This is a genomic window from Rhodococcus wratislaviensis, assembly GCF_041228765.1.
GTDB lineage: Bacteria > Actinomycetota > Actinomycetes > Mycobacteriales > Mycobacteriaceae > Rhodococcus_F > Rhodococcus_F wratislaviensis.
The window spans coordinates 7,823,476-8,053,422 of sequence record NZ_CP150488.1 but is presented as its reverse complement, the minus strand read 5'-3'; the positions used below and the strand labels follow the sequence as shown (position 1 = coordinate 8,053,422).

The following is a 229,947-nucleotide window of genomic DNA, read 5'->3' as shown; positions in this document are numbered from 1 at the left end:
CACTCGACGTCGTGCACACGCCGGGGCATACTAAGGGGCACATGGTCTTTCACGATGAACAGCAGGGGCTGCTCTTCAGTGGCGACCACGTCCTGCCCACGATCACACCGTCGATCGGCTTCGAACTCGGTGAGTGGGATCTGCCGTTGGGGCGCTACCTCGAGTCGCTGACCCGACTGCTCGAACGCCCCGACTCGCAACTGCTGCCGGCGCACGGAGATCCGACACCGAGCGTGCACCTGCGCGTCGAAGAACTTCTCGCGCATCATGACCGGCGTTTCGCGGCCATGCGCGACGCGCTGGTCTCGCTCGGGCCGGCGACCGCGACTGCCGTCGCAGACGCGGTCACGTGGACCCGTCGCGAAAGGCCGTTCTCCACGCTCGACCCGTTCAATCAAATGATCGCCATCTGTGAGACCCTCGCGCACCTCGACACTTTGGTCGATCGCGGTCGGCTCGCAGTCCGAAGACGAGACGACCGCGACGTCTTCTCCGTGGTCTGAGTGCGGAAGGATTCCTGTGCAGAGTCATGAGCTGAAACTGGCGCGCCACCCCCAGGGGAAGGTCCGGCCATCGGACTTCCACCTCGACGTGGTGACGGTTCCCGAAGAACTGGAGCCCGGTGAGATTTTCGTTCGCAACTCGTGGTTGTCGATCGACCCGTCCGTCAGGATACGTCTCGGCCCTTCCGGCCCGGCAGGCTACCTGCCGCCGTTCGGCATCGGGGAGACGCTGACCGGATTGGCTGTCGGCGAGGTACTCGAGTCCCGCGACCCCGGCTTCGAGCCGGGCGATACGGTTCTGCACATCAAGGGTTTCCGTGAGTTCGCGGTGGTCCGGCAGGGCAGCGAAACCTTGGCCGGGGCCGGCGGCGTGACTCGCCTCGACACGAGCGTGCACCCGCCGCAATCCTATCTCGGAGCGCTGGGCAGCTCCGGGCTCACGGCGTACGTGGGATTGCAGTGCATCGGTGGACTCACGAGTGGAGACGTCGTGTGGATCTCGTCGGCCGCGGGTGCGGTCGGCAGTCTCGCCGCCCAGATTGCGAAGCTCAGAGGTCACCACGTGGTCGGCAGCACCGGTTCCGGCGAGAAGGTCAGGTTCCTCCTGGACGAACTGAAACTCGACGGCGCATTCGACTACCACAGCCCGGACCTGGCCGAAACCCTCGCAAGCGCGGCACCGAACGGCATCGATCTGTATTTCGACAACGTGGGTGGAACGCATCTCGAGGCCGCCCTGTATCACCTCCGACCAGGCGGTCGGGTGGCCATGGCGGGCGCTGTCGCCTCCTATGACGCGGACACGGCGGCGGCAAGTCCGAGCAATCTTTTTCAGATCGTGGCAAAGAACCTCACGGTGCGGGGTTTCCGAGCTGGTGCTTACGACCATCTGCTCGGCGACATGCGGGCCGAGGTCGGGAGCTACCTCCGCGACGGTCGTCTCGTTGTCGAGGAGACCGTGTTCGACGGCCTCGAGTCGGCGCCGGACGCCATCGTCGCGATGCTGCACGGCCGCACCGTGGGAAAGACGCTGTGCCGCCTACGCTGACGCTCCAGCCGCTACACAGAAGAACATGGCCTCCGCATCACGCGGAGGCCATGTTCTTCTGTCTCGCTCAGGCCGCCGTCCACCCACCGTCGGCGTAGATCTCCGACCCGGTGACGAAGGTGGAGTCGTCGCCGGCCAGGAAGGCGACTACGGCCGCGATCTCCTCACCCCGCCCGAGACGGCCCATCGGGGTGCCGGCCAGCATTTCGCGGTGACGCTCGCTGCCCTCCCAGCGCTCGAGCAGCGGGGGCGTACCGATGAATCCCGGGTGCAGCGAGTTGACGCGCACTCCCGCTTTCGCCCAGTGCAGGGCGGCGTTCTTCGTCATCGTCCGGACTGCGCCTTTGGCGGCTGCATAGGCAACGCTGTTGCCCAGACCGCCCACGGTGCCCAGTATCGAGCACATGTTCACGATCGAACCGCCGCCGCTCCGCTCGATGAGCGGGCCGGCATGTTTCATACCCAGCCATGTGCCGGTCTGGCCGACGCCGATCACCCGATCCCAATGGGATCGGGTTTCCTCGTCGACCGTTGCGACGCTGCCGATGGCGGCGTTGTTGACCAGGGCGTGCAGCGCGCCGAACGTGCTCTCGGTTGCTGCCACGACGTCTTCCCACTGTTCCTCGGAGGAGACATCGAGGGCGAGCGCCGCGTGTCGCTCGGGCTGGGTGAGAGTATCGAGCAATTCCTGGCAGGCCGATTTCTCGAGATCGGTCAGGACGACGTGAGCACCCTCGTCGGCGAGCCTTCGCACGATCTCGGCGCCGATACCACCGGTCGCACCCGTCAGCAGGACGACCTTGTCTCGAAGTCGGTCAGGGCCGACAGTCATCTGGACTCCTTGTCACTCGTTCGGATCGGGCGGGGCAGATCGACATCAGAGATTGCTCAATACGTTTCGGCCGCCGACGAGCATCGCGATCACGACACCGATGCTGGTCACGGCGGTCATGAGAAGGGCCATCGCGGCCACCAGGGGGTAGGAGCCGTTCTCCCACAGGTCGAACAGCAGCGTACCCATCACCTGTGTCGTGGCGGCACGGACGAGCAGTGAGGCGGCGAACTCGTGGGTCAGCAGGATGAACATCAACGCGACGGAACTGAGCACGGTGGGCCTCATCAGCGGCAGAATCACCCGGATGTTGGTGACGAACGGGCTCGCACCGCTCGTTGCCGACGCCTCGGCATAGGTCTCTCCGAGTGACAGCATCGCCGTCATTTGCATTCGGGTCGAGAAGGGCACCATCAGCACGATGTAGACGAGGATGATGACCGCTTTGGTCCCGTAGAGAATCAGCGGAGGCTGGGTGTACGTGAGCAGGAACCCGACGCCGAAGATCACCGCTGGAATGCCCAGGGGGAGAGCAGTGATGACGTCACCGATGGTTGCCAGCACCCTGTGTTTGCGACCTCGCACGAGCAGCGTGGCGGTGAGGTAACCGATCGGCACGCAGATGGCGACCGCCACCACGGAGGTGAGGAGACTCGTGTACACCGAGTCGACGATGCTCGCCGTCCGGAAAAGCGCCCGGAAGTTGTCCAGTGTGAAGAGATTCCAGGACAGTGTCTCCGACCAATAGGGAGACACGGCCACGATGGCGAGTCCGATCAGCGGAACGACGAGTGCGAGCATCGCGTATCCCGAGATGCACACGGCGGCCCACGCCGAACGACCGGTATTCGGTGCGAACGCTTTTCCCCCGTGAGTGACGAAGCGTGACTGATTACCGAGAAGCATCTTCTGCGCCAGCACGACCACGACGCCGAAGATGACGAGCGGCGAGCCCGCCGCGGCTGCAGCGGCGAAGTCCGCCGGCGACTCGGACACCCGCCGATACATTTCGGTGGTGAGGACTTTCACGCCGGTGTTCTGTCCGAGCAGGAGCGGTCCGGTGAATTGGCCCAGACCGAGAAGCAGTGCAATGCCACCGCCGTACACCAGGGAGGGGCGAAGCAGCGGGAGCACTACACGAAAGAACACCCCGAGCGTCGACGAACCGCTGATCTGTGCTGCCTCGAGGTGCTCGGAACTGATGTTCTGCATTCCCGCGCTGACGAAGAGGTAGACGAAGGACGTGAGTCCGAAACCCGTGAGAATGATGATCCACGGTGTGCTGTAGACGTCGATCGGTCCGGAGTCCACGTGGTTCCACCAGGGAAGCTTGCGCAGGAGCGCGTTCAGATACCCGGGTCCGGGGGAGAGGAGAAATGCCCACCCGACCACATTGGCCACCGCCGGCATCACGATGGGCAGGATGGGGACGATCCTGAGAAAGCTCAGCCGGCGTGGCAGCCTGGTCGCCGCGAACGCAAGAATCGTTCCCAGGACCATGGCGATGGCGAGTGACGAGACAGCGAGCGCGATGGTCGTCCGGATGGTTTGGCCGATGTCGTACCGGCCGTACTGGGCTTGATATCCGCGACCGCCGTCCTCGAACGCCAGCGACTGCAATCGGAAGAGCGGTAGCACGACGAGATACGCCAGAACCGCCAGCAGCGCGCCGTACCCGAGCCGGGTACGCCACACCGTAGTGACGACGAACGGACGTGCGCCGCGGCTCACCGCAACCGTAGCCATCACGCCTCCGATCGGGCGGCCTGGGCGAGCACGGGAACCTGGAGATCCACGTGGCCGTCCGGATGCGGAAACACTCGCAGCTTGGTGGGCGAGAAGCTCACCACCAGAGGAGATCCGATGGCGGCACCACGCAACCAGCGTCCGTGCAGTTCCGCATCTGCGCGGACGAACAACTGCTCACCTCCGGCATCGACCGTCACGTCGAAATAGCGGCCTCCGTACTCCGAGGTGACGAGATCGCCGACGAAGCCGACGTCACCCGCACGGACCTCGTCGAGTGAATGATGAAGTGCGAGGTCGTCGGGCCGGAGCCTTCCCAGAGCCGTATCGCCGCTGATGTAGTCGCCCTGGACTCCGGCCGCGTCGAGATCGACGGGAGCCCCCGCTCGCGTGGTCCACCCCTCGTGCCGGCGGACGAGTTCGAGCCGGTTCGCCATCCCGATGAACGCCGCGACATAGTCGGAGGAAGGGGTCTCGTAGACCCGCTCCGGGGTGTCGTACTGTTCGATCTTGCCCGCCTTCATGATGGCGAGTCGGTCACCGAGCGCAAACGCCTCGGCCTGATCGTGGGTGACGAATACGGCAGTGAAACCCAGTCGTTGGTGTAGTTGATGAATCTGAGACCGCACCTGATCACGCAGCCGCGCATCGAGATTGCTCAGCGGTTCGTCGAACAGCACCAGGTCGGGTTGGGCGACCAGGCCGCGGGCCACGGCTACTCGCTGTTGCTGTCCACCGCTGAGCTGGGACGGATACCGGTCGAGCAGGGCGCCGCAATCAACCATGCCTGCCGCGGTCTCGACCTGTCCGGCGGCGATGGCGCTCTTCATCCCCCGAACCTTCAAGGGGTACCGGATGTTTTCTCGCACCGTCATGTTGGGCCACAACGCGTAGGACTGGAAGACCATGCCGATGTTGCGCTTGTACGCCGGAACGTTGATACGGCTCGACGCATCGAACACAGTGTGGTCCTTGAACGTGATCGACCCGCCTTCGGGTGTCTCGAGACCGGCGATGCATCGTAACGTGGTCGTTTTCCCGCAACCGCTGGGGCCGAGCAGGACGAGAAATTCACCGTCCTGAATGTCGAGGTCGAGTTGATCGACGATGGTGTTGGACCCGAAGGTCTTGGTCAGGTTGGAAACCCGGAATTGCGATGTCACCTTGGCACCTGCTTGGTTGCGAGTGGGTTGTCGAGGATTGGCTGTGGGCGCTTCGGAGTCCTGGCGCCCGCGGAGGTTCCGCCGTCGATCATGAGATCGGAGCCGGTGATGTAGCTGCTGTCCTCGCACGCGAGAAACAGGATGGCCTTCGCGACCTCGAGCGGTAGACCCCGGCGTTGCAGCGGAATGCTTTTCACATACGCGTCCATGTCGTCGTCGGCGAAGTCGGCACCGGCGGTGATTGCCGTCTCGATGCTGCCCGGGCAGACCGCGTTGACCCGGATATTCGATTCCGCGAACTCCAACGCCGCAACGCGTGTCAAGGCACGAACACCGAACTTCGACGCGCCGTACGCTCCGAGCTCGGCAGTCGCGAGGACGCCACGCAGCGAAGACAAGTTGACGACGGACCCGCCGGTGGTCATCGCGGCGCCTGCGGCTTGCAGACCGAGGAAGGTGCCCACGAGGTTGAGGTCGATCATGCGTCGTAGATCTGCGAGCGACGTCTGCATGATGGACGCTTTGGATGCGGCGCCCGCGGAGTTGACGAGAACACGCATCGAATGCCCGCGATCCGCCATGTCGGTGGTGACGCGCGTCCACTGGGATTCGTCGGTGACGTCGAGGTGCCGGTAGTGCGCTCTCGCACCGATTTTCGCCGCGACACTTTCGCCCAGCTCGTCGTCGACGTCGCCGAGGTAGACCGTGGCCCCGTGGGCGTGGAAGAGTTCCGCGGTCGCGGCGCCTATTCCTCGTGCAGCACCGGTGACGAGTGCGCAGGTGTCACGCAGTCGCCCGTCGTTGGTTGTCACTGGATGAACCTCTTTTCCCAGCCGGACTGATATTCGGTGAGTGATTCGGGCGTCAGATCGGACGGGTTGGGCAGCGCGATGTCCTGGGCTCGCGCGACGCTTCCTTCGATGTCGGGAAGGGCGCTCGCGTAGCCGAGTGACAGCGCCTTCTGGCCGGCGGGGGTGGCCATGAAGTTCGCCAGCACCTGTGCCGCATTCGGGTGCGGCGCCGCGGACAGTGCGTGTGTGAACCAGGGGGTCCCCCACGGAGGGGACGGCAATGCCCAGTCCACCGGTGCGCCCGATTCCTTTTCCCGCACCAGGGGTTGCACCACGGGGGTCGCGACGATCTCGCCGGAGGTCAGGGCCTGAGCGACACCCAGTGCGCTCGGGTAGATGCGTGGTTTCAGTTCCGCGAGCTTCTGAAGATAGTCGGCGCCGAAGTTCTTCTCGAAGAATCGGTAGAAGTCGACGTACGAGGCGATACCGGACGGGTTGACGATTCCGATCTTGCCCTTCAACGCCGGGTCGAGGAGGTCTGCCGGCTTCTGCAGCCCTCCCGGAAGTGCCGACGTGTTCCATCCGAGAGAGAACACCGCCGCACTCGTCAGGAAGAATTTGTCGGAAATGATGCTCTTCTGCGGTTCGTACTCCGGCGCATCGAATGCCGGGCCGACGAGATCGGTCGAGTAGGTGCCCGACTCGGCGGCCGTCTCGATCCACGCGGCGTCCGTCAGCATGTGCACGTCAGCGGTACCGCGCTTCGTCTGATTCTCGACCTCGACCTTCGGGTTGATATCGGCGTCGGTTCCCCGGACGTATTCGAGGGAGATCTCGGGATACTCCTGCTCGAAGGCCACTTTGAGAGCGTCGAGATTGGCGGGGTTCTGGCTCGAGTACAGGAGCACACTGCCTTCGCCCTTAGCGGCTGCGACGACGTCGTCCCATGTGCCGGACACGGGTCCACTGGAACCGGAACCGCCGGATCCACAAGCGGCCGAGGCGAAAGCGGCGACCACCGCGACGGCCATCAGCTTTATCGGCATACTTCTCATGGCATGAAAGCCCTTCCGGTATCGGTTCGACGAATGCGAACCCGTGTGTTCGGTGATGGATGGAGGAGTCGAATGAGGCCTACGACGCGACACCGTTGAGCAGCGCGGCAACGCGATCGGGGATCGTGACCATGGCCATGTGACCGGATTCGAGAAAGACGGTGTCGCCGCCGACGAGGGCAGCCGACCTCTCCTGCAGTTCGGGTGGATAGCAGGTGTCCTTGGTCAAACGTACGTATGTACGGGGTATGTCGGCGCGGAGACCGGACAGATCGACGGACTCGGTGAGTAACGCGCCGCAATCGTCGACCAGCTGGTCGATCATCCAGTCGGTCTGCTCCGCGTCCATGTCGTTGCAGAGCATCGCGGCGGCGCCCATCGGATCCTGGCGATACACACCATCTTCTATCGAGGCTTCCACCGCGGCGCGGACGCCCGGGTCGATCTGGTCGATCACTCGCGTCCCGTCGGGCGGGACGACGGCGGAGAGGAAGACGACGTGCCGTAGTCGGTGCGCGAGTGCCTGTATGACCCGAGGGGCCGTCACTCCAGCGAAAGAGTGTGCGACGAGGACGACGTCCTCGAGGTTTGCCGCCTCCACGTCATCGATGACGGCGGCAGCGCAGTCGTCGAGAGTGACGGACCGTGGGTCGATGGAGCGTCGTCGTCCCCGACCTGGGAGATCGACTGCGAGAGTGGCACCTTCGAGCAACGGGAGAAGTGGTCCCCAGCAGGAGGCACCCATTCCTGCGCCGTGGACGAGAACGAACGACATGATGCTCCTCAGCAATTGAACTGATATCAGTTTGAATGTAGGGAAATCGCCGTGTGATGTCAATCACCTGATAACATGAACTGAATCCAGTTCACTTAGGAGGTTGCATGACGACTCCACGTGCGGCGCGGCCGCTCCAGCTAGGCCCGATTCGGCTGGCAAACCGGCTCGTCGGTACGCCGCACGCCTCGGGAGCCGTCGCCGGCGGCATCCCCTCACGCGGCGACGACGACTACTGGCGGCGCTGCGCGGCCGGCGGTGCCTCGATGCTCATCGTCGGCGGCACCGTGGTGTCGCCTGGTTCGACCAATCGCAACGGCAACATCACCGAGGCCTGGCGTCCCGAAGTCCTCGCCGGCCTGGAGGCTCGGGCGCGGGCGATCACCGAGGAAGGAGCCATCGCCGCCTGCCAGCTGGTGCACCTCGGACGCGAAACGCTCGGTGCCGAGATGTGGAGTCATCCCGTCGGGCCGTCCGCTGTCCGCTCGCCCCGCGAACCGACGCGACCGCGCGCCCTCTCCGGCGCCGACGTCGAGGGGATCGTCGACGCATTCCGCATATCCGCTGTCCACGCCTGGTCGGCCGGCTTTCCCGTCGTCGAACTGCACGCGGCCCACGGATACCTACTTGCGCAATTCCTCTCACCGAACACGAACCTCGGCCGAGATGCCGCGACAACGTCTCAGCGGACGCAACTCCTCGACCGCATCGCCCGTGCGGTCCGCGACGCCTGCCCCGGTATCGTCCTCGGAGTCCGCGTCTCCGCTGACGGCAGCGACGAGGCCGGCCTGAGCATGGACGGACTCTGCGACGTACTGCCGTACCTCTCCGATTTCGACTACGTCAACGTCACGGTCGGCGTCCGCAGCACCTACGTCCGGGACATGGCTGTCACCGACCCGCCGCTGCTCGATTCGGTCGGACAGTTGCGCGCCGCCGCAGTGACCCCGCTGCTCGTGTCGCAGTCGTTCCGGACCGGTGCGTCCATCGAAACCGCGCTGCAGTCGGGTGCCGACCTCGTCGGTATGGCACGACCGCTGATCGCCGACCCGGACTTCCCGCGGAAGATACTGACCGGCCGCGAGGCGTCGATCCGCCCGTGCGTGTCCTGCAACGAGGACTGCCGGGCATTCGACCCCGTCCTACTGTGCTCGGTCAATCCCGACCTCGCGCCGCCGGGTCATTCCGCACGTCCCGCCTACCCGCTGACGCTGGGGCCCACGCGCGGGTCGAGAGAGCGGAGACGGATCGCCGTCGTCGGTGCCGGTCCCGCCGGGCTCGAGTGCGCGATGCGGCTCGGACCCGACCACGACGTCACGCTCTTCGAAGGGCGAGAGCGGATCGGAGGCCAGCTGGCGACAGCGGCAGACGCGCCACACCGCAGCGGCTGGCGTCGCCTCCTCGACTACTACTCCGACAACATGCCGAAGGTCGCAATCCATCTTGCGCGCACCGTGAGCGCCGTCGAACTGGAGAACTTCGACGACGTAGTGCTGGCCGTCGGTGCCGTGGAAGAACTGCCCCAGACGTTGGCGGGAACGGCGTCCGTGCTCACCTCTCACGCCCTGCTGGGTGGGGGAGAAGCTCTTCGCGGGGCCGGCCACGTCGTGGTGGTCGACGACGGATTCGGGCTCTGGCCCGCAGCGAGCACCGTCGAAGCGGCGCTTGCCGCGGGTGCCGACCGCGTGACGGTTCTGACGCCCGCCGCGGCCTTCGCCTCGGGTCTTCCGGCGGAGGGCCGGGTGCAGTACCTGCGTCGGCTGTCGGGCAAACCGGTCGACGTGCGCGTGCTGTCGTCTCTCGTCGCGGTCTGCGACGGTTCGGTCGAATTCGAGAACACCCTGTCGGGGCAGAGGACGCGTCTCGACGTCGACCGGGTGGTCGTGGCCGGTGAGCGACGCCCACGCGACTGGTCGCAACTCGCACCGGACAACGCACGCGTGCACGTCATCGGCGACGCGCTCGTGCCGCGCAAGGTCGCACACGCCATCTCCGAAGGCCGTGCCGTCGCCCGTGAGTACTTGTTAACCGCCCGCGGTTAACAAGTACTCACGGGGACGGAAGTGTGGTTGCGCTCACACCCAAGGTCCTTTACGTTACTTGAACTGAAGTCAGCTCAATTTGATATCCGGCCGCCCCTCGGAGGCATCGTGGACCAGTTGTTCATCACTTTGACCACCGGCATCGCCAACGGTGCCGTGTACGGTCTCATCGGACTCGGATTGGTCATCATCTTCCGATCCACCGACGTCATGAATTTCGCAATGGCGTCATTGTCGACCCTCGCCATCTACGTTGCCCTCAGCGCGTACGGGGCCGGCGTGGGCATTGCTGTCGCACTGGTGGTCGCAGTGGCCTTCGGAGCTCTCAGCGGAGTCGTGGTGCGGGAAGCACTGATTCGACCGCTCGGGCAAGGGAAGCTCTTCGCTGCGCTCGTCGTCACAATGGGGCTGTCGATCATTGTCGAGCATCTGATCGGCCACTACTGGGGTGAGCAGCCGCGTCGATTCCCGCAGCTCGTCGACGGCACGATCTCGATCGGCAATTCGAACCTGATGCTGCAGGACATCGCCACGATTCTCCTCGCCGCGGTGGCCGTGTCGGCCATTGCGTATCTGTTCACGCGTACGCCGGTCGGATCCGCGATGCGCGCGGTCGCCGAATCTGCTGAGACCGCAGAGATCTTGGGCATCAACGCGCACAAGGTCGCGCGGATCGCCTGGGCACTCGGCATGGCGCTGGCGGTGCTGGGTGTCTTCTTGTACGCCCCGAAGACCGGGGGTTCGCCGGTGATCCTCGCCCCCGTGTTGTTCCGTGCCTTCGCAGGCATCCTGCTCGGTGGCCTCACAAGCATGTACGGCGCGGTCATCGGTGGGCTCGTCATCGGTGTCCTGGACAACCTCGCCGCAGCGTATATCTCCGCCAGCTTCCGAGACACGTTCGTCTTCTGCGTGGCGGTGCTCGTGCTGCTCATCCGTCCCCAGGGCATCTTCGGCCGCCAAACCTTCGAGAGGGTCTGATTCCATGGTCACAAAAGATGACTCGGCGCAGCGTCCCGGACGCTCTGCCCAGCGCCTGTACGGCGCCGCTCAGTTTCTCGGCGGACCGGCTGCGGCGATCCTGACGATAATGATGCTGTCTGCCGGACTCGTGCCCGGCTACCAGATCTACACGGTCGGACTCGCTGCGGTGTACGGACTGATCGTCTTGTCCATCTCGTTATTGGCCGGGTGGACGGGTATCTGGTCGATCGGGCATCCCGCAATGGTCGCGATCGGCGCGTATGTGACCGCCTACGGCAGCGGTAACGGTTGGGGACTGGCCTTCACGTCCGTTGTCGCCGTGGCTTTGTGCGCAATGCTGGGAGGCTTCCTCGGGTTCGCCGGCTCCCGCTTCTCCGTGCTGTACGTCGCGCTTCTCACGTTGGCGTTCACATTGGTGACTCTCGAAATCATCGGTGCGTGGAAGAGCGTCACCGGCGGCGACCAAGGAGTGCCGGTCGACGCATTCGACACCGCGCTCGGCGAACTCGTTCCGTCATCCGACGCAGTCACCTACCTTTCCGTCGGAGTCCTCGGTCTCGCTGTGGCAGTGTCGGTGTTCCTGCGCCGCACGACCATACGTATGCGCATGGTTGCGGCCAAGACACACCCACTGGCGGGCAGATCGATCGGTATCGCTCCCGAACTGCAGGCGAGCCTCGGTTTCGCGATCAGCGCGGGTGTCGCCGGCTTGTCCGGTGTGCTTCTTGCCTTGCTTTCGGGCTTCATCAGCCCGGAGGGCTTTTCGATGGTCTTCGCGGTCAACCTGATTGCCGCGACCGTTCTCGGCGGGACCGGCAGCGTGATCGGAGCCGTTCTCGGTGGTGCGTTCCTCGCATCCGCACCAACTCTGGCGTCGTCGCTGTCGATCGACCAGCCCTACCTGATCGGGGGTGTCCTGATTCTCACCCTGCTGTTTCTCGCCGATGGAATCGTCCCGACGGCCGGGAGATTGCTGCGCCGATTCGTCCCGCTCACCCGTGCGCTCGGCCGCCCCACGCTGTCCACCTCCCAACCGAGCCTTCTCGACACTGAGGGATCGGTTCCGGACACGCGGGCCGATACCGCCGCGGCGGCCGTGCTGAAAACGGAGGCACTCGGTGTTCGATTCGGTGGCCTTCAGGCCGTGCACAACATCGACCTCCGCGTAGATGCAGGTGAGGTGCTCGCGATCATCGGGCCGAACGGCGCCGGCAAGACCACCTTCGTCAACGCCCTGTGTGGCCTGATCGGTGGCGGTGAACTCGTGGGGACAATGGAACTCGGTGGCCGGCCCCTGCACGGCGTGCGGGCGACGCGTCGACGCTCGCTCGGCCTCGGCCGGACTTTTCAGCATGCTGAGCTTTTCGCTGAACTGACCGTTCTCGAAAATGTCAGTGTCGTCAACCGTTGGGGGCGGCGCGCTGATCGCGACACGGCGTTGCAGGTCCTCGAGAGTGTCGGATTGGCCGACCACGTGCACCGACTCCCCGCAGAACTGCCGTTCGGGCTGCAGAAACGGGTCGATCTGGCCCGTGCGATCGCGGCGCTGGCCGACAACCCACGATTGATCGTGCTCGACGAACCATTCGGTGGCCTCGACGCCGACGAACGTCACACCCTCGCCGACCACATCCGCCGGCTCTCGCATTCCGATACCTCCGTCGTCATCATCGACCACGTCCTCGACGACCTGTTCTCCGTCGCAGATCGGGTGGTGGCGTTCGACTTCGGCGAGCTGATCGCCGATGGAACCCCGGACACGGTCCTGCAGAACCAACTGGTCCGCGACTCGTATCTGGGAAACACCGACACCACACTGATCGCACCCGACATCGATCGCACGGAGGCGCCGTTGATCTCCGTGCGGGGGATCGAGCACCACTACGAGGGTGTGCAGGCATTGTCCGGCATTGATCTCGACGTCCATGCAGGCGGAATCCTCGGCATCGTGGGCGCGAACGGCGCCGGCAAGAGCACGCTGGGGCGGATCCTGCACGGCGATCTGCAGTCGACCGGCGGCACCCGGACAGTCAATGGCACAGACGCACTGCGGCTCAGCCTGGTTCCCGAGGGGCGCGCCTTGTTCCGCACCCTGTCGGTGCGCGAGAACCTCGAGGTCGCGGCGTATGCCGCGGGGATCTCCGGTCGTACGCTGCGTGATCGGCTCGACGAGTTGCGGCAAGGCCTTCCCGAACGGGTCCGCACCCGCATGGACATACCGGCCGGCTCGCTGTCCGGCGGCGAACAACAGCTTGTCGCCATCGCCCGGGCGCTCATGGCCGACCCCGAAGTTCTGATCCTCGACGAACCCGCGCTGGGTCTGTCCCCGGCGATGGTCGACGAAGTGTATTCACAGGTGAACGACATGGCGCGCCGGGGCATTACGACCATCCTGCTGGACCAGTCGCTCGCCCGCGCGCTCGAAGCCTGCAGCGAGGTCATTGTTCTGCGCCAAGGTGAGGCCGTCGCGCGCGGCAACAGCAGTACTCCGGGCTTCAGCCGCATCGCCGAGGCTGCCTACTTCGGTACAGACATCCCTGCAGTTGTCGGCGAGATCGACCGGTGACTGCAGTGCGCTCGATCAGGCTCTGACGAAGGGAATACCGACGAAGATGGACAGAACAGCAGGACACGGCAGATTCGAGGGCGCGGTTGCCCTGGTCACTGGAGGCGGATCAGGAATCGGAGCGGCCGTCGTCGCGCAACTCGTCGGTGAGGGAGCTGCCCGCGTCTACGTGGCCGACATCGTGGTCGAGAATGTGCGCCGACGGTACGGGGACGACTCCACGACGGTCGCACGAGGGGTCGACGTCTCGGACCCGGGGGCCGTCGATGCCGCGATGGCGGAGGTCCTCGACGCCGAGGGGCGGCTCGACGTCGTCGTGCACGCCGCCGGCGTCGACGACGCGGAGTCCAAGAAGATCATCACGGAGGCGACCGCCGCCGGCAGACCGATCGACCTGACGGCGAACCTCACTGATACGCAGTGGCGCCGAGTGATGTCGGTCAATCTGGACGGAACATTCCATGTCGTTCGCGCCGCCGTACGGGCGATGAAACCGAAAGGCGGCTCGATCGTCGTGATCGGCTCGTCCTCAGCGTTCGATACCTTGACGGGATACCCGCACTACGCGGCGTCGAAAGCTGCTGTCCATGCCTTCTGCCAGGCTGTCGCCAAGGAGGTCGTGGCGTTCGGTATCCGACTCAACCTCGTCGCTCCCGGCCCGACGGAGACCGGGATGGCCGCTCGCACACCAGAAGAACTCAAAGTGCAGTGGGTCAACAACACACCGGTGCCGTACGCGACCCCGGACGAGATCGCGGACAATGTGCTGTTTCTCGCTTCGGAGCAGGCCAGAAACGTCGTGGGTGCGGTGCTACTCAGCAACCGTGGACGGTTCACCGTCTGACTGGTCATCCGAGCGGAACAGGAAGACGGTATTCGCCACGAGCGCATCCAGGTCGGACTCGTCGAGCTGGATGCGCTCGACGTGTTACTGCGGTGACACGAAGTCTCCGATGGGAACGAACTTGCCGCCCTCTACCTGGACTCGGACCACGCTGTCGGTACCGAGGTGCTCATCCGCACCGAACGTGAGTGGAGGCATCACGCCGGTGTCGAGGGTGCCGCTCGTGACTATCGCGTCGGTGATTGACTTGGACGTGATCTCGCCGTCGATGCTCGCGAGGACCTGAGCAAACGCTTTCGCCGAGCCATAGGTTGCCAGCGAGTAGAAATCGGGCTTCTCGCCCGGCTTGTACTTCGCAAGCGCTTGTCGGTATTCCTCGACCGCAGGGTTATCGGCGGTGGGCGGCAGCGTCAGTGAGACGGCGCGGAACCCTTCCGCGTTCGTACCTGCGAGGTCGAGCAAGCTGTTACCCACCGTGGGGGAGTAGCCGTAACTGGGAATCTCGACACCCTGCAGAGCCATCTCGTTGAGGTACGCAGCGGCCTCCTGGATCGGCAGGATCGTCAGGACTGCATCGGGTGCAGCCGAACGGATCTGGGACACGAACGGGCTGTAGTCCGTGGTACCGAGCTTGACCTCCACCGTCGAGACCTCCGCGCCGGCCTTCTCGAGTTCGGTCGTGGCGACTGCGCCCACATTGACGAACGCTGCCGGATCGTTGCGGATGATCGTGACCTTCTTGGCACCCTCGTGGAGCGCCCACTGCGCGGCGGCGCGCGCCTGGTTCTCGTAGAGCGTCTGGCTGCCGAACAAAGCGTCCCGCGGCGGGTCGTACCAGGCGGTGGAGCCGCCGTAGGTTCCGAAGATGGGTATGTCGTTCTGTTCGAGCACGAATGGAAACGTCGCCTCCGTGGTTGCCGTGCCGTTTGCGTTGACGATCGCGACAACCCGGTCGCGAGAGACCAACTGTCGAGCCACCTGAATCGTCTGCTGTGGGTCGAAAGCGTTGTCGACTGGGGTCCACTCGACGGGGCGACCGTGGATTCCTCCAGCCTCGTTGAGCTGATCGAAGAACGCGTGGGTGCCGGCTTCCTGGGGCAGACCCCCCGAGGCCTGTGGCCCCGAAAGGGGAAGCCATGCGCCGAGTTTGATCGGCCCGCCCGCATCGCCCCCGCCGGCTTGTGTTCCGCATGCCGTCAATGCCGTGGCGAGGACTACACCGACTGTGAGAAGGGTTTTCCGCACATCCACTCCTTGAATTGAGTTCAGTTCAAAGTATGCTATCGAGGAATTGTTGTGTCGGCAATCACATCGCGGACCGAAATGTGGATTCCTGCCAGTGGTCGATGTCGTCACGGGGCATGGGGGGTAAGGGGGTGGGGTGATTGTTCGTCGCAAGTGCGTCCCCCAATGCTTGAACTGACTTCAGTTGAGGAACTACGGTGTTGGGTGACAATGCAACTGTTCGCACTATGAGGAGCACCAGATGCCAGGAATCGACACCGATCTACTCGTCATCGGCGCCGGCATGGCCGGGTTGACCGCGGCGGCTCGGGCGGTGGCCGGAGGACGGTCGGTCGTCGTCGTCGAGAAGTCTGCAACGATTGGCGGGTCCGCCCAGTTCGCGGGATACGCGTGGACTGCGCCCTCACACGAGGTCATGGAAGAGGTCAACCCGAACGGCGACCCCGCACTACGTCGGGCGCTCGTCGACCGATTTGCGGACGGAATTGCCTGGATCCGCTCACTCGGCATCGAGTGCGCCGATGCGGTGACAGTTCTCCGTTACGGCACGGGTCACCAGTTCGACACCAACGGATACATCGACGAGTGTCGTCGGCGAATTCGCGATCACGGCGGTGAGTTGTACATGAGCGCCGAGACCCTGTCGTTGCTCACACGAGACGGCGGAGTCATAGGTGCCCGTGTGCGCCTGGCGACCGGAGAGGAATGTGAGATACGTTCCCACGCGACGATTCTCGCGACCGGGGGATTTCAGGCGAGTCCCGAACTGTCCGGTGAGCACATCCATCCCGCCGCGACCGAGATGCAACTGCGCTCGAATCCTACGAGTGCGGGTGACGGACTACGTCTGGCCGAGGCCGTCGGGGCTGCCTCCGGCACGGACCGGTCCGGCTTCTACGGGCATCTCATCCCGACGGGCGTGCGTTTCCGCGACACGGCCGACTTCGTCGCGCTGTCGCTCTACTACAGCGAGCACGCGCTGCTGTTCAATCTCGACAACCGTCGTTTCACCGACGAGACCGTCGGTGACCATCTGACCACGATGGATCTGCTGGAGCAGCCCGAGTCGCGTGGATTGCTCGTCGCCGACGCACGGGTGTACCGCGAGTGGATCACCGGCAGCTACGTCGAGGGCGCCGCGGCGCTCGACAAGTTCGACCTCGCGCAGCGCCGGGGTGGGCGGTGCGGAATCGCCGAGAATCTCGACGAGTTCGCCTATCTTCCCGAGGAATGGGGCTACGACGGTGCCGCGATCGCGGATCAGATCCGGGCACTCGACGCGGCAGGTCCGGACAGTCAGCCACCGCGTCGCTACGACTCGCAGGCACTTGATGAGGGGCCCTACTACATCGTCGAGGCATGCCCGGCGCTGACATTCCCCTTCCACGGCATCCGCATCGACGAGCATGGCCGTGTCCTGAATGCGAAGGGCGAAACGATCAGCGGACTGTTCGCGGCCGGGTCGGATACCGGCGGCCTCTACAACCGCGCGTACACCGGAGGTATCGCCCCTGCACTGGTGTTCGGCCTGGCCGCCGCGGATCGAGCGGTGGCCGACCTCACCCCACCTGTGAGTACTTGTTAACCCCCCGCGGTTAACAAGTACTCACAGGGGGTGTTCCCCGACATCCGCTGCGGCGAGGGTGATGACCAGCAACGGCACCACCTTCGCCGCCGCGATGCGGTAGTGGTTCCTCGACTCCTGCTCGACGATGCGTGCGCCGCCGAGGGCGCGCAGGTGGTGGTAGAGCTGACCGGGCGAGGACAGCCCGACCGCGGTCTGCAGTTCGGCCGCGCCGGCAGGACCGCGCAGCAGTGTGCGGACGATCTCGAGTCGGGTCGGATGTCCCAGGGCGGCGAGCACATTCGATACGGCGGTGGGGGACAGGTCGAGGGTGGCGCCGGCGTCGTAGCGGATCGTCCACTGGATCTCGCCGCCCAGGTCGACGGCGCCCTGATACCCGATCTGTCCGAGGCTCTCGCCGACGTCGGCTGTCGGGGATCCGGCGGGCCGGGCCGCTTCGAGGGCGTGGACGCGCGCCTCGAGGTCGGCCAGCCGGGCGTCGTACTCGTCGTTCACACGGCACAACTTAGCTGCGACGCCGCGTCGGGATCGGTCATCGCCTCGAGAAGCAGCTGCTGGTGTGCGAAGTTCCCGCCGATGACGTTCAGGTAGTCCTCGCTCGACAGGTGCGACGTCAGCAGCACCGCGGTGGCGACGGTGCCGTCGGAACGACGGATCGTCATCGCTTCGGTGACGACCCCCGGAAGGTTGCCGCCCTTGAAACCCAGGCCGTCCAGCCCGGGTGGGGCGGGCTGCCATTCGAGGCGTTCCCGCGCGACGTCGGATCCGGGGCCGAAGTCGCCGGTCGCGATCGCGCGGTGCAGCGAGGCCAGGCCCGCGGCCGAACCCGTCACCCCGGATTCCTGCACCCGGGCCGTGACCGCCGGAAAGTCGTCGCCGGGCGCCATCCGCATCACCTGTTCGCGGTAGGCGCCGTCGTGCGCGTAACGCTGGGCGGCGTCCCACCGGGCATCCCGCGACATCGCCGGGTCGAGGAGGGCGATGGTCGAGCCCAGCAGGGTCGGCACCTCCAGGTCGTCCCAGCCGCCCTGCGCGGCGGCGTCGGCGAGGGCGGCGTCGCCGAGCCGGTCGCGCAGATAGTCGGGGACGGCGTTGTCGCTCTCCTGGATCATCGCGGTCACCATCTGCTCGAGCGGGACCGTGGCGTCCGGATCGGTGACGCCGAGTCGCTGCAGGGCCTTCGGGTGGGCGCCGCCGTCGGTGTTCGGGAGATACCACCGTTCCCACTCGGACAGCGGTACCGGTTCGGCCGGGTCGAGTTCACCCGACGCGACGGCCCGCGCGTAGGCGGCCAGGTGCACCACCTTGATCGCGGACGCCAGCGGAACGGTGTCGGCGGCGCGGTGCTCGACCGTTCGGCCGCGACCGTCGTCGACGACGAAGGCGACGTCGTCGGGGTGGGAGCCGACGTATCCGACCCATCCGGAGGCGGTCGTGATGTCGGCGGGCGGCAGGGGTGCGCATACGGCCGGCGGCGCTGCCTGCTCGCTGGAGGAGGCGGCGCCGCCATCGGTGCTGCACGCGCCCAGGCTCACCGCGACCGCGACTGCTGCTGTGATCGTGCCCAGCTTCCTGGTCATCGAGTAGATCCCTCCACCTGTGGAAATTCGATAATTCGGAATTGCGGAATTCTAGAATCACGGTAGCCCGAACCGGCGGGACTGTCGAGACCGCACGCTCCGAACAACCCGTTCGGCGGGGCCCGTAGGCTGACACCCGTGCGCGTACTCGTTATCGGCTCCGGAGCCCGTGAACATGCCCTCCTTCTCGCCCTCGCCCGCGATCCGGGTGTCAGTGCCCTGATGTGCGCGCCCGGCAATGCCGGGATCGGCAAGATCGCCGAGCAGCACCCCGTCGACATCGCGTCCGGGGAGGCGGTGGCCGACCTCGCGAAGAAGCTCGACGCCGACCTCGTCGTGGTAGGCCCCGAGGTCCCGCTGGTGCTGGGTGTCGCGGACGCCGTCCGCGCGGCGGGCATCGCCTGCTTCGGCCCGTCGGCCGACGCCGCGCGCATCGAGGGTTCCAAGGCATTCGCCAAGGACGTCATGGCCAACGCCGGCGTGAAGACCGCGCACAGCGAGATCGTCGATTCGCCCGCCAAGCTGGACGAGGCGCTCGACCGCTTCGGTCCCAACTGGGTGGTCAAGGACGACGGCCTCGCCGCAGGCAAGGGCGTCGTGGTCACCACCGATCGGGACGCCGCCCGCGATCACGCGGCCGAATTGCTCGAGAACGGTCACCCCGTTCTGCTCGAATCCTTCCTCGACGGTCCCGAGGTGTCGTTGTTCTGCGTCGTCGACGGCGAGACCGTCGTGCCGCTGCTGCCTGCCCAGGATCACAAGCGCGTCGGAGACGGCGACACCGGACCCAACACCGGCGGCATGGGCGCCTACACGCCGCTGCCGTGGCTGCCCGAACAGACCGTGACCCAGATCGTCGACGACGTCGTCAAGCCCGTCGCGGCCGAGCTCGTCGCCCGGGGCAGCGCCTTCAGTGGCCTGCTGTATGCCGGTCTGGCGATCGGCAAGGACGGCCCCGCCGTGGTCGAGTTCAACTGCCGCTTCGGCGACCCCGAGACGCAGGCCGTACTCGCGCTGCTGAAGAGCCCGCTCGGCGAACTGCTCAACGCGGCGGCCACCGGAACGCTCGATCAGGTCGCGCCGCTCGAATGGCAGGACGGCTCGGCGGTGACCGTCGTGGTCGCGGCCGAGCACTACCCGGCCACCCCGCGCACCGGTGACGTGATCACGGGCGCCGACGGTGAGGGTGTCCTGCACGCAGGCACCAAGCTCGTCGACGATCAGGTGGTCTCCGCCGGCGGACGCGTGCTCAGCGTGGTCGGAGTCGGAGCGGACCTCGACGAGGCACGCGCCGACGCGTACTCCAAGATCTCCGCGATCAAGCTGCCGGGAAGCCACTTCCGCAAGGACATCGGACTGGCCGCTGTCGAGGGACGCATCGCCATTCCCTGAGGTCGAGGCACTCCGACGACTGACAGGCGTGCACCCCCGGAACATCCGGGGGTGCACGCCTTTTTCGTCACGTCAGCGGGCGGTCCATCCTCCGTCGATCGTGTAGGAGGCGCCGGTGACCATGCCGGCGTCGGCGGACGCGAGCCACGCGACGAGGGACGCCACCTCCGACGGTTCCACCAGTCGCTTGATCGCGCTCTCGGTGAGCATCACCTTCTCGATCACGTCTGCCTCGCTGATGCCGTGCACCTGTGCCTGATCCGCGATCTGCTTCTGCACCAACGGTGTCAGCACGTAACCAGGGTTGACGCAGTTGCTGGTGACGCCGTGCGGGCCGCCCTCGAGCGCCGTCACCTTCGACAGTCCCTCGAGTCCGTGCTTGGCGGTGACGTACGCGGCCTTGTACGCCGAGGCGCGGAGCCCGTGCACGGACGACACGTTGACGATGCGCCCGAATCCCGTGGAATACATGTGCGGCAGGGCGGCACGGATCAGCAGGAAGGGTGCCTCGACCATCAGCGTCTGGATGCGCCGGAAGTCCTCGGGGCGGAATTTTTCGATGGGACTGATGGTTTGGATACCGGCGTTGTTGACCAGGATGTCGGTCTCGAGCCGCAGTTCGGTGAGCGGATCGGTGTCGAGGAGGTCGACGTGCCACGCGGTTCCGTCGATTTCGTCGGCGAGGCTCTTGGCGGCCACGTCGTCGAGATCGGCGACCGTGACGTGGGCTCCGCGTGCGGCCAGCGTCCGGGCGCAGGCTGCGCCGATCCCGCTCGCGCCGCCGGTGACGAGCGCGGTGCGTCCGGTGAGGTTCTGCTCGGTCATGCGGGGACCCCGTCCTTCGCGCCGGCCGCCTTCTCGTCCGCCAGGATCTGGGCGTCCGCGGCGTCGATCGATTCGAGCGAGATGCCCTTGGTCTCCCGGGCGACGATCACGGCGACGACGGTGACGAGGCACGCGATCGCCAGGTAGATCGCAATCGGAACGGACGAGTCGTACTTGCTGAGCAGGCTGGCCGCGATGATCGGCGCCAGCGAACCGGCCACGATCGACGTCACCTGGTAGCCGAGGGAGACACCCGAGTACCGCATGCGCGTCGGGAACATCTCGGCCATGATCGCGGGCTGGCCGGCGTACATGAAGGCGTGAAACACCAGGCCGATGATGATCGCTCCGAGGATGACGGCATTGTGCCCGCTGTTCATCATCGGGAAGGCGAAGAAGCCCCACGTGCCCGCGGTCAGCGCGCCGATCATGTAGACGGGACGCCGGCCGATGGTGTCGGACAGCCGCCCGACGAGCGGGATCACCGCGAAGTGCACGGCATGCGCGATCAGCATCCACCAGAGGATCTGCGCGGTGTCCGTGTGAACGACCACCTTGAGATAGGTGATCGAGAACGTGACCACCAGGTAGTACATGACGTTCTCACCGAAACGCAGGCCCATCGCCGTCAGCACGCCACGCGGGTAGCGCTTGAGCACCTCGAAGACGCTGAACGACGTCTCCTTGATGTGCTCCGCTTCCTTCTGCGCCTGGATGAAGATCGGGGCGTCCGTGACCTTTGTGCGGATGTAGTAACCGACGAGGACGATCACGGCCGACAGCCAGAACGCCACACGCCAGCCCCAGCTGAGGAATGCCGCGTCGGACAGCGTCGTCGTCAGGATCAGCAGGACGACGGTCGCGACGAGGTTGCCCGCAGGCACGCCGGCCTGGGGCCACGACGACCAGAAGCCGCGGGACTTGTTCGGGCTGTGCTCGGCCACCAGCAGCACCGCGCCACCCCACTCGCCGCCGACGGCGAATCCCTGGATGAAGCGGAGGGTGACGAGCAGGGCCGGGGCCCAGTACCCGATCTGGCCGTACGTGGGCAGGCAGCCCATCAGGAACGTGGCCGTGCCGACGAGGAGCAGGCTGAACTGGAGTAGTTGCTTGCGGCCGAACTTGTCGCCGAAGTGACCGAAGACGATGCCACCGAGAGGCCGGGCGACGAAGCCGACGGCGTAGGTGACGAATGCCGCGATGATCGCGTCGAGTTCGTTGCCTCCGGCGGCGAAGAAGACCTTGCTGAACACGAGCGTCGCCGCGGTCCCGTAGAGGAAGAACTCGTACCACTCGACGACGGTGCCGGCCATGGACGCGCCGACCACCTTCTTCAGCCCGGACGGCGGGGCTTCCTTCGCGTGCGCTGTTTCGTCGACGCTCATCTGTCGCTCCTCGTTACACTCCGTACCCCGTTGTGACTGGGGACACAGTTCATTGGTCCTGCCGAGTATTGATGCATATTTGTGCGCACACAATGACGCAACCTGCAGTCGGCATGTGCAAATATGCAGAGATGAGCTCTGGAACAGCCCTGCCCAGCGCCGACGACCTGCTCGTACTGCTGGCAGTCGGGCGAACCGGCCGCTTCAACACCGCCGCCGACGACCTGGGTGTCAACCACACGACCATCTCGCGTCGCATCGCGAGTCTGGAGAAAAGCCTCGGCGGCCGGGTACTCGTGAAGGCCGCGGGCGGGTGGGAACTCACCGACCTCGGGCGGCAGGCGCTGACCGCGGCCGAACGCGTGGAGGCCGCTGTCCACGGGCTCGTCGCCGAACCAGGCCGCGCCGACCACCTGAAAGGCGTGGTCCGGGTATCGGCGACCGACGGGTTCAGCGCCTACATCGCGGCACCCGCCGGCGCACTGATCCGCAGCAGACACCCCGAGGTGTCCGTGGAGATCGTCGCGATCACCCGACGGGCCTCACAACATCGCTCGGGGCTCGACATCGAGATCGTCGTGGGCAAGCCGCAGGTCCACCGGGCGGAGGCGCTGTGGCTGGCCGACTACACCCTCGGCCTGTACGGCGCGAGGTCGTACCTGTCCGAACACGGCACACCGAGACAGGTGGGGGATCTGGCCGATCATTCACTCGTCTACTTCATCGACTCGATGCTGCAGGTCGACGAACTCGATCTCGCGCGCCGCCTCACCGTGTCCATGCGCGAATCGGTGACGTCGACCAACGTGTTCGTCCACGTCGAGGCCACCCGGGCGTCGGCGGGCATCGGACTGCTGCCGTGCTTCATGGCCGACCGCCACGACGACCTCGTGCGGGTGCTGCCCGGGCAGGTCGAGGCCACGCTGGCGTACTGGCTCGTCGCGCGACCCGAGTCGTTGCGCCGACCGGAGGTCGCCGCGGTGGTGGGGGCGATCCGGGAGACGGTGGAGTCGCAGCGGGACGCGTTGGCGGGGCAGTGAGCGCGTCACGCTAGCGTCAAGGGGTGCGTCCCGAATCCCAGCGGTCCAACATCCAGACCTTCCACGTGATGGACGTGTGGAAGGCGGCCACCGAGCGTCAGCGCACACACGGTGACGTGCTGACGCTCGCGGCGGGGCAGCCGTCCACTCCCGCACCGCAGCCGGTGCTTCGCGCCACGCGGGAAGTGCTCGACGGGCACCTGCTCGGCTACACGGAGACGTTCGGGATCCTGCCGCTGCGGGAGGCGATCGCCGGATACCACTCCGCCAAGTCCGGTATCGACGTCGACGCCGAGGACGTCGTCGTGACCACCGGATCCTCGGGCGCGTTCACGCTGCTGTTCCTCGCCGCCTTCGACGTCGGCGACACCGTCGTGGTGGCCCGCCCCGGCTACCCCGCATACCGGAACACGCTCGCCGCGCTCGGCTGCGACGTCATCGAGATCGACTGCGGAGCGGACACCCGGTTCCAGCCGACGGTCGCGATGCTCGACGCCCTGCCCGAGCCGCCGGCCGGACTGATCGTGGCCAGCCCGGCCAACCCCACCGGCACCGTCATCGACCCCGACGAACTGGCCGCCCTCGCCCGCTGGTGCGACGATCACGGGACGCTGCTGATCTCCGACGAGATCTACCACGGCATCGGGTACGGCGAGCAGGCGATGACCAGCTCCTGGGAGACGTCGCGCGAATCCGTCGTCGTCGGATCGGTGTCCAAGTACTTCTCGATGACGGGCTGGCGGCTGGGCTGGATGCTGGTCCCCGAGGGACTGCGCCGCGCGTTGCAGCGCCTGGCCTCGAACATGACCGTGTGCCCGCCTGCCATCTCCCAGTACGCCGCGATCGCCGCGTTCACCGAGGAATCGAGGGCCGAGCTCGACGGCCACGTCCAGCGCTACGCCGTCAACCGGGAGCTGCTGCTCACCGGTCTTCCGGAACTGGGCATCACCGACCTGGCGCCCGCCGACGGCGCGTTCTACGTGTACGCCGACATCGGGCACCTGCTCGGCGGAACCCACGGCGCGACGTCGACGGAATGGTGTTCGCGACTGCTGCAGGACACCGGTCTGGCACTGGCCCCGGGCATCGATTTCGACACAGTCCACGGCGACCGGACGGTCCGGCTGTCGTTCGCCGGATCCACCGCCGAGGTCCGCGAATCGCTGGTGCGCCTGAGTCGCTGGCTGTAGTCGGAGTTTCCCGGCCACGGCTCTTGCGGCGCCGCCGCCGCAGTTGTTCGATGGACTTGGGCGCACTGCGTGTTCGGGCGTGCCAGGCAAGGAGAACGGCGATGCTGTACGTCGCGTTGTTCGCATTCGTGTTGTGGGTCCTGTGCTTCGCCGACGCCATCACCACCGACGACGACCAGTTCCGGAACCTCTCGAAGGAGGGCTGGCTGGTGATCGTGCTGCTGCTTCCGCTCGTCGGTTCGGTGCTGTGGCTCGTCGTCGGGCGGCCGCAGAAGGACCCGGGCGATCGGCTGCCCGCCGACCCGGAGGAAGCCGAGTTCGTGCGGCGATGCCGGGAACGGGCCGAGGAGCAGCGCCGGGAAGGTTTCCACGGGCGCGACCAGGAGTAGAGGGCCTACACTGTGGCTAGGATTACAGTGTTACACACCGGCCCTGAGGCGACGACATGAGCGACATCAGTCATCCACAGCCACCCGTTCCCGGCGGAGTCCGCATCGGGACCGTGGAACGGGAGCAAGCCGCGGCGGCACTCGCCGAACATTTCGCAGCCGGACGGCTCGAGACCGACGAGTTCGACGCGAGGGTGCGCCAGGCGTACCTCGCCAAGACCGCAGCCGACCTCACGCCGCTCTTCGCGGACCTTCCGGACAAGCAGCGCTTCGCACCCGAACCCGATCGCGTACGACGCGATCCGGGACGGGAGGCAGCGGCGTTGCGGACACTGGTGTTCGTGGTGGCCGTGCTCGCCGCGATCCTGTGGGTCGCCCTGGTCCGCGTCCCCCCGCTCGTCTTCCTGCCCATCGTCTGGCTCGTGCTGGCCCGGCGCGGCTTCGGCAGGCGGTCGTGCCGGGCGTGGTGACGCCCTGACTCGGACCGGCGAGAACTGCTGAAAACTACCGCGAGGTCGGTTGTCGCTCCCGTACTCTGACAGGCAGGTCCACGCCGTCGAGCGATCGAGGAGCCACGATGACCACCAGAATTGTGCGATGTGCGAGCCTGATTCCGATTGTCGCGGCCTCCGCGCTGCTGCTGGGCGGATGCGGTTCCGACAGCAGTGACACCTCGTCGACATCTGCCAGCGCCACGGCGTCGGCCACGGCCACGACGGCTGCGCCGACAACGACGGGCACCGCGGCGGCGTCGGCGGTCGGCAAGCAGCAGGCGGAGCAGATCGCTGTGGCGACGGTGCCGGGCGGCACGGTCGTGAACTCCGAGGAACAGCAGCGGGACGGTAAGACGGTGTGGCACGTCCACATCCGCGATGCCAAGGGCTGGGACTACGACGTGAACGTCGACGCGGCGACCGGCGCGGTGGTGCCCGACAGTCAGAACCGGGAGACCACCGCGACACCCGCACCCGCGCCACCCGCCGGCGGAGCGGTGACCCAGGAGCAGGCGGAGCAGATCGCCGTCGCGGCGGTGCCGGGCGGCACGGTCGCGAACGCCGAACAGCAGCAGCGGGACGGTAAGACGGTGTGGCACATCCACATCCGCGATGCCAAGGGCTGGGACTACGACGTGAACGTCGACGCCTCGACCGGAGCCGTCCTGCCCGACAACTGACCGCAGTGGGTAGAACGACCCATGTGACAGCCTCGGGAAGATGGGTACGTTGCCCGATGCCCGGGCGCTGACGGCGCTCTAGCGTCGATTCCATGGTCATGACGTCAGTTCTCGTGTCGCGCAACGGCTTCCAGCGGTGGTCGGCCCATGCGGGCGTGGCGGGTCCGCTGCTGTTCACCGCGGGGTTCGTCGCCCAGGAGACATTCCTCCGGGACGACTACAGCCCGATCGCCGACCCGATCAGCGCTCTCGAGGCGGACCCGACCGGGTGGCTCCAGCAGCTGAACTTCCTGGCTTTCGCCGCGCTACTGCTGATCTTCGCGGCCGGACTGCACCGCGGTATCGCGGCGACGCGATTCGGCTGGGCAGGACCGGCTCTGCTCGGCGCCGCGGCGGTGGGGCTGGTCCTCGCCGCCGTGTTTCCGTTGCGTGAGGATCAGGCCGGGAACGCCTACGACCCCGGCAACCATGTGATCGCGGGTGTCACATTCTTCTCCTGCAGCGCGCTGGCGCTTCTGGTGCTGTCGCGCCGGTTCGCCGCCGATCCGCGGTGGCGCGGCCTGGCGCGGTACGTCGGGGTCGCCGGGGTGGTCGGTCTGGGCTGTTTCGTGATGCTGGGCCGGTTCGCGATGCCGGAGGGTGCCCCACTGCACGACGTCGCCGGGCTTCTCCAGCGATTCACTCTTCTCGCCGTGACGTTCCCCGCGCTGCTGACGATCGCCCTGCGGCTCCGTCGCCTCGCCTGAGGTCAGGGAGTCGTGAACGTCGGCGCCCGTACCTGTTCGAGGCAACTCGTGTTGCCACCCGCAGATCCGCGACGTCGGCGGCGTTCGCGGTGGTGTCGTAGGTCCCGAGGTGGTCGTACCGCGGCCGGCCACGCGGTCGCGGCACGACCGGGTGGCCTGGACGTCGAGCGGTGCGGTTGCCGGATCGAGCGGGCTCAGACCTGTCTGAGCCATCTGGAACTCGTCGATCCCGGGGCACCCGGACCTCCCGTGAGATAGACGAGCGGGTCGGGTCGCGGAGTCGGAGACGTGGCAGCCGGCCGCGTCACGGCGCGGTCCGGATCCGGTGTCGAGGCACCCCGGGATCCGCACGCCGACACCAGGCCGATCGGCGTCATCGCCGCACATCCCAGGGCCGGCATCCGCACCGACACCGGCATGGTTGCGAACGCGACGCGGGTGGACTGAACCGCCCACATACTTCGGGGTCTGTCGTCCAATTTGCCCTGGTTCGGCGCCCGCGGCTGGCAGGATGAATTGGTGTCATCTGCGGCAACTCCGAAGGGCGAACGGCGCCGACAGGCGCTGGTCGAGGCTGCCGCCGATCTCTTGCTCGAGGGTGGATTCGACGCGGTCCGGCACCGCTCGGTGGCTACCCGGGCCGACCTTCCGCTCGCGTCGACCACCTACTACTTCGAGTCGCTGGACGACCTGATCGCGAAGGCCGTCGAACGCAACGGCGACCGCGATCTCGCGGTCATGCGCAGCCGCGTCGACGACGTCACGCACCGGCGCCGCGGCCGGGAATCCACCGTCGACCTCCTCCTCGACCTCCTCGTCGGTCCGGCCCTGATCAGTGAGGACTGCCGCGAGCGGCTCATCTCCCGGTACGAGCGGTTCACGGCCTGCGCGCGTCGCCCCGAACTGCGCGAGGTGCAGTCGCGGTTACGGGGGCAACTCGACGACGTACTCACCGAGGCCCTGCGACGCTCCGACCGCGACGTCCGGCAGGAGCAACTCCGGCGGCTCGTCGCCGTCGTCGACGGAGCCCTCGTGACCGCCCTCGGCGAACACGACCCCGACCTGCGGGCCCTCGCCCGGGCCATGCTGCTCGACGTCGTCGACGTCGTCGCGCCCGCCCTGGACCGGCCGGACCACGTCGAGCTGTAGCACCGCCGTAAACTGAGGACTCGTGAGCCGCATCCCGAACGTCCTTGCCAACCGTTACGCCAGCCCCGAACTCGTCGAGTTGTGGTCGCCCGAGCACAAGATCGTCCTCGAGCGTCAGCTGTGGCTCGCCGTGCTGCGGGCCCAGGCGGAACTCGGGATCGACGTGCCGGCCGAGGCGCTCGCCGACTACGAGCGGGTGCTCGAGCAGGTCGACCTCGACTCCATCGCCGACCGTGAGCGCGTCACGCGCCACGACGTGAAGGCCCGCATCGAGGAGTTCAACGCACTCGCCGGGCACGAGCAGGTTCACAAGGGTCTGACCAGCCGCGACCTCACCGAAAACGTCGAGCAGCTGCAGATCCTGCGGTCGCTCGAACACGTCCACGCACACGGTGTCGCGGTCGCCGCCCGGCTCGCCGAGCGGGCCGCCGAATACGGCAGCCTCGTCATGGCAGGCCGGTCGCACAACGTCGCGGCGCAGGCGACCACGCTGGGTAAGCGGTTCGCGTCCGCCGCCGACGAACTGCTCGTCGCGCTCACCCGGCTGCGCGAGCTGATCGACCGCTACCCGCTGCGCGGCATCAAGGGCCCCATGGGCACCGCGCAGGACATGCTCGACCTCCTCGACGGCGACGCGTCCAAGCTGGAGGCGCTCGAGCAGAAGGTCGCCGAGCACCTCGGTTTCTCCCACGTGTTCACGAGCGTCGGTCAGGTGTACCCGCGGTCGCTGGACCACGACGTGCTGTCCGCGCTGGTGCAGGTGGCGGCCGGGCCGTCGTCGTTCGCCCACACCATCCGCCTGATGGCCGGACACGAACTGGTCACCGAGGGCTTCCAGCCCGGCCAGGTCGGGTCGTCGGCGATGCCGCACAAGATGAACACCCGCTCCTGCGAGCGTGTCAACGGACTGCAGGTGGTGCTGCGCGGGTACGCCTCCATGGCGGCCGAGTTGGCGGGCGCGCAGTGGAACGAGGGCGACGTGTTCTGCTCGGTGGTGCGCCGCGTCGCGCTGCCGGACGCGTTCTTCGCGATCGACGGACTGATCGAGACGTTCCTGACGGTGCTCGCCGAATTCGGCGCCTACCCCGCCGTCATCGAGAAGGAACTCACCCGGTACCTGCCGTTCCTCGCCACGACCAAGGTCCTGATGGCCCTGGTGCGGGCCGGAGTGGGCCGGGAGACGGCGCACGAGGTCATCAAGGAACACGCCGTCGCCGTCGCGCTGGCGATGCGTGAGGAGGGCAGGGAGCCCGACCTCCTCGACCGCCTGGCCGCCGACGACCGACTGCCCCTCGACCGTGCCGCCCTCGACGAGGCCCTCGCCGACAAGAAGGCGTTCATCGGTGCCGCCGAGTCGCAGGTCGCCACGGTCGTGGCGCAGGTGCAGAAGCTCGTCGACGCCAACCCCGAGGCAGCCGCCTACCAGCCGTCCCCGATCCTGTAGGCGCTTCGCGCCCGTGCGTGGTCGACGAGTGCAGGCACTCGTCAACCACGCACAAGCACCGGAGGTGCCTACCCCGTGAACTGCATTTTCTGCGATATCGTGTCGGGCCGATCCGACGCCAGCGTCGTGCACGAGGACGACGACGTGATGGCGTTCATGGACATCCGGCCGTGGACCTCCGGACACCTGCTGGTGGTCCCGAAGCGGCATGCGAGCGGGCTCGCCGACCTCGACCCGGGCGACGGCGCGGCAGTGTTCGCGGTGGGGCAGCGCATCGCGACCGCACTGCGCCACGGGCCGATGCGCGCTCAGGGCGTCAACCTGTTCCTGGCCGACGGGATCGCCGCCGGCCAGGAGGTCTTCCACGTTCACCTGCACGTCGTTCCCCGGACGGCCGGCGACGGGTTCGGGCTGCGCGGTATGCCGAAGTCGCCGAGCCGGGTCGCGCTCGATCAGACGGCGGGCGTCATCCGTTCCTCCCTCACCTGACACGTGAGTGGCAAAGCGTGCGGGAGCACACTTTGCCACTCACGTGGGGAGGGGGCCGTTCTCGTCGAACCGTCGTTCGGTGATGTCGAAGGTGCCGTCCGACCTCACCCGCAGCAGAGTGGACGCCCGCGTCCCGTAGTCGCGGTAGTGAATGAACCGGGACGACAGGGCGCGTTCGAGTTCGGGCTCGATGCCCGTGTCGGGCAGCGAGTCCCACGGTGCAGGATCGCTGTCGGCGAGCACGTCGAAGTACGCCCCCGGATCTGCATCGGGGCCGCCGTCGTCGGCGGCGAGCGCGGCGGCGAACGCCTGCTTGCCGCCGGTCACCTTCGGCCACGGGGTGTCGAGTTCGGCGTTGGACAGGCCGTGGACGCCGGGTTCCACCCGCTGCCGGCGACCGTGGGGCCGGTTGGTGGCCCACCACAGTTCCGCGGGGTCGCCGACGAGCAGGTTGAAACTGCCGTAGTCGGCGCCCGTCGCGGCCACCTGCTCGGCGTAGTCGGCGGGGGACAGACGACCGCGGAGGTAGTCGACGGGCAGGGACCCCCGGGACCGTGCCCCGGTCGAGGGGGCGCCGTTGCGGACGTTGGTGACGGCCGCGAATCGCAGGGAGTCGGCAATTCCCATCCAGGTGCCGCCGGCGAGGAGATCGCGGCCCGCGAGGAACCCGTCGTCCCACCTGCTCAGCGGTTCGGTGGGGCGGGCGTAGAACTCGTCGCGGTTGGCCGCGACGACGAGGGGGAGATCGGGGCGGGTATGCCAGGCGAACAGGACCAGGCACATGCAGATATCTCCTCGTCACCTCGATCATCCGAACTCGGTTTGCACGCCCGAGCGTAGCCGCCCTCGTAATACCTCTGAAACAGAGCTATATTGTTTTCATGGCACAGAACGAGTCGGCTGCCGAACAGCTCTTCGCCGCAATCGGATTGCTGCGCAGGCACACGCGCCGCCGGGTCGGGCGGCCGTGGCCGGAGACGCCGTTGACGGGGTCGCAGGTGGAGTTGGTGCGTCTGCTCCGCCGCAGGCCCGGCACGTCCGTCGCGGCGGCCGCGGCGGCCCTGGGCCTCGCGGCGAACACCGTCTCCACCCTCGTGCGGCAACTCACGGACGCCGGGCTGGTCGAACGAGTGCGGGACGAGTCCGATCGCCGCGTCGCCCGCCTGGCGCTCACCGACGACGCCCGGGCCCAGGTCGAGCGTTGGCGCGACCGCCGCAACATCGAGGTCGCCGCCGCATTCGACGGACTGAGTGCCGAGGACAGGAAGGCCATCGAATCCGCCATACCCGCCATCACCCGCCTCGCCGGAGTACTCCACCCGGACCAGGCCGGGCCGAGCGATCAGGAGGTCGTCAGATGATGTTTCGCAGGGCGCAGACCGCCGCACGGCAGCGACCATCCGGCAGCGCACTGGAACTGTCGCACGTGACCTACTCGTTCGGGGACCACACCGCGGTGAAAGACCTGAGCCTCGTGATCGAGGCGGGGGAGTGCTTCGGCCTACTCGGCCCCAACGGGGCGGGGAAGACCACCACGATCCGGCTGCTCAACACGCTCCTTCCGCTGCAGGGCGGTGACGTGAGCATCTTCGGGTTCGACGTGCGCACCCGGGCCATGGCGGTTCGACGGCTGCTCGGGTATGTGCCGCAACAGTTGTCGATCGAAGGCGCGCTCACCGCCCGGGAGAACGTGTCCTGGTTCGCCCGCCTCTACGACGTGCCCCGGTCCGAACGTCGGAACCGGGTGGACGAGGTGCTGGAGATGGTGGATCTCGCCGACGTCGCCGACCGGGTGGCGTCGAGTTTCTCGGGCGGCATGGTCCGGCGCCTCGAACTCGCGCAGGCGTTGGTCAATCGACCGTCGTTGCTGGTGCTCGACGAACCGACGGTCGGGCTGGATCCGGTCGCGCGGGATTCGGTGTGGACCCGCGTCACCGAGATGCAGAAGCAGTACGGGATGACGGTCCTGCTCACCACCCACTACATGGAAGAGGCCGAGGCGCTGTGTGATCGGGTCGCGTTGATGCACCGCGGCGAACTGCGGGCGGTCGGTTCCCCATCGGGACTCGTCGCCGAACTGGGGCCCGACGCGACGCTCGACGACGTCTTCCGCCACTTCACCGGTGACAGTCTCACCGCCGACGAGAAGGGAGGGCTCCGGGATGTCCGTAGCGCCCGCCGCACTGCCCGCCGTCTGGGCTGAACCGCCGACCCGGGGTGTGCTCCGGTTGCTGTCGCGGATCGTCACGTTCTGTCTGGTGGAGTTGCAGAAGCTCCGCCACGACCGCACCGAGTTGGTGACGCGTGCGATCCAGCCGATTCTGTGGCTGGTCATCTTCGGGGAGACGTTCAGCCGCATCCGCGCGATCCCGACCGGCGACGTCCCCTACCTGGACTACCTGGCGCCGGGCATCATCGCCCAGTCGGCGCTCTTCGTCGCGATCTTCTACGGCATCCAGATCATCTGGGAACGCGACGCCGGGGTCCTGACCAAACTCCTCGTGACTCCCACTCCGCGTGCGGCTCTCGTGACGGGCAAGGCGTTCGCGGCCGGTGTTCGCGCGGTGGCCCAGGCCGTGGTCGTCGTGGTCGTGGCGGCGCTGCTCGGCGTCGGAATGACGTGGAATCCGGTGCGTCTTCTCGGTGTCGTCGTGGTCGTGGTGCTGGGAGCGGCGTTCTTCTCGTGCCTGTCGGTGGCCATCGCCGGGGTGGTGCTCAAACGCGACCGGTTGATGGGGATCGGCCAGGCGATCACGATGCCGCTGTTCTTCGCGTCGAACGCGCTGTACCCGGTGGAACTCATGCCGGGGTGGGTCCAGGCGATCAGCCGCGTCAACCCCCTGAGTTACGAGGTGTCCGCACTCAGGGGGCTGCTGATCGGCCAGCCCACGAACTACTGGCTGGACTTCGGGGTGCTCGTGGCGGCCGCGGTGCTCGGGATCGCCGTCGCGTCCGCGCTGCTGGGGAGGCTGTCCCGATAGCCGGGTCGAGTTACGAAGTCACAAAGGTCTTCTCCAGTGCCCGGCGCAGGTCGGACTTGCTGATCTTGCCGACACCGGTGACCGGGAACTCGTCGACGAACACCACCTTGTCCGGCACCTTGTAGTCGGCGAGTCCGCGGCCGCGGACGAACTTCTTGAGTTCGACGGCCTTCGGCTGCTCACCCTGGACCACGACGAACGCGCAACTCCGCTCGCCGAGATACGGGTCGGGCATCGACACCACCGCGACGTCGGCGACGGCGGGGTGTGCGAGCAGATGGTTCTCGACCTCTTCCGCAGCCACCTTCTCGCCGCCGCGGTTGATCTGATCCTTCGCGCGGCCCTCGACGACGAGGTAGCCGTCGTCCGTGAGCCGGACGATGTCGCCGGTTCGGTAGTAGCCGTCCTCGGTGAATGCCGTCGAATTGTGTTCGGGGGCCCGGTAATACCTGCGGATGGTGTACGGGCCGCGGGTGAGTAGATGACCGGCCGTGCCGTTCGGGACGGGCTCGCCCCGGTCGTCGACGACCCGGACCTCGTCGTCGGGACTGATCGGCCTGCCCTGGGTGGTGACGATCGTGTCTTCCGGGTCGTCGAGCCGGGTGTAGTTGACCAGTCCCTCCGCCATCCCGAAGACCTGCTGCAGCGTGCACCCGAGTTCGGGACGCACCCGCTTCGCGGCCTCGGCGCTGAACTTGGCACCGCCCACCTGCAGCACCTCGAGGCTCGAGAGGTCGCGTTCCGTGCGACCACTGGCGGCCAGCCATGCCAACGCGAGCGGCGGCACCAGCGACGCAATCGTGACGCCCTCCTTCTCGATGAGCGCGAACGCGGTGTCGGGACTCGGATCCGGCGCGAGCACCACGCGACCACCGGCGTGCAGCACGCCGAGGATGCCCGGTGAGCTCATCGGAAAATTGTGCGCCGCAGGCAGAACGACGAGCATGCGGGTGCTCTCGTCGACGCCGCAGATGCGGTCCGATTCGCGCACCGAGTACAGGTAGTCGGTGTGCGTGCGCGGGATCAGCTTCGACACCCCGGTGGTTCCGCCCGAGAGCTGCAGGAACGCCACCGATTCCGGACCCACCGCCGGCCCGTCCGAGATCGGTTCCGCCGCCCGGAGTTCGTCGAGTGACGTGAACTCCTCCGCGTCTCCGGCCACGATGATCCGGGGCGGATTCTCGGCCGAGGACACCACGTCGCGGGCGAGGGTGCGGTAGTCGAATCCGGCGTGCGTATCGGTGACGACGTAGGCCGCGGCGTCGGTGAAGCTGCAGAAGTAGGAGATCTCCTGGGCGCGGTGCGCGGGCAGCGCGAACACCGGCAGTGCGCCGAGCCGGAAGACCGCGAAGATCACCTCGACGTACTCGACGATGTTCGGCAACTGCACCACGACCCGGTCGCCGGGCTGCACCCCCGACGACTGCAGCCCGGCGGCGAGCCGGTCGGCGCGGTCGGACAGTTCCCGGTAGGTGAGGGCGCGGTCGGCCCCGGACGCGTCCGGTCCGGTCACGGCGATCGCGTCCCCGAATTGCTCGGCGCGGGCGCCCAGGAACTGCTGGAACGTCTCGTCCGTCCAGTACCCGGCGTCGCGGTAGCGTGCGGCGAGGGCGGCGGGGTAGCCGGTGGTGGTCTCCAGGGGAGCGCGAACGCTCGTGGTCATCGAAAGTCCTTTCACGGGCATGGCTGTTCGGGTCGTCAGGCTCGGAGGGTAGCGCCGCCGTCGACGTAGAGGGCCTGCATGGTGATGTGACGCGCCCGCTCCGACAGGAGGAACTCGACGGAGTCCGCGATGTCGGCGGCGTCGGCGATGCGGCCCAGCGGGATTCCGACCTTGTACGAGCCCAGGTCGCCGTCGATCGCTCCGCGCGCTCCGGTGTCGTCGGCGGGGTCCGACCACAGCGAACGCTGCATGGCGGTGTCCGTCGAGCCGGGGGCGACGATGTTGGCGCGGATACCGTATTCGGCCAGTTCGAGGCCGAGTACCCGGACGATCATCGAGACGGCGGCCTTGGACGCGCCGTACGCGCCCATGCCGGTGCGGGGGACTCCCGCGGCGTTGGAACCGACCACGACGATGGAACCGGCTGCACGCTCGCGCATTCCGGTGCCGACCGCCCGTAGCACGTTGACGAGCCCGGTGACGTTGACGTCGAACACGCGCTGCCAGCTCTCGGGGTCGGCGTCGAGCACCGAACCGGTCTCGAGCACACCCGCCACGTGCGCGAGTGCGGTGATGGGACCGTGCTCGTCCTCGATCCGTCGGACGGTGTCGGCGACGGCGTCGGTGTCGCGGATGTCGGTGACGGCGGTGCCGAGCGGCGCGGTGCCGAGCAGTGCCGCGGTGGCGGCGAGGCCGTCGGTGTCGCGATCGAGAAGTACCAGGCGGTGACCGGACCGCGACAGCGTGACGGCCGTGGCCCGCCCGATGCCCTGGGCCGCCCCGACGACCAGTGTCGTGCCGCTCATCGGGTGAGTCCCAGCGCGGCGAGGACGGTGCCCAGTTTGGTTGTGGTCTCGGCGAGTTCGTCGTCCGGTTCGGATGCGGCGACGATGCCGCCGCCGGCGTACGCCGTGACGGTGGTGCGGTCGGCGTCGATCTGCGCGCACCGGATGGTGACCATCCATTCGCCGTCACCGTCGGCGTCGGCCCAGCCCACGGCGCCGGCGTAGAAGCCGCGGTCGCCCTCGAGTTCGCCGATCAGCGCACGCGCGGCGTCGGTGGGTGTGCCGCACACGGCCGGGGTCGGGTGCACGGCGACGGCGAGGTCCAGTGCGGTCACCGAGCGGTCCCGCAGCCGTCCCGACACGGGCGTGCCGAGATGCCACAGTTGCGGTGTGCTGGTGAGGGTGGGCCGGTCCGGGATGTCGAGTTCGGTGCAGAACGGCTCGAGGCTCGCGCGCAGTGCCTCGACGACGAGGGCGTGTTCGCGCAGGTTCTTCTCCGACGACGCGAGGTTTTCCGAAGTCAGCCGGTCGATCTCGGGATCGGTGTGCCGGGGAGCGGATCCGGCGAGAGGATGGCAGGTCACGGTGTCGCCGCGGCGGCGGATGAGCACCTCGGGACTCGAGCCGACGAGGTGCCGTCCCGACCAGCCGGTGCCTGCGGCGCTCAGATCGACGCTGAAGCCGTTGCCGTCGAGGTCGTTCGCCACCAGCTGCGCGAGTAGTGCGTGCGGATGCAGCGGTTCGTCGGCGTGCAGGACGACCGATCGGGCGAGCACCACCTTGTGTAGTGCGGCCTCGGGTTCCCGCAGCACGTGAATGGCGGCGGCGACCCGGGAAATGTGCTCGTTCTCCGGGGGAATCGACTCACCGGCGCGCACGTGCGGAAGGGTCTGCAGACGAGGGATCCAGCTTCCCGGGTGATGACGCAGCGTCTGTGGTGCGATCAGCGCGGCGGGATGTGACGGGTCGAAGGCGAGCGCGCCGACCACCGACGTCGCGGTGCCGCTCCGCAGGGCCGCGGCGGCGTCGCGGGCGGAGTCGTAACCGGTGCGGATGCCGTCGGCGATCACGGTGCCGTGCGGGCGGGAGAGAACGAACGGCGCGCCCGGCGGGAGGTCCGCCGAAGTCTCTGCGGACTCGGCAACGGCCGTCGATTCCATGTGTGATCACCTCTCGATTACGGACAACTCGGACACTCGTCACGGTGGGGGCACCGCGACCCAGACCTTATACGGTAAGGCTAACCTTTGGTATTGTTCCCTCTCGCCCGGCGCTCGCTTCGCAGGCCGTGATGTCCATTCGGACAGTTGAATTCGTCACCAAGAAGAGGATGTCAATTCATGTCGACCGCAGCAGTGCCCTTGACACGTGCCCAGTCGGGCGTATGGTTCGCCCAGCAGTTGACCCCGGACAACCCCGTGTTCAACACGGCGGAGTGCATCGAACTGCGGGGATCCGTCGACCTGGCCGCTGCTGCTCGTGCCGTTCGCGGCGCCGCAGACGACGCGGAGGTTCTCACCGCCGGGTTCGGAGTGGAATCCGACGGAACGGTGCTCCAGTATCCGGGAGCCCGCCCGCTCGCCGAGCCCGGGCGCGTCGATCTGAGCCACTCCGAGGATCCGTGGGCCGCCGCGCAGCAGTGGATGGCCGACGACGTCGCCGGAGTCATCGACCCGCTCGCCGACCCGTGTGTGCGTGCCGCCCTGCTCGTTCTCGCCGACGACTGGGTGATCGTCTACCTCTGCGTCCACCACCTGGTGATCGATGCGTACGGTTTCGGCCTCTTCACCCGGCGGATCGCCGAGCGCTACACCGCCGACATTCGCGGTGCCGACATGCCGGCGTCGAAGTTCACCCCGGTCGGGCCGGTCGTGCAGGAGGAACTCGACTACCGCGACACCCCCGAGTTCCTCACCGACCGCGAATTCTGGTCCGGCTACCTGGCCGACGTCGACGAGGCCGTCCTCCTCGGCGGGGAGAGCGCCGACCCGGACGACGTGTCCGGGGGGATCGCCCGCCGGTCCCGCGCGGCGCGATGGACGCTCACCGCCGACCAGCAGCGCGGACTCAGCGCGGTCGGCAAAGCACTGTCGGCCAGCTGGGGTGACGTGGTCACCGCGACCGTCGGCGCGTACCTGCGGGCCGCCACCGGCCGTTCCGACCTCACCATCGGCTTCCCGGTGATGAACCGTCTCGGCAGCGCGTCGATGGGCGTGCCCATGTCCGCGGTGAATGTCGTTCCGCTGCGGTTGCAGCCGACGGCCGCGCACACCCTCGGCGATCTGATCGGGGACGTCCGCTCGGCAGTGGCCGACTGCCGGTCCCACTACCGGTACCGCGGCGAGGACATTCAGCGTGACCTGCGGCTCCCCGCGGGGTCCCGCGGTGTGATCGGGCCGTCGATCAACGTCAAACCGTTCGGAGATCGGCTGCTGTTCGGCGACATTCGCGGTGGGGTGCACTCGGTGGCGCGCGGGCCGCTGCAGGACTTCATGGTGACGGTGCGGCCACTCGATGCCGTCGGCGGTCTCGAGGTCTGGGTCGACGCCGATGCCGACACGTTCACCGAGGCCGACCTCGACACGCACGCCGAACGCCTGCAACGGCTCTTCGCGGCCGTGGCCGACCTCCCGGACGGTGCCGGACCCGCGATCCCGCTGGCCCGCCTCCCGATCCTCTCCGAGGCGGAACTGCAGCGGGTGCTGCACGACTGGAATGCCTCCGACCTACCGGTACCGCCGGGCCTGACGCTCGTCGACCTGTTCCACGCCGTCGTCGACCGTGACCCGGACGCACCCGCCGTCATCGACGCGAGCACCACGCTCACGTACGGCGAACTGGAAGCGCGGGTCGGCCGGCTGGCCCGGCACCTGCTGTCGCACGGGCTGGGCCGGCATCGCCGGGTGGCCGTCGCGCTGCCGCGGTCGGTCGACACGATCGTGGCCCTGTTCGCGGCACTCGAAGCGGGCGCGACGTGCATCCCCCTCGACCCCGACCATCCGGTCGAGCGCCTCGGTCACGTCCTCGGGGAGACGGAGCCGGGGTGCATCCTCACCGGCGGCGACGCCACCGCGCGCATCGCCGAGATCGCCGCGGCGGCAGGGCTGTCCGAGCCGGTGGCGCTGGACGACGCCGCCCTGATCGCCACGCTGACCGCGCTTCCGGGCGACCGGGTGTCCGACGTCGAACGTGGACGCCGGGTGCACGACCTCGACACCGCGTACATCATCCACACGTCCGGTTCGACCGGGCGGCCGAAGGGGGTGGAGGTGCCGCACCGCGGCGCGGTGAACCTGTTCCACAGTCACCGCCACCACGTCTTCTCCCGGGCCTGCGCGGCGGCGGGAAAGAACCGGCTGCGCGTCGGTCACGTGTGGTCGTTCTCGTTCGACGCCTCCTGGGGTCCGCATCTGTGGATGCTGGGCGGGCACTCCCTGCGCATCGTCGACGAAGTGACGCAACGTGATCCGGATCAGCTCGCGGTCCTTGCGCTCGCCGAGGGCTGGGACTTCGTGGAACTGTCACCGTCGCAGCTCGAGCAGGTGATCGACGCAGACCTGTTCCCCGCAGGGACCGTGCCGACCGTGGGATTCGGCGGCGACGCCGTCACCGACCGGCTGTGGGAGCAGCTGCGCACCAGGCACGGCGAGGCGTTCAATTTCTACGGCCCCACCGAGGGCACCGTCGACGTTCTCGTCGCCGCCGTCGCCGACAGCGCGACACCGGTGATCGGGCGGCCTGTCGCCAATCTCCGCGCCTACGTGCTGGACCACAGCCTCGCCCCGGTACCGCCGGGTGTGGACGGCGAACTCTACGTCACCGGACCGGGCGTCGTGCGCGGCTACCTCGGTGCTCCCGGACTCACGGCGGGACGGTTCGTGGCAAATCCGTTCCCGGGCGGGGAGTCCCGCATGTACCGAACCGGCGACGTCGTCCGGTGGGTGCCCGATGCGGAGGGGGACTCCGCGCAGATCGTGTACCGCGGGCGCGGCGACAACCAGGTGAAGATCCGCGGATTCCGGGTGGAACTCGGCGAGGTCGAGTCCGCGCTGACCCGGCTGCCGGGGGTGACGCGCGCTGTCGCGGTGGCCCGCACCGACAGCAGCGGAGTGTCACAACTCGTCGCGTACCTGCTGGTCGACGAGGACTCGGAGGCCGCGGCATTCGACGTCGCGGCGGCGCGGGCGCAGGTCGGCCAGTGGCTGCCCGCCTACATGGTGCCCGCCGCGTTCACCGTCCTCGATGCGCTGCCGCTCACGTCCAACGGCAAACTGGACCGGAAAGCCCTGCCGGACCCCGACTTCGGATCGCTGGTCACGTCCCGGCCGCCGTCCACGGAGCTCGAGGCCGGACTGTGCGACATCGTCGCGGAGGTGCTGGGCATCCCGTCGATCGGCATCGACGACGACTTCTTCCTGCTCGGTGGGCACTCGCTGTCCGCGGCGAAGGTGATCGCGCGGGCCCGGGACCGGCTCGGTGTGGAACTGAGTATCCGCACCGTGTTCGACAACCCGACCGTCGTGGCGATGGCCGCGCAGTGTGCCCGGGGCGTGGACGGCCCGGGTCGCGCCCCGCTGCTGCCCGTGGCACGCACCGAGACGATGCCCCTGTCCTTCGGGCAGCAGCGGCTGTGGTTCCAATTCCTGCTGGAAGGACCCGGTCCCACCTACAACGTCCCGGTGACGATGCGGTTGCACGGCGCCGTCGACGAGACCGACCTGCGCGGTGCACTCGCCGACGTCCTCGCCCGGCACGAGACGCTGCGCACCGTCCTGACGGACATCGACGGAGTGGGCCACCAGCGCGTGCTGGCCGACATCCCCGCGCCGCTGGTCGTGGAGAACGTGACTGCGGCCGAACTCGACGAACGGCTCGTGGCCGCCGCCCGTCACGGCTTCGACCTCGAGACGGAGATCCCGATTCGGCTGCGGCTGTTCCGCGTGTCGGCGGAGGAATCGGTGCTGCTGCTGCTCGTGCACCACATCGCGAGTGACGAACTGTCCACCCCGATCCTGTTGCGCGACCTGGGTGCGGCCTACGAGGCGCGCACCGGACGGCGGACGGCCCGGCCGGAACCGCTGCCGGTCCAGTACGCCGACTTCGCGGTGTGGCAGCGAAACCTGCTCGGCGACCCGTCGGACCCGGACAGTCTGTGCGCCCGGCAGATCGGGTACTGGACCGAGCGGCTGGCGGGTCTGCCCGAGGAGCTGACACTGCCCGTCGACCGTCGCCGCGCCGCGGTCGCGACGTTCGCGGGCGCACACGTGGAGCGCACCCTCGCGCTGGAGACCGTCACCGCGCTGCGAGGCCGTGCCCGTGATGCGGGTGCGACGATGTTCATGCTCGTGCACACCGCCGTCGCGGTGGCGCTGTCGGGCAGCGGTGCGGGCGAGGACATCCCGATCGGGACACCGACCGCAGGCAGGCCGAGCACGGAACTCGACGAACTGGTCGGGTTTTTCGTCAACATGGTGGTGCTGCGCACCGACCTGTCGGGCGACCCGACGCTCGCCGAGTTGCTCGGACGCGTCCGGGCGACGGACCTGGCGGCCTACGCGCATCAGGACGTGTCGTTCGACCGTTTGGTGGAGGCCCTCAACCCGGAGCGCAGCGCCGCCCGGCACCCGCTGTTCCAGGTGCTCGTGCAGCACCAGGCGCCGCCGCCGGTCAGCCTGTTCGAGGAGTTCTCGCCGGAGGTGTCGTTCGTCTCGAACGACACGGCGATGTTCGACCTGACCTTCGACGTGATCGACGAGCCGGACGGATCGATGCGCGTGCGTGTCGATTACGCCCGCGACCTGTTCGACGCCGCCACCGCCGACGCTCTCGCTGCGCGCACCGTCCGCGTGTTCGAGGCGCTCGCCGCGGATCCGGGTGTCCGGGTATCCGCGGTGGAACTGCTGTCCGAGCAGGAGCGGTCGTGGCTTCGCCGGGGGAGCCCGGCCGCGGCAGCGGACATCGAGGACGACGCCGTCACCCTCGACGTGCTGTTCGCCCGCCAGGTGGAACGCACGCCGGACGCTCCCGCCCTCGTCGGCGGGGACCGCGAACTGACGTTTGCGGAGCTGGATGCGCACGCCAACCGGATCGCACGACACCTGGTCGGCCGCGGCGTCGGACCGGAGTCCGTGGTCGCGTTGATGCTTCCCCGCGGGATCCCGGTGATCGTCTCGCTCCTTGCCGTCTGGAAGGCGGGCGGCGCCTATCTGCCACTCGATCCCGACTACCCGGCCGAGCGGCTCGCGTACATGCGAGGCGACGCGAAACCCGCACTCGTGCTCGACCAGTCGACGTTCGATGCGTGGTCGGCGGCGGCCGAGGTAACCGACGCACCGATCGCGCCGCACGAACGCGGTGGTGACACCACGCCGGACAACGCCGCATACCTGATCTACACGTCGGGTTCGACCGGGCAGCCGAAGGGCGTCGTCGTCCCGCACCGCGGTGTCGCGGCGCTGCTCGCCACGCAGCGCGAACGCACCGTCGGGGACGCGTCGGTCGAGCGACTGCGCGTGCTGCTCACCTATTCGCTGGCCTTCGACTCGTCGGTCGATCCGCTGCTGTCGATGCTCGGTGGTCACACTCTCCACCTGTTGGAGTCGGAACTGCTCGCGGACTCGGCGGGCATCGTCGACTACGTTCGGCGTCACCGTATCGACGCGGTGGACTGTGTGCCGCTTCTCATGAGCGAACTCCTCGCGGACGGGCTGATCGACGCGGCCCATCACCGTCCCAGCGTTCTCGCCGTCGGCGGCGAAGCCGTCCCCGCGGATCTGTGGACGGCGCTCGGCGACGCAGCGGCGGACGGGATCCGCTCGCGAAACATGTACGGCCCCACCGAGGCAACGGTCGACGCCGCGGTCGCGGACATCCTGCCGGGCGCCCGGCCGACCATCGGCACACCCGTCGCCGGTGCGCGCGGATATGTCCTGGATCGGCGAATGCGTGCGGTGCCGCCCGGAGTGGCGGGCGAACTGTACGTCGGGGGTCCGGGCGTGACCCGCGGCTATCTCCGGCGTCCCGGGCTGAGCGCGTCGCGCTACGTGGCCGACCCGTACGGTGCGCCGGGTGAACGCCTGTACCGGACGGGCGATCTGGTGCGGTGGTCGGCGGACCGAACCCTCGAGTACGTGGGCCGCGCCGACGACCAGGTGAAGATTCGCGGATTCCGCGTCGAACTCGGTGAGATCGAGCAGGTCCTCGCCCGGTGTGCGGGGGTGGATGCCGCGGTGGTCGTGGCCCGTGAGGACGATCCCGGACGGAAACGCCTCGTGGCGTATGCGGTGGGGACGGGCCTCGACACGGACGCGTTGCGCGCGCACGTCGCGGCCGCGCTGCCCGACTACATGGTGCCCGCCGCGACCGTCCTGCTCGACGCGCTGCCGGTGACCCCGAACGGCAAGGTGGACCGGAAGGCGCTCCCGGCGCCGGACTTCTCGGCGCTCGGCACGTCGCGGGAAGCCGCCACGGATCTCGAGCGCCGGCTGTGCGCGGTCGTCGCGGAGATCCTGCGGCTCGACACGGTCGGCCCCGACGACGACTTCTTCGTGCTCGGCGGCGACAGCATCGTCTCCATCCAGCTGGTGTCGAAGGCACGGGCTGCCGGATTGCGGTTCACCGCGCGGGACGTGTTCGAGCACAAGACCGTCGCCGGCCTCGTGCGGGTGCTGGAGATCGACGCCGGCGAGGTGGACGAGGCCGAGCTGGAAGCGTCTGCGGCGGGACGGATTCCGGCCACCCCGATCGTGCACGACCTGCTCGAGCGGGGCGGACGGTACACCCGGTTCGCGCAGTCCCGGCTGCTGACCGCGCCGGTGGGCCTGACAGCGGAGGCCCTGGAACGCGCGGTGCAGCGCGTGCTCGACGTCCACGACATGTTGCGGGCCCGATTCGACGGCACGGAATTCGACGTGCCCCCGGTCGGTGCCGTCCGGGCAGCCGACGTCGTCTCGCACGTGGACATCGGGGGCCTCGGATCCGCCGAGCGGGAGCGTGTCGTCGCGCATGTCACCGAAAGTGCATACGCTGCTGTCGATCCCGAATCCGGGGCCATGGTGCGCGTGGTGTTCTTCGACGCGGGCAGCGGCGCCGACGGCCGGGTCCTGATGGTGGTGCACCACCTGGTGGTGGACGGGGTGTCGTGGCGCATCCTGGTGCCGGACCTCGCGGCGGCCTGCGCGGGTGAACCGATTGCCCGGGCGGGCACGCCGTTCCGGCTGTGGTCGACAGGGCTCGCCGAGCAGGCCGCGGACCGCGCCGGGGAACTGCCGTTGTGGCAGCGTGCGACCGCCGGCGGCGCCCACCGGGTCCGGCTCGCGTCCGGCCCACTCGATCCGCGGCGCGACACCATCGACGCGACTGATCGGATCCGGGTGGAGGTGCCCTCCTCGGTGACCGAGGCGCTCCTGACGACGGTGCCGGAACGCTTCCACGCGAAGGTCGACGACGTGTTGCTCACGGCGCTCGCGTTGACCGCTGCCCGGCACGGCGGCGGTGCCGTCCCGGTCGATCTCGAGGGCCACGGACGCGAGGAGCAGGCCGTCCCCGGTGCGGATCTCGCCCGCACCGTCGGCTGGTTCACCACCCTGTACCCGGTGCTCCTGGACGCGCAGGGGATCGACCTCGACGATGCGTACGCCGGCGGCGCCGCGGCCGGTGACGCCCTCAAACGGATCAAGGAACAGCTGCGCGAGATACCGGACAGTGGAATCGGATTCGGCATGCTGAAGTATCTGCGCGCCGACGGGCCGGTGGTGGCCGGAGGTTCGGTGGCGCCCGAGATCGGGTTCAACTACCTGGGTCGATTCACGCTCGGTGAGACCGACGGCGGGGACTGGTCGACGGCACCGGAAGGGGCCGCGCTCGGTGGGGCCACCGACGTGGCCATGCCCGTCAGCCATGCCCTGGAGATCGGTGCGCTGACGGAGGAGTCGGAGGAAGGCCCGGTGCTGCGTGCCACCTGGGGGTACAGCCCGTCCGTGCTGTCGGAGGCGGTCGTCACCGAGCTGGCCCACGGCTGGGTCGCGGCGCTGACGGCACTCGCCGGGCACGCAGGTCTGGAGACCGCGGGCGGGTACACGCCGTCGGATCTCACTCTGGGCGAACTGGACCAGTCGGAGATCGACGAATTCGAGCTCGAATTCCAGTGACCAAGAGTTGGTAAATCGTAGGTATTGGCGAGGATGGCTGGTTCGGATAGCCTAACCAACCGAGCCCGGGCAACTGTCCGGCAATTCGAGATGCGGAGTGGGTCATGCAGTTAAAGGAACTGTCGCGGTTGCGCCAGGCGGTGGTTTTCGGTGCGACGGCAATCTTGGCCGTCGGAGTCGTGGGCTGTAGCAGCTCGGACGACAGCGCCGGCAGCGACTCCGGTGCTACGTCCGCGGCAAGCTCGCAGACGCGGACGTTCGAGGCGCAGAACGGCGCAATCGAGATCCCGTCCGAGCCGCAGAGCATCGTCGCCTGCGGGTACGCGGTACTTCCCTTGATCCAGGCGAAGGCGAACCTGTCCGCGGTGTGTGAGTGGACGCGCGAGATCGACAACATGGACGCCGAGACGAAGGCGGCCTACGACGCGTTGCCCAAGGTTGCCCAGGACGCGGACATTTCGACCCTCGACTACGAGGGTGTCTCCGCCGCGGACCCCGATCTGATCATCATGGGCGTCCCCGCCCGTGCACAGTCGATGGTCGACATGGGCAAGCTGCAGTCGCTGGCTCCGGTCGTCTTCCTCGGGCCGAAGGCTCCGGGGGAGTGGCGCACGCTCGGTGAGCAGTTCGCCGACGCCGCCGCAGTCTCCGACAATTACGGCGAGTTCAAGCAGCAGTACGACGACCGGGCCGCGCAGATCGCCGCCAAGTACAAGGATTCGCTGGGCACCCTGACCTTCGGTGGTGTCTGCGACTCGTGTGCCGGCGATCCGGGCGAGTTCTACCGTGAGTTCGCGTCGTCTTTCACCACCAACCTGTTCGACGATCTCGGTTTCCAATTCCCCGGTCAGCCTGCCGATCCGGCGGATGTCCACGGTGAGTTCGTGTCGACCGAGCAGATCGCGGCCAGCCTCGGCAACGTGAACGTCATCGTCTACGGCGTCGGCCCCGATGGCAAGGTCTCGCCCGAGTTGCAGGCCCTGATGGACTCCCCGCTGTGGAAGTCGCTGCCGGCCGTGCAGGCAGGCAACCTCGTGCCGGTCCAGCACGCTCTGGCCGCCACCTACCAGACCGCGCTCCTCGCACTCGATTCCATCGACGAGGGCCTGTCGAAGCTGCCCGCCAACAAGCAGTAACACAGTCGGGTTCGGCCCCCGGGTCCATCGGGCCCGGGGGCCGAACCGTCTCCGATCCTCCCCACCCGTCCGCTCGCGGCGGTCCACCCGAACCGGAAAACTGAGATGACCCGCACTTCTGCGCTCGAAGACATCGTTCCGCTCTCGCCGCTCCAGCAGGGCCTGCTGTTTCTCAGCACGGTCGCCGCACCCGACGACGGGGACGGAATGGGGAGTGCGGAACCCGATGTGTACACCGTGCAATCGGTGATCCGGCTGGACGGACCGGTGGACGACGACCGGATGCGGGTCTCCGCGCAGGCACTCCTCGATCGTCACGCGGTGATGCGCACGTGCTTCCGGCCCCGCAAGGACGGGCGCCACGCGGGGCTCGTGGTCCGGGCGGTGGAGGTGCCATGGCGGACTGTCGACCTCACGGGATACGACTCGGCCGAGCAGGAACGGCGGATCGCCGAGCTGCTGGACGACGACCTGCGCACCTGGTTCGATCTCGCCCAGCCGCCGCTGGTCCGCTGGCTGTTCGTCCGACTCGCCCCCGGCACCGTCCGGCTCGTCTTCACGGCGCACCACATCGTGGTCGACGGCTGGTCCACCCCGATCCTGGTCCGGGAACTGCTCGAGATCTACGCGGCGGGCGGCACCACGAACGGCCTTCCCGCCGTGCGCAAGTACAGCGACTACCTCGCCTGGCTCGGGCGACAGGACCACGACCGCGCCCGGGCACTGTGGCAGGAAACCCTGTCGGGCCTTGTCGAACCGTGCCTGCTGACCCCGCCGGGCTCGACGCGCGTCACCACCGACTCCCGGGCCGTCGAACTCGACGTCCCGGCCGAGCTCGGCGACTCGCTCGCCGAACTCGCCCGCACGAGCGGGGTCACCCTGAACACCGTTCTGCAGACGGGCTGGGCACTGCTGCTGTCCGGGCTGCTCGGCCGCGACGACGTGGTGTTCGGTGCCACCGTCTCCGGACGTCCGCCCGAGTTGGCGGGAGTCGAATCGATGGTGGGGCTGTTCATCAACACCGTGCCCGTGCGGGTGCGCCTCGACGCCGCCGAAACGGTGCGCGACCTGCTGCAACGAGTGCAGCAGGGACAGGCCCGCACCCTCGACCACCAGTACGTCGGACTCTCGGACATCCAGCGCGACACCGGACTCGGTGAGCTGTTCGACACGCTGACCATCTTCGAGAGCTACCCCGTCGACCGCGACGCCCTCGAGCGGGCCCAGCGTGACGGCGGCGTGACCATCGCCGGTGTCGACGGCCACGACGGCACCAACTATCCGCTGGTCCTCACCGCGGGTGTCGCCGAGACGCTGAAACTGATCGTGGACTACCGGCCGATGCTGTTCAGCGACGCCGACGCCGAACGGATCGGCGCACGGCTGCTGCACATTCTGGAGGCCCTCGCCGCCGGTGGCAGTGCACGCGCCGCATCCATCGCGGCGCTGACGATCACCGAGCGTGACCTCGTCCTCGGTGAATGGGCGGTGGCGAAACCCGCTGTCGAATCCGGTTTCCCGACCGTCGCCGACCTGCTGTCCGAGCAGATGTCGCGCACCCCGCACGACACGGCCGTCGTGCACGGCGACACCTCCCTGTCCTTCGCCGATCTGGCGTCGGAATCCGCGCGCCTCGCGCGTCTGCTGATCGCCGCGGGTGTCGGACCCGAGTCGAGAGTGGGCCTGGCGCTGCCGCGGTCCGCCGAGACGGTCGTCGCGATCGCCGCGGCCCTCACCGCCGGCGGCGCGTACGTGCCGCTCGACCCGTCGTACCCGGTGGACCGGCTCGCACACATGGTGTCCGACTCGGCCCCGACCGTCGTGGTGACCACGGAGGCCGTGTCGCAGCGGCTCGCTGCGGTTCTGGACGGCGTTCGCGTCGTGAAACTCGACGCCCCGGAGATCGCCGCGGAACTCGCCGCGCTGCCTGCCGGCCCCGTGACCGACGCCGAACGTCGCACCCGGCTGCACACCGACAACGCGGCCTACGTCATCTACACGTCGGGTTCGACGGGACTACCCAAGGGCGTCACCGTCAGCCATGCGAATCTGCTCGATCTGCACGGCGCGCAGCGTGCGACGACGATGCAGCCGGCCAGCGACCGCACCCCGTCCGACGACCCGTGGCGGGTGCTGCTGACCTACCCGTTCGCGTTCGACTCGTCCGTGGCTGCGCTGACGTGGCTGTTCGAGGGACACGCCCTTCACATCCTCCCGGAGGAGCGGCGATCGGACACCGCGTTCGTCGTCGATTACGTGCGGACGCACCGCATCGACTACGTCGACAGCGTGCCCGTTCTGATGAATCAGCTTCTCGACGAAGGACTCCTCGATCCGTCGGCTGCCCACCGGCCCGCGAAGGTCACGGTCGGCGGCGAGTCGGTCACCCCCGCGCTGTGGGAGAGGCTGGCGGGCACCGGCGGTGTCGAGGCCTACAACTTCTACGGGCCCACCGAATGCACCGTCGACGCGGCGTTCGCCCGGATCTCCGGTGCGACCGTGGCCATCGGCGGCCCGACGCCGGGGACGTCGGCATACGTGCTCGACGGGTGGCTGCGCCCCGTCCCTCCCGGAGTCGCCGGTGAGCTGTACGTGGCGGGGGCCGGCGTGGCCCGCGGGTATCTCGGCAGGCCCGACCTGACGTCGGGACGGTTCGTTCCCGACCCGTTCAGCGCCCCGGGACAGCGCATGTACCGCACGGGCGACGTGGTGCGGTGGACCGGATGCGGGGTGCTCGAGTACGTGGGCCGCGGCGACGATCAGGTGAAGATCCGTGGTTTCCGGGTGGAACTCGGTGAGGTGGAGTCGGCACTCGCGGCCGTCGCCGGGGTGCGGGACGCCGTGGTGGTCGCGCACACCGACGATCGGGAGATGCGCCGCCTCGTCGGCTACGTCACCGTCGACGGGACGCCGTCGCCGTCGGATGTGCGGTCCGCGGCCGGTGAACGGCTCCCGGACTACATGATTCCCGCCGTCGTGATGGTCCTGGATTCGCTTCCCGTGACCGCGAACGGCAAGGTGGACCGGAAGGCTCTGCCGGAGCCGGACTTCGGTGCGCTGGCCGGTTCGGGAGAACCCCGTACCGACACCGAGGCCGCCCTGTGCGCGGTGTTCGCGGAGGTGCTCGGACTCGATCGGGTGGGGGTCGAGGACGACTTCTTCGCTCTCGGTGGCGATTCCATCGTGTCCATCCAACTCGTGTCGCGGGCGCGCCGCGACGACATCCGGGTGACGGCGCGGCAGGTCTTCGAGCTGCGGACGGCCGAGCGGCTCGCCGCGGCGGTGGACACCGAGTCGGGCGCTGAGAACCCGGACACGGTCGAGGTACCCGCCGAGGGCGACGTGCCGGTGACACCGATCGTGTGGGAGGCCCTGCATCAGGGCGGCGATCTGGACCGCTTCGCGCAGGCCCGCATGCTGCTCGCGCCGGTCGGGCTGACCGAGCCCGTCCTGGCCGGTGCCTTGCGGGCGCTTCTCGCGACGCACCCGCTGCTGCGGTCGCGGTTCGCCGTATCGGACGGGAAACCGCGGTGGACGGTACCGGATTCGGTCGATGAGGGGCTGAATCCGGTACGCCGCGTCATGGTGCCGGATGCCGACCCCGATGCGTGGCAGGCGGTGTTCGAGGCCGAGCGGGAGCGGGCCTACGCGGCCCTGGACCCGGCGGCCGGTGTGATGCTGCAGGTGGTGTTCTTCGACTTCGGACCCGGCACGCCGGGCCGGGTCTTCGCCGCCGTCCATCACCTGGTGGTCGACGGGGTGTCGTGGCGGATTCTGGTGCCGGACCTCGCGTCGGCGGTCGAGCAGATCGGGGCGGGCCGTCCGGTGGCGCTCGAACCCGCCGGGACGCCGTTCCGCGGCTGGGCAACGGGACTCGTCGAAGCGGCGGCATCGGACCGGGTGACGGCCGGCTGGCCGGTATGGGAGGCCGCGGTGAACGCCGGCGAACCCGCGCTCGGGCACCGGCCGCTCGACCGCGACCGCGACACCGTCGCGTCCGCCCGGTCGGTCGAGGTGCACGTCCCCGCGGACGTGACCGCGCAGGTGCTCACCACCGTCCCGGCCGCGTTCCGCGCCGGGGTCAACGACGTTCTGCTCACCGCACTGGCCGTGGCGGTGGCGTCCGTGCGCGGAGGAACGCTCGTGCGGGTGGATCTCGAGGGGCACGGCCGCGAGGAACAGGTCGTGCCGGGTGCGGACATCTCCCGCACCGTCGGCTGGTTCACCTCGCTGTACCCGGTGGTGCTCGACCTGCAGTCCCTCGACCTGAGCGACGTGCTCGCGGGCGGGCAGGCCGCGGGACTCGCCCTCCGCCGGGTGAAGGAATCCCTGCGGGCCGTGCCGGACAACGGCATCGGATTCGGGTTGCTGTCCCGGCTCAACGCGGACTACGCCCCCCGGTTCGACGGCTATCGGCCGCCGTCCGTGATGTTCAACTACCTCGGTCGAATGACACTGGGGGAGAACACCGACGGCGCCTGGTCCGGCGCCCCCGAGGCGGATGCGCTCGGCGGCACCGTCGACCCGGGAACCCCCCTCGACCACGTACTCGACGTCAATGCGATCACCGAGGACACCGCGGACGGTCCCGTCCTCAGCTGTGTGTTCACGGCCGCGGACGGGGTGCTGGACGCCGGCGACGCCACCCGCATCGCCGACGTCTGGGTCGACGCGCTCACCGCGCTCGCCCGGCATGCCGGGAACCAGGAAGCGGGCGGGCTGTCCCCGTCCGACCTCACCCACGACACCCTGCCGCTCACCGAACTCGTCGCCCTCGAACACGAGGCGCGGGACACCGCCGGCGCGACACTCGAGGACGTCGTCCCGCTGACCCCGCTGCAGCAGGGCATGTTCTTCCTGTCCGGACTCGACACCACCGGTGTGGACGTCTACACGATGCGCACCGTCCTGGACATCGACGGCGCGCTCGACACCGCGGTGCTACGCCGGTCGGCGGAGGCGCTCGTGGAACGGCACGCCAATCTGCGCACCGGATTCCAGATCAGCGAAGCCGGTGAACCGATCGGTGTCGTCCTGCGCGAGGCGATCCTGCCCTGGCAGGAGACGGACCTGCACCGGCTGCCTGCGGACGACGCCGCCGCCGAGTGGTCCGCCCTGCTCGACGAGGACCGGAACCGGCGTTTCGATCCGGGCACGGCGCCGCTCTTGCGCTTCACGCTCGTCCGGTTGGGGGAGAGCCGGTACCGGCTGGTCTTCACCGCCCACCATCTACTGCTCGACGGGTGGTCGACGCCCCTGCTGATCCAGGAGTTGATCCAGCTCTACGGTGCGGCGGCCGACCCGTCGGTACTGCAGCCGGTCCGCCCCTACTCCGACTACCTGACGTGGCTGAAGGCCCAGGACACCGAGCGCGGCCTCGCGGTGTGGACGGAAGCCCTCGCCGGGGTCGAGGAACCCACACTGCTGGCCGCGGCCGGATCATCCCTCGACCCGCAGATCCCCGGTGAGATCACCGTTTCCGTGCCCGAGGGGCTGTCGGGTGAGCTGCTCGAACTCAGCCGAAGCCTCGGCATCACCGTCAACACCGCGGTGCAGGCTGCGTGGGGTCTGCTGCTCGGTTCGGTGCTGAACCGCCCCGATGTGGTGTTCGGCGCCATCGTCTCGGGTCGGGTGCCGGACGTGCCCGGGATCGAGTCGATGGTCGGGTTGTTCATCAACACGGTGCCGGTGCGAGTCGGCGTCCGCCCGCAGGAGACGGTCGACGAGTTCCTGCGGCGGGTGCAGGGCGAGCAGAACCGCGTGATGGACCACCAGTACGTAGGCCTGTCCGACATCCAGCGCGGTGTCGGCATCGGCGAGATGTTCGACAGTCTCATCGTGTTCGAGAGCTACCCGGTGGACACCGAGGCGCTGGAGGCGGCGCAGCGATCCGGCGGGATCCGGGTGTTCCACTCGGAAGGGCAGGACGCCACCAACTTCCCGCTCGTTCTCGTCGCCGGGCTCGAAGGCGAACTCGATCTGATGCTGGAGTACCAGCCCGCCCTGTTCACGAACGCCGAGGCAACCCGGCTGGGTGAACGGCTGGTCCGCATTCTCCAACAGCTCGTCGCGAACCGGACACTGCCGACAGCGCGCATCGACGTGCTGTCGCAGGACGAGCGCGCGCAGGTGCTCGGCGAGTGGGCGACCACGGAACCCGCTGTCCCGTCCGGTGTCCCGACGGTCGCGGAACTGTTCGCCGCGCAGGTCGACCGCACACCGGACACGACCGCGGTGGTCTGCGGCAACGACACGCTGACGTTCGCGGACCTCGGCACGCGGGCAGCGCGACTCGCACGACTGCTGATCGACGCCGGCGTGGGTCCGGAGTCGAAGGTGGGGCTGGCACTGCCGCGGACGAGCGACATGGTCGTGGCCATCTTCGCCGTCATGTCCGCGGGCGGCGCATACGTGCCGATGGATCCCGCATACCCGGCGGACCGCCTCGCGCACATGGTGTCGGACTCGCAGCCCACCGTGGTCCTGAGCACCGCGGCCGTTTCCGGGGTACTCGGCGCGATCCTGTCGGGCTCCGGGGCGAGCCTGGTGGTGCTCGACGACCCGTCCGTGCAGGGGCGCCTCGCCGTGCTGCCGGGCACTCCTGTCACGGATACCGATCGGCGCGCACCGCTGCGCGGCGCCAACACCGTGTACGTGATCTACACGTCCGGGTCCACCGGTGTGCCGAAGGGCGTGTCGATCACTCATGCCAACCTGCTCAACCTCTTCTACAGCCACCGGCAATCCCTGTACTTGCCGACGGTGGCCGCAACCGGTCGCGACACCATCGGTGTCGGTCACGCGTGGTCGTTCAGCTTCGACGCCTCCTGGCAGCCGACGCTGTGGCTCCTCGACGGTCACACCGTGCACGTGTTCGACGAGGAGACCATGCGTGACCCGGACCTGATGGTCCGCGAGGTGACCGAGCAGCGCCTCGACTTCCTCGAGGTCACACCGTCGTTCCTCGACCGGATGGTGGCCGCCGGACTCTACGAGCACGAACACGTGCCGGCCACCGTCGGATTCGGCGGTGAGGCGGTCAACCCGGCACTCTGGAGGACACTGCGCGATGTCGCGGAAGGCCGGGCGTTCAACCTGTACGGACCCACCGAGTGCACCGTCGACGCGCTGATCGCGAAGGCCGCCGACGCCGAGGAGCCGCTGCTCGGGCGGCCCGTGCACGGTGGCACGGCCTATGTTCTGGACCGCCTGCTGCGACCGGTGCCCGCCGGCGTCGCCGGCGAGCTCTACCTCGCCGGCGACGGTGTGGCCCGCGGCTACCTCGGCAGGCCGGATCTGACGTCGGGCCGGTTCGTGCCCGACCCGTTCGGCGCTACGGGAGAGCGCATGTACCGCACGGGTGACGTGGTGCGCTGGGCGCCGACCGGCTCCGGTCTCGAATACGTCGGGCGCGCAGACGATCAGGTGAAGATCCGCGGGTTCCGCGTCGAACTCGGTGAGGTCGAATCGGCGCTCGCCGCAGTCGAAGGTGTCCGCGACGCCGTCGCGGTCGCGCACACCGATGATCGGGGGGTGCGTCGTCTCGTCGGCTACGTGACCGTCGACGGCGCGCTCGACCCGTCCGTGGTGCGGTCCGTGGTCGCGGAGCGTCTGCCCGACTACATGGTGCCCGCGGCGATCGTGGTGGTCGGGGCGTTCCCCGTCACCGCCAACGGCAAGGTGGACCGGAAGGCGCTGCCGGAAACGGACTTCGGCAGCCTCGTCGGTTCGGGTGAGCCGCGGAACGAGACGGAGGCGACGCTGTGCGCGGTGTTCGCGGACGTGCTCGGGCTCGACCGGGTGGGCGTCGAGGACGATTTCTTTGCTCTCGGTGGTGATTCCATCGTGTCGATCCAGCTGGTGTCCCGGCTGCGGACCGCCGGCCTGCAGGTCAGTGCCCGGCAGGTCTTCGAACTCCGCACGGCCGCGGGACTCGCCGCGCTCGACGGCATCGCGGAGGTGCCGTCAACGACGGTCGGATCCGCGGAGGCGGACGCCGTCGGCGACGTCCCGCTCACCCCGATCGTCTGGGAACCGCTCGAATGGGGTGGCGACATCAGCCGCTTCTCCCAGGCCCGGCTGCTGGTGGCACCGCTCGGCCTGGACGTGCCGGTGCTCGAACAGGCCGTCGAGGGGCTGCTCCGGACGCATCACCTGCTGCGGTCGCGGTTCGTGGTCGCCGACGGCGCACCGGACTGGGTGGTGCCGGAGACGGTCGGTGCGGTCGCACCGCTCGTTCGGCGGGTCGATGCGTCGGCATTGCCCGCGGACGGGTGGCAGGCACTCTTCTCGGCCGAACGCGAGCGGGCCTACGCGGCGCTGGACCCGGCGGCCGGTGTGATGCTGCAGGTGGTGTTCTTCGACTTCGGACCCGGCACGCGAGGACGAGTCTTCGTGGCCGTGCACCACCTGGTGGTCGACGGGGTGTCGTGGCGGATCCTGGTGCCGGATCTCGCTCTGGCCGTCTCGCAGGTCACCGCCGGGGAACAGGTGTCGCTGGACCCGGCCGGAACATCGTTCCGGGCCTGGGCCGCCGGGCTCGCGGAAGCCGCGACCACCGGGAAGATCACCGCGGGGTGGTCGCACTGGCAGAGTGCGGTCGACACGGACGAGCCGCAACTCGGCGTGCGACCGCTCGATCCCGCACTCGACACGGTGTCGTCCACCTGCTCGATCTCCGTGCGCGTGCCGACGGACGTCACCGAACGGGTCCTCGCGGCGGGAGCCGTCAACGACGTCCTGCTGACGGCGCTGGCCCTGGCGGTGGCGTCCGAGCGCGGCGGCGACGTCGTCCGCGTCGACCTGGAGGGGCACGGACGCGAGGAGCAGGTGGTGCCGGGCGCCGACATCTCCCGCACCATCGGCTGGTTCACGTCGATGTTCCCGGTCGCACTCGACCTGGGCGGGATCGACGTCGCCGACGCACTCGCCGGTGGATCCGCGGCCGCCGACGCACTCGACCAGGTCGGCCGGTCGCTGCGGTCGGTGCCGGACAACGGAATCGGCTTCGGTCTGCTCCGACGTCTCAACCCGGAGTTCGCTTCTCGCTTCGACGGATACCGGGCACCGGCGGTCGTCTTCAACTATCTGGGCCGCATGACGCTCGGTGAGTCCGCCGGTTCGGCGTGGTCGGGGGCACCCGAAGGTGTGGCGCTCGGCGGCTCGGTGGACCCCGCCACCCCTCTCGATCACGTGCTGCACGTGGACGCGATCACCGAGGACACCGAGGACGGCCCGGTGCTGGACTGCGAATTCGCGGCAGCGGACGGTGTTCTCACCGCGGAATCCACCCGCGTCCTCGCGGACCGGTGGGTGCAGGCCGTGACCGCGCTGGTCGCGGTCTCGTCGGAAATGAAGTAACCGAAAATCATTCAGGTAGTCGACAAGGGAGATGGCATGACCGACAACAACGGAACGCTCGACCGGGCACAGATCTACGCCGACACGGCGCGCGTCCTGGACGTCGAGTTGGACGAACTGGTGGCCGACGTGAGCCTGGTCGATCAGGGGCTCGACTCGGTGCGGCTGATGGCGCTCGTCGAGGAGTGGCGCAGTGCCGGAGCGGATGTCGACTTCGTGACGCTGGCCAGCACACCGGTGCTCGACAACTGGGTCGACGAGCTCGTGGCGAAGTGACCCGGGGCTCGATCACCGTGCAGCTCCTCGACAAACTGGTCATCGACATCGACCCGCTGCGGACCAGCCGCGAGTTCCGGTACATCTTCGTCGCCCGGGTGGTGTCGATCTTCGGGCTCGGCTTCCTCGTCGTGGCGATCCCCCTGCAGATGTACGACCTCACCCGCTCGACCGCGCACGTCGCGGCCGTCGCAACGGTGCTGGGCCTCACCACGTTCGGCGCCACGTTCGTCGGCGGCGCACTGGCCGATCGGTGTGATCGCCGTCGTGTCATCGCGATCGCCCGCGGCTCGGCCGGCGTGTTCTTCGCCGTCCTGGCCGTCAACGCGTTCCTTCCCGAACCGCAGGTGTGGGTGATCTACCTCTGCGCCGTCGTGGACGGGGCGTGTGGCGGTATTTCGGCGACGGCCCTGATGGCTGTGACCCCCAGCCTCATTCCGCGGGACAAGCTGGCCGCGGCAGGGGCGCTGATGGCCTTGACCGCCGACCTCGGGTCGATGATCGGTCCCGCGCTCGGTGGCGTCGTGATCGCCCTCGGCGGGGTGGGTGCCAACTACACGCTCGCGGCGATCACCACGGCGGTCACGACGTTCTGCATCACCCGGCTGCCCTCGCTCCCACCACCCACCGAGGTGTCCGAGTCGCCGTTGCGTTCGGTGGCAGGGGGATTCCGGTTCGCGATCGGTGACCGGGTGATCGGCGGATTGCTGCTCGCCGGATTCGTGTCCATGCTGCTCGCCGGCTGGGCGGTCCTCATTCCCGAGTACGCCAGTGAGGTGCTCGGAGTCGGCCCCTCGGCCGTGGGTCTGCTGTACGCGGCGCCCGCGGTCGGTGCGGTCGTCGGTTCGCTCACCAGTGGGTGGACCGGGACGGTGCGACGCTCCGGGCTCGTCGTGTTCCTCGCGATGCTGATCTCCGCGGCGGGTCTGGTGGGGGCAGGCGCTGTGGGGTCGGTGATCGTCGCGGTGCTCGGACTCCTCGCGCACGGCTTCGGCGAAGCGGTGGCCGACATCCTCCGCTTCGCGACGGTCCAGAAATACACGCCGGACGACTATCACGGGCGCATCGCCGGGGTGTGGACTGCGCAGGTCACCGCCGGTGCGTCGGTCGGCGCGTTCGTGGCGGGGGTGGTCGCGGCCGTGGTCCCGGTGCACCTGGCGCTGACCGTGTACGGAGCCACCGGGTTGGTGGCGACGGTGCTGCTCTGGGCGATTCTCCCGACCCTGCGCCGGCTGGACGAAAGCCGGACACCGACGCCCGTGGCCTAACATCGCATGCACACGTGGCATGGAGGGCAGGCACTGCAATGACCGAACGCAGGTTCTCGCTCGATCAGCGGATCGTCGCCGCCCTCCAGGTCGACGGGCGGTGTTCCTGGAGCCGCATCGCCCAGGCGCTCGGCGAACCCGAGCGGAACGTGACCCGGCACGGTATCGCGCTCCTCGAGTCCGGCCGGGTGGCCGTCACCGCGGTCGCGAACAGCGGCGGCACCGCGATCGTCCGCCTCCAGTGCTCCCCGGGAACGGTGCGGGTGGCAGCGAGCGCCCTCGCTCAGCGCAGCGACTGCATCTTCGTGTACATCCTCACCGGCACCGCCGACTGTGTGGCCGAAATACATGTGTCCCGGGACCGCCTCCCGAAGCTCGTCATGGACGAACTGCCCGCGACGATGGGCGTCGTCCGAAGCTGGACCGACCCCGTGCTGCGGTACTTCCGCACGGTCCGAGAATGGGAGGCCGGGGTGCTGACCCCCGCCGAGAAGGAGGCGATCGGCGGGGTGGCCCCTCTGGCGAACTTCCTCACGGACCTGGAACGCGGCACCCGGGATCCCGTCGACCGGACGATCATCCGCGAACTGATGCAGAACGGGCGGGTGGGCACCACGGCGCTCGCCCGGACCGCGGGTGTGTCCGAGGCGACGGCGCGGCGACGCGTCCAGTCGCTGCTCACCGAGGGTGCGATCAGTCTCCGGGTGGTGGTGGATCCGGCACTGTTCGGGCTGCGTGCCGAGGCGATGCTGTTCATCAAGACCCAGCGCAACCGGATCGAACCGCTCGTGCGGGGGATGCTCGAGATGCCGTACGTGCGGTACGCCGCCGGCACGGCCGGCGAGTACCAGGTGGTCGCCAACATCGCCGCGCCGGACGAGTCGGTGCTCTACGACTACATCACCACCGCACCGTGGGTGGCGGACGCGCTGGCGCTGGAAACCAACATGGTGGTGCAGGCGGTCAAACGCAGCGGCCGGGCAATGTGACGGATTTCGACATCGGATGGTCCCTCAGGCGCACCTGATTGCGATCTCCGACTGGCTGGTGGCCGATTTCGCCGAACCTCGTCCAGCGGTTGAGTGCTGTGATCCGCACCACGCATGCTTCCTCTACTCCCTGGATGGAAGAAGGAACAGCATGCAACGAGACGCCATTCTCGGGGCGATCGAGGATTCGCCGCAGCGCCGCTGGCTGCTGCTCGTCCCGGTCGCCCCGGTGCTCGCACTCGTCACCGCCGTGTGGCTGCCGTTTGTGAATACGGCCGATCTGTGGCTGGGGATGCCCCGGCTGCTCGTGTGGTGCTCGGCCTGGGTGCTCCTGCTGCTGCCCGCGCTGGCGGCGGTGGAGTTCGGCCTCGTCCGGCCGCACGAGGAGGCGACCCTATGACGAACTCAGCTCTGTGGATCACCCTGGCCGGGATGATCGGATTGGCCGTGATCGCGGTCGGTGGACGCCGGAAACGCGCTCAGAACCTGAGTGAGTGGACGGTCGGCAAGCGAAACTTCGGTGTGGTCACCAGTTTCTTCTTGCAGGCCGGCGAATCGTTCACCACGTTCACGTTCCTCGGGGTCGCCGGTATCGCGTTCACCGCGGGTATCGGTGCCACCTACGCCATCCCGTACATCCCGCTCGGCTACGTGGCCCTGTATTTCATCGGACCGCGGATCTGGAAGCTCAGCAAGGACCGCGGCTACATCACCCAGGCGGACTTCTTCGCGGACCGGTACCGCAGCCCGCTCCTCGGCCGGCTCGTCGCCCTCTGCGGCATCATCTTCCTGCTGCCGTACCTGCAGTTGCAGATCACCGGCCTCGGGCTGATCGTCCGTCTCGTCACGGGCAGCGCGAGTTCGGGCACGCTGAGCATGATCGTCGCGACCGTCCTCGTCGTCGGGTTCGTGCTGTGGGCCGGCATCCACGGCCTGGCCCGCACGGCCTATGTCAAGGACGTGCTGATCCTGCTCGCCGTCGTGGTGCTGTCCATCGTGATCCCGTTGCATTTCGCCGGTGGCATCGGCGACGTGTTCGGCCAGATCGCCCAGACCCACAGCGAGATGCTGACCGTGAACCCCGGCGACTACGACAGGGTCTGGTGGACCACCAGCCTGCTGATCTCCGCGATCGGCTGCGGGTTCCTCACCACCCCGCACCTCTGGCCGCCGCTGCTGGCCGCCAAGAACGGTCGAGTGATCCGCTCCAACAACACTTTTCTGCCGATGTACCAGGTGGTGATGATTCTCCCGATCATGCTGGGCTTCGTCGGGATCCTCGCCCTGAATCCCAACACCAGCAGTAACGCCGTCCTGCTCACGCTGGCCGGGGGAGCCCTGCCGAACTGGGCGCTCGGACTGATCGCGATCGCCGCCGCGTCCGCCGCGATGCTGCCCGCCGGCGCCATCTGCATCGGCATCTCGACACTGGCTTCGCACAACCTGGTGAAGATCGAGAGCGAGCGCACGAAGCTCCGGTTCAACCACCTGGTCGTGATCGCGGCTGCCACCATGGCTCTCGTACTCGGCCTGACGCGCCCCGATCTGCTCGCCAACCTGCTGCTGCTCACGTTCGGTGGTCTCAGCCAGCTCGCCCCGGGACTGGCGCTGGCCCTGCCCGAGAAGCCGTTGCTCGCCAAGCAATCCGTGTTCGCCGGTCTCGTCGCGGGAATGCTCACCGTCATCGTGATGACCGTCTTCGAACTGAACCTCGCCAACATCGACGCCGGCATCTGCGGACTGGTCCTCAACCTCGCGGTGATCGCCGTCGTGGAGGCCGTCGTCCGCACCACTCGTCCTCGCACCCCGACCGCCGCGTCGTCGGAAGGCCTTTCCGCCGCCACCCCGATCCTGGAGACCTCGAAATGACCATCGATCACTACTCGACCGCGCGAGAGATGCTCGCCGCACTCCGTAGCAAGGACATCTCGGCCCGCGAGTTGCTCGACCTGCACACCGACCGGATCGCGCAGGTGAATCCGACGGTCAACGCGCTCGTCAGCCTCGACCTGGACCGCGCGCACGCCACCGCTGCCGCCGCCGACGCACAGACGGCCGCCGGGACCCCGGTGGGACCGTTGCACGGACTGCCGTTCGCGTTCAAGGACACTCACGACGTTGCCGGATTCCCCACGGTGGCGGGCTCACCGCTCCTCGTCGACAACGTGCCCGAGACCAGTGAGCTGATCGCCGAACGCGTCACCGCGGCGGGCGCCGTCACGATCGGCAAGACCAACGTCCCCGAATTCGCCGCCGGCTCGCACACGTTCAACCCCGTCTTCGGGACCACCACCAACCCGTACGACCCCACCAAGAGCGCGGGTGGCTCGAGCGGCGGCGCCGCGTCCGCGCTCGGTGCGGGACTCGTCGCGCTCGCCGACGGCAGCGACATGGGCGGTTCGCTGCGCAACCCGGCGTCGTTCTGCAACGTCGTCGGATTGCGCCCCACACCGGGCCGTGTTCCGTGCTGGCCGAACAGCGCGCCCTGGGACGCACTCGTGACGCAGGGACCGATGGCCCGGAACGTCGACGACCTGGAACTGCTGCTGTCGGTGATCTCCGGACCCGACGCGCGAATCCGCAGCTCGCTCAGCGCCGAGGCCCTCGCGCCGCGCCTCGGCGTCGCCGGCCTGCAGGGTCTGCGTGTCGCGGTGTCCGCGGATCTGAACGGCATCTTCCCCGTGGACGCGCCGGTCCGCGAGATCCACGACCGGCAGTCGTCGATCTTCGCCGCCGCGGGTGCGGTGGTGGCCGAGGACGCACCGTCGATTCCCGACGCCGAGTGGGTGTTCCGCACGCTGCGGGCATGGCGGTTCAAGATCGACCTCGGCGACCGCGCCGACGCCACCCCCGAACTGCTGAAGCCGTCGCTGCTCGACAACATCCGGCAGGCAGACCGGCTCTCCGCCGACGACATCGCGAAAGCCATGGTGGCGCAGGCGGATATCCAGAATCGCGCCGTCGACTTCTTCACCCACCACGACATCCTGGTGATGCCCGTGTCTCAGGTGCTCCCGTTCGACGCCGAACTCGAGTACCCGTCAGCGGTCGACGGTCGCCGCTGCGACGACTACCTCGACTGGATGACGTCGGCGTTGACCGTGACGGTGCTGGGTTGCCCGTCGATCTCCGTTCCCGCCGGGTTCAGCGCCGACGGTCTGCCGGTCGGCGTGCAGATCGTCGCGGCCCCGGGGAACGACCTGTTCCTGCTCGACGTGGCGCGGGCCTACGAGCAGCTCAACCCCGTCGGAGCGACGCGGCCGCACCTGCTCGACGGGGCAGCGCACGTCTAACTCTGCGTGAAGTCGTCTTCGCCGATCCGGTGGACGTGGATGAGGTTGGTGGATCCGACGGTGTGCGGGGGTGAGCCGGCGACGATGACGACGAGGTCGCCGCGCCGGTAGCGGCCCAGTCGGAGGAGGGCGGTGTCGACCTGGCGGATCATTTCATCGGTCGATTCGACCGGGTCGACGAGGAAGGTTTCGGTGCCCCAGGTGAGGGCGAGTTCGTGGCGCACCTGGGGTACCGGGGTGAACGCCAGCAGCGGTAGCGGGGTGTGGAGCCGGGCGAGACGTCGCACGGTGTCCCCGGACTGGGTGAACGCCACGAGCGCGGTGGCGTTCAGCCGTTCGCCGATGTCGCGGGCGGCGAACGAGATCACGCCGCCGTGGGTTCGCGGAATGTGTGTCAGGGCGGGAACGGTGGTGGATTCGTGTTCGACGGCGGAGAGGATCCGCGCCATCGTCGCGACCGTCTCGATCGGGTGGGCGCCGACGGAGGTTTCCCCGGAGAGCATCACCGCGTCCGCGCCGTCGAGGACCGCGTTGGCCACGTCCGACGCCTCCGCCCGGGTGGGCCGGGAATTGTCGATCATCGACTCGAGCATCTGCGTCGCGACGATCACCGGTCGGGCGTTCTCCCGGGCGATCTGCACGATCCGCTTCTGCATCAACGGCACCCGCTCGAGGGGGACCTCGACCCCGAGGTCGCCGCGCGCGACCATGACCGCGTCGAAGGCGCGCACGATCGCCTCGATGTCGTCGACGGCCTCGGGTTTTTCGATCTTCGCGATCACCGGCACCCGCCGGCCGATCCGGTCCATCACCTCGTGGACGCGGTCGATGTCGGTGGGGGCGCGCACGAACGACAGGGCGATCAGGTCCACCCCGAGGCGCAGGGCGAATTCGAGGTCGTCGATGTCCTTGTCGGACAGGGCGGGAACGGAGACGTTCATCCCGGGCAGACACACGCCCTTGTTGTTGCTGATCGGGCCGCCCTCGGTCACCCGGCACACCACGTCGTTGCCGTCGACGTCGATGACGGTCAGCGCGATCTTGCCGTCGTCGACCAGGAGGCGGTCACCGGGCCGCGCGTCCTCGGCGAGCTGGCGGTAGGTGGTCGAGACCCGGTCGTGGGTGCCCTCGCACTCCTCGACGGTGATCCGGACCTGTTCCCCGGCCGCCCACACGGTCGCGCCGTCGGCGAAGCGGCCGAGGCGGATCTTCGGTCCCTGCAGGTCCGCGAGGATTCCCACGGCCCGGCCGGTGCTGCCGGCCGCGGCGCGGACGCGCCGGTAGTTGGCCTCGTGGTCGGTGTGGTCGCCGTGGCTGAAATTCAGGCGGGCGATGTCCATCCCGGTTTCGACGAGGGCGTGGGTGCGTTCGTCGGTGGCGGTGGCAGGGCCGAGCGTGCAGACGATCTTCGCCCTGCGGGACAACAGGGCAGACGTGTCGATCACATCGGTGAGCGGCGATTCGATGTCGGTGAGAGTCATTGTGGTCCTTCGTTGTGCGGAAACGGCGGAGCGTGTCGTGCAGAGCGTCAGCGGGTAGATGCGAATCGCGGGAATGCGACCTCGCCGGCGTAGCGGGCGGCGTCGCCCAGGTTCTCCTCGATGCGCAGCAGCTGGTTGTACTTGGCGACGCGCTCGCTGCGGGCGGGGGCACCGGTCTTGATCTGACCGCTGCCCACGGCGACCGCGAGGTCGGCGATGGTGGTGTCCTCGGTCTCACCGGACCGGTGGCTCATCATCGTCTTGTAGCCGTTGCGGTGCGCGAGGTCGACGGCGTCGAGGGTCTCGGTCAGCGTGCCGATCTGGTTGACCTTCACCAGCAGCGCGTTCGCGGCGCCCTTGACGATGCCCTCTTCCAGACGCTCCGGGTTGGTGACGAACAGGTCGTCACCGACCAGCTGGACCTTGTTGCCGATCTGATCGGTCAAGGAGACCCAGCCGTCCCAGTCGTCCTCGTCCAGCGGGTCCTCGATGGACACGATCGGGTAGGCGTCGACCAGCTCGGCGTAGAACGCCGCCATCTCCTCCGCGGTCCGGTTGCTGCCCTCGAACTTGTAGCCGGTTCCGTCGGTGTAGAACTCGGTGGCGGCGACGTCGAGCGCCAGCGCCACGTCGGTGCCCAGCACCAGGCCCGTCTTGCCGATCGCGACGCTGATCAGATCCAGCGCCTCCTTGGTGCCCGCGACGTCGGGGGCGAAGCCGCCCTCGTCACCGAGACCGGTGGCCAGGCCCTTCTCCTTCAGCACCGACTCGAGGGCGTGGTACACCTCGGCGCCCCAGCGCAGCGACTCCTTGAACGTGGCGGCACCGATCGGGGCGACCATGAACTCCTGGACGTCGACACCGGTGTCGGCGTGCGCACCACCGTTGAGGATGTTCATCATCGGGACGGGAAGGACGTGGGCGTTGGGGCCGCCGACGTAACGGAAGAGATCCAGACCCGACGACTCGGCGGCCGCACGGGCCACTGCCAGCGACGCACCCAGCAGCGCGTTGGCGCCCAGACGCGACTTGTCCGGGGTGCCGTCGGCGTCCAGCAGGGCCTGGTCGACGGTCCGCTGCTCGGTGGCGTCGATCCCGATGATGGCCGGAGCGATCTCGCTCAGGACGGCCTCGACGGCCTTCTCGACACCCTTGCCGCCGTACCGGTCGCCGCCGTCACGCAGTTCGACGGCCTCGTGCTCACCGGTCGATGCACCCGACGGGACCGCGGCGCGAGCGAAACTTCCGTCGTCGAGCAGCACCTCGACCTCCACCGTGGGGTTACCACGGGAATCGAGGATCTCACGGGCTCCGACCTGGACGATGTGGGACACGAAGAATGCTCCTGACGATAGGTGTGCTGACTGTTGTTCAGCAAGAGAGGGTTTCGAGCAGTCGGCGGGGATGCAGTGCGCGTTCCCTGGCGGTCATCCCACCCCAGACCCCGTAGGGTTCGCCTGCTTCGAGAGCGTGTTCGCGGCATTCGGTGAGGACGGGGCAGTCCTGGCAGATCCGTTTGGCACGGTATTCGATTCGCGTCCGCGCCGGCCCGCGCAAGTTGGTGGGCGGGAAGAACACGGCGGTGTCGCTGCCGCGGCACAACGCGTGCAGCTGCCAGTCCCAGAGTTCGGTGCGGGGGCGGGGGAGTTCGGCGGCGGAGGTGGTGTACCGCTGGATCGCCTTGTGGGCGAGGACGGGATCCACGATGTCATCCTTCGGCTCCGCAACCGGCGGGGTATGCCGCTGCCACGGCGTGATCGGGGGCAGGGCGCGGCGCCCGGTTGGACCGGTCATCGCGCGATGGCCGGGGCTGCCACGTTGTCTCCGATGTCGTGCCCGATCCGGGCAAGGAGTTCGGCGGTCAGGTCGGGGTCGGCGGCAGTGTCGCGATCGGTGTAGTCGCCGAGCGCGTAAATGAAATCGAATCCTGCCGCCGCCCAATGAGTCCGGGGAAGGGTGTTGCGGCCGGCGACCGCGACGACGGGCACGGGGTGGGCGCGGCGAGCCAGGATGGTGAGGAGTTTGCCGTGCTCGGTTTGGTCGTCGATGCTTCCCTCGCCGGTGACCACCAGGTCCATTCCTGCGAGGTAGCCGTCGAAGTCGAGCAGGTCGAGGAAGTAGTCGGCGCCGGAGACCATGCGCGCGCCGAGCAGCATGGCGGCGAATCCGATCCCGCCGGCGCTGCCGGCGCCGGGGGAGTTCGCCACCCTCCTGGCCTCGGGATAGCCGCTGCGGGTCAGGGCATCGATCAGGGTGTTCAGGCCGGTGTCGAGGAACTGCACGTCGGACTCGGTGGCGCCCTTCTGTGGACCGTAGACCGCGGCGGCACCGGTCGGCCCGGTCAGCGGATTGGTGACATCGCCGGCGACCACGATCTCGACTCCGGACAGGTTCACCGCGCGGGATGCATCCACCGAATGGACGTCCGGCAGAGTCCTCCCACACGCCCGGAGCTGTCGGCCGTGGGCGTCGTAGAAGATGAAACCCAACGAGGCGAGCATGCCCATACCGCCGTCCGTGCCGGCGGACCCGCCCAGGGCCAGGACCAACCGTGTGGGGTGATGGCGCAGGGCGTGCCCGATCGCCTGGCCCATACCCAGACTCGCTGCGTCGAGAGGGACTCGGCGGCCGCCGGGAAGAGTCGCGAGACCGCACGTGTTCGCGACCTCGACGACCGCGGTGGTTCCCGCGACAGCGATTCGTCCGCGCTGCGGTGTTCCGGTCGCGCCGGCAACGGTGATCGGGTGCGGGGTGAATCCGACCGCCACCGCTGCGTCGACGCTGCCGTCACCGCCGTCGGCGAGCGGTAACCGCCTGCTGTCGAGACCCGCGGCGGCGAGCCCGGCCGAGAGATGCTCGGCGACCTGCGCCGCGGTGAGCGATCCCTTGAACTTGTCCGGGGCAACCAGAACCCTCATCGGCCTTCCCTTCTCGTGTGCAGTGCGGGGTGCGGTCATCGCTGGGTGGAGTGCGCGGGCGTCGTCGCCGCGTGGTCGAGCCGTTCGTGGTCGATGCGGACGGTGTCGCCGTGGCGCGGTTCGTGGTGGTGATGCTTTTCCCGCGGTTCCTGTTCCAGGATCTCCATGTCGAAGTCGTTCTCGACGTCACCGTCCGGTGGGGGAAGCACTTCACCGGAGAACACGCGGCGGGCGCGGTCGACGTCGAGTTCGTGGTTCCATTTGGCGACGAACAGGGTGGCGACGGCGTTGCCGATGAAGTTCACCAGGGCGCGGCATTCGGACATGAACTTGTCGATACCGAAGATGAGCATGATGCCGGCTGCGGGGATGGTGCCGAGTGTGCTCAATGTTGCTGTCAGTGCGATGAATCCGCCTCCGGCAACACCTGCGGCACCCTTGGAGGTGAGGAGCATGACGCCGAGGAGGCCGAGCTGCTGCGGAATCGACAGGTCGGTGTTGGTGGCCTGCGCGATGTACAGCGCGGCGAGGGAGAGGTAGATGGCGGCCCCGTCGAGGTTGAAACTGTAGCCGGTGGGCACGACGAGCCCGACCGTGGGCTTCTTGACTCCGGCGTACTCCAGCTTCCGCATCAAACCGGGCAGCGCGGGCTCGGCAGTGGAGGTGCCGAGAATGAGCAGGAGCTCCTCCTTGAAGAAGCCGAGCATGCGGAAGATGTTGAGCCGCAAGTACGCCATGACCGATCCGAGGACCACGAAGACGAAGAACGCGGATGTGACGTAGAACAGCAGGATCAGGCTGCCGAGGCTGGTGAGGGTGGAGACACCGTACTTGCCGATGGCGAAGGCCATGGCGCCGAACGCACCGAGGGGTGCGAGCTTCATGATGAAACTCAGGACCTTGAAGACGACCGCGGTGAGGCGTTCGACGGCGTCCCGGATCGGTGCGGCGATCTGTCCCACCGCGTTGATGGCGACCCCGAAGATGACGGCGAGGAATATGACCTGGAGGATGTCGCCCTCGACGAACGGGCCGAACACGCTGTCCGGGACCAGGTGGGTGATGAACTCCCACCACTGTTTCTCTTCACCGGTCTGAATCAGTTTGTTGGCGGAGTCGGTGGTTTCCAGCGAGGCGGCGTCGGCGTTCACCCCGTCCCCGAGTCGGAAGAGGTTGATCGCGACGAGGCCGGTGAGCAGCGCGAGGATCGTTCCGACCTGGAAGTAGGTCAGCGCTTTGATCCCGGTCAGCCCGACCTTCTTCAGGTCCGCGACACTCGCGATGCCGCCGACGATCGTCAGGAACACGATCGGGCAGATCAGCATCTTCATGGCCGTGATGAAGGTGGTGCCGATCGGCTCCATCGCCTCGCCGGTGTCCGGCCAGAGCCACCCGACCAGGATGCCGAGCACGATCGCGATGAGAACCCAGAAGTACAGTTGCCTGTACCACGGTTTCTTCACCGTCGCCGGGTGGTAACTCGCTGCGCTGCTGGGTGTTTCCATGACATTCACCTCGGGTGAGAGTGTTCAGGGTGTGAAGACGGGGTGGTCGAGAGTTACCGACCGTTCGAGGGGTGGGGGCCCGACCCGGCAGATCCTGCCGAGTCGGGCCGGCTGCACATGTGGATTGCAGGTCAGGCCGGGGTCAGCGCGGTCTGCAGAGCGTGCACGATCGCCTCGGTGACAGCGTCGGTGTCCGACGAGCCGCCGATGTCGCGGGTCAGTGCCCCGCTCGCGGTGGCGGCCTCGATGGCGGCTTCGACGCGGCGTGCCTCGTCGTGCAGTCCGAAGTGGTCGAGCATCAGGGCGGCGCTGGCGATCGCGCCGATCGGGTTGCTGATGCCCTGGCCCGCGATGTCGGGTGCAGAACCGTGGACGGGTTCGAACATGCTCGGGAAGCGGCGCTCGGGGTTGAGGTTCGCGCTCGCCGCGACACCGAGGCTTCCCGCGAGCGCGGAGCCGAGGTCGGAGAGAATGTCGGCGTTGAGATTCGACGCCACCACCACGGACAGGTCTTCCGGGTGCAGGATGAACTTCGCGCTCATGGCGTCGACGAGGACGCTTTCGGTCGCGACGTCGGGGTAGTCGAGGGCGACGCGGTTGAAGACCTCGTCCCACAGGACCATGCCGTACTGCTGGGCGTTGGACTTGGTGACGCTGGAAACCTTCTTCACCGTGCGGGTGCGGGCCAGGTCGAACGCGAACCGCATGATGCGCTCGCAGCCCTTCTCGGTGAACAGCGCTGTCTGCAGCGCGACCTCGTTGCCCGGTCCGCGGCCGCTGAGGTTACGTCCGCCGAGGCCGGCGTACTCGCCTTCGCTGTTCTCCCGGACGACGACCCAGTCGAGTTCGGTGTCGTCGGCCTTGCGCAGCGGGGACTGCACGCCGGGGAGGAACTTCACGGGCCGCACATTGGCCCACTGGTCGAAGTTCTGGGTGATGTTGAGCCGCAGTCCCCAGAGGCTGATGTGGTCGGGGACGTTCTCCCAGCCGACCGCGCCGAAGTAGATGGCGTCGAACGCCTTCAGGGTGTCGAGGCCGTCATCGGCCATCATCTTCCCGGTCTGCTCGTAGTACCCGCATCCCCAGGGAAATTCTTCCCACTCGAAGGCGAAGCGCCCACCGGACTGATCTGCGAGGACGTCGAGCACTCGCCGTCCGGCAGCGACGACCTCCTTGCCGACGCCGTCGGCGGGGATCGATGCAATCTTGAACGTCTGCGGTGCCATGTCGTTGCCTCCATCGTGTTGTGCTCGTCACAGTGTGTGATGCATTCATTAACCCGTCACAATCGCGCAGCGTCCATGACCAAGACTCGATCCGGCTTATAGGTTTCACCTAATCGAAACGTGTTTTCGCAGGTAGAGTGAGTGTGCACGCTTGCAGGCGCCCGACGGTCACCCTCGAGGGGTCGGCGCAGATCGACGGAAATGAGGGGTTCGGATGGACGCACGTCAGTTGAGGTACTTCCTGGCCGTGGTCGATCAGGGAGGCATCAACCGGGCAGCGGAAACGCTGCTGATCGCGCAGCCCTCGCTCTCCCAGTCGATATCCGCGCTCGAACGGGAACTCGGGGTACCGCTCTTTCACCGCGTCGGACGCCGGCTGGTGCTCAGTGACGCCGGCGAAACGCTCGTCGGTCCTGCCCGCGTGGTGCTGCGCGATCTCGAGGACGCGAAGGCGTCCGTCGATGCGCTGAAAGGGCTGCGCGCCGGTCGGGTGGACCTGATCACGATGCCGTCACCCGGGATCGAACCCCTCACCACGATCCTCACCAGCTTCAGCCGCACCTATCCTTCGGTCACCGTCAACGCCGAGGCCGCGTTCACTCCCGAGGAGGTGCTGCACGCCGTCCGCACCGGCGTCTGCGAGGTCGGGATCCTGGGTTCACCCGCCGCGGTGCGCGCCCCCGAACTCGACGTCGTCGCGCTCGAAAGCCAGCCGCTGATCCTCCTCTCCGGGCCGGGCGCCGAAACACCGGCCCGCCCGGAGATTCGGAGATCCGAGCTGTCCGGATTCCGGTTGATCGTCTCGCAGCGCGGATCGTTGATGCGAACCCTCGTCGACGAGGTCCTCGCCAGCGGCGTCGCAGCCACCATCGTCGCCGAGGTCGCCCACCGGACGTCGATCCTGCCGATGGTGCTCAGCGGATTCGGGCAGGCCGTCATGCCGTCGTCGTGGGCGCCGTCGGCCAGGCAGGCCGGCGCCACCGTGCACCGCATCGTCCCCGAGTCCTACCTGCACGTCGCCGCAGTCTGCCGGCGAACCCACCTCACACCACCCGCGCGTACGCTCATGGACGAGGCACGACAGTATGCGGCGCGAACACCCGCCGCCTGGGAAGCGCCTGCAGCGGAGAGCCCGCAAAACTCCTGAACGACAGTCGTGCCCACGACCCCTTGCGGTGTCGACTGTCGGGGATTCAGCCCAGATCTGTCCCTTCGCCCGAGTTCTGTGGTGTCGGGTCCGGGATCCGCCTCATGCGGAACGAGTTGAACACCCCGATGAGGCCGGCGAGGATGGGGATGAGCAGTGCGACCTGAAGGGCGAGGGGTCGTGCGTCCGTGTTGATGCGGACGATCTCGTCCTGAATTTCCGGGGGTTGGTCGACGAGCAGTTGTTCGAGCTGGGTGTTGCTCATGACTTCGGCGTCGTCCTCGAGCACCTGCGCGACCTGTTGCTGCTCTGCAGGCGGGAGCACGGTGCTCGATTCCGCCATCGCCGTGAAGGTGAGCGACAGTGTTGCCAGCATGATGGCGCCGGCGAACGCCAGTCCGAACGACAGTCCGAACGATCCCGCCGCAGAATTGACGCTGGCGGCTTCGCTGATCCGCTCCTCCTCGATCGGGGCGAGTGTGTAGTTGTTGAGTTGAGACACCAGCAATCCCAACCCTGATCCGGCAACCATCAGGGGGATCAGGAGGCCCCAGCCGAACTCGGCGCGCGGCACGATCGGGATCAGTACCGCGATCCCGATCGTGAGAAGCACGAATCCCCACCGGATGATGCTGCTCGGGCGCCGGTCGCCCGCCTTCTTGCCCGCGAGCAACGCCACCGCGAACATGCTGAGGGAGAGGGGTGCGAGAGACAAGCCCGCCTGCATCGCGTTGTACTCGAGCACCATCTGCAGGTAGATCGGCAGCGCGATCATCGTGCCACCCAGGGCGATCTGCTGGAGCATCTGCCCCGAGATGCCCAGCCGGAAGATCTTGGAGCGGAACAGGTCCGGGTCCAGCAGTGCTGGCTTCCCTTGACGTTTGCGCCGCACGAGCCAGTACGCCAGCACGGCCATCGCAGTCGCACCGATCACCAGGAGCGCCGCTACGGATTCGCCACCCTCCTGCCACACCAGGATTCCCAGCACGATGCCGCCCATCCCCAGAACGGAGAGGGCCGCGCCCACCAGGTCGATGACTCGGGGTCCGGTGTACGGCACATCGCGGACCAGTTTGATGCCGGACAGGACGACCGCGATGATGACGACCTCGAGGACGAACCCGACGCGCCACGAGAGGTAGGTGGTGATGAAACCGCCGAGCAGCGGTCCGACGGCGGCGGCGATCGCGGCCGCCGCCCCGACCAGGGCGTAGACCTTCTTCTGAGCGGCGCCTTCGAAGTTGCCGTGGATGAGGGACTGCATGGCGGGCAAGAGGAGTGACGCGCCGATTCCACCCAGCACGGCCCAGAAGATGATGATCGCGGTCAGGCTCTGTGCGAGTGCCATCGCCGTCGCACCGACTGCGTAGCCGAGCAGGCCGAGGACATACGCCCGTTTGCGTCCGATGAGGTCGCCGACCTTGCCACCGATCAGGATGAACGCGGCGGATACCAGCGCCTCGAGCGCGATCGCCGCCTGGACGCCGCTGACGGTCGTGTCGAGGTCGCGGACCACCGAGGAAATCGACACGTTCATCAGCGACGTGTCGACGACGAGCACGAACATCGCCATCGCCAACAGAATCGCGAGGAGTCGTGGTGGGCCGGCTGCCCGCTTCGAATCACTCGTCGTCGGTTCTTCGATCATAGGAGGCCCACCGTCCGTCCATCGAGCGCTGCACCGAGTGTCCCACTGTGGGGACGACGAAGCTACAACTTCACTTTGTTATCGGTTCGATCCGGCCACCGGTCTCGCGGCAGTTACGGTGATCAGACACTGCACCGAGGTGAGGAGTCGCCGTGCCCAAACTGGAGATCAAGAGGAAGTCCGAGCTCTCCCGGAAAGAGGTGTCCGACCGGCTCATCGCGCTCGGACAGGCCCTCGCGAGCGGCTCCGAGGTGGAACTGGGCTCGGGTGGCGACTCGATTTCCGTCGTCGTCGGCGACCGGGTCCGGTGGGAGCTCGAGATAGAGGTCGACGGCGACGAGACCGAGATCGAAATCGAAATCAGTTGGCGCGACGATCCGTCCGAAGAATCCACCGCCGACGCGGAACCGGAATCGGAGAGTCCGCCTCCCGTCAAGACCGCGCGTCGGGGGCGGCCTCGCAAGAGCACCGCCAAGTGAGCTTCGCGAAGTCAGGCCGGTGAGATCGGTTCGAACGGCCGGATTTCGTCCTGGCCCGGTCGGACCACCCCGGCAGAGGATTCCGGCACTTCGTTCCACGCGTCTTCGAGGTCGCGGAGGGGCTCGGAGACCACGAAGCGGGTCTCCCCACTCAGTTCGCGCAGCACCTCGACCTCCGGGTGCAGTGCGCGCACCTTCGCGACCTCGGTGGAGAAGAACAGCGACCTCGACTGCCGCTCACTCGAATAGCGGAAGACCCACAGCGATTCACCGTCGGTGGTCGCGACGGTCATCTGCACCGGATGCTCGACCCCGTATGTGTGGCCGACGTCTTCGACGAAGCCGACCGCCCGGGCAACGGCACCGAACGGATCGTCGACGAGACCGAACGTCAGGGCGAGGAAGAACAGCGTCTCGGAGTCGGTCGACCCTTCGATGTCGGAGAACAGCGACGGGTCGACGGCCATCACCAGGTCGCGTCTGATCTCGTGGAATCCGCGCAGTGCGCCGTTGTGGACCCACAACCACCGCCCGTGCCGGAAGGGGTGACAATTGCTGCGCTGCACGGGCGTCCCGGTCGAGGCGCGGACGTGCGCGAGCAGCATCGGTGTTCGCACCTGACCGGCGATCTCCCGCAAATTGCTGTCGTTCCAGGCCGGTTCGATGCTCTTGTACACCGCCGGCTCACTGCCTTCGCCGTACCAGCCGACACCGAACCCGTCACCATTGGTGGTCGTCGCCCCGAGACGCGAGTGCAGACTCTGATCGATCAGCGAATGCACCGGTCGGAACAACAGGTCCTCCGCGAGGATCGGCTCACCCGAGTACGCCATCCACCGGCACATACATCAATTCAAGCAGAACGGCACCGCGATCACACCCCCCGTTCACCGACGAACATGCTGGTATCTGCCGCCGACCCCCTCCGGGCGGAGGAGAATGGGAACCAACCGGCCATATCGCGTCGCTCGAGGAAGGCGGAGAGCCATGTCCGAGGAATCTACGGCCCGATGACGAACTACGCGGAACACGACGAACCGGCGGCGCGTCCGGGCCGGTCCGAGCGCGCGCAACGAGGGGCGGCGGCGCGCCGAGACACTCCGCCGGCTGCCCTCGCGGAGCACGGCGTCGCCGATCGGCGCGATCCGGTGGGCCTCCTCGCGAGGCAGGCACAGGAGAGAGTCGCGGAACTCGTTCCGATCCGGTACGGGCGCATGGCGGCGACGGCGTTCGCCTTCTACCGTGGTGCCGCCGCGATCATGGCCGACGACCTGTCCCGCTCGCCCACCACGGGCCTGCGCACGCAGCTCTGCGGCGATGCGCACCTGAGCAACTTCGGAATCTTCGCGACCCCGGAACGCCGGCTGGCATTCGACATCAACGACTTCGACGAGACACATCCCGGTCCCTTCGAATGGGATGTCAAGCGCCTGGTCGCCAGCCTCGCGATCGCGGCGCAGGAGAACGGGTTCAGCGGCAAGAAGACCAGGAACATTGCCCTCGCCTGCGCCGCCGAGTACCGCGAAACCATTGCCAAACAGGCGGAACTGGGAAACCTGGCCGTCTGGTACTCCCACATCGAGCCCACAACGGAACTCGTGGAGCTTCGAGCCGAGCTGGGCAAGGCAGACACGAAACGCGCCCGCACAACTCTCGAGAAGGCGAGGCGCCGTGACAGCGTCCAAGCGCTCTCCAAGCTGACTGCCGTGGTGGACGGTGAGAGGCGGATCATCAGCGACCCACCACTGTTGGTCCCGGTCGAGGAGTTGTACGCGGGCGAGGACCTCGAATCGTTGGACCGCGACATCCGACACCGTCTGAACGTGTACGCGCAGTCTCTGCGATGGAACCACCGCATCCTCTACGACCAGTTCCGGATGGTGCAGATCGCCCGCAAGGTTGTCGGGGTCGGCAGCGTGGGCACCCGCACCTGGATCATCCTGATGCTGGGAGCAGACGACGACGATCCGCTGTTTCTCCAGGTCAAGGAGGCGGGTTCGTCCGTGCTGTCGCGTTACGTCGACGGACCGTCGTTCGCGACGGAAGGCGAACGGGTGGTCAGCGGACAGCGGCTGATGCAGGCCGCGAGCGACATCTTCCTGGGCTGGGAACGTGGCGTGGGTCCCGACGGCGTCGAGCGGGACTTCTACGTGCGCCAACTGCGGGACGGCAAGGGTTCGGCGGTGGTCGAATCCCAGACACCCAAGGTCATGATGTTGTACGGCCGAATGTGTGCACGGGCCCTCGCCTATGCACACGCCCGGGCCGGCGATCGGATCGCGATCGCCGCCTATCTCGGGGACGACACCGAATTCGAACATGCGATAGCAGAATTCGCTGAAACGTACGCCGAGCAGAACACCGGAGACCATGCGGCCCTGCTCGAGGCCATCGCCGCGGGCCGCGTCGTCGCAGCCACCGGTTTCTGAACAGCGACGTCGGTCGGCTGGGTTCGGCTTCGCCGGCCGGGACGGTTCAGAAGATCTGCATGAAGCGGTACCAGTCGCCTTCGATGTGCTGATAGCCGATCTCACCGTCGCGCCGGGGTCGGCCGAGCTTGTCGGTGCCGTGCGGCAGATGAGCGACTCCGACCAGGTTGACCAGGCCGCCTTCGAGGAAGAAATGGCAGCCGGTGTCGAAAGCCTCGACCCGCCAGGCGTCGTACAGGCCGATCCGCTGGTCCTCGGACGATGGGGTGCACGTCTGCGCGTACGCGGTCAGTTCACCCACCGACAGCCGCCACCCGAGGTCGGACGGCACACCGAAGAACACGAGGGTCGCCGTCAGCACCACGATCGCCGGTGCAAGGCAGATGCGCCGATCCCACCGGTACCGCCCCAGCTGTACGGCGGCGAGGATCAGCCACACGGCACCCAGAATCAGAAGGGCGAAACCGGCAAGTACGACGTACGGGAAGACCGGGTCGAGCGGAATCGTGATCACCAGCGTCGCAGCGCAGGCGAATGCGACGAATGCAGTGAGAACGATTCCGGTCGCCACCCGCCACCACCGCGGCGTTTCCGTTCGGTGGCGAGCTCTGCGTTGTATCGACTGTTCGTCGCGGCCGTCCGTCATGGGTCTCCGTTCGCCGGCGCTCTCTGTGAAGTGGTCGGGCCGTCGACTCCGGTCAGGCTCGCGTGGGCGGTGGGCCGCCGAAGCCTCGAAGGTCGCGTGCGGTGGCACCGGGTTCGAAAGCGCTGCCGCCGGGGCCGAATCGTCCGATCACGGTGTGCCGGCTGTCCCACAGCACTCCGCGGGTGGGGAGTGCCCAGCGGGCCGAGAACGCGGACGCGTCGTCCCGGTCGTCCGCGACAGGATCGTGCGCCGAGGCGATGTGCGCGGCGTAGGCGCGCAGCGCGACGGCGAACGCGTTGGGTTCGCGGCCGGTGTCGAGGAAGTGCACCCTGCTGTGATCGCGGACGTAGCTGTATGGCGGGTCGAGAGCCCGAGCGTGCCGCATCTGCTGCATGCGTTCGGTGATGGCGAGTCCGTGCCATTCGCGTCCGCAGTGCGGGCACAGGGCCTGGTTCACGTTCGAGTCGTACCCGGATCGGTTGTCGTGGTGCGCGAGTTGATCGTGCACGAGCCGGTCGATCCGGTCGACGAGGTCACGGTCGGTCATGGCGGATACCCACGGTAGCGGGGGCGGCCGTTCGGCGCAGTCAGTATCCCGCGTCGAAGTCGAACTCGTTGAGCAGCGCGGCGTCACCCGACAGGAAACGTCCGAGGTTCTCGACGAAGAGATCCACGACCTTCCCGTTCTCGGACGGCACGTTGGCGGCACTGTGCGGGCTGAGGATGACGTTGTCGGCCGTCCACAACGGTGAATCCTCCCGCAGCGGTTCGGTGGAGGTGACGTCCAGGACCGCCCCACCCAGCCGGCCCGTCGACAGTGCTTCTGCGAGAGCGTCTTCGTCGATGATCGGCCCCCGGCCGAGATTGACGACCAGTGCGCCGTCGGGGAGGGCGGCGAGTTCCCGGCGTCCGATCAGTCCGCGAGTGTCGTCGGTGAGGGCGCAGGAGATCACGAGAATGTCCGCGGTGGGCAGGTGCTCGGCGATCCGGTCGGTGGTGGTCATGCTGTCGAAGGGCGCGCCTGCGGGTCGTGGGTTGCGGGCGACCCCGCCGGCGGTGACGGAGAAGCACCGGAGGAGTTCCGCTGTGCGCGAGCCGATCTTGCCGGCACCCACGATCAGCGCGTGACGTCCCGCGAGTTCGGTCGTTTCCTGCTTGCGCCAGGTCCGGGACTGCCGGTCGGCGATCAGCCGGGGGAGTCCGCGCGCGAAATGCAGGATGCCGGCGAGCGCGAACTCCGCGAGCGGATCGGCGTGGACTCCCGCAGCGGTCGTCACCGTCAGCGGCGCCCGCGACAGCCCGAATTTGTCGATCAGTTGCCCGGCGCCCGCGGACGTCGCCTGGATCCATTTCAGCTTCGGCGACTGTTCGAGTGTGCGTTCGGGGTGGCGCCAGTCGAAATCGAACATGACGTCGGCGGTCCGCAACATCGACGTCCACCGGTCGTGCTCGCCGGCCGTCAGCTCACGCGGCACCCCGACGTGATCGCTGTGCCATCGCGGCTGGGGGAGCAGTTCGGGTGCGTACGACACCCGGATCCGAGGGTCGCAGCCTGCGATCCTCTCGACCAGGTCCTGCTCCAGATACGACGCGATCAGCACGTCGACGCACGGGTCGGGCACGGTCACTCCTTCACAGCCGGCGGTCGGACGTCGGCGCGCTCGTCCTCGACCTGCGGCGCCGAGGCGGACTTCGGCATCGCTGCCGCGGCGACGACCAGTACGACGGCCGCGCCGAGGGCGGCCACGAACACCAGATGCAGGGCGCCGGCCAGATCACCCGGGGCGGGATTGTCGGCGCCGCCCAGTCGCGCGTTGACGAGGGCGCCGAACAGGGCGACCCCCACGGCGCTCCCGATGGACCGGGCGAACATGTTGGTCGACGTGACGACGCCGCGTTCCGACCAGTCGACGCTCGACTGCGCCGCGATGAGGGTCGGGCTCGCGACGAGACCCATTCCGCCGCCGATGACGAAGCAGCAGATCGCCACCTGCCACACCGCCGACTCGATGGACAGGCTCAACGTGAGAGCGGTGCCCGCCACCACCAGCAGGCTGCCCGCGGTGGCGGTGACACGGAAGCCGAAACGCAGGTACACGCGCCCGGACTGCGACGCGGCGATCGGCCAACCGATGGTCAGGGTTGCCAGCGCGAACCCGGCCACCAGTGCGCCCGTCCCGAGGACGCCCTGCGTGAAGGTCGGCACGTAGGTGGTCAGGCCCAGGACGATCGCCCCGACCAGAAGTGACACGAGACTGCTCGCCGCGAGAACCCGCCGGGTGAACACCCACAGCGGCAGCACCGGTTCGGCGGCGCGCCGTTCCACGAGCACGAAGACGACCAGGAACACGAATCCCGCCGCGAAGATGCCGAGGCTGATCGGTGAACTCCACGCCCAGGCCTGCCCGCCTTCGAGGAGTCCGAGGATGAGCAGTGTCGCACCGACTGCCAGGATTCCGGCGCCGGCGTAGTCGATGGAGCGCTTCGTGCGGATCTGCTTCTCGTCGAAGTTGCGGATCAGCATCACGGCCGCGAGCAGGCACAGGGGAATGTTGACGAAGAAGATCCACCGCCACGACAGGTACTCGGAGAACACCCCGCCGAGGGTCGGGCCGACCACCGCCGACATGCCCCACACGCTGGCCAGATAGCCCTGGGCCTTGGCGCGTTCGGCGAGGGTGTAGATGTCTCCGGCGATGGTCATGCTCATCGGCTGGACGGCTCCGGCACCGAGACCCTGCACTGCACGGAACGCGATCAGCGCGGGCATGCTCCATGCGATCCCGCACAGCACCGACCCGACGCCGAACAGGGCGATGCCCAGGAGCATCACCGGCTTCCGGCCGAAGATGTCGGCCAGCTTGCCGTAGATCGGCACCGACACGGCCTGGGTGAGCAGGTAGATCGAGAACAGCCACGGGAACTGCGAGAAGCCGCCGAGGTCCCCGACGATGGTGAAGACGGCGGTGGAGATGATGGTCGCATCGAGCGCGACCAGTGACGTCGTGAGCATCAGCGACACGAGAATCGGTCCGCGTTCCGAACGGAACCCGACGTCGACCGGGGTCGTGTCCGTCGCCATTACCCACCTTTTCCGGTTACCGCGCTCACAAGAGTTCCTGACCAACGGTAACGACAAGGGGAGACGAAGTGTTCCGCGGCTGTGCCCGCGCAGCCGCTACGCGGTCGCCGAGGATCCGCGGAACGCCGCGCGGTAGGAGGCGGGGCTGGTCCCGACGACGCGCTTGAACCGGTCGCGGAACGCGGTCGGCGACCCGAACCCCACCTGTGCGGCGATGCGGTCGACCGAGTGAGCGGTGGTCTCCAGCAGATACTGCGCCTGATGAATCCGGACGCGGTGGAGCCACTGCAACGGTGTGGTGCCGGTCTGCTCGCGGAATCTCCGATTGAGGGTGCGGGTGCTCATCCCGGCTCGCCGGGCGAGGTCGTCGAGCGTCAGGTCTTCGCGGCTGTTCTCGTGCATCCACAGGAGCAGCGGTTCGAGGCTCGTCAGCTCCGCGGACGGTGGACGTTCGTGAACGATGAACTGTGCCTGTCCGCCTTCGCGTTCCAACGGCATGACCGACAACCGGGCAGCGTCGGTGGCCACGGCCGACCCGTGATCCGAGCGGATCATGTGCAGACACAGGTCGAGGCCTGCCGCGGCGCCTGCCGAGGCCAGGAACTGGCCGTTGTCGACGTAGAGCACGGCCGGGTCCACGTCGATCAGCGGGTGGCGCGAGGCGAGGAGTTCGGCGGCCGCCCAATGCGTCGTCGCCCGCCTGCCGTCGAGTAGTCCGGTGGCGGCCAGAGTGAATGCTCCCACGCAGATCGACGCGATTCGGGTGCCGCTGTCGGCGGCCCGGCGCAGCGCCTCGAGAACTTCGGGTGCAACCGGAGCAGTGGGGTCGGCCAGCCCCGGCAGGATGATCGTGTCGGCCGCGTCCAGAGTGCTCAGATCCCAGGGCGCGCGGAGTGTGAATGCGCCGGCGTCCACGTCCCGGTCCGGGGCACACACCTTCACCCGGTAGGCCGCGCGTCCGTCCGGCAGCCTGGTGCGGCCGAAGACCTCGATCGGGGTGGCGAGATCGAACGCGATGACACCGTCGAGTGCCAGGACTGCCACGGTGTGCATGGCTACAACCTACGCAGTCGATCGATTTCCGCCAAGGCAGTATCACAGCGCTGAATGGCGGTGCGCGTTGCAGAAAGCTGCGGATATGCGGTGGCGACAATCTGTTGCTATATGGCGAAAATGCCAGTTCTCAGGTGTCGATCGGCTGGCTAGCGTCACTGGCGGCCCCATGAACTCGACATGAGGCAGACAGGGAAAGGCACCACGGATGCATGTCCAGATCGCGCTGTTCGACGGCTTCGACCCGCTCGACGTCATCGCTCCCTTCGAGGTACTGCACGCGGGTGGCCTGCACGCAGGCGGCGCGCTGACCGTCGAATTGGCCTCCGCGGAGGGTGCGCGTGAGGTACCGAGCGGAACGGCGCCGCTGAGCTTGCGGGCGACCGCGACGCTCGACGCGGACATGGCCGACGTGATCGTCGTGCCCGGTGCGTCGGGGCGCGTGGAGGAGCGCGGCGAAGGCGACGACACCATCGCCAGAATTCTCGCGCGGACCCTCCAGACGCGGCTCCCCGACGTGCTGCGGGAGGCCTGTGCCGACCCCGACCTGATCGTCGCCACCGTCTGCGGCGGCTCGCTCGTGCTCGCGATGGCCGGACTCGTCGAAGGCCGCCACGCCGTCACCCATCACCTGGGGATGGATCTGCTCGACGCCACCGGTGTGGTCGTCGTCGATGCCCGCGTCGTCGACGACGGAGACCTCGTCACCGCGGCCGGCGTCACCTCGGGTCTGGACCTCGGGCTGTATCTGCTCGAGCGGGAGCTGGGACCGCGCATCGCGCACGCGGTCGAGACGCTGTTCGCTTACGAGCGCCGCGGCACCGTCTGGTGTGCCCGCGGGCTCGAACCCACCCCCATCTGAGGAGCGCAACCATGTCTGTCGACGGCACCTGGAACGTCGTGATCGCCACGCCCATCGGGAAGCAACGAGTCGAACTGACCTTCGTCACGCAGGACGGGGAACTCCGCGGCACCGCTCGTGGAGACGCGGAGGAAGTGCCGCTCACCGACCCGGCGCTCGACGGGAACCGGCTCACCTGGTCTCAGTCCATCACCACACCGCTGCGTCTCCACCTGAAGTTCGATGTCGTCGTCGAGGGCGACGAGATGACCGGGAAGTCGACGGCGGGCCGTCTGCCCAGCTCGAAGGTCAGCGGCCGCCGGTCGGTGCCCGACCGATAGGCTGGACCACCGTGCGCCCCTCACTCGATTCATACGCCCATCTGGCCGGTGGCAAGGTCCGCGACCTCTACACGATCGACGACGAGCACCTCCTGTTGGTCGCGAGCGACCGGATCTCCGCCTACGACCACGTCCTCAGCACCCCGATCCCCGACAAGGGGCGGGTGCTCACCGCGATGAGCGTCTTCTTCTTCGGCGTCCTCGGCGGCAACAACCACCTGGCCGGGGAGCCCGACGACAGCCGGATCCCCGACGAGGTCCTCGGCCGCGCGCTGGTGGTCCGGAAGCTGGACATGGTCCCCGTCGAGTGCGTGGCCCGCGGCTACCTCACGGGGTCGGGGCTGATCGACTACAACGAGACCGGCGCGGTGTGCGGAGTCGCACTGCCCGAGGGTCTGGTGGAGGCGAGCCAGCTTCCCGACCCGATCTTCACGCCCGCCAGTAAGGCCGAACTGGGCGAGCACGACGAGAACATCAGCTTCGAGGCCGTGGTCGAGAAGGTGGGCCAGGATCTGGCCGTGAAGCTGCGCGACGACACCCTCGACGTCTACGGCCGGGCATCCAACTTCGCCGCGGACCGGGGCATCATCCTCGCCGACACCAAGCTCGAGTTCGGCCTGGATCCGCAGGGCAACCTGGTTCTCGCCGACGAGGTCCTCACCCCCGATTCGTCCCGGTACTGGCCGGCCGACGGGTACGAGGCCGGGAAGGTTCAGCCGAGCTTCGACAAACAGTTCGTCCGTAACTGGCTCACCGGGCCCGAATCCGGCTGGGACCGTGCGTCCGACACTCCGCCGCCGCCGCTGCCCGCGGAGATCGTGGAGGCGACCCGCGAGCGGTACATCGAAGCGTACGAGCGGATCTCGGGTCTGTCGTTCGCGGACTGGGTGGGCTGAGACATGACCTCCGAAGGTGCGAACCTCACCCCGCCGGTCGCGAAGACCGTCCCCACCGAACGCGTCCACCACGGTCACACGTTCGTCGACGAATACGAGTGGCTGCGCGAAAAGGAAGACGCGGAAGTCATCGCGTATCTCGAGGCCGAGAACGCGTACACCGAGCAGCAGACCGCGCATCTCGCGCCGTTGCGGGACCAGATCTTCCAGGAGATCAAGTCCCGCACGCAGGAGACCGACATGTCGGTTCCCACCCGCATGGGCGACTGGTGGTACTACGCCCGCACCATCGAGGGCAAGCAGTACGGCGTCCAGTGCCGGGCGCCGATCGCCGGCCCCGACGACTGGACCCCGCCGGAACTGGCTCCGGGTGTCGAACTTCCCGGTGAGCAGGTGCTGCTCGACGGCAATGCCGAGGCCGAGGGGCACGACTTCTTCTCCATCGGCGCCTTCTCTCTCAGCCACGACGGCACGCTCCTCGCGTACTCGGTGGACGTGGTCGGCGACGAGCGGTACACGCTGCGCTTCAAGAACCTCGTGACCGGCGAACTGCTGCCCGACGAGATCCCCGACACCGCGCCCGGCGCCACCTGGGCCATCGACCACAGTCACGTCTTCTATCTCACCGTCGACGAGTCCTGGCGCCCCGACACCGTGTGGCGGCACAAGCTCGGCACCGACCGTGCGCAGGACGTCACCGTGTTCCACGAGCCGGACGAGCGGTTCTGGGTGTCGGTCGGATCCACCCGGAGCGAGAAGTACCTCATGATCTGGGTGGGGTCGAAGATCACCAGCGAAGGCTGGGTGCTCGAATCGGAGAATCCCGAGGGCGAGTTCCGGGTGGTGCTGCCGCGACGCGAGGGCGTCGAATACGGCGTCGAGCACGCGGTCGTCGCGGGGGAAGACCGCTTCCTGATCATGCACAACGACGTCGTCGACGGGGAGAAGGCCGAGAACTTCGTGCTCGCCGAGGCGCCGGTGTCCGACCCGACGTCGCAGACCATTCTCATTCCGCACCGTTCCGAAGTGCGGTTGGAGGAGGTAGACGCGTTCGCCGATCACCTGGTGCTCGGCTACCGCCGCGAAGCGTTGACCCGGCTGGCCATCTGGCCGCTCGGCAAGGACGGCTACGGCGAGTTCACGGAGATCGAATTCGACGAGGAACTTTTCAGCGTCGGGCTCGGGGCCAACCCGGAATGGCGGCAACCGACCCTGCGGATGGCGTTCGCGTCGTTCATCACGCCCGGCCAGGTCTACGACTACGTGCTGTCGACGGGTGAACTCGCCCTGCGTAAGTCGCAACCCGTGCTCGGCGAATTCGACGCCGGCAACTACGAGCAGCAACGCGACTGGGCCGTCGCCGAGGACGGGACGCGCATCCCGCTCTCGATCGTCCGGCGCAAGACGAACGGCGTCGACGACCCCGCGCCCACGCTCCTCTACGGCTACGGATCGTACGAGGCCAGCATGGATCCCGCCTTCTCCGTCGCGCGGCTGTCCCTGCTCGACCGCGGAGTGGTGTTCGTGGTCGCGCACGTGCGCGGCGGCGGCGAGATGGGCCGACACTGGTACGAGACCGGCAAGACGCTCACGAAGAAGAACACTTTCACCGACTTCGTCTCGAGCGCACGGCATTTGATCGACACCGGACGCACCACGCCGCAGCAGATGGTCGCCGACGGCGGCAGCGCAGGTGGCCTGCTGATGGGTGCGGTGGCCAACCTGGCACCCGAACTGTTCGCCGGCATCCTCGCCAACGTTCCGTTCGTGGACCCGCTGACGTCGATCCTCGACCCCTCGCTACCGCTGACCGTCATCGAATGGGACGAGTGGGGCAACCCGCTGGAGAACCCCGAGGTCTACGAGTACATGCGCTCGTACAGTCCGTACGAGAACGTCGAGGCCAAGGACTACCCGGCCATCCTCGCGATCACCAGCATCAACGACACCAGGGTGCTCTACGTCGAACCGGCGAAGTGGGTGGCCAAACTGCGCGCCACCAAGACCGGCGATTCGCCGCTGCTCCTCAAGACGGAGATGAGCGCCGGGCACGGCGGTGTCAGCGGACGCTACGAGAAGTGGAAAGAAGTAGCGTTCGAATTCGCCTGGGTGCTCGACACGATCGGCAATTAGGTACTGCGGCACCCGCGCCGAGGATGCGATATCTCGGCGTGTGAAGAGCATCGGCGGGCGAGGCGGAAATCGGCTTGTCAGGAGGCTTTCCGCCTCGCAGGGCTCAGATGCAGAAACTGATGCTGGCCGACCCCAGTGGCAGGTTGAGGCAGACCGAGATCGAACCGACTGCCGGGGTCGGTGCGGGAGCGAGCGGTGCGGCGACAGCTGCGGGGGCAGCGAGAGCGCCGAGTGACAGGGTCATTGCAATCGCGGCGAGTGTGGTGGCAATTCTGCTAGACATGTGAAGGTCCTTGACTGAGTTACTACGAGCCGGAGGTGACTCCTCTACAATCGTCCACCGATGTGATGCAGGTCACAACCTCTAGGTGAGGTTTTCTCGACTCGGCACGGGTTGGTCTTGCGGCGTCCGATCAATGCTGGTGCGCCACAGTGGTAGTCGGATGTCACTTGTAGGAGTCGAGCATCTCCTGCGGTAACGGCTGCTCCATGACAACCCGGGATCCGTCCCAGGAGTAGGTGACGACCGCAGGTCCGCCCGACGGGCAGCAGTTGGCGTCCTGCTCGCCGAGCCACCTGTACTCCACGGACACGGAGTCGTCGGTGGATCCGACCACCTGGGTGTAGGCATACGATTCGGCTGTCGCGGTGCCCCGATACGTGCCGTCGTGGAAGAACAGCACCTGGGTCGGCGAGCTCACCGTTCCCCCGGGCGTCTCCGCCGTGGCCCACAGCAGTGCGGGGCAGTTCTCACCGGCGGCATCGGAGCCAGTTCCCGGTACCCACGGATCGCCACCCGGTGCGGTACCGAGCGACGCGAACGCGTCGGTGACCAGCGCGGAATCGAGATCGAGGCAGAGCCCGGCCTGCACTACGGCCGGGGTGGGTGCCCCTGCGGTGCCGTTTCCGGTGCACCCGGTGAGCGCGGTCGCGGCCGCGACCGTCAGAAACGCTGCTGCCATGTGAGTCTTCATGCGTTCTCCCTGCGTCGTCCCCCGACAGGAATTACTTCGCCTCACTCACTGTCCCGCGTGGCGTGGCCGGTCCGTTACGGGTCAGCGCAGCGCGTACCGAATCTGCGGGCGCCCCGCCCTGCCGTACTCGGTGTGCCGGGTCAGCACGCCGTCGTCGGCGAGACGTTCGAGATACCGCCAGGCCGTGACCCGGGAGACCCCGATACTGGCCGCAACCTCGGCCGCCGTCAGCGGTCCCGCAGCGTCACGGACGCAGGCGGAGACGTGGTCGAGTGTCTGTGGTGCAACGCCTTTCGGGGATGCCGCGCGCTCGTCGGAGGTGCGCAGCGCCGACATCGCCCGGTCGATGTCGTGCTGGCTCAGCGCGTTGCTTCCGGCGGGCAGGGCGTCGCGGAATTCCCGGTACCGCTCGAGTTTGTCGCGGAACGCGGCGAACGTGAACGGCTTCAGGAGATACAGGGCGATTCCGCGCGCCACGGCGGTGCGGACCATCTCGAGGTCGCGGGCCGACGTCACCGCGATCACGTCGGGACTCGGTCGCACGCCGCTCAGTGCCGCCGCCACGTCGAGTCCGCTGGCATCCGGCAGGCCGATGTCGAGGAGGACGAGGTCGATGGGGTCGTCGCTGGCGTTCGCGGCGGCGACCGCGCGCATCGCGCCGTTACCGTCGTGAACGACGGTGTGGACCGAAAAACCCGGAATGCGTTCCACATACGCCCGGTGGGCCTCGGCGATGAGTGGTTCGTCCTCGACGATCATCACACGGATCACGAGGCGGCCCCGTCGATCGGGATCTCGACGACGATCATCGACCCGAGCGACGGCTCCGTGTGGATCGTCCCGCCGTGCCGCGCCACCACCTGGGCCACCAACGCCAGCCCGAGCCCGCGCTGACCCGACTTGGTGGAGTAGCCGCGCGTGACCGCCTTGTCGAGTTCGTCGGCGGGAATGCCGGGTCCGCTGTCGGCTACCCGCACCACCATCATCGAATCCTCCTGACGGACGGTCACTTCCACCCACGCATCCTCTCCGGGGGACTCCGTCGCACCACGAGCGGCGTCGATCGCATTGTCCACGAGATTACCCACCAGCGTGACGAGTTCCCGCGCACTGAGCGGCGCGACGGGCCCGAGAGCGGTGTCTTCGGTGACGGTCAGGTCGACTCCCCGCTCGGCGGCCACACCCACCTTGCCGAGCAGCAGTGCGGCCAGGGCGGGTTCGTGCACCGCCGTCATCAGGCGGTCGATCAGTTCCTGCGACAACCGCAGATCCTCGGTGGCGAACGCGATCGCGTCGTCGTAGCGGCCCAGTTCGACCATCGTGATGATCGTGTGCAGACGGTTCGCCGATTCGTGGGCCTGTGACCGCAGCGATTCCGCGAATCCGCGTACCGAGTCGAGTTCGCCCATGATGCTTTGCATTTCGGTGCGATCACGCAATGTCAGCACCGTCCCGAGGCGCTGCCCCTCCCACTTCACGGGCTCCCGGCTGACCAGCAGCACGCGGTCGGGGGTCACGTGCACCTCGTCCCGCGAATCGTCGTCCTGCGATTGTCGCAGCGACTCCGGAAGCGCGGTCACCGGGACGGGGCCCTCCGGGAGATCGAGGAGGCGGCGCGCTTCGTCGTTCACCACTTCGGCCTTCGCGGTGTCACCGCTGTCGCGGCCGAGCACCACCAGGCCCTCGCCGATCGAGTGCAGGACGGCGTCGTGATGCTCGTACATCTGCCGCAGTTCGTCCGGCGCCATCCCCAGTGTCTGACGGCGCAGGCGCCGGCTCAGCAGGAACGAGCCGGCCGCCGACACCGCCAGACCGATCGCGGCGACCGCGAAGATGGTCGGCAGACTTGCGGCGAACTGGTCGCCGATCTTCTCACGCGTGACGCCGACGGACACGAGACCCGCGACCCGGTCGCCGTCGTACACCGGGGCCACGGCCCGGATCGAGGGTCCCAGCGAGCCGGCGTACGTCTCCGTGAACGTCTCCCCGCGGAGGGCGCGCTCGATGTTGCCGGAGAACACACCACCGATCAGCTCCGGGTTGGTGTGGGTGAAGCGGATGCCTGCGGGAGTCATCACGACGATGAAATCGGTGCCGGTCGCGGCGCGGATCCGCTCGGTCTGGGGCTGGAGAACCGCCGTCGGGTCGGGGGACCGCAACGCCTCGACGGTGCCGTCCGACAGCGCGAGCGTGGTCGCGACGGCCGTGACGGCACGTCGGGTGGTCTCGTCGCTGTCGCGGCGCTGATCGACGATGGCCAGCGCGGTCCCGGCGCCGATGACCAGCACCAACACGACGAGCTGCAGGAGGAAGAGCTGCCTCGCGACGCTCATGGGCCGTCTCGGCGGATGGTGAGGCAATGCATTTCTCCTGAACGTAATGAACACAAACTTCTCCAGCCAAGCGATCGCTTAGAAGATTCTTCCAAGACGTGATCGCGGTCACTAACCGGCCTCACCGATCAGCTTGCCACTCGAATTGGAGGACAATCCCATGAGTACTGCGACAGGGAAGACCAAGAAGCGCGACCGGACACACTGGTTGTACATGGGGGTCATCGTCGCCGTCGTCGCGGGCGTCCTCGTCGGATGGCTGGCTCCGGGAGTCGGCAAGTCGCTCGGCGTGCTCGGCACGATGTTCGTCGACCTGATCAAGATGATGATCAGCCCGGTCATCTTCTGCACGATCGTGCTCGGCATCGGATCGGTGAAGGCCGCCGCGAAGGTCGGCAAGGTCGGCGGACTCGCCCTCACCTACTTCATCGGCATGTCGACGGTCGCGCTCGGCATCGGTCTGGTGGTGGGCAACCTGCTCAACCCGGGCTCCGGCCTGAACATCAGCGCCGACACCGCGGGCACCGGAGCGGCGCTCGCCGAGAAGGCCCACGGCGCCGGCGGCACCATGGACTTCCTCCAGTCGATCATCCCCACGTCGCTGATGTCGGCGCTGACCGAGGGAAGCGTGCTGCAGACCCTGTTCGTCGCGCTGCTCGTCGGCTTCGGACTGCAGGCCCTCGGCAAGCAGGGTGAGCCGATCCTGCGCGGTGTCGCCTCCGTGCAGAAGCTCGTCTTCAAGATCCTGTCGATGATCCTGTGGCTCGCACCGATCGGTGCCTTCGGTGCCATCGCGAACGTCGTCGGCCAGACCGGTCTCGGCGCCGTCGTCCAGCTCGCCACTCTCATGCTCGGCTTCTACCTCACCTGCTTGATCTTCGTGTTCGGTGTCCTCGGATCCGTGCTCCGCGTCGTCGCAGGCGTCTCCATCTTCAAGCTGGTCCGGTACCTGGCCCGTGAGTACCTGCTGATCTTCGCCACGTCCTCGTCCGAGTCCGCACTGCCCCGCCTGATCGCGAAGATGGAACACGTCGGCGTCGAGCGCACCACCGTCGGTGTCGTCGTCCCCACCGGCTACTCGTTCAACCTCGACGGCACGGCGATCTACCTGACCATGGCGTCGATCTTCATCGCCGACGCAATGGGCCAGCCGCTGTCCTTCCCCGAGCAGCTGTCGCTGCTGGTGTTCATGATCATCGCGTCCAAGGGTGCTGCCGGAGTCAGCGGCGCCGGGCTCGCCACCCTCGCAGGCGGCCTGCAGAGCCACCGTCCCGAACTGCTCGACGGCGTCGGCCTCATCGTCGGTATCGACCGGTTCATGTCCGAGGCCCGCGCGGTCACGAACTTCTCCGGTAACGCCGTCGCCACCCTGCTCGTCGGATCCTGGACCAACACGATCGACAACGAGCGCGTCCGCACCGTCCTCGACGGCAAGCTCCCGTTCGACGAGTCGACGATGGTCGACGACGGCCACGGCGAGGTCGTCGAAGAGCAGGCCCCCGAGACCCTTGCCGCCGACGAGCAGCGGGTGCTCGTGAAGAGCTGACACCCACTCCGAAGTAAACCTCTGTGCGCCCGGGCGATTCGAAGCCTGGGCGCACAGAGGTTTGTTGGCTACGTTGGTTCGCATGACGACACCTGTTCAGAACATCGGCATCAACACACTCGGCGGCACCCCGACCTCACTCGGCGAATACGACGGTCGCGCCGTCCTCGTCGTGAACGTCGCCTCGAAGTGTGGACTGACCCCGCAGTACAAGGGCCTCGAGAAGCTCGCCACCGACTACGCCGACCGCGGGCTGACCGTCATCGGCATCCCGTGCAACCAGTTCATGGGTCAAGAGCCCGGCACCGCCGAAGAGATCGAGACCTTCTGCTCCACCACCTACGGCGTCACGTTCCCGTTGCTGGAGAAGATCGAGGTGAACGGTGAGAACCGGCACCCGCTCTACGAGGAACTGACCAAGGCCGCCGACGCCGAGGGCGCCGCGGGCGACATCCAGTGGAACTTCGAGAAGTTTCTCGTCGCACCCGACGGCACCGTCGTGAACCGGTTCCGTCCCCGCACCGAGCCCGACGCCCCCGAGGTCGTCGAGGCCATCGAGGCGGTCCTGCCGCAGTAGGCGCTTCGCGCTCGTGCGCCTTTCCGGTAGCTCCCATTACCGGAAAGGCGCACGAGCACTTTGCCTCTTGTTCACGTTCACCTGTCACGCTGGGACCATGACCGGACAGCTGATCGTGTCGGTGTCAGGAATCAAGGACGAGACGCGTGACTTCGCGGCCGCGTTCGCCGAGGAGATGGATGCGCGCGGCGTGCCGCTGTCGCTGCTCGTCGCCCCGCGCCTGAAAGACAAGTATCGACTGGTCAACGACCCCGCGACGCAGGACTGGGTCCGCGCGCGCCGATCCCGCGGCGACGCCGTCGTCCTCCACGGATACGACCAGGCCGCGACCAAACGTCGCCGGGCCGAGTTCGCCTCCCTTCCCGAGCACGAGGCGCGGTTGCGACTGCTCGCGGCGGACCGGGTGATGGAACAGACCGGACTGCGCACCAGACTGTTCGCTCCGCCCCGCTGGCTGGCGTCGCAGGGCGCTGTCGCGGCTCTGCCGTCCGCCGGGTTCCGGCTGCTGGCCGCGATGACCGCCATCCACGACCTCGAACGCGAGACGTCGGTGCGGTCGCGCGTGCTGGGGATCGGTGAGGGGTTCCGCGCCGAACCGTGGTGGTGCCGGGCGCTCGTCCTCGGGTCCGGGCGGACCGCCAGACGTGGGGGTGTGGTGCGCCTCGCCGTCACCGCGAAGCAACTGGGCACGTCGGGACCGCGGCAGGCGATGCTCGACGCCGTCGACCTCGCGCTCTACCACGACGCGCGGCCGCAGGTGTACCGCTGGGAGCCGCGGATCCCGCAGATCGGCGCCGCCTGACCCGTGAGTACTTGTTAACCGCGGGCGGTTAACAAGTACTCACGGGGCCGTCAGGCCACCTCGACGCTCGACTCGCTCGGCATCGTGCGGAACTCGGTGCCCTCGGGAGCCATGTCCGAGTAGCGGCCGTAGAAGATGCCGGTGGCCTCATTCGCGATGATGGCCTGGTGGATCGGCACCGCGACCCGCGGTGCGACGGCGCGCAGGTAGTCGATGGCCTCGGAGATCTTCAGCCACGGCGCCGCGGCGGGCAGCGCCAGCACGTCGACCTTCTGCTCCGGGACGAACAGCGAGTCGCCCGGGTGCATCAGCCGGGCGGGGTTGCCGGCGTCACCGAGCAGGAACGCCGTGTTGTCGATCACGGGGATGTCGGGGTGGATCACCGCGTGCCGCCCGCCCGTGCCGGTGACGTGCACGTCGCCGACGTCGAACTCGTCGCCGGCGTGCACCCCCGTCCACGCGCCGCCGAGCTGGGCCGCGGTCTGCGGGTCCGAGTACAGCGCCGCGCCGGGGTTCGCCTCGACGAGGGCGGGCAGTCGTTGCTGGTCGACGTGGTCGGGGTGCTGGTGGGTCACCAGGATCGCGTCCAGTCCGGTGATGCCCTCGAATCCGTGGGAGAAGTTGCCCGGGTCGAAGAGGATGGTGGAACCGTTCAACTCGACGAGGACGCAGCTGTGGCCGAAGTGAGTCAATCGCATGAATTCGAGTATGCGCCTGCATGCATGGCTCGTCCCGTTCGTCCGATGCGAACCGCAGGCAGGTAGCCCGGTAAACTTCCGGGTGCCCGGTGTTCCACTCTGGGCTCGCGCACTACTACAAGGAGCAGCACGTGGCCCGTGTCGTCGTCGAAGTCATGCCCAAGGCCGAGATTCTCGACCCCCAGGGGCAGGCCATTGTCGGAGCGCTGCCGCGGCTCGGCTTCGCTGGAGTTTCCGATGTCCGTCAGGGCAAGCGGTTCGAGCTCGAAGTCGACGGCAGTGTCGACGACGCTCAGCTGGAGAAGATCGCCGAGGCCCTGCTGGCCAACACGGTGATCGAGGACTGGACCGTGAGGCGCGTCGAAGCATGAGCGCCCGCGTCGGAGTCATCACTTTCCCCGGCACCCTCGACGACGTCGACGCCGCCCGCGCGGTGACCCTCGCCGGCGGCGAAGCCGTGAGCCTGTGGCACGGCGACGCCGACCTCAAGGGTGTCGACGCCGTCATCGTCCCCGGTGGCTTCTCCTACGGCGACTACCTGCGGTGCGGCGCCATCGCACGGTTCGCGCCGGTCATGGGCAAGGTCGTGCAGGCCGCGCAGGGTGGCATGCCCGTCCTCGGTATCTGCAACGGCTTCCAGGTTCTGTGTGAAGCGGGCCTCCTGCCCGGCGCGCTCACCCGGAACGAGGGCCTGCACTTCATCTGCCGCGACGAGTGGCTGAAGGTCGAGGCCACGTCGACGGCGTGGACGTCCCGCTACGAGTCGGGTGCCGAGATCCTCGTCCCGCTCAAGTCCGGCGAGGGCCGCTACCAGGCGTCGGAGAAGGTCCTCGACGAACTCGAGGGTGAGGGTCGCGTCGTGTTCCGCTACGTCGGCGACAACCCGAACGGTTCGCAGCGCGGAATCGCAGGCATCTCCTCGGCCAACGGCCGCGTCGTGGGCCTCATGCCGCACCCCGAGCACGCCACCGAGGCCCTCACCGGCCCCAGCGACGACGGACTCGGCATGTTCTACTCCGTCCTCGACAGCGTCATCTCCGCCTGAGCCGACCGGCACCGTGCGTGGCCGAGTGCCTAGCGCGGTGCCGGGTCAGACGGCGACGGTTCCCTCGCCGTCCTGCGTGATGCTGCGGCGTTCGGACGCGGTGAGCCCGCCCCAGATTCCGAACGGTTCGGTCACGCTCAGGGCGTGGTCCCGGCATTCGACGAGAACCGGGCAGCGCCGGCAGATCGCTTTCGCGCGACGTTCGCGGTTGCTGCGGGCATAGCCCCGCTCGCCGTCGGGATGAAAGAAGACGGACGATTCGACGCCCCGGCACAGGGCGTGTATCTGCCAGTCCCAGGCCTCGGTGTTGGGGCTGGGAAGGCGAGTGGATGACGGCATGTCGACTCCCTCGGAGTGTCGTCGGTACTGAAAAGCGTTGTGGCACAGATTCGATGTCTACTTGACGGCGCGAATCACCACGATCTCCTCGCGGGTCTGGCCGACCTCGATGAGCCCTCTCCGCTCGAGCATGCCTCTGCGTTCGACGAGGACCGGTCCGAAGGGGATCTCGGCGGTCGCGGCGATGTCGACCCGCATGTTCTGTTCCTCGAGCATCGTCAGAGTCTTCTCGACTCCGCTCAGGCTGGACTGAGCCAGCAGCAGGACGCCGCCGGCGACGAGAACGTCGGGGGCCTGGCAGCAGATCCGATCGAGCAGTGCGCGACCGTTCTTCCCCGCGTCCCAGGCCCGTGCCGGACCGCGGTCGGGGACGGAGTCGACCAGTGCCGGAACGTACGGCGGGTTGGACACGACGACGTCGAACCGTTCCTCGCGAACCTTCTCGATGAGATCGCCGTGAATCACCCGGATCCGGTGCCCCCCGACAAGGGCATTGAGTCTGATGCTGATCGCGGCTCGCCTCGACACGTCCACCGCGGTCACCCGGTCTGCACCCGCGGCGGCGGCGCATACGCTCAGCGCGCCGGTTCCCGCACAGAGGTCGAGCACCCGGGAGTGGGGACCGAGTGGCTCCGCGGCCAGGACGTCGGCCAGCAACTGCGTATCGTGTTGCGGGCGATAGACTCCGGGAAGGCGTAGCAGCATCGAAGACTCCTCGGTCGCCGGTCGCATCGTGGTGCGTCCACGGCATGCCCCTGCGGACTCACCGTGGACGCCGTGCGTCTGATTACTCCACAGTTACCCCGGTCGACGCAGGGCCAATCACGCCGATGCGCTCCGACTGCCGTGGCAGGGGCCGGAAGCCGCGCAGATTCCGAGGTGAACTGGCACGATCGACGGGGTGACGTATACCGAGCAGTTGCGTGACCTCGCGGCCCGGCACGGGGTGGCGACGTGGTACCGGGGTTGGGATCAGCAGCGCCACGACGTGCGTGACGACACGCTCCGCAGCGTCCTCTCGGCCTTGGACGTCCCCTCCGGAACGGAGGACGAGGTGCGGCGGGCCCTGTCCGAATGCGACACGGCACCGTGGCGACGGACGCTGCCGCCGGTCGTCGTCGGTAGAGAAGGTTCGGAGACCCGTTTCGTGGTCCACGTTCCGCACGGCGAGCCGGTGGATGTCACGATCGACACGGAGTCGGGCGGGACGGTCCCGGCACGCCAACTCCAGGTGTGGGTCGATCCGCGGGAGGTCGACGGCGTCCTGGTCGGCCGCGCGACGTTCGTCGTCCCAGCCGACGTTCCGTGCGGGTGGCACACAGTGCGGGCGTCCACCTCGCTCACGTCCGCGTCCTGCACCCTCGTGATGACACCGGCACGACTGTCGACGTCGGACGCACTGAGCGACCACCGACGCTGGGGTGTGCTCACGCAGTTGTACTCGATCCGGTCGCGTCGGTCCTGGGGTGTCGGGGACTTCGGCGACCTCGCGGATCTCGCCTCGATCTTCGGTTCCGTTCACGGCGCCGACTACGTTCTGGTCAATCCACTGCATGCTGCGCAGCCCCGGCCGCCGATCGAGGCGTCGCCGTACCTGCCGACCACCCGCCGCTACGTCAACCCGATGTACATCCGTGTCGAGAACATCCCGGAGACGGCGTACCTCTCGACGCGGCGCCATGCACGGATGCGCGACGCCGCAGCGCGATTCGAGCGGGCGAACGACCGGTCCGACCGGATCGACCGCAACCCGTCCTACCGGGCCAAACTCCGGGTGCTCGAACGGGTCTTCCGGATCGAGCGCAGCCCGAGCCGGCAGCACGCGTTCGAGGAATTCTGCCGCGTCGAGGGGGACGGACTGCGGGATTTCGCGACCTGGTGCGCGCTCACCGAGAAACTGCCGCCCGGCGACCCGCGATGGACGACGAAGGCCGTTGCGCCCGACAGCGACTGGGTGCAGGCGCAGCGGCGTAAGCTCGCGCCGCGCATCGCGTTCTACTCGTGGCTGCAATGGGTATGCGACGAGCAGCTTTCCGACGCCCAGGATGCGGCACGCGCGGCGGGCATGGACATCGGGATCGTGCACGATCTGGCTGTCGGGGTCCAGCGCGGGGGCGCGGACGCGTGGTCGCTGGGAACGGCTCTGGCAGAGGGCATTACCGTCGGCGCTCCTCCCGACGACTTCAATCAGCAGGGTCAGCAATGGAATCAGCCGCCGTGGCGGCCGGATCGGCTGGCCGAACTGGGATACGCCCCGTACCGCGACATGCTGCGCACCGTGCTGAAGCATGCGGGTGGGCTGCGGGTCGATCACATCCTGGGGCTGTTCCGGCTGTGGTGGATCCCCGCCGACGCGGAGTCGCCGGCCGACGGAACGTACGTCTCCTACGACCACGAGGCGCTCATCGGGATCCTCGCCCTCGAGGCCGAGCGGGCAGGCGCCGTGGTGATCGGCGAGGACCTCGGGGTCTTCGAACCCGCGGTCCAGGACTACCTCGCCGAGCGCGGGATCCTCGGGACCTCGATCCTGTGGTTCGAGCACGACGGCGAGCGGCCGACACCACCGGAGCGATACCGGACCCTGTGCCTGACATCCGTTACCACGCACGATCTTCCGCCGACCGCGGGATACCTGGCCGGCGAACACATCGAATTGCGCTCGCGGCTCGGGCTCCTCGAACGCGACCTCGAACTCGAGAAGGAACACGACGCCCGGCAGCGCGAGGCCGTCCTGCAACTGGCGCGCGACCGCGGACTGCTGGCCGACGACGCATCGATACCCGACACCGTGAAGGCGTTGTACCGGCTGATCGACCGGAGCCCGTCGTTGCTGACGGGTGTCGCACTCGCCGATCTGGTGGGGGAGTACCGCGTCCAGAATCAGCCGGGCACCGACGAGACCCAGTATTCGAACTGGAAGATTCCCCTCGCGGACGCGTCCGGGCGTGCCGTCCACGTCGAGGACCTGGCGGACGGCGATTTCGGGTTCGTCGACGACGCCCGCTGATCCCGGACGTCAGGGGGCGAGAGCGCGCATCGCCAGGTCGACGACGGCGTCCGCGTGGTCGTGGGTGAGGGGATGCGCTCCGCTCTGCCAGCGGTAGAACATCGGCGCCATGAACAACTCGAACGCGACGGCGAGGTCGGCGTCGGGCCGCACCTGCCCGGCGTCCTGCGCGGAGCGGAACCGCGCCGCGACGAATTCGAACTGCGGCCGGTAGATCCGCTCGACGATCTGTTGCTGCAGTGCGGGGTCCTGCAGCGATTCGATGGACAACGCCCGGAACAGCGGTTCGAAATCGGGTGAGGTGAACTCGTCGACCGTGGCCCGCAGGACCAGGCGCATGTCGGCGGCGAGGTCGCCGGTGTCCGGCAGTGCCATGGCCTCCTGGGCGCCGGCCGCGTTCTGTTCGTGCAGGGCGTCCACGACCAGCGCGCCCTTGGATCGCCACCACCGGTAGATGGTCTGTTTCCCGACCTTGGCGCGCGCGGCGATGCCTTCGATGCTGATCTTCCCGTACGGCAGTTCGCGGATCAGTTCCTGCGTGGCCTGCAGGATCGCGGCGCGGGACCGTTCGGAACGGCGGGGATTGTCGGCGGACGGCATGAACGAATCGTAGACGAGACGTATCGTCTTGACTGAACTTCGGTCACCTGTCACCCTTGATCGAGACGGACCGTTCCGTATCGAAAAGGATGAAGATGACCCGCTCACATATCGCCATGGTCAGCATTCCGGCGCCCGGGCACGTCAACCCGAGCCTGGAGATTCTCCGTGAACTCGTCACGCGCGGGCACCGCGTGACGTACGCCAACGACGCCGCCGTGAAGGACGTCGTCGAGAGCACCGGAGCGGAATTCAAGGAGTACGCCTCGACGCTGCCGCGGGTGAACACCGGGGGTGCGACGGAGGAGTCCGAGAACTCCTGGGACGGCGACACCATCGATCAGCTCACCCTGTTCCAGGCCGAATACGAGTCGATGCTGCCCCAGCTGCGGGCGCTGTACGAGGACGACCGCCCGGACCTGTTCCTCTACGACATCGCGGGAGGCCCCGCCCGGGTCCTCGCCGGGGAATGGGGCGTTCCGATCGTGCAATTGTCGCCGACGTACGTGGCGTGGGAGGGCTACGAGGACGACATGAAGTCGTTCGTGGACACGATGCGGGCGGACCCACGCGGGGCGGCACTGTACGAGCGGCAAGGGAAGCTGCTGCGGGACAACGGTGTCGAGACCGACCTCGACGAGTTCTACGGGCGCCCGGCGCGGGCGGTCGTGCTGATCGCGAAATCGATGCAGCCCAATGCCGACCGGGTGAACGAGGACGTCTACACGTTCGTCGGACCGGCCCTGCCCACCCGGCGGCCCGCCGACGGCCGGTGGCAGCGTCCGGCAGGCGCGCGCAAGGTGCTGCTCATCTCGCTCGGCACCGCGTTCACCGATCAGGCCGACTTCTACCGGCGCTGCATCGAGGCGTTCGGCGACCTCGACGGCTGGCACGTCGTTCTGCAGATCGGGCAGCACGTCGACGTCGCCGAACTCGGACCCGTGCCCGGCAACGTCGAGATCCACCGGTGGGTGCCCCAGTTCGACATCCTGCAGCAGGCCGACGCGTTCCTCACCCACGCAGGCATGGGCGGATCCAGTGAGGGAATGTTCACGGGAACACCCATGATCGCCGCGCCGCAGGCCACCGACCAGTTCGAGAACGCCGACGCGCTCGTCGCCGCGGGAGTCGCGGTGCGAGTGGAGAGTTCGGACGTGTCGGCAGCCCAGTTGCGGGACGCGCTCGCGCACCTCGACGCCGAGCCGGTCCGGCGCCGCAGCGCCGAGCTCGCCGCCGAGTTGCGTTCTGCGGGTGGAGTGGAGGCCGCCGTCCGGGTGATCGAGGAGTTCCTGTGAACCCGCGAAACGTGTCGGTGGTCACGTCTACTCTGCGGGCATGGCACTCACACTCGGCATGATCACGTTCGACACCACGGATCCTGGACCGCTCGCGAAGTGGTGGGCGAAGCAGACGGCGGGCACGGTCGAGCAGGAGAACGACGGCTGGTTCTACGTCGTCGCCCTCCCGGATTCGGCGCAGAAACTGGCGTTCCAGAAGGTCGGCGATCCCACTCCGGGGAAGAACCGCATCCACCTCGACCTGGCGTCCGACGACCTGGACGGCGAGGTGGGCAGGCTGAGCGCCGAGGGCGCGACGGAGGTCGCGCAGCACGAGATGGGCGATTTCCGGTGGGTCACGCTCGCCGATCCCGACGGCAACCAGTTCTGCGTCTCGGGTCCCCACACGTGACAACCGGTCCTGCATGATTGACCCCATGCCTTCCACTACGTGGGCCGACGCCCAGGGACTCTGCACCTTCGTCGATGCATCACCGTCGCCGTTCCATGTGTGCGCGACGGTGTCGATGTTGCTGACCGGCAACGGTTTCACCGAGTTACACGAGACCGACTCGTGGCCCGGCGAGCCCGGCCGGTACTTCCTCGTGCGCGGCGGATCCCTGATCGCGTGGAGTACCGAAGGGCTGGGCCGGACGGCGCCGTTCCGCATCGTCGGCGGGCACACCGACAGCCCGAACCTGCGCGTCAAGCAGCACCCGGACCTGTCGTCGGCGGGGTGGCAGCTGGTGGGTCTCGAACCGTACGGCGGTGCGTGGCTCAACTCGTGGCTCGACCGCGACCTGGGCATCTCGGGGAGGCTGAGCGTGCGGGCCGGTAACACGGTCGAGGAGAAACTCGTCCGCGTCGACGAACCGATCCTGCGCGTCCCGCAGCTGGCGATCCACCTGTCCGAGGACCGCAAGGGCGTCCACCTCGATCCACAGCGCCACCTCAACGGGGTGTGGGGTGTGGGGTCCGAACGCCGCTCGTTCATCGACTTCGTGGCCGACCGGGCCGAGGTGCCTGCCGACGCGGTGCTCGGATGGGAACTGATGACCCACGATCTCGCGCCCAGCGCTCTCGTCGGAACCGAACAGGACCTCGTCAGTGCGCCGCGGCTCGACAACCAGGGCACCTGCTACGCGGGCACCCAGGCGCTGCTGGCGGCGGCCGAGAACCCCGGGGACCGGGTGCCGGTGCTCGCGCTGTTCGACCACGAGGAGGTGGGGAGCATGTCCGCCCGGGGCGCGTTCTCCGACCTCCTGAGCACCGTGCTCGAGCGCATCGTCCTCGGCCGAGGCGGCGGTCGCGAAGAATTCCTGCAGACGATGGCCGGATCGATCTGCGCGTCCGGAGACATGGCACACGCCACGCACCCCAACTACCCGGACCGGCACGAGCCCGCGCACCACATCGCCGTCAACGGGGGACCGGTGCTCAAGGTCAACCAGAACCTGCGCTACGCCACCGACGCCGCCGGAGCCGGTGCGTTCGCCCTCGCCTGCGACCAGGCCGGCGTGCCGTTGCAGCGGTACGTGCACCGGGCCGATCTACCGTGCGGTTCGACCATCGGCCCGATCACCGCGTCCAGGACCGGACTGAGCACCGTCGACGTGGGCGCCGCCCAGCTCGGAATGCACTCGGCGCGGGAACTGATGGGTGCCCGTGACGTGCGTGCCTATTCCGACGCCCTTGCGGCCTTCCTCACACCGACGGCGTGAGGAAGCGGGGCGAGGAGCGCCAGGTCGGTGCCGGAACGAGCCGCCGGATAGACTGACGTACGGCTCGTCGCCACCCGGCTTGCGCCGACCGTGACTCCCGGCTTGCCTCTCTTGACTCCCGTAGGGAAGGGACCCCACCTCCAGTGTCAGCACACCCGGTCGACACCGTCACCGCCGCCACCGCGACCCCCGACGTCGCACAGCCCTTCAAGGAACTGGGTCTGAAGGACGACGAGTACGCCCGCATCAAGGAGATCCTGGGCCGCCGCCCCACCGAGGCCGAGCTCGCGATGTACTCGGTGATGTGGAGCGAGCACTGCTCCTACAAGTCGTCCAAGGTGCACCTCAAGTACTTCGGTGAGACCACGACCGACGAGATGCGTTCCTCGATGCTCGCGGGCATCGGCGAGAACGCCGGCGTCGTCGACATCGGCGACGGCTGGGCGGTCACGTTCAAGGTCGAGAGCCACAACCACCCGTCCTACGTCGAGCCCTACCAGGGCGCGGCCACCGGCGTCGGCGGCATCGTCCGCGACATCATGGCCATGGGCGCGCGGCCCATCGCCGTCATGGACCAGCTGCGCTTCGGTGCGGCGGACGCCCCCGACACCCGACGCGTCGTCGACGGTGTGGTGCGCGGTGTCGGCGGCTACGGCAACTCGCTCGGCCTCCCCAACGTCGGCGGCGAGACCGTGTTCGACGAGTCGTACGCTGGTAACCCCCTGGTCAACGCCCTGTGCGCCGGCGCAATGCGCGTCGAGGATCTGCATCTCGCGTTCGCGTCGGGTGCCGGCAACAAGATCATCCTGTTCGGTGCGCGCACCGGCCTCGACGGCATCGGCGGCGTGTCCGTCCTCGCGTCGGAGACGTTCGACGGCGACGAATCAGGGGACGAACACGAAGCCGAAGGCGGAGCTGGAGCATCGAAAAGCAGGAAGAAGCTCCCGGCGGTGCAGGTCGGTGACCCGTTCACCGAGAAGGTGCTCATCGAGTGCTGTCTCGAGCTGTACGCCGCGAAGCTCGTGGTCGGTATCCAGGACCTCGGCGGCGCCGGCCTGTCCTGCGCCACGTCCGAGCTCGCCGCGGCCGGTGACGGCGGCATGCACATCAACCTCGAGCAGGTCCCGATGCGGGCCACCGGCATGACCGCGGCCGAGGTGCTGTCCAGCGAGTCCCAGGAACGCATGTGCGCGGTCGTCACCCCCGACAACGTCGACGCGTTCATGGAGGTCTGCAAGAAGTGGGACGTCCTCGCCACCGTCATCGGTGAGGTCACCGACGGCGAGCGGCTCACCATCTCCTGGCACGGCGAGACCGTCGTCGACGTGCCGCCGCGCACCGTCGCCCACGAGGGCCCGGTGTACGAGCGCCCCGTGCAGCGTCCCGCGAGCCAGGACGCCCTCGTCGCCGACACCACCGCCGGACTGAAGCGTCCCGAGTCGGCCGACGAACTGAAGGCGACCCTGCTGAAGATGCTCGCGTCCCCGGCGCTGTGCAGCCGCAAGTGGATCACCGAGCAGTACGACCGCTACGTGCGCGGCAACACCGTCCTGGCCGAGAACGCCGACTCGGGCGTGATCCGCGTCGACGAGAAGACGGGCCGCGGCATCGCGCTCGCCACCGACGCGTCCGGCCGCTACACCGCGCTCGACCCGTACGCCGGCGCCCAACTCGCGCTCGCCGAGGCCTTCCGCAACGTCGCCGTCACCGGCGCGACCCCCAAGGCCGTCAGCAACTGCCTGAACTTCGGGTCCCCCGAGGATCCCGGCGTCATGTGGCAGTTCCAGCAGGCCGTCCGCGGCCTGGCGGACGGCTGCGCGAAGCTCGGCATCCCCGTCACCGGCGGTAACGTCAGCTTCTACAACCAGACCGGCTCGACCCCGATCCTGCCCACCCCGGTGGTGGCCGTGCTCGGTGTCATCGACGACGTGCACCGTCGCATCCCCACCGGTCTCGGACTGGAACCGGGCGAAACGCTGATCCTGCTCGGCGACACCCGCGACGAGTTCGACGGGTCCATCTGGTCGCAGGTCGAGCACGGACACCTCGGCGGCGTTCCGCCGAAGGTCGACCTCGAGCGGGAGCAGTTGCTGGCCGACATCCTCCTCGCGGCGTCCCGCGACGGACTGGTGTCCGCGGCGCACGACCTGTCCGAAGGTGGTCTCGCGCAGACCGTCGTCGAGGCCGCGCTGGCCGGGGAGACGGGCTGCCGGATCCTGCTTCCCGACGACGCCGATCCGTTCGTCACCCTGTTCTCCGAGTCGTCGGGCCGCGTGCTCGTTGCGGTCCCGCGCACCGAGGAAACTCGCTTTACCGGTATGTGCACGGCCCGTAATCTCCCGTGGGTGCGCATCGGTGTGGTGGACGAGGGGTCCGATTCCGTCGAGGTCCAGGGCCAGTTCTCGGTCTCGCTGGCCGAGCTGCGCACGACGTTCGAGGGAACTCTGCCGGCATTGTTCGGGTGATGAATGGTCGAATCGGGGGCATTGGAGAGGGTTGACAGGGGGCCGCGGGAACTCTCGCGGCTGGTTGATCCTGCACTCCTCCACGGTCCCCGACTCGACCGGACCTGGCGTTTCCTTCGGCTCGACTTCACCGGCATCGCGTTCGCGACGCTGTTCTTCTGCTGGTCGCTGACGCCGTCGCTGCTGCCCCGCGACTGGCTGTTCCAGGGGCTGATCGGCGGCATCAACGCCGCGATCGGCTACACGGTGGGAACGGCGATCGGCTGGCTGGTGCGTCGGTACTTCCTGCGGCGCCGGTCGTGGTGGCCGTTGCCGGAACCGTGGTCCACCGGCCTGCGCGTCGTCGTGACGGTGACGTGCGTGGTCGTGAGTCTCGTGATGCTCGCGTACTCCGCGGCATGGCAGCGCGAGCTCGCCGCGCTGATGGGGGCGGAGGGCACCACCACCACCGGGTACATCCGCACGGGCGGGCTGAGTCTGCTCGTGGGCGCCGCGATCATCTCGGTGTGGCGGCTGCTGCGCGAACTGGTGCGGTGGATCGCGGCACGACTCATCCGGCGGTGGCACCTCGCGATCCCGACGGCCACCACCGTCGGCATCCTCATCGTGACGGTGCTGTTCTTCCTGCTCGTCGACGGTGTTCTGATGCGCGGCATCTACGCCGCCACGAATGCGGCGTTCAGCCTGCAGAATTCGACCACCCGGGACGGCGCCGAGCAGCCACTCGACCCCGAGAAGTCGGGCAGCCCCGAGTCGCTGGCGCCCTGGGACACCCTCGGCTACGAGGGCCGCAACTTCGTGTCCCGAGGCCTCGACGCCGACGAGCTCACGGCTGCCAACGGCACACCGGCCAAGGACCCCATCCGCGTCTACGCCGGCCTCGAGACCGCCGAGGACCCGGACGCGCGCATGGACATCGTCATCGACGAACTCGAGCGGACCGGCGCGTTCTCGCGCAAGGTCCTCGTCGTCGTCCCCACCACCGGCACCGGCTGGATCAATCCGACTGCGGCGCAGGCGATCGAGCTGGTTCACAACGGTGACACGGCGTTGGTGGCCAGCCAGTACTCGTTCCTGCCGAGTTGGATCTCGTTCCTCGCCGACCGCGACAAGGCAGCGGAGGCAGGGAAGAAACTGATCGACCGCGTGCACGAGCGGTGGTTGCAGGAGCCCGAGGCGACGCGTCCCAAACTGCTGGTCTACGGCGAAAGTCTCGGCACCCAGGCGGGGGAGGGCGCCTTCGACACACTGAGCGACATCCGGCAGACCGTCGACGGCGTGCTGTGGGTCGGGCCGCCCAACTCGAACCGGCTGTGGGGACAGCTGATCCAGCGCCGGGACCCCGGCACACCCGAGGTGGACCCCGAGTACGCGGCGGGCCTGGTGGTGCGGTTCGCCGACGACTCCGCCGACATGGTCGAGAACACCGGCGAGTGGCTGTCGCCGCGCATCCTGTACGTCCAGCACCCGTCCGATCCCGTCGTGTGGTGGTCGCCCGACCTCGCGTTCACCCGGCCCGACTGGTTGAAGGAACCACCGGGCGAGGATCGCTCGCCGTCGATGAAATGGTTTCCGTTCGTGACGTTCTGGCAGGTCTCGGCCGACCTCACCAACGCCGCAGGCGTGCCGGACGGACACGGCCACAATTACGGGACTCTCGTCCTCGACGGCTGGATCACGGTCGCCCAGCCCGAGGGGTGGACGCCCGTCGACACCGAACGAGTCCGCTCCACTCTCGAATCCCTCTCCGGGACAGAGGGTCCGGAGAAGTGAGCAGGCTCGCCTCCGTTGCCGGTGCGACGGCGGCCGTGCTGTGGAACAACGTGGTGCTGCCCGGTTCGGGCCTCGGCCCGTACGGGCGGGCTGTCGCGGGAGGCGTGCTCGGACTGTCGGTCGTGGGAGCAGCACGCGCCGCGGGGTACGGCGTCGACGAACTCGGCCTGTCCGCGTCGAACGTGCCGTCCGGGCTGCGATACGGCGCCGCGGCCTCGGTGGTCCCGCTCGCCGGATTCGCGATCACGTTGTGCGTGCCCGCACTGCGCAGGCGTGTGCCGCCGGGCGACGGCGTCACCGATTTCGTCGGCTGGGTGGGGTTCCGGATCCCGGTGGGGACCGTGGCGCACGAGGAACTGCTGTTCCGCAGCGTCCTGTCCGCGATGCTGCGACGGGCCTGGCCGCCGGCGACGGCCCACGCCCTGCACGCCGCCACGTTCGCGCTGTGGCACGTGCGCGCGGCCCGGACCGCCGGTGACGGCGTCCCCGCGAGCATGCTGCTCACCGGCTCCTCCGCAGTGCTGTTCGACTGGTTGCGTCGACGCAGCGGAAGCGTCGTAGCCCCTGCACTGCTGCACCTTTCGGTCAACGTCGGTGGGGCGGTGGCAGCCGAAGTCGCGCGAGCTCACACAGTAGATTGAACGTATGCCGTCGCGCCGAGCCGTAGATCCCGCCGAACTGAGGGCCGCCGTACTCGAGGTCGGTCCGTGGCTGCGCGGCGATTCCGACCAGAAACCGTCCCGCACCCAGCTGGCCGCGGCGGTCCGGCTCAGCGCGCGGACGCTCGAGCAGGTGGCACCCGGGTCGAGCGTGGAGGTGCGGGTGCCTCCGTTCGTCGCGGTCCAGTGCATCGAAGGTCCCCGGCATACCCGGGGCACCCCGCCGAACGTCGTGGAGACCGACCCCCGGACGTGGCTGCTGCTGGTGACGGGACTGCTGGAATTCGACAGCGCGACCGCCGACGGCGGAGTCTCGGTGTCGGGGAGTCGCGCCGGGGAGATCGCCCACTGGCTGCCGCTGCTGCGCGTATAGCTAGCCCAGCCACAACGCGCGGGTGCGCGGCAGGCCACTCGACCCGTCCTCGGACGGGCGCACGGCCAGCACCTGATGGATCGTCAGCCGCCCGTTCTCCTCGAACCCCAGGGCGCTGGCCGCGAGGTACAGCAACCAGGTTCGGGCCCGCTCCGCGCCGGCGAGCCGGATCGCGTCGTCCCAGGAGTCGCGCAGTCTGCCCACCCACGCCCGCAGCGTGAGTGCGTAATGCTCCCGGAGGGCCTCGACGTCGCGCACCTCGAGTCCGGCGCGCTCGAAGGCGTCGAGCGTTCTGCTCAGCGGCAGCACCTCGCCGTCCGGGAAGATGTAGTTCTCGATCAGTCCCGAGGAATTGTCCGTGCCGGTGAGCGACCGGACCGCGGCGATGGCGTGGTTGAGCAGCCGCCCTTCGGGACGCAGTAGGTTGAGCAGGTGCTGCGCATAGCCCGGCAGCGCGGAGTCGCCGACGTGTTCGGACATGCCGATGCTGGAGATCGCGTCGAACGGACCGTCGACGACGTCGCGGTAGTCCTGCACACGGATCTCGATCAGATCCGACAGCCCGGCCTCGGAGACCCTCGCCCGCGCCCACTCGGCCTGTTCGTGGCTGAGGGTGACGCCGACGACGGACACGTCGTACTTCTCGGCGGCGTGGATCGCCATCGAACCCCAGCCGCAGCCCACATCCAGCAGTCGCATGCCCGACTGGAGTCCGAGCTTGCGGCAGACCAGGTCCAGCTTCTCGTTCTGCGCTTCCTCGAGCGTTCCGATCGCACCGCGGTCGCCGGATCGCTGGTCCCAGTACCCGCAGGAGTAGACCATCGTCGGCCCCAGGAACAGGCGGTAGAAATCGTTGCCTACGTCGTAGTGATGTGACACCGAGGACGCGTCGCGCGCCTTGCTGTGCTTGGTGCCGCGGCGCCGGGACACCTCCACCGACGGCGGTGTCGGCCGGAGACCCAGACCGCCGAGCCGGACGAAAGTCGACAGCGAATTCAGGACGGTGCCGCGGTCGGATCCGCGGACACCGAGAGTGCCCAGCCGGGCGACGAGATCCGGAAGCGTCAGCAGTCGGAAGACGTCGCCCTCGATCTCCATGTCACCGGACACGTAGGCCCGGACGAGACCGAGTTCGTTCGGCGACCACAGCACCCTCCGGATGGCCCGGCGGTTGCGGAAGACGATGGTGACGTCGGAGTCGGGGCCGGCCTCCGAGCCGTCCCAGCATCGGACGTGCACGGGAATGGGGATGCCCATCGCACCCTCGAAGGCGTTCAGCAGGCGTTCTGCGGCGGTCGGAGCCGCGCTGCGGACGTTCATCGGAGAAGCCCCCGCTCCGTGATTCGAGGATACTGATCGATACCGAAACTAATCTATTTTCGGCTGTCCGTCCGGGAGTCGGGCCGGTTCGATCGGCACCGTGGGCGAAGCGACGGCGCAGGGCACGTAGACTGACCTTGCCCCTCACACGCCCATCCCCAGGGAGCACCCCGGTGACCAGAGCCGATCTGTCGGTCCACAGTCCTAATCTTCTCTCTTCGAACCCGTCCGACGAGGACGAGAACGAGCCCCGCGAGGAATGCGGAGTCTTCGGCGTCTGGGCGCCGGGAGAGGATGTGGCGAAACTCACCTACTACGGACTTTATGCTCTGCAGCACCGTGGGCAGGAAGCGGCGGGTATCGCCGTCGCCGACGGTTCGCAGGTGCTGGTCTTCAAGGACCTCGGGTTGGTAAGCCAGGTGTTCGACGAGCAGACCCTGGCAGCGATGCCGGGCCACGTCGCCGTCGGTCACTGTCGTTACTCCACCACGGGCTCGACCACGTGGGAGAACGCGCAGCCGATCTTCCGTACCACCGCCGCGGGCAGCGGCATCGCCCTCGGGCACAACGGCAACCTCGTCAACACGGCGGAGCTGGCGCAGCGCGCCCGTGAAGCCGGACTGGTCAACGACAAGCGCCCCGGCGGCGCCACGTCCGACTCGGACGTCGTCGGCGCCCTCCTTGCGCACGCCGCCGCCGACAGCACCATCGAGCAGGCGGCCATGAAGCTCCTGCCGACACTGCGCGGCGCGTTCTGCCTCACCTTCATGGACGAGCACACGCTCTACGCGGCCCGTGACCCGCACGGCATCCGCCCGCTGTGCCTCGGACGCCTGGACCGCGGCTGGGTCGTGGCCAGCGAGACGGCCGCACTCGACATCGTCGGCGCGTCCTTCGTCCGCGACATCGAGCCCGGCGAACTGCTCGCCATCGACGCCGACGGCGTCCGCTCCTCCCGCTTCGCGAACCCCGAGCCCAAGGGCTGCGTGTTCGAGTACGTGTACCTGGCCCGTCCGGACAGTGTCATCGCCGGACGTTCGGTGCATTCCACCCGCGTCGAGATCGGCCGTCGCCTCGCCACCGAGCACCCCGCCGAGGGCGACCTCGTCATCCCGGTCCCCGAGTCGGGCACTCCCGCCGCGGTCGGTTACGCGCAGGGGTCGGGCATTCCGTACGGCCAGGGTCTGATGAAGAACGCCTACGTGGGCCGCACCTTCATCCAGCCGTCGCAGACGATCCGTCAGCTCGGTATCCGCCTCAAGCTCAACCCCCTCAAGGAAGTCATCCGCGGCAAGCGCCTCGTGGTGGTGGACGACTCGATCGTCCGCGGCAACACCCAGCGCGCGCTCATCCGGATGCTCCGTGAGGCCGGCGCACTGGAGATCCATGTCCGGATCGCGTCGCCGCCGGTCAAATGGCCCTGCTTCTACGGCATCGACTTCGCCTCGCCGGCCGAGCTGATTGCCAACGGCGCGGGCGGCGGTGGCGAACCCGGCAGCTTCGACGAGATGCTCGAAGGGGTGCGCCGTTCCATCGGCGCCGACACCCTCGGCTACATCTCCACCGAAGGCATGATCGCCGCGACCGAGCAGCCTGCGACACGACTGTGTGCGGCCTGCTTCGACGGCACGTACCCCATCGCGCTCCCCACGGAGACGTCGATCGGAAAGAACGTTCTCGAGGGAATGCTCGAGAGCGCGGCAGGCGGTCCCGCGACGCGGGAGAACGACAACGCGAACGCCCTCAGTCGGCCGTAGGCCGGTACATCGGGATCCGGCCGGAGAACGTACTCCGGTACCGTAAGGACGCAATCACAGCACTCGATTGCCCGACCGACACGATTTTGACGAGCAACAGAAGGCTGGAGTAACAACCACATGACCGAGGATCCGACAAGTCGCCCTGGCGCGTCCTACGCCGCCGCAGGAGTGGACATCGCCGCAGGCGATCGGGCGGTGGAACTCTTCGCTCCCTTGGCCAAGCGCGCCAGCCGTCCCGAGGTTCTCGGTGGTCTCGGTGGATTCGCGGGTCTGTTCTCGCTCAAGGGTGACTACAAGGAGCCGCTGCTCGCGGCGTCCACGGACGGTGTGGGCACGAAGCTCGCCGTCGCTCAGGCACTCGACAAGCACGACACCGTGGGCCTCGACCTCGTCGCGATGGTCGTCGACGACCTCGTCGTCTGCGGTGCCGAGCCGCTGTTCCTGCAGGACTACATCGCCGTCGGGCGCGTCGTCCCGGAGCGTGTCGCCGAACTCGTCAGCGGCATCGCCGAAGGCTGCATCCAGGCTGGTTGCGCGCTGCTCGGTGGCGAGACGGCGGAGCACCCCGGTGTGATGGCGGACGGCGACTACGACCTGTCCGCGACCGGCGTCGGTGTGGTCGAAGCCGACCAGGTGCTGGGGCCGGACCGGGTCCGTCCCGGCGACGTGGTGATCGCGATGGGATCGTCCGGACTGCATTCCAACGGTTACTCGCTGGCCCGCAAGGTCCTGCTCGAGATCGACCACATGAGCCTGACGGCGCACGTCGACGAGTTCGGCCGCACCCTGGGCGAGGAGATGCTCGAGCCCACGAAGATTTACGCGAAGGACTGCCTGGCCCTCGCCGCCGAGACCGACGTGCGCACGTTCTGCCACGTCACCGGCGGTGGACTGGCCAACAACCTCGCGCGGGTCATGCCGAAGGGTCTGGTCGCCGAACTCGACCGCGGCACGTGGAGCCCGGCTCCGATCTTCGCGATGATCGCGCAGCGCGGACGCGTGGAGCGGGCCGAGATGGAGCAGACGTTCAACATGGGCGTCGGCATGGTCGCGATCGTGGCGCCCGAGGACGTCGATCGTGCGCTGGCCGTCCTGACGGCACGCCATATCGACTGCTGGACGCTGGGCAGCATCAAGAAGTCGCACGACGTGTCGGCCGAGCGCGCAATTCTCGCCGGCGATCACCCGAGGTTCTAGGGTCGGACGCCGTCGGTCGGAACGGGGCGAGCTAGTGGCCCCGACCGGCTGAAGATGTGGAAATGAGGGGGAGCCGGTAGCGGCTCCCCCTCATTTCGTTGTCTTCAGATCTCAGCGCCGCCAGTCGTCGTCGTCCTCCCGGGAGTGACCCTCCCTGTCGGCACGCTGGTCAGCGAAGACCTCGTCCCGATGCGAGTTGGACGACCCACCTGAGAGCTCTCGTTGCAGGCTGTCAAAATCCGTGGTCGGTACGCTGTACTTCAGCTCGCGTGCAACCTTGGTCTGCTTTGCCTTAGCCCGGCCGCGGCCCATGGCTGACCCCCTCGCGCTTTCGCGGGGCGGCCTGGGGAATTTGGCGGCCCCGTTTGAGTGTGTAAGTTCCTGCCCCACACTCTAGCGTGGAAAAGTCCCTCGCGCTTCCATCCACACCCCGAAGCGGTGTCGGTTTAGTCTCACCGGGCTCGCGAGCTGCCCCGATGCCGGTATTTCGCTTTCAGAAGACTCCCGGAATTGCCCGGACCGTCCCCACTCGGACGCCGCCGCCGAGCACGGGCTGCGACGCGAGGGCCGCCAGATCCTCGGTCCACTCGGCGCCCATCCTGTGGAGAAGTGCTGCGGCGAGGGGCAACCGGGCCCGTTCGTGGCCGTCGTCGATCTTCAGCGCGAACGCCGAGCCGTCCGGAAGCGCGCCGGCGTAGACACCGTCGGCGCCCGCCTTGGACAGCAGTCCGGGCACGACCGGCATCAGCCGTGCGTCGTCCTTGCCGGTGCCGGAGACGAGGTAGGGGTGTTCGCGGATGGCGTCGGCGACGGCGAGCTCTGGGGAGTCGGGCTCGGCGGTGACGAGCCGGGCGAACGCGCGCGCCAGATGCGTCAGCGACAGGGGGACGATCGGCAGCCCGCATCCGTCGATGCCGAGCTCGGCGTCGACGTCGCCGCTGATCGATCCGAGCGTCTCGACGACCGCGAGTTGCAGCGGATGCGTCGGCTCGAGGTAGCTGTCCAACGGCCAGTCGTTGGCCAGGCAGGTGGCGAGCATCGCCGCGTGCTTGCCGGAGCAGTTCATGTACACCGGGCGGGGGAGCTCGCCGGCGGCCAGCAGTTCGGCCCGGGCGAGTTCGTTGGAGGGTAGATCGGCGGGGCAGCGGAGCCGGTCCTCGTCGAGGCCGTACCGGGCGAGTAGCCGCTCGACGAGTTCGATGTGGTCCGACTCACCCTCGTGGGATGCGGTCGCGATCGCGAGTTCTTCGGAACTGGACGGTTCGAAACCGTTCCGCAGCATCGTCACGGCCTGCCACGGCTTGTTCGACGACCGCGGGTAGATCGGTGTGTGCACCTCGCCGAGGGTGAGCGCGATCTCGCCGTCCGCGCGGAGGATCACCGCGGAACCGCGGTGGACGCACTCGCGGAATCCGGAACGAACGACCTCGACCAGTTCGATGCTCAATACGTGACCTGCACTTCCAGTCCGGCGATCCGTCGGCGGGCCTTGTCCGCGACGGTCGGAGAGAGGTTCTCCTGCTGTTCGAGCAGCGCCACGAACCGTTCCGGGTCGCGGCCGGTGAACAGATCGCGCACGGTGACACCGTGGCCGGGGACGTGGATGCGCTGGACGGCGTCGCCGGCGGTGACCGACCCCTCCGTCACCACCCGCAGGTACGCGCCTGTGTCCGCGCGTTCGGAGAACCGCTTGACCCACCGGGGCTCGGCGGCCCAGACGCCGAACGTGCCGCACGGTGTCCGCGGGCTGGTCACCTCCAGTTCGGTGGTGCCGATCCGCCAGCGCTCGCCGATCACGGCGTCGGTCGCGGCGATCCCGTCGACGCGGAGGTTCTCACCGAACCATCCCGGGGGCAGTTCGCGGCCGAGTTCCGACGCCCAGCGCTGCGCCTCGTCCTCCTGGTAGGCGTAGACGGCCTTGAACGGGCCACCGTGGTATTCGGTGTCGCAGACGCGGTCGCCGACCAGTCCGGCGGTCGTGACGCGCACGGCGCCGTCGACGGGGCGCTTGTCGATCGCCGTCCGGGTCACCCGTCGGGTGCCGCTGTCCCGTTCGGTGTGCAGCACGCACACGGCCAGGACCTCGCCGGCCGTCGCGGTCGCCTCGCTCATCGGCCCCGGAGCCGGTCGACGGCGGCGCGACCTGCCTGGACGGTGTCGTCCGCGGGCACGGAGTCGGGGTCGATCGAGGCGGCGCACGAGCCGACCACCAATTCGGTGTCGGTGGGGATCGACCGTTTGACGAGGGCCAGCGCGATGGGTCCGAGTTCGTGATGGTCGATCACGGTGCCGATCCGTCCGACCGCACGGCCTCCCGCCGTCACCGGGTCGCCTGGTTCGGGAAGGGCGTCGGCGCTGCCGTCGAGGTGCAGCAGGACGAGGTGACGGGGCGGTTTGCCGAGATTGTGGACGCGGGCCACCGTCTCCTGGCCGCGGTAGCAGCCCTTCTCGAGGTGGACGGCGCCGTGTTCGGCGGGACCGCCGATCCAGCGGACCTCGTGCGGGATGGTGCGCTCGTCGGTGTCGAGTCCGATCCGGGGCCGTCCGGCGGCCACCCGGAGTGCCTCGAACGCCCAGGTTCCGGCGGGAGCGGCGCCGGCGGCGGTGAGCCGGCCCCACCACGTCGCGAGCCCTTCCCTGGGGATCAGCAGGTCGAAGGAGTCGGCGGTCGGCCACGGCATGCGGCGGACGAACCCGCCTCCGGGCACCGCGGCGGCGGCGTACGGCTCGGCGGGCGCCACGACACCGGCCGCGTCGAGGACCGTCACGGCGTCGGGGCCGATGACGCTGAGGACCGCGAGTTCGTTGCCCTCACGGGGTTCGGCCTTGGACCAGAACACCATCTTGGTGAGGAACGACAGGAGGTCGGGTCCGCGGTCGGCCTCGGTGTCGATCCAGGTGACGCCGTCCAGATCGGTCTGGACGAAGTGATGCTCGACGCGGCCGTTGACGTCGAGGCTGAGGTTCTCGGCGCTCGCGCCGTCGGGGAGTGCGGCGACGTGCTGGCTCGAGATGGTGTGCAGCCAGGTGAGTCGTTCGGGTCCGCTGATCGCGATGACGAACCGGTGGGAACGGTCGACCACCACCGCGGAACGTTCGGCGCTGCGTTGTTCGCCGAGGGGATCGCCGTGATGCCAGGCGACGCCGGCGTCGGGAGAGCCTTCCGGCGCAGGGACCGCGCCCGGGGCCGTGACGAGTGGACTGGGTGAGACGGGCAGTTTGTCGACCACGAACCCAGTCTAGGGACCATGGACCACAGGTGGCGGTCAGCAGGGTCGATAGTCTGGGTGTCATGTCTGATCGAGTGCTGGTGACGCTGGACCACGAGGTGCGGGACGCGGATGCCCCGCTGCTGTACGCGGACGATCTGGCGGTCGTGCGCGGCGACGGTGTCTTCGAGACGCTGTTGGTGCGCGGCGGTCGCGCACTGAAGGTCGAGCCACACCTCACCCGTCTCGTCGCGTCGGCGCGCGCCCTCGGATTGCCCATTCAGGACCTGGACGAGTGGCGCCTGGCCCTCGAGCTGGCCGTCGAGGAGTGGGGGTCCGAGCGGGAGGGCGCGATGCGACTCGTGCTCAGCCGCGGCCGGGAGTCCGGTGGCGACGCGACCGCCTTCGTCACCGTCGGGCCGGTGTCCGAGCGGATCCTGGAGGCACGACGCGACGGAGTGTCGGTACTCACACTGGCCCGCGGGTATTCGGTGGATCTGTCGGCGAGTGCGCCGTGGCAGCTACTCGGGGCGAAGACCTTGTCATATGCGACGAACATGGCGGCGCTGCGGTACGCGGCCACGTTCGGCGCCGACGATGTGATCTTCGTCAGTAGTGAGGGCAATGTGTTGGAAGGGCCACGTTCCACGGTGGTCATCGCCCGCGAGAAGACGCTCCTCACGCCGCCGCCGGAGCACGGAATCCTGCCCGGCACCACGCAGCAGGCGCTCTTCGAGGTCGCCTCCGGCAACGGGTTCCGCTGCGAGTACGCGTCTCTGCGTCCGGCGGATCTCATTACGGCGGAAGGTGTTTGGCTCATCTCCAGCGTCACCATGGCCGCGCGCGTGCGCAAGATCGACGGCCTTGCCCTGCCCGACGCGCCGCTCGCCGACGAGATCGTGGAGCTGGTCGACCTCGCGGTCGAGGCGGCGGGTGCCGAGTCCGCGGAGGCTTGACAGGTCTACTACATTTCGTAGTAGCAAAGTCCTGCGGGGGAAACGACCCCGCAGTACGTTGTTTTCAAGGGTCGGGCGGAAGCCCACGCTCCGGCCCTGAAGCCTGTCCTACGGGCCCAGTTTCGGAGTAGCCATGGATGCCTTGGATGTCTCCCGGTGGCAGTTCGGCATAACCACCGTCTATCACTTCATCCTCGTTCCGCTGACGATCGGGCTCGCCCCGCTGATCGCCGTCATGCAGACGATGTGGGTGGTCACCGGAAAGGATCACTGGTATCGGCTCACCAAATTCTTCGGGAAGCTCTTCCTGATCAACTTCGCGCTCGGCGTGGCCACCGGCATCGTGCAGGAATTCCAGTTCGGGATGAACTGGAGCGAGTACTCACGCTTCGTCGGTGACGTCTTCGGCGCACCCCTCGCTCTCGAGGGCCTGGTCGCCTTCTTCCTCGAGTCGACGTTCCTCGGCCTCTGGATCTTCGGCTGGGGACGGCTGCCCAAGCTCGTCCACCTCGCCACCATCTGGCTCGTCGCGATCGGGGTGAACGCGTCCGCGTACTTCATCATCACCGCCAACTCGTTCATGCAGCACCCGGTCGGGGCCGTCTACAACCCCGAGACCGGGCGCGCGGAACTCACCAGCATCTGGGAACTGCTCACCAACAACACAGCGCTCGCAGCCTTCCCGCACGTCGTGGCCGGAGCATTCCTCACGGCAGGAACATTCGTGGCCGGCGTCGGCGGCTGGTGGATGGTGCGCAGCATGCGCAAATCGAAGGAAGCCACCGAACCCGAAGTGGCGAAGAAACACGAGGAGACCGCACGGACGATGTTCCGTCCGGTCACCATCCTCGCGCTGTGGGTGATGGTCGCCGCGGGCATCGGACTCGCGATCACCGGCGACATCCAGGGCAAGCTGATGTTCGAACAGCAACCCATGAAGATGGCATCGGCCGAATCGCTGTGCCACACCGAAACCGGTGCCGACTTCTCGATCCTCACCGTCGGCACCCAGAACAACTGCGAGAGCATCACCCAGCTCATCAAGATTCCCGGGCTCACCTCGTTCCTGGCGGACGGCACCTTCGACTCCACCGTCGAGGGCGTCACCGAGATCCAGGCCCGCTACGAGGAGATGTACGGGCCCGGCAACTACAAGCCCAACCTGTTCGTCACCTACTGGACGTTCCGCGCGATGATCGGCTGGGCCGCCGGGTCGGCGCTGCTCGCCGTGGTCGGTCTGTGGATGACCCGCGGCGGCCGTGTCCCGGACAAGAAGTGGTTCGGCTGGTTGTCCATCGCCGTCATCCCGACGCCGTTCCTCGGGAACAGCGCGGGCTGGGTGTTCACCGAAATGGGCCGCCAGCCGTGGGTCGTGGCACCCAACCCGACCGGTGTCGACATGATCAGACTCACTGTCGACCAGGGCGTCTCGAATCACTCCCCGTGGACCGTCTGGGTCTCACTGATCACGTTCACGGTGGTCTACGGGGCGCTGGCCGTCGTGTGGTTCACGCTGATCCGCCGCTACACGATCGAGGGACCACTCGAACACGACGCGCATCCACCGGGTGACGACCACGACGAGCCCGAAGAACCGGGCAAGCCCGAGCAACTCTCGTTCGCGTACTAGGGGAGACGGTCATGGGACTTCAAGAAGTGTGGTTCATCCTGATCGCGGTGCTCTTCATCGGGTACTTCGTCCTCGAGGGATTCGATTTCGGTGTCGGCATGCTGATGCCGGTGCTGGGCAGGCGCAAGGACCCGAACGGAGACACGCGACGGCGGGTGGTGCTCAACACCATCGGGCCCGTGTGGGACGGCAACGAGGTGTGGCTCATCACCGGCGGCGGCGCGCTGTTCGCCGCGTTCCCGGAGTGGTACGCCACCCTGTTCTCCGGCTTCTATCTGCCGCTGCTGATCATTCTCGTCGCGCTCATCGTCCGGATCTGCGCCATCGAATACCGCGGCAAGATCGACGACGACACCTGGCGCAGGCGATGCGACTGGGGCATCGTCTTCGGGTCCTGGGTGCCCGCCGTGCTGTGGGGTGTCGCGTTCGCGAACATCGTGCGGGGCGTCGACATCGACGCCGACAAGCAGGTCACCTCGAGCCTCTTCGATCTGCTCAATCCCTATGCGCTGCTGGGTGGTCTGACGACAGCGCTCGTGTTCGCCCTGCACGGCGCGGTGTTCCTCGCGCTGAAGACGGCCGACGAAGTCCGCACGGACGCCGTCGAACTGGCGTCCAGGCTGGCGATCCCGGCCGTTCCGGTGGCAGGCGCGTTCGTGCTGTGGACGCAGTTGGCGCACGGCAAGGGCTGGACATGGATCCTCGTCGCGATCGCCGCCGCCGCACTCCTCGGGGTGGTCGCGTTCACCCGCGCCGAACGTGAGGGCTGGGCGTTCCTGCTCACGTCCATCGCGGTCATCGCCACCGTGGCCCTGCTGTTCGGCTCGCTGTTCCCCAACGTCATGCCGTCCACGCTGGACGCCGCGTACAACCTGACCATCGACAACGCCTCGTCGAGTCCGTACACGCTGAAGGTGATGACGTGGGCCGCCGCCTTCCTCACCCCGGTGGTGCTGATCTACCAGGGCTGGACGTACTGGGTGTTCCGCCAACGGATCTCGACCAAGCACATCCCGCCGTCGATCGGTCTCCCGCTCGGGCGCAGATGAGCACAGCGGTAGGCGACGCACCCCGCCCGGCCGACGAGCGCCCCGGCGGGGAGCGAGGTTCCCGGCGTCCCGTCGATCCCCGCCTCTGGCGCTACTCCGCGGCGGCCCGCGGGTACCTCGTCCTCACCGTCGCGCTGTCGGTGGTCAACGTCGCGATGGTCATCGTGTCGGCGCTCATGATCGGCCGGGTGCTCGGTGGGGTCATCGTCGACAACGACACCGACGTCGGCCGGTGGTCCACCGAACTGGTGGTCCTCGCCGCCGCGGTCGGAGTGCGAGTGCTCGGCACCTGGCTGCAGTCCCGGTTCGCGCACCGGTCCGCCACGCGGGTCGTGGCGGAGCTGAAGGGGGAGGTCCTCGGCGTCGCCACCCGCCTGCGACCGCGCGAACTCGATCCGCGGCGGGACGAGATCGCGACCGTGCTCACCCGCGGAATCGACGGTCTCGTGCCGTACCTCACCGGGTATCTTCCGGCTCTGGTTCTCGCGGCGACGCTCACTCCGGCGACGCTCGCGGTCATCACGTTTCAGGATCTGACGTCGGCGGCGATCATCTTCGTCACGCTCCCGCTCATCCCGGTCTTCATGATCCTCATCGGCCTGCTCACCAAGGGCAAGGCCGCCAAGACGCTGGCCGCGATGACCACTCTGTCCTCCCAGCTGCTCGACCTCCTGGCCGGCCTGCCCACACTCCGCGCGCTGGGCCGCGAACAGGGCCCGGCGACGCGGGTGCGCGAACTCGGCGACGCGCACCGCCGCACCACGATGTCGGCGCTGCGGGTGGCGTTCCTGTCGTCGATGGTGCTGGAACTGCTGGCTACGCTGTGCGTCGCGCTCGTCGCCGTCAGCATCGGACTGCGGCTGGTGTACGGGGAGATGGGTCTCGAAGCGGGGATCGTGGCGCTGATTCTCGCGCCCGAGGTGTACCTTCCGCTGCGGATGGTCGGAACCCAGTTCCACGCCGCCGAGGACGGAATGGCCGCCGCGAGCCGGGCCTTCGCCGTCATCGATACCGATCGTCCCGACGACGCCGCCGACGGTGCGGTCGTGGTGGATGCGGCCGGGGCGCGTCTCGAATTCGACGGCGTCGACGTCGCGTCGCGGCACGGCCTGGCGCCGCACGGACTGACCGGGACCCTCGAACCCGGCGCGGTGACCGTGCTGACCGGGCCCAACGGTTCCGGGAAATCGACTGCGGTGCAGGCACTCCTCGGCCTCGTCGAACCCGAGCACGGCGAGGTGCGCGTGGCAGGCGCCGCCGTGAGTTCCCTCGACCGGTCCGCGTGGTGGGCGCAGGTGGCGTGGCTCCCGCAGCACCCCGTCCTCGTTCCCGGCACGCTGGACGAGAACCTTCGGCTCATCGGCGAAGTCGTCGACCTCGAACAGGCTTGTGCGGCGACAGGTTTCGACGAGGTCCTCGCCGAACTCCCCGACGGCTGGTCCACGCGCGTCGGGTCCGGCGGAACGGGACTGTCGCTCGGCCAGCGGCAGCGGCTCGCGCTGACCCGCGTGCTGGCCACCCGGCGTCCGGTCCTGGTGCTCGACGAACCCACCGCACACCTCGACGACGCGTCGGAGCGGACCGTGCTCGATTCCCTGCGGAGCCTGGCCGCCGCCGGCCGGACGGTCGTGGTCGTGGGGCACCGGCCGACCGTGCTCGCGGCCGCCGACCGGGTGATCGAGGTGAGCGCCGATGTCGCGTGACCCGCTGATCCGGGCACTGCCGCTCCTCGACCTGCAACCGGGACGGGTGGTGCGGGCCGTCGCCGCCGGCGTCGCCACGCTGGGTAGTGCGCTCGCGCTGGCGGCGCTGTCGGCGTGGTTGATCACGAGGGCGTGGCAGATGCCGCCCGTCCTGGACCTCAGCGTGGCCGTCGTGGCGGTGCGGGCGCTGGGCATCTCCCGCGGCGTCTTCCGCTACCTCGAGCGGCTCGCCACCCACGACACCGCCCTGCGCGGGACCACGTCCGCCCGCACCCAGCTGTACCAGCGGCTGGCCGACGGCGACCCCGCAGCCGCCGCCGGCCTGCGCCGCGGCGAACTGCTCGCCCGCACCGGGGCCGATGTCGACACCCTCGGTGACGTCGTCGTGCGCGCGCTCGTCCCCATTGCCGTGTCCGTCGTCCTCGCCGTGGCCGCGGTCGGCATCCTCGCGGTGATCTCGCCCGCCTCGGCGCTCGTGCTCGCAGTCGCGCTCGCGGTGTCGGGGGTCGCGGCGCCCTGGTTGTCCGCGCGGGCCGCCCGCCTGGCCGAGACGTCCGGCGCCGACGCGCGGGCGCGGTTCAGCGAAGACGCCGTCACGGCGCTCGATCACGCCGCGGAACTCCGCGTCGCAGGTCGCCTCGACCGGACCGTGTCGCGGGCCGTCGCCGCCGAACACGCCGCGGTCGAGGCCACCGACCGCGCCGCCGCACCCAGCGCGTTCGCGGACGCCGCCACACCACTCGCGGTGGGCGTCAGCGTGATCGCGTCGCTGCTCATCGGCATGGACCTGTACTCGTCGGGGACCATGAGCCCGATGGCGATGGGCATCCTGGTGCTCCTGCCGCTGTCCGCGTTCGAAGCCACGGCCGCGCTGCCCGCCGCGGCGGTCGCACTGACCCGGGCCCGGATCGCGTCGCGCCGCATACTCGCCGTGCTCGACGCCGCCGTCGCGGATCCGCACCCCGGCGACCGGGAACTGGACGGACCCGCCGAGGTCGTCGCGAAGGACCTGCGGTGCGGCTGGCCCGGAGGACAGGTCACCGCCCCGCTCGACCTCGACCTGCGGCCCGGCTTCCGAGTCGCGATCGTCGGCGGCAGCGGGTCCGGGAAGACGACCACCCTGATGACCCTGGCCGGGTTGCTCCCACCGGTGTCGGGGACGGTCCAGGTGGACGGGCTCGACCTGCACCAGGTCAGATCCGAGTCTCTGCGCCGGAACGTCGGATTCTTCGCGGAGGACGCGCACCTCTTCGACACGTCCGTGCTCGAGAATCTGCGGGTGGCGCGCGGCGACCTCGAGGAAGCGGAGGCGCTGACCGTCCTGGAGTGCGTCGGGCTCGGGGGATGGGTGTCGGGGCTGCCGGATGGCGTGCACACGGCACTCGCCGGTGGTGCCAGGGCGGTGTCCGGCGGACAGCGTCGCCGACTGCTCCTCGCCAGGGCGCTGCTGTCGTCCGCCCGGGTGCTGCTGCTGGACGAACCGACCGAGCACCTCGACGCCGACGCGGGCGCCGACCTGCTCCGGCGACTGCTCGCGCGCGACGGCGGACTGGTGTCGCCGCAGCGCACCGTCGTGGTGGTCACTCACCAGCTTCCGGAGGATACCAGCGCTGACCTGGTGATACGGGTGGAGAAAGCTGAGAGCGAAAATGCGTTGCCGACTCCGTGAGTGCGGCGTACTTTCTTCAGTACACGAGGAAGGAGGTGGTCTGAAATTGAATGACAGACGGACACGTGAGGTGGCTGCCAGCTAGCCGCTACCGCTGACGGAATTCACTGACCGCGCGAGCGGCGAGCGAATCCCAGGCAGCTACCCGGCCCCCGAGCCCCCGGTCTGGTCCAGATCGGGCCCGGTGCACCAGCACCGGAAGGCTCGGGGGCCGTTGTGCGCTCCGCGCCCGTGAGTACTTGTTAACCGCCCGACGTTAATAAGTACTCACGGCAGCGCGGGCACGGGTTCGGCCCACTCCAACCGCCCCGCTCGAGAACCGTCCGCACCTCGGCCGCGACCTCGCACGAGCGCCGCGTCACCTCCTCCCAGCCGTAGACCAGCGTCGCCCTGCCGGCGAGTTCCGCCGCGTTGCCGCGACGACGATCACGCAGCGCCACCGACCGCGACGAGTGGTACCTCAATCCGTCCAGCCGCACGAGGAGCGGAACGCCGCTGTCCGAGTAGTCCACATCCTCGTAGAGGGTTCTTCCGTCGACGAGAACGGGCGACTGTCGTCGGGCGGCCGGTAGTCCGTGCGCGAGTTCGACGTCGACGGCGTACCGGTGCTCGAGAATCGACTGGACTCCGCCGGAAACGAACGTCAGCGCGTCGGTGAGCGCCGTGCGGTATCTGCGCGGTGGACGTTGCTCGATCCGTCGAAGCACTTCGTGCACCGGAATGTCGCTGCCGGTGACCAATGACACGAGGACCCGTGCGGCCGCCACCGCGGACGGCTCCGCGACGGCGAGATCGACGATGGTATCTGCCCGCGACGTTCGAGGCTGAAGCGTCGGGACGAGGATGTGTGCGTGCGCCCGGGACCGGTGCACCACGACCCCGGGGTGGAGGAGATCGCCCTCGCGGGGAACAGGACGGTCGGATCGCCGGCCGACCTTCCGATACGTCGGCCCCTGCGGTTCCGCGGACAACCCGTAGGGCACGGTGACGTGAATCGGCCCCTCCGGATCGATGGGCATCAGCCCCCATTCCTCGGCCGCGGTCCGATGGCTGAGAATTGCTCGGGAACCGCCGAACAACAGCGCCGCCCACAGCGTCATCGGCCGGTCGAGCGGACCGTTCGTGACGGCATAGACGCCGTGCAGAACCGCCGACCACTGGCCGGACTCCACCATGTGCTGAATCTGCCGGGTCGAGATACCCAGTCCGCGCAGTTGCCGGGCCGTGACGAGGCCGTGCTGATAGTCGAGGACGCGTTGGAAGTCGGGCCTGAAGTCGATCGTCGCAGTCGTCATGAACGCGACGGTGCGCACGCCGACCGACAGGATTCGCCCGAAACAGGCCGTTTTCAACTGACCTGTGGATGAACCTCAGGTTGTGGATAACCCGAGCCGTGAGTACTTGTTAACCGCCCGTGGTTAATAAGTACTCACGGGCGCTAGCCAACGTAGCGGGACAGCCGCGCGGAGAGGTGGGGGCGCAGCTCGCCGTCGGCGATGATGCGTTCCTCGACGTACGCGAGGTCGCCGCCCTCGACGATGCCGTAGAGGCGCTTGGCGCCGCCCACGAGAACACCGGAGGTGCTGCGGATCACGACGTCGGTCGCGAGTTCCCACGACGACTGGGTGAGGGCCTGGCCGTAGAACAGTTCGACGATGCCGGAGCTGTGGGCGAGGAGGAGTTCGACGACTTCCTCGTTGGTGCTGCCGGGAATGCCGTCTCCGCTGATCCGCCAGAAGCCGGTCTCGTGGAGGTCGGGGCGCACGTATTCGCCGTCGGCGTCGAGAACCCAGGTCTGGGATTCCCACTTGAGGTAGTTGCCACCGTTGTGGGAGACGATGATCTGCTGCCCGAAGGGGTAGTCGCCTGTGTCGGGGTCGTGGCCTTCCCCTTCACCGCGCCACACACCCACGAGGGGCAGTACTGCGAGGAGTTCGTTGTTCAGATCCGGGCCGAGGCGCAGATTTGCGGTGTCCTCGGGCAGCGGAAGGTCCGGAAGCTGCGGGATGTTCCGCGACGCCGTCGTCTTGGAACGCTCGATGGCGTCCGCGACGGCTGCGTCACCGCTACCACGACGCACGGTGGGGGTGTCCCCAGCGGGCGCGCTCGTAGTCGGGTGCTCGGAAGGCGGATCTGCGCCTGCGTCCGGGTTCTGACTCACGACTCGTCGGTGACCAGGCGGTAGATCGTGTAGAGCGAGAACCACGTGATCAACACGGCGGCAAGGACAAGAAGTACCTCGAAGAAGATAACCACGGGGACATCCTAAACCGAACCCGTCGAACGGTCGAAACGGGAGGCGACTTACGGTGACTGCGGCTACGGTTTCCCGAAGGCGACCACCCGGTCGGTTCCGAACATCCTCATGCGGTCGTCTCGTCTCCCGCCCCTCCCGGAGGTCCCATGCTTCGATCGAGTACTGCCGCCACCGGTCTGGTGCGGGCCGCGATCACGGCGACGGCGCTGCTGCTGACCGTGTCCGCGTTCGGCGCTCCCGGTCTCGCCGTCGCCGCGCCCGACACCGGCAGCGCGGGTTCGGGAAGTGCCGACACGGACCGTGTCGATCCGAACAACTACGCCGCCGACTGCCCCGACGTGATGATCGTCGCCGTGTCCGGCGCCACCGACTCGACGGAGGACCGCAACCCTCTGGCCGACGAGAATCGGCAGCTCTGGTCGAACTGGGTGGGCAACGTGACGGTGCCGACCGGCGAGGCGAACAAGGACGAACCGGGAACGGTGGGGTGGATGTACGTCCCCTACCCGTCCACGTACGGCCTGGGTCTGCTGCAACCCGTTCCGACATACCAGGATTCGATGTCCGCGGGTGTCGCGTCGACGAACAGGATCCTCGACGAGAACAAGGTGAAGTGCGGCGACGACACCAAGTACGTGCTGCTCGGGTACAGCGTCGGCGCCGAGGTGGTCGAACGGGTGTCGCGCGAACTCGGGCACCGCGACAGCAATGCTCTGGTCACCGCCGACGACATCGCCGGCGTCGCGTTGATCGGCGACCCGTACCGCCCAGCGGGCACCCCCTCGATGGGCGAACCCGGCCCGCCCGGCGGCGGATTCATGTCATCCGAGCCGGCCGACTACGGCGCTCTCGACGGCAAGATCACCTACGCGTGCCGGCCCTACGACATCGCGTGCGACGCGCCGCAGGAGATCGCCGTCCTCGAACTGGCGCTCGGGGTGCTGGGACAGATGCACTTCACCCTGCTGAACCCGGGCCAGACCGTCTCCGACTTCGCGAATGCGGTGACGAACATGGCGGCGCGGTCGATCGTGCACATCGTCACCCACGAAGACTGGTTCGCCTCCGACGAGTCCTTCCTGGACGTTCTCCGCAAGGTCGCCGACCGGACCTACGACCCCGACGGCCCGGACCGGAACATGCAGGTGTCCCAGGAACAGATCGTCGAGGCGCTCAACTGGGCGATGGGTCCCGGTTCGGAGGTCGTAAAGGCGAAGCTTGCGCAGGAGGGCCCGGGGTTCGTCGAGGACAACAGCGATGTCTTCGAACTGGTGATCAAGCCGTACATCTTCCTGGGCTTCATCCAGCACCTGTTCTACTGGAACAACAATCCGAACGACCCCTGGTACTGGGAGAGCGAGAAGGTGGTCGACTGGATCACCGCGCTCGCGCATTCGGAGAAGGACCGAAAGGCCGCTGAGGCGTCAGCCGTCCCTGTCCCGGAGGCGTCAGCCGTCCCTGTCCCGGCGGGCAAGTAGATCTCACACGACAGAATGGCCCCGCTCCGAATCCGGAGCGGGGCCATTCTGGTGTCGTCAGCTGGTGACTACTCGCCGACCGTGACGTCGACGTTGTGCACGCCTGCGCTCGACGGGCTCACCGTCGAGGTGCCGTTGCCGGAGCTGGACAGTGCACGCACGGTCCACTCGCCGGGAGCGGCGAAGAAGCGGAAGTCTCCGGTGCCCGAGGCGACGACCTCGGCGGTGAACTCTCCGCCGCCGTCGAGGAGACGCACGAACGCTCCACCGATCGGCTGGCCGTCAGCGGCGAGAACGCGGCCGGTGATGACCGTTTCCTTCTCGACGTCGACGCCCGCGGGCAGGGTCTGGGTCTGTACAGGTGCTCCACACATGGCTCAGTGAACCTCCAACTCGATGGGTGCGCCGACGAGCGAGCCGTATTCGACCCAGCTGCCGTCGTAGTTCTTGACATCGGACTTGCCGAGGATCTCCTTGAGCACGAACCAGGTGTGGCTGGAGCGCTCGCCGATACGGCAGTACGCGATGGTGGGCTTGGCCTCGTCGTAGCCCTTCTCCGAGTACAGCTTCTCCAGGTCGTCGTCCGACTTGAACGTGCCGTCCTCGTTGGCGGTGGTGCTCCACGGGATGTTGATGGCCGTGGGGACGTGTCCACGCTGCTGCGCCTGCTCCTGCGGCAGGTGAGCGGGAGCGAGGATCTTGCCGGAGAACTCGTCGGGCGAACGCACGTCGACGAGGTTCTTGTTGCCGATGGCGTCGATGACCTCGTCGCGGAACGCGCGGATCGAGAGGTCGGGTGCCTCGGCCTTGTACTGGGTGGCCTCGCGGGTGACGGTCTCCTTGGAGAGGGGACGCCCGTCGAGCTCCCACTTCTTGCGGCCGCCGTCGATCAGCTTGACGTCCTGGTGGCCGTACAGCTTGAAGTACCAGTACGCGTATGCCGCGAACCAGTTGTTGTTGCCGCCGTAGAGAACGATGGTGTCGTCGTTGGCGACGCCCTTGGCGGACAGGAGGTCGGAGAACTGCTGCTGGTTCAGGAAGTCACGACGGACGCCGTCCTGCAGGTCCTTCCGCCAGTCGAGGCGGATGGCGCCTTCGATGTGGCCGCCGTCGTATGCGCTGGTGTCCTCATCCACCTCGACGAAAACGGTCTTGGGGGCGTTGAGGTTCTGCTCAGCCCAGTCGGCGGAGACTAGGACATCGGAGCGAGCCATGGTGTTCCTTTCGATGTGTACTTACTTGTGTCGGGTGGATCGTGCAGTGGTTCTCGGTGTGAAACTTTCAGGCCGCGGTGCGGAAGCGTGCGACGAGTGGATAGATCTGGCAGCCGAGGCAGAACCCGAATGCGGCGTTGAGGAACGCGGCGAACAGGGCGAATGCGGTGGCGACGGCGCCGACGACCCCGGAGCCTGCGAGGAAGCCGACGGTGCCGACGGCGGCGAAGACGAAGCCGACGAGCTGCGCGAAGCGGAGCGGTGCGGTGGGTTCGCGGTCGCTCACCGGAGCGAGTCGCGGCGCGACGACGGTGCCGAAGATCCGGCCGTACGGGCTGCGTCGCGGCCCGGTGGCTGCGCCTGCCGCGAAGACGACCGCTTGCAACGCCAGCAGAATTCCTGCTGCGACCAGCGAGAACGTCGACACGACGAGCACGGCGACGAGGACAGCGGTGGTGACCCAGGCGGCGAACCGGGGGCCACGAACGTCGACCTGCTCGAGCTCGAGTGTTGTGGACATGAGAAGTGCTCCTGCGGTGAGTCCTGAATGCTTGCCTGGCGCCGAACGACGACGGAAGACGTCGTCATCGGGATTTCGATCACGTGCGCGGAGTCCGCGGTGTCAGCAGAAAGCGACAGCCCTGGTGATCAGCAACAGGTACAGCAACAAGCCCCGAGGCGGCACAGGTCAACTGTGCGGCGACGGGTGAGCATGAGCTCGTGGCTGGATTGCACGACGACGAGTTTACCCGGTTCTTCAGGAATTTGAAGCCGGGGGCCGGGTGAGGGGTCCGAGAGCGGCCCGCAGGTCGGTCGCGGCGGGCACTCCGGACACCCGGAAGCGTTGCTGCAGGTCGGCGTCGAGAATGAACGTCGTCGGCAACGACAGAACGCCGAGTTCCTTGGCGAGAGCGTGATACTCGTCGATGTCGACCTCCACTTCGACGGGCGGTTCCGGTTCGCCGGCGAGGTCGGCGACGACCTGTCCGACCACTCTGCGCACCGCCGCGCAGGGGCCGCACCAGTCGGCGGAGAAGTGGAGGACGGTGGCCCGCCGAGGGTGTTCGGGCGACTGCGGCCCGATGCCGGCCGCCTCGAGGAGCAGCCGTCGCTGGTCGGTCACCACTGCGGTCGTCTCGCCGGTGCTCCGGACCGCTCCCTGGCGGCGCTGCCACACGAGCCCGAACACGACGGCGGCGAACAGTGCGATCAGTAACAGTGTGATTCCGGTCATCGGCTCTGTAGTTCGTTCAGGTCGATCGTGACGTTGTTGCCGACGCCCTCGATGACGATCTGCGAGCCTTCCGCGTAGACCTCGGTCGGCTGGACGCCGAACGGGAGTTCCCGGGGGTCGATCGTCCGGGTGAAGAGGCCGAGGATCGCGGGAGCGAGGGGTTCGGGGATGGTGAAGTCGGCGTGGCCCTCGGGCCCGAAGTAGAAGTCGCTGGCGACGATCTTCACCTGACCACCGTCGAGGACCAGGTCGGCCTGCACGCTGACGGTGGTCTCGATGGGCCCGACGGGGACGGTGCCGGTGAGGACGACGCCGCCCGCGGTCGGCATCCCCGAGCCGCCGGAACCGCCGGTGCCGTCCGACTTGCTGGCCGGCGGGGCCGAAACCTGCAGGTCGGGGATGTCGAGGAAGCGTCCCAGGTCGGTGGCGTCGATGAGCATGCGGCCGGAGAGGTGATCGACCGGAAGGGTCTTCACGGAGCCGTCGACGAGGTCGGACAGCGGCGCGGAGACACCCAGGAGGGTGGACTCGATCGTCACCTCGCCCACCACGTCACTCTGTACTCCCTGGGCGCGGATCTCGATGTTCTCGTACTTGCCGTCCCACGCCTGAGTGAGGAACGGAAAGCCGTGAACGGTCACCTCGGGATCCGCTGTGAGGGACGCGCCTGCCCGCAGTTCCCGCGACACCCGGTACTCCGCGTAGGCCGCCGAACCGAAGTCGACGACGAGACCGAGAGCCACGAGGAAGACGATTCCGATGATGAGTTTCCGCACGGCCCCATTGTGACGGACACCGACCGGGGGAGTGTCGGTGCAACCTCTGCGCCGGTTGCCGGGGGTTCGGTGCAACGGACGCCGACGGCGGCGCGCTACTCTGTCACCGACAAAAGTGTCGATACCTTCAGTGTCGATCTACCTGGACCGGCGGATGAACGATCCGTCGGCCGGCCGGGTACGACGGCGACGAGATGGGAGGCTGTGTGGAGCTACTGCTTCTTACCTCCGACCCCAACCCCGAGGCAGTGCTGCCTGCCCTCGCCCTGCTGGCGCATTCGGTGCGGCCTGCCCCGACGGAGGTGTCCTCTCTCCTGGAAGCGAGCTCCGCCGACATCGCCCTGGTGGATGCGCGCACCGATCTCGCGGCGGCTCGCGGCCTCTGCAGGCTGCTGGGCAGCACGGGTTCCGCGGTTCCGGTGGTGGCGGTGCTCACCGAGGGTGGCCTGGTGGCGGTCAATTCCGACTGGGGCCTCGACGACATCCTGCTCCCCGGCACCGGACCGGCCGAGGTGGACGCCCGCCTCCGGCTGCTGGTCGGACGCACCGGCGGCGTCGCCAGCCCGGAGGCGTCCGGCAAGATCACGCTGGGCGAACTGGTCATCGACGAGGGCACGTACACGGCTCGTCTGCGCGGCCGTCCCCTCGACCTCACCTACAAGGAGTTCGAACTCCTCAAGTACCTGGCACAGCACGCGGGTCGCGTCTTCACCCGCGCGCAGTTGCTGCAAGAGGTATGGGGTTACGACTTCTTCGGTGGCACCCGCACGGTCGACGTCCACGTGCGTCGTCTGCGCGCCAAGCTGGGCAGCGAGTACGAATCCTTGATCGGTACAGTCCGCAACGTCGGCTACAAGGCCGTCCGTCCCACCCGCAGCAAGTCGGGTGCGCCGGTGCCGCCCGTCGACGACCTCGACGCCGACGACGCGGACTTCGAATCCGCGGAAGGGCCGGCGATCTGAGTGAGCGCCTCCGTGCAGTCCTGGACTGATCGACTCGACGGCAAGCAGGCCGCGGACGTGTCCGCCCTGCTCGAACGCGCGACGGCAGCGGACGGAACCGCGCCGGTGTCGGAGCAGGGTGTGCACGCCGTGTCCGGCGCCGGGAGCGACGGTGTCCGTCATCTCGTCGAGACCGACGCCGATCGGATCGTCGGGTACGCGCAGCTGCAGCCGGGTCACGGGGATCATCCCGCGATGGCCGAACTCGCCGTCGACCCCGCGGCGCGTGGCCGCGGAATCGGAGGCAGGCTGGTCACCGAGGTCCTGTCCGAGGGTGGTCCGGACACGAGGGTGTGGGCGCACGGCAACCTGCCTGCGGCGCAGGCGGTGGCGCAGCGTCTGGGGCTGACCGGTGCGCGTGAACTCCTGCAGCTCCGGCGTCCGCTCGCCGATACGGAACTCCCGGAACTCGTTGTTCCGGAAGATATTTCACTCCGCGTGTACCGCGGGGTCGAGGACGATCCCGAGGTGCTGCGTGTCAACGCTGCCGCCTTCGCCTGGCATCCCGAGCAGGGGTCGTGGACCGAACGTGAAATGGCCGAACGGCGCGCGGAGGCCTGGTTCGATCCGGCCGGGCTGTTCATGGCGTTCGCCGCTTCGGACGAGCAGAGACTGCTCGGATTCCACTGGACCAAGGTGCATCCGAAGCAGGGCGACGAGCCGGCCATCGGTGAGGTCTACGTGGTGGCGATCGGCCCCGACGCCCAGGGGCGTGGTCTCGGCCGGTTGCTGACGCTTGCCGGACTGCACTACCTGCGTGACCGCGGGCTCGGTGCGGTGCTGCTGTACGTCGAGGGCGACAACGCCTCGGCGCTGCACACCTACGACCGGCTCGGGTTCGAGCGGTTCCACACCGACGTCGCGTACGCGCGCGCCTGAGGGGCTTCTTTACTTCCGCACCTGTTGTTCGTCTCGGAAATGTGGACAAATGCTCGGTCTGTTCACCTTCCGTTCACCGATCGTGGTCCAACTGGACATTAGCTACCCCTAGGTTTCTCCGTGGGCAGCGCCGTGTTGCCTGGTGCAGATTTCAACGAAGCGCACCTCATGTCGCCGCCCGATCGCGGGCGAGACGGTATTTCCGGAGGACTAGGTGAATCTCAAGCGCAGTGGCGCCCTGCTCGGTGCAGTGGCCCTGGGTGCCATGACCTTGGCCGCGTGTGGCAGCGACAACAACGCGGCGTCGAGCGGCGTCGACGCAGCGTCGTCCAACGCGACGTGCGAGGGCAAGGCCAACCTCTCCTCGGCCGGTTCCTCGGCCCAGAAGAATGCCATGGACCAGTTCGTCTCCACCTACATCTCCGTCTGCCAGGAAAAGGGTAAGACCGTCAACCTGGCGTACAACCCCAGCGGTTCCGGCGACGGACGTACGCAGTTCATCGCGAGCCAGATCGACTTCGCCGGCTCCGACTCGGCGATCAAGGCCGAACAGGCCGAGCAGGCCAAGGCCCGTTGCGTCGGCGGCGAGGCCTGGAACCTTCCGCTCGTCTTCGGACCCGTCGCCGTCGCCTACAACCTCGACGGCGTCGAGGACCTGGTGCTGAACGGCGAGGTGACCGCCAAGATCTTCAACGGCACCATCAAGAAGTGGAACGACCCGGCCATCGCCGCCCTCAACCCGGGCGCCACCCTGCCGGACCAGGACATCACCGCGATCATCCGCTCGGATTCGTCGGGAACCACCGACAACTTCCAGCAGTACCTCACGGCCGCCTCCAACGGCGCGTGGACCACCGGTGCCGGTTCCGACTTCACCGGCGGTATCGGTGAGGGCGCCAAGGGTTCGGCCGGTGTCGCGCAGGCAGTGGCCTCCGCCCCGGGTTCGATCACCTACGTCGAGAAGTCCTACGCGGACCAGAACAAGCTGTCGGCCGCGCAGATCGACACCGGCTCCGGCCCGGTCGCGCTGTCCGACGAGTCCGCGGCGAAGGCGATCGAGGGTGCACAGTTCAAGGGTGAGGGCGTGGGCGATCTGACCCTCGACCTCGGCTCGATCTTCGGTACCAAGGAAGCGGGCGCGTACCCGTTGGTGCTCGCCACCTACGAGATCGTGTGCTCGAAGGGCTACGACGCCGACACCTCCGCGGCGGTCAAGTCGTTCCTGACCAGCGCAGCCAACGAGGGTCAGGACAACCTGGCCGAGCAGGGCTACGTGCCGCTGCCCGACTCCATGAAGGAGAAGCTGAACGCGTCGGTCGCCGCCATCGGCTGATCGCACCGTTAGTCGTTCGGACCCGCCCATGACTCGATATTCTGACCAGGAAAGATTGCGAGCGCAGATGAGTGAAGCGCACATCGAATCAGCACCTCGCGCCTCCGACTCCGCTTCTGGCGGAGTCGGGGTGGGCGGTCCGAACGGCACCCCGGAGGCCGAGTTGAGTACCACCAAGGCCGAAACCCCGACTCCGGCAGGTGCACCCCGCGGCAAGGCCGTCGCCAGGCCGGGGGACCGGATCTTCAAGTCCCTCGCAACCACCTCGGCCATCTTCATCTCCATCCTCATCGCCGCGATCGGCATCTTCCTGATCTGGCGCGCAGTCCCCGCACTGAGCAGGAACCAGGTCAACTTCCTCACCAGCAGTGAGTGGGTCACTCAGAACATCAACGCCATGGCGTTCGGTGTGCTCGACCTGTTCCAGGTGACGGTGCTCGTCTCGCTGTTCGCGCTGATCCTCGCGATGCCCGTCGCCCTCGGCATCGCCATCTTCCTCACCGAGTACTCGCCGAACTGGCTCAAACGTCCGCTGGCGTACGTCATCGACCTGCTGGCCGCCGTGCCGTCGATCGTCTACGGCCTCTGGGGTCTGCTGGTGTTCGCTCCCGCGATCAAGCCGCTTGCCGTGTGGCTCAACGAAAAGCTCGGCTGGTTCCCGCTGTTCGCGACAGGAAGCGGTTCCATCACAGGCGGTGGCACCATCTTCACCGCGGGTATCGTCCTCGCCGTCATGATCCTTCCCGTCATCACCGCGGTCACTCGCGAGGTGTTCGTGCAGACGCCGACGCCCCAGATCGAGGCTGCCCTCGCGCTGGGCGCCACCCGGTGGGAAGTGGTGCGGACCACGATCATTCCGTTCGGCAAGTCCGGCTACATCAGCGGATCGATGCTCGGTCTGGGTCGCGCCCTCGGTGAGACCATGGCGCTCTACCTGATCCTGCGCACCACGTCGCAGCCCTTCGGATGGTCGCTGTTCGACGGCGGCGCCACCATCGCCTCCAAGATCGCTCTCGGCTACGCGGAGTTCAACAACAACATTCAGGCCGGCGCCTACATCGCCGCAGGCCTGGTGCTCTTCGTGCTCACCTTCGTCGTGAACGCCGCGGCCCGCGCCGTGATCGCAGGAAAGAAGGACTGACCCATGACCGCGACCCTCGACAAGCCGGTCAAGGCCCCCACCTTCCAGGGGGTCGGTGTCCGCCGACGCATCACCGACCTCACCGCCACCGTCCTCGTGACGCTGGCAGTGCTCGTGGCGCTGGTCCCACTGGTGTGGGTCCTGGTCACCGCCGTCATCAAGGGAATCCCTGCCCTGACGTCGGCCACATGGTTCACCCACTCGCTCAGCGGACTGACGTCCTCCGCGGCGGGCGGCGGCATCTATCACGCGCTGATCGGCACGATTCTGCAGGGACTCGTCTGCGCGGTGCTGTCCATTCCGCTCGGACTGTTCGTCGCCATCTATCTCGTCGAGTACGCCGACCGGAAGTCGCGACTCGCGAAGCTGACCACGTTCATGGTCGACATCCTCAGCGGTGTCCCGTCCATCGTGGCTGCCCTGTTCATCTACGCCCTGTGGATCGCGACGTTCGGTTTCCCCAAGTCCGGCTTCGCCGTGGCGCTCGCCCTGGTGCTGCTGATGGTCCCCGTCGTCGTCCGCAGCACGGAGGAGATGCTCCGCATCGTTCCGCAGGACCTGCGGGAGGCGTCGTACGCGCTGGGTGTTCCGAAGTGGAAGACGATCGCCAAGATCGTGCTGCCCACGGCACTGCCCGGCATCATCACGGGCGTCATGCTGGCGCTGGCCCGGGTGATGGGTGAGACCGCGCCGCTGCTGATCCTCGTGGGTTACGCGCCCTTCATCAACTTCAATCTGTTCGGTGGTGAGATGGGCACGCTGCCCGGGGTCATGGTCGCCGAGATGAACAACCCGACCGATGCCGGTACCAACCGCATCTGGGGCGCGGCGCTGACGTTGATCCTCCTCATCGCCATCCTCAACGTCCTGGCCAAGATCGTCGGCCACTTCTCACAGGTCCGCAGCAAGTGACACATACACTCGATCTCGAACACCAATCAGTAGGGAGCCGGTAATGGCCAAGCGTCTGGATCTCAAGGACGTCAACATCTACTACGGCAAGTTCCACGCCGTCGCCGATGTCGGGCTGTCCGTCCCCCCGCGGAACGTGACCGCCTTCATCGGCCCGTCCGGCTGCGGCAAGTCGACCGTGCTGCGTTCGCTGAACCGGATGCACGAGGTGACTCCCGGTGCGCGCGTAGAGGGTTCGATCCTGCTCGACGGTGAGGACATCTACGGTTCCGGCATCGACCCGGTCGGCGTCCGCAAGACGATCGGCATGGTGTTCCAGCGTCCCAACCCGTTCCCGACGATGTCCATCAAGGACAACGTGGTGGCCGGACTGAAGTTGCAGGGCGAGCGCAGCAAGAAGCGTCTCGACGAGGTGGCCGAGCGGTCGCTGCGCGGCGCCAACCTGTGGAACGAGGTCAAGGACCGTCTCGACAAGCCGGGTGGCGGATTGTCCGGCGGTCAGCAGCAGCGTCTGTGCATCGCCCGGGCCATCGCCGTCTCGCCCGACGTCCTGCTGATGGACGAGCCCTGCTCGGCGCTCGACCCGATCTCGACCCTCGCGATCGAGGACCTGATCACCGAGCTGAAGAAGGACTTCACCATCGTGATCGTCACCCACAACATGCAGCAAGCGGCGCGTGTGAGCGACCAGACCGCATTCTTCAACCTCGAGGCCACCGGCAAGCCGGGACGTCTCGTCGAGATCGACGACACCGAGAAGATCTTCTCCAACCCCACGCAGAAGGCCACCGAGGACTACATCTCGGGCCGCTTCGGATAGAGCGACGCACACGAGAACGCCCCGGCCGGATCTGCGGTCGGGGCGTTGTCGTGTCCGCGGACGGACGTCGGGCGAACGAACGGGACGCTCGTACGGTCTGACCGTACGAGCGTCCCGTTCGCGCGAAAAGTGTTGGGGGAGTACTACAGGTCGGGGTACGAGGTGAGGGTGTCGGCGTCGACGGCGGGCGTCTGGGTCTCGTCGGGCAGCTTGCCGGTGACGAGGAAGATCACCCGGCGGCCCACCTCGACGGCGTGGTCGGCGAACCGCTCGTAGAAGCGGCCGAGCAGGGTGACGTCGACCGCCGCGGCCACGCCGTGCTTCCACTCGCGGTCCATGAGCACGGTGAACAGGTGACGGTGGAGGTCGTCCATCGCCTCGTCCTCTTCACGCAGGCGCGCGGCCCGCTCGGGATCGCGCGTCTCGAGAACCTCGCGGGCAGCGGCGCCGATGGAGACGGCGATGCGTCCCATCTCGGCGAAGTAGCCGTTGACCTCTTCGGGAAGCACGTGGTTGGGATGTCGGCGGCGCGCGATCTTGGCGACGTGGAGAGCCAGCGCACCCATGCGGTCGATGTCGGCGACGATCTGGATTCCGCTGACAACCGAGCGGAGGTCGCCGGCGACCGGTGCCTGCAGGGCGAGGAGGGCGAACGCCCGCTCCTCGCAGATGGTGCTGAGCTCGGTGATCTTGTCGTGCTCGCCGATCACCTGCTCGGCGAGGGAGAGATCTGCCTGGAGCAGCGACTGGGTGGCTCGCTCCATGGCGACCCCCGCAAGCCCCGCCATCTCACCGAGCAAGTCGGCAAGCTCGGTCATCTGTTCGTTGTAAGCCACGCGCATGAGGTCACAGCCTACGGTGCACGGGAAACCAAGTCACGATCACACGGTAAACGCAGAGTGAACGACGCGACCCGGTGGGCGCTCATTCGCAGGACGTGTCGCCCGCGTTCACAACCGCAAGGTCCGCGGGGATTTCCACGTCCTCGGGCTGGCCGATTCGCACGTCCGACATACTGAGCGGTGTGTCGATTGGGCTCGGTGTCTGGACGGTCCCGGAGAAGTTCGAACCGAGTGCGACCTCGACGACCGTCCCGAGTCCGCTGGTCGACTCGAGCACCGCACCCGGGAACGACGACGCCAGGGTCGCCGCCTCGGCTTCGTGGCCCGGCGAGAACCGGACGACGGTCTCGCCGCTGGTTCCCGTGTAGTTGCCGACGTTGTAGATCTGGAACCCCTCGGCGGCCAGTGAGTCGGCCACGGTCGCGGCCAGTCCCGACTCACCCGATGCGTTCGACACCTGCACGGTCACGCTGGACGGGTCGACGGCCTGGACCGACAACGGTGCCGGCGCTGCCTGCGGTTCGGGGGCGGAGGGCAGGGGTTCCGCACGCTTTTCGCCGGGCAGCGCCTCGTCGTCGATGATGGCGCGGAAGATGGCCTTGATGTCGTCGGTGCGGGGAATCTCGTTGCCCCACTCGGTGGTGCCTGCGGTGGGCACCGTCAGGAACGTGACCGCGCCCGCGTCGACGTTCTGCAGTGAGCGCCCGAGGGTGACCAGCGACTTCGTGTCGATGTTCTCGACGAACGTGTCGCGGGTGAACGCGTTGATGAAGCCGTTCAGTTTGCTGGGATTGAGCAGCACTTGACTGGACAGGGCGCCCCGCAGCAGGGCGGACAGGAATCTCTGCTGACGGTTGATGCGGCCGTAGTCGCCGTTGCCCTCCGCCTCGACATGTCTGGCGCGGACGAAGTTCAGTGCGGTCTTGCCGTCGAGCATCTGGGTGCCCGCCTCCGGCAGCACGGTGCCGAGGACGCCGTCCTCGAGCGGCTGGGTGGTACAGACCTTGACCCCGCCGATCTCGTTGACCATCGACTCGAAGCCGGCGAAGTCCATGCCGACGAAGTGACCGATCTTCAGACCCGACATCTTCTGGATCACCTTCACCAGGCACTTCGGTCCGCCGAGCGCGTAGGTGGCGTTGAGTTTGTCGCCGTCGGCGGCGGGAAAGGTTTCCTCGGTGTAGGTGCCGCTGGCGTTGTCCCAGCCCTGGCAGACGGGCCGCTCGACGTCGAGGTCGCGGGGGAACGACACCGCGACCACCCGGCTTCGGTCGGCAGGGATGTTGACGAGCATCACCGTGTCTGCGCGGGATCCCTCGGCGTCGTCGATGGTCCCGGCACCCACTTCACCGCTCGCGCCGGCGCGGGTGTCGCTGCCGACGATGAGATAGGTCTCGTCACCGGTCTGCCCGACGGCGTCGACGATGTCGGTCGACTCCGTGTCGAGTGCCGCGATCTGGTCGAACTTGCCCTCGGTGGAGCGGAGGTAACCCCAGACGATGCCGGTTCCGGCGAGTGCGACCACCGCCACGAGCGCGACGACGGCGCGTCCTGCTGCGCGGAGACGCTTGCGTTTACGGGTCTTGCTGAGGGCCAGGCGGGTGGTGCCCGGGTTGCCGACCACCTGCGGTACCGCGGTGGTCTCGGCGGAATCCGCGACCCATTCGGGCTCGGGCGTGCTCTGCGGGGGCTCCGGCTCCGGCGGCGGAGGCGCGGAAGGGGTCTGCCGCGGCGGAATCCCGGGAGGCGGCGGCTGCCGCTCGTCGATCGGGGGAATGATCTCCGTCTTGTCCGGATCGTCCGGCTCGCTCGGTTCTTCCCCGGAAACCTTCTTCACCAGGTCTGCGACGGAGAGCGCTTCGGTGGGTCCACCCGCGGCCCGGCGGCCGATCCGGCCACTGTCGTGGCGGGACGGTTCGGTGCGTTCTACCTGCGCACGGCGCTCGGCCGGCGCGGTCCGTTCGGGAGGTGCGGTCCGCTCGGGTGGCGCGGTCCGTTCGGGCGGTGGCTGTCGCGGCGGGAGACGCCGCGGCCGTCCCGACTGGGCTTCTCGGTAGCTGGGATCCGCGAGAGGACGCTCCCAGGGGGCGCGGGATTCGGGAGTTGGTGAGTCCGAGCTGTGATCATCACCCACCGATGCAACCTGACCTCTCCGCCGACTCCGACCTCCGTCGGCCTCGACGGATTCCAGCCATAGTACTTATCGAACGTCGAGGCTCCACACATGTAGCGAGGTGACGCGCGTCCGTGCTGTTAACCACCGGAATGCATGAGGTCGGCGCCGGCGGGCACCAGGCAGTCGTCGGGGTCGTCGAGCCACCCTTCGGGGAGCGCGACCGTGCCGGGCGACCCCTGCCGTCCGCGCGGTCCCTCGGCGTCCTTGGGGAACGGGATCGTCGGGTCGAGCTGGACGAGGAGGTCGTCGAGTTCGGTGAGGGTGCTCACGAGGGCCATCGCGACCCGCAGTTCGGACCCGGCGGGGAAGCCCCGCAGGTACCAGGACACGTGCTTGCGCAGTTCACGGAGGCCCTTGTCCTCGCCGTGGTGATCGGCGAGGAGTTCCGCGTGACGGCGGATGATCGTGGCCACCTCACCGAGGTTGGGAGGAGTGGGCTGCGGGTTCCCGTTCAGTGCCGCGCTCAGCTCCGCGAACAGCCACGGCCGGCCGAGGCATCCGCGCCCGACGACGACGCCGTCGCAACCGGTCTGCTCCATCATGCGGGCCGCGTCTTCGGCGGCGAAGATGTCGCCGTTCCCGAGGACGGGCACGTCCGTGACGTGTTCCTTGAGCCGGGCGATCTCGTTCCAGTCGGCTGTGCCGGAGTACCGCTGCGAGGCGGTACGCGCGTGCAGTGCGACCGCGGCGGCGCCTTCGCCTGCGGCGATCCTGCCGGCGTCGAGATGCGTGTGGTGTTCGGCGTCGATGCCGACGCGGAACTTGACGGTCACCGGGACGTCGGTGCCCTCGGTCGCCTTCACGGCCGCGGCGACGATCCGACCGAATAGGGTGCGCTTGTACGGCAGCGCCGCACCGCCGCCCTTGCGGGTCACCTTGGGAACCGGGCAGCCGAAGTTCATGTCTATGTGATCGGCCATGTTCTCGTCCACGATCATCTTGGCCGCGGCGTACGTGGTGTCCGGGTCGACGGTGTACAGCTGGAGTGACCGCGGTGTCTCGGTCGGACCGAACGTCGTCATGTGCAGGGTCGCGGGCTGACGCTCCACCAGCGCACGCGCTGTCACCATCTCGCACACGTACAGGCCGGACGTGCTGCCCGCGCGCTCCGTCTCGAGCTCACGGCACAGCGTGCGGAACGCGACGTTGGTGATCCCGGCCATGGGGGCCAGAACCACCGGACTGCGCAGCTCGAGCGATCCGATACGAAGGGATGACATTGACGACCTCTGGGAAAGTGCTGGAACAAAAACTGTGCCCGGTACCGAATCCGGTACCGGGCACAGGATAACTGTTTACGTCACGAAGCCTTCTGCTCGCGCTTCTTGGCCTCGCGGGCCAGCATGCGGTCGCGCTGCTCCTCGAACTTGGTGGCCTGGCCCTCGAGGTTCTCGAGGAACTTGCCGAGGCTCTCGCGGATCTCCTCGCCGCGGGCGGTGAAATCGGTCCGCTCGAAGATGTTCCACTTGCGCAGGACGGGCATCAGCACCTCTTCGAGGTGCTGACGCAGGTCGTAGATGCCGTGCTTGGCCATGAGCACACCGTTGCGCCGGAAGTTCGGCATGCCGGCGCCCGGCATCTGGAAGTTCTGGACGATCATGTTGATGGCCTCGAGCGCCTGATCGGGCGCGAGGTCGAGGGCAGCGCCGCACATGTTGCGGTAGAAGATCATGTGCAGGTTCTCGTCGGCGGCGATGCGCTGCAGCATCTTGTCGGCGATCGGGTCCTTGCACGCCTTACCGGTGTTGCGGTGGCTGACGCGGGTGGCGAGTTCTTGGAACGTCACGTAGGCGACGGAGTGGAGGAAGCCGGCGTCGACGTCGGCGGGGGAGGCGAAGCCGTTCGTCATGTGCTCCATGCGGAAACGCTCGAGCTGGACGGGGTCGACGGCGCGGGTCACGACGAGGTAATCGCGCATCACGATGCCGTGACGGTTCTCCTCGGCGGTCCAGCGACCGACCCACGTTCCCCACGCGCCGTCCTGCGAGAAGTTCTCGGCGATCTCGCGGTGGTACGAGGGCAGGTTGTCCTCGGTGAGGAGGTTCGTGATCATCGCGGCCTTGGCGACCTCGTCGAGCTGCGACTGCTCGGGATCCCAGTCGATGCCGCCCATCGCGGCGAAGTTACGTCCTTCGTCCCACGGAACATAGTCGTGGGGATGCCATTCCTTGGCCATGGAGATGTGGCGGTTGACGTTCTCTTCTGCAACCGGCGACAACTCCTGCAGCAGTTCGAGTTGGGTCAGATCCCTCGCCATGTGTAATGCCTCCAGTAGCTCAATTTGACTTTGTTCAGCCTACGGCACCGTAAGTAGGTTGGTAAACGCCGTCGGCGGCCCGGGAACCGTCCAAGTTACCGATCCGTAATGGATCTTCCGGGATGTGTCGCCGCCACGCGGCGAACCGTTACATGACAGTGTACTGATGAGCATGCGTGTGCGGTGACCAGCGTAATCATCGCAGGGAGAGATCATCACAGCGACGCGCGGACAGTTGTGGACGATCACAGATTTGTCGGTCTCCACAGATTCCCCGCCGTAACTCGAGCCGTGTCGGCGGTTGCGCGGAAACCCGTTCGTCCGAGCTGTCGGTCTCCTGGGAATTCGATCCACCCTAGGTGTGAATATCGCCACCCGCAGGGCGACGGTGGCCCCGCCGCCCCCGGGACCTACTTCTTTCCGCCGCCGAGCAGTCCGCCGAGCACGTCGCCCAGTCCGCCGCCCGCACCCTTTCCGAGCAGGCCGCCCAGGACCCCGCCGAGCCCGCCGGAACCACCAGTGCCTCCGAGGAGCCCGCCCAGGACGTCCCCCAGACCTCCGCCGGCCTGGCCCGCGCCCTGCGTCTGCGGAGCAGAACTTCCGCCGCCCGTCACCTGCTTGGCGATGTACGCCAGCACGATCGGCGCGAGGATCGGGAGCAACTGCTTCACGAGGTCGCTGCCCACTCCGCTGCCGCCGCCGACACCGCCGAGTGTGCTCGCCACTCGGTCACGTTCGCCGCCGAAGATGTTGGACACGATCTTGTCGCCGTCGTCCGTGTCGACCTGGTCGATGTCGATTCCGCCGTCGAGCAGTGTCGTGCCGCTGTGATCGTGGAGCGCGCTCCGGAGGGACGCGGCGCCGTTCGGATCTTGTGCGTTCGCGCCGAGCCCGCCGACGAGCGTCGGCAGCGCCGACTTCACCGCGGTCTCGGCGGTGGCCTCGTCGACGCCGAGTTGCCGGGCGATCTGGTTGATCGGGATCTGGGACAGAAGGTCGTCGATCGATGCCATTGATGCCTGCCTCGTCATGGGGTTCGTCGTCGACACCCCCGGACTCCCGACACTAGTGAATCCCGAATGTCCGTTATGCCGGTTGCGGTCGGTCGGAGGGCTGCCGACAATCGTCACATGGGCAACAACATGAGCCGCCTGGAACAGATCGTCGCCGAGTTGCCCGAAGCCGTTCGGGTGGACATCGCCCAGTGGGACGGACACCCGACGTTCCGGGTGCGGGGGAAGAACTTCGTGTTCAGTGACGTCGAGGCCACCCGGTTGACGGTGAAGCTCACCGTGGACGAGGCCGAAGCCGTCGTCGCAACGGAACCAGGGGCCGAGCCAGCGGGATACGGTCTCGGTAGACACGGCTGGATCGCACTGGACGTCGCGGACGCGGACGAGCCCCGGTGGGAACAGTTGCGTGAGTGGATCAGGACGTCGTACACGCTCGTCGCCCCGAAGCGACTGGCCGAGCAGGTGCTGGACGAAGAACCGTTGCCGACGCAGGGAGACCAGTCATGACGACCGAGAACAGCGCATCCACCTCCACACCGGCGAAATCGGGACTTCCGGCGTGGGCCAAGAAGGCCATCGGCATCGCCGTCCTCCTCGTGGTACTGGTCATCGCGTACTTCATCCTCGCGGCGTACCTCCCGCGGGCGTGGGCTCAGAACGTGGGCGGACTGGCCGACGGCAGCTTCGGCGGCGGCATCCTGTGGGGACTGTTGTTCGGCACCCTGTGCACCCTCCTGCCGTTGCTCCTGTTCCGCGGAGCGTGGCGGCTGTTCCGCCGGCGCCGGTTCAAGCCCGTGCAGATCGTGCTGCTGATCCTCGGTGTCCTGGTGGTGCTGCCCAACCTGCTGACGCTCAGTGTGGTGCTCGGCGGCAACAGCGCAGCGCACGCGGGCGAACGGATCATGGACGTCGACGCGCCCGGATTCCGCGGCGCGTCACTCGCCGGCGCCATCATCGGAGTGGTGTTGTTCCTCGGCGTCGCCGGCGTCAGCTTCACGTACCGCAAGCGCGGGGAGGATCTCGCCGAGATGCGAAGAGACACGAAAGCGAAGGACGGACAGGTGGGCGACGGGCCGCCGGCCGGACCGTCACCTGCCACGCCCTAGCGAGTTCACCACACGAGCACCGGTTTGATCACCGTGCCCGCGGCCTGATCGGCCACGGCGCGGTTGATGTCGTCGAATCGGTACTCGGTGACGAGACGGTCGAACGGGAATTTCCCGTCCGCGTGCAGCGCGAGCAGCTGCGGAATGAACTGCTGCACGGACGAATCGCCTTCGACGCAGCCGCGGAGGGTCTTGCCGTTCAGCATCAGGTCCTGGATGTTCACCGTCACTTCGGGCGCGCCCAGCCCGACGACCACCGCGCTGCCCCGCGCCCGCAGGCAGGACAACGTCTGTCCGATGACGGCGGGGATCCCCGTCGTGTCCAGGGTGTGGGTGGCGCCGCCACCCGTCGCCGCACGGATCGCGGCGACCACGTCCTGCGACCCGGGATCGATCGCGATCGCGCCGAACTCCTCCGCGAGCGCACGTCGGGCGGGTACCGGATCGACGGCGAGAAGCGTTGCGACGCCGACTGATCGGGCTGCGAGCAGCGCGGCGAACCCGACGCTGCCCGCGCCGAAGACGACCACGCTCGAATCACTGCCGGGCCGGAGCACGTTCAGTACCGCGCCTGCCCCCGTCTGGAACCCGCAGCCGAGCGGCGCCGCAGCGGCCAGGTCGACGGACCTGTCGACGACGACGACGTTGTCGGCCGTCGCGAGGACGTGCTCGGCGAAGCTGGACTGTCCGAAGAAGGCGGCGCGCACGGGTTCGCCGTTCTGGGTGACGGTGGCCGAGCCGTCCGCGCGCCGGCCCGAACTGTTCAGCCGGTGCGCGTCGACGCAATATGCCGGACCCGCGCTTCGGCATTGGTCGCAGTCGCCGCAGTGGCGATAACTGAGAATCACGTGATCACCGGGCACCACCCCGCTCACGCGTGACCCGACGTCCACGACGATCCCGGCCCCCTCGTGGCCGAGGACGGCGGCGCCGAGGGCGCGGGGGAGTGCCGCCTTGGTGAAGAGGTCTGTGTGGCACAAGCCGGTGGCGACGACCCGCACCAGTACCTCGTCCGCGCGGGGCTCGTCGAGTTCGACCTTCTCCAGCGTGAACGGAGAATCGGGTCCGCGTGAGACGGCTGCTGTGACCTGCATTGGAGCTCAGTCTCTTTCGAGCAGGAAGTAGTAGTGCCGACCGCCGTCGAGTACCAGCGCGGACTTGCCGTTCATGATGCCCATGAGCGTGGAGTCGTCGACCTTCTTGAAATGATCGAAGATGGGCGCGCCGTCGTACACCATGGTCGCGGTGACCTCTCCCCGGAACTCGATGTTCCACAAACTGGCTTCGCCGTTGCCGCCCTTGACGTCGGAGTAGAGGTTGCCGTCCGCGTCACGGCATATCAACGGCTTCGCATCCTCGAGAGAGTGGAACGTCTTTCCGTGCCAGCGGCTCGCGAACAGTTTCTCGTGGAGACGATGTCCGGTGGCGAAGTCGTCGCCCTTCCAGCTGCCGAGGATGTCTTCGGCCCTGACGGTGTCGAGCGCCGCCCACACGGCGTCGAGTTCGTCGGGGGAGACGCCGCTCTCGCGTCCCCGGAGCTCGTGGAACGTGCTGCGGGCCTGATCGATGTCCATGAAACGGTCCTTGGCGTGAGGGGGTGTGAGGTTTACGAACCAAACTGTTCGTCAACTTCGCACGCTACGCCGAACCAGATGGTTCGGCAACGGGCAATTTAGGATGTCGGAATGCGAACAGCGGGAGAAGCCACGCGAGAACGGATCCTCGCCGCGGCCAAAGAAGAGTTCGCCCGACACGGAGTCGCCGGAGCCCGGATCAACCGCATCGCAGAGGCGGCCAGGGCGAGCAAGGACCGTCTCTACGCGTACTTCGACAGCAAGGAAGCGCTGTTCGACGCCGTCATCGCACAATGGATCGCCGAGACGACGGAGCAGGCGGCGTTGCGGGGCGACGATCTGCCGGGCTACGTGGGCCGGTTGTTCGACGACTACGTGGCGCACCCCGAGAACGCGAGACTGCAGAAGTGGGCCGACCTGGAGATGCGCGAGCAGATCGCCGACAGCGATGCGCGGATCCTCACGCTGCGGCCCAAGATCGCCGAGATTCGGCGAGGGCAGCAGGAGGGGTTCGTCGATCCGTCCTGGAACGCAGGCGAGCTGCTGCTCGTGATCACCGACATCGCCCTGTCGCTGGCCGTCGCCCGTGGCGGCCGCAAGCCGGCGGGGGGAAAGTCGGGGGAGCGCACGGTGGCGCAGCGGCGGCAGAGCGCTGTCGAGGCGGTTCGTCGTCTGATCCGGGTGTCTGCGACGGCGGAAGCGCCGGGCCGCGAGTGAGTGCTTGTGCCCCTTACCCGGCATGTGCCGAGTAAGGGGAGAGTGCCCCCAGTAGGGCTCGAACCTACGACCTGCGGATTAAAAGTCCGTAGCTCTACCAACTGAGCTATAGGGGCGCGGGGCCAGAGTCTAGTGCGCAGACAGTGACCGAGAAAACAGGACCCCCGGCACGGCGCGCCGCGCGGGGGGTGAAAAGGGTCGGCTCGGGTGCGCACCCCCTGCAGCGCACCCGAGCCGACCCAAATTATACCACTTGGTGTGTTTTCGGCAGCGGTCCGGTTTCAACTCCATAAAGGGCTTCAGGTTGGTTTCTGAGAAGTTTCCATGATCTACAGACTGCTGTGTCGGTTTTTTCAAAACGGGGATACTGTTATGTATGGCTCCACACTCGTCCTGACAGGGCGAAAACGGGGTTACTACATCTGGGAGAGGGATTCACCGTCATGGCACGTCAGCAGGAGCGTGCGCGACGCACTCGCGCTGCGCTGGTGGAGTCGGCCGCGATCGAGTTCGCGAAGCGCGGCTATGCGGCGGCGTCGGTCAACACGATCCTCGAGGGCTCGAACGCCACCAAGGGGGCGATGTACTTCCACTTCCAATCGAAGGAAGAACTCGCCCGTGCCGTCCTTCAATCCGGAGTGGAGCAATTCACCGCCCTGACCGACAGGTGGACGAGTCGCACGGACATCGGGCCGTTCGAAGCCCTCCACGGTTTCGTGATCGACCTGGCGAAGCTCTTCCATTCGAGCGTCATCGTGCGGGCCGAGTTCCGGCTGATCGTCGAACCCGAGTTCTATCCGGACGTGCAGTCCGGTGGCTCGCAGGTGTGGGGGCGCACCGCGCACGAGTTCGCGATCCGCGCGCAGCGCGACGGTCTGCTGCGCGCCGACGCCGACCCCGAGAAGTTCACCCGGGTTCTGGCGGCGTCTCTCGCCGGCCAGCGGTACATGTCCGACATGACCGCTCTGGAGGGTGACCTCGGCGAGCGGTTCGCGGAATCGCTCGAAGTCATCCTCGCTGCGATGGCTTCCCCTGAATGGTTGGAGAAGTTTGCGAGGGACGGATGGCCGGATTCCGGCTCAGAACTGCCTGATTCGTAGTCTGACCTGGCGATTTGGGAAATTCTCGATCCGTGTCCTAAGCTATCCAAGCTCCCAACGGAACGCCGTTGAGGTACTGGTTCGGAGAAATCCGGCGGGCCCCCTTCGTCTAGCGGCCTAGGACGCCGCCCTTTCAAGGCGGTAGCGCGGGTTCGAATCCCGTAGGGGGTACGTTTGACCGGTGTCGAGCATGAGGTATGGTTCGACGGCAGTAAAAGTGACACGCAGTAACGCTTTACACTTGTAAAGCACAGCAGGACAAAGCAAGGCCCTGTGGCGCAGTTGGTTAGCGCGCCGCCCTGTCACGGCGGAGGTCGCGGGTTCGAGTCCCGTCAGGGTCGCAAGTGTGTTACCGATACCGAGTATCGGCAACACAATGCGATAGGCATTCGGTTCGGGTGCCGTCCGGCCAGGTAGCTCAGTTGGTACGAGCGTCCGCCTGAAAAGCGGAAGGTCGCCGGTTCGATCCCGGCCCTGGCCACCACGATTCACCGAAGCTCCGTTGTCGAGAACGCCGACAGCGGAGTTTTTTCGTTCTCCCCCCACGTGAGTGCGAAAGTGTGTTCCGGCACGCTTTCGCACTCACGTGGGGTCAGGGGGCGATCCGCAGCGTGTCGACGAGGCCGTCGCTGAGAACGAACTCGTACCTCAGTTCCACCGGGCTTCCGGGGAAATTTCCTTCCACTGTGGTGGTGGCCACGTAGCTGTCGTCGGCGACCGTCTCCGTTCCGGTCACCTCGACTGTGTAGGTGTACTTCGATTCGAGGTCCCTGCGCCATTGCCGGATGCCGTCGCGCCCGCGGACGGTCCGGCCTTCGTCGGTCACGGCCCCGTGCTCGGTGAAGCACGCCGTGAGCGCGTCCAGGTCTCCTGCGTCGGCTGCTCGAAAATAGCGCGTGACGATCTCGGGTGTCGTGGTGGTGCGCATGATGTTCTCCCTGTCCGTGTGCGGCAGTGTCGCGTGTATAGCAACGCTATAGAAGTAGCATAGCGGTGTGACAACGAAGAGTGTGGCCGGCAACGCCCGCGACCGTCTGCTGAAGGCAGCGGCCCAACTGCTCGACGAGGCCCAGGGCAAGCCGGTCTCCACCCGCGCCGTCTGCGACCTCGCCGGAGTGCAGGCCCCGACGCTGTACCACCACTTCGGCAGCAAGCAGGGCCTGTTCGACGCGGTCGTGGAGTACGGGTTCGGCCAGTACGTCCGGGCCACGAATCGGCGCGGGGACGACCCGATCGCCGACCTGCGGGACGGCTGGGACGATCACGTCCGCTACGGGCTCGACAATCCCTCGTTCTACGTCCTGCTGTACGGCCGGATCGCCCCGGGCACGCCGTGTGCGGTGACCTCAGTCGCCGAGATGAGACTCCTCGAGTTGCTGACCGAGATCGCGCAGCAGGGACGCCTGCGGGTGACGCCGACAATCGCCGCCGGGCAATTCGTGGCGGCGAACGTCGGCATGACCCTGCACCTCATCGCTCAGCCGGAGGGCGAGGCGGACCTCTCCCTGTCACGGGAACTGCGCGACAACGTGATCGCGGGGCTGATCCGGCCTGCGCCCGCTGTGCGGTCGGAGGCCTCGCGGGAGGTGGTCGAGAACGCGGACGCGCTCGCGCACGCCCTCGACGCCGACGCGGGGCGGTCCGGGTTGAGTGCCGGCGAACTCCTCGTGCTGCGGGAGTGGCTCGACAAGCTAGCGGCAGCGACCTAGGGCATGTCTCCCAATAACTTGAGCCACTCGACGATGCCGGCGAGCAGGAATCCGGCGCGGTAGGTGAGGGCGAGTTTGTCGTAGCGAGTGGCCACCGCACGCCACTGTTTCGCCTTGTTGAAGGCCCGTTCGACCACGTTGCGCCCCTTGTAGGACTCCGGGTCGAAGTTCGGTGGCCGCCCGCCCGCGCGGCCCTTGTTCACCCGGTTCGCTGCCTGATCGGTCTTCTCGGGGATCACCGCCTTGATGCCTCTGCTTCGCAGCAGTTCCCGGTTTGCCCGTGATGAGTACGCCTTGTCGGCCCGGACCTCGTCGGGGCGCGTGCGGTGCGCTCCGCCCGCGAGCCGCGGCACGCAGATGCCCTCCAGCACGTGGGCGAACATCGGACTGTCACCGGCTTGGCCTGGGCCGACCAGCACCGACAGCGGGCGCCCGTGACCGTCGCACGCCAGGTGCGCCTTGCTGGTCAACCCGCCCCTCGACCGGCCGATGCCGTGATCGGCAGGCTCGTCACGCAGGTTCGTGTAATTCGGTAGATCCCCCTGTGTGGCGGGCGGCGTTCGCACCGTGCTGATGGACACGGACCACTGTGGAATCGACCGATACCGCCCAGTCCAGGTTCCCGCCGGCGTCGGCCATCGCGACCAGAGCAGTCAGCACCCGATCCCAGGTTCCGTCTCCGGCGTATCGGCGATGTCGCTTCCACACCGTCTTCCACGGCCCGAAATGCGACGGGAGATCTCGCCAGGGCAACCCGGTCCGCAGTCGATACAGCATCCCCTCGACCACCACACGATTGTTCCGGAACTTCCGCCCCCGGAGCCCATCGGAACTGGGCAACAGCAGCGCGAGCAACTCCCACTGCTTGTCCGTCAACACCTCAAACCGATCAACAACGTCTGCCACACCGAAGAGTCTGCAGCACAACACCACAAATCATTGGGAGACACACCCTAGGACTCCGAGCGCCGCCGCAGGGTGTCGAAGATCTCGCGGTAGTGCAGGTGAGCCATGAAATGACCGCCGGGGCGGATGTTCAGCGTGGCGCCGGGAATTCGGCGGGCGAGCGCGGGCGGCCAGTGCGTGGGCACGAGTTCGTCCTCGCTTCCGCCCCAGACGTCGACCGGCACGGTCAGATCTTCGGGCGCGAACCCCCACGGCCGCACCCACGCGCGGTAGTCCTCTACCATCCCGGGCGCCGTCCGCAGAGCCTCGCCGGACATGAGCGAGAAGTTCCGGACGGGCTCGGAGCGGAGCACGGCTGCGTCCGCGGTGCCGAGGTCGCGGGCGCCGAGTCGCCGGAACAGCCGCGGAGCACGCAGCGCGGCGGCGCCCATGACGCGAAAGCAGATCCGCGCCACCAGCGGAGCGTGCTGGGACAATCGGCTGAAGGCGCGGTCCCCGGCGGGAAGCTGGGCGAACACCCCGGGTTCGGTGAGGGGCAGGGCGCCGGCGATCACCGCGACACTCGTCACGCGCGACGCGACCCCGGATCCGACCGCGAGCGCGTACTGTCCGCCCATCGACCACCCCATGACGCCGAAACGGTCGACGCCGAGGTGATTCGCGAGGTCTTCGACGTCGCGGGCCCAGTCGAGGACCGTCCGGCCCGGCTGTGGATCCGACAGTCCGATCCCGGGACGGTCGGGGGACAGGAGACGGATGCCCGCATCGCGAGCGCTCCGGTCGGCGGCCGCGACGTCGAGGCGTCCGGCGAGTCCGCCATGGGCGTTCACGACCACGAATCCGCCGGGGTCGCCGTACTCCGCGAAACCCATCAGGCGTCCGTCGCGCAGCCGGATCACACGATCCTCGGGTCCGACATGAACTCTGGGCACGGGAAACCTCCGGCGGTCGAGGTGAGTCTATGCGGGGGAACCCTGGGCAATCCGGACATCGTGAGGACCGGAACCGGTGCCGTCGCCGGACGACACCGAGGCGACTGTCGCTAGGCTGACGTCCATGAGCAGTGCTGAAGAGCCGCTGACAGCGGGCCGTGACGGGCTACTGTCGTTGCTTCGCAACGGGCAGCTGCCCTCGCGCGGGGCCAAGGCCCCGCAGCGGGAGCGTTACCAGCGGATCGTCGCCGCGGCGATGGAACTCGCCTCCGAAGGCGGGTACGACGCCGTGCAGATGCGGGCCATCGCCGATCGGGCGGGGGTCGCGCTGGGCACCGTGTACCGCTACTTCCCGTCGAAGAACCACATGCTGGTGATGGGCCTGCTGATGGTGTTCGAGGGAATGCGGTCCCGGTTCGAGGACGTCGCGATCCCCGGGGACACGCCGTCGGAGCGGATCCTGTTCGTGCTCCGCAAGAACACGGAAGTCCTCGAGAAGGATCGGCCGCGATACGAGGCCCTGGTGCGCGCGTTCATGTTCGCGGACGCGTCGGCTTCGGCCGAACTGGATGCGTTCGGCGCCCTGATGACCGAGATGTTCGCCAAGACGATCGGCGTCGAGCAGATCTCCGACGACCAGCTGAACGCCATCCGCGTGATCGGCGACGTCTGGATGTCGAGCCTGGTGTCCTGGGTGGCCGGCCGCATCTCGGTGGACGAGGTGATGGCTCACCTCGGGCTCGCGGTCCGCCTCGTGTTCCGGCGCCTCGGCGGCTAGTTTTTCAGCCGACGCGTCCGAAGTAGGCGTCGCGAATCACCGCCCTGTCATCGATCTCGCCCGCATCCGCATCCATGACGACGCGTCCGACGTCGAGGACCGTGACGTGGTCGGCCACGCTCATCGCAGCATCGACCGCCTGCTCGACGAGAAGCACCGCGAGCCCCGCCTCCTTGAGGACGGTCACGCGCTCCATCACTTCGTTGACGATCACGGGCGCCAGTCCGCCGGAAGGCTCGTCGAGCAGAAGCAGGGTGGGTTCGGCCATCAGGGCCTGCCCGATTGCCAGCATCTGCTGCTGCCCGCCGGACATCGCACCCGCGAGCAGCCCACGTTTACGGCCGAGGACGGGAAACAGGTCGTAGATGCGCGCCACCTCCTCGCGGACGGCCGAGCGTCGCATCTTGCGGACGTACCCGCCGAGAATCAGGTTCTGTTCCACGGTCTGCCGGTGGAACACCCTCTTTCCCTCCTGCACGTAGGCCATGCCCTGACGGACCCGCCGGTGTGGCGGCACCTTCGAGATGTTGCGGCCGTCGAACTCGATCGTTCCCGCGGAAACCTTGTTCAGTCCCGAGATGGCGCGCAGGGTGCTGGTCTTCCCTGCGCCGTTCCGCCCGAGCAGTGCGGTGACCTTGCCGGGCCACACGTCGAGCGAGACGTCCCACACCACCCGGAGGTCGCCGTAGCCGGACTGCACATTCCGCAGGCTCAGTAGGGGCTTCGTCGTCTGCTTGCTCATGAGGTCGCCTCTCCGGCCAGTTCCGTGCCCTCGGCGACCACGCCGAGGTATTCGCTGAGTACGCGCGGGTCGTGTTCGATCTCGGACGGCGCACCCGCCGCGATGACGCGTCCCTGGGCGAGTACGACGATGGTGTCGGCGAGTGCCAGTACCAAGCGGAAGTTGTGCTCGACCAGCACGATCGTGCATCCGGCATCGCTGAGCTGCCGGATCAGCCCGGCAAGACGTTCCACTTCGTCCTCGTCGAGGCCGGACGCCACCTCGTCGAGCAGGAGGAGCCGTGGCTCGGCGACCACCGACCGGGCGACCTCGAGAAGCCTCCGCATACCCAGGGGGAGTGCAGTAGCGGTCTCGTCGCGGAGATGCGACAGCCCCACGATGTCGAGTGCGCGTTCCGCCTCGGCGACGTCGCTCTCGCGGACCTTGTGGTGGCGGGGAAGCCGCAACACGGTCGACAGCATCGAAACTCGATCGGTGCTGTATCGACCCGAGGCCACGGCCTCGAGAACCGTGACGCCGTCGGGGATGTCGGGTGTCTGGAAGGTGCGCGCCACGCCGCATCGGGCGACCTGCTCCGGCGCTCTGCCCTGGACCTCGTTGTCGCCGATCAGGATTCGCCCGCTGTCGGGACGGTAGAACCCGCAGATCATGTTCAGCATCGTCGTCTTGCCCGAGCCGTTCGGTCCGATCAGTGCGGTGATGTTGCCCGGTTCCGCACGCAGCGACGCGTTGTCGAGTGCCTGGTTGCCGCCGAATGCCTTCGAGATGCCGTCGACCACGAGCGTCTGACCCGACATCGGGTCCATCGCGGATCGGTTCGCGGGCCTGGGGCGGGTTCCTGTTCTGCTGCCGGTCAGGCCCGCTGCCCGGTCCAGCCGTGCCGCGGCCTGCTTGGCGACTTTCGCGAGGCCACCACTGAGGAGGACGCCGCCGAGAATCAGGAACCCACCGTAGAAGACCAGGGCGTACTGCTGGAACTCGGACGATTGGTTCGGGCCGAGTTGCATGATCGCTGCCCCGACCGCCGCACCGTAGACGCTCGTCGCGCCGCCGAGGATGCACGCCGCCAGAACTGCTGTGGCGAAGGTGAATCCGAACGCCTCGGGTGATACATACATGTCGATGTTCGCGAACAATGCGCCTGCGAGGCCGGCGGGGAATGCGCCGATCGCGTAACCGAGAAGTTTCATCCGGAACACCGAGATGCCCACCGAGGACGCCAGGACCGGGCTCTGTTTCAGTGTGCGGAACGCGATGCCGTGCCGGGAGACCACCAGGTTGCGCATGACCGCGAACCAGAGGATCGCGACGATGACGACGACCGTGTAGAACCGGTCGCCGTCCACTACTTCCCCGAACAGGGTTGCCGGTTCGATCCCGCTGAGTCCGTTCCGGCCGCCGGTGGCGTCCCCGAATACGGCGATGACGTCCGGGACGAGGAGGACGAGGAAGAACGAGGTCATCGCCAATGACCAACTCCCGAGCCGCAATCCGGGAATTCCGGTGACGATACCCACCGCGAGCGCGACCAGACCCGAGGCGATCAACTGCAGCACGATATCCGTGTAACCGGCGATCGACATGAGCCCTGCGGTGTATGCCCCGGCCGCGTACATCGCGGCCTGGCCGAGCGCGAGTTCACCCGCATAGCCGAGACTGAGGTTGAGTCCGCTGACGACCAGCGCGAGGATGCAGGCGAGTTGCACCTGGCGGGACACCGCGAAATCGAGACCGAACTCCGGCAGGAACAGCACGAGGAGGCCGACGGCGAGTGGGAAGAGCCAACTCGGAGCCGATCGAATCAGGCGCCACAGGGACATTGTCTACACCACCCGTTCCCGCACCCGGCCGAACAGTCCGGCCGGACGCACCATGAGGATCGCGATGAGGACCACGAAGACCGCGATGTTGCTGTACTGGCTACCCAACTCGAGCGCCGCGAACGACTCGACGAGACCGACGGTCAGACCACCGACCAATGCGCCGGGGAGCGAGCCGAACCCGCCGATCGCCAATGCGACGAAGCCCTTGATGGCCAGCGCCGAACCCAGCGTGGCCACCGCAAACGTCTTGGGACCGACGAAGAGCCCGAGGAATCCGGCGAGCGCGCCGGAAAAGGCGAACGCACCGAGAGCGAGCGCCCGGACGTTGACACCGCGCAGGAGGGCGGCTTCGCGATCCTCGGAGATGCCCAGGAGGGCGAGACCTGTCATTGTCCGTGTCCCGGCCCGGCCGAGGACGACCACCAGCACGATCGCCAGAACCAGCAGCACGATCTCGACCGGATACGTGCGGCCGCCGAGGACCGTGATCGGACCGTTCGAACCGAAGAACGGGACGGTGAGCGGTTCGCTTCCCCAGATGAGCTGCGTCGCACCGTTGATCAGCGTCGCGGCGCCGAGCGTGGTGACGAGCTGATTCTGGTGATCACGGACGGGCCGGACTGCAATGATCTCCTCGATACCGGCCAGGATCGTCACCGTGACCGTCGCGGTCACCGCCACGACGAGGATCGGCAACTTCAAGGTGACCAGTCCGGTGTAGGCGACGAAGGTTCCGACCATCATCAGCTGGGCCTGAGCGAAGTTGAACGTGTGGGACGAGATGAAGACGATGTTGTAGCCGATCGCTACGAGCGTGTAGACCGCCCCCAGCGCGAGGCCAGACCAAACTATGGTCACCGGGATCTCCTGTGGTCGAGTGTCACGCGCTCGGGTTTCCGTACTGGCCGTTGAGGAGTGGGCTCGGAGGCACGAACTTGTACGCTTCGTCTCCGGGTTTCGACGCGTGCGAGTCCGCCGAGAAGTGATAGGACGGGGAGAACGCGGTCTCGGCGCTGTCGAGGACTTCCTGGTTCTCGAGCGCATCGGCGAGGGCTTCGGGATCGGACGAGGTTCCGGCTTTGTTCGCGGCAGCCACGACGAGGGGCAGTGCGTCGTAGTTGTCGGCGAGGATCAGCGTCGACGGGATGTCGCCCATGGCCTTCATGTTGTCGACCATGGTGTTGACCGCGGTGTCGTCAGCGTCGTGGACGGTGCTCGAGAGGACGTGCATGACCAGATTCGCCGTTGCCGGAGTGCCGAGCACACCTTCCGGTGCAGCCTTCGAGACCAGCGACGTTCCCGCGACCGAGGTGTTTCCGACGAGCGGAATGTTCCAGTCGAGCCGCTGAAGGCTCGCGAGTAGATACCCCAGTGGTGCCCCGTAGGCGTCCACGACGAGCGCCTGCGTGCCTCGGTTCTTCAGCGATTGCAGCTGCGCAGTCATGTCGAGTGCTGCGGTGTCGTACTCCTCGGATCCGGTGCTACTCACACTTTCACCGCTCAGCGCGTCTTCCATCGCCTGCCCGAACACTTCACCGTAGGCGCTGCTCCCGTGGACGACGCCGACGGACTGATATCCCTTGCCCTTGATGTATCGCGCGATGGTCTCGGCGTTTTCGGCCGGTCCCGACGCGAGGTCGAAGTTGAGCGGGTATTTCTCCGGATTCGCCGAATCCTCGGTGGGCCCGATGTTGAACGAGAGGATCTTGTTCTGCGCGAGGATCGGCAGGGTCGCGGTGGTGATGGTCGACGGGCCCGAGTTGAGAAAGAGGTCGGGCTTCTTTCCCGACGCGATGGCCTCTCGCAGCTTGGACACGGCAGTGGTGGCGTCGCCCGCGTCGTCGACGACGGTGATCTCCACTTGGCGTCCACCGACGCCGCCGGCCCTGTTCACCGCCTCGGCGCTTGCCTTCGCTGCGAGCACGGACGTCTGAGCATTCGCGGCGAGCGCGCCCTGCCCGCTGATTCCGCCGGTCACGAGCACCCGGTACGGGCCGCCGGCGGCGTCGGCGTCGTCTGCGCCCGCGCCGGAACAGCCGGTGAGCGCGAGCGCGGTCACGGCGAGCGCCGCAGTGAGAGCTGAGGATCGAATTCGCATGGGCGCCCCTTTGACGTCACGGAAAGCAAGCAAGTGCTTGGTTCGGCAAAAGGTAGCAGAACTAACGGTCGCTGTCCGCCGAATGTCCCACTCGGCGGGACGATCTCGACGTGCCCCGCTCAGCGAAACGACTGCCGGATCACCGGTTCTCGCCGCTCGAGGATGGTGGCGGTGTGCTGGCGCACCATGGCGTCGAGGTGCTCGCCCTGCGGTGCGATCCAGAAGTCGCCCCGGTCGATGCCTGCGAAGACCAACTCGGCGAACGTGTCGGCGTCGAGACCGTCGCTGCCGAGCAGTTCGCGCATCTGCGCGACCATCCGGTCGACGGCCGGATGGGAGACCGCCCCGAACGGGTTGTCGAAGACGGACGTGATGACGGGCCCCGGCGCGAGCACGCTCGCGGACACCGGCGCGCCCACCATGCTCAGCTCCATCTGCAGGCACTCGGTGATCGCGACGACCGCGAACTTCGATGCGCTGTACGGCGACATCATCGGCCCGGGCGCGAATCCGCCGACCGACGCCGTGTTGACGACGCGTCCGCCGCCCTGGTCGATCATGCGCGGAACGAACGCCCGGATCCCGTTGACGACACCCGTGACGTTGACACCGAGGGCGGCGTCCCAGTCGGATTCGCCGAGTTGCCAGAGGAATCCGGCGCGCATGATTCCCGCGTTGTTGAAGAGCAGGTCCACCCGGCCGAAGGAGTCGTACGCGAGATCGGCCAGGGCGTGGACGGACCCGGAGTCCGCGACGTCGGTCGCGCACGTGAGGGCGGCTCCGCCCAGGTCCGCGGCCAGACGGTCCAGTGCGGTCGTGTCGATGTCGGCGAGGATCACGGCCATACCGCGGGCGTGCGCGTGCCGGGCTATCCCCGCACCGATTCCCGAGGCCGCGCCGGTGACGACGACTACCTGCTTTTCACGTGTTTCCGGTTCCGTCACGGCTCGACCGTAGAACCGTCGTCGGCCGTCCCGGCCCGGGTTTCTCTCTCAGCGGGACGTATTCACGTGCCGCGACGCCACAGCGGTTCGAGGTCCGGGCCCTCGTCGCCCTGCTGTTGCGCACCCCGGAAGCGTGCCGCGAAGACGATCCAGCCGATGGCGGCCATGAGCAGGAAGCTGACCAGCCGGTAGACGACGATCGCGGACACCGCCTCGGCGCCGGTCATTCCGCTGGCGGTCAGAGCGGGGACGAGCACGGCGTCCATCACACCGAGCCCGGCGGGCAGGAGCGGGATGGCCGAACCCGCGGCGTTGCCCGCCGCGTACGCGACGGCGAGTCCGGCGAACCCGGGATGGGCGCCGACCGCGTAGCACGCGAAGGCGAGGCACGAGGCGTCGGCGATCCAGTTGAACAGCGACCACCCGAACGCGCGGGCCGTGTCGCGGCGATCCATCCGGACGGCGCTCATCTGGTTCACGATGTGCTTCCACTGGCGAACACCGGTCAGCGGTGGCTTCTTTCGAAGCGCGTTGAATCCGCGCAGCGCGGTGATGCCGACACCTTCGAGGGCGTCGGGCCGTGATGCGGCGTACTGAGCCACGACGAGGAAGGCGCACAGGCCGCCGAACGTGAAGATCAGCGAGAACGGGTTGGTCTTGGCCCCGACGAGCAGCGCGCCCGCCAGTCCGACGAGCGCCAGCCCGATCGCCTGGAGGACGCCGGCCATCACCAGTTGCCACGTCGCGACCACCGGTGAGGCACCCCAGAGGCGCGTCTGCCGGTACGTGAACGTCGTCGCCAGAACCGGGCCGCCCGGCAGCGTCACGCTCATCGAATTGGAGGCGAACGTCACCGCGAGGGACTGCCGCTGTCTGACGTGCACGTCCGCGACCCCCAGCAGGCAGCGCTGGACCCGGGCGAAACTCGACATCGACGCGAGCGACGCCACGACCGCCGCGGCCACCCATCCCCATTCGAGGTCGCCGAGGTTCTGGACGCTCTCCGAGAGGTCCGGCCAGATGAGGATGATCTCCACCGCGAGCACGACGACGAGCAGGCCGCCGATCACCCATTCGACACGACGCCTGCGGGGCGTCGGGCGGGTGTCGTCGGCGTCAGTCATACCCGTCCATTACACATGGCCGCTGATCACACCGTGTATCCGCCGTCGACGTCGAGCTTCTGCCCGGTGACGAACCCGGCCCGGTCGCTCGCGAGGAAACAGACCGCCTCGGCGATGTCGGCGGCGGTGCCGAACCGGCGTAGCGGTATCCGGCTCATGGCGGCGTCGAGTGCGCGCTGGTCGAGTTCTTCGGAGTTGATCAGCCGCTCGGCCATGCCGTCGGTGAGCATGCCCGGGCCCACCGAGTTGAAGCGGACGCCGTAGCGGCCCTCCTCGGCGGCGAATCCCTTGACCAGCTGTTCGATCGCGCCCTTGGTTCCCGGCGACAGTCCGTCGCGCACCGGGAACCGGCTGGTGGCCGCGGTCGTGACCGCGACGACGGAACCGGACGCCTCCCTGAGTGCGGGCAGGGCGGCCTTGACGACGGTGAAGAAGGCGACGGCCTCCTGTTCGAGGTGCTCGGCGTAGTCCCGGGGAGCGACGTCGGACAGGTGGATCATCGGAATGTGCGGTCCCGCGGCGTGAACGAGGACGCCGAGGCTGCCGAAGTGTTCGACGGTCTGCTTCACGACACTCGCGACGCGGGACTGGTCGGTGAGGTCGGCGGAGAACGCCTGCGCGGCGACGCCCCGGCCTTCCAGTTCGCCGACGAGGTCCGAGGCGACATCGGCATTGGATCGGTAGGTGATGGCCACGTCGTGGCCGAGGGTCGCGAGTTGACGTGCGATGGCGGAGCCGATGCCGCCGGTGCCGCCCGTCACCAGTGCGGCGCAGCGACGTCGGGGGGTGCTGGTGGCGGGTGTCGCCATGAGGAACTCCAAGCGTGTGAGGAACGAGCGCCCCTAACCTAGCAACTGCTTGGTTTCGGTGTGCGGGGAACGACCCACCGCGGCCGAGCGCAGCCTAGCCTGGCTATCCCACCAGGTCTTTTCGCCTTAGCCTGAACGCATGTCAGCAGCGAACGCCGAGCGGGCCGAGCCCTCGCGGCATCCCGACGAGCCGCACGCACCCAGTCTGGCGAGCCGCCTCAACTGGTTGCGGGCCGGTGTTCTCGGTGCCAATGACGGCATCGTGTCGACCGCAGGCTTGGTGGTCGGGGTGGCCGCGGCCACCACCGAGCGGTCGGCGATCTTCACTGCCGGATTCGCGGGTCTCGCAGCCGGGGCGGTGTCGATGGCCCTGGGCGAATACGTCTCGGTGAGCACCCAGCGCGACACCGAACGCGCGCTGTTGTCGAAGGAACGCCGCGAACTCGCCGAAACCCCCGGTGCCGAGTTCGAGGAACTCGTCGCGATGTACGAGGCCAAGGGGCTGAGCGACGAGACCGCCCGGACGGTCGCGCGCGAACTCACCGATCACGATGCGTTCGCCGCCCACGTGGACGTGGAATTGGGCATCGACCCGGACGACCTGACCAACCCCTGGCAGGCCGCGGGATCCTCGGCGCTGTCCTTCACACTCGGCGCGCTCGTCCCGCTGCTGGCGATCCTCCTACCGCCCGTGCACCTGCGCATTCCGGTGGCATTCGTCGCGGTGCTGGTCGCGCTGGCCCTCACGGGCACCGTCAGCGCCGCTCTCGGCGGCGCACAGCGCACCCGCGCAGTGCTCCGTGTCGTGCTGGGCGGGGCACTCGCGATGATCGTCACGTACGGAATCGGCCAGCTGGTGGGGACGAGCATCGTCTAGCCGGACGACCGTCACTCGCTCCGGCAGATCATGACCGGACACGTCGCGTGGTGGAGCAGATTCTGGCTCGTGGAGCCCATCAGCGCGCCGAGCAACGGTCCTCGGCCGTGGCTGCCGACGACGATCAGCTGGGCGTCCCCCGCATGCCGCAGGATGACGTCGGCTGCGGCGCCCTGCTCGGCCACCCTGGTCACCGACACGTCCGGGTATCGTTCCGACTCACCCGCGAGGCCCTCGGAGAGCAGTGCCTCCTCTTCCTGCTTGACGGCGTCCCAGTCGACGAGCATGCCGGTGCCGCCCGCGCCGAGTGTCGGGGAGCCCTGCCACGTGTGGACGGCGCTCAGCGGCGCGTCGAAAAACGACGCGAACTCGAACGCGTGGGCCACCGCGTCGCGGCTGAGGTCGCTTCCGTCGACCCCGACCACCACCGGGCGCTGGTCCGGTGTGGTGACCTCACCCCGCAGAACGATCACCGGGCAGGGTGCGCGGTTGGCCACGTGCAGCGCGGTCGAGCCGAGCAGCACAGAACGGATCGCTCCCGTTCCCGTGGATCCGAGCACGATCAACCGGGCCCAGTCGGCGGCCTCGAGCAGTGCGGTGCCCGCCGGACCGGGACTGATGGTCGTCTCGATGTCGAGACCCGGGAATTTCGGTCCCAGCAGCCTCTTCGCCGTCCCGATGATGGCCTCGCCGTCCTCGCGCAGCTGACTGAGGAACTGCGATTCCAGCATGATCGCGGCGGGACTGTACAACGGGCCGTCCTGCGGCAGCGCGTGCACGAGCGACAGCGTGGCACCCCACTTCGACGCGACTGCGGCGCCCCACAGGGCGGCGGCGGTGGAGGCGTCGGATCCGTCCAGGCCGACGACGACGGAATGACTGGCGGGTGTGCTCACGTCTGGCTCCCTTCGCTCACGCTGTTGGGTACTCCCCGACTGTGCCCTACTTCCAGACTTTTCGGGCCACCTTCTTCGCGCTCTTCCACTCCGGTTTCACTTCGACTGCCAGTGCGTCACCGCGATCGAGCTCACGCTGCAGCAGCATTCCGAGGCCCAGGCTCGACTCGGCGGAGTGCTGATCCTCCGCGACCATCGCGAGGATGTGGTCCCGTGCGACGACCGCGTCCTGGTACTCGCCGAGTACGTCCTGAAATCCCTTGAACCTCGTCTGCGCGCGGTCGGAGGCCTTCGGCGCCAGCGACCGCGTCGACTCGATTGCGTAGCGCATTCGTTTGGCGCGCTTGCGCGCTCGGTGCGTCAGCTCGTCGCGCTCGGCCCGGGTGGTCGCGGCCGCCGCCTTCCGCACGCGCCGGTGGACGGACTTCGACAACGCGCGCAGGGACTTCGCGACGGACTTCTTCGACGGGCTCGAGCCCCCGGACGCCTCGACGGCGGCGAGGAACGTGTCGAGCCCGGCGAGCAGGTCGAGGTAGCGCTGGGAGTTCAGGGCGGCAAGTGCCGCGGGCCGGGCCGTCGCGGCACGCCCCGAGAAGTATTCGTCGAGGCGCGCCCGCACGACCTCGCGGTCGGGTACTTCCTCGGCGCCGCCCAGCCGATCGACGAGCCGGCTCCACTGCACCTCGGTGTCCCGCGCCGAGCTGAGGGCCTGACCGACCCAGCGGAGTTCGACGATCAACTCGTCGACGGTTTCCTGATCGCGCAGGCTGGGCCCGTACACCTGGAGGACACTCCGAATGCGCCGGGCCGAGACCCGGAGGTCGTGGACGGACTCCTCGAGGTCGCGCCGCACGCCGAGGTCGGCCGCCACGAGAGAATCCTTCTGCGCCGCCAGATACTCCAGCAGCAGCGTCCGCGGAGCGGAGCCCTTCTTTCTGCGCGCGGGGCGCGGGGTGCCGGTCACCGCGTCGCCGAGCGCCCGCCGCAGCTTCGACGGCGCGTCCGACCGGGTGATTCCAGCATCAGTCAGCCGGGAGTCGATGGCGTCGAACAGGTTTCGGTCGCCGGCCGCGAGTTCGACCTCGATCTCGCGCCACACCCGCTCCTCGGATCCGGTCCCCGTCTCGGGGACGGCAGCGATCACGACGTCCGAGACGACCTCGGCGAGCGTCGTTCCCGCCGCGTCCACGAGCCGCTGCCGCTCGCGGTCGGTGCTGATGAGCGCGACCGGGTTCAGTGCGGCGCCGCGGGTGACGGCCGTGAGCAGTTCCGTGAATTCCCGGGGCACCTCCGTCTCGGGGTGCTCGGCGTCCGGTGCCAGCTGCAGCTCGGTCCGCTCATCCGCGCCTGCCGGGATCTTCAGGTGCCAGCCGGCATCGTCGCCGCCTTCCCGGCGGCGGAGGGTGATTCCGGCGCGGAGTAGCAGGAGTTCGCCGGTGTCGTAATACAGGGCGGACAGCTGGACGGTGTCGCGTCGCGGTTCACCATCGACACCCGGAAGTCCCGAGAGTGCCGGGAGTTGCTGATCGGATGACGCTTCGTACTTGCGTTCCACTTCGGAGACGGACGTCGCGGTACTCATGTCACCATCTTTCCGCCTGCCCGGGTGGAGGGAAAGAATGCGAGGTCAGCTCGGCCAGTCGAGGCTCCGGACACTCGCGAAGCGTCGCGTGACGCCGGAATAGGGGTCGACGAACTCGACGGACCGGGCCAGCAGCCGAAGCGGCGTCGAATAGTCGTCGGCGGCAACGTCGTAGAAGTCGGGATAGAAGTTGTCGCCGTGGATCGGGATGCCGAGCGAACTCATGTGCAACCGCAACTGGTGCGTCTTGCCGGTGTGCGGCAGCAGTCGGTACCGGGCCGCGTCGCCGTGGACCTCGAGGAGTTCGATGCGGCTCTCGCTGTTGGCGGGACCGTCCACCTCGTAGGCCTTCAGGACGCCCCGCTCCTTGACGATTCGACTGCGGACGGTGACGGGGAGCGGAAGGTCGGGGTCGTGACGGGCGACCGCCTCGTACTCCTTGACCACCCGGCGCTGATCGAACAGCGACTGGTAGTCGCGCCGGACCTCCCGACGCACCGTGAAGATCAGCACCCCGGCGGTCAACCGGTCGAGCCGGTGCGCGGGTGTCAGTTCCGGGAGGTCGAGGTCTCGGCGCAACCGGACCAGCGCCGACTCGGCGATGTACGCGCCGCGCGGGGTGCTGGCCAGGAAGTGGGGTTTGTCCACGACGAGGAGGTCCTCGTCGCGGTGGAGGATCTCGATCTCGAACGGCACCCGCTTCTCGACCGGCGGATCCCGGTACAGGTACACGAATCTGCGGGGTGCGAACGGGGTGGCCTCGGTGATCGGCTGCCCGCGCTCGTCGACGACTTCCGAAGTGGCCACCTTCTCGCGAAGGCGGGTCTCGTCGTGCGGAAAACGTGCGACGAGGTACTCGAGCACGGTGGGCCACGAGCCGTCGTCCGGCATCCTCAGCCGCGTCGGGTTGAGGCCGTCACGGACGGGAAGTGGGGCGTCGGGCACCCCGTCACGGTAGTCGACAGGCTGCGGAAATCCGCCGTTGACCGCGAGGGGACTCATGGTTACTATCCGGTAAGTTTGTGACGCGGACCACCCTGACTGGTCGCTGAGGCGCGTCATCGGAGGATTTCACGGGGGTTCGTAGTGATCGTGCGTCGATGGGCGTTTCGACCGGGTGCGGTGGCAGTCGCTCTGGCGGTGGGGGTGGGGCTCGCGGTGGTGCCCACGGTGACGGCGTCGGCGGATCCGACGGGCGGGGCGGCCGGGGCGGCGTGGAACGCCGCGGTCGACGCGCCGCCCGAGTACCCGGTGATCGCGATCGACTGGGACGTCCCGATCACCATGAGTGACGGAACGGTGCTGAAGGCCAACGTCTATCGCCCCGCGGACGCCTCCGGCACACCGATCGACACCAAGATGCCGTCGGTCCTCAATGTCACGCCGTACACGAAGCTGGTCGGCAATCTCGTCGATTCCGTGTTCGCGGCGCCCGGGCTCGAGGACACCGTCGTCGACCTGGTGAACTCCTTCGACCTCGCCGGAACCCCGTTCGACGGCGTCGGTGAAGCGGCGAAGGTGCTCACCGGCGGCGGAATGCGCGTGTTCGGCATCAACCGCGACCTCGTCCGGAACGGATACACCCAGGTGGTGGTCGATGCGCGGGGCACCGGCTTCTCGCAGGGTGAATGGCAGGCGCTCGGTCCGCTCGAGCAGCAGGACTCCGTCGAGATCATCGACTGGATGAGCAAGCAGGGATGGTCGGACGGCAAGGTCGGCATGGCGGGGGTGTCCTACTCGGGGATCAATTCGTTGCAGGCCGCGGGGCATCAGCCGCCGGCGCTGAAGGCGATCTTCCCGACCGAACCGGGCAACGATCTGCTCCGCGACATCGTCGGAACGGGCGGCGGTCTCGGCGTGGGCTTCATGCCGCTGTGGCTGTCGCTGGTCAACGGTCTCAAGTTCGTTCCCGACGTCCAGGCTCTCGCGCAGGGCCGCTTCGATCAGCAGTGGCTGCAGGATCGGTTGCGGGATCCGCTGACGCTGTTCCCCGCACTCATCGAGGCCATGACCGCGCCGGACATCAACGGTCTCGACCCCGGCACGCTGCGGGTGGCGCAGGACGGCGAGTTCTACGAGGAGCGGAAGGCGCAGGCCGCGAACATTCAGGTGCCGACGATGCTCTACGGCGCGTGGCACGACATCTTCGCGAACAGCGAGCCGCGCGTCTACAACGACATCCCGCTGCCTGCCGGTGAGAAGCAGCTGATCATGAGCGACGCCTACCACATCTCGTTCGGCGGCGGCTTCGGTGAGCAGGGTGCGCCACCGCGACTCGACGTCCTCGAACGCGCCTGGTTCGACAAGTGGCTGAAGGGCATCGACAACGGCATCGACGAGTACGGCCCGGTCACGCTGTATCAGCAGGGCAACGGCTGGACCACCACCGATCAGTTCCCGCGGGCCGGTGTCGACTACCAGCGGATGTACCTGTCGGGCGCCCCCAGCGGCACCGCCGGGCACGCCGCCCACGACGGCAGCCTGGTGTCGGCGAAACCCGGCGACGCGGCACAGCTCACCGTCGCACCCGGACTTCGCGGGCTCTGTTCCCGCGACGGTGCACAGGGCACCGCAGGCGCTGCCGTCGTCTTCGGGTCGGTGTGCAGCAAGGACTCCCGGTTCAACGAGGCCGAGGGCCTGACGTTCACCAGTGCGCCCGTCGCTCAGCCGACCGAGCTGTCGGGCCCGGTCAATCTGCACCTCGAAACCGTGCTGGACGCCCCGGACGGATTCTGGGCGGTGACGCTGAACGACGTCGCACCGGACGGAACGTCGACTCCGCTCACCAACGGCGCTCTCACCGCTTCCATGCGGGCCGTGGACGATTCGAAGAGCACCAGGTCGGCGAACGGTGACTACACCGAACCGCACCACTATCTGACGGTGGAGGCCCGTCAGCCGCTGGTTCCGGGTGAAGTGACGCCGGTGGACATCAACTTCGTTCCCACCGACGCGGTCCTCGAACCGGGGCACCGGCTGCGCGTCGACGTGTACGCCGGCAGCGTCCCCCGGTATCTGCCGCTCGGACCGATACTGGCCGACAGTCAACTGAAGCCGCAGCACGTCGCGTTGTCCCCGGATCGGCCGAGTTTTCTGAATCTTCCGCTGGTCGGAGCGCAGGCGTGGTGACGGGTTCACGACACGTCCCGAGATCCGTAGGGTTGACGTCATGACCAAGTGGACAGCTTCGGACATCGTCGATCAGAGCGGCCGCACGTTCGTCGTGACGGGCGCCAACAGCGGTCTGGGGGAGGTGGCCGCGCGGGCTCTGGGCAAGGCGGGGGCGCACGTCGTACTGGCTTGCCGCAATACCCACAAGGGAGAGGTCGTCGCACGGTCGATCGGTGACAACGCCGAGGTGCGCCGCCTCGATCTGTCCGACCTCGCCTCGGTGCGCGAGTTCGCGGCCGGCGTCGATTCCGTCGACGTGCTCGTGAACAACGCCGGCGTGATGGCGGTTCCGCAGCGCAAGACCGCCGATGGATTCGAAATGCAGATCGGCACAAATCATCTCGGGCACTTCGCGTTGACCGGCCTGCTGCTCGACAAGATCACCGATCGGGTCGCCACGATGTCGAGTGCCGCACATCAGGCGGGAACGATTCACCTCGACGACCTCAATTGGGAACGCCGCAAGTACAACCGGTGGAGCGCGTACGGGCAGTCGAAACTCGCGAATCTGCTGTTCACATACGAATTGCAGCGCAGGCTGTCCGCGGCGGGGTCACCCGTCAAAGCCGTGGCCGCGCACCCCGGTTACGCGTCGACCAATCTGCAGGCCCACACCGAGTCGGTGCAGGACAAGCTGATGGCCGTCGGCAACCGGATCTTCGCGCAGTCGGCGGACATGGGGGCGCTGCCGATGCTGTACGCGGCCACCGCTCCCGACGTGATCGGCGGCAGCTACATCGGGCCGGACGGCCTGTTCGAGCAGCGTGGCCACCCGAAAGTGGTGGGCTCCAACAAGAAGTCGCGGGACGAGCACACCGCGCGGGCGCTGTGGTCCCTGTCGGAGGACCTGACGGGCGTCGAGTTCAAGTTCGGGTGACCCGACGCCCGTCAGGATTTCTCAGTCTTCGGTGACCTCGAGGGTGACGTCGATGTTGCCGCGGGTGGCGTTGGAGTAGGGGCACACCTGGTGTGCCTTCTCGGTCAGTTCGAGCGCCTCGGCGCGGGGCAGGTGGGGGAGGGAGACCTCGAGGGTGACGGCGAGACCGAATCCGCCGCCGTCCGTCGGGCCGATGCCGACGCGGGCGCCGACGGCCGAGTCGGCGACGTTCGCCTTTGCCTGACGGCCGACCAGCTGGAGTGCGGAGTGGAAGCATGCCGCGTATCCGGCGGCGAACAGCTGCTCGGGGTTGGTGCCGTCGCCGGACCCACCCATCTCCGTGGGGATCGCGAGGTTCAGGTCGAGCCGGCCGTCGGATGTGCGGGCGTGGCCGTTGCGTCCTTCTCCGGTGGCGAGGGCTTCGGCTGTGTAGACGATCTTCATGGTTACTTCTCTCCTGTAGGGGTGTTGACGCTGTGGAGCGATTCGGTGAGCCGCGACAGGGTGTTTCGGAGGGCGACGAGTTCGTCGATGTCCATTCCCGTCGACTGGGCGAGTTCCGCGGGGATGGCCTCCGCGGCGGCGCGGAGGCCCGCACCCTTCTCGGTGAGGTGGATCCCGACGCGGCGCTCGTCGGCGGACGAGCGCCTGCGTTCGACCAGGCCCAGGGTTTCGAGCCGCTTGAGCAGTGGCGACAGCGTGCCGGTGTCGAGGTCGAGGGCGTCGCAGATCTCACGTACTCCGCGACCGTCCTGTTCCCAGAGAACCAGCAGCACGAGGTACTGCGGGTAGGTCACTCCCAGCGAGTCGAGCATCGACCGGTATCTCGCCGTCATCGCCCGGGAAGCCGAGTACAGCGCGAAGCACACCTGGCGGTCGAGGGCGAGGTTGTCGGTCACCACCGAATAGTTGCACACAACTAGGTTGTGCACAACCAAGAATCAAAAACGGTGATTGCGCTTACACTGTTGGCCAGTGACACGGGGTGCTGCCCGGCGACGAGCCGGACGGCTGAGAACACACCCGTCGAACCTGAACTGGGTAATGCCGGCGAAGGGATGTCGCGGAGACGGCCGTATGCGCTCATCCGATATCTCGTCGCCGACCGAACGGAAGGTGACAGCATGCAGCTCGACAAGCAGATCGTCCTGGTGACCGGCGGTGGACGGGGCCTCGGCGCCGCCATCGTGCGGTCGTTCGCGGCGCAGGACGCGCGGGTGATCGTGAACTACCGGAGCAGCCGGGAGGCGGCCGAGGAACTCGCGGCCTCCCTGGGCGCGGACCGTGCGGTCGCGCTCCGGGGCGACGTCACCGATGCCGGACAGGTGGCGGCGCTGTTCTCCGCGGCGGAGGAGCACTTCGGCTCCCCGGTGACCACGGTGATCAACAACGCGCTCGCCGACTTCTCCTTCAACGGCGACGCCCGCGACAAGGCGGACGTCATCACGTGGGATGCCTTCGACGCGCAGCTGCGTGGCAGCGTGAAGGCGACACTGCACACGACGCAGGCCGCGCTGCCGGGCATGCGTTCGCTCGGGTTCGGCCGGATCGTGAACATCGGCACCAACCTGTTCCAGAACCCGGTCGTCCCGTACCACGACTACACGGCAGCCAAGGCGGCGGCGCTGTCGCTGACCCGCACGCTCGCCTCCGACCTCGGTCCCGACGGCATCACCGTCAACATGGTCTCGGGCGGGCTGCTCCGCACCACCGACGCGAGCGCTGCCACTCCCGACGAGGTGTTCGACCTCATCGCGGCGAGCACCCCGCTGCAGCGGGTCACCACCCCCGACGAGTTCGCCGACGCGGTGCTGTTCTTCGCGTCCCCGTGGTCGCGTGCGGTGACCGGCCAGAACCTCGTCGTCGACGGCGGACTGGTCAAGGACTGACATGAGCGACGCCCGGCAACTGCACTTCAACGCGTTCCTCTACAGCTGCGGGCACCACGGCGCCGCGTGGCGGCACCCGTCGTCCCAGGTCGAGCGACTCTGCGACATCACCTACTACGAGGAGTTGGCGCAGACCGCGGAGCGGGGCTGCCTCGATGCGGTGTTCTTCGCGGACGGGCATTCGGTGCGCGACCCCGCGTCCGGAGGCATGTGGTTCCTCGAACCGCTCACCGCGCTGTCCGCGATGGCGCGGGCGACGGAGCGGGTCGGACTGGTGACGACGGTGTCCACCACGTTCTACACACCGTTCCACGCCGCCCGGATGCTGGCGTCGCTCGACCACATCAGCGGCGGCCGCGTCGGCTGGAACGTGGTGACGTCCATGTTCGACGCGGAGGCGCGCAATCACGGACTCGAGGAGATGCCTCCCCACGACGAGCGCTATTCGCGCGCCGCGGAATTCGTCGATGTGGCACTCGCTCTGTGGGATTCGTGGGAGCCCGATGCGCTCGTGCTCGACCGGGAGGGCATCTTCGCGGACCCGGCCAAGGTGAAGCCGGTCGAGCATCGGGGAAAGCACTTCCTCGTGGACGGTCCGCTGAACGTGCCGCACTCACCGCAGGGTCGTCCCGTGCTGTTCCAGGCGGGCGCGTCCGATCAGGGCCGCGACCTGGCCGCCCGGTGCGCCGAGGGCATCTACGCCGTCGCCTACGACCTCTCGGCCGCACAGAGCTACTACACCGACGTGAAGCGGCGCATCCGCACGGCCGGCCGCGACGCCGACGCGGTGGTCGTGATGCCCGGTCTCGTGACCTATGTCGGCTCGACCAGCGGGGAGGCCCGGCGGAAGAAGGCGGAACTCGACGCGCTCCTGCCCGTCGAACAGTCGCTGGCGCAGTTGTCGATGTTCGTCCAGCAGGACTGCAGTGCCTGGGACTTGGACGCACCCGTTCCCGCGCTGCCGCCGCTGTCGGAGTTCACCGGGCCGCAGGGCCGGTACGACACGATCCTCCGCATCATCGAGAAGGACCGTCCCACCGTGCGGTCGCTGCTGGGCACGCTGGCGGCAGGCGGCGGACACTGCACCATGATCGGAACCCCGGAATCGATCGCCGACGAGATCGAGGTGTGGTTCCGCAGCGGCGGGGCCGACGGCTTCAACCTGATGCCGCCGCTCTACCCGAATGGCCTCGCCGACTTCGTCGACGAGGTGATCCCCGTCCTGCAGAAGCGGGGGCTGTTCCGCGCGGAGTATGAGACAGAGACTCTGCGCGACCATCTCCGGGGTCGCCCGTAGTTGCCACCACAAAGAACACAACCTTCTCTAAGTACGCAACAGTGACTGTGAGCGTCCCTCCCCCCGACACTGGCGGTTATCGCGATCACACCACGACGCGAGTTCGGACGAGGAGTGGCAATGCTGGTAGCACTCGGCTTTCTGATGGTGGCCGTGTTCATGTTCTTGATCATGTCCAAACGGGCCACTCCCGTGGTCGGGTTGATCGCGGTCCCGGTCGCCTTCGGGATCGCGGCCGGGGCGGGCCTCGGCGTCGGCGACATGATCACCGACGGGATCAAGGCGCTGGCACCGACAGCCGCGTTGCTGTTCTTCGCGATCATCTTCTTCGGAATCATGATCGACGTCGGCCTGTTCGACCCGCTGGTGAAACTCATCCTCCGGCTCGTCCGCAACGACCCCATGCGGCTCGTCGTCGGCACCGCGGTGCTCGCGATGGTGGTGTCGCTGGACGGTGACGGATCCACGACATTCATCATCGTGACGTCCGCACTGCTGCCGCTGTACATGAAGCTGAAGGTCAGCCCCGTGGTCCTCACGGTGGTCGCCGGCCTGGCGAACGGCGCGATGAACATCGTCCCCTGGGGTGGGCCGACGGTCCGGGCCGCCGCCGCGCTGGGAATCTCGCCGTCGGACGTGTTCGTCCCGATGATCCCGTCGCTGGTGGTCGGACTGCTCGTCGTGCTGCTGTTCGCCGTGCAGCTGGGCTACAGCGAACGCCGCCGCATCGGCACGCTCGAACTCACCGACGAACGCCTCCTCGTCTCCGCAGGCTCCGGCCTCCGCCGGTCCGCGACCGGATCCGGGGGCAACGGTGACACACCCCGAACCGGGGGCGGCTCCGGCGACGCCGGATCGGACGACGGCCAGGGCTTCGTCGACGGTCTCGATCCCGAGCGGCCAACGCTGCGGCCGAAGCTGCTGTGGTTCAACGCGCTCGTGACCGTGGCGCTCCTCGTCGTGCTCGTGATGGACGTGCTGCCGATCCCGGTCCTGTTCATGGTGGCCGCATCGATCGCGCTGACGGTGAACTTCCCGCGGGTCAAGGAACAGCAGGAAGCGATCACCCGCCACTCGTCGAGCATCGTCTCCGTGGTCGCGATGGTGTTCGCCGCGGCCGTGCTCACCGGCGTGTTCCAGGGCACCGGAATGGTCGAGGCCATGGCGCAGTGGCTGCTCGAGATCATCCCGGCGTCGCTCGGACCGCACCTGGCCGTCATCACGGGCATCCTGAGCCTGCCGTTCACGTTCTTCATGAGCAACGACGCCTTCTACTTCGGCATCATGCCCGTGCTCGCCGAGACGGCGGCCACGTACGGCATCGAGCCGGTCGAGATGGCCCGCGCATCCATCACCGGCCAGACGTTCCACATGCAGAGCCCCCTCGTCCCGGCCATCCTCCTGCTCGTGACCCTGGCGGGTGTCCCGCTGGCCGACCATCACAAGAAGGTGCTGTGGCGCGCCGCACTGGTGTCGCTGTCGATGCTGGTGATCGGTGTGGTCCTCGGGCAGATCCCCTGGTGACCTAGTCCTCGGTGTCGGTGTCGGTGGCGGGCCCCTCAGGGGTCGCGCCACCTTCGCCGCTCCAGTCGGCGCCCGAACTCTTGTCGTCCTCGGCCGGATCGGACATCACATCCTTGTCCGCGCCCGGGGCGCCGCTGTCGGTGGTCGTGGTCTTCGGTCCGGATGCGTCCTTCGGTGTCATGTCCGACGAATACCCCGACAGCGGGGTGCTCCAATCAGGCGGACCCGGGGTTTGCAGTTCGAAAACTCCGTCGGGGATTGGCAGGTGAACAATACTTCGACGTAGTGTTCCCCGGGTTATCGACGATGAAGGAGTGGAACTGTGGCGCGCAAAGTTGTTGTCGAACGCATCGACGACATCGACGGAACTCCGATCAAGAACGGTAAGGGGGAGACCATTCCGTTCTCTGTCGACGGCGTCGACTACGAGATCGATCTGAAGGTCAAGAACGCCAAAGAATTCCACAAGACTCTCGACTACTACATCGAACATGCAACTCGGGTCGGTGGAAGGAAGCGTCGGCCGACTCCTGCAGTGGCACCGTCGCAGGGGCGTAGCCAGGCGAAGGAAATTCGGGAATGGGCGACGTCGCAGGGGTACGAGTTGTCCACGCGTGGACGTATTCCTGCCGAGATCGAGGAAGCGTACAACGCCGCTCACTGAGCCACGGTTCCGCGGGTGGTCGGCGCCTCCGGTCGCGCTGTCGGGGTCGGCTGGGGTCTGCTCGGCCGTCAGTACCGGCGCGCTGCGTGAAATGACATGGAGCTCATGGCTACTCGCGTGACCGGGCGTCCCGGAGCGGGTGCGTGGACAACCATATCGTTTCCTGCGTAGATCCCCGCGTGGCCGCCCCCGTAGAAGAGGACGACGTCACCGGGCTGCAGGTCGCTCGCGTCCACGGCGGTCCCGTGTCGGAGTTGCTCGTAGGTGGTGCGCGGAACCGGTATGCCGGCCTGCTTGTAGGCCCATTGGACGAGACCGGAGCTGTCGAAGGCGCGGTGGTCACCGGCGCCGAGGGTGCACGGGATTCCGATTCTGGATGCGGCGGCGTGCAGTGCCTGGCGCCCTGGCCGCACCGGAGGCGGGCGGAAGGTGTGAACCAGCTGATATCCGTGGTTCCCGGTGTGTGGGTCCATGCCGTCGTTACTCCAGTGCACTCGGTGTGGTGTCGCTGCTTACAGAGTGGCCCTCGCGCGGTCTGGGTGCACCGGCCGAATTACCTGGAGACGTGCCTGTCTTTCGCTGCCTCCGTCGCCGGATTCGACGGCCGGCGACGAAATCATTCGATCTGGTCGGTTTGGTACTCGCGAGTAGTGCAGGCCCCTCGTAACGTCGAACGGGTAATTGTTAAGTCAAAAGGAGTGGTCCGCTACGTCCTGTGGACTGGGATGAAGGAAGGCGGACGATGACGATCCGAGAATCGGCGAACTGTGCTTTCGGTGTCGCGCGCTTGGCGTTCGACGCGGGAGCTGCCCTCCTGTCCGTCGTCGTGGCTGTACCGGTTGCCTTCGCCGCGGGCGAGGCACGATCGATGGCACACACGGCACGCGGCGACATCGCGCCGGCCCCCGGGCCGTCGGACACCGAGCACGTGCACGACCTGGGGACCGTCGTCGAACTGATCTGAGGGCACCGAATTCCGAGACCGCTCGTCACCCCGTGCTGCAGTGTGCCCCGGTCATGAGGGCGGCGAGGTCGTCCGGTTCGAGGAACGACGGGGGCGGCGGCGGCCCCCAGGCGTAGAGGCCATGGAGTCCGTGCAGCACTTCCGGGCTCCAGAGTTCGTCTTCGGGGACGGTGTCCATGTCGGAGTAGTACTCCGAGAAGTTCCCGGCCGGGTCCTTGAGGTACCAGAAGAAGTTCGCGCCGGCATAGTGCCGGCCGAGACCCCAGATGTGGCGTTCGGGGTTGCCGTCGAGCATCGCGTGGGCGCCGCGCCCGACCTCGTCGATGTCGTCGACCTGCCAACTGGAGTGATGCATGAAGTTCACCGGTGCGGACATGACGAGCACGTTGTGATGCTCGACCGAGCAGCGCAGGAACGCCGCCTTGTCGCCCATGTAGTCGCTGACCTTGAATCCGAGACCGTCGGTGAAGAACTTCATCGTCGTCTCGAGGTCGGTGGACCCGATCACCGCGTGCCCGAGCTTGCGGGGACGCACCGGCTCGGCGCGGGTCAGGAACGGGGCCCGGCCCCAGCGGTCGATCCGGCCCGGACCGTTGTACGGCGTCGGCAACACCGCGGGCTCGATCACGATCCGGGGCCGGATTGCGACCCGCACCCGGGTGCCGGTGACCGGTTCGACGGCACCGACGGACGTGCCGTTCCGGTCGATCGCCACACCGAGCCCGCTCAGCCGCCCCGTGATCGCGGCGATGTCGTCGGGGTCGTCGGCGGCGACCGTCAACTCGACCAGTCGACGCGTGGGCGCGTGGACGATCTCGAGTTGGTCGCCGCCGTTGCGGGTGGCGAACACCCCGCCCCCGCGGTGCCCGAGACCGAAATCGGTGTAGTAGGCGATGGTGTCGTCGACGTTGGGGACGCCGAGGGTGATCTTGCCCAGTCCGTGCAGTGGCATGATCGCGTCCTCTACTTCGCGTCGGGGTGGGCGACGAACCGCTGGTGCAGCTGACCGATGCCGTCGATCCAGCTGTCGAGTTTCTCGCCGGCCTGCAGGAACCGCTGCGGGTTGCGGCCGACACCGACGCCGGCGGGGGTGCCGGTGAAGATCACGTCTCCCGGGTAGAGGGTGACGGTGCGGGAGAGGGCGGCGATCAGCGTCGGGACGGGGAAGATCAGGTCCCGGGTGCGGCCTTTCTGCACTTGTTCGCCGTCGATGGTGCAGCCGAGTTCGAGGTCGTCGGGATTGGTGAACTCGTCCGGGGTGACCAGCCAGGGGCCTTGTGGGGAGAACCCGGCGTAGGACTTGCCGAGGCCGAATTGCGGTGCGGGACCGCGGGTCTGGGTGATCCGTTCGGAGATGTCCTGGCCGGCGGTCAGGCCGGCGACGTGGGACCAGGCGTCGGCCTCGTCGATTCCGCTGGTTTCGCGGCCGATGACGGCGACGAGTTCGATCTCCCAGTCGACGTTGCCGCCGGCGGGAATCACGACGTCGGTGTCGGGGCCGGTGAAGCTGGAGGCGTACTTGGTGAACACCGGCGGCAGGTGGGTGGGGGATTCGAATCCGGATTCGGCGGCGTGCGCGTGGTAGTTCAGGCCGACGGCGAACACCTGCCGGGGAGCCGGCGACGGTGCCCGGAGGAGGGACCGGTCGATCGGGAAGCTCTCGTCGGCGAAGGCGGAAAGATCCTGTTGGGCCGCCCATCCGGTGATGTCGGCCCACGCCTGGTAGACGCCGGGCAGTTCGGGTTCGAACCGGCCGTGGGAGGCGTGGGCGATGTCGACGCCTCGCTCGGAACCCTCTTCTCCGATGACAAGGGCTGCACGGTTGTCGATGTTGGCGATACGCATGAAACGAGGTTCTCCTGGAGCGTTATCTGTTGTGTGTGGTCAGAGGTCTGCGTTGACGGAGGCGGGTGTGGGCTTCGTTTCGGAAGGGTCGGGAGTGACCCGCCTCGGTCCCCGCGGGGACGGCAGGGCAACGAAGGCCACGGCGCACAGCACCGTCAGCGCCGCGACGACGTAGAGGACTGCGGTGTAGCTTCCTGTTCGGTCCACCACGGCACCGACCCACAAGGGCGCGATGCCGCCGCCGAGGACGAACGCCATGTAGGGGCCCGCATAGGCCTTTCCGAAGGCGGCGAGTCCGAAGTACCGGGAGGTGAAGTAGCCCACCATATCCAGCTCGGCTCCGAGCATGCATCCCAGCGTAAAGGCCAGGACGGGGGCGAATCCGACTCCGCCGACTGCGAACAGCACGACGCCGGTGGCGCACAGAAGGCAGAGCGAGGCTGCGACCGCGGTCGGCCGGAGGATGTCGATGAGCAGTCCGATCACCAGTCGGCTCAGAATGACCGCGAGTCCCATGATCGAAGCGATCGATGCCGCGCCGCCGACGCTCATCCCGTACTGCCGAAGCATGGGGACGAGGTACGGGACGAGGCCGGTGAAGGCGACCGACATCAGACCGAAGGTGAGAATCAGTCGCCAGTAGAGGGGGTTCCTGCGGATGGTGGCGAAGTCGTCGCCGTCGTCGGCCGGCCGGCCGGGCGTGCCCTGCGTACTTCTGCTTCGGGGTGCGACCTTCAGGAGGAAGAGGGTGGGGAGGGTTCCGGCAAGCGCGATGCAGGCCAACGTGAGGTAGCCGAGTCGCCATCCTTCGAGTTCGATGACGCGGCCGATGGCGACCGGAATGATGGCGCCGGAGAGTCCCATTCCCATCATCGTGATGCCGAGTGCGAGGCCTCTGGCGCGGTCGAACCAGCTGCTCACTGCTCGGGTGAAGGCAATCGGTCCGGAACTCGCACCGAAGAATCCGATCAACGCCATCGCTGTCATGTAGGCCGGCACGGAGTGCACGACCGTTCCCAGTGCGGCGAATCCGGTTGCCAGACACAGTGCTCCGGCAATCGTCGGCACCTTGACTCCGAACTTGTCGACGGCGTACCCGACGACGGGGGCGGCGAGTGCCATCCCGAAGGTCAGCAAGGTGATGGACAGCCCGTACATCGCAGCGCTGAGGCCGATCTCCCTACCGAGATCGCTGGTGAACAGACCCGCCGAGTAGATGGCGAGCCCGGAGACCCCGGTGCCGACACCCACGGCGGCCGCTGACAGAGTCGGCCACCCGCGCCGGAATTCGTCCCCGCGTGACATGGTCAATGCCTTGCTCCTTTGTTGCGGTGGTGATGACCATCACTGTTCCTGTTCTCGGGTTATCCGGGAAGCGGTAACTCGTGATGGAGGGAATTCGTATGGCGAATACGTCCTGTTCGGAGGGGTGTCCCGCCCATGCGAGTGCAATCGGGCGGCGCGTCTCCCCAGAATCCGTCGCTGTGATGCCGCCGCCGAGTTCACGAGAGTGGACGGGTCACACCCGAGCATCGCTCCGGCGCGTTTGACGAATCGTCCCCCGACAAGCACCGAATCGACATTGCCCTCGTGAGCGGCGAGAACCGCGGACGCCACCGGATCGAGCACGGGCGCCACATTCAGGTCCGTTGCACGCACCAGGATGATGTCGGCCTGCTTACCGGGAGTGAGTGAGCCGATGCGATCGCCCTGCCCGATCGCTCTCGCCCCCTCGATGGTGGCGAAAGCGAGCACATCGTGCAGGAGCAGCTGCGCTTGATCGGCCGCGACGGAGCTGTGACCACCCCCCATCCACGACCGGTGGTGGCCGAAGAGCATTCGCATCTGCGTGAACATGTCTCCGCTGCATTTGGTTTCGGTGTCCCCGCTGAGGCTCGGTCGTACGCCGGCGGCGAGCATGCGGTCGAGGGGGATGTCGCCGATGCCTTGCGAGTTGAGCTCGCAGTGCACGCCGATCGACACGGTTGCACCTGTCTCGGCGATCATCTCGAGTTCGGCGTCGGAGGAGCGGCAGCAGTGCACGAATGTCAGGTCGTCGGCGAGCAGACCCGCCTCGCCGTACTGCGCCACGGCGTGGACCGGTTCGTTGTGCGCGTACGCACCGGCATGCACCGACGTGCGGATGCCCAGGTCACGCGCGAGGGCGAGGTCGGCCTGCCACACCCCGGGCGCCGCCATCTCGGGGCCCCGGGCCGCCATCGCCAACGTCACGAGTCCGCCCGGGTCGGAGAAGTGCTCCTTTTGCAGCCGTTCGATGTCGGCCGGATGGGTGAGCGTGCTGTTCTCGGTCCACCGCCCGTCGTCGAGCAGCGGCCATCCGTGACCGAAGACGGCACGGATGCCGGCCTCACGCAGACCGGTGACCGCAGCGTCGGAATGCTCGGCTGAATTCTGGATGTGGGACCAATCGAGGAGGGTGGTCGTCCCGGCGCTCAGCGCCGAAACCGCGCCGAGGAGGTTTCCGACCCTGACGTCCTCGGGTTCGTACGCCGCGCCGATTCCCCTGAGCATGTCGTCGAAGTATCGGAGGGGGTCGAGTTCGGCGTATCCGTGCCGCATGACGCTCTGCCAGGTGTGGCGGTGAGTGTCGACGAATCCGGGGAGCGCGATCATTCCGTCGACGTCGACGACCTCGACGTCCGGTCCGACGTCGATCCGCGAGTCGATTTCTGCGATCAGATCGTCGCTGATCAGGATGTCGGCCCGGTCGAAGTTTCCGATCGCCGGATCGACGCTGACGACCGTTGCTCCCCGGAGGAGTGTGCGGTGTGGTCGGGCATGACTCGGGTCCATGAGTGTCCTGTTCGGAGAGAGGCAGATTGACTGCCCTCAGTCTCATTTTCCCGCGGTTATTTGGGAATGCCGGGTCGCTTATAGTTTGTATCCATGAGCTCGATACAGCGGATCTCCGGCCATCGCGCCAAGCTGGACCTCAACCTCATCGTGTCCTTGGACGCGCTCCTGCGCGAGCGAAGCGTGAGCCGAGCGGCGATTGAAGTCGGTCTGAGCCAACCGGCGATGAGTGCCGCGCTCGCGCGGCTTCGGAGGTACTTCGGCGACCCGCTGCTCGCTCGGGTGGGCAACGCGTATCAACTCACGCCGCTCGCCCGCAGCCTGGTCGAGCGCACGACGGTGGCGATCTCGGCAGTCGATCGAGTGCTCGACGCCGAGCCGGGCATCGAGATCGAACGGTCCAGCCGCGAGTTCACCCTGATCATGTCCGACTACATGCTCGCCGCTGTCGGAGACACCATCACCCGCGACCTGCTGTCGCAGGCTCCGCACCTGCGCATCAACTTCGTGCAGTTGCGACCGGAGATCGTCGATCGTGCATCGGACAGTCTCCGCACCGCCGATGCCCTGGTCGTGCCCCGTGGCTTCGTCAGCGACCTGCCCTCGGTCGACCTCTTCTCCGACCGGTGGGTCTGCGTGGTGGCCGAGGACAACGAGCACGTCGGGGACGCAATACGGTTGGACCAGCTCACCGAGTACCCGTGGGCTGTGTTTCAGACGCATCCCCATGCCGCGACGACACCGCTGCATCAGGTCAGGGCGCAGGGAGTCGAACCGTACGTGCAGGTTGTCGGCGAAAACTATCTGGCCCTACCGTATTTCGTCGCCCACACCGATCGTATCGCCCTTCTGCCGGAGCGATTGGCGGCCCGGATGAGCGGTGGAATGGGAATTCGGCCGGTCGACTTCCCCTTGACTCTCGCCCCACTGAACCATGCGCTGTGGTGGCACCCGATGTACAACGCGGATCCCGAACACCGCTGGCTCAGAGCGCAACTCGCCAAGTCACTCGCCTGAGTGCCGACCTCGGCGTGGGAGGGTCGCCTCGGATACACCCGATGCGACCCTCCCGGACACCTCATTCGACGGCGAGACACCGCTTGATCGCCAGCTGGGCATCCTCCCGCGCGGGGGCGTCGGCGCAGGCCCAGGCGATGTACCCGTCGGGCCTGACCAGCAGGCTCTTGACGTCTTCGAGTCCGCTGGGTGCGAGAACGATGTGGCCGCTGTGTGCGCGGACCGGCGCGCCCTGCAGGGCGAGGTCCGCGTAGGTGCCCGCCCCGGTGGCGTCGATGAGGACGAGAGCGTGGTCGCGCAGCATCTCACCCATCCTCGTCGGACCGCTCCCGGTGACGAGATCCAGATCAGGACAGCGGTATCCGACCATCGGATGCTGGCGCGAATCAGCAGGGTAGGGAAAGGACAGCCCGTTGAGTTCGAGTCCGATTCGACGATTGACCTCCGGAATGGGCAACAGTTCGCGCTCGAACATCCGCTTGAACGCCACCCCCTCCGGCGTGAAGTCGAACTGGACCGAACACTGCGCTGCGACACTTCTCAGCAGCGCCTCCGCCACCGGGCGGCGTTCGGCCTCATAGGTTGCCAGGAGCGCCGGCCCTGCGTGTTCGTTGATGACCGCGGCGAGTTTCCAACCGAGGTTGAACGCGTCCTGGATGCAGAAGTTCATCCCGACGCCGCTGGCAGGATAGTGGATGCGGGCCGATTCACCGACGAGGAATACTCGACCCTGCTGGAACTTCGTTGCGATTCTGAGCGAATCGGTGAAACGAGACGCCCACACCAGATCGTCGAACGGCAGGTCCTTCTCCAGAACGTCGGTGAGGCATCGGCGGACCTCGTCGGCCGTTACCGGCTCCGCCGCCGGGGCGTGCCTGCGCTCGGCATGCACGATGTTGAACCGGGTGATGGACTCGTTCTCGCCGAAGGGAAACGAGGTGACCCAGCCCTTGTCGTTGTCGATCATCCGCCGTGCTTCGGGCCAGGGCCTGTCCATTCTCAGATCTGCCACGATTCCGGTGAATGTCGGCCCGTGTCCCTCGAAACCGAGACCGAGCTGCGACCGCACGACACTTCGCCCACCGTCGGCGCCCACCAGATAGTCGGCCGACAGGCTCACGGGTCCGTCCTCGGCCGCCGCGGTCACGGTCACGGCGGTGGACTGCTGGACGACGGATTCGACAGTCACGCCGTGCTTGACGACGACTCCGAGACGGAGCGCTTCCTCGAGCAACAGTTCCTCGGTGTGATTCTGGGGAAGAACCAGCCGAAACCCGAACCTCGATTCGAGGTGGCGCCATTCCACGGGTTGCATCCCGGCCCAGATATGAACGGGAATCAGTGGGTTGGAGCGAATGGTCGCGGCCCTGTCGATGAACGTCTGCGCAAGGCCCCGGGAATCGAGTAGCTCGAGAACTCTCGGCAGAATGGTCCCGGCCCGCGACTGCACCGGCTGTGTTCGACGTTCGAGGACGACGACGTCCACCCCGGCCCGGGCCAGTTCGGTTGCGACCGTCAGACCTGACGGTCCGCCACCGACGACTACTACTCGAGCGGTCATTTCGAATCAATCTCCTTGTTGTACGGCATGGCGGGAAGTGAGGGTGTGTGGCAGGACCGTTCCAGGTGTTCGTGCAGGAAGGCGGCGACTTCGGCGATCGTGGCCTCCGTGTCGAACGCGGGGTCCTCGTGATTGGCACCCTCGAGCAGGTGCAGGCGCACCGTCTCCCCGCGGCGTCGAAGTTCCTGTGCCATCCGCCGGCTCTGTTGCACCGACGTGACCGAGTCGCGTGTTCCGTGGAGCAGGAAGACCGGCGCGTGGATGTCGTGTGCCTTCGCAAATGGGCTGATGGCGGCGAGTTCACGATCGCTCACCGTCGACTCGTCGCCCCCCAGCAACCGGGCCCTCAGGTAGCGAGACGACGGCGGTGCGGGGACCCCCGCCGGCCAGTCCTGCTCGAGGATCTCGTGCGGTATCGGCGAGCCCGCGTCCGGACGGTCGAGGTCGCCCCGGGAGGTGAGGTCGTAACATCCGAAGTAGCCGACAACGGCCTGCACGGGTGGACCGGGCAGATCGTGCGGTGCCCGAGGGATCGCTGCACCGGTGGTGGCCAGAAGCGCGAGATGGGCGCCCGCCGACGCTCCCCAGAGAGCGACACGAGTCGCGTCGACCCCGAAGGCTTGCCCGGGACCTTTCAGCCACTCGAGCGCGGTCGCGATGTCGATGATCTGGGCGGGGAGGGGAGCCGCGGTGGAGGGGCGGTAGTCGATGCTCGCGACGGCAAATCCGTGCCGCGCGAGCCGCTCCGCCCGCGCGGCATGACTCTTGCGCGACCCGATCATCCAACCACCGCCGTGCAGGTAGAGGACGACGGCGGGGGCGGCAACGTCGATCGGCAGAGTCAGATCGACTCGGAGGACGTGCCCGCCGGGACGCCCGAACTCGATGTCGGGGCAGGATTGGATCTCGTATCGGGCGGGCTGCCCGACCGGGGTTCTCACGTTGACGTCACCTCTTCGCCTGGTCGCGGGTCCACTCGGCGATGTGGCCCGTGGCTCAAGGGTGGCGGATCAGGGAGTATTCGGGAATCGGCAGTTCTATATGGAGGGAATCCATCGGGCGAATAGCTTCAGTTCGGGGTGATATTCGGTGTCGGCGGAGGACAACAGGCCCCGGCGCGGCATACTCTGTCTCGTCATCGCGCCTCCCCGGGCCGACATCGTTGAAAGATGGTAATTCCATGACAGATTCACGGATCGCGTCCCTGACTCCCGCCGAGCTGGACGTCGAGCAGAAGGCGTTGTACGACAGCATCGTGACGGGCCCGCGCGCACAGGGGCACCAGCTGTTCGCGCTTCACGACGACCAGGGCAGGCTCAACGGGCCGTTCGGGTTGATGCTGCACGTGCCCGGACTCGGCTCTGCGCTGCAGGAACTCGGGAGTGCGGTGCGGTATCGGACGGCGATGACCGCCCGGATCAGAGAAATCGCGATACTCGCGGTCGCGGCCGCAACGGAGTGCGAATTCGAACGCTACGCGCACGAACGGGTCGGACGCGCCGTCGGGCTGAGCGACGAAGAGCTGACGGCACTTCGGAGTGGCGAGTTCGGTTCCGAAGACGCCACCGAACAGGCTGCGTACCTCGTCTGCCGGCATATGCTCGAGGGCGCCAACACCCTCGGAGACGAGGAGTTCCGTCGATTCGAAGCCCGCCTCGGTCACTCGGCACTGCTCGAACTCGTGGTCCTGGTCGGCTATTACCGCACCTTGTCACAGCTGATGAGTGTCTTCGACGTCGGGGCACCGGAGGGTGGAGGCGACGAGTAGACACTTGCACCAGCCGGATCAGCGCCGGCGGGGACGGCGCAGCCGGAGCCGGCTGTAGGTGACGACCGCGAGCACGCAACTGATGAGCACCAGCATGGCGATGTTGAGCAGCCACCACGATGGGGCGTGCTGCCAGAGCGTATCGGGCTCGGTGCCCGTGGCGTTCGTGCGCAGGTCCACCGTCGAGGCGGCGGCCGCGAATCCCCAGCGGGACGGGAAGAGCCACGACACCTGTTCGAGCACGGCGCGTCCGGTGATCGTGATCAAACCTCCGCACATCACCAGCTGCACCATGATCGTGACCACCAGCATCGGCATCACCTGCTCGTTCGAGCGGGCCACCGACGACAACGCCAATCCGACCAGGACGCACGAGCAGGTGGTGACGGCGATGTCCACGATCAATTCGACGGAACCGGAGGGAATCACGCTGCCCCGGCCCGGAAAACCCTTGCCCACGAAGACGATCAGCACCATGATCACCGACTGCACGATCGCGGCGGCGCAGAATACGACGATCTTCGCCGTCAAGTAGGCGGACGGCAGCAGCCCGGCGGCACGTTCGCGTTGATAGATCATGCGCTCGCCGACCAGATCGCGGATGGTCAGTGAGCAACCCATGAACGCGGCGCCGAGGATCAGCACGACCAGGATCTGGGTGAGTTCGCCGGATTCGTCGAGGCCCGACGGACCGAACCCGGTGTCGCCGGGCACGAGCACGGCCAGGCCGCCGAGCACGAACGGCAGAAGGGACAGGAAGATCAGGTAGCCCCGGTCGGCTCGGATCAGCCGCGCCTGGCGGCGGACGACGGTACTCAGCTGCTTGCGCCGCGACGTGTGCGCGGGACTGCCGAGAGGTCCGGGCGGGCTCGGTGGTGGCACCTCCACGGCGGGGCGGGTGGCGCGGTACTCGGCGAACGCTCCGTCGGGGTCGGCCACGACGCGGGCGAAGATGTCGGCCCAGTCGGTGCTGCCCAGCGCGGCCCCGACCCGGTCCGGCGGGCCCACGTAGGCGGTCTTGCCGCCCGGTGCGAGGAGCAGCACCTGATCGCACATCTCGAGATACGACAGCGAATGCGTGACGATGACGATGACGCGGCCCGAATCGGCGAGGCGGCGCAACGTCGCCATGATCTGCCGGTCGAGCGCGGGGTCGAGACCCGAGGTCGGTTCGTCGAGGATGAGCAGGGACGGGCCGGTGAGCAACTCCATTGCGACGGACGCGCGTTTGCGTTGTCCGCCGGACAGCCGGTCGACCCTCGTGTCGGCGTGTTCGGACAATTGCAGTTCGTCGAGGACCGTCGCGATCACCTCTTCACGGTCGGCCCGGGTGGTGTCCGGCGGCAGCCTCAGCTCGGCGGCGTAGCCGAGCGCCTGCCGGATGGTCAGCTGCCGGTGCACGACGTCGTCCTGGGGAACCATCCCGATGCGGGAGCGGAGCACCTGGTATTCGGCGTGCACACTGCGTCCCTCGAACTCGACCACACCTTCGGTGGGGCGTTCCGAACCGGAGATGATGGTGGCCACCGTGGTCTTTCCCGCGCCGGAGGGGCCGATCACCGCGGTGAGACTCCCCGGCTGGGCCCTGAACGTGACGTCCTCGAGCAGCCGCCGCCCGCCCTCGATGGTGAGCCCCACGCCGTCCACCCGCAGCCCGCCCGCGGTCGGAGTCACCGCCTGCCGCGGAACGAGCCGGGCCTCCTTCACGATGAGATCGGTGTTGCCGATCGTGACGACGTCACCTTCGGTCAGCTGCGCTCGCGACACCCGGGCGCCGCCGACGAACGTGCCGTTGACGCTCCCCAGGTCGTCGATCTCGAGGCCGGACGGCACGTTGTGGACGATCGCGTGGTGGCGTGAGGCAAGCACGTCCCGGACGACGATGTCGTTGTCGGGTGACCGTCCCACCGTGAGCGATCCCGTCGGGACCGCCGCGTGCGGTGTCGGGGGCGGGGCGCTCGAGGCCCCCACCTCGATCGTCGACTCGTCCCATCGACCGCCCACGTCCTGTCGCGTCGCGTCCGGATCTTCGACCGAGATCCGCACGACCGGCCCCTCGGCCGCGTCGCCCAGCCGGACGAGGACGGGGTTCGTGACGGGAACCTTTTCTCTGCGCTCCCCGTCGACGAAGATCCCGTTCTTGCTGTCGGAGTCGACGAGCTGCCATCCCTTGTCCCAGGTGAGCCGTGCATGCTCGCGCGACACCACGGGATCGACGATCGTGATCTCCATTTGCGGATCCCGGCCGATGCGGACGGCCTTGCCCGCGCCGTAGCTCGCCCGGCCGTGGTCGGTCTCGACCACGACCCGCGGGTGCGCTGTGTTCGCCCGGTCGTCCATCGCCACGGCCTCCGGTCAGCGTCATCGGGCGTAGAGCGTCGACTTCTCCATGGTCGCACGCGCCGCCCAGGGTTCGTCGGGATAACGGTCACTCTCGGTATCCCCGCGGCCCGGAAGTGAGGAACACTGAGCGGGGTGAGTACGTCCTTGGCGAATCCCGGTGTCGGACTGGCTGTGCTGTGCACCGTGATGGTCGTGTGCGCGGCCGTGGTCTACCGCGTCACCCACCTCGGCAGCCCACTCGTCGTGCCTGCCGCGGCAATTCGAGGTGCTGCCCAGCTCGCCGCGGTGTCCCTGATCCTGGCTGCGGCTCTCGCGCATCTGTGGTCGTCGATCCTCGTCCTCGTGGTGATGTTCGCGGCGGCGGTGGGAACGTCCGCTCGCCGCGCGAAAGCGGGGCGGTCCGCCGCGTGGCTGGCGCTGTCGCTCGCGGCGGGTGTGGGAGTCGTCTTGCCGTTGATGCTGGTCAGCCGGGTGGTTCCGCTCGAAGGTGTCGCACTCGTTCCCGTCGGCGGGATCGTGCTCGGTGGTGCGATGACGGCTACCTCCCTTGCCGCGCGACGCGCGCTCGATGCGGTCGAACAACGGTGGGGTGAGGTGGAGGCGGGGCTGAGTCTCGGACTCGGCGTCCGGGATGCCCGCATGGAAGTGGTCCGGTCTGCCGCCTCGGATGCGCTGCTCCCGGGACTCGATCAGACCCGGACCGTCGGGCTGGTCACCCTGCCGGGGGCGTTCGTCGGGGTGCTGCTGGCAAGCGGTTCCGCCGTTCAGGCCGGGGCGGTTCAGATCCTCGTCCTCGTCGGGCTGCTGCTCGCGCAGACGTGTGCGGTTGCCGTGACGATCGAACTGGTGGCCAGGGAAGCCGTTCACCGGCCGAGACTCCACACCTCGCGAACGTGACGGATCCGGGTCTGGCCCGAACGCCGGTCAAGTGCATCGACGGTCCCGCATACTGGTCGGTGGTCGGTCCCTGCTGACGAGGCGGTGTCTTGTGGTGCATCCCGAGGTATTGGTGGTCGGAGCTGGTCCCGTGGGGCTGACGGCGGCGATCGAACTGCGCAGGCGAGGTGTCTCCTGCCGCATCATCGATCCCCTGCTCGAACCACCGCAGTACGCGAAGGCGGTCGGGATCCAACCCCGCACCCTCGAGGTGTTCGAGAGCATGGGTGTGCTGCGGCACATCCTGGACGCGGCGATCCAGATGCGCGGGCAGATCGTGTACGTCAACGGAGACGAGGTCGCCCGTCTGGAGTTGGCGTTGCCCGCCGACGTCCCGTTCGAATTCATCGGGCTGCCCCAGTACGAGACCGAACGCATCCTCACCGACTACCTGGCCACGTTCGGCACCACGATCGAACGAGGAACCAAACTGACAGCATTCGAACAGGACGACGACGGCGTCGTCGCGACGGTCACCGGTGCGGACGGCGACGAAACCGTCCGAACCCAGTACCTTTTCGGCTGCGACGGCGCCCACAGCGTGGTCCGCAAGGGCCTCGGTCTCACCTTCGAGGGCGGTGCGTTCCTCGAGCAGTACATGCTCGGCGACGTCGAAGTCGACTGGTCGATGCCCCGCGGCTACGGAATCCGGTCGATGCATCAGACGGACGGCGAGACCGATGATCTGCTCGTGTGCATTCCGCTGCCCGGGCGCCGCCGCTACCGGATGTCGATGCTGGTGCCCCCCGACCTCGCCGGCACCGGCACCCCGGCGGCCGACAAGATCGCGCACGGTTTCGAAGCGGGACCGAAACCGGAGCTGAGCCACATCCAGGCCGTGCTCGATCGGCTGTCGCCCGAGCCGACGCGGGCGTCGAACCTCCGCTGGTCCTCGATCTTCCGGATCAGCCACCGCATCGTCGACTCCTACGGGCGCGGGCGGGTGTTCGTCGCGGGCGACGCCGCACACATTCATCCGCCGACCGGCGCGCAGGGCATGAACACCGGCATCCAGGACGCGCACAACCTGGCGTGGAAGGTCGCGCTGGCCGTGTCCGGTGCCGCGGCCCCCGATCTGCTGGACAGTTACGACGCCGAACGGCGACCCATCGGGGAGGAGGTGGTGGGTCGCACCGTGCGCAGCGCCCGGGAGGGGATCGGGGCGGGGTCGTCGGATCCCGACTACGTGATCCGGCGCGAGGCCCAACTCCTCATCAACTATGCGGACAGTCCGATCGTCGCCCAACCGGAGTCGAACGCGGCACTCGCGCCCGGCAACCGGGCGCCGGACGCCCGCGGGCTGACCCGTGCCGCAGTCGCGTCTCCCATCAGGCTGTTCACACTCCTCGCGGGACGGAACCACACCTTGCTGCTGTACGCCGACGAATCGGTCGACGCGCGCGGGCTGGAACTGCTCGAGGCCGCGGCGACGTCGGTGCACGCGGCGACCCGGGGACTCGTCGACACGTATCTCGTCGCGTCGCCTTCCGCCGAGGTCGGGGAAACAGTGCTTCCCCTCGTCCGGGACCGTGACGGCGAGTTCGCGCACGCGTACGGCGCGGAGGGGTCCGCCGCGTTCGTCGTCCGCCCGGACGGCTACCTCGGGTTCCGGCAGAGTCCGGTCGCGGTCGACGGTCTCACGGAGTACCTGAAGTCGACTTTCCGCTGAGCTCGGGAGTGGTGGGCAGGCCGCGCCGGATGTCACCCGGCGCGGGCTTGCCGAGCGGCGCCCCGACCCGGGTGGCCGAATCCAGCAGCCACGGCACGCTCGTGACCATCACCCCGGACGTGAACAGCAACCTGCCTTTGAGGCGCAGCGCATTCTGGTTGTGCAGCAGGTGTTCCCACCAGCGACCGACCACGTACTCGGGGATGAAGATGGTGACGACGCCGTCCGGGATCCGCTTCCGGACGGATTTCACATACCCCACGATGGGCCGGGTGACTTCACGGTAGGGCGATTCGAGGACCTTCAGCGGCACCGGGACCTCGTACTTCTCCCACTCCCGCTGCAGTTTTCCGGTGTTGTCGCCCAGCACGGTGACGGCCTCCAGCGTCGTCGGATGGGTGGCGCGGGCGTAGGCCAGGGCCCGGGCGGTGGGTTTGTTGAGCACGGACACCAGCACGATGGTGTGCACTTGGGAGGGGAGGGTGAAGCTGTCCTCGTCGACGACGAGAACAGCCGCGATCCGGTCGTAGTGCCGCCGCACCCCGCGCATCAGGAAGAACAGGATCGGCATGGCGATGACCACGAGGTAGGCGCCCTGGGTGAACTTCGTGATCGTGACGATGATCAGGACGGTGCCGGTGAGGACGGCTCCGGTGCCGTTGAGGGCCCGCCGGCCGTGGATGAGACGACGTTCGCGGGAGTCGGATTCGGTTGCCAGCACCCGGTTCCAGTGCCGGACCATGCCCGCCTGGCTGAGGGTGAAGGAGGTGAACACGCCGAGGATGTACAGCTGGATGAGGTGGGTGACGGACGCCTCGAACAGGACGATCAATCCGCCGGCCGTCACGGCGAGGAGCACGATGCCGTTGCTGAACGCCAGCCGGTCGCCGCGGGTGTTGAGCTGGACGGGGAGGTAGCGGTCGCGACCGAGCACCGAGGCGAGCAGCGGGAAACCGTTGTAGGCGGTGTTCGCGGCGAGCACGAGGATCAGCACGGTCGCGGCCTGGACGTAGAAGAAACCGAAGTTGGTGGTGCCGCCGAACACGGCCGCCGCGATCTGGGCGATGACGGTGCGCTGTGGATCGGTCTCGCAGTTTCCGGCGAACCCGATCAGATCGCACGGGTTCACCGCGACGTGCACCTTGGTGACGATGGCCAGTGCGGTGATTCCCGCGAACATCACGATGGCCGTCGCCGCCATCGCCATGAGCGTCTTCGCGGCGTTGGCGCTCTTGGGTTTACGGAATGCGGGCACTCCGTTGGAGATCGCCTCGACACCCGTCAGTGCAGTACATCCCGACGAGAACGCGCGCAACGCGAAGAACACGAGGGCCAGACCGGTCAGCCCGGACAGCTCCGGTTCGATGGTGTACCCGGCACTTTCGGCGACGGGCGTCGAGCCGGCCGCGACGCGGACGAACCCCGTCACGATCAGGATCATCACACCGGCGATGAACCCGTATGTCGGGAAGGCGAAGGTGGTCCCCGATTCCCGGATCCCGCGCAGGTTCATCACGGTCAGCAGCACGACGAATGCCACGGCCAGCGCCACCCGGTGCGTGTTCAGCGCGGGAACGGCGGAGATGAGATTGTCGACGCCGGCCGACACCGACACCGCCACCGTCATGACGTAGTCGATGAGCAGCGCCGACGCCACCGTCAGACCCGCGGACGGACCGAGGTTCTTGGTCGCCACCTCGTACGAGCCGCCCCCGCTGGGGTAGGCGTACACCACCTGGCGGTACGACAGGGCGACCACGGCGAGAAGCACGACGACCCCGACCGCCAGATACGGCGTCAGATAGAAATACGCGAGACCGCCGAGGGACAGGATCAGCAGGATCTCCTGCGTCGCGTACGCCACGGACGACAGAGGGTCGGAGGCGAAGATCGGCAGCGCCAGACGCTTGGTCAGCAGCTGCTCCCCGAGGTCGTCACTGCGCAGCGGGCGTCCCAGAGCCAGCCGCCGGACCGCTCGAACGAGAGCCACCACCAGTTCAGCGTAGAACTAGGCGCTTCGCGCCCGTGCACCTTTCCGGTTGTTCCCGCTACCGAAAAGGCACACGGGTGCGGAGGGCCTGGTGGATCATGGCCGAATGGACGCTGCCGGCTGGCTCCTGCTGGGCGCACCGTGGGAGTGCTCCGGCTCGGCTCGTGGCGAACAAGCGGCGCCGCACGCGTTTCGGGAGGCCGGCCTGTCTTCGATGGTCGGCCGGGATGTCGGCGACGCCGCGACCGTGATCGATCGCACCGACCGGGACGAACCGACGGGGGTGATCGCACTGTCCGAGACGGTGCGGGCCGCGCACGCGTTGGCGGACGATCTTGCGGTCGCAATGACGGACCTGCCGCGGCGGCGACCGCTGGTGGTCGGCGGCGATTGCAGCATCCTGCTCGGGATCTTTCCCGCGCTGCGCAGGCACCTGGGTTCGGCGGGACTGTGGTTCGTCGACGGGCATCCGGATTATCTCGACGGACTCTCCTCGGACACGGGCGAGACGGCGGACATGGAGCTCGCGATACTCACCGGAGTCGGCACCGAGGCGTTGACCACGCTGGCCGGGACACCCCCGATGGTCAGCGCCGGTGACACCGTCCTGATCGGTCATCGCACCGAGGGCCTGGACGCGGCGTCCGCCGCCGAACTGGTCCGGTTGCCATCCGACCTGCGCCGCATCGACGCGCCGACCGTCGTGCGTGACCCCATCGTTGCAGGTCGGCAGGCTGCCGCATGGCTGGCCGGCACAGGCACCGGGGTCTGGCTGCACCTCGACCTGGATGTGCTCGACCCCGAGTCGCTCACTGCGGTGACGTACCCCCAGCCGGGAGGCCTCGACTGGGATCAACTCGCCGACGTCGTCGCGCCTCTTGCGCGGTCACCTCGACTCGTGGGCGTCAGCGTCGCCGACTTCCGCCCCGATCTCGATCCCACCGGCGACCAGGCGACCCGGGTGCTCGACTTTCTCGGACGCGCCCTGCCGTGAGCGGGAAGATCCGGGTTCCTGTCGTCGTTGGACTGGGTCGGAACCACCACGGATCTTCGTGATCGAGCTCACATCCGTCCCCGTCGGGAATTGATCGCAGGCATGGCACGTTAGTTGAGTGAGTAACGCTCAACTTATAGGAGGCTGAGGAATGCCAGCATTCTTCGGGCCGGAGGGCCCAGGTCGCATCGACATCAGTCGGCTCATGAGTCGCTCCACCCAGGAGCTCATGGCTGCTGCTGCCCGCTTCGCCGCAGGTCGTGGCGATGCGGAACTCGATGCACTCCACGTTCTGCGCGTCATGACAGAACACGATCCCGTCGCGTCTCTGATGCGCCGCGCAGGCGCCGACACGTCGGCCGTCGCCGATGCCGTCGAACTGCGTCTGCCCCAGAGCCGCGACACGTCAGGCTTTGCAACACCCGCACTGAGCGGCGCCCTGAAGACGGCGCTGCTCGAGGCGCACCAACTCGCGCGCGCCCTCGGTTCCACCTACATCGATCCCGAGCACCTCTTCCTGGCGCTCGCCGCGGATCAGGACCACGCCGCCGGACGCCTGCTCGCATCCGAGGGCATCACCCCCGAGCGCCTGCAGACCGCGGTGCAGGGTGGATCGGTGGAGGAGTCGTCGAACTCCGAGACTCCCACGCTCGACCAGTACGGCTTCGACCTCACCGAACGCGCACGCGGCGGCGGAGTCGACCCGGTGATCGGGCGCGCTGACGAGATCGAGCAGACCATCGAGATCCTGTCGCGGCGCACCAAGAACAACCCCGTACTGGTCGGTGAGGCCGGCGTCGGCAAGACGGCGGTCGTCGAGGGCCTGGCCCAGCGCATCGTCGACGGCGAGGTGCCCGACCGACTGACGGGAAAGCGCATCGTCCAGCTCGACCTGTCCAGCATGGTGTCGGGCACCCGGTACCGCGGCGACTTCGAGGAACGCCTGAACAAGGTGATCGACGAGATCTCGGCCCACTCGGACGAGCTGATCGTCTTCATCGACGAGGTCCACTCCATCGCCGGTGCCGGTGGCGGCGCCGACGGCGCGATGGATGCGGGCAACATCCTCAAGCCGAAGCTCGCCCGCGGTGAGCTGCACATCGTCGGTGCGACGACGCTCGACGAATACCGCAAGCACATCGAGAAGGACCCTGCGCTCGAACGTCGTTTCCAGCCGGTGACGGTGGCGGAGCCGAGTGTCCCGGATGCGGTGGCGATCCTGTCCGGTCTGCGTGACCGGTACGAGGAGCACCACGGCGTCCGCTACACGGACGAGGCGATCACGGCGGCCGTCGAGCTGTCGGCCCGCTACATCGGTGACCGCTTCCTGCCGGACAAGGCGATCGACCTGATCGACCAGGCCGGAGCCCGGTTGCGGCTACGGATGCCGAGCGTCGATGTCGAGGCTCTGCGGGCGAAGCTCGCTGAACTCGAACAGGCCAAGGAGCAGGCCGTCGCCGACGAACAGTACGAGAAGGCTTCGCGACTGCGGGACGAGGCCATGGAGGTCCAGGCCCGGATCGACGGGAAGGCGGTCGGTGCGTCCGACGTCGCGCCCGAGGTGACTGCCGAGCAGATCGCCGAGGTCGTGTCGCGGGCCACCGGAATCCCGGCCAGCCAGATGACCGAGGAGGAGAAGGAACGCCTCCGCCGGCTCGAGGACGAACTGCATCGTCGTGTCGTCGGCCAGGACGACGCCGTACGGGCCATCGCCCGGGCGGTGCGCCGTAGCCGCACCGGCATGAACGATCCGGATCGACCCGTGGGCAGCTTCCTGTTCCTCGGACCGACCGGTGTCGGCAAGACGGAGCTCGCGAAGGCGCTGGCCGCCACGCTGTTCGGTGACGAGAACAAGATGCTGCGACTCGACATGAGCGAGTTCGGTGAACGTCACACGGTCAGCCGGCTCGTCGGTGCTCCTCCCGGCTACGTCGGATACGGGGAGGCGGGACAGCTCACCGAGCAGGTCCGCCGGAACCCGTATTCGGTGATCCTGCTCGACGAGATCGAGAAGGCGCACCCGGACGTATTCAACACGCTGCTGCAGGTGCTCGACGACGGTCGGCTCACGGACGGTCAGGGCAGGACGGTGGATTTCAAGAACACCGTTCTGATCATGACCAGCAACCTGGGATCCGACATCATCTCCAGCAAGTCCGGTGCGCTGGGCTTCAGCACCGGTGACGCGGAGGCGTCGGAGAAGCCGCTGCGGGATCGGGTGATGGGCCGGTTGCGTGAGTCGATGCGTCCGGAGTTCCTGAACCGGATCGACGAGATCGTGATCTTCCGCACGCTCGACACCGCTCAGCTGCACCGGATCACCGACCTGCTGCTGGATGACAGCCGGAAGCGGCTGCAGTCCAAGGGCATCGAGATCTCGTTCAGCGAGGCCGCGGTGGACTGGATTGCCGAGCACGGACACCAGCCCGAGTTCGGGGCGCGTCCGTTGCGCCGGTCGATCCAGCGGGCCGTCGACGATCGGATCGCCGATCTGCTGCTCGACGATGTCCTCGTCGAGGGTGGCAGCATCGCGGTCGGAGTGTCCGACGACGAGTTGGACCTCGTGGTCGGCTGATCCCGACGTGAGTGGCAGAGTGTGCTTCGGCACGCTCTGCCACTCACGTGTGTGGGTAGCCCCTTGCCCGCCCTCGCCGTCTCGGATCAGCACCCGGTGATGAGTTGTGCGTCGTGCACTGTCACCTGTGCGGTGTGCAGGGCTGCAGTGTGATCCGGGTGGGCCCGGGGTGCGCTGCCCTCCGCGCAGGAGAAGTGGCCGGATTGCCGCCGACCGCGGTGCGTGCTCGCCTCCGAGACGGTTACCTACTACCCAGCCTGCTTCAGTCGAGCAACTCGACTTCCCAATTCTCCTTCTGCACTTGCAGATCGATTTCCCGAATCTGCCGGGCGAGATCGTCTGCCGTCCGCCGGAGATCCCGGACGGGCAATGCCGCGACGAAGACGAGTTCGGAGCGGAGTTGCCTGCCGTATCGGTCCTGCTCGCGTCCGGAGGCGGCATCCGCGGCGGCGGACACCACCCGGTGCCGGATTCGCAGCATGTCGCGGCGGGCCAGTGCGTCCGTGATGGTCGCGTCGCCCAGTGGCGCAGCGGTATTCGTCCGATTGATTCTTCGGACGAGGACCTCCAGGCGGTCCAGGACCTCCTCGAGTTCGACGAGTAGCGCCGCGGCGTCCTCGGCAGGCGACTCGCCCTCTTGATGTCGTGCATTCGTGAGGATGCGCGACTTCAGGTGCTCCACCCGGCGCGTCAGATCGCCGCGTTCAGCCAGTGCCTCAGCCAACTTCATGTGTACCTCCTTTCTCGAAGTCGTTGTAGGGCAGCACAAATAGGGGATCGAACTGCGTTCGGTGGGGAGTGGACGGGTCGCGGCATCGTGAAGGGAGCGAGCGAAGCGCGTCGAACGCGCGGGTGAAGTCCCCGAACCGTTGTGTCGGAGAGGTGTCTCGGTGGGCGCTCATGCGCCTTTCGTCGAGTCGAATTCGAGCATCTTCAATAACTACCACATCCCCGCGCGTGTGGCGACACCCAATTCGCCCCAGGTGAGTGCCAAAGTGTGTTCCGCCGTCCGTTGGCACTCACGTGCTGGTGAGGGCGACTATCGTCGAGGGTATGCGAGCGGAAGACGGCGAATTGACCTCCAAGCACCAACCGTTGCTGGTGCTGAGCAAGATCAGGGAGATCCTCGATGCCTTCAGCCTGACGCGTCCGTCGATGACGCTGGGTGAGCTCCACCAGGCGACGGGTCTGCCGACGTCGACGGTCCAACGGCTGGTCAGCAACCTGGTGGCCCAGGAATTCCTCGACCGCACGGGCGACCAGATCCGGATCGGCGTGAAGATGGCGTTCTGGGCCGCGACAGCCACCAAGGGACTCGACGTCCTGGCTGTCGTCACGCCGGTACTGAAGGAGATCCGCGACGCCACCGGCGAGACCGCCAGCTTCTTCCGGGTCGAGCAGGGCTACCGCGTGTGCGTGGCCATCGCGGAGACCGAGCACGCGCTGCGCCGCAACATGTACGTCGGGAAGATCGTCCCCCTGCCCGCGGGATCGGCGGGCCGGGTGCTGCTCGCCTGGAACCCGGACCTCACCGAACAGGTCCTCGCCGGCCCCATTGAGCCGATGACCGAGGGCACCGTCACCGACACGGCGGTGCTGCGCGAACTGATCCACCAGGCCAAGGCGGACGGGTACGCCATCACCGCGGGGGAGCGGGAGGACAGTGCCTCGGGTTTGGCTGCGCCCGTGTTCGATTCGTCCGCCGACGTGATCGGTGCGCTGGCGATCAGCGGGCCGACACTGCGCATGCCGCTCGAACAGTGCGAGAAGTGGGTGGATCTGCTCGTCGGCAGCGCCGAGCAGGTCACCCGGACGCTGGGCGGCCGCTACCCGTCATGAGACGCGCCGCAATCGCACGTCCGGCTTCGTGCATGGCCACGGCGTCGGTAGCGACGATCACGTCGGCGAACCGGGACCGGTAGTCGCCGAGATCGTCACCGACGGAGCCGACGACGGCGTACACCGGGGACGCGCCCGCGCGGGCGAGGACCGCGGAGATGATCTTGCCCGCCTTCGTCTGTCCGTCGAGCCTGCCTTCGCCGACGACGATCGCCGACGCGCCCGCGGCCAGGGTGTCGAAGCCGATCACGTCGAGGATGTAATCGGCGCCCGAGCGTAATTCGGCGCCGTACCGTGCCCACATCCCGCCGGAGAACCCGCCTGCCGCGCCGGTCGCGTCGACACTCGACGGGTCGCGGGGCAGGGCCCGCGCCTTCGCCTCGAGTTGCCGCGTGAGGAGTTGCACGGCGCCCGCGTCGGCGCCCTTCTGCGGTCCGAACACGCTGGCGGCGTCGACATACCGGGTGGTGACGTCGGTCAGCACGGTGACGGAGGCGCCCCGGAGTCCGCCGCCCGCCTCGATGGCGGCGATGGCCCCGGTGCCGCCGTCCGTGGTGGCGGACCCGCCGGCCGCGACGACGATGCGCCGGGCACCGCGCCGGGCGGCGTCGGCGACGAGCATCCCGGTGCCGTACGTGGTGGCGGTGACCGGGTCGCGGGGACCGTCGTGCGGCGTGGTGATCCCGGAGGCGGCGGCGATCTCGATGACCGCGGTCCCGTCGTCGGACAGTCCGTACGTCGGCCGGCACGGGCTGCCCCAGGGGTTGCGGGACCGGGTGGTGACCGGGCGCAGTCCGAGGGGGACGGTGAGAACGTCGAGGGTGCCCTCGCCGCCGTCGGCGACCGGCAGCCTGATCGCGGTGCCGCCGGACGACTCGACCCCGCCGGCGACGGCGTCGGCGACCTCACCGGCGGTGTAGGTGCCCTTGAAACTGTCGGGGGCGATCAGAACCGTCATGAGTTCCAGGCTTCCGGGTTGACCGGATGCGGGGGAATCCGGTTCTGTGCCATGGCCACAGCGTTCTCGGCGCACAGTCTCGCCATCTCGGCGCGCACCGACACCGTGGCGCTGCCGAGGTGGGGGAGCAGGACCGTGTTCGACAGTTCCGCGAGTCCCGGGGCGAGCGCGGGTTCGTCCTCGTAGACGTCCAGTCCGGCCCCGGCGATCTCCCCGGACTTCAGGGCGGCGACGAGAGCGGCTTCGTCGACGACGGGACCGCGGGCCGTGTTGATCAGGATCGCGGAGGGCTTCATCGCCGCCAGCACACCCGCATCGACCAGGTGGCGGGTCTGCGCGGTGAGGGGCACGTGCAGCGACAGGTAGTCGCTGGTGGTGACGAGGGTGTCCCAATCGGTGTGGGTGACGAGTCCGGCGAACTCCCCGAGTTCCGCGTCCGGCACCGGCCGGTCGCCGGGCGGCCGCGGACAGAACAGCACTTGCATCCCGAAGGCCAGTGCCCGTTTCGCGGTCGCCCGCGCGATCCGCCCGAACCCGGCGAGACCGAGCGTTCGGCCCGAAACATCCTGACCGAGAAGCAGGTTCGGTTCCCATCCGGTGAACCGTCCGGCGCGGACGAACGTGTCGGCCTCCAAGGCGCGGCGGGCGGTGGCCATGATCAGCAGCATCGCGACGTCGGCGGTGGCGTCGGTGAGCACACCGGGTGTGTTGCCGACGAGTATCGAGTTCGCGGTGGCCGCCCCGATGTCGACGTTGTTGAACCCGACCGCGTAGTTGGAGATCCCGCGGATCTTCGCGGCGGCCAGGAGGTCGGCGTCGAACGTGTCGCGTAGCTGTGACACCACCACGTCGTAGTCGCCGGACACGCAGACCTCCCGCAGCCGGGCGGCGTCCGGAAGCTCGTCGGGGACCTCGACGCTTCCCGCGGCGCGCAGCAGCGTGAGAGCGGGTTCGGGGATCGGGGTGGTGACGTAGAACCGGGCCGCGCTCATCGGCCGCCGCCGATGACCCACTCGAACGCGGTGGCATTGGAGCGCGCACCCTGGGCGGCCTTGGACCGGTTGGCTTCACCGAGTTCGGCGAGAGTCTTCTCGGACAGTTCCACGAGGGATCCGAACGTGGTGGGGTTCAGCCAGTCCGGGCGGGTGGCGAACAGCAGGTCCTCGCTGGCGGTGTTGCCGCTGGCGCCGGGTGCGAACGGGCAGCCGCCGAGTCCGCCGAGGGCGCCGTCGACGGTCATCGCGCCTGCCGCGACCGCGGCGAGACTGTTCGCGACCCCCAGACCCCAGGTGTCGTGACCGTGGAAGACGATGCCCCGCTGCGGGGTTTCGAGCCGGACCCGGGAGACGAGCGAGTACACCTCGGCAGGGACGGCCTGGCCGAGGGTGTCGCAGACGACGACGTCGACGGCGCCGTGGGCGCGCGGATCGTTGGCGATGTCGATGACCCGCTGCTCCGGCACCCGGCCCTCGAACGGGCAGGTGAACGACGTCGCGATGCACAGCTGGATGCTGCCGCCGACTTCCTGTGCGAGTTCGATCGCGGCGGGCATCGCGGCGAGGCTGTCCTCGGTGGAACGTCCGATGTTCGCCTGGTTGTGGGAATCGGAGGCGGAGAAGCAGTACTGGAAATGGCGTGCGCCGGCGGCGGCGGCCTTCTCCACGTGCCGGGGCGTCGCCACCCACACCCAGCAGTGGTCCAGTTCCTCCGGGGTCAGTTCCGAGATCACCTCGACGGTGTTCGCCATCGGCGGGACGAGGTCGGGGCGGGCCATCGACCCGATCTCGAGCGCGGGCACGCCGAGTTCGAGAAGTCGCCGGGCGATCTCGAGCTTCCGGGCGGTGGGCAGCATCTTGCCCGTCAACTGTAATCCGTCACGCAGGGTGACGTCGCGGAGCAGGGTGCGTGATTCGAAGGACTGCGTCATGAGAGGCCACCTACTGTGTCGTTGACGATGGAGTCGATCTGTTCCGGGGTCTTACCGAGCAGCGTTTCGAGAACCTCCCGGGTGTGCTCGCCGAGGTCCGGACCGACGCTGCGGATGGGCAGCGACTTCCCGCCGATCACCGGGACGATGCCGGGGAACCCGACCTGCTTCGGCTCGGCCTCACCGGTGTCGACGGTGAACTGCTGAATCATGTTGCGGGCCGCGTACTGCTCGTCGCTGCAGATGTCGGCGGCGGTGTTGATCGGACCCGACGGCACCCCGGCGGTGTCGAGGATCTTCAGCGCCTCGTCGCGCGAGTACTGGATCGTCCACTCACCGATCGCCGCGTCGAGTACGTCGCGGCGCGCCCACCGTCCGGCGTTGGTGGACAGGTCCGGGTCGGCGCCGAGGTCGGGGCGGCCGATGATGTCCATGTAGCGCTGGAAGATGGCGTCACCGTTGCCGGCGATGATGATGCTGTTGCCGTCGCTGCAGATGTACGCGTTCGACGGGGCGATGCCCTCCATCCGGCCGCCAACGCGTTCGCGTTTGATGCCGTACGCGAGGTAGTCGGGGATCAGCGACTCCATCATCGACAGGATCGATTCGTTGAGCGCGACGTCGATGATCCGGTGCGGCAGGGACGGACCCTGCGTTCCGGCGACCTTCGCGGCCTCGCGCTGGAACAGGGCCATCACCGCACCGAAGGCCGCGTAGAGGCCGGCGATCGAGTCGCCGATCGACACCCCCACCCGCACCGGTGGCCGGTCCGGGTCGCCGACAAGTTCACGGAATCCGCCCGCGGCCTCCGCGACCGCGGCGAATCCCGGCCGCTGCGACATCGGCCCGGTCTGCCCGAACGCCGAGATGCGGGTGATCACCAGGTCCGGATTGGCCGCGTTCAACGCGTCCGGTCCGATACCCCACTTCTCCAAGGTTCCCGGCCGGAAGTTCTCCAGCAGGATGTCGCACTTGGCGGCGAGGTCGAGGACGAGCTGCCGGCCTTCCTCGGTGCGCAGGTCCAGCACGATCGACTTCTTGTTGCGGTTGATCGTGCGGTACAGCATCGAGGTGTCGCCGGAGTAGAGCCGCCAGTTGCGCAGTTCGTCGCCGGTCTTCGGGCGCTCCACCTTGATGACCTCGGCCCCGAAGTCGGCGAGCATCCGGCCCGCGGTCGGAGCGGCGATGTAGTTACCCAGTTCGAGTACGCGCACCCCGTCGAGTGGCCGAATGGTGTTGTCGGAGAACATGGTGATCCTTAACTGGTTGTGACGCTCAGAGAACGAGGCTCATGGGCAGGACGAGCAGTATTGCGACGACCGATGCCACTGATACTCCCACCGAACACGTCTTCAGCGTGCCTCGTGTGGTCTGACCCATCAAGGACTGCAGCAGCCAGAACGTGTTGCTGGTGACATGCACCGCGAACAGGGAGCCGGCGCCGGCCGCGAGGGCGATGAGGACGGGGTCGAGGCCGAGGGTGGGCGCGATGGGTGCGAGGATGCCCGCGGCGGTGATGGCGGAGATGGTCACCGAGCCGACAGCGATGTGCAGGACAGCGGCGACCACCCAGACCATCAGCAGCGGAGCCGCGTGATTGGCGGTGAAGTACTTGCCGAGGATGTCGCCGAGGCCGACCGCGGCGATGGTCGCGGCGAGTGACCCGCCGACGCCGGTGAGGATGAGGATCTGGCCGCTCTCGCTGAAACCACTGGCGATCGCCTTCTGGATGCGGTGCTGGCCGACGCTGAACCGTCCGACGAAGCTCGTGCCGATCAGTCCGATCAGCAACGCGATGAGGGGTTCCGACACGAACGAGACGACCGGATTGCTGATCTCGGCGATGTCCAGGATCGCGCCGGTCGCGATGAGAAGGAGCGAGACGAGCAGCGGAGCGAGGAGCAGGATCAGCGGCCGGTCGTGTTCGGTCCGCTCGGTGGTGACGGTCGCGGCGCGTTGCGCCTGGGCGACGCCACCGCCGGCATCGGGCCGAGGGGTGGTCCCGCCGCTGCCGCCGTCGGTCCACTCGTCCTCTTCGTCGTCGACGACGGTCTGATGGAAGTGCTCCTCGTCCTTCTCCGGGTTCCACCAACCGCGGGTGAACAGGAACGACATGATCGCGACGGAGATCGCGACGGTCGGGATCACCAGGATCAGCCCGAAGATCAGCATCTTGCCGAGCGGCACACCGAGAAGTCCGGCGAGGGCGAGGGCGCCGACACCGGGAACCATGAGGACGATGCCGCACTCCAGGCCGATGGCGAGGGCGGTGGCCATGCGTGCGGTTCCGACCCGGCCGACCTTCGGTGCGAGGTTGCGGGCGAGCGGCGCCGAGATGACGAGCAGGACGTCGAGGAAGATGGACTGCAGCAACGTCGCGATCGTCAGCGACATCGCATAGGGCATTCGTTTCGGTCCAAACACCCGCAGAAGTGTTCCGACCAGGCGCTGGATCGCGCCCATTTCTTTCAACATGGCGCCCATCAGGACGCCGAAGGCGATCAGGAGTCCCACTTCGGCCATGATGTCGCCGAAACCGGTGCTGATGACTTCCACCGTTTCGGCCGTGCCGAGTCCCGTCGTGAGTCCGAGGTAGGCGGATCCGACGACCAGTGACACCACTGGGTTGAACTTGAAACGCACGATCATCAGAACGACCGCCGCAACGGCGACCGTGGTGTTGATCAGGATTGCTACGTCTGACATGTGCGCGTCCTTATCGAGGAGGCGGGGCAGTGACTGGTGTCACAGGTACACCCATATTATGAGCACACACTCACGATATAAGCAATGGGCCTCCGGCCTCGTGCGCCTGTCCGGTTGTTCCGGCAACCAGAAAGGCGCACGGGGCCGAAGGCCCTGTGGGTGGGATACTCGACGCATGGTCGCGCTGGATCCGTTTGCGGTGGGACGGCCGCCGGCCGCCGAGCGCAGGACGTCGGAGGACTGGAGTGAGATCCAGCTCTGGTCCGACCGCATGTACATGCCCTACGTCGTGCGTCCGCTCGGTGTCGGACTGTCACCCCGATCGAGCATGTACTCCACGACGATCGGCGACATCACGGTCACCCGGTTCTCCTACGGAATCCCCGTCTCGGTCGGCGACTTCTCGTCCGACGCCGGAAACGCGCTCGTTCTCACGACCATTCGGGGCAACGCCCGGCACCACCTCGACCACGACGCCACCGCGGACACGCCGTCTGGTGACACGTTCGTCGCCGACTGCAGTCGCGTCGACTACCTCGTCGAGTTCTCTCCCGACCACGTCCAGCTCAATCTCACCGTTCCCCACACGTTGCTCGCCGACACGGCTGTGCGGTGGTGGGGATTCGACCCCGGAGATGTTCTCTGGCAACGCAAATGCGTCATCGGGGGCGGTGGATCCGGCTGGCAGGCGCTCCTCGGGTACGCGATGCGGACGACGGGAGAGCTACCGGGACACGCCACCGAGGGGCGCATCGGGCTCAACCTGCAGGAGTTGCTCGTCGGTCACCTGCTCACCGAATGGGCGGCTCGCGCCGGAGTGGACCCGGACAGGTCCACCGGTCCGGCGGCGCCCGGCTATGTGCGGCACGCCGTCCAGTACATCCGGGAGTACGCCCGCGAACTGCCGACCTCCTCCGACATCGCCGACGCGGTGGGTGTCAGCGTCCGCACCCTGTCCGGGTCGTTCCGGAAATACCTGGACACCACCCCGGCCGAGTACGTGCGTGAGCAGCGGCTTCAGGGCATCCGGGAGGAACTGCTCACCGCATCGCCGGGTGCGACCGTCGCCTCGATCGCCGGCGCGTGGGGGTACGTCAACCTCGGTCTCTTCGCGGCGGCCTACCGACGCCGGTTCGGTGAGAATCCGTCGCAGACCAGGGCCTTCGGCCCCGTGAGTGGTTGACGAGTCCAGGGACTCCTCAACCACTCACGGGCGGCGGAGCCGCCTACAGCTCCGCGCGGACCAGCTTCGCCGCGTCGACGAGGTTGCGCAGCGACGCCTCGACCTCGGCGGGGCCACGGGTCTTCAGCCCGCAGTCGGGGTTGACCCACAGCCGTTCCACCGACACCGCCTTCAGCGCCTCCCGCAACGACGCCGCGATCTCCTCGACACCGGGCACCCGCGGCGAGTGGATGTCGTACACGCCCGGGCCGACGCCGAGATCGAAGCCGACGGCGTTGAGGTCGTCGAGGACCTCCATGTGCGAGCGCGCAGCCTCGATGGAGGTGACGTCGGCGTCGAGCCTCGCGATGGCCTCGATGACCTCACCGAACTCCGAATAGCAGAGGTGGGTGTGGATCTGCGTCGAGTCCGAGACACCCGACGTCGCGAGACGGAACGCCCCGACCGACCAGTCGAGGTAGGCCGGCTGATCCGCGGCCCGCAGCGGCAGCAGTTCGCGCAGCGCGGGCTCGTCCACCTGGACGATCCGGATGCCCGCACCCTGCAGGTCCACCGTTTCGTCGCGGATCGCCAGCGCCACCTGATTGGCCGAGTCGGCCAGCGGCTGGTCGTCGCGCACGAACGACCACGCCAGGATCGTCACCGGACCGGTCAGCATTCCCTTCATCGGACGCTGCGTGAGCGACTGCGCGTACGTGATCCATTCGACGGTCATCGGGGTGCTGCGCCGCACGTCGCCGTACAGGATCGGCGGGCGGACGCAGCGGCTGCCGTACGACTGCACCCAGCCGTTGTCCGTCGCGAAGAACCCGTCCAACTGTTCGGCGAAGTACTGCACCATGTCGTTGCGTTCCGGTTCGCCGTGCACCAGCACGTCGAGGTCCAGCTTCTCCTGCAGCGCAACCACATCGGCGACCTCGGCGCGCATCCGGTTCAGGTACTCGGCCTCGTCGATCTCACCCTTGCGCCGCGCCGCGCGTGCGACGCGGATCTGCGTCGTCTGCGGGTAGGAGCCGATCGTGGTGGTCGGCAGCACCGGAAGCGACAGCGCCGACTGGGCTTCCCGACGTTCCGCCGCGGGACTGCGCCCCGGATCGGCCGCGGTGAGCGCGTCCAGCCGGGCACGGACCGTGGCGTCGTGCAGACGCGGGTCCGTGCTGCGAGTGGACGCTGCCGCGCGGGCGAGCGCGAACTCGTCCTCGACGGACTCGCGACCGCTGGTCAGTGCGGTGCCGAGCGTGACGACCTCGCGGACCTTCTCGGTGCCGAACGCCAGCCACGACCGCAGCGCCTTGTCGAGGCCGGTCTCCGCGTCGAGCGTGTACGGGACGTGCAGCAGCGAGCACGACGTCGACACGGCGAGCGAACCGGTACTTCCCAGCAGCGTGCCGAGCGAAGCCAGTGCCGCGTCCAGGTCGGTGCGCCAGATGTTGCGTCCGTCGACGACGCCGGCGACGACGTGCTTGCGGGTCAGATCGGGAACCGTGGCGAGAGTGTCGGATCCGGCGACCAGATCGATCGCGATCCCCTCGACACCGGTCGATGCGATCGCGGGAAGTGCGTCGCCGAGGCTGCCGAAGTAGGACGCGACGAGGATCGCCGGTCGAGACTCCAGCGCGGACAACCGGTCGTAGACCCGCTTGGCCGCCGCGATCTCCTCCGGTGTGCGGTCGGCGACGAGCGCAGGCTCGTCGATCTGCACCCACTCGGCGCCCGCGTCGGCGAGCTGACCGAGCAGGTCCGCATACAGCGGGACGAGTTCGTCGAGGCGGTCGAGGAGGGGTGCGTCCGAGCCGACGGCCTTCGACAACAGCAGGAACGTGACCGGTCCCACCACCACCGGGCGGGCCGGAATGCCCAGGGCGCGTGCCTCTTCGAGTTCGCGGAGCACCTTCGACGGGTCGAGGGCGAACGTCGTCGTCGGGGAGATCTCCGGCACCAGATAGTGGTAGTTGGTGTCGAACCACTTGGTCATCTCGAGCGGGGCGACCGTGTCGTTGCCGCGGGCGGCGGCGAAGTAGCGGTCGAGGTCGCTGCCGATGCCGGCGACCCGGTCGGGCAGGGCGCCGAGCATCGCCGCGGTGTCCAGCACATGGTCGTAGTACGAGAACGTATTGACGGGCACTGAGTCGAGCCCGGCGTCGCGCAGGCTCGTCCAGGTCCGGTGTCGCAGATCCCGGGCGAGAGCGTCGAGCCCTTCGGCGTCGAGGCGGCCGGCCCAGTACGACTCGACGGCCTTCTTCAGTTCGCGATTCAGACCGATACGAGGTGAGCCCAGCACGGTCGCGGTGAAAGTGAGTGTCACGGTATCTCCAGTTGCGTACGCGGTACGGCTACCGCCGGCAAACGGGTACACCTCTCGAGCCCAGGGACGTGCTGCAGCGCGAGAAGGTCTACACGCCCAATCCACGAGGCGGTAACCGTCGGGCACGGCGTGCCCGACACAGTCGGCAGGTCTTCGGACTCGCAGGCAGCCGGTGTGACATCACACCGGACCTAGTGGCCGTCGCTTCCCAGGCGGTTGCCCAGTGCGTGGTGACGGCGGTCGTTCCTGCTCACCGCTGCGGGACAGTCCCGGATTTTCACCGGGTTCCCTCTCACACGCGCGAACTCCGGGGAGTCCGACGTGCTTCGACGCCAGGTGCGGTCTTCGGGGCTCCTCACGACCGTGCCGGGCGAACCAGCTGCAAGGCCAGCATAGGCCTTCGGCCCGTGCGCGGTTAAGGGGTCCCTGGACTCGTCAAGCACTCACGGGCGCGAAGCGCCTACAGCCAGCCGTTCGACTCCGCGGCGCGGACGGCCTCGGCGCGGGTGCTGGCGCCGGTCTTGCCGATCGCCGAGGACAGGTGGTTGCGCACGGTACCTGCGGACAGGAACAGCGCGGCCGCGATCGAGGCGACCGGCGCACCGTCCCGCGCCGCCCGCAGCACGTCGGTCTCCCGGTCGGTGAGCGGCGATTCCCCGCTGACGAGACTGTCGGCGGCCAGAGCCGGGTCGACGACGCGCAGTCCGGCATGGACGCGCCGGACGGCGTCGGCGAGTTGCCGGGCCGGGGTGTCTTTCACGACGAACCCCGACGCACCGGCCTGCAGTGCCTTGCGCAGGTAGCCGGGACGGCCGAACGTCGTCACGATCAGGACGCGGGTCTGCGGCATCTCGGCCCGTAATGCCGCGGCCGCGGCGATCCCGTCCAGGCCGGGCATTTCGACGTCGAGGAGCGCGACGTCGGGGGAGTGCTCGCGCGCCGCCGCGACGACCTCGTCGCCGCGCCCGACCTCCGCGACGACCGTCAGGTCCGCCTCCAGGTCGAGGAGGGCGGCGAGGGCACCGCGGACGAGTGCCTGATCGTCGGCGAGCAGCAGCCGGATCGTCACGGGACCTCTTCCTTCAGCACGTGCAACGAGAATCCGCCCGGTTGCGGGTGGGTGATGACGACCCGGGCTCCGGCGGCGGCGGCGCGCTCCCGAAGGCCCACCAGCCCGTTCCCGTACACGGATTCACTGCAGCCGGATCCGTCGTCGACGACGGTGACCTCGCGTTCGCCCACCGTGACGGAGCAGTGCGTCGCGCCGCTGTGCCGGACCACGTTCGTGACACCCTCCCGGACCGTCCACGCGAACAACTCGCGCAGGCCGGTGGGTACCGACTCGGTGCTGTTGGGCAGCTCGGCCTCGATTCCGGCCGACCGCAACGCTTCCCCGGCCCGGGCGATCTCCACCGGAAGCGACAGCCCCCGGATTCCCTGCACGGCCTGCCGGACATCCGCGAGCGCGTCGCGGGAAAGGCGTTCCAGGTCCGCCACTTCCGTGCGCGCCCGGTCGATGTCGATGTCGAGGAGCCGGCCCACGAGTTCGGCCTTGACGGTGATGACGGTGAGGGAGTGCCCGAGGATGTCGTGGAGGTCGCGGGCCATCCGGGTGCGTTCCTCCTGCACGGCGAGTCGTTCGCTCGCTTCCCGTTCCCGGACCAGTTCGATGTTGCGGTTGATCAGCTTGGTCACCCCGAACATCGCGAATGCGGCCGCGCACACGCCCAGCGAGAGCCCGGTGCCCGACCCCCAGTCCATCACCGCGGAGATCGCTTCCACGAGAACTGCGACGGTCAGCGCGGTGATCCCGCCGAGCCACGCGGGGAACAGCATGACCGCGGAGACGGCGAGGAAGACGGAGGCGGACAGCCCCGACGATCCGACGGCGACCACCATGACGGCCGCGAGCCCGAACAACGCCACCACGAGTGGCACCGCCTGGTTCAGCGGCGGCCGAAACTCGTTGTGCGCGCGCCGGGTATGCGACCACCGGAACATCGCGAGGTACGTCACCGCGAAGGCCAGCGTGGCGATCATCCCGATCCAGCCCCGGACCTGATCGCGGGCGGCCCACCCGTCGAGGAACGGCTGGAAGAGGAAGACGGTCCACGCGGCGGCGAAAATGAATCCGAAACGGCCCCATCGTCTGGTCACGACGGGGCCGTCGGTGGTGGTCACGGCAGTCACGATACCGCCGTCACACTCGCTCGGTGTCGCGCTGGAAGCGCCACGCCGCACCGCCGACGAAGATCGCCAGCCACACCGCGACGTTCAGGAGCCACGTCCACTGCATCGCGTCACCGGTGAGCGGTGCGTGCACCAGTTGACTCAGCCCGTACGTGGGCATGAACTGCGCGATCGACGCCCACACCGAACCGTCCTGCAGCGGCATGAACAGCCCGCCCGCGAAGCCGAGCACGGCGAGTCCGGGGCCGAGGATCTGCATGACGTTCTCGCTCGGCAGCAGGTACCCCATGAACAGGCCGAACGCGGCGAACACCGCGGATCCGAGCCAGGTGATCAGGGCCGTCGTGAACCACAGGGACGTGTCCATCTGGACAGACGTGAACGCGCCCACCAGATAGACGACGCCGACGGCCCCGAGCCCGAGCATCATCGCGACGAGCACCTTGACGAAGATGTACACCCCGGGTGACAAGGGGGTGAGCCGCAACTGCCGGCTCCATCCCGACGCCCGTTCCACCGACACCATCGCCCCGCCGCTCGTCGTCGCGATCATCGCGCCGTACAGCGCCATGCTGATCATCACGTACGCCGAGACATTCCCGTTGCCCGCGCTCTCACTCGAGTAGCTCGGGTTCAGGCCGAAGATGAGGAAGAAGACGACCGGCATGACGAGAGTGATGATCATCGTGCGCCGATTGCGCAGCAGCCGGCGCAGTTCGAGGCCGAGGAGGGTGGTGTTGAGTCCGCCGAGCGGGGGAACACGGCGGGGTGCGGCGAGGGTGGTCATCAGTTGGATCCTTCCGTGCCGGAGTCGGAGGTGAGCGCGATGAACGCGTCTTCGAGTCCTCGGGAGACGATTTCGAGGTCGCAGGCAGGTGTCTGTGTGAGGAGGTGGCGGGCCACGGCGTCGGTGTCCGTCGAGTGGACGAGGACGCTGTCACCGCGAACTTCGATGCTGTCGGCGCCGGGAATCGCGAACAGCTGTTCCCGGTCAGCACCCGGGAAGTGGGCGCGCACCGTGCGTCCCGCAGCCAGTGCCTTCACCTCGGCAGCGGTGCCGTCGGCGACCACTTTCCCCCTGCGCACCAGCACGATCCGGTCGGCGTAGGCGTCGGCCTCCTCGAGATAGTGCGTCGCGAAGACGACCGTTCGGCCGCTGTCCGCGTCGGCGCGGATCGCCGACCAGAAGTCCCGCCTGCCCTCGACGTCCATGCCCGTGGTCGGCTCGTCGAGGATCAGCAGCTCGGGATCGGAGAGCAGTGCCATCGCGAACCGCAGTCGCTGCTGCTGACCGCCGGAACACTTGCCCACCAAGCGGTTTCCGAGATCGGCGATACCGGCCCGGGTGAGGACCTTGTCGACGGGCCGCGTGTCGGCGAACAGGCTCGCGGTGAGCCGGACTGTCTCCTCGACCGTCAGTTCCTTCAGCAGCCCGCCCGTCTGCATGACCGCCGAGACCAGGCCCTTCGCGATCGCGGTGCGCGGATCGGTGCCGAACACGGACACCTCGCCGGCGGTGGGGCGGGACAGTCCGAGGACCATGTCGACGGTGGTGGTCTTGCCGGCGCCGTTGGGGCCGAGAAACGCGACGATCTCGCCGGGCCGGATCTCGAGGTCCAGGCCTCGGACGGCGTGAACGTCACCGAAGTACTTGTGGACGCCTCGCAGGCTGACGGCCGGAGCCGGCGACGCGGAGGCGTTCGTGGAGGTGTGGAGCTCTGTCGATGTCATGCATTCAGCGTGCGATCCGGACGGCCGCCGACCCCCACACGTCCGTCACGACCTCACCGTGACAAATGTCAGGGGGCCGGGGTAGGTGTGGCGCCGATCGGGGGCAGCCGTTACTGTGGGCGCCATGCAGCGCGCATATTTCTGGTTTAGCAGGCCGGCCCCGGGTGGGCCGGTCGGCGTAACCACGCGCTGACTTCTTCCACCCCAGAGCCGGATTACAGACCGGCTCGCGGGAATCTCCACAGTCTTCGAGGGCCGGCCTGAGAACAGGAACCCGAACCCATGACTGTCACTCTCGACACCACCACCAGCAGTGATCGGCTGGACGACCAGCGCACCGTGAGCATCAGCCCGCTGGTGGCGCCGTCGGTCGTGCGCCGTGAACACGCCCCCGACGACGTCGCGTCCGCGACCGTGCGCTCCGGCCGCGCCGACACGGTGAACGTGCTGAACGGCGAGGACGATCGACTGCTCGTCGTGGTGGGCCCGTGCTCGGTGCACGACCCGGACGCCGCCATGGACTACGCCCGCCGCCTCGCCGCGAAGGCCGAGGAACTGCGCGACGACCTGCACATCGTGATGCGGGTCTACTTCGAGAAGCCGCGCACCACGCTCGGCTGGAAGGGTCTGCTCAACGACCCGCACCTGGACGGCACGTTCGACATCGACACCGGGATCCGCATGGGCCGCAAGCTGCTGCTCGACGTGTCCTCGCTCGGCCTGCCGGTCGGCTGCGAGTTCCTCGACCCGATCATGCCGCAGTACATCGCGGACCTCGTCACGTACGGCGCGATCGGTGCCCGCACCGCGGCCAGCCAGGTGCACCGGCAGCTGTGCAGCGCGCTGTCGATGCCCGTCGGGATCAAGAACTCGACGGAGGGCGACGTGCAGGTGGCCGTCGACGGCACCCGCGCCGCTGCGGCGAGCCACGTGTTCCCCGGCACCGACCTCGACGGGCAGGCCGCGCTGATCCGCACAGTCGGCAACCCCGACTGCCACGTCATCCTCCGCGGGGGCAGCGACGGACCGAATTACGACGCGGAGACGGTGGCGGACACGCTCGCCCGGCTGCGCAAGGGCGGTCTGCCCGAGCGGGTCGTCATCGATGCCAGCCACGGCAACAGCAGCAAGAACCACGAGAAGCAGGTCGACGTGCTGAACGACATCGCGGCCCGGCTCGAGGGCGGTGAGAAGGGGATCGTCGGTGTGATGGTGGAGAGCTTCATCGAAGCCGGTCGTCAGGACCTCACACTCGGAAAGGCCGAGGACCTCACGTACGGCCAGTCCATCACCGACGCGTGCATCGACTGGAACACGACGGCGGCGCAGCTGGACCGCCTCGCCCAGGCAGTGGCCGCACGCCGGAAGTGATCACCGCACACCTCTCGTGCGGAACTGCACGCTGATCCGCGGTCCGAGCGGGCGGGTGCTCTTCGGTACGCAATGCTCCCAGGTGCGCTGGCAGGAACCACCCATCACCAGCAGGTCACCGTGGCCGAGTGAGTACCGGATCGAGTGCCCGCCGCCGCGCGGACGCAGCAGCAGCGGACGCGCGGCGCCGAGCGACAGGATCGCGACCATGGTGTCTTCGGTGCGGCTCCGGCCGGTGTCGTCGCCGTGCCAGGCGACGCTGTCGGAACCGTCGCGGTAGAAGCAGAGTCCGGAGGTGGCGAACCTCTCGCCCAGCTCGGGCAGGTAATACCTGCTCAGGGCGTCGCGTGCCGCGACCAGCAGCGGGTCGGGGAGCGGCTCGCCTTCCGGGTAGAACCGGACGAGGCGTGGCACGTCGACCACCCGGTCGTACATCTGGCGCCGTTCCGCTTTCCACGGCACCGTCTCCGCGAGCGTCGTGAACAGCTCGTCGGAACCGGTCAGCCACCCCGGCCGCACGTCGACCCACGCTCCCGCCGTGAGCGTGCGACGCTGCACCGTCGGCCCGAGCTCGCTGAGTTCGACACCGAACGACGCGTCGTCGAACAGTGAAGCCTGGAGCGCATACCGCGCATCCGCGGAAGTCATGTCGCCATGCTACCCGATATTCGAACGTATGTTCTCATCATTTTTCGTGCGGAGACTGCCGCCGGAGGCGGTACGCGCAGACGCACCCCGTCTTGGGTCGTGCACTGTTTCGGGCCCTGAAAGGAGTGCGGCTGCAAAGAAGTGGTGCGTCTGTGCATAACGCGGCCGACGGTGGCAGTTACCGCGGCACCGCCGGCTCGCGGTCGTCGCCGGTGTCGATGGTCGCCTTCTGCCTGCTCGGCCACCAGAAGGCGCGACGTTCGAGTGCGGACAGGCTCGGTACCAGTATCGGTGCCATCGCGAAGGCGGCGATCGCGACACCGATCGCGACACCGAAGCCGAGTTCGGCGAGGTTGGCCAGTCCGGTGAGGGTCAGGGAAGCGAAGGTCAGCGCCAGGATCAGACCGGCGGCGGCCACGGTGGGGGCGTCGTTGGAGACGGCGATCCGCGCCGCCTCACGCGGGGTGTACCCGTTGCGGAATTCCTCGCGCAGTCGCGAGGCCAGCAGGATGTTGTAGTCGGTGCCGATCGCGACGACGAACAGGTAGAGCACGATCGGAATGGAGAAGTCGATCCCGTCGTAGCCGAGGCCGTGCAGGAACAGGAGCACGACGGCGCCGAGGGTGGCGACGAACGTGAGTGCCACGCACACCAGCAGGTTGAGCGGGGCCAGCACGGCGAGCAGCAGCAGGGCGAGAATCAGCGCGATCGCGACTGCGGCGACGGGGAACACGAGGCGCGTATCCGCCGCGAGTTGCGCGCGGACGTCGACGAACGTGGACGTCTGCCCTCCCACAACGACTTCCGAACCGGGTACCGCATTGTGAGCTGCATCGCGGATCGGGCCCTCGACGAGGTCGAGGGACGCGTTCGAATAGGGATCGTCGGCGAGTACGACGTTGACGAGCGCGGCGCGACCGTCCTGACTCGGTCGCGGCGGGGCGACCGAGGACACGCCCGGCACCTGCGTGAGAGCAGTGACGAGCGGGGTCAGCGACGCCGGATCGAGCGGCCCGGGAGCCACGACGTACACCTGGGTCGGGCTCAGCGCGCCCGCGGGAAAGGATTGGTCGAGGGTGTCGAATGCCTGCTGTGACGGCGTGTCGGAGGGAAGTTCGCCCAGCGTGTTGTACGTCGACTTGTAGCCGGAGGCGAAGGAGGCGAGCGCGATCAACACGACGCCGACCGCGATGGCGAAGACGGCTGGGCGCCGCCCGATCGCGGTGCCGATCGAGGCGAACGGTGTGTGGGGGCTGTCGTGACCCGGTCCGAGCGGCCAGAACAGGTGTCGGCCCAGAACGGTGAACACCGCGGGGATGAGCGTCAACGCCGTCACCAGCATGACGGCCACGGCGACGATCAGACCGGGCGCGAGCGTGGTGAGCGAGCCGAGTTTCGCCAGCAGCAGTGCGGCGAACGCGACGATGACCGTGAGCGCCGACGACGCGACGACGCGCCCGACGACGTCGGTGGAGAACACGAGGGCTTCTCGATGCGTGTCGGTGGTGGACCCTGCCGCAGCCTGTTGCCGGAGGCGTTCGCGATAGCGGAACAACAGGAAGACGATGTAGTCGGTGCCGACACCGAAGAGGACCACCACGAGGATGGATTGCAGTGACGTGCTGACCTGGAAGTCGAACAGATCGGCGAGCACGGCGGTGAGTCCGGTGACCACCGACAGCACCACGCCGATCACGAGAACCGGCAGGACGGCGATGACGGGGCTGCGGAAGATCAGGCCGAGCAGGGCGAGGATGACGATCACCGTGGCAATCGTGATGACCTTGTCGGCGTTGTCGTATGCGGCGGTGGTGTCGACTTGAATGGCCGCGTTACCGGTCAGCCCGCTCACCAGTCCGGTTCCGTTCAGTTGCTGCTCGGCGTCGCCCCGGATGACCGGCACGGCGTCGTTGACCCGGTCGTCGCCGGGTTGTCCGTCGAACACCACCTGCAGCGCGGCGGCCTTCCCGTCGGCGGACAGCGACGCAGGCGACCCCTGCACGCTCACCACACCCGGGATCGCCGAATTCTGCAGCGAGGTCGCGAGATTCAGTGCCGTCTGCTGGTCGGCGGGCGACAGCGGGGCGTCATCGGCGCGGACCACCACCAGGCTGCCGGTGGCGCCGGACAGGCTGGGAAAGTATTGGTTGCCGACGGCCTGCGCCTCGGAGGACTCGAATGAACTGGGCAGGAACGTCTGCTGGTTACCGGTGGTGTAGTCGTCGAGACTCGGTGCGAACAGGATGACGGCTATTGCCGCGACCACCCAGGCGGCGATGACCTGCCACGGGTGTGCGACGACGGTGCGCGCGATGTAGGCAAACATCATTCCCCGTTCCGGGAGATGAAGGTTCGGCCGCGCCCGGCCGGGCGGTCGAACCGTGCCCAGCCATCGTCGCATGCAGGGTGCCGCGAAGGCTACGGGTTTCGCGGCATCGACAGACCGCGGCCCCGCTCCGACGTCAGGGAGCGGGGCCGCGGTACGTCATGGTGCTCGTTACCGCAAAGGGGTGAAATCCCGGCTACCGAGGTAGTCGGGGCGCGGCGCGGGCGCCGAAAACGGATCCGTCAGGGTGTTCTCGACACTGTTGAACACGATGAAGAGGTTGGAGCGCGCGAACGGCGTGATGTTGCCGTTCGACCCGTGCATGCAGTTGGAATCGAATACGGTGGCGGACCCGGCCGGTCCGGTCATCATGTCGATGCCGTACTCGTTCGCCATCCGGGTGAGCGTCGGCTGATCGGGCGACCCGGTGGGGGGAACGTAGCTGACCAGCGATTCCTTGTAATAGTCGTCGGGGGTCTCGCCGGCGCACGAGACGAACGCGCGGTGAGATCCGGGCATGATCATCAGCCCGCCGTTGTGCCCGTAGTTCTCGGTGAGCGCGATCGAGATACTTGCGGCGCGAGGAGTGGGCATGCCGTCCTCGGCGTGCCAGGTCTCGAAGTCGGAGTGCCAGTAGAACGGTCCGCCGGTGAAACCGGGCTTGAAATTGAGTCGCGACTGGTGGACGTAGACGTCCGAACCGAGGATCTGCCGGGCGATACCCACCACCTCGGGGCGGCGGATGATCTCGTCGACGACGTCGCTGAGACGGTGGACGTCGAACACGGAACGGACGGCGCCGTCGCCGTTCTCCCGTACGACGCGGCCGTCGCCGCGCAGCGTGTCCGTCTCGGCGAGGCGGGCCATCTCGTCGACCAGATTGAACACGTCGCGGGGTGGGATGATCGCGTCGGCGGAGTGATATCCGCGTTTGTCGTAGTCGGCAACCTGATTCGCGGTGAGCGGACCGGTCCGGGTATCACCCCGTTTCTGGTCCGACCAGGTGACCGGGTCCTGACGGACGGTCATCGTGCACTCGTTGCGGTCCCTCGTGGGGTAGTTGTCGGCTACGGCCGTACGCATAACTCGTGTTTCACCCTTTCGGATTGGACAACGCTTTACTCTTCCGACGTTCCCACTGGTCGTCGACGAATGCAACCCGGACACAGGTCCACCGAGGCTGGACTGGACCGCGACGGCGCGTCGCCGCGGTGGGATCGTCACGGACATGATCGATTCGGCGGCGGTACTCGGAGTGGCGGCGATCGCCCTCGGCATGGTTCTCACACCGGGGCCCAACATGGTGTACCTGGTCTCGCGCAGCATCACTCAGGGCAGGGCGGCGGGACTGGTCTCGCTGGCCGGTGTCGCTCTCGGATTCCTGTGCTATCTGGCAGCTGCGACACTGGGTATTTCGGCGGTGTTCTCCGCCGTCCCGCAGGCGTACACCGCGCTGAAGCTGGCGGGCGCGTGCTACCTGGGCTGGCTGGCGTGGCAGGCGTTGCGTCCCGGCGGGCACACACCGTTCGCGCCCGCCCGGGCGCTGCCCCGGGATTCGTCCACCCGGCTGTTCCTGATGGGTCTCACGACCAACCTGCTCAATCCGAAGATCGCGGTGATGTACCTGGCGCTGATCCCGCAGTTCGTCCACCTCGGCGCCGGGCCCGTGTGGTTGCAGAGCCTGCTGCTCGGCAGTGTCCAGATCGTGGTCGCGCTCACCGTGAACGCGCTGATCGTCTGCGTCGCAGGAACTGTCGCGACGTTCCTGTCCGGACGGCCGGTGTGGCTGCGTGCGCAGAAGCTCGTGATGGGAAGCGTCCTCGGCGGTCTCGCCGTTCACCTCGCCCTCGACCGGACGCGGCCCGCGACGGTCTGAATCGGCAGTTGCCCAGTGGTCTGAATCATGCACACATGGGCATGTTTCGCGGGTGCCGTCGGAGGCGACGACGACGAAGGGGTGAGAGATGGCCGAGACGATGCGGGCGCAGCGATTCCATGCCGACACGAAAACTATTGCCGTGGAGGATGTTCCGATTCCGGAACCCGGTCCCGGTGAAGTTCTCGTCAAAGTGGAGTTCTGCGGCATCTGCCATTCCGACCTGAGTCTGATCGACGGCACGTTCCCGGCGCTGCTGCCCGAGGTGACCCAGGGGCACGAGGCGTCGGGCACCATCGCGAAAGTCGGTGCCGGCGTGACCGGCTGGTCCGAGGGAGACCGCGTCGTACCGTCCGCGGGCAGGCCCTGCTTCGTGTGCCGCAACTGTCGCCGCGGGGACCTCACGAACTGCCTGAACATCCAGCTCATGGCGTTCGCCTACGACGGCGCGTGGGCCGAGTACACGGTGGCGCAGGCCGGGGACTGACCCGCATCCCGGACATCGTCCCGTTCGAGCAGGCGGCGATCCTCGCCGACGCGGTGTCGACGCCGTTCGGTGCGGTCGTGCGCACCGGCAAGGTGGTGGTCGGGGAGACCGTCGGCGTGTGGGGCGTGGGCGGAGTCGGCACCCACATCGTGCAGCTGGCACGTCTGGTCGGCGCCGTCCCCGTGATCGCGTTCGACATCAATCCCGCTGTGCGGGAACGCGCCCTGGAACTCGGGGCCGATTACGCGTTCGACTCCCGGGACGAAAACCTGAAGGAGAAGGTCGCCGAGGCGACGGACGGCCGGATGCTGGACGTCGCGTTCGACGCGACCGGACTGAAGGTGACGTTCGAGCAGGCACTCGACTGCCTGACGGTCGGTGGCCGGCTCGTCGCGGTCGGGCTCTCAACTGTTGACGTAGTGGCTAATACTTCCTATCACTGTCGGTTCATGCGCATCGGCGAGGCGGCGGCAACCTGAGCATGTCCGTGGTGGGGGTCTAGAGGGGTCTAGAGGGCCGCGTCGGAGGACCGGTTACCGTCCCGGCGACAGGTTCCGGTCGGCGAGTTTTCGATCGGGAGGATAGCGACGTCAATCTGGGTCGATCTGCACCGGAGAGTGTTCGGGCCGACAGGGCGGAAGCAGTTGTATTGCCGGGTGTCCGGCTCGACCGGCCTGGAACCCTCGCTCGCCGATCAGGATGTGATATTGCGTGAGCGTGCCACCGGCACCGTCTACCGGGCCTACCAGGATCGTGGTTCCGGTCTTCGGGAGAGGCTCGAGCGGGTGTGAATCGGATGCGTGGCGATGCAGCCACCCGCCGGTTTGCGGTGGTGCGCGTGGTGGCGGGATCGGTGGCGCGGGTTTCGGGGTGGCGTGGATCGAGCGTGACGTGTCGGTGGTCGGCGTTAGGGTCGAGACCGTCGGTGAGGATGGGGACACGGTCTCGGGTGGGGGAGCTGATGGGAGACGATCATGGCGTCGAGGTGGGCTCCCTGATGGCCGATGCCGGATTGCCTGCGCTGCGACAGTTCTCGTTCACCACCCGCGCCCATGTGGCGGTCGACGACGCGACCGGTGAGCCGATCGGACTCGACGACGTCGACACCCGGGTGGGGTGGCTGCTCGACCTGATCTGGGGCGCCGAAGCGCACATGCTGTCGCGGCTGTGGCAACCGGCCACCTTCGATGTCCTCGCCGCCGGCGTGGACCGTCAGGGCCGCAAGCTCCCGATGCAGGGCCATGTCGCTGCTGCGCGGCTGGGCTGGATCCCGCACTACCCGGACGGGGTGTACGTGCCCTCACGGGTGACCCGGGTGGTGACCGCGCAGGTGATGGCGTCCCTTCGGACGCTGGCCTACCGGGACACCGCGATCGCGGCACTGTCTGAGCGGTTCGACCCGGCCACGGGCACTCTGGCGCCGCCGACCGAACCGGGCGACTGGGTGCCATTGGGTTTCGCCCGGGGCGTGGTGCGGCAGTTCACCGCGCGCGCCCACCGGACCGACGGGGCTCCCTCGACGCGGTTGCGGATCACCGACATGCAGGGACCCCCGCAGACGAGCGCGATGGCCCGGCTGTCCGCAGCGGATCGACAACTCGCACACATCACCGTCACCGTCACCGACGCCGTCATGACATTGACCGTCAAACTCCCCACCACGGCAGCCCCGACAGGACGCGCGCAGTGGCGACGAGTCCGGTTGACCGCCACCATCCCCGTGCACCTGCACGGGCGGCCGATCAGCGTCTGGCATCTCCCGACCCTGGTCCTCGACCACCGAGGTCTGCTGTTACGGTGCGCGGCGACCGAACTCGTCCCCGACTGTGACCTGGGATCGGCCACCGTCGCGGTGGGGGTGGATTGGTCCCCGTCCACGCTCGGTGCCGCCGTCACCGCAGCAGAGGGCCCGGAGGGGCTGGTCTCCGATTACCGGGGCGTCACCTACGACGACCGCGGCCTCGGGACCAAACTGGCGCGCCTACAGACTGAAGGCCAGATGCTGCACCGCAAGGCCGCCCGGCTGACGCGACTGGCCGCGACCGCACCACCCGAGGTCCGCACCCAGCTGGAGGAGAAGATCGCCGTCCTCGACGCCCACCGCACCGCGGTGGGTATCAAGCGGGGGAAGATCAACCGGGAGTTGGCGTTCCATTTCGCCCGCCAGGTCACCGACTATGCCACCGCGGCGGGCGCGCAGGTGATCGCGGTGGAGGACCTGACCACCCTCGAGACTCGCGGGCACGGACGGGTCAACAACAATCGGGCCGCGCAGTCCGCCCGCCGCCACGCCGTTACCGCCCTCGCCCACACCGCCGCAGAGGTCGGCATCGCGGTGGTCTCGGTGCCGGCCCGCGGATCCTCCGCACGGTGTCCGGGGTGCGACGAACCCCTTTCGCGCCCCGGCGGATACCACAGTGCGTGGTGTTCGGGCTGCCGGGTCGGCGGCAACCGCGACCACGTCGCCGGGGTGAACCTGGCCAAACGCGCCCTGCTCGGTAGAACCACGGTCACCCGGCGGCGGGGGCAGCTGCCCGCGATCCGGGTCGCCAAGCACGCGCCGGTGCGCCGGTGCTGCGACAAAACCGGTCCGACACCGCGTCGGCCGCGGCACCGTCGGGTCCGGCACAGCCTGCCCACCGTGACACCGCGGGTGGGGGTGACTCCGAACAGATATGTTCCTGCACCCGAAGCGTCGGTGTGGGACACGGTCGAACCCGTACCACCTCACGGTGATGCGGGTAGCCGTGACACACGTCCATCTCCCGCGCCCGCCACGCAAGTGGCAGACAGTATGAGATCTACGTAGACGCTGAGTGCGCAGGAGGCGTCGGTGGGCACCACCGCGCAGTTCGGTCTGTCCCAGAAGCAGGTGCTCGGCCACCTCGGCTACAAGAACGTGGACATCGAAACCCTCGCCGAACTGGTGTCCCGTGGCCGCCTCGACCTGTCGCGGTCGATCAGCGAGATCATCCCGCTCGAAGACGTCGCGAAGGGCATCGAGAAGCTCGCGAACCACGAGGGAGATCCCATCCGGATCCTCGTCAAACCCTGACACCGGCCGGTCCCGGGCCCGGCTCACCGGGACCTGTCGGTGCCCCGCTGTACCGTCGGGCCATGGGATATGAATTTCAAGTCACAGTGGACTCGGAGAACCCGCATACCCTGGCCAAATGGTGGGCCCAGACGCTCGGCTGGGAGGTCGAGCCGAGCAACGAGGAGTTCATCCGCGGGCTCGTCCAGGCCGGCCACGCACAGGAGTCCGACACCATCGAGTTCGAGGGTGTCCTGGTTTGGCGGGAGGGCCAGGCCATCCGCGATCCGGAACACCCGGAGCGCCCCCGCGTGCTGTTCCAGCTGGTTCCCGAACGGAAGACGGTGAAGAACCGGCTCCACCTGGACATCCGGGTCGGGGACGCCCGCTACGAGGTGGCCGAGAAGCTGGAGCAGGCCGGCGCCACCGTGCTCCACCGGGGCCGCCAGGGACCGAGCGAGTGGGTCACGATGGCTGACCCGGAGGGCAACGAATTCTGCGTCAGCTGACGCGCTGTCATGCCCCGCGATAGGAGCTCGGGGTGCTGCCGGTCCATCGTTTGAAGGCGCGACGGAACGCGCTGGGCTCGGAGAAGCCGAGCCGCGCCGACAGGTCCTCCACCGTCTCGCCGCGCCGGAGCCCGGCGACGGCGGCGTCCCGGAGCACTTCCTCCCGCAGCTGGTTCAGCGACGTCCCCTCCTGCCGGAGCAGGCGGCGCAGGTGGGGGACGCTGATCGACAGCATCTCCGCAATGTCCTCGGCTGTCGAGGTCCTGCCTTTCATGCCGAGCTCGAGGACGCGGCGCACCTGCGCCGACGCCGTGCTGTCGTAGTCACGTTCCGACATCAGCAGCGTCGGTGACTCCCGGAGGTAGTCCTCGAGCGTCTCCTCGGTCTGGATGATGGGCGCCCGCATCACCGCGTTGTCGAATTCGATTGCGGGAATATCGGAATCGAATGTCACCGGAACGCCGAAGATGTGATCGTAGTTCTCGGCGAGCTGCGGCAGCGGCGCCGGATACGGCAGTTCCACCGCCAGCAACCGGACCCTCTTGCCCACGAGCCACGCCGCGAAACGATGAAGCAGGATCAGCAGGAAGTCGGTGGTCACCCGCGTCGCCTCGAGCGACGACTGCACGTCCTCGGTGGACCGTTCGGCCGCGGCCGGGCGGATGTCGATGGTCATCCGGGTGCCGCCGTTGACACCGGGGCCGATGTGCAGGGCGGGAAGTGACGGCAGGGCGCGCAGGATGTCGGCCATCCGCTCGAGGGCGGCGGACAGATCCGCGGTGTGGATCAGGGCGAGGCAGACGAGCCGGAACGTGCCGCGGGGGACGGGGGCCGGCCCGAGGCCGAACAATTCGTCGCCCGTGATCTGCCAGACCGCCTGGGTGAACGCGGTGACCTGGGTCGGCGTCAACCGGGCCAGCGGGTCCTCGAGCGACGCCGCCGTGATTCCCGCCGCCGACAGCGCGGGGGAGAGATCGACCCCACTGCGCGCCGACAGTTCGAGCGACCGCCGCACGAAGTCGGCGGGGATCGTGCGGACAGTCACGATCCGGGCTCCCCGAGGGTCCGGAGCCGCCGCGCAGCCTCCTCGAGCACGTGATCCTGCTTGCAGAACGCGAACCGCACCAGCGGGTTCCACGGCTGCGGATGGTCGGTGAACACACTGACCGGCACCGCGGCCACGCCGATGCGCTCCGGGAGCCTGCGGCAGAAGTCGATGCCGTCGTGTTCGCCGATCGCGGTGATATCGGCGCACAGGTAGTACGTGCCGCCACCAGAATGGACCTCCAGGCCGGACGCGACGAGCGCGTCGTACAGCACGTCCCGCTTGGCCTGGAGACTGTCCCGCAGTTCCTTCACCCACTGCTGCTCGTGGCTCAGCGCATGTGCCACCGCGGGCTGGAACGGTCCGCCGCCGACGAAGGACATGTACTGCTTCGCGGTCCGGACGGCGTCGATCAGTTCCGCCGGACCGCACGCCCAGCCGATCTTCCACCCGGTGACATTGAATGTCTTGGCGGCGCTCGACACCGAGACGGTGCGTTCGTACATTCCCGGGAGAGTGGCCAGGGCGGTGTGCGTTCGGCCGTCGAAGACCAGGTGTTCGTACACCTCGTCGCTGAGAACCAGCAGATCGTGCTCGCAGGCCAGTTCCGCGACGGCGGCGATCTCCTCCGGGGTGAACACGGTGCCCGTCGGATTGTGCGGGGTGTTGATCACCAGCATCCGGGTCTTCGGGGTGATCGCGGCCCGCAGAGCGTCGAGGTCGACGACGAACTTCGTGCCCGAGCGGGCGAGCGGCACGCTGCGCCGCACCGCTCCCGCCAGCGCGACCGACGCCGCGTAGGAGTCGTAGTACGGCTCGATCAGCACCACTTCCTCACCCGGTTCGACCAGACCCAGGATGGCGGCGCTGATGGCCTCGGTGGCGCCGACGGTGACCAGCACCTCCGAGTCGGGATCGTGGTCGAGCCCGTACCGGGCCAGCCGGTCGGCCGCGACCGCGTGCCGGAGCACGGGCATGCCGGGGCCGGGCGGGTACTGGTTGAGCCCGTCCGCGATGGCTCGGCGCGCGGTGTCGAGCATGGACGCGGGACCGTCGGTGTCGGGGAAACCCTGACCGAGGTTGATGGCGTCGTGGCGCACGGCGAGCGCGGTCATCTCGGCAAAGATGGTGGACGCGAACGGCTGCAAGCGCTGGACGGTGCGGTTGCGCGGCGTTGCGGGCATTACTGCAGCGTAGTCGGTGTGACGGCGAGGGTTGCACACGGCCGCGTCACGTTCTGCAGGGCTGTCTCGTCTTCTCTGTAGACGGCGCGCGAAGGGCGCCCGGTGACGATGGAGGACGCAATGCCCCGCATTCCCGCAGTGGCCCCGGCGGACGCGAGCCCGCTGGTGAAGGTCGCCTACAAATATGCTGCCCACAAGTTCGACGAGGTGCCCGAGCCGTTCACCGTGCTCGCCCATCACCGCAAACTGTTCGTCGCGTCGGCCCGGCACGAGCTGGCGGTGCAGAAGGCGTCGACCGTGCTTCCCGCGAACGTGCGGGAGATCGCCGTCTACCGCGTGGCGTGGACGATCGGCTGTTCGTGGTGCGTGGACTTCGGCACCATGCTGCAACGCCTCGACGGCCTGGACGTGGAGCGGCTCCAGCACATCGCCGACTACGCCGACTCGCCCGCGTACAGCGAGGACGAGCGCGCGGCCATCGCATACGCCGACGCGATGACGGCGACGCCCACCACGGTCACCGACGAACAGGTGGCGGACCTCGAGCGCCGGTTCGGCCGGGCCGGTGTCGTAGAACTGTCCTATCAGATCGGTATCGAGAACATGCGCGCCCGGATGTACTCGGCGCTGGGCATCACGGAGCAGGGTTTCGGCACCGACTCGTGCCGGGTGCCGTGGGCCGACGACGCCGCGGTCACGACGGAAGGTCCGGGATCCTGATTCCGCCGAACTTCTCCGGATTGGCGATGTCGTACGCCGCGTAGACGAGTCCGTCCCGGACGGTGAACCCACCCACTCGCGGCGGCGAGCTGCGGTGGGCATCGTCGCCGGTGAGTGCGGCACTGAAGAAGCCCAGCTGGCCGTTGACCAGGACCGGCTGCATGACGGTGAACACCGCCGGCCCGTACCGCTTGATGAGGCCGAGGAAGAAGCGGGCGAATTTGTCCGCGCCGTGGATGACGTTGACGGCGGTGCTCGTGGTGCCGTTGGCGTCGCCGATGACGAGGGCGTCCGGGTGCAGCGCCGCGATCACCGCGTCGAGGTCGCCGGCGGCGAGTGCCTCGAGCAGTCGCTGCACGGCGACGGCATGCTCGTCGTCGGGAACGGCGGGTGTGGTTGCGGCAGCGGCCTTGCGGGCCCGCGACGCGAGCTGACGCGCCGCGGGCGTCTCGATGCCGAGAATCCCGGCCACCTCGTCGAACGGGACCCCGAAACCGTCGTGCAGCACGAACGCGACCCGTTGCGCAGGGGTGAGCGTGTCGAGCACGATCAGCGCGGCGAGGCGGTTGTCCTCGTCCCGGACGACCGCTTCCAGCGGGTCCGGCTCGGCCGACGGCGACAGTCCGGTGACGATGGGTTCCGGAAGCCATTGGCCGACATACTGTTCCCTCCGCACCGCCGCCGACCGCAACCGGTCGAGGCAGATCCGCCCGACCACCGTCGTGAGCCACGGCCGGAGGTCGCGGATGTTCGCGGCCTTCGCGTCGTCGAGTCGCAGCCACGACTCCTGCACGGCGTCCTCCGCATCGCTGACACTTCCCGTCAGCCGATACGCCACGGAGAGCAGATGCGGCCGGTGGGACTCGAATTCGTCGACCAGCGTCGCAGTGGGCATGCCGATATCCTACGTGCGGTCCAGACATAAAATCCGTCGTGTGTGTAACCGTTGACCCTGGTGGTGGGTCCGGACGTATGGTGTGGCGACCACACCACGTCCAGGGAGTCTGCCATGTTCCAGTGTTTCGGCTGTCGTAGCTGACCTGGCTTTTTCGCACCCCTTTTCTTTCCGCACGTCCTGCTCACCCGTTCGGCGACCCGCCGGGCGGGTTCGGGAGTGCGCTCGCACGACCCGCCGCTTCGTCGTCCGCGGGCATCACACACTAGGAAGACCTTCGATGATTCGTCCACGTTTCGCGCGGACTCTGGCCGCAGCGGCCGCCCTTCTCACGTTCACCAGCCTTGCTGTCGGGTGCTCCAGTTCCGAGACGACCACGACAGCCGACGGGAAGACCGTACTTCGCTACGAGGGGACCACGGGACAGGTCTCGTTCCCGGAACTCGCGGCCGACCTGGGCTACTACCAGAAGGTCGAACTGAACTGGATCGGCGACACGACCAGTGGGCCGCAGAGCATCCAGAATGCCGCCACGGGGCAGACCGACTTCGGTGGCGCGTTCAACGGTGCGGTGCTGAAGCTGGCCGCGGCCGATTCGCCGATCACGTCCGTCATCGGCTACTACGGCTCCGACAAGGAGACGTTCAACGGGTACTACGTGCTCGACGGAAGCCCGATCACGTCGGCACGTGACCTGATCGGCAAGAAGGTCGGGATGAACACGCTCGGTGCGCACCACGAGTTCCTCGTGCGTGAGTGGCTGGCGCGGGAAGGGCTGACCCCCGACGAGATCAAGCAGGTCGAGTTGACCGTCGTGCCGCCGGTGAACACCGAACAGGCGCTGCGGCAGGGTCAGATCGACGTCGGCACGCTCGGAAGCGTGTTCCGCGACAAGGCAGTCGAACGCGGCGGTATCCGCCCGCTGTTCACCGACGAATCCATCTTCGGGTCCTTCACCTACGGTTCGCTGCTGTTCCGCAACGACTTCATCGCGAAGAACAAGGACGCCGTCGCCGACTTCGTGCAGGGCACGGCCCGCGCCATCCGCTGGACCCAGACCACGCCCCGCGACGACGTGATCGCGAAATTCAAGGACATCATCACCAAGCGCGGCCGCAACGAGACGACCGATCTCGTCGGCTACTGGAAGTCGCCGGGTGTGGCGGGTCCCGGTGGCGTGATCACCGACAAGGAGATCCAGACCTGGATCGACTGGCTGGTCCGCAACGGCGAACTCGAGGACGGCAAGCTCACGCCCGCCGACGTCTACACCAACGAGTACAACCCGTATGCCAACGGCACGTACCCCGCCGACAGCGGCCCCGACGGACAAGCGCTGGCCGCCAAGTGAACTCCACCCCAGGTCCCCACGAGAAGAAAGTGACGTCGATGTCCCACTCCCGGTTCCGGCGCGGCGCCGTGCGCGCCCTCGCGGCGACCGCAGCACTGTTCACGGTGGCCTCGGGAGTGGCGGGGTGCGCCGGCTCGTCGGATACCGCCACCACCGAGGACGGGAAGACGGTCCTGCGCTACCAGGGGTGGGCCGGGGACGTGGGATTCCACGAACTCGCCGAGGACCTGGGGTATTACGACGAGATCAAGCTCGAATGGGTCGGCGACACCACCAGTGGCCCGCAGGACATCCAGTCGGCGGCCACCGGTGACATCGAGTTCGGCTCGGCATTCAACGGAGCCGTCGTCAAGCTCAATGCTGCGGGGGCACCGATCACGTCGGTGCTGAGTTCCTACGGTGCGGATGCCGGCGAGTACACCGGATACTTCGTGCTGGACGGCAGCCCCATCCGCTCGGCGCGCGACCTGATCGGCAAGAAGGTCGGGATGAACACGCTCGGTGCGCACCACGAGTTCCTCGTCCGGGAGTGGCTGGCCCAGCAGGGGCTGACCCAGGACGAGATCAAGCAGGTGGAGCTGACCGTCGTCCCGCCGGTGAACAACGAAACGGCCCTGCGCGAAGGTCAGATCGATGTGGCTGCCATCAACGGCATCTACCGCGAAACAGCCCAGGAGCGTGGGGGTATCCGGCCGCTGTTCACGGACCGGGATCTGTTCGGCGCCTTCAGTTACGGAACCTACGTCGTGCGCGACGACTTCCTGGCGAAGAACAAGGACGCCGTTGCGGACTTCGTGCAGGGCACGGCCCGGGCCATCCGATGGACCCAGGTGACTCCGCGTGAGGAGGTCGTCGCACGGTTCAAGAGCATCATCGACAGGCGTGGCCGCAACGAGAGCGACGAGGCCATCGACTACTGGCGCAGCTCCGGCATTCCGGTCGCCGGGGCCGTGATCCAGGAGAAGGAGTTGCAGACCTGGATCGATTGGCTCGTCCGCAACGGTGAGCTCGACGAGGGCAAGTTGACCGCAACCGACCTCTACACCAACGAATTCAACCCGTACGCCAACGGCACGTTCCAGCCCGAGAGCGGGCCCGACGGAGAAGTACTGGAAGGACAGAAATGAGCACCACCGCCTCGAACCCCGATCGGGTTCAGACGCCCAAGCTCCGCCTCGAGCACGTCACCAAACAGTTCGACGTGCGCGGGTCGAAGGACAAGTTCACCGCGATCGAGGACATCGACATCGATCTCGCGGACGGCGAATTCCTCGTCCTCGTCGGGCCGAGTGGTTGCGGAAAGTCCACGCTGCTCGACCTGCTCGGCGGACTCAGCACCCCCACATCGGGCCGGATCCTGCTCGACGGTCAGCCGGTGACCGGGCCCGGTCTCGATCGCGGAATCGTCTTCCAGCAGTACGCACTCCTGCCGTGGCGCACGGCCCGGCACAACATCGAATTCGGGCTCGAGGCCAAGGGACTGCCCAAGAAGGAACGGCGCGAACTGGCCGAGCACTACCTCGAACTCGTCGGCCTGAAGGGCTTCGGCGACCGGTACCCGCACGAGCTGTCGGGCGGCATGAAGCAGCGCGTCGCGATCGCCCGCAGCCTCGCGTTCGACCCCGAGGTGCTGCTGATGGACGAGCCGTTCGCGGCGCTCGACGCGCAGACCCGTGAGTCGCTGCAGGACGAACTGCTGCGCATCTGGAAGGCCACCGGCAAGACCATCCTGTTCATCACGCACGGCATCGACGAGGCCATCTATCTCGGGCAGCGGGTCGCCGTCCTGACGTCGCGGCCCGGCCGGGTGAAGACGTTCGTGGACATCGACATCGACCGCAGCGGCGAGGACGTCCGGTCCAACGAGCAGTTCCGGCACTACCGCCACCGCATCTGGACGCTGCTGCACGGCGAAGTGGAGCGTGCACAGGTAATCGAGAAGGAGGAAGCACATGTCTAGCGCACTCGCGTCGCCGGAAACTCCCGTCGCAATCGATCGACCCGGGACCTCGGCTCCGACGCCTCCTTCCACCCCGCCGGAGCCGGGTGCCGTCCAGCGTGCCGGTGCGGCACTGGGTCCGATCGCCTGGCGGATCCTCAAGCCGTCCGTTGCGATCGTCGCGTTCCTGGCGCTGTGGGAGATCGCTCCCCGAGTCGGGCTCGTCGACGAGGTCTTCCTTCCCCCGTTCACTACGGTGGTCGAGGCGTTCTTCGACCTGGTTCAGAGCGGTGAGCTGTGGCAGCACGTGTCCGCCAGCCTCTCCCGCGCCCTGATCGGCTTCTTCGTTGCCGTCGTGATCGCGATCCCGCTGGGTATCGCGATCGCCTGGTACCGCCCGGTGTCGGACTTCCTGAACCCGATCCTGGAACTGTTCCGCAACACGGCGGCGCTGGCGTTGCTCCCCGTGTTCATCCTGATCCTCGGCATCGGTGAGGAGTCCAAGATCGCCCTGGTGATCTACGCGTGCACCTTCCCGATCCTGCTGAACACGATCTCCGGTGTGCGCACCGTCGACCCGTTGCTGATCAAGTCGGCGTCCTCGCTGGGACTGTCGCCCGTGCGCCTTTTCCAGAAAGTGGTGCTGCCCGCCGCCGTTCCCACCATCTTCACCGGAATCCGCATGGCCGCGGCGTCGTCGATCCTCGTGCTGATCGCCGCCGAGATGGTCGGGGCCAAGGCCGGCCTCGGCTACCTGATCACGGCCTCCCAGTTCAACTTCCAGATCCCCAACATGTATGCGGGCATCGTCGCCATCTCGGTTCTCGGGCTGACGCTCAACGCCGTTCTCGTACTGATCGAACGCAGGCTGTCCCGCTGGCGGGTCTAGTCACTTACCGGAAAAGAAACTCCACATGTCACAGGATTCCCAGTTCCACCTCAACGCGTTTCTCATGGGTGTGGGACATCACGAGGCGGCGTGGCGCCATCCCCGCACCGAGGCGCACCGCGTACTGGACGTCGCGCACTTCCAGGAACTCGGCCGGATCGCGGAGCGGGGCAAACTCGATTCGGTGTTCTTCGCCGACGGTCTCGCCGTCGGACCGCGGATCAAGCACAACACGCAGGCGATCTTCGAGCCCGTCACATTGCTGTCGGCGATCGCCGTCGCCACCGAACACGTGGGGCTGATCGCCACGGCCTCCACCAGTTACTCCGACCCGTACAACCTGGCGCGCAAGTTCACGTCGCTCGACCACATCAGCGGCGGCCGGGCGGGGTGGAACATCGTGACCTCGGCCGGTGCGGACGAGGCGGCGAACTTCGGCGTCGACGGCATCCCCGCGCACAGCGGACGGTACGAGCGCGCAGAGGAATTCGTCGACGTCACGCTCGCCCTGTGGGACAGCTGGGAGGACGGCGCGGTGGTCCTCGACCAGGAGACCGGCGTGTTCGCCGACCCCGGCAAGGTTCACACCATCGACCACGACGGACCGCGGTTCCGGGTCAAGGGGCCGCTGAACTCGCCGAGGTCCGCCCAGGGCCGGCCGCTGCTGGTACAGGCCGGATCGTCCGAGAGTGGCAAGGAGTTCGCCGCGCGGTACGCCGAGGCCGTGTTCACCGCCCAGCGCACCCTGGAGCAGGGTCAGGAGTTCTACCGCGACCTCAAGGTGCGTGTCGTCAAGCACGGCCGGAATGCCGGCGAATTGAAGGTGCTGCCCGGCATCGTGCCGTTCATCGCGGACACCGAGGAGGAGGCGAAGGCGCTCGAGCAGTCGTTCACCGACCTGATCTCGCCCGAGTACTCGCTGCGGCAGCTGTCGACGATGCTCGGTGTCGACCTCACGAAACATTCCCTCGACGCCCCGCTTCCGCCACTTCCTCCGCTGGACGAGATCCAGGGCAACAAGAGCCGGTACCAGCTGGTGAAGGATCTCGCCGCGGACGGTTCGCTCACCGTCCGGCAACTGATCGGGCTGCTCGGCGGCGGACGCGGGCACCGCACGTTCGCCGGAACCCCGGAACAAGTGGCCGACGAGCTGCAGACGTGGTTCGAGCAGGGTGCGGCCGACGGCTTCAACATCATGCCGCCCTACCTGCCCGGCGGACTGGACGACTTCGTCGACCGCGTCGTCCCGATCCTGCAGCAGCGCGGACTGTTCCGGACGGACTACACGGCGACCACCCTGCGCGGTCACTACGGTCTCACGGACGTCGGTAACCGGTTCGCGGGCGCGGTCGACGAAGCGAGCGCATGAGCGACGAGACCGGTCTGAAACCTCTCGTCACCACCGTCTTCGTCCCCGCCGCGATCTTCGGCATCGGCCAGGGGGCCGCCGCCCCGGTCATGGCACTGACGGCCCGCGAACTGGGCGCGTCCGTCGCCGTGTCCGGGCTGATCGTCGCGGTCGTCGGGCTCGGCGCCGTCCTGGGCGACCTGCCCGCGGGCCGGATCGTCGCCAGGTTCGGGGAGCGGCGGTCCATCATCGGCGGCAGTACCGTCGGCGCCGCCGGAGTGCTGGTCTGTCTGCTCGCGCAGACACCCTGGATGCTCGGTGTGGGCGCACTGCTGACCGGGCTCGCCAACGCCGTGTGGGGGCTGGCCCGCCAGAGCTACCTGGCCGACGCCGTGCCGATCGGGCTGCGCGCTCGGGCGATGTCGTCGTTCGCGGCGATGTGGCGGCTCGGCTTCTTCGTGGGACCGCTGCTCGGCGCCGCCGTGATCCTGGTGGTCGGCGCCCGCGGCGGGTTCATGGTGCAGTTCGTCGGCGTCGTGCTGTCCGGGTGGCTGATGTCGAGGGTCCCCGACCCGCCGAGGCGCCACGCAGGCACCGCCGGCACACACGCAACGCTGCCGTCGATTCTGCGCCGGCACCGGAAGTTGCTGGCCACCCTCGGCGCCGGATCGCTCCTGATGGGTGCGGCCCGCGCCTCGCGGGAAGCGGTGCTGCCGCTGTGGGCTGCCCATCTCGGACTCGATGCCGCCCAGGTCAGCCTCGTCTTCGGAGTCGGAGCGGCCGTCGATCTGCTGTGCTCGTATCCGGCCGGACACTTCATGGACCGATACGGCCGCCGGTTCATCGCGGTGCCGTCGCTGCTGGTGATCGGGGTGTCGTACCTGGTGCTGCCGCTCTCGCACGACCTTGTGTCGATCGGGGCCGTCGCCGTCGTGATGGGAATCGGCAACGGCCTCGGCAACGGCGTCATCATGACGCTCGGCGCCGACATCGCCCCACCGGCGACGCGCGCCGAATTCCTCGCCGCCTGGCGGCTCACCCACGACACCGGCATGTTCGCCGGGCCCTTCGGGGTCGGCGCGCTCGCCGCGGTGGTCCCGCTCGGGGCTGCCGTCGCCGCGATCGGGGGAGCGGCGCTGGTCGGCGCCGGACTCCTGTTCCGGTTCATCCCTGTCTATTCCCCGTGGCCACCGCCGCCCGCGTCGGAGCCCGATTCCTCACCGCTCGAAAAACAGGAAGCATAGGTACATTCGTTTAATGCGCTTCGGATTGTTCGTTCCTCAAGGTTGGCGTCTGGATCTCGTCGGAATCGATCCCTCGGATCAGTGGTCGGTGATGCGCGACTTCGCGTTGCGCGCCGATCAGGGTTCGTCCTGGGATTCACTGTGGGTCTACGACCACTTCCATACCGTCCCGGCACCGACGGAGGAGGCCACGCACGAGGCGTGGACCCTCATGTCCGCGTTCGCGGCGGTCACGTCGCGGGTGCGTCTCGGTCAGATGTGCACGGCGATGAGCTACCGCAACCCGGCCTACCTCGCGAAGGTCGCCGCCACCACCGACCTCATCTCGGGGGGACGCGTCGAGATGGGTATCGGCGGCGGCTGGTACGAGCACGAGTGGCAGGCGTACGGGTACGGGTTCCCCTCTGCCGGTGTGCGTCTCGGCCGTCTCGACGAGGGCGTGCAGATCATGCGGCAGGCCTGGACCAACGGCGTCGCAACCCTCGAAGGCAAGCACTACCAGGTCGACGGAGCCATCGTCCGCCCACTTCCGTTGCAGGAAGGCGGCATTCCGCTGTGGATCGCCGGCGGCGGCGAGAAGGTGACGTTGAAGATCGCGGCAAAGTACGCGCAGTACACCAACTTCGACGGCACGCCCGAGGGCTTCGCGCAGAAATCCGAAATCCTGCGGAAACACTGCGACACCGTCGGCACCGACTTCGACGCCATCACCCGCTCGGCCAACTACAACGTCGCGATCGGCACCACCGAGGCGGAGGTCGAGCAGCGGTTGCTCACCCTGAAGGACCGGCTCACCCCCCACGTCGGCGCCGAGGCAGCCGAAGGTGCGCTGGGAGCCTTCCGCGGCATGCCCGGTGTGGGAACACCGGAGCAGATCGTCGAGAAACTGTCGGCGCTGAAGGAACTGGGCCTGTCCTACGGCATCTTCTACTTCCCCGAAGCCGCCTACGACACCTCGGGCATCGAACTGTTCGAGAAGGAGGTCCTGCCCGCGCTGCGCTGACAGCGTGCCGACGGGCAGGGCCGTTCGCCGGGCATAGAGTGGCGGGCATGTTCGTCGTCACCCTCGCCGCCGACAACGTGTGGCTGAGCCCGCCGGTCGTCACCGACGTCGACGCGATCTGCGCGGCATGCAGCGAACCGTCGATAGCCGAGTGGACGACGATGCCAGCCCCGTATGCCCGCTCGGACGCCGAGCAGTTCGTGCGGCAGACGGTGCCGTCCGGGTGGGCCGATCGCAGTCCCACCTGGGCGCTGCGCGAACGCGAGGACGGTCCCGTGCTGGGGATGATCGGCCTGATGGCGCGGGACGTGACGGCTGCGGAGATCGGATACTGGCTGTCCCCGGCCGCACGGTCGCGGGGCCTCATGACGACCGCGGTGAACCTGGTGTGCGATTTCGCGTTTCGGCCGGACGGCATGGGGCTCGAACGCATCGAATGGCGCGCGTTCGTCGGCAACCTCGACTCGGCGGCGGTCGCCCGCCGGGTCGGCTTCCGGTTCGAGGGCGTCCAGCGCGCCGGACTCGTGCAGCGCGGCGTCCGGCGTGATTCGTGGGTGGCCGCCCTGCTCGCCGCCGACCCGCGGCAACCGGCCGAAGGCTGGCCCTAGCGGCCGATCAGCGCAGGCCCTCCGGAAGGTCGTGCTCGGACACCGCGACTCGCTGGTCGGGGCTGGTCCGGATGTGCTCCGACTCGGCGATCCGGCTCTGCAGGAAGTCCCACTCGGCCTGATCGATGGCGTCCTCCGCGCGGGAACGCACGGCCGCGTCGCGGGTGCCCCACGCGATCGGCATCGGGCTGACCATCTCCCACGTGGCGGCGTCGCTGTGGGTGCTGCGGTCGTTCAGCAGTGCGACGGACGGCACCCTGTCGCCCACCCTCTGCTTCTGACCGGAACGGATCGGGACGTTGCGGGTGACGAGCGCGTACGACGCCCGGCCCGCGGAGGGCTTCGCGACGTCGATCAGCGACAGCAGAGTGACCGCACGGGGATGGACCTCCGAGACGACGGCAGGCACCAGCGGGCTCTTCGCGTACAGCTCCTCGATGCTGCCGACCTTCTTCGGCACCCAGAACGCCACCCACACGGACGTCAGTGCGGCGATCGCCACGACGACACCGAGGATGATCGACCAGGGGTGGGCGAGCAGGATCAGACCGACAGCGGCGGCCGCGAACAGCAGCGCCACCACGATCGCCGACACCTGCAGGCGTCGCATGTCGGCGAACGTCTGGTTGACAGACTTCGCGTAGGGCCGGTCGACGGTGAACTCGAAATGTCGCACGGCCCCAGCTTAGATCCCCCGGTCCGGGGGACGGCGGTTACCCGATGGCCGGGCCCAGTAGGTCGTCGGCGTCGGTGATCCGGTACGCGTACCCCTGCTCGGCGAGGAAGCGCTGCCGGTGGGCGGCGTACTCGGCGTCGAGCGTGTCGCGCGCCACCACCGAGTAGAAGTGGGCCTGGCCGCCGTCGTGCTTCGGTCGCAGCAGGCGGCCCAGTCGCTGGGCCTCCTCCTGGCGAGAACCGAACGTGCCCGAAACCTGGACGGCGACAGATGCTTCCGGCAAGTCGATCGAGAAGTTCGCAACCTTGCTGACGACCAACGTCTGGATCTCGCCCGCCCGGAACCGGTCGAACAGTTCCTCGCGCTCCTTGTTCTTGGTCGACCCCTTGATGACCGGCGCGTTCAACGCCTCACCCAGTTCGTCGAGCTGGTCGAGGTACGCGCCGATGATCAACGTCGGTGCGTCGGTGTGCCGCTCCAGGATCGACTTCACCACCGCGATCTTGGTGTGCGCGGTGGAACACAGCTTGTACCGCTCGTCGGGCTCGGCGACGGCGTAGGACATCCGTTCGGCGTCCGTCAGTGTCACCCGCACCTCGACACAGTCGGCGGGAGCGATCCACCCCTGCGCCTCGATGTCCTTCCACGGCGCGTCGTACCGCTTGGGGCCGATCAGCGAGAACACGTCGCCCTCGCGGCCGTCCTCGCGCACCAGCGTGGCGGTGAGGCCGAGGCGTCGACGGGACTGCAGGTCGGCGGTCATGCGGAACACCGGGGCGGGCAGGAGGTGCACCTCGTCGTAGATCACGAGACCCCAATCGCGGGAATCGAAGAGTTCGAGATGCTTGTATTCGCCCTTGGTGCGCCGGGTGATCACCTGGTACGTGGCGATCGTGACCGGGCGGATCTCCTTGCGCTCGCCCGAGTACTCGCCGATCTCCTCCTCGGTGAGCGATGTGCGCGCGATCAGCTCACGCTTCCACTGCCGTCCCGCGACGGTGTTCGTCACCAGGATCAACGTGGTCGCCTTCGCCTTGGCCATCGCCGCCGCACCGACCATCGTCTTACCCGCACCACAGGGCAGGACGACGACGCCGGACCCACCTGCCCAGAACGAGTCGGCGGCCATCTCCTGGTAGTCGCGCAGGTGCCACTGGCCGTCCGCGGACCCGGGGGACGTGCCGTCGAAGTCCAGGTCGATGGCGTGCGCCTCGCCGTCCACGTACCCGGCGAGGTCCTCCGCCGGCCAGCCGACCTTGAGGAGCAACTGCTTGAGGCGGCCGCGCTCGCTCGGGTGGACCACGACCGTGTCGTCGTCGACGCGGGCACCGAGCATCGGGGCGATCTTCTTGTGCCGGGTCACCTCGGTGAGGACCGCGCGGTCCAGGCTGACCAGCGTCAGACCGTGGGCCGGGTTCTTCACCAGCTGCAGGCGCCCGTACCGGGCCATCGTGTCGACGATGTCGACCAGCAGCGGCTGGGGCACCGCGTACCGGGAGAAGTTGACCAGCGCATCGACCACCTGCTCGGCGTCGTGTCCGGCGGCGCGCGCGTTCCACAGGGCCAGCGGGGTGATGCGGTAGGTGTGGACGTGTTCGGGCGCGCGCTCGAGTTCCGCGAACGGCGCGATCGCCTGGCGGGCGTCGTTCGCGCGTTCGTGATCGACCTCCAACAGCAGGGTCTTGTCGGATTGGACGATCAACGGTCCGTCGGTCACGGAAGCCTCCTCGAAAATGCGGTGCCGGATGTAGCCAGCCTGTCCATTCTCCTGATCTGAGCGACACCGCGCCACGTCGCGGCCTTCGACGCGGCCCGATACCTGCACATCCGGGGCGGTCGGGGCCTAAATTGAGGGGCAGCCGGATGGATCGACCCAGAGACGAGGCTCGCGATGACCCAGCCCCCCGACGACCCCCACCGTCGCGATCCGAACGTCCCCGGCGAACCGCCGAACAACCCGCAGCAACCGTACCCGCAGGGTGGGCCGCAGCAGCCGTACCAGCAGGGCCAGTACCCGCAGCAGCCGTACCAGCAGGGGCAATACGCCCAGCAGCCCGGCCAGTATCCGCCCGGCCAGTACGGGCAGCAGCCCGGCCAGTACCCGCCCGGGCAGTATCCGCCGCCGCCGAAGAAATCGCGGAAGGGGCTGTTCATCACCCTCGGCGTCGTCGCCGTCGTGATCCTCGCCGCCATTGCCGCGTTCGCTGTGTTCGCCGTGAAGAGCGCCGACAAGAACGCTCTCGACGTCGGCGACTGCCTCTTCTTCGAGTCCGCGTCGACGACCGCGGCCGACACCTCACACGAGAAGCGGGACTGCTCCGACAGCGAGGCCACGTACGAGGTGGCGCAGAAGAACGACGGCGACGTCCAGTGCGCGGAGGACTACTTCTCCTACACCCTCGTGAGCGAGGGTGACGACGTGCAGACCACGCTCTGCCTCGTTCCGAACATGATCGAGGGGTCCTGCTACCTGCTCGAGGACGACGGCCGGATCGTGCCGTCCGACTGCACCGACATGCAGACCGTCAAGGTCGTCAGACGCGCGGACGGCCAGAACGACGAGACCCTCTGCAACGAGTTCGACAACGCATTCCCCATCGCGTTCTCCGAACCCGAGCGCACCTATTGCATCGAGGTCAATCTCGGTGGCTAGCGTCCTGTGGGTACTCATTGACCGCCCGGCGTTGACAAGTACTCACGGGAGTTAAATTCACGGGTATCGGGTCCGTTGAAGTGCACGTTCCCCTTCGATAGCGTTCGAGATCAAGCAAATCACGGCGCGCGGGGAAGGTGGGAACGATGGCGCGAACCCAGCCCGACACCCGGCGTGGTGCCGGTCGTTCCGGCGCCAGCGCGGGCACGGTGCTGCGTACCGTCCTCGACCGCGGGCCGATCGCGCGCAGCACGATCGCCCGGGTCACCGGGCTCTCACCCGCGACGGTGACCACCGCCAGTGCACAGCTCGTCGAACGCGGCCTGCTGCGGGAACTGCCGGAGATCGCTGGCCCCACCGGGTTGGGACGGCCACACGTGCCGGTGGACCTCGACGACACCCGTTACGTCGTCTACGGAATACATCTGGCGATCACCCACGTGACCACTGCATTGCTCGACCTCCGCGGGCGGGTGCTGGCGCGATCCCGCGATCCGCACTTCGGGCTGGGACCGGCCGAGATCCTGCGGAACGCCGTGACGACCCTCGAGGCGCTGGCCGCAGGGCACGGTGACGTGTCCGTCCCGATCGGCGTCGGTTTCGCGGCCGGCGGCTGGATCGACTCCGAATCCGGTGTGGTGCGTGAGCATCCGATCCCGGGGTGGAACGGGTACCCGGTCCGGGCGGATCTCGAGCACCGCACGGGGCTCGACGTTCGGATGGATTCGCACGCGCGCGCCCTCATCGACGCCGAGGTGTTGTTCGGGGAGCCGAGGGCGCGGGACAGCGTCGTGCAGCTCTTCGTCGGGAACGTGGTGGACGCTGCGTTCGCGACCGGAGGCGTGGTCCACCACGGTCCTCGCGCGGCGGCAGGCGCGGTGGCGCACGTCCCCGTCGAGAACAGTGTCGAGGAGTGCACCTGCGGGCGTACCGGATGCGTGCAGGCCACCCTGTCGGATCGGGTGCTGGTGCGCAGGGCGATGCAGCTCGGCATCATCGAGCGGCCGGTCTTCGGCGACCTTCTCGACGCGGGGCGACGTCGGCAGCCGGCGGCCCTGGCACTGTTCGAGGAACGGGCGCACGGCGTGGGGGTGGTGGCGGCGCGTCTGCTCGATCTGTTCAATCCCGAGGTTCTGATCGTCTGCGACCAAGGCGTGAGCCGGATTCCGGGGACCCTCGACACGGTTCGGCGGGCAGTCGGGGAGTCGTCGGCGACGTGTGACGACCCTTCTCTGTCTGTGCTGTCCACCAGTTTTCCCGGGAGGGCACTTCCGGTATCCGCGGGCTCGGTGATCCTCGCGGAGCTCTACCGGGCGCCTCTCACCAGCTTCGTGCGGCCGCTGGCCGGCATATCGTGACATGTATCACAGAGCCGGAGTTAATTCGGTGGGAAGCAATGTTGACGTCGATTGCACTGGATCGCAAGGATATTGGTGTGAACACCACCATGGCGGACAGTACTTTCTCGTGTCGCTCCGAGTCCTGTTGTCGCCGCACGCGACTGGGTCGCATCTGACGTCTCCGCGCTGACACCCGGCGGACGCTCGAAACACCGTTCCGTTCTTCCTTTCTCGCTCCTCTGCGGCACCCGACCGACCGCGTCCGGTGTGCCCGACCGGAGATCACATCCTTCGAAGGATCAATCATGTCCAGTTCACTCGTGTCTTCCGCCGGATATCGGCGCCTCACCCGCGCCGCCTTCGCCGGCGTCGTGGCGCTCGGGCTCGCGTCCTGCTCGTCCGGTTCCTCCGGCGGGCTGTCTCTCGATGATGCTGTGCCCGATCAGGTTCCGGACGGAACCTCGCTCAGCGTGTCGATCAAGACCACCCGGCTTCAGCTCGAGGCGACCGACCAGCTCGCGGACCTCCCGTTCACCGTGTCGGACTGGCCGGACGTCAGTGCCGGTCCCGACGTGATCCAGGCCTTCCGGGGCAACGCGGTCGATCTGGCCACCAACGCCGCGATCCCGCCGATCCAGGCGCACGCCACCGGGCTCGACGCGAAGATCGTCGCGGTCCGGGAGAAGGAGCAGCCGCAGTACCTGCTGGCCACCGCTCCCGGCTCGGACATCACGGAACTGCCGGACCTGCGGGGCAAGAAGATCGCGTTCTCACCCGGGCAGGCTCAGGGTGTGGTGATCCTGCGAACGCTGAAGGCGCAGGGTCTGACCACGGAGGACGTCCAACTCGTCGAGCTCCCCAGCCCGCAGTTCCTCACCGCACTGCAGTCGAAGCAGGTGGACGTCGCGCCGCTGTCGGAGCCGACGGTGACGAAGTACCTGAACCAGTACGGGCCGGACGGAGCGAAGGCGTTGGCGACGAACGCCGTGGATGCGCTCACGGTGCTCTGGGCGCCGGTGGAGGTCCTCCAGGACCCGGCCAAGGCCGCGGCGATCAAGGCGTTCATTCCGTTCTGGGCGCGCGGGGAGATCTGGGCGTGGGAGAACCAGGACGCCTGGATCCAGAAGTACTACGTGGAGAGTGAACAGGTATCGGCCGAGGACGGGAAGCGCATCGTCGCCTCCGTCGGGCAGCGCCCGGTCTACCCGGCCAACTGGGACGCGGCCGTCGAGTGGACGCAGGACACCGTCCAACTGCTCTCCGATGCAGGCTATTTCAGCGAGTTCGATGCCAACGAGTTGTTCGACCGCCGATTCGAAACGGTCGCCGCTGACGCCGTTCCGGCCGAGTACCGAGGCGGTGTGCAGAAATGACCAGTACTCTCTCCGCGCCCGCAGCCGCGCTGGCACGTACTGTCGCCCCCGGTGTCGAGAGGCCCGGGCCCGGCGCCGCCGATCGGCAGATCCGCCGGCTCGGGTTGCGTAAGGCGTTCCCGTTCTCCCGGCTTGCCGGTGTCCTGCTCCTCCTCGCGGTGTGGGCGGTGGGAAGCCTGACCGGCTTCATCGACGCACGAAAGCTGTCGGCGCCCTGGACCGTGGTCACCACGGCCGTCGACCTGATCTCCACGG

203 protein-coding genes, 4 tRNA genes, 2 pseudogenes and 2 riboswitches (2 of these 211 cut by a window edge) are annotated in these 229,947 nt (G+C 67.8%); of the genes and pseudogenes, 109 read left to right on the top strand and 100 right to left on the bottom strand.

Features of this window, described 5'->3' with window-relative positions; translation table 11 throughout:
* A protein-coding gene (locus WKC72_RS36790; protein ID WP_370184643.1) for an MBL fold metallo-hydrolase crosses the window boundary here: on the top strand, nucleotides 1–503 show its 3' portion. It extends 499 nt beyond the left edge of the window; 503 of the gene's 1,002 nt are visible here — the last part of the coding sequence; its start codon lies beyond the left edge, outside the window; its stop codon occupies nucleotides 501–503.
* A gap of 16 nt (nucleotides 504–519) precedes the next feature.
* Complete coding sequence (locus WKC72_RS36785) at nucleotides 520–1,551, top strand: NADP-dependent oxidoreductase (RefSeq protein WP_370181230.1); 1,032 nt, start codon at nucleotides 520–522, stop codon at nucleotides 1,549–1,551.
* 67 nt (nucleotides 1,552–1,618) lie between these two features.
* On the opposite strand, the gene WKC72_RS36780 is transcribed toward WKC72_RS36785, so the two are convergent.
* The 6 genes from WKC72_RS36780 to WKC72_RS36755 all read right to left on the bottom strand — a co-directional run bounded on the left by WKC72_RS36780 (nucleotide 1,619) and on the right by WKC72_RS36755 (nucleotide 7,913).
* The gene (locus tag WKC72_RS36780) at nucleotides 1,619–2,383 is read right to left on the bottom strand and encodes an SDR family NAD(P)-dependent oxidoreductase (RefSeq protein ID WP_268791619.1); all 765 of its coding nucleotides are present in this window, start codon (nucleotides 2,381–2,383) and stop codon (nucleotides 1,619–1,621) included.
* Between the two features lie 45 nt (nucleotides 2,384–2,428).
* Nucleotides 2,429–4,129, bottom strand: coding sequence for an ABC transporter permease (locus WKC72_RS36775; protein WP_370181229.1), 1,701 nt, complete (start codon nucleotides 4,127–4,129; stop codon nucleotides 2,429–2,431).
* Entirely contained in the window at nucleotides 4,129–5,292 is a 1,164-nt protein-coding gene (locus tag WKC72_RS36770) for an ABC transporter ATP-binding protein (RefSeq protein ID WP_112301288.1), read from the bottom strand. Before WKC72_RS36770 ends, WKC72_RS36775 begins: the two co-directional genes overlap by 1 nt.
* Nucleotides 5,289–6,104 (bottom strand): SDR family NAD(P)-dependent oxidoreductase, encoded by an 816-nt coding sequence (locus WKC72_RS36765; protein WP_370181228.1) that lies wholly within the window; start codon nucleotides 6,102–6,104, stop codon nucleotides 5,289–5,291. Before WKC72_RS36765 ends, WKC72_RS36770 begins: the two co-directional genes overlap by 4 nt.
* Complete coding sequence (locus WKC72_RS36760) at nucleotides 6,101–7,138, bottom strand: ABC transporter substrate-binding protein (RefSeq protein WP_112301286.1); 1,038 nt, start codon at nucleotides 7,136–7,138, stop codon at nucleotides 6,101–6,103. The genes WKC72_RS36765 and WKC72_RS36760 overlap by 4 nt, the downstream gene beginning before the upstream one ends.
* Before the next feature lie 79 nt (nucleotides 7,139–7,217).
* Nucleotides 7,218–7,913 (bottom strand): alpha/beta fold hydrolase, encoded by a 696-nt coding sequence (locus WKC72_RS36755; RefSeq protein ID WP_268791617.1) that lies wholly within the window; start codon nucleotides 7,911–7,913, stop codon nucleotides 7,218–7,220.
* A 107-nt stretch (nucleotides 7,914–8,020) separates the two neighbouring features.
* On the opposite strand from WKC72_RS36755, the gene WKC72_RS36750 reads away from it, so the two are divergent.
* The 4 genes from WKC72_RS36750 (at nucleotide 8,021) to WKC72_RS36735 (ending at nucleotide 14,346) form a co-directional block, all read left to right on the top strand.
* Nucleotides 8,021–9,955: an FAD-dependent oxidoreductase gene (locus tag WKC72_RS36750; RefSeq protein ID WP_268791616.1), complete on the top strand. Its 1,935-nt coding sequence runs from the start codon at nucleotides 8,021–8,023 to the stop codon at nucleotides 9,953–9,955.
* A gap of 108 nt (nucleotides 9,956–10,063) precedes the next feature.
* A complete protein-coding gene (locus WKC72_RS36745) occupies nucleotides 10,064–10,933 on the top strand; it encodes a branched-chain amino acid ABC transporter permease (RefSeq protein WP_370181227.1) in 870 nt (289 codons plus the stop codon).
* Nucleotides 10,934–10,937: 4 nt separating this feature from the next.
* A complete protein-coding gene (locus WKC72_RS36740) occupies nucleotides 10,938–13,502 on the top strand; it encodes an ATP-binding cassette domain-containing protein (protein ID WP_370181225.1) in 2,565 nt (854 codons plus the stop codon).
* 46 nt (nucleotides 13,503–13,548) lie between these two features.
* Entirely contained in the window at nucleotides 13,549–14,346 is a 798-nt protein-coding gene (locus WKC72_RS36735) for an SDR family NAD(P)-dependent oxidoreductase (protein ID WP_112301281.1), read from the top strand.
* An 84-nt stretch (nucleotides 14,347–14,430) separates the two neighbouring features.
* On the opposite strand, the gene WKC72_RS36730 is transcribed toward WKC72_RS36735, so the two are convergent.
* Nucleotides 14,431–15,591: an ABC transporter substrate-binding protein gene (locus WKC72_RS36730; protein ID WP_370181224.1), complete on the bottom strand. Its 1,161-nt coding sequence runs from the start codon at nucleotides 15,589–15,591 to the stop codon at nucleotides 14,431–14,433.
* A gap of 241 nt (nucleotides 15,592–15,832) precedes the next feature.
* On the opposite strand from WKC72_RS36730, the gene WKC72_RS36725 reads away from it, so the two are divergent.
* Nucleotides 15,833–17,176 carry an FAD-dependent oxidoreductase gene (locus tag WKC72_RS36725; protein WP_370181223.1) on the top strand — a complete coding sequence of 448 codons (1,344 nt, stop codon included), beginning with the start codon at nucleotides 15,833–15,835 and terminating at the stop codon, nucleotides 17,174–17,176.
* A gap of 21 nt (nucleotides 17,177–17,197) precedes the next feature.
* Here WKC72_RS36725 and WKC72_RS36720 read toward each other — a convergent pair whose 3' ends face one another.
* Nucleotides 17,198–17,671, bottom strand: a complete 474-nt coding sequence (locus tag WKC72_RS36720; protein ID WP_370181222.1) for an ArsR/SmtB family transcription factor — start codon at nucleotides 17,669–17,671, stop codon at nucleotides 17,198–17,200.
* Entirely contained in the window at nucleotides 17,668–18,756 is a 1,089-nt protein-coding gene (locus WKC72_RS36715; RefSeq protein ID WP_370181221.1) for a serine hydrolase, read from the bottom strand. Before WKC72_RS36715 ends, WKC72_RS36720 begins: the two co-directional genes overlap by 4 nt.
* A gap of 138 nt (nucleotides 18,757–18,894) precedes the next feature.
* Between WKC72_RS36715 and purD the strand changes: the two genes are divergently transcribed.
* A complete protein-coding gene (gene purD, locus WKC72_RS36710; protein ID WP_370181220.1) occupies nucleotides 18,895–20,148 on the top strand; it encodes a phosphoribosylamine--glycine ligase in 1,254 nt (417 codons plus the stop codon).
* 72 nt (nucleotides 20,149–20,220) lie between these two features.
* Here the strand turns inward: purD and WKC72_RS36705 are convergent, their stop codons facing one another.
* A complete protein-coding gene (locus tag WKC72_RS36705; protein WP_370181219.1) occupies nucleotides 20,221–20,973 on the bottom strand; it encodes a 3-hydroxybutyrate dehydrogenase in 753 nt (250 codons plus the stop codon).
* Nucleotides 20,970–22,358, bottom strand: coding sequence for an MFS transporter (locus WKC72_RS36700; RefSeq protein ID WP_112301276.1), 1,389 nt, complete (start codon nucleotides 22,356–22,358; stop codon nucleotides 20,970–20,972). Before WKC72_RS36700 ends, WKC72_RS36705 begins: the two co-directional genes overlap by 4 nt.
* Nucleotides 22,359–22,489: 131 nt before the next feature.
* On the opposite strand from WKC72_RS36700, the gene WKC72_RS36695 reads away from it, so the two are divergent.
* The 10 genes from WKC72_RS36695 (at nucleotide 22,490) to WKC72_RS36650 (ending at nucleotide 29,979) form a co-directional block, all read left to right on the top strand.
* On the top strand, nucleotides 22,490–23,398 hold the full coding sequence (locus WKC72_RS36695) for a LysR family transcriptional regulator (protein ID WP_268791608.1): 909 nt from the start codon (nucleotides 22,490–22,492) through the stop codon (nucleotides 23,396–23,398).
* A 23-nt stretch (nucleotides 23,399–23,421) separates the two neighbouring features.
* Nucleotides 23,422–24,588, top strand: coding sequence for a pyridoxal phosphate-dependent aminotransferase (locus WKC72_RS36690; protein WP_370181218.1), 1,167 nt, complete (start codon nucleotides 23,422–23,424; stop codon nucleotides 24,586–24,588).
* 101 nt (nucleotides 24,589–24,689) lie between these two features.
* Nucleotides 24,690–24,977 carry a PLDc N-terminal domain-containing protein gene (locus WKC72_RS36685; protein WP_037230658.1) on the top strand — a complete coding sequence of 96 codons (288 nt, stop codon included), beginning with the start codon at nucleotides 24,690–24,692 and terminating at the stop codon, nucleotides 24,975–24,977.
* Between the two features lie 56 nt (nucleotides 24,978–25,033).
* A complete protein-coding gene (locus tag WKC72_RS36680) occupies nucleotides 25,034–25,447 on the top strand; it encodes a DUF1707 domain-containing protein (RefSeq protein WP_037230657.1) in 414 nt (137 codons plus the stop codon).
* A gap of 107 nt (nucleotides 25,448–25,554) precedes the next feature.
* Nucleotides 25,555–26,151 carry a PepSY domain-containing protein gene (locus tag WKC72_RS36675; RefSeq protein ID WP_370181217.1) on the top strand — a complete coding sequence of 199 codons (597 nt, stop codon included), beginning with the start codon at nucleotides 25,555–25,557 and terminating at the stop codon, nucleotides 26,149–26,151.
* Nucleotides 26,152–26,243: 92 nt separating this feature from the next.
* On the top strand, nucleotides 26,244–26,897 hold the full coding sequence (locus WKC72_RS36670) for a DUF998 domain-containing protein (RefSeq protein ID WP_370181216.1): 654 nt from the start codon (nucleotides 26,244–26,246) through the stop codon (nucleotides 26,895–26,897).
* A gap of 288 nt (nucleotides 26,898–27,185) precedes the next feature.
* On the top strand, nucleotides 27,186–27,344 hold the full coding sequence (locus WKC72_RS36665) for a hypothetical protein (protein ID WP_370181215.1): 159 nt from the start codon (nucleotides 27,186–27,188) through the stop codon (nucleotides 27,342–27,344).
* 72 nt (nucleotides 27,345–27,416) lie between these two features.
* Complete coding sequence (locus WKC72_RS36660) at nucleotides 27,417–28,046, top strand: TetR/AcrR family transcriptional regulator (RefSeq protein ID WP_370181214.1); 630 nt, start codon at nucleotides 27,417–27,419, stop codon at nucleotides 28,044–28,046.
* Between the two features lie 22 nt (nucleotides 28,047–28,068).
* Entirely contained in the window at nucleotides 28,069–29,490 is a 1,422-nt protein-coding gene (gene purB / locus WKC72_RS36655; protein WP_005244448.1) for an adenylosuccinate lyase, read from the top strand.
* Nucleotides 29,491–29,565: 75 nt separating this feature from the next.
* The gene (locus tag WKC72_RS36650; protein ID WP_037230653.1) at nucleotides 29,566–29,979 is read left to right on the top strand and encodes an HIT family protein; all 414 of its coding nucleotides are present in this window, start codon (nucleotides 29,566–29,568) and stop codon (nucleotides 29,977–29,979) included.
* A gap of 39 nt (nucleotides 29,980–30,018) precedes the next feature.
* On the opposite strand, the gene WKC72_RS36645 is transcribed toward WKC72_RS36650, so the two are convergent.
* A complete protein-coding gene (locus WKC72_RS36645) occupies nucleotides 30,019–30,762 on the bottom strand; it encodes an NRDE family protein (protein WP_370181213.1) in 744 nt (247 codons plus the stop codon).
* A gap of 98 nt (nucleotides 30,763–30,860) precedes the next feature.
* Between WKC72_RS36645 and WKC72_RS36640 the strand changes: the two genes are divergently transcribed.
* Genes WKC72_RS36640 through WKC72_RS36630 form a run of 3 tightly spaced genes read left to right on the top strand, consistent with a single transcriptional unit; the run spans nucleotide 30,861 to nucleotide 32,960 of the window.
* Nucleotides 30,861–31,340: a MarR family winged helix-turn-helix transcriptional regulator gene (locus WKC72_RS36640; RefSeq protein ID WP_370181212.1), complete on the top strand. Its 480-nt coding sequence runs from the start codon at nucleotides 30,861–30,863 to the stop codon at nucleotides 31,338–31,340.
* Nucleotides 31,337–32,182, top strand: coding sequence for an ABC transporter ATP-binding protein (locus WKC72_RS36635; RefSeq protein ID WP_128639949.1), 846 nt, complete (start codon nucleotides 31,337–31,339; stop codon nucleotides 32,180–32,182). The genes WKC72_RS36640 and WKC72_RS36635 overlap by 4 nt, the downstream gene beginning before the upstream one ends.
* Nucleotides 32,142–32,960 carry an ABC transporter permease gene (locus tag WKC72_RS36630; RefSeq protein ID WP_128639948.1) on the top strand — a complete coding sequence of 273 codons (819 nt, stop codon included), beginning with the start codon at nucleotides 32,142–32,144 and terminating at the stop codon, nucleotides 32,958–32,960. The genes WKC72_RS36635 and WKC72_RS36630 overlap by 41 nt, the downstream gene beginning before the upstream one ends.
* A gap of 10 nt (nucleotides 32,961–32,970) precedes the next feature.
* Here WKC72_RS36630 and WKC72_RS36625 read toward each other — a convergent pair whose 3' ends face one another.
* Genes WKC72_RS36625 through WKC72_RS36615 form a run of 3 tightly spaced genes read right to left on the bottom strand, consistent with a single transcriptional unit; the run spans nucleotide 32,971 to nucleotide 36,568 of the window.
* The gene (locus WKC72_RS36625; RefSeq protein ID WP_370181211.1) at nucleotides 32,971–34,623 is read right to left on the bottom strand and encodes a (2,3-dihydroxybenzoyl)adenylate synthase; all 1,653 of its coding nucleotides are present in this window, start codon (nucleotides 34,621–34,623) and stop codon (nucleotides 32,971–32,973) included.
* A gap of 35 nt (nucleotides 34,624–34,658) precedes the next feature.
* Nucleotides 34,659–35,429 carry an SDR family oxidoreductase gene (locus WKC72_RS36620; RefSeq protein WP_370181210.1) on the bottom strand — a complete coding sequence of 257 codons (771 nt, stop codon included), beginning with the start codon at nucleotides 35,427–35,429 and terminating at the stop codon, nucleotides 34,659–34,661.
* On the bottom strand, nucleotides 35,426–36,568 hold the full coding sequence (locus tag WKC72_RS36615; protein WP_370181209.1) for an isochorismate synthase MenF: 1,143 nt from the start codon (nucleotides 36,566–36,568) through the stop codon (nucleotides 35,426–35,428). The genes WKC72_RS36620 and WKC72_RS36615 overlap by 4 nt, the downstream gene beginning before the upstream one ends.
* Before the next feature lie 180 nt (nucleotides 36,569–36,748).
* On the opposite strand from WKC72_RS36615, the gene WKC72_RS36610 reads away from it, so the two are divergent.
* The 9 genes from WKC72_RS36610 (at nucleotide 36,749) to WKC72_RS36570 (ending at nucleotide 60,879) form a co-directional block, all read left to right on the top strand.
* Nucleotides 36,749–44,557: an amino acid adenylation domain-containing protein gene (locus WKC72_RS36610; protein ID WP_370181208.1), complete on the top strand. Its 7,809-nt coding sequence runs from the start codon at nucleotides 36,749–36,751 to the stop codon at nucleotides 44,555–44,557.
* 104 nt (nucleotides 44,558–44,661) lie between these two features.
* Nucleotides 44,662–45,693 (top strand): ABC transporter substrate-binding protein, encoded by a 1,032-nt coding sequence (locus WKC72_RS36605; RefSeq protein ID WP_037230634.1) that lies wholly within the window; start codon nucleotides 44,662–44,664, stop codon nucleotides 45,691–45,693.
* 105 nt (nucleotides 45,694–45,798) lie between these two features.
* A complete protein-coding gene (locus WKC72_RS36600) occupies nucleotides 45,799–55,053 on the top strand; it encodes an amino acid adenylation domain-containing protein (RefSeq protein ID WP_370181207.1) in 9,255 nt (3,084 codons plus the stop codon).
* A gap of 36 nt (nucleotides 55,054–55,089) precedes the next feature.
* Nucleotides 55,090–55,329, top strand: coding sequence for a phosphopantetheine-binding protein (locus WKC72_RS36595; protein WP_370181206.1), 240 nt, complete (start codon nucleotides 55,090–55,092; stop codon nucleotides 55,327–55,329).
* A 17-nt stretch (nucleotides 55,330–55,346) separates the two neighbouring features.
* Complete coding sequence (gene entS / locus WKC72_RS36590) at nucleotides 55,347–56,597, top strand: enterobactin transporter EntS (protein ID WP_370184641.1); 1,251 nt, start codon at nucleotides 55,347–55,349, stop codon at nucleotides 56,595–56,597.
* Between the two features lie 38 nt (nucleotides 56,598–56,635).
* Nucleotides 56,636–57,586: an Lrp/AsnC family transcriptional regulator gene (locus WKC72_RS36585; protein ID WP_037230628.1), complete on the top strand. Its 951-nt coding sequence runs from the start codon at nucleotides 56,636–56,638 to the stop codon at nucleotides 57,584–57,586.
* Between the two features lie 151 nt (nucleotides 57,587–57,737).
* Nucleotides 57,738–57,986, top strand: coding sequence for a hypothetical protein (locus tag WKC72_RS36580; protein WP_037230626.1), 249 nt, complete (start codon nucleotides 57,738–57,740; stop codon nucleotides 57,984–57,986).
* Nucleotides 57,983–59,455, top strand: coding sequence for a sodium:solute symporter (locus tag WKC72_RS36575; RefSeq protein ID WP_370181205.1), 1,473 nt, complete (start codon nucleotides 57,983–57,985; stop codon nucleotides 59,453–59,455). Before WKC72_RS36580 ends, WKC72_RS36575 begins: the two co-directional genes overlap by 4 nt.
* Complete coding sequence (locus WKC72_RS36570) at nucleotides 59,452–60,879, top strand: amidase family protein (protein WP_370181204.1); 1,428 nt, start codon at nucleotides 59,452–59,454, stop codon at nucleotides 60,877–60,879. Before WKC72_RS36575 ends, WKC72_RS36570 begins: the two co-directional genes overlap by 4 nt.
* On the opposite strand, the gene pyk is transcribed toward WKC72_RS36570, so the two are convergent.
* The 6 genes from pyk to WKC72_RS36540 all read right to left on the bottom strand — a co-directional run bounded on the left by pyk (nucleotide 60,876) and on the right by WKC72_RS36540 (nucleotide 68,009).
* Nucleotides 60,876–62,360 carry a pyruvate kinase gene (pyk, locus tag WKC72_RS36565; protein ID WP_370181203.1) on the bottom strand — a complete coding sequence of 495 codons (1,485 nt, stop codon included), beginning with the start codon at nucleotides 62,358–62,360 and terminating at the stop codon, nucleotides 60,876–60,878. The two genes, WKC72_RS36570 and pyk, sit on opposite strands and share 4 nt — an antisense overlap.
* A gap of 47 nt (nucleotides 62,361–62,407) precedes the next feature.
* A complete protein-coding gene (gene eno / locus WKC72_RS36560) occupies nucleotides 62,408–63,694 on the bottom strand; it encodes a phosphopyruvate hydratase (protein WP_370181202.1) in 1,287 nt (428 codons plus the stop codon).
* A 37-nt stretch (nucleotides 63,695–63,731) separates the two neighbouring features.
* Nucleotides 63,732–64,037 carry a WhiB family transcriptional regulator gene (locus WKC72_RS36555; protein ID WP_245973520.1) on the bottom strand — a complete coding sequence of 102 codons (306 nt, stop codon included), beginning with the start codon at nucleotides 64,035–64,037 and terminating at the stop codon, nucleotides 63,732–63,734.
* Nucleotides 64,038–64,150: 113 nt separating this feature from the next.
* Nucleotides 64,151–65,278, bottom strand: coding sequence for a glycerate kinase (locus WKC72_RS36550; RefSeq protein ID WP_370181201.1), 1,128 nt, complete (start codon nucleotides 65,276–65,278; stop codon nucleotides 64,151–64,153).
* A 35-nt stretch (nucleotides 65,279–65,313) separates the two neighbouring features.
* Nucleotides 65,314–66,783, bottom strand: a complete 1,470-nt coding sequence (gene dctA, locus WKC72_RS36545; protein WP_128639941.1) for a C4-dicarboxylate transporter DctA — start codon at nucleotides 66,781–66,783, stop codon at nucleotides 65,314–65,316.
* A 131-nt stretch (nucleotides 66,784–66,914) separates the two neighbouring features.
* On the bottom strand, nucleotides 66,915–68,009 hold the full coding sequence (locus tag WKC72_RS36540) for a tartrate dehydrogenase (RefSeq protein WP_268791588.1): 1,095 nt from the start codon (nucleotides 68,007–68,009) through the stop codon (nucleotides 66,915–66,917).
* Nucleotides 68,010–68,223: 214 nt separating this feature from the next.
* On the opposite strand from WKC72_RS36540, the gene WKC72_RS36535 reads away from it, so the two are divergent.
* Nucleotides 68,224–69,156: a LysR family transcriptional regulator gene (locus WKC72_RS36535; RefSeq protein ID WP_037230614.1), complete on the top strand. Its 933-nt coding sequence runs from the start codon at nucleotides 68,224–68,226 to the stop codon at nucleotides 69,154–69,156.
* Nucleotides 69,157–69,202: 46 nt separating this feature from the next.
* Here the strand turns inward: WKC72_RS36535 and WKC72_RS36530 are convergent, their stop codons facing one another.
* Nucleotides 69,203–70,804, bottom strand: coding sequence for an MFS transporter (locus WKC72_RS36530; RefSeq protein WP_128639939.1), 1,602 nt, complete (start codon nucleotides 70,802–70,804; stop codon nucleotides 69,203–69,205).
* 152 nt (nucleotides 70,805–70,956) lie between these two features.
* Here WKC72_RS36530 and WKC72_RS36525 point away from each other — a divergent pair, with 152 nt between their 5' ends.
* Nucleotides 70,957–71,283, top strand: a complete 327-nt coding sequence (locus WKC72_RS36525) for an amphi-Trp domain-containing protein (RefSeq protein WP_037230610.1) — start codon at nucleotides 70,957–70,959, stop codon at nucleotides 71,281–71,283.
* 11 nt (nucleotides 71,284–71,294) lie between these two features.
* On the opposite strand, the gene WKC72_RS36520 is transcribed toward WKC72_RS36525, so the two are convergent.
* Nucleotides 71,295–72,116: a class II glutamine amidotransferase gene (locus WKC72_RS36520; protein WP_037230608.1), complete on the bottom strand. Its 822-nt coding sequence runs from the start codon at nucleotides 72,114–72,116 to the stop codon at nucleotides 71,295–71,297.
* A gap of 177 nt (nucleotides 72,117–72,293) precedes the next feature.
* On the opposite strand from WKC72_RS36520, the gene WKC72_RS36515 reads away from it, so the two are divergent.
* On the top strand, nucleotides 72,294–73,712 hold the full coding sequence (locus tag WKC72_RS36515; protein WP_245973365.1) for a DUF2252 domain-containing protein: 1,419 nt from the start codon (nucleotides 72,294–72,296) through the stop codon (nucleotides 73,710–73,712).
* A 46-nt stretch (nucleotides 73,713–73,758) separates the two neighbouring features.
* Here the strand turns inward: WKC72_RS36515 and WKC72_RS36510 are convergent, their stop codons facing one another.
* The 5 genes from WKC72_RS36510 to WKC72_RS36490 all read right to left on the bottom strand — a co-directional run bounded on the left by WKC72_RS36510 (nucleotide 73,759) and on the right by WKC72_RS36490 (nucleotide 78,493).
* Nucleotides 73,759–74,283: a hypothetical protein gene (locus tag WKC72_RS36510; protein ID WP_370181200.1), complete on the bottom strand. Its 525-nt coding sequence runs from the start codon at nucleotides 74,281–74,283 to the stop codon at nucleotides 73,759–73,761.
* Nucleotides 74,284–74,410: 127 nt separating this feature from the next.
* Complete coding sequence (locus WKC72_RS36505) at nucleotides 74,411–74,905, bottom strand: hypothetical protein (protein ID WP_370181199.1); 495 nt, start codon at nucleotides 74,903–74,905, stop codon at nucleotides 74,411–74,413.
* A gap of 40 nt (nucleotides 74,906–74,945) precedes the next feature.
* Nucleotides 74,946–75,986, bottom strand: a complete 1,041-nt coding sequence (locus WKC72_RS36500) for a D-2-hydroxyacid dehydrogenase (protein ID WP_370181198.1) — start codon at nucleotides 75,984–75,986, stop codon at nucleotides 74,946–74,948.
* A complete protein-coding gene (locus tag WKC72_RS36495) occupies nucleotides 75,983–77,440 on the bottom strand; it encodes an MDR family MFS transporter (RefSeq protein WP_370181197.1) in 1,458 nt (485 codons plus the stop codon). Before WKC72_RS36495 ends, WKC72_RS36500 begins: the two co-directional genes overlap by 4 nt.
* A 96-nt stretch (nucleotides 77,441–77,536) precedes the next feature.
* Nucleotides 77,537–78,493 (bottom strand): GlxA family transcriptional regulator, encoded by a 957-nt coding sequence (locus tag WKC72_RS36490; RefSeq protein ID WP_370181196.1) that lies wholly within the window; start codon nucleotides 78,491–78,493, stop codon nucleotides 77,537–77,539.
* Between the two features lie 208 nt (nucleotides 78,494–78,701).
* Between WKC72_RS36490 and WKC72_RS36485 the strand changes: the two genes are divergently transcribed.
* From WKC72_RS36485 to WKC72_RS36470, 4 genes are read left to right on the top strand one after another with little or no spacing between them, the layout of a single operon-like run.
* Nucleotides 78,702–79,355: a DJ-1/PfpI family protein gene (locus WKC72_RS36485; RefSeq protein ID WP_370181195.1), complete on the top strand. Its 654-nt coding sequence runs from the start codon at nucleotides 78,702–78,704 to the stop codon at nucleotides 79,353–79,355.
* Nucleotides 79,356–79,366: 11 nt separating this feature from the next.
* Nucleotides 79,367–79,675, top strand: a complete 309-nt coding sequence (locus WKC72_RS36480) for a hypothetical protein (RefSeq protein WP_112301246.1) — start codon at nucleotides 79,367–79,369, stop codon at nucleotides 79,673–79,675.
* 11 nt (nucleotides 79,676–79,686) lie between these two features.
* Nucleotides 79,687–80,571, top strand: a complete 885-nt coding sequence (locus WKC72_RS36475) for a phosphoribosylaminoimidazolesuccinocarboxamide synthase (RefSeq protein ID WP_370181194.1) — start codon at nucleotides 79,687–79,689, stop codon at nucleotides 80,569–80,571.
* Nucleotides 80,572–80,574: 3 nt separating this feature from the next.
* Entirely contained in the window at nucleotides 80,575–82,704 is a 2,130-nt protein-coding gene (locus WKC72_RS36470) for a S9 family peptidase (RefSeq protein ID WP_370181193.1), read from the top strand.
* Between the two features lie 103 nt (nucleotides 82,705–82,807).
* Here WKC72_RS36470 and WKC72_RS36465 read toward each other — a convergent pair whose 3' ends face one another.
* The 4 genes from WKC72_RS36465 to WKC72_RS36450 form a co-directional block, all read right to left on the bottom strand.
* Entirely contained in the window at nucleotides 82,808–82,987 is a 180-nt protein-coding gene (locus WKC72_RS36465) for a hypothetical protein (protein ID WP_037230587.1), read from the bottom strand.
* Nucleotides 82,988–83,150: 163 nt separating this feature from the next.
* Nucleotides 83,151–83,678 carry an LppP/LprE family lipoprotein gene (locus WKC72_RS36460; protein WP_370181192.1) on the bottom strand — a complete coding sequence of 176 codons (528 nt, stop codon included), beginning with the start codon at nucleotides 83,676–83,678 and terminating at the stop codon, nucleotides 83,151–83,153.
* An 81-nt stretch (nucleotides 83,679–83,759) separates the two neighbouring features.
* Nucleotides 83,760–84,449: a response regulator gene (locus tag WKC72_RS36455; RefSeq protein ID WP_112301242.1), complete on the bottom strand. Its 690-nt coding sequence runs from the start codon at nucleotides 84,447–84,449 to the stop codon at nucleotides 83,760–83,762.
* Nucleotides 84,446–86,011 (bottom strand): sensor histidine kinase, encoded by a 1,566-nt coding sequence (locus WKC72_RS36450; protein WP_268791579.1) that lies wholly within the window; start codon nucleotides 86,009–86,011, stop codon nucleotides 84,446–84,448. The genes WKC72_RS36455 and WKC72_RS36450 overlap by 4 nt, the downstream gene beginning before the upstream one ends.
* A 160-nt stretch (nucleotides 86,012–86,171) precedes the next feature.
* On the opposite strand from WKC72_RS36450, the gene WKC72_RS36445 reads away from it, so the two are divergent.
* The 3 genes from WKC72_RS36445 (at nucleotide 86,172) to WKC72_RS36435 (ending at nucleotide 88,936) form a co-directional block, all read left to right on the top strand.
* Nucleotides 86,172–87,557, top strand: coding sequence for a cation:dicarboxylate symporter family transporter (locus tag WKC72_RS36445; protein ID WP_370181191.1), 1,386 nt, complete (start codon nucleotides 86,172–86,174; stop codon nucleotides 87,555–87,557).
* An 82-nt stretch (nucleotides 87,558–87,639) separates the two neighbouring features.
* Entirely contained in the window at nucleotides 87,640–88,134 is a 495-nt protein-coding gene (locus WKC72_RS36440; protein WP_037230583.1) for a glutathione peroxidase, read from the top strand.
* A gap of 97 nt (nucleotides 88,135–88,231) precedes the next feature.
* The gene (locus WKC72_RS36435) at nucleotides 88,232–88,936 is read left to right on the top strand and encodes a DUF2334 domain-containing protein (protein WP_037230582.1); all 705 of its coding nucleotides are present in this window, start codon (nucleotides 88,232–88,234) and stop codon (nucleotides 88,934–88,936) included.
* Between the two features lie 50 nt (nucleotides 88,937–88,986).
* Here WKC72_RS36435 and WKC72_RS36430 read toward each other — a convergent pair whose 3' ends face one another.
* Nucleotides 88,987–89,634: an MBL fold metallo-hydrolase gene (locus WKC72_RS36430; RefSeq protein ID WP_112301240.1), complete on the bottom strand. Its 648-nt coding sequence runs from the start codon at nucleotides 89,632–89,634 to the stop codon at nucleotides 88,987–88,989.
* Nucleotides 89,635–89,765: 131 nt separating this feature from the next.
* Here WKC72_RS36430 and purS point away from each other — a divergent pair, with 131 nt between their 5' ends.
* Nucleotides 89,766–90,005 carry a phosphoribosylformylglycinamidine synthase subunit PurS gene (gene purS, locus WKC72_RS36425; protein ID WP_005244409.1) on the top strand — a complete coding sequence of 80 codons (240 nt, stop codon included), beginning with the start codon at nucleotides 89,766–89,768 and terminating at the stop codon, nucleotides 90,003–90,005.
* The gene (gene purQ / locus WKC72_RS36420; RefSeq protein ID WP_370181190.1) at nucleotides 90,002–90,679 is read left to right on the top strand and encodes a phosphoribosylformylglycinamidine synthase subunit PurQ; all 678 of its coding nucleotides are present in this window, start codon (nucleotides 90,002–90,004) and stop codon (nucleotides 90,677–90,679) included. Before purS ends, purQ begins: the two co-directional genes overlap by 4 nt.
* A gap of 45 nt (nucleotides 90,680–90,724) precedes the next feature.
* Here the strand turns inward: purQ and WKC72_RS36415 are convergent, their stop codons facing one another.
* A complete protein-coding gene (locus tag WKC72_RS36415; protein ID WP_037230580.1) occupies nucleotides 90,725–91,018 on the bottom strand; it encodes a WhiB family transcriptional regulator in 294 nt (97 codons plus the stop codon).
* Nucleotides 91,019–91,075: 57 nt separating this feature from the next.
* Nucleotides 91,076–91,723, bottom strand: coding sequence for a HemK2/MTQ2 family protein methyltransferase (locus tag WKC72_RS36410; protein ID WP_370181189.1), 648 nt, complete (start codon nucleotides 91,721–91,723; stop codon nucleotides 91,076–91,078).
* Between the two features lie 196 nt (nucleotides 91,724–91,919).
* On the opposite strand from WKC72_RS36410, the gene malQ reads away from it, so the two are divergent.
* Nucleotides 91,920–94,025: a 4-alpha-glucanotransferase gene (malQ, locus tag WKC72_RS36405; protein WP_370181188.1), complete on the top strand. Its 2,106-nt coding sequence runs from the start codon at nucleotides 91,920–91,922 to the stop codon at nucleotides 94,023–94,025.
* A gap of 9 nt (nucleotides 94,026–94,034) precedes the next feature.
* Here the strand turns inward: malQ and WKC72_RS36400 are convergent, their stop codons facing one another.
* Nucleotides 94,035–94,625: a TetR/AcrR family transcriptional regulator gene (locus tag WKC72_RS36400; RefSeq protein WP_037230713.1), complete on the bottom strand. Its 591-nt coding sequence runs from the start codon at nucleotides 94,623–94,625 to the stop codon at nucleotides 94,035–94,037.
* Between the two features lie 89 nt (nucleotides 94,626–94,714).
* Between WKC72_RS36400 and WKC72_RS36395 the strand changes: the two genes are divergently transcribed.
* The 7 genes from WKC72_RS36395 (at nucleotide 94,715) to WKC72_RS36365 (ending at nucleotide 102,893) form a co-directional block, all read left to right on the top strand.
* Nucleotides 94,715–95,920, top strand: coding sequence for a macrolide family glycosyltransferase (locus WKC72_RS36395; RefSeq protein WP_370181187.1), 1,206 nt, complete (start codon nucleotides 94,715–94,717; stop codon nucleotides 95,918–95,920).
* A gap of 40 nt (nucleotides 95,921–95,960) precedes the next feature.
* A complete protein-coding gene (locus tag WKC72_RS36390; protein ID WP_037230575.1) occupies nucleotides 95,961–96,314 on the top strand; it encodes a VOC family protein in 354 nt (117 codons plus the stop codon).
* Between the two features lie 25 nt (nucleotides 96,315–96,339).
* Nucleotides 96,340–97,623, top strand: a complete 1,284-nt coding sequence (locus WKC72_RS36385) for a M18 family aminopeptidase (protein ID WP_370181186.1) — start codon at nucleotides 96,340–96,342, stop codon at nucleotides 97,621–97,623.
* A 143-nt stretch (nucleotides 97,624–97,766) separates the two neighbouring features.
* Nucleotides 97,767–100,088: a phosphoribosylformylglycinamidine synthase subunit PurL gene (purL, locus tag WKC72_RS36380; RefSeq protein WP_037230572.1), complete on the top strand. Its 2,322-nt coding sequence runs from the start codon at nucleotides 97,767–97,769 to the stop codon at nucleotides 100,086–100,088.
* Nucleotides 100,089–100,091: 3 nt separating this feature from the next.
* Nucleotides 100,092–101,861, top strand: a complete 1,770-nt coding sequence (locus WKC72_RS36375; protein WP_370181185.1) for an alpha/beta hydrolase — start codon at nucleotides 100,092–100,094, stop codon at nucleotides 101,859–101,861.
* Entirely contained in the window at nucleotides 101,858–102,502 is a 645-nt protein-coding gene (locus WKC72_RS36370; RefSeq protein WP_370181184.1) for a lysostaphin resistance A-like protein, read from the top strand. Before WKC72_RS36375 ends, WKC72_RS36370 begins: the two co-directional genes overlap by 4 nt.
* A 4-nt stretch (nucleotides 102,503–102,506) precedes the next feature.
* The gene (locus tag WKC72_RS36365) at nucleotides 102,507–102,893 is read left to right on the top strand and encodes a sterol carrier family protein (protein ID WP_370181183.1); all 387 of its coding nucleotides are present in this window, start codon (nucleotides 102,507–102,509) and stop codon (nucleotides 102,891–102,893) included.
* Here WKC72_RS36365 and WKC72_RS36360 read toward each other — a convergent pair whose 3' ends face one another.
* Complete coding sequence (locus WKC72_RS36360; RefSeq protein WP_370181182.1) at nucleotides 102,894–104,213, bottom strand: class I SAM-dependent methyltransferase; 1,320 nt, start codon at nucleotides 104,211–104,213, stop codon at nucleotides 102,894–102,896. It lies immediately after the preceding gene.
* A gap of 173 nt (nucleotides 104,214–104,386) precedes the next feature.
* Here WKC72_RS36360 and purF point away from each other — a divergent pair, with 173 nt between their 5' ends.
* On the top strand, nucleotides 104,387–105,970 hold the full coding sequence (purF, locus tag WKC72_RS36355) for an amidophosphoribosyltransferase (protein WP_005254820.1): 1,584 nt from the start codon (nucleotides 104,387–104,389) through the stop codon (nucleotides 105,968–105,970).
* Nucleotides 105,971–106,090: 120 nt separating this feature from the next.
* Entirely contained in the window at nucleotides 106,091–107,170 is a 1,080-nt protein-coding gene (gene purM, locus WKC72_RS36350; protein ID WP_005244377.1) for a phosphoribosylformylglycinamidine cyclo-ligase, read from the top strand.
* A gap of 111 nt (nucleotides 107,171–107,281) precedes the next feature.
* Here purM and WKC72_RS36345 read toward each other — a convergent pair whose 3' ends face one another.
* The 4 genes from WKC72_RS36345 to WKC72_RS36330 form a co-directional block, all read right to left on the bottom strand.
* Entirely contained in the window at nucleotides 107,282–107,482 is a 201-nt protein-coding gene (locus WKC72_RS36345; RefSeq protein ID WP_005244376.1) for a DUF3073 domain-containing protein, read from the bottom strand.
* Between the two features lie 181 nt (nucleotides 107,483–107,663).
* On the bottom strand, nucleotides 107,664–108,617 hold the full coding sequence (locus tag WKC72_RS36340; RefSeq protein ID WP_112301231.1) for an asparaginase: 954 nt from the start codon (nucleotides 108,615–108,617) through the stop codon (nucleotides 107,664–107,666).
* Nucleotides 108,614–109,282 (bottom strand): MOSC domain-containing protein, encoded by a 669-nt coding sequence (locus tag WKC72_RS36335; protein WP_037230560.1) that lies wholly within the window; start codon nucleotides 109,280–109,282, stop codon nucleotides 108,614–108,616. The genes WKC72_RS36340 and WKC72_RS36335 overlap by 4 nt, the downstream gene beginning before the upstream one ends.
* Nucleotides 109,279–110,400: a folate-binding protein YgfZ gene (locus tag WKC72_RS36330; protein WP_128639923.1), complete on the bottom strand. Its 1,122-nt coding sequence runs from the start codon at nucleotides 110,398–110,400 to the stop codon at nucleotides 109,279–109,281. Before WKC72_RS36330 ends, WKC72_RS36335 begins: the two co-directional genes overlap by 4 nt.
* 62 nt (nucleotides 110,401–110,462) lie before the next feature.
* Between WKC72_RS36330 and WKC72_RS36325 the strand changes: the two genes are divergently transcribed.
* The 5 genes from WKC72_RS36325 (at nucleotide 110,463) to cydC (ending at nucleotide 117,386) form a co-directional block, all read left to right on the top strand.
* The gene (locus WKC72_RS36325; RefSeq protein ID WP_370181181.1) at nucleotides 110,463–111,335 is read left to right on the top strand and encodes an aminodeoxychorismate lyase; all 873 of its coding nucleotides are present in this window, start codon (nucleotides 110,463–110,465) and stop codon (nucleotides 111,333–111,335) included.
* Between the two features lie 133 nt (nucleotides 111,336–111,468).
* A complete protein-coding gene (locus tag WKC72_RS36320; protein WP_112301227.1) occupies nucleotides 111,469–112,965 on the top strand; it encodes a cytochrome ubiquinol oxidase subunit I in 1,497 nt (498 codons plus the stop codon).
* A gap of 11 nt (nucleotides 112,966–112,976) precedes the next feature.
* Nucleotides 112,977–114,014: a cytochrome d ubiquinol oxidase subunit II gene (gene cydB / locus WKC72_RS36315; protein WP_009477911.1), complete on the top strand. Its 1,038-nt coding sequence runs from the start codon at nucleotides 112,977–112,979 to the stop codon at nucleotides 114,012–114,014.
* Nucleotides 114,011–115,717: a thiol reductant ABC exporter subunit CydD gene (cydD, locus tag WKC72_RS36310; RefSeq protein ID WP_370181180.1), complete on the top strand. Its 1,707-nt coding sequence runs from the start codon at nucleotides 114,011–114,013 to the stop codon at nucleotides 115,715–115,717. The genes cydB and cydD overlap by 4 nt, the downstream gene beginning before the upstream one ends.
* Complete coding sequence (gene cydC / locus WKC72_RS36305; RefSeq protein ID WP_128639921.1) at nucleotides 115,707–117,386, top strand: thiol reductant ABC exporter subunit CydC; 1,680 nt, start codon at nucleotides 115,707–115,709, stop codon at nucleotides 117,384–117,386. Before cydD ends, cydC begins: the two co-directional genes overlap by 11 nt.
* Nucleotides 117,387–117,628: 242 nt before the next feature.
* On the opposite strand, the gene WKC72_RS36300 is transcribed toward cydC, so the two are convergent.
* Together WKC72_RS36300 and WKC72_RS36295 are read right to left on the bottom strand one after the other, a co-directional pair.
* Nucleotides 117,629–118,738 (bottom strand): type IV toxin-antitoxin system AbiEi family antitoxin domain-containing protein, encoded by a 1,110-nt coding sequence (locus WKC72_RS36300; RefSeq protein WP_370181179.1) that lies wholly within the window; start codon nucleotides 118,736–118,738, stop codon nucleotides 117,629–117,631.
* 86 nt (nucleotides 118,739–118,824) lie between these two features.
* Nucleotides 118,825–119,547 (bottom strand): FABP family protein, encoded by a 723-nt coding sequence (locus WKC72_RS36295; RefSeq protein ID WP_005244359.1) that lies wholly within the window; start codon nucleotides 119,545–119,547, stop codon nucleotides 118,825–118,827.
* A 242-nt stretch (nucleotides 119,548–119,789) separates the two neighbouring features.
* Between WKC72_RS36295 and WKC72_RS36290 the strand changes: the two genes are divergently transcribed.
* Nucleotides 119,790–121,121: a cutinase family protein gene (locus WKC72_RS36290; RefSeq protein WP_268791568.1), complete on the top strand. Its 1,332-nt coding sequence runs from the start codon at nucleotides 119,790–119,792 to the stop codon at nucleotides 121,119–121,121.
* A 68-nt stretch (nucleotides 121,122–121,189) separates the two neighbouring features.
* Here the strand turns inward: WKC72_RS36290 and WKC72_RS36285 are convergent, their stop codons facing one another.
* The 5 genes from WKC72_RS36285 to WKC72_RS36265 form a co-directional block, all read right to left on the bottom strand.
* Nucleotides 121,190–121,495: a DUF1416 domain-containing protein gene (locus WKC72_RS36285; protein WP_005244353.1), complete on the bottom strand. Its 306-nt coding sequence runs from the start codon at nucleotides 121,493–121,495 to the stop codon at nucleotides 121,190–121,192.
* Between the two features lie 3 nt (nucleotides 121,496–121,498).
* Nucleotides 121,499–122,335 (bottom strand): sulfurtransferase, encoded by an 837-nt coding sequence (locus WKC72_RS36280; protein ID WP_037230548.1) that lies wholly within the window; start codon nucleotides 122,333–122,335, stop codon nucleotides 121,499–121,501.
* A 67-nt stretch (nucleotides 122,336–122,402) separates the two neighbouring features.
* Entirely contained in the window at nucleotides 122,403–122,855 is a 453-nt protein-coding gene (locus tag WKC72_RS36275) for a DUF4395 domain-containing protein (protein ID WP_112301223.1), read from the bottom strand.
* A gap of 237 nt (nucleotides 122,856–123,092) precedes the next feature.
* Nucleotides 123,093–123,569, bottom strand: a complete 477-nt coding sequence (locus WKC72_RS36270; protein WP_370181178.1) for a thioredoxin family protein — start codon at nucleotides 123,567–123,569, stop codon at nucleotides 123,093–123,095.
* Nucleotides 123,566–124,345 (bottom strand): LmeA family phospholipid-binding protein, encoded by a 780-nt coding sequence (locus tag WKC72_RS36265; protein ID WP_005244349.1) that lies wholly within the window; start codon nucleotides 124,343–124,345, stop codon nucleotides 123,566–123,568. Before WKC72_RS36265 ends, WKC72_RS36270 begins: the two co-directional genes overlap by 4 nt.
* Before the next feature lie 206 nt (nucleotides 124,346–124,551).
* On the opposite strand from WKC72_RS36265, the gene WKC72_RS36260 reads away from it, so the two are divergent.
* The 6 genes from WKC72_RS36260 (at nucleotide 124,552) to pstB (ending at nucleotide 130,431) form a co-directional block, all read left to right on the top strand.
* Nucleotides 124,552–125,307, top strand: coding sequence for a response regulator transcription factor (locus WKC72_RS36260; RefSeq protein ID WP_037230539.1), 756 nt, complete (start codon nucleotides 124,552–124,554; stop codon nucleotides 125,305–125,307).
* Entirely contained in the window at nucleotides 125,308–126,225 is a 918-nt protein-coding gene (mshD, locus tag WKC72_RS36255; RefSeq protein ID WP_370181177.1) for a mycothiol synthase, read from the top strand. It abuts the gene before it with no gap.
* 214 nt (nucleotides 126,226–126,439) lie between these two features.
* Nucleotides 126,440–127,558 (top strand): phosphate ABC transporter substrate-binding protein PstS, encoded by a 1,119-nt coding sequence (gene pstS, locus WKC72_RS36250; protein WP_005244346.1) that lies wholly within the window; start codon nucleotides 126,440–126,442, stop codon nucleotides 127,556–127,558.
* 67 nt (nucleotides 127,559–127,625) lie between these two features.
* Nucleotides 127,626–128,699, top strand: a complete 1,074-nt coding sequence (gene pstC, locus WKC72_RS36245; RefSeq protein WP_037230536.1) for a phosphate ABC transporter permease subunit PstC — start codon at nucleotides 127,626–127,628, stop codon at nucleotides 128,697–128,699.
* A 3-nt stretch (nucleotides 128,700–128,702) separates the two neighbouring features.
* The gene (gene pstA / locus WKC72_RS36240; protein WP_112301219.1) at nucleotides 128,703–129,611 is read left to right on the top strand and encodes a phosphate ABC transporter permease PstA; all 909 of its coding nucleotides are present in this window, start codon (nucleotides 128,703–128,705) and stop codon (nucleotides 129,609–129,611) included.
* Between the two features lie 43 nt (nucleotides 129,612–129,654).
* A complete protein-coding gene (gene pstB / locus WKC72_RS36235) occupies nucleotides 129,655–130,431 on the top strand; it encodes a phosphate ABC transporter ATP-binding protein PstB (protein WP_015888703.1) in 777 nt (258 codons plus the stop codon).
* A 143-nt stretch (nucleotides 130,432–130,574) separates the two neighbouring features.
* Here the strand turns inward: pstB and phoU are convergent, their stop codons facing one another.
* The 5 genes from phoU to WKC72_RS36210 form a co-directional block, all read right to left on the bottom strand.
* On the bottom strand, nucleotides 130,575–131,273 hold the full coding sequence (phoU, locus tag WKC72_RS36230; RefSeq protein ID WP_037230533.1) for a phosphate signaling complex protein PhoU: 699 nt from the start codon (nucleotides 131,271–131,273) through the stop codon (nucleotides 130,575–130,577).
* An 82-nt stretch (nucleotides 131,274–131,355) separates the two neighbouring features.
* Nucleotides 131,356–133,407 (bottom strand): LCP family protein, encoded by a 2,052-nt coding sequence (locus WKC72_RS36225; protein ID WP_370181176.1) that lies wholly within the window; start codon nucleotides 133,405–133,407, stop codon nucleotides 131,356–131,358.
* A 119-nt stretch (nucleotides 133,408–133,526) separates the two neighbouring features.
* The gene (gene dusB, locus WKC72_RS36220) at nucleotides 133,527–134,669 is read right to left on the bottom strand and encodes a tRNA dihydrouridine synthase DusB (protein WP_005244337.1); all 1,143 of its coding nucleotides are present in this window, start codon (nucleotides 134,667–134,669) and stop codon (nucleotides 133,527–133,529) included.
* Nucleotides 134,670–134,749: 80 nt separating this feature from the next.
* Nucleotides 134,750–135,706, bottom strand: coding sequence for an acyl-ACP desaturase (locus WKC72_RS36215; protein WP_037230531.1), 957 nt, complete (start codon nucleotides 135,704–135,706; stop codon nucleotides 134,750–134,752).
* Between the two features lie 410 nt (nucleotides 135,707–136,116).
* Nucleotides 136,117–136,719 (bottom strand): DUF937 domain-containing protein, encoded by a 603-nt coding sequence (locus WKC72_RS36210; RefSeq protein WP_112301217.1) that lies wholly within the window; start codon nucleotides 136,717–136,719, stop codon nucleotides 136,117–136,119.
* Between the two features lie 66 nt (nucleotides 136,720–136,785).
* On the opposite strand from WKC72_RS36210, the gene WKC72_RS36205 reads away from it, so the two are divergent.
* Together WKC72_RS36205 and WKC72_RS36200 are read left to right on the top strand one after the other, a co-directional pair.
* Nucleotides 136,786–137,226, top strand: a complete 441-nt coding sequence (locus tag WKC72_RS36205) for an MmcQ/YjbR family DNA-binding protein (RefSeq protein WP_112301216.1) — start codon at nucleotides 136,786–136,788, stop codon at nucleotides 137,224–137,226.
* Nucleotides 137,223–137,825, top strand: coding sequence for a hypothetical protein (locus tag WKC72_RS36200; RefSeq protein ID WP_037230528.1), 603 nt, complete (start codon nucleotides 137,223–137,225; stop codon nucleotides 137,823–137,825). Before WKC72_RS36205 ends, WKC72_RS36200 begins: the two co-directional genes overlap by 4 nt.
* 5 nt (nucleotides 137,826–137,830) lie before the next feature.
* On the opposite strand, the gene WKC72_RS36195 is transcribed toward WKC72_RS36200, so the two are convergent.
* Together WKC72_RS36195 and WKC72_RS36190 are read right to left on the bottom strand one after the other, a co-directional pair.
* A complete protein-coding gene (locus WKC72_RS36195) occupies nucleotides 137,831–138,919 on the bottom strand; it encodes an NAD(P)-dependent alcohol dehydrogenase (RefSeq protein ID WP_112301215.1) in 1,089 nt (362 codons plus the stop codon).
* Between the two features lie 6 nt (nucleotides 138,920–138,925).
* Nucleotides 138,926–139,399, bottom strand: a complete 474-nt coding sequence (locus WKC72_RS36190) for a DUF4334 domain-containing protein (protein ID WP_037230526.1) — start codon at nucleotides 139,397–139,399, stop codon at nucleotides 138,926–138,928.
* A gap of 111 nt (nucleotides 139,400–139,510) precedes the next feature.
* On the opposite strand from WKC72_RS36190, the gene WKC72_RS36185 reads away from it, so the two are divergent.
* Nucleotides 139,511–140,116, top strand: coding sequence for a TetR family transcriptional regulator (locus WKC72_RS36185; protein ID WP_370181175.1), 606 nt, complete (start codon nucleotides 139,511–139,513; stop codon nucleotides 140,114–140,116).
* A gap of 43 nt (nucleotides 140,117–140,159) precedes the next feature.
* On the opposite strand, the gene WKC72_RS36180 is transcribed toward WKC72_RS36185, so the two are convergent.
* Nucleotides 140,160–140,232 (bottom strand) — tRNA-Lys (locus tag WKC72_RS36180).
* Between the two features lie 327 nt (nucleotides 140,233–140,559).
* Between WKC72_RS36180 and WKC72_RS36175 the strand changes: the two genes are divergently transcribed.
* The 4 genes from WKC72_RS36175 (at nucleotide 140,560) to WKC72_RS36160 (ending at nucleotide 141,700) form a co-directional block, all read left to right on the top strand.
* Nucleotides 140,560–141,216: a TetR/AcrR family transcriptional regulator gene (locus tag WKC72_RS36175; protein ID WP_037230524.1), complete on the top strand. Its 657-nt coding sequence runs from the start codon at nucleotides 140,560–140,562 to the stop codon at nucleotides 141,214–141,216.
* A gap of 98 nt (nucleotides 141,217–141,314) precedes the next feature.
* Nucleotides 141,315–141,387: transfer RNA gene (locus WKC72_RS36170), tRNA-Glu, on the top strand.
* Between the two features lie 96 nt (nucleotides 141,388–141,483).
* Nucleotides 141,484–141,557, top strand: a tRNA-Asp gene (locus tag WKC72_RS36165).
* A gap of 66 nt (nucleotides 141,558–141,623) precedes the next feature.
* Nucleotides 141,624–141,700, top strand: a tRNA-Phe gene (locus tag WKC72_RS36160).
* A gap of 108 nt (nucleotides 141,701–141,808) precedes the next feature.
* Here the strand turns inward: WKC72_RS36160 and WKC72_RS36155 are convergent.
* Nucleotides 141,809–142,144, bottom strand: a complete 336-nt coding sequence (locus WKC72_RS36155; RefSeq protein WP_370181174.1) for a nuclear transport factor 2 family protein — start codon at nucleotides 142,142–142,144, stop codon at nucleotides 141,809–141,811.
* 67 nt (nucleotides 142,145–142,211) lie between these two features.
* Here WKC72_RS36155 and WKC72_RS36150 point away from each other — a divergent pair, with 67 nt between their 5' ends.
* Nucleotides 142,212–142,925, top strand: a complete 714-nt coding sequence (locus tag WKC72_RS36150; RefSeq protein ID WP_370181173.1) for a TetR/AcrR family transcriptional regulator — start codon at nucleotides 142,212–142,214, stop codon at nucleotides 142,923–142,925.
* Here the strand turns inward: WKC72_RS36150 and WKC72_RS36145 are convergent.
* Together WKC72_RS36145 and WKC72_RS36140 are read right to left on the bottom strand one after the other, a co-directional pair.
* A protein-coding gene (locus WKC72_RS36145; RefSeq protein WP_370180697.1) for an IS5 family transposase occupies nucleotides 142,922–143,831 on the bottom strand; the annotation gives its coding sequence in 2 pieces (ribosomal slippage) (nucleotides 142,922–143,473 and nucleotides 143,475–143,831; 909 coding nt in all). The two genes, WKC72_RS36150 and WKC72_RS36145, sit on opposite strands and share 4 nt — an antisense overlap.
* 47 nt (nucleotides 143,832–143,878) lie before the next feature.
* Complete coding sequence (locus WKC72_RS36140) at nucleotides 143,879–144,730, bottom strand: alpha/beta fold hydrolase (protein ID WP_370184638.1); 852 nt, start codon at nucleotides 144,728–144,730, stop codon at nucleotides 143,879–143,881.
* A gap of 157 nt (nucleotides 144,731–144,887) precedes the next feature.
* Between WKC72_RS36140 and WKC72_RS36135 the strand changes: the two genes are divergently transcribed.
* Nucleotides 144,888–145,541: a TetR family transcriptional regulator gene (locus tag WKC72_RS36135; protein ID WP_128970053.1), complete on the top strand. Its 654-nt coding sequence runs from the start codon at nucleotides 144,888–144,890 to the stop codon at nucleotides 145,539–145,541.
* A gap of 4 nt (nucleotides 145,542–145,545) precedes the next feature.
* On the opposite strand, the gene WKC72_RS36130 is transcribed toward WKC72_RS36135, so the two are convergent.
* From WKC72_RS36130 to WKC72_RS36100, 7 genes are all read right to left on the bottom strand, one after another.
* Nucleotides 145,546–146,283, bottom strand: a complete 738-nt coding sequence (locus tag WKC72_RS36130) for an ABC transporter ATP-binding protein (protein ID WP_128639905.1) — start codon at nucleotides 146,281–146,283, stop codon at nucleotides 145,546–145,548.
* A complete protein-coding gene (locus WKC72_RS36125) occupies nucleotides 146,280–148,103 on the bottom strand; it encodes an ATP-binding cassette domain-containing protein (protein WP_112301210.1) in 1,824 nt (607 codons plus the stop codon). Before WKC72_RS36125 ends, WKC72_RS36130 begins: the two co-directional genes overlap by 4 nt.
* A 3-nt stretch (nucleotides 148,104–148,106) precedes the next feature.
* On the bottom strand, nucleotides 148,107–148,964 hold the full coding sequence (locus tag WKC72_RS36120) for a branched-chain amino acid ABC transporter permease (RefSeq protein ID WP_112301209.1): 858 nt from the start codon (nucleotides 148,962–148,964) through the stop codon (nucleotides 148,107–148,109).
* Between the two features lie 22 nt (nucleotides 148,965–148,986).
* Nucleotides 148,987–150,204 (bottom strand): ABC transporter substrate-binding protein, encoded by a 1,218-nt coding sequence (locus WKC72_RS36115; RefSeq protein ID WP_037230509.1) that lies wholly within the window; start codon nucleotides 150,202–150,204, stop codon nucleotides 148,987–148,989.
* A 119-nt stretch (nucleotides 150,205–150,323) separates the two neighbouring features.
* On the bottom strand, nucleotides 150,324–151,148 hold the full coding sequence (locus WKC72_RS36110; protein WP_037230507.1) for an SDR family NAD(P)-dependent oxidoreductase: 825 nt from the start codon (nucleotides 151,146–151,148) through the stop codon (nucleotides 150,324–150,326).
* 62 nt (nucleotides 151,149–151,210) lie between these two features.
* Nucleotides 151,211–152,272, bottom strand: a complete 1,062-nt coding sequence (locus tag WKC72_RS36105; protein WP_037230505.1) for a YbhN family protein — start codon at nucleotides 152,270–152,272, stop codon at nucleotides 151,211–151,213.
* 26 nt (nucleotides 152,273–152,298) lie between these two features.
* Nucleotides 152,299–153,081, bottom strand: a complete 783-nt coding sequence (locus tag WKC72_RS36100; RefSeq protein WP_370181172.1) for an SDR family NAD(P)-dependent oxidoreductase — start codon at nucleotides 153,079–153,081, stop codon at nucleotides 152,299–152,301.
* A 139-nt stretch (nucleotides 153,082–153,220) separates the two neighbouring features.
* On the opposite strand from WKC72_RS36100, the gene WKC72_RS36095 reads away from it, so the two are divergent.
* Complete coding sequence (locus WKC72_RS36095; RefSeq protein WP_037230500.1) at nucleotides 153,221–153,958, top strand: VIT family protein; 738 nt, start codon at nucleotides 153,221–153,223, stop codon at nucleotides 153,956–153,958.
* 11 nt (nucleotides 153,959–153,969) lie between these two features.
* Here the strand turns inward: WKC72_RS36095 and WKC72_RS36090 are convergent, their stop codons facing one another.
* From WKC72_RS36090 to WKC72_RS36080, 3 genes are read right to left on the bottom strand one after another with little or no spacing between them, the layout of a single operon-like run.
* Nucleotides 153,970–154,854, bottom strand: a complete 885-nt coding sequence (locus tag WKC72_RS36090; RefSeq protein ID WP_370181171.1) for a universal stress protein — start codon at nucleotides 154,852–154,854, stop codon at nucleotides 153,970–153,972.
* 46 nt (nucleotides 154,855–154,900) lie between these two features.
* Nucleotides 154,901–156,436, bottom strand: coding sequence for a CHAD domain-containing protein (locus tag WKC72_RS36085; RefSeq protein WP_370181170.1), 1,536 nt, complete (start codon nucleotides 156,434–156,436; stop codon nucleotides 154,901–154,903).
* Between the two features lie 45 nt (nucleotides 156,437–156,481).
* Nucleotides 156,482–157,438, bottom strand: coding sequence for a pseudouridine synthase (locus WKC72_RS36080; protein WP_081792317.1), 957 nt, complete (start codon nucleotides 157,436–157,438; stop codon nucleotides 156,482–156,484).
* A gap of 84 nt (nucleotides 157,439–157,522) precedes the next feature.
* Between WKC72_RS36080 and WKC72_RS36075 the strand changes: the two genes are divergently transcribed.
* A complete protein-coding gene (locus WKC72_RS36075; protein WP_370181169.1) occupies nucleotides 157,523–159,565 on the top strand; it encodes a CocE/NonD family hydrolase in 2,043 nt (680 codons plus the stop codon).
* A 40-nt stretch (nucleotides 159,566–159,605) separates the two neighbouring features.
* Entirely contained in the window at nucleotides 159,606–160,484 is an 879-nt protein-coding gene (locus tag WKC72_RS36070) for an oxidoreductase (RefSeq protein WP_370181168.1), read from the top strand.
* Between the two features lie 21 nt (nucleotides 160,485–160,505).
* Here WKC72_RS36070 and WKC72_RS36065 read toward each other — a convergent pair whose 3' ends face one another.
* Nucleotides 160,506–160,928 (bottom strand): organic hydroperoxide resistance protein, encoded by a 423-nt coding sequence (locus tag WKC72_RS36065; protein ID WP_009477955.1) that lies wholly within the window; start codon nucleotides 160,926–160,928, stop codon nucleotides 160,506–160,508.
* A 2-nt stretch (nucleotides 160,929–160,930) separates the two neighbouring features.
* The gene (locus tag WKC72_RS36060) at nucleotides 160,931–161,383 is read right to left on the bottom strand and encodes a MarR family winged helix-turn-helix transcriptional regulator (RefSeq protein ID WP_037230710.1); all 453 of its coding nucleotides are present in this window, start codon (nucleotides 161,381–161,383) and stop codon (nucleotides 160,931–160,933) included.
* Nucleotides 161,384–161,455: 72 nt separating this feature from the next.
* A riboswitch (TPP riboswitch) is annotated at nucleotides 161,456–161,560 on the top strand.
* A 48-nt stretch (nucleotides 161,561–161,608) separates the two neighbouring features.
* On the opposite strand from WKC72_RS36060, the gene WKC72_RS36055 reads away from it, so the two are divergent.
* The 3 genes from WKC72_RS36055 (at nucleotide 161,609) to WKC72_RS36045 (ending at nucleotide 165,194) form a co-directional block, all read left to right on the top strand.
* Nucleotides 161,609–162,373, top strand: a complete 765-nt coding sequence (locus WKC72_RS36055; protein WP_112301353.1) for a 3-oxoacyl-ACP reductase — start codon at nucleotides 161,609–161,611, stop codon at nucleotides 162,371–162,373.
* A gap of 1 nt (nucleotide 162,374) precedes the next feature.
* Entirely contained in the window at nucleotides 162,375–163,670 is a 1,296-nt protein-coding gene (locus WKC72_RS36050) for an LLM class flavin-dependent oxidoreductase (protein WP_370181166.1), read from the top strand.
* Between the two features lie 120 nt (nucleotides 163,671–163,790).
* Nucleotides 163,791–165,194, top strand: a complete 1,404-nt coding sequence (locus tag WKC72_RS36045; RefSeq protein WP_370181165.1) for a CitMHS family transporter — start codon at nucleotides 163,791–163,793, stop codon at nucleotides 165,192–165,194.
* A gap of 1 nt (nucleotide 165,195) precedes the next feature.
* On the opposite strand, the gene WKC72_RS36040 is transcribed toward WKC72_RS36045, so the two are convergent.
* On the bottom strand, nucleotides 165,196–165,375 hold the full coding sequence (locus WKC72_RS36040; protein WP_005244285.1) for a hypothetical protein: 180 nt from the start codon (nucleotides 165,373–165,375) through the stop codon (nucleotides 165,196–165,198).
* A 141-nt stretch (nucleotides 165,376–165,516) separates the two neighbouring features.
* Between WKC72_RS36040 and WKC72_RS36035 the strand changes: the two genes are divergently transcribed.
* Nucleotides 165,517–165,858 (top strand): Lsr2 family protein, encoded by a 342-nt coding sequence (locus tag WKC72_RS36035; protein ID WP_037230482.1) that lies wholly within the window; start codon nucleotides 165,517–165,519, stop codon nucleotides 165,856–165,858.
* Between the two features lie 68 nt (nucleotides 165,859–165,926).
* Here the strand turns inward: WKC72_RS36035 and WKC72_RS36030 are convergent, their stop codons facing one another.
* Nucleotides 165,927–166,331 carry a C40 family peptidase gene (locus tag WKC72_RS36030; RefSeq protein ID WP_370181164.1) on the bottom strand — a complete coding sequence of 135 codons (405 nt, stop codon included), beginning with the start codon at nucleotides 166,329–166,331 and terminating at the stop codon, nucleotides 165,927–165,929.
* 269 nt (nucleotides 166,332–166,600) lie between these two features.
* Here WKC72_RS36030 and WKC72_RS36025 point away from each other — a divergent pair, with 269 nt between their 5' ends.
* Entirely contained in the window at nucleotides 166,601–166,822 is a 222-nt protein-coding gene (locus WKC72_RS36025) for a hypothetical protein (RefSeq protein ID WP_037230478.1), read from the top strand.
* A 25-nt stretch (nucleotides 166,823–166,847) separates the two neighbouring features.
* Here the strand turns inward: WKC72_RS36025 and WKC72_RS36020 are convergent, their stop codons facing one another.
* From WKC72_RS36020 to WKC72_RS36005, 4 genes are read right to left on the bottom strand one after another with little or no spacing between them, the layout of a single operon-like run.
* On the bottom strand, nucleotides 166,848–167,774 hold the full coding sequence (locus WKC72_RS36020) for a VOC family protein (protein WP_370181163.1): 927 nt from the start codon (nucleotides 167,772–167,774) through the stop codon (nucleotides 166,848–166,850).
* Nucleotides 167,775–167,785: 11 nt separating this feature from the next.
* Nucleotides 167,786–168,667: a fumarylacetoacetate hydrolase family protein gene (locus WKC72_RS36015; protein ID WP_112301196.1), complete on the bottom strand. Its 882-nt coding sequence runs from the start codon at nucleotides 168,665–168,667 to the stop codon at nucleotides 167,786–167,788.
* A gap of 39 nt (nucleotides 168,668–168,706) precedes the next feature.
* Nucleotides 168,707–169,972, bottom strand: a complete 1,266-nt coding sequence (locus WKC72_RS36010; protein WP_112301195.1) for a CynX/NimT family MFS transporter — start codon at nucleotides 169,970–169,972, stop codon at nucleotides 168,707–168,709.
* Nucleotides 169,973–170,011: 39 nt separating this feature from the next.
* Nucleotides 170,012–171,481 (bottom strand): amidohydrolase family protein, encoded by a 1,470-nt coding sequence (locus WKC72_RS36005; protein WP_370181162.1) that lies wholly within the window; start codon nucleotides 171,479–171,481, stop codon nucleotides 170,012–170,014.
* Between the two features lie 93 nt (nucleotides 171,482–171,574).
* On the opposite strand from WKC72_RS36005, the gene WKC72_RS36000 reads away from it, so the two are divergent.
* On the top strand, nucleotides 171,575–172,498 hold the full coding sequence (locus WKC72_RS36000) for a LysR family transcriptional regulator (protein WP_370181161.1): 924 nt from the start codon (nucleotides 171,575–171,577) through the stop codon (nucleotides 172,496–172,498).
* A 61-nt stretch (nucleotides 172,499–172,559) separates the two neighbouring features.
* Here WKC72_RS36000 and WKC72_RS35995 read toward each other — a convergent pair whose 3' ends face one another.
* Both WKC72_RS35995 and WKC72_RS35990 read right to left on the bottom strand, forming a co-directional pair.
* Complete coding sequence (locus tag WKC72_RS35995; protein ID WP_370181160.1) at nucleotides 172,560–174,059, bottom strand: FAD-dependent oxidoreductase; 1,500 nt, start codon at nucleotides 174,057–174,059, stop codon at nucleotides 172,560–172,562.
* Nucleotides 174,056–175,000 carry an alpha/beta hydrolase gene (locus WKC72_RS35990; protein ID WP_370181159.1) on the bottom strand — a complete coding sequence of 315 codons (945 nt, stop codon included), beginning with the start codon at nucleotides 174,998–175,000 and terminating at the stop codon, nucleotides 174,056–174,058. Before WKC72_RS35990 ends, WKC72_RS35995 begins: the two co-directional genes overlap by 4 nt.
* 239 nt (nucleotides 175,001–175,239) lie before the next feature.
* Here WKC72_RS35990 and WKC72_RS35985 point away from each other — a divergent pair, with 239 nt between their 5' ends.
* Nucleotides 175,240–175,827, top strand: a complete 588-nt coding sequence (locus WKC72_RS35985; RefSeq protein WP_370181157.1) for a carboxymuconolactone decarboxylase family protein — start codon at nucleotides 175,240–175,242, stop codon at nucleotides 175,825–175,827.
* 18 nt (nucleotides 175,828–175,845) lie between these two features.
* Here the strand turns inward: WKC72_RS35985 and WKC72_RS35980 are convergent, their stop codons facing one another.
* Nucleotides 175,846–178,167: an FHA domain-containing protein gene (locus WKC72_RS35980; RefSeq protein WP_370181156.1), complete on the bottom strand. Its 2,322-nt coding sequence runs from the start codon at nucleotides 178,165–178,167 to the stop codon at nucleotides 175,846–175,848.
* Between the two features lie 135 nt (nucleotides 178,168–178,302).
* Between WKC72_RS35980 and WKC72_RS35975 the strand changes: the two genes are divergently transcribed.
* Nucleotides 178,303–179,067: an ABC transporter permease gene (locus tag WKC72_RS35975; RefSeq protein ID WP_037230453.1), complete on the top strand. Its 765-nt coding sequence runs from the start codon at nucleotides 178,303–178,305 to the stop codon at nucleotides 179,065–179,067.
* A 91-nt stretch (nucleotides 179,068–179,158) separates the two neighbouring features.
* Nucleotides 179,159–180,775, top strand: coding sequence for an FAD-dependent monooxygenase (locus WKC72_RS35970; protein ID WP_112301189.1), 1,617 nt, complete (start codon nucleotides 179,159–179,161; stop codon nucleotides 180,773–180,775).
* Here the strand turns inward: WKC72_RS35970 and WKC72_RS35965 are convergent.
* Nucleotides 180,744–182,768: an APC family permease gene (locus tag WKC72_RS35965; protein ID WP_037230446.1), complete on the bottom strand. Its 2,025-nt coding sequence runs from the start codon at nucleotides 182,766–182,768 to the stop codon at nucleotides 180,744–180,746. The genes WKC72_RS35970 and WKC72_RS35965 overlap by 32 nt on opposite strands.
* Nucleotides 182,769–182,871: 103 nt before the next feature.
* Here WKC72_RS35965 and WKC72_RS35960 point away from each other — a divergent pair, with 103 nt between their 5' ends.
* Together WKC72_RS35960 and WKC72_RS35955 are read left to right on the top strand one after the other, a co-directional pair.
* A complete protein-coding gene (locus WKC72_RS35960; protein WP_370181155.1) occupies nucleotides 182,872–183,759 on the top strand; it encodes an arginase family protein in 888 nt (295 codons plus the stop codon).
* 151 nt (nucleotides 183,760–183,910) lie between these two features.
* Entirely contained in the window at nucleotides 183,911–186,334 is a 2,424-nt protein-coding gene (locus tag WKC72_RS35955; protein WP_370181154.1) for an ATP-dependent Clp protease ATP-binding subunit, read from the top strand.
* Nucleotides 186,335–186,596: 262 nt separating this feature from the next.
* Here WKC72_RS35955 and WKC72_RS35950 read toward each other — a convergent pair whose 3' ends face one another.
* On the bottom strand, nucleotides 186,597–187,064 hold the full coding sequence (locus WKC72_RS35950) for a DIP1984 family protein (RefSeq protein ID WP_112301185.1): 468 nt from the start codon (nucleotides 187,062–187,064) through the stop codon (nucleotides 186,597–186,599).
* A 323-nt stretch (nucleotides 187,065–187,387) separates the two neighbouring features.
* On the opposite strand from WKC72_RS35950, the gene WKC72_RS35945 reads away from it, so the two are divergent.
* Nucleotides 187,388–188,173, top strand: coding sequence for an IclR family transcriptional regulator (locus WKC72_RS35945; RefSeq protein ID WP_037230440.1), 786 nt, complete (start codon nucleotides 187,388–187,390; stop codon nucleotides 188,171–188,173).
* On the opposite strand, the gene WKC72_RS35940 is transcribed toward WKC72_RS35945, so the two are convergent.
* Genes WKC72_RS35940 through WKC72_RS35920 form a run of 5 tightly spaced genes read right to left on the bottom strand, consistent with a single transcriptional unit; the run spans nucleotide 188,139 to nucleotide 193,764 of the window.
* The gene (locus WKC72_RS35940; protein WP_370181153.1) at nucleotides 188,139–189,131 is read right to left on the bottom strand and encodes a glycerate kinase; all 993 of its coding nucleotides are present in this window, start codon (nucleotides 189,129–189,131) and stop codon (nucleotides 188,139–188,141) included. The two genes, WKC72_RS35945 and WKC72_RS35940, sit on opposite strands and share 35 nt — an antisense overlap.
* On the bottom strand, nucleotides 189,128–190,123 hold the full coding sequence (locus tag WKC72_RS35935) for a 2-hydroxyacid dehydrogenase (protein WP_370181152.1): 996 nt from the start codon (nucleotides 190,121–190,123) through the stop codon (nucleotides 189,128–189,130). Before WKC72_RS35935 ends, WKC72_RS35940 begins: the two co-directional genes overlap by 4 nt.
* Nucleotides 190,120–191,058, bottom strand: coding sequence for a hydroxymethylglutaryl-CoA lyase (locus tag WKC72_RS35930; protein ID WP_112301182.1), 939 nt, complete (start codon nucleotides 191,056–191,058; stop codon nucleotides 190,120–190,122). The genes WKC72_RS35935 and WKC72_RS35930 overlap by 4 nt, the downstream gene beginning before the upstream one ends.
* Entirely contained in the window at nucleotides 191,055–192,308 is a 1,254-nt protein-coding gene (locus WKC72_RS35925; RefSeq protein WP_370181151.1) for a CaiB/BaiF CoA transferase family protein, read from the bottom strand. The genes WKC72_RS35930 and WKC72_RS35925 overlap by 4 nt, the downstream gene beginning before the upstream one ends.
* Before the next feature lie 25 nt (nucleotides 192,309–192,333).
* Nucleotides 192,334–193,764 carry a GntP family permease gene (locus WKC72_RS35920; RefSeq protein ID WP_370181150.1) on the bottom strand — a complete coding sequence of 477 codons (1,431 nt, stop codon included), beginning with the start codon at nucleotides 193,762–193,764 and terminating at the stop codon, nucleotides 192,334–192,336.
* Nucleotides 193,765–193,939: 175 nt separating this feature from the next.
* Between WKC72_RS35920 and WKC72_RS35915 the strand changes: the two genes are divergently transcribed.
* A complete protein-coding gene (locus WKC72_RS35915) occupies nucleotides 193,940–194,947 on the top strand; it encodes a helix-turn-helix transcriptional regulator (RefSeq protein ID WP_370181149.1) in 1,008 nt (335 codons plus the stop codon).
* A 43-nt stretch (nucleotides 194,948–194,990) separates the two neighbouring features.
* On the opposite strand, the gene metE is transcribed toward WKC72_RS35915, so the two are convergent.
* The 5 genes from metE to WKC72_RS35890 form a co-directional block, all read right to left on the bottom strand.
* Nucleotides 194,991–197,252: a 5-methyltetrahydropteroyltriglutamate--homocysteine S-methyltransferase gene (gene metE, locus WKC72_RS35910; protein ID WP_370181148.1), complete on the bottom strand. Its 2,262-nt coding sequence runs from the start codon at nucleotides 197,250–197,252 to the stop codon at nucleotides 194,991–194,993.
* Between the two features lie 126 nt (nucleotides 197,253–197,378).
* Nucleotides 197,379–197,588, bottom strand: a riboswitch (cobalamin riboswitch).
* Between the two features lie 124 nt (nucleotides 197,589–197,712).
* The gene (locus tag WKC72_RS35905; protein ID WP_061043544.1) at nucleotides 197,713–198,321 is read right to left on the bottom strand and encodes a response regulator; all 609 of its coding nucleotides are present in this window, start codon (nucleotides 198,319–198,321) and stop codon (nucleotides 197,713–197,715) included.
* A complete protein-coding gene (locus WKC72_RS35900) occupies nucleotides 198,318–199,433 on the bottom strand; it encodes a sensor histidine kinase (RefSeq protein WP_370181147.1) in 1,116 nt (371 codons plus the stop codon). Before WKC72_RS35900 ends, WKC72_RS35905 begins: the two co-directional genes overlap by 4 nt.
* Nucleotides 199,434–199,452: 19 nt before the next feature.
* Entirely contained in the window at nucleotides 199,453–200,229 is a 777-nt protein-coding gene (locus tag WKC72_RS35895) for an ABC transporter permease (protein ID WP_037234645.1), read from the bottom strand.
* Nucleotides 200,229–201,173 (bottom strand): ABC transporter ATP-binding protein, encoded by a 945-nt coding sequence (locus tag WKC72_RS35890; RefSeq protein ID WP_370181146.1) that lies wholly within the window; start codon nucleotides 201,171–201,173, stop codon nucleotides 200,229–200,231. The genes WKC72_RS35895 and WKC72_RS35890 overlap by 1 nt, the downstream gene beginning before the upstream one ends.
* A 282-nt stretch (nucleotides 201,174–201,455) precedes the next feature.
* Here WKC72_RS35890 and WKC72_RS35885 point away from each other — a divergent pair, with 282 nt between their 5' ends.
* Nucleotides 201,456–202,544, top strand: a complete 1,089-nt coding sequence (locus tag WKC72_RS35885) for a 3-deoxy-7-phosphoheptulonate synthase (RefSeq protein ID WP_037234639.1) — start codon at nucleotides 201,456–201,458, stop codon at nucleotides 202,542–202,544.
* Here the strand turns inward: WKC72_RS35885 and WKC72_RS35880 are convergent, their stop codons facing one another.
* The 3 genes from WKC72_RS35880 to thpD all read right to left on the bottom strand — a co-directional run bounded on the left by WKC72_RS35880 (nucleotide 202,545) and on the right by thpD (nucleotide 206,601).
* Complete coding sequence (locus tag WKC72_RS35880; RefSeq protein WP_370181145.1) at nucleotides 202,545–203,192, bottom strand: alpha-ketoglutarate-dependent dioxygenase AlkB; 648 nt, start codon at nucleotides 203,190–203,192, stop codon at nucleotides 202,545–202,547.
* 178 nt (nucleotides 203,193–203,370) lie between these two features.
* Nucleotides 203,371–205,521 (bottom strand): MMPL family transporter, encoded by a 2,151-nt coding sequence (locus WKC72_RS35875; protein WP_370181144.1) that lies wholly within the window; start codon nucleotides 205,519–205,521, stop codon nucleotides 203,371–203,373.
* A gap of 168 nt (nucleotides 205,522–205,689) precedes the next feature.
* Complete coding sequence (gene thpD / locus WKC72_RS35870) at nucleotides 205,690–206,601, bottom strand: ectoine hydroxylase (RefSeq protein WP_037234630.1); 912 nt, start codon at nucleotides 206,599–206,601, stop codon at nucleotides 205,690–205,692.
* Nucleotides 206,602–206,746: 145 nt separating this feature from the next.
* Between thpD and WKC72_RS35865 the strand changes: the two genes are divergently transcribed.
* The 6 genes and pseudogenes from WKC72_RS35865 to WKC72_RS35840 all read left to right on the top strand — a co-directional run bounded on the left by WKC72_RS35865 (nucleotide 206,747) and on the right by WKC72_RS35840 (nucleotide 211,424).
* On the top strand, nucleotides 206,747–207,394 hold the full coding sequence (locus tag WKC72_RS35865) for a LysE family translocator (protein WP_112301172.1): 648 nt from the start codon (nucleotides 206,747–206,749) through the stop codon (nucleotides 207,392–207,394).
* An 88-nt stretch (nucleotides 207,395–207,482) separates the two neighbouring features.
* A pseudogene (locus WKC72_RS35860) lies at nucleotides 207,483–208,288 on the top strand (zinc-binding dehydrogenase); the annotation flags it as partial.
* Nucleotides 208,289–208,537: 249 nt separating this feature from the next.
* Nucleotides 208,538–208,672, top strand: coding sequence for a hypothetical protein (locus WKC72_RS35855; RefSeq protein ID WP_255309515.1), 135 nt, complete (start codon nucleotides 208,538–208,540; stop codon nucleotides 208,670–208,672).
* A gap of 206 nt (nucleotides 208,673–208,878) precedes the next feature.
* The gene (locus WKC72_RS35850; protein ID WP_370184636.1) at nucleotides 208,879–210,690 is read left to right on the top strand and encodes a zinc ribbon domain-containing protein; all 1,812 of its coding nucleotides are present in this window, start codon (nucleotides 208,879–208,881) and stop codon (nucleotides 210,688–210,690) included.
* 3 nt (nucleotides 210,691–210,693) lie between these two features.
* A pseudogene (locus WKC72_RS35845) lies at nucleotides 210,694–210,936 on the top strand (zinc-binding dehydrogenase); the annotation flags it as partial.
* 62 nt (nucleotides 210,937–210,998) lie between these two features.
* The gene (locus WKC72_RS35840) at nucleotides 210,999–211,424 is read left to right on the top strand and encodes a VOC family protein (RefSeq protein WP_037234622.1); all 426 of its coding nucleotides are present in this window, start codon (nucleotides 210,999–211,001) and stop codon (nucleotides 211,422–211,424) included.
* Between the two features lie 7 nt (nucleotides 211,425–211,431).
* Here the strand turns inward: WKC72_RS35840 and WKC72_RS35835 are convergent, their stop codons facing one another.
* Entirely contained in the window at nucleotides 211,432–212,469 is a 1,038-nt protein-coding gene (locus tag WKC72_RS35835; RefSeq protein ID WP_370181143.1) for an AraC family transcriptional regulator, read from the bottom strand.
* Nucleotides 212,466–213,653 carry a pyridoxal phosphate-dependent aminotransferase gene (locus WKC72_RS35830; RefSeq protein ID WP_037234616.1) on the bottom strand — a complete coding sequence of 396 codons (1,188 nt, stop codon included), beginning with the start codon at nucleotides 213,651–213,653 and terminating at the stop codon, nucleotides 212,466–212,468. The genes WKC72_RS35835 and WKC72_RS35830 overlap by 4 nt, the downstream gene beginning before the upstream one ends.
* A gap of 120 nt (nucleotides 213,654–213,773) precedes the next feature.
* On the opposite strand from WKC72_RS35830, the gene WKC72_RS35825 reads away from it, so the two are divergent.
* Entirely contained in the window at nucleotides 213,774–214,373 is a 600-nt protein-coding gene (locus tag WKC72_RS35825) for a carboxymuconolactone decarboxylase family protein (protein ID WP_037234614.1), read from the top strand.
* Here WKC72_RS35825 and WKC72_RS35820 read toward each other — a convergent pair.
* Entirely contained in the window at nucleotides 214,348–215,268 is a 921-nt protein-coding gene (locus WKC72_RS35820; protein ID WP_112301168.1) for a sigma-70 family RNA polymerase sigma factor, read from the bottom strand. The two genes, WKC72_RS35825 and WKC72_RS35820, sit on opposite strands and share 26 nt — an antisense overlap.
* Nucleotides 215,269–215,548: 280 nt before the next feature.
* Between WKC72_RS35820 and WKC72_RS35815 the strand changes: the two genes are divergently transcribed.
* The 8 genes from WKC72_RS35815 to WKC72_RS35780 are packed head-to-tail and all read left to right on the top strand — an operon-like array spanning nucleotide 215,549 to nucleotide 223,650.
* Entirely contained in the window at nucleotides 215,549–216,619 is a 1,071-nt protein-coding gene (locus tag WKC72_RS35815) for an ABC transporter substrate-binding protein (protein WP_037234607.1), read from the top strand.
* A gap of 38 nt (nucleotides 216,620–216,657) precedes the next feature.
* On the top strand, nucleotides 216,658–217,746 hold the full coding sequence (locus WKC72_RS35810) for an ABC transporter substrate-binding protein (protein WP_081792440.1): 1,089 nt from the start codon (nucleotides 216,658–216,660) through the stop codon (nucleotides 217,744–217,746).
* Complete coding sequence (locus tag WKC72_RS35805; RefSeq protein WP_005244194.1) at nucleotides 217,743–218,579, top strand: ABC transporter ATP-binding protein; 837 nt, start codon at nucleotides 217,743–217,745, stop codon at nucleotides 218,577–218,579. The genes WKC72_RS35810 and WKC72_RS35805 overlap by 4 nt, the downstream gene beginning before the upstream one ends.
* Nucleotides 218,572–219,447: an ABC transporter permease gene (locus tag WKC72_RS35800; RefSeq protein ID WP_112301167.1), complete on the top strand. Its 876-nt coding sequence runs from the start codon at nucleotides 218,572–218,574 to the stop codon at nucleotides 219,445–219,447. The genes WKC72_RS35805 and WKC72_RS35800 overlap by 8 nt, the downstream gene beginning before the upstream one ends.
* Nucleotides 219,448–219,472: 25 nt before the next feature.
* Nucleotides 219,473–220,816 (top strand): LLM class flavin-dependent oxidoreductase, encoded by a 1,344-nt coding sequence (locus WKC72_RS35795; RefSeq protein WP_112301166.1) that lies wholly within the window; start codon nucleotides 219,473–219,475, stop codon nucleotides 220,814–220,816.
* Nucleotides 220,813–222,039: an MFS transporter gene (locus WKC72_RS35790; protein ID WP_112301165.1), complete on the top strand. Its 1,227-nt coding sequence runs from the start codon at nucleotides 220,813–220,815 to the stop codon at nucleotides 222,037–222,039. The genes WKC72_RS35795 and WKC72_RS35790 overlap by 4 nt, the downstream gene beginning before the upstream one ends.
* Before the next feature lie 13 nt (nucleotides 222,040–222,052).
* Nucleotides 222,053–223,042 (top strand): LLM class F420-dependent oxidoreductase, encoded by a 990-nt coding sequence (locus WKC72_RS35785; RefSeq protein WP_037234594.1) that lies wholly within the window; start codon nucleotides 222,053–222,055, stop codon nucleotides 223,040–223,042.
* A 47-nt stretch (nucleotides 223,043–223,089) separates the two neighbouring features.
* On the top strand, nucleotides 223,090–223,650 hold the full coding sequence (locus WKC72_RS35780; protein WP_112301351.1) for a GNAT family N-acetyltransferase: 561 nt from the start codon (nucleotides 223,090–223,092) through the stop codon (nucleotides 223,648–223,650).
* 7 nt (nucleotides 223,651–223,657) lie between these two features.
* Here WKC72_RS35780 and WKC72_RS35775 read toward each other — a convergent pair whose 3' ends face one another.
* The gene (locus WKC72_RS35775) at nucleotides 223,658–224,326 is read right to left on the bottom strand and encodes a DUF3239 domain-containing protein (RefSeq protein WP_037234591.1); all 669 of its coding nucleotides are present in this window, start codon (nucleotides 224,324–224,326) and stop codon (nucleotides 223,658–223,660) included.
* 37 nt (nucleotides 224,327–224,363) lie between these two features.
* Entirely contained in the window at nucleotides 224,364–226,043 is a 1,680-nt protein-coding gene (locus WKC72_RS35770) for a DNA repair helicase XPB (RefSeq protein ID WP_005244182.1), read from the bottom strand.
* A gap of 174 nt (nucleotides 226,044–226,217) precedes the next feature.
* On the opposite strand from WKC72_RS35770, the gene WKC72_RS35765 reads away from it, so the two are divergent.
* From WKC72_RS35765 to WKC72_RS35750, 4 genes are all read left to right on the top strand, one after another.
* Nucleotides 226,218–226,979, top strand: a complete 762-nt coding sequence (locus tag WKC72_RS35765) for a hypothetical protein (protein ID WP_370181142.1) — start codon at nucleotides 226,218–226,220, stop codon at nucleotides 226,977–226,979.
* A 146-nt stretch (nucleotides 226,980–227,125) separates the two neighbouring features.
* Nucleotides 227,126–228,337: an ROK family transcriptional regulator gene (locus tag WKC72_RS35760; protein WP_037234586.1), complete on the top strand. Its 1,212-nt coding sequence runs from the start codon at nucleotides 227,126–227,128 to the stop codon at nucleotides 228,335–228,337.
* Between the two features lie 287 nt (nucleotides 228,338–228,624).
* Nucleotides 228,625–229,692: a PhnD/SsuA/transferrin family substrate-binding protein gene (locus WKC72_RS35755; protein WP_037234583.1), complete on the top strand. Its 1,068-nt coding sequence runs from the start codon at nucleotides 228,625–228,627 to the stop codon at nucleotides 229,690–229,692.
* A protein-coding gene (locus WKC72_RS35750) for an ABC transporter permease (RefSeq protein ID WP_112301162.1) crosses the window boundary here: on the top strand, nucleotides 229,689–229,947 show its start. The gene runs 611 nt beyond the window's last position; the window shows 259 of its 870 coding nt (coding positions 1–259); the start codon lies at nucleotides 229,689–229,691; its stop codon lies beyond the right edge, outside the window. The genes WKC72_RS35755 and WKC72_RS35750 overlap by 4 nt, the downstream gene beginning before the upstream one ends.

Bases quoted from the DNA above. Each gene is read 5' to 3' on its own strand.
- WKC72_RS36715 (WP_370181221.1), bottom strand. From the start codon at position 18,756: ATGACCAGGAAGCTGGGCACGATCACAGCAGCAGTCGCGGTCGCGGTG.
- WKC72_RS35890 (WP_370181146.1), bottom strand. From the start codon at position 201,173: ATGACATCGACAGAGCTCCACACCTCCACGAACGCCTCCGCGTCGCCG.
- WKC72_RS36360 (WP_370181182.1), bottom strand. From the start codon at position 104,213: ATGAACGTCCGCAGCGCGGCTCCGACCGCCGCAGAACGCCTGCTGAAC.
- WKC72_RS36635 (WP_128639949.1), top strand. From the start codon at position 31,337: ATGATGTTTCGCAGGGCGCAGACCGCCGCACGGCAGCGACCATCCGGC.
- WKC72_RS36135 (WP_128970053.1), top strand. From the start codon at position 144,888: ATGAGCAGTGCTGAAGAGCCGCTGACAGCGGGCCGTGACGGGCTACTG.
- WKC72_RS36490 (WP_370181196.1), bottom strand. From the start codon at position 78,493: ATGCACACCGTGGCAGTCCTGGCACTCGACGGTGTCATCGCGTTCGAT.
- WKC72_RS36085 (WP_370181170.1), bottom strand. From the start codon at position 156,436: ATGAGTACCGCGACGTCCGTCTCCGAAGTGGAACGCAAGTACGAAGCG.
- WKC72_RS36470 (WP_370181193.1), top strand. From the start codon at position 80,575: ATGACCTCCGAAGGTGCGAACCTCACCCCGCCGGTCGCGAAGACCGTC.
- WKC72_RS35895 (WP_037234645.1), bottom strand. From the start codon at position 200,229: ATGACCACCCTCGCCGCACCCCGCCGTGTTCCCCCGCTCGGCGGACTC.
- WKC72_RS36705 (WP_370181219.1), bottom strand. From the start codon at position 20,973: ATGACCGAGCAGAACCTCACCGGACGCACCGCGCTCGTCACCGGCGGC.
- pstA (WP_112301219.1), top strand. From the start codon at position 128,703: ATGACCGCGACCCTCGACAAGCCGGTCAAGGCCCCCACCTTCCAGGGG.
- WKC72_RS35995 (WP_370181160.1), bottom strand. From the start codon at position 174,059: ATGACCGCTCGAGTAGTAGTCGTCGGTGGCGGACCGTCAGGTCTGACG.
- WKC72_RS36595 (WP_370181206.1), top strand. From the start codon at position 55,090: ATGACCGACAACAACGGAACGCTCGACCGGGCACAGATCTACGCCGAC.
- WKC72_RS36780 (WP_268791619.1), bottom strand. From the start codon at position 2,383: ATGACTGTCGGCCCTGACCGACTTCGAGACAAGGTCGTCCTGCTGACG.
- WKC72_RS35790 (WP_112301165.1), top strand. From the start codon at position 220,813: ATGAGCGACGAGACCGGTCTGAAACCTCTCGTCACCACCGTCTTCGTC.
- WKC72_RS36125 (WP_112301210.1), bottom strand. From the start codon at position 148,103: ATGTCCCTGTGGCGCCTGATTCGATCGGCTCCGAGTTGGCTCTTCCCA.
- WKC72_RS36345 (WP_005244376.1), bottom strand. From the start codon at position 107,482: ATGGGCCGCGGCCGGGCTAAGGCAAAGCAGACCAAGGTTGCACGCGAG.
- WKC72_RS36630 (WP_128639948.1), top strand. From the start codon at position 32,142: ATGTCCGTAGCGCCCGCCGCACTGCCCGCCGTCTGGGCTGAACCGCCG.
- WKC72_RS36520 (WP_037230608.1), bottom strand. From the start codon at position 72,116: ATGGCGTACTCGGGTGAGCCGATCCTCGCGGAGGACCTGTTGTTCCGA.
- WKC72_RS36435 (WP_037230582.1), top strand. From the start codon at position 88,232: ATGACCGGACAGCTGATCGTGTCGGTGTCAGGAATCAAGGACGAGACG.
- WKC72_RS36600 (WP_370181207.1), top strand. From the start codon at position 45,799: ATGACCCGCACTTCTGCGCTCGAAGACATCGTTCCGCTCTCGCCGCTC.
- WKC72_RS36280 (WP_037230548.1), bottom strand. From the start codon at position 122,335: ATGGCTCGCTCCGATGTCCTAGTCTCCGCCGACTGGGCTGAGCAGAAC.
- WKC72_RS36365 (WP_370181183.1), top strand. From the start codon at position 102,507: ATGCCGTCGCGCCGAGCCGTAGATCCCGCCGAACTGAGGGCCGCCGTA.
- WKC72_RS36195 (WP_112301215.1), bottom strand. From the start codon at position 138,919: ATGCAGGTCACAGCAGCCGTCTCACGCGGACCCGATTCTCCGTTCACG.
- WKC72_RS36185 (WP_370181175.1), top strand. From the start codon at position 139,511: ATGCGAACAGCGGGAGAAGCCACGCGAGAACGGATCCTCGCCGCGGCC.
- WKC72_RS36395 (WP_370181187.1), top strand. From the start codon at position 94,715: ATGAAGATGACCCGCTCACATATCGCCATGGTCAGCATTCCGGCGCCC.
- WKC72_RS36725 (WP_370181223.1), top strand. From the start codon at position 15,833: ATGCCAGGAATCGACACCGATCTACTCGTCATCGGCGCCGGCATGGCC.
- WKC72_RS35805 (WP_005244194.1), top strand. From the start codon at position 217,743: ATGAGCACCACCGCCTCGAACCCCGATCGGGTTCAGACGCCCAAGCTC.
- WKC72_RS35785 (WP_037234594.1), top strand. From the start codon at position 222,053: ATGCGCTTCGGATTGTTCGTTCCTCAAGGTTGGCGTCTGGATCTCGTC.
- WKC72_RS36175 (WP_037230524.1), top strand. From the start codon at position 140,560: ATGGCACGTCAGCAGGAGCGTGCGCGACGCACTCGCGCTGCGCTGGTG.
- WKC72_RS36530 (WP_128639939.1), bottom strand. From the start codon at position 70,804: ATGATCGAAGAACCGACGACGAGTGATTCGAAGCGGGCAGCCGGCCCA.
- WKC72_RS35865 (WP_112301172.1), top strand. From the start codon at position 206,747: ATGATCGATTCGGCGGCGGTACTCGGAGTGGCGGCGATCGCCCTCGGC.
- WKC72_RS36465 (WP_037230587.1), bottom strand. From the start codon at position 82,987: ATGTCTAGCAGAATTGCCACCACACTCGCCGCGATTGCAATGACCCTG.
- dctA (WP_128639941.1), bottom strand. From the start codon at position 66,783: ATGGAAACACCCAGCAGCGCAGCGAGTTACCACCCGGCGACGGTGAAG.
- WKC72_RS36430 (WP_112301240.1), bottom strand. From the start codon at position 89,634: ATGCGATTGACTCACTTCGGCCACAGCTGCGTCCTCGTCGAGTTGAAC.
- WKC72_RS36610 (WP_370181208.1), top strand. From the start codon at position 36,749: ATGTCGACCGCAGCAGTGCCCTTGACACGTGCCCAGTCGGGCGTATGG.
- WKC72_RS35960 (WP_370181155.1), top strand. From the start codon at position 182,872: ATGGACGCTGCCGGCTGGCTCCTGCTGGGCGCACCGTGGGAGTGCTCC.
- WKC72_RS36155 (WP_370181174.1), bottom strand. From the start codon at position 142,144: ATGCGCACCACCACGACACCCGAGATCGTCACGCGCTATTTTCGAGCA.
- WKC72_RS36335 (WP_037230560.1), bottom strand. From the start codon at position 109,282: ATGAGCGAGGCGACCGCGACGGCCGGCGAGGTCCTGGCCGTGTGCGTG.
- WKC72_RS36775 (WP_370181229.1), bottom strand. From the start codon at position 4,129: ATGGCTACGGTTGCGGTGAGCCGCGGCGCACGTCCGTTCGTCGTCACT.
- WKC72_RS36480 (WP_112301246.1), top strand. From the start codon at position 79,367: ATGTCTGTCGACGGCACCTGGAACGTCGTGATCGCCACGCCCATCGGG.
- WKC72_RS36290 (WP_268791568.1), top strand. From the start codon at position 119,790: ATGCTTCGATCGAGTACTGCCGCCACCGGTCTGGTGCGGGCCGCGATC.
- WKC72_RS36410 (WP_370181189.1), bottom strand. From the start codon at position 91,723: ATGCTGCTACGCCTTCCCGGAGTCTATCGCCCGCAACACGATACGCAG.
- WKC72_RS36015 (WP_112301196.1), bottom strand. From the start codon at position 168,667: ATGCGTATCGCCAACATCGACAACCGTGCAGCCCTTGTCATCGGAGAA.
- WKC72_RS36750 (WP_268791616.1), top strand. From the start codon at position 8,021: ATGACGACTCCACGTGCGGCGCGGCCGCTCCAGCTAGGCCCGATTCGG.
- WKC72_RS36605 (WP_037230634.1), top strand. From the start codon at position 44,662: ATGCAGTTAAAGGAACTGTCGCGGTTGCGCCAGGCGGTGGTTTTCGGT.
- WKC72_RS35880 (WP_370181145.1), bottom strand. From the start codon at position 203,192: ATGACTTCCGCGGATGCGCGGTATGCGCTCCAGGCTTCACTGTTCGAC.
- WKC72_RS35850 (WP_370184636.1), top strand. From the start codon at position 208,879: ATGGCCGATGCCGGATTGCCTGCGCTGCGACAGTTCTCGTTCACCACC.
- WKC72_RS35830 (WP_037234616.1), bottom strand. From the start codon at position 213,653: ATGCCCGCAACGCCGCGCAACCGCACCGTCCAGCGCTTGCAGCCGTTC.
- WKC72_RS36130 (WP_128639905.1), bottom strand. From the start codon at position 146,283: ATGAGCAAGCAGACGACGAAGCCCCTACTGAGCCTGCGGAATGTGCAG.
- WKC72_RS35945 (WP_037230440.1), top strand. From the start codon at position 187,388: ATGCGAGCGGAAGACGGCGAATTGACCTCCAAGCACCAACCGTTGCTG.
- WKC72_RS35755 (WP_037234583.1), top strand. From the start codon at position 228,625: ATGTCCAGTTCACTCGTGTCTTCCGCCGGATATCGGCGCCTCACCCGC.
- WKC72_RS35955 (WP_370181154.1), top strand. From the start codon at position 183,911: ATGCCAGCATTCTTCGGGCCGGAGGGCCCAGGTCGCATCGACATCAGT.
- WKC72_RS36065 (WP_009477955.1), bottom strand. From the start codon at position 160,928: ATGAAGATCGTCTACACAGCCGAAGCCCTCGCCACCGGAGAAGGACGC.
- WKC72_RS36575 (WP_370181205.1), top strand. From the start codon at position 57,983: ATGACGAACTCAGCTCTGTGGATCACCCTGGCCGGGATGATCGGATTG.
- WKC72_RS35780 (WP_112301351.1), top strand. From the start codon at position 223,090: ATGTTCGTCGTCACCCTCGCCGCCGACAACGTGTGGCTGAGCCCGCCG.
- WKC72_RS35810 (WP_081792440.1), top strand. From the start codon at position 216,658: ATGTCCCACTCCCGGTTCCGGCGCGGCGCCGTGCGCGCCCTCGCGGCG.
- WKC72_RS36210 (WP_112301217.1), bottom strand. From the start codon at position 136,719: ATGGCATCGATCGACGACCTTCTGTCCCAGATCCCGATCAACCAGATC.
- WKC72_RS35820 (WP_112301168.1), bottom strand. From the start codon at position 215,268: ATGCCCACTGCGACGCTGGTCGACGAATTCGAGTCCCACCGGCCGCAT.
- WKC72_RS36385 (WP_370181186.1), top strand. From the start codon at position 96,340: ATGCCTTCCACTACGTGGGCCGACGCCCAGGGACTCTGCACCTTCGTC.
- WKC72_RS36440 (WP_037230583.1), top strand. From the start codon at position 87,640: ATGACGACACCTGTTCAGAACATCGGCATCAACACACTCGGCGGCACC.
- WKC72_RS36010 (WP_112301195.1), bottom strand. From the start codon at position 169,972: ATGTCACGCGGGGACGAATTCCGGCGCGGGTGGCCGACTCTGTCAGCG.
- WKC72_RS36070 (WP_370181168.1), top strand. From the start codon at position 159,606: ATGACCAAGTGGACAGCTTCGGACATCGTCGATCAGAGCGGCCGCACG.
- WKC72_RS36535 (WP_037230614.1), top strand. From the start codon at position 68,224: ATGGACGCACGTCAGTTGAGGTACTTCCTGGCCGTGGTCGATCAGGGA.
- WKC72_RS36615 (WP_370181209.1), bottom strand. From the start codon at position 36,568: ATGGAATCGACGGCCGTTGCCGAGTCCGCAGAGACTTCGGCGGACCTC.
- WKC72_RS35815 (WP_037234607.1), top strand. From the start codon at position 215,549: ATGATTCGTCCACGTTTCGCGCGGACTCTGGCCGCAGCGGCCGCCCTT.
- WKC72_RS36495 (WP_370181197.1), bottom strand. From the start codon at position 77,440: ATGGCGACGGACACGACCCCGGTCGACGTCGGGTTCCGTTCGGAACGC.
- WKC72_RS36045 (WP_370181165.1), top strand. From the start codon at position 163,791: ATGCTGGTAGCACTCGGCTTTCTGATGGTGGCCGTGTTCATGTTCTTG.
- WKC72_RS36190 (WP_037230526.1), bottom strand. From the start codon at position 139,399: ATGGACATCGATCAGGCCCGCAGCACGTTCCACGAGCTCCGGGGACGC.
- WKC72_RS36020 (WP_370181163.1), bottom strand. From the start codon at position 167,774: ATGCCACTGCACGGACTGGGCAAGATCACCCTCGGCGTCCCCAACGTC.
- WKC72_RS35760 (WP_037234586.1), top strand. From the start codon at position 227,126: ATGGCGCGAACCCAGCCCGACACCCGGCGTGGTGCCGGTCGTTCCGGC.
- WKC72_RS36115 (WP_037230509.1), bottom strand. From the start codon at position 150,204: ATGCGAATTCGATCCTCAGCTCTCACTGCGGCGCTCGCCGTGACCGCG.
- WKC72_RS35925 (WP_370181151.1), bottom strand. From the start codon at position 192,308: ATGTTCTCCGACAACACCATTCGGCCACTCGACGGGGTGCGCGTACTC.
- WKC72_RS36275 (WP_112301223.1), bottom strand. From the start codon at position 122,855: ATGTCCACAACACTCGAGCTCGAGCAGGTCGACGTTCGTGGCCCCCGG.
- phoU (WP_037230533.1), bottom strand. From the start codon at position 131,273: ATGCGCGTGGCTTACAACGAACAGATGACCGAGCTTGCCGACTTGCTC.
- WKC72_RS36450 (WP_268791579.1), bottom strand. From the start codon at position 86,011: ATGAGCGTCGCGAGGCAGCTCTTCCTCCTGCAGCTCGTCGTGTTGGTG.
- cydD (WP_370181180.1), top strand. From the start codon at position 114,011: ATGAGCACAGCGGTAGGCGACGCACCCCGCCCGGCCGACGAGCGCCCC.
- WKC72_RS35825 (WP_037234614.1), top strand. From the start codon at position 213,774: ATGCCCCGCATTCCCGCAGTGGCCCCGGCGGACGCGAGCCCGCTGGTG.
- WKC72_RS36375 (WP_370181185.1), top strand. From the start codon at position 100,092: ATGGTCGAATCGGGGGCATTGGAGAGGGTTGACAGGGGGCCGCGGGAA.
- WKC72_RS36005 (WP_370181162.1), bottom strand. From the start codon at position 171,481: ATGGACCCGAGTCATGCCCGACCACACCGCACACTCCTCCGGGGAGCA.
- WKC72_RS36675 (WP_370181217.1), top strand. From the start codon at position 25,555: ATGACCACCAGAATTGTGCGATGTGCGAGCCTGATTCCGATTGTCGCG.
- WKC72_RS36685 (WP_037230658.1), top strand. From the start codon at position 24,690: ATGCTGTACGTCGCGTTGTTCGCATTCGTGTTGTGGGTCCTGTGCTTC.
- WKC72_RS35985 (WP_370181157.1), top strand. From the start codon at position 175,240: ATGACAGATTCACGGATCGCGTCCCTGACTCCCGCCGAGCTGGACGTC.
- WKC72_RS36055 (WP_112301353.1), top strand. From the start codon at position 161,609: ATGCAGCTCGACAAGCAGATCGTCCTGGTGACCGGCGGTGGACGGGGC.
- WKC72_RS35800 (WP_112301167.1), top strand. From the start codon at position 218,572: ATGTCTAGCGCACTCGCGTCGCCGGAAACTCCCGTCGCAATCGATCGA.
- WKC72_RS36100 (WP_370181172.1), bottom strand. From the start codon at position 153,081: ATGGCGACACCCGCCACCAGCACCCCCCGACGTCGCTGCGCCGCACTG.
- cydB (WP_009477911.1), top strand. From the start codon at position 112,977: ATGGGACTTCAAGAAGTGTGGTTCATCCTGATCGCGGTGCTCTTCATC.
- WKC72_RS36550 (WP_370181201.1), bottom strand. From the start codon at position 65,278: ATGAGGGTTCTGGTTGCCCCGGACAAGTTCAAGGGATCGCTCACCGCG.
- WKC72_RS35930 (WP_112301182.1), bottom strand. From the start codon at position 191,058: ATGACGCAGTCCTTCGAATCACGCACCCTGCTCCGCGACGTCACCCTG.
- WKC72_RS36740 (WP_370181225.1), top strand. From the start codon at position 10,938: ATGGTCACAAAAGATGACTCGGCGCAGCGTCCCGGACGCTCTGCCCAG.
- WKC72_RS35885 (WP_037234639.1), top strand. From the start codon at position 201,456: ATGACTGTCACTCTCGACACCACCACCAGCAGTGATCGGCTGGACGAC.
- WKC72_RS36620 (WP_370181210.1), bottom strand. From the start codon at position 35,429: ATGAGCGGCACGACACTGGTCGTCGGGGCGGCCCAGGGCATCGGGCGG.
- WKC72_RS35980 (WP_370181156.1), bottom strand. From the start codon at position 178,167: ATGGACGACCGGGCGAACACAGCGCACCCGCGGGTCGTGGTCGAGACC.
- WKC72_RS35940 (WP_370181153.1), bottom strand. From the start codon at position 189,131: ATGACGGTTCTGATCGCCCCCGACAGTTTCAAGGGCACCTACACCGCC.
- WKC72_RS35950 (WP_112301185.1), bottom strand. From the start codon at position 187,064: ATGAAGTTGGCTGAGGCACTGGCTGAACGCGGCGATCTGACGCGCCGG.
- WKC72_RS36215 (WP_037230531.1), bottom strand. From the start codon at position 135,706: ATGGCGAGGGATCTGACCCAACTCGAACTGCTGCAGGAGTTGTCGCCG.
- WKC72_RS36585 (WP_037230628.1), top strand. From the start codon at position 56,636: ATGACCGAACGCAGGTTCTCGCTCGATCAGCGGATCGTCGCCGCCCTC.
- WKC72_RS36670 (WP_370181216.1), top strand. From the start codon at position 26,244: ATGGTCATGACGTCAGTTCTCGTGTCGCGCAACGGCTTCCAGCGGTGG.
- WKC72_RS36755 (WP_268791617.1), bottom strand. From the start codon at position 7,913: ATGTCGTTCGTTCTCGTCCACGGCGCAGGAATGGGTGCCTCCTGCTGG.
- WKC72_RS35840 (WP_037234622.1), top strand. From the start codon at position 210,999: ATGGGATATGAATTTCAAGTCACAGTGGACTCGGAGAACCCGCATACC.
- purQ (WP_370181190.1), top strand. From the start codon at position 90,002: ATGAGCGCCCGCGTCGGAGTCATCACTTTCCCCGGCACCCTCGACGAC.
- WKC72_RS36270 (WP_370181178.1), bottom strand. From the start codon at position 123,569: ATGACCGGAATCACACTGTTACTGATCGCACTGTTCGCCGCCGTCGTG.
- WKC72_RS35920 (WP_370181150.1), bottom strand. From the start codon at position 193,764: ATGTCAGACGTAGCAATCCTGATCAACACCACGGTCGCCGTTGCGGCG.
- WKC72_RS36050 (WP_370181166.1), top strand. From the start codon at position 162,375: ATGAGCGACGCCCGGCAACTGCACTTCAACGCGTTCCTCTACAGCTGC.
- thpD (WP_037234630.1), bottom strand. From the start codon at position 206,601: ATGCGTACGGCCGTAGCCGACAACTACCCCACGAGGGACCGCAACGAG.
- WKC72_RS36205 (WP_112301216.1), top strand. From the start codon at position 136,786: ATGTCCGTTATGCCGGTTGCGGTCGGTCGGAGGGCTGCCGACAATCGT.
- dusB (WP_005244337.1), bottom strand. From the start codon at position 134,669: ATGTCATCCCTTCGTATCGGATCGCTCGAGCTGCGCAGTCCGGTGGTT.
- WKC72_RS36460 (WP_370181192.1), bottom strand. From the start codon at position 83,678: ATGAAGACTCACATGGCAGCAGCGTTTCTGACGGTCGCGGCCGCGACC.
- WKC72_RS36570 (WP_370181204.1), top strand. From the start codon at position 59,452: ATGACCATCGATCACTACTCGACCGCGCGAGAGATGCTCGCCGCACTC.
- WKC72_RS35935 (WP_370181152.1), bottom strand. From the start codon at position 190,123: ATGAGCGCGGCCCGGTTCTACGTCACCACCCCGATCCCCGAACCCGCT.
- WKC72_RS36485 (WP_370181195.1), top strand. From the start codon at position 78,702: ATGCATGTCCAGATCGCGCTGTTCGACGGCTTCGACCCGCTCGACGTC.
- WKC72_RS36625 (WP_370181211.1), bottom strand. From the start codon at position 34,623: ATGACCACGAGCGTTCGCGCTCCCCTGGAGACCACCACCGGCTACCCC.
- WKC72_RS36200 (WP_037230528.1), top strand. From the start codon at position 137,223: ATGACGACCGAGAACAGCGCATCCACCTCCACACCGGCGAAATCGGGA.
- WKC72_RS36735 (WP_112301281.1), top strand. From the start codon at position 13,549: ATGGACAGAACAGCAGGACACGGCAGATTCGAGGGCGCGGTTGCCCTG.
- WKC72_RS36325 (WP_370181181.1), top strand. From the start codon at position 110,463: ATGTCTGATCGAGTGCTGGTGACGCTGGACCACGAGGTGCGGGACGCG.
- pstB (WP_015888703.1), top strand. From the start codon at position 129,655: ATGGCCAAGCGTCTGGATCTCAAGGACGTCAACATCTACTACGGCAAG.
- WKC72_RS36640 (WP_370181212.1), top strand. From the start codon at position 30,861: ATGGCACAGAACGAGTCGGCTGCCGAACAGCTCTTCGCCGCAATCGGA.
- WKC72_RS36390 (WP_037230575.1), top strand. From the start codon at position 95,961: ATGGCACTCACACTCGGCATGATCACGTTCGACACCACGGATCCTGGA.
- pstC (WP_037230536.1), top strand. From the start codon at position 127,626: ATGAGTGAAGCGCACATCGAATCAGCACCTCGCGCCTCCGACTCCGCT.
- WKC72_RS36105 (WP_037230505.1), bottom strand. From the start codon at position 152,272: ATGACTGACGCCGACGACACCCGCCCGACGCCCCGCAGGCGTCGTGTC.
- WKC72_RS36400 (WP_037230713.1), bottom strand. From the start codon at position 94,625: ATGCCGTCCGCCGACAATCCCCGCCGTTCCGAACGGTCCCGCGCCGCG.
- WKC72_RS36580 (WP_037230626.1), top strand. From the start codon at position 57,738: ATGCAACGAGACGCCATTCTCGGGGCGATCGAGGATTCGCCGCAGCGC.
- WKC72_RS36320 (WP_112301227.1), top strand. From the start codon at position 111,469: ATGGATGCCTTGGATGTCTCCCGGTGGCAGTTCGGCATAACCACCGTC.
- WKC72_RS36000 (WP_370181161.1), top strand. From the start codon at position 171,575: ATGAGCTCGATACAGCGGATCTCCGGCCATCGCGCCAAGCTGGACCTC.
- pyk (WP_370181203.1), bottom strand. From the start codon at position 62,360: ATGACTCTCACCGACATCGAATCGCCGCTCACCGATGTGATCGACACG.
- WKC72_RS36025 (WP_037230478.1), top strand. From the start codon at position 166,601: ATGACGATCCGAGAATCGGCGAACTGTGCTTTCGGTGTCGCGCGCTTG.
- WKC72_RS36505 (WP_370181199.1), bottom strand. From the start codon at position 74,905: ATGACCGACCGTGACCTCGTCGACCGGATCGACCGGCTCGTGCACGAT.
- WKC72_RS36695 (WP_268791608.1), top strand. From the start codon at position 22,490: ATGAGCTCTGGAACAGCCCTGCCCAGCGCCGACGACCTGCTCGTACTG.
- purM (WP_005244377.1), top strand. From the start codon at position 106,091: ATGACCGAGGATCCGACAAGTCGCCCTGGCGCGTCCTACGCCGCCGCA.
- WKC72_RS35795 (WP_112301166.1), top strand. From the start codon at position 219,473: ATGTCACAGGATTCCCAGTTCCACCTCAACGCGTTTCTCATGGGTGTG.
- WKC72_RS36285 (WP_005244353.1), bottom strand. From the start codon at position 121,495: ATGTGTGGAGCACCTGTACAGACCCAGACCCTGCCCGCGGGCGTCGAC.
- cydC (WP_128639921.1), top strand. From the start codon at position 115,707: ATGTCGCGTGACCCGCTGATCCGGGCACTGCCGCTCCTCGACCTGCAA.
- WKC72_RS36445 (WP_370181191.1), top strand. From the start codon at position 86,172: ATGAGTACTGCGACAGGGAAGACCAAGAAGCGCGACCGGACACACTGG.
- WKC72_RS36030 (WP_370181164.1), bottom strand. From the start codon at position 166,331: ATGGACCCACACACCGGGAACCACGGATATCAGCTGGTTCACACCTTC.
- WKC72_RS36415 (WP_037230580.1), bottom strand. From the start codon at position 91,018: ATGCCGTCATCCACTCGCCTTCCCAGCCCCAACACCGAGGCCTGGGAC.
- WKC72_RS36540 (WP_268791588.1), bottom strand. From the start codon at position 68,009: ATGGCACCGCAGACGTTCAAGATTGCATCGATCCCCGCCGACGGCGTC.
- WKC72_RS36080 (WP_081792317.1), bottom strand. From the start codon at position 157,438: ATGAGTCCCCTCGCGGTCAACGGCGGATTTCCGCAGCCTGTCGACTAC.
- WKC72_RS36515 (WP_245973365.1), top strand. From the start codon at position 72,294: ATGACGAACTACGCGGAACACGACGAACCGGCGGCGCGTCCGGGCCGG.
- WKC72_RS36645 (WP_370181213.1), bottom strand. From the start codon at position 30,762: ATGTGCCTGGTCCTGTTCGCCTGGCATACCCGCCCCGATCTCCCCCTC.
- WKC72_RS35875 (WP_370181144.1), bottom strand. From the start codon at position 205,521: ATGATGTTTGCCTACATCGCGCGCACCGTCGTCGCACACCCGTGGCAG.
- WKC72_RS36700 (WP_112301276.1), bottom strand. From the start codon at position 22,358: ATGAGCGTCGACGAAACAGCGCACGCGAAGGAAGCCCCGCCGTCCGGG.
- WKC72_RS36680 (WP_037230657.1), top strand. From the start codon at position 25,034: ATGAGCGACATCAGTCATCCACAGCCACCCGTTCCCGGCGGAGTCCGC.
- WKC72_RS36040 (WP_005244285.1), bottom strand. From the start codon at position 165,375: ATGACACCGAAGGACGCATCCGGACCGAAGACCACGACCACCGACAGC.
- WKC72_RS36095 (WP_037230500.1), top strand. From the start codon at position 153,221: ATGTCAGCAGCGAACGCCGAGCGGGCCGAGCCCTCGCGGCATCCCGAC.
- WKC72_RS35765 (WP_370181142.1), top strand. From the start codon at position 226,218: ATGACCCAGCCCCCCGACGACCCCCACCGTCGCGATCCGAACGTCCCC.
- WKC72_RS35915 (WP_370181149.1), top strand. From the start codon at position 193,940: ATGGTCGCGCTGGATCCGTTTGCGGTGGGACGGCCGCCGGCCGCCGAG.
- WKC72_RS36760 (WP_112301286.1), bottom strand. From the start codon at position 7,138: ATGAGAAGTATGCCGATAAAGCTGATGGCCGTCGCGGTGGTCGCCGCT.